Below are 223,442 nucleotides of genomic sequence, written 5' to 3'. Positions count from 1 at the left end.
CGGGCCGCCGCCTCGACCGCCCGCGCGCAGGCCGCGAAGCGCGCTCCCGCGAAGAAGGCCGCACCGTCGCGCAAGACTCCGCGCGCATGAAACTCGCGCTGGTCGCCGTCGGCCAGCGCCTGCCGGGCTGGGCCGAAACGGCCTGCGAGGAATACCTCAAGCGCTTTCCCGCCGATTGGCGCGTGGAACTGAAGGCGGTGAAGGCGGAGCCCCGCACCCAGGGTAAGACCGTGGACGCCCTGAAGGCCGCCGAGGCGCAGCGCATCGAGGCGGCCTGCGCCCGGGGCGTGCGCCGTGTCGTGCTCGACGAGCGCGGCACCCGCCTCACCACCCAGCAGCTGGCGCAGCGGCTGCAGGCCTGGCAGCTCGACGGCCGCGACGTGGCGCTGCTGATCGGCGGCCCCGATGGCCTGGCCGACACGCTCAAGGACGGCGCCGACGAGACGTTGCGCCTGTCGGACCTGACGCTGCCCCACGCCTTCGCACGGGTCTTGCTCACCGAAGCGCTGTACCGGGCGTGGTCGGTCAACGCCGGCCACCCTTACCACCGCGAGTAGCGAGCGTGCCCGAATTCCTCTACCTGGCTTCGCAGAGTCCGCGGCGCCGCCAGCTGCTGCTGCAGATCGGCGTGCGCCACGAACTGCTGCTGCCCGGCGCCGACGAGGACAGCGAGGCGCTGGAAGCCGTGCGGCCCGGCGAGGCGGCGGCCGACTATGTGCAGCGCGTGACGCTCGCCAAGCTGGCGGCGGCGCGGGCGCGCCTGCTGCAGCGGGCACTGCAGGCGGCGCCGATCCTGTGCGCCGACACCACCGTGGTGCTGGGCGACCGCATCCTCGGCAAGCCGGCCGATGACGAGGAAGCGGCGCACATGCTCGAGGCCCTGTCGGGCCAGACCCACCAGGTGCTGACGGCGGTGGCCGTGGTCGAGGGACCGCATGCGGCCTTCGAGCCCCAGCTGCGGCTACAGGTGTCGACCGTGCGACTGTGCCGGCTGAGCTCCGACGAGATCGTGCGCTACGTCGCGAGCGGCGAGTCGCACGGCAAGGCCGGGGCCTATGCGATCCAGAGCCAGGCGGCCGCATGGATCGAGCACATCGACGGCAGCTACACCGGCATCATGGGCCTGCCGCTGTTCGAGACGGCACAACTGCTGAGGCCGCTGGGCTGGCAGTTCTAGGCGGTCGCCGTCAGGGCGCTCGCCGCCCGCAATGCCCTGACTTCCCCGAGGGAAAAGCAGCCCGTTCTGCCGGGCTTTTCGGCGCTTGAGCCACCGTGCCTTCGGGGCATTCTCACGGAATCTATGCCGCCGGCTGTTACGACTGTGAACAAGTGCTGCCCTTGAGCGCGAACGTGAGTCGACGCTCACGCGGCGTGAAATGCGGGCGCTATTCTGTCGGCCGTCAGGAATTTGAAGGCTTGCGAGGGAGTCGCGGTTTTGGCGCGGCCGCGGCAGGGTGGGTGCCCTGCTCAACAACATGAAATACAACGTCAATCTTTTGCATGGAGTGGCCTGGAGTACCGTCGGAAAAGTAGCGCAGGTACTTCTCGGTTTCATCACGCTGGCGGCCTTCGCCCGGTTTCTCGGGCCGGAGGCCTTCGGCGTTGTGGCCATGGCCTGGGTGGCCGTCGGCGTCGTCGAGCTCATCACCGGCGGGATGCTGGCGGAGAGCCTGATCCAGCAGAAGGATCTGCGCCCGGCGCACACCAACACCACTTTCTGGCTGCTGCTCGGCTTCGGCTTCATCAGCTTCGTGGTGATCAGCACGTTCAGCGATGGCATCGCGGCGCTGGTGGGTGGGCCCGCAGAGGTCGCGACCGTGCTCGGCTGGCGCGCCATCAGCTTGCCGCTGGGGGCGGTGAGTGGCGTGCACCGGGCGCTGCTGCGCCGCGAAGGCCGTTTCAAGGCGGTCGCCACCGTCGAAACCTTCGGTTCGATGATCGCGAGCGTGCTTGGGATTTCGCTCGCGGTGTCGGGCGCGGGGATCTGGAGCATCATCGTCAACGAGGTTGCTCGCGTCGGCTTCACGATGCTCGGCGCGATGATCGCGACGCGCTGGCGGCCCGGGTTCGAGATCGAGCGCAAGGCGTTCATGGAGCTGCTCAATTTCAACATCGGCTCCCTGGCGGGCGTGGCCATGCTGTACATCGACCGGATGATTCCGCGCCTGGTGATCGGCAACTATCTCGGTGCATCCGCGGTGGGCATCTACACGATGGCAGAGCGGCTGCTCGAACAGATCGGCGACATCCTGATCGGTCCGGCCTGGGACGTCACGTTGGTGATGTCGGCGCGTTCGCAAGGACAGCCGGAGGCGTTGCGCAAGCTGATGCGGCAGACGATCCTGGCGACGGCCCTGGTGGTGATTCCGCTCTACCTCGCACTGGTCGTGCTGGCGCCGACCTTGATCGACCTGGTGTTTGGAGCCCGCTGGGCGGGTGCTGCGACGGTGGTCCAGTTGTTTCTGCTCGGTGGCCTGCTGCTGCCGGCCTCGGAGCTGGGGGTCGCGATGCTGCGGGGCGTCGGCCGTTCCACGCTGGCCATCATGTTGATGGTGGCTGACGTGGTCGTGCAGGCGGCGATGGTCTTTGCGGTCGTCGGTTGGGGGCTGGAGGCAGTGGCCGGCGTTCGCGTCGCGAAGGAGCTGATCCTCTGGCCGGCCGGCGCGCTCGTGTTGGCGAGCGTCGTCGGCATGAGCGTGCGGGCGCAGGCCACCGCGGCGTTCACCCCCTTGCTCGCTGGCGCGCCGATGGCGGCCGTGGTCTGGTCGGTCCACCATCTGCTCGCGCCGGTGTGGCCGCAGTACGTCGCCGTGGCCGCCGCAGCGCTGGCCGGCGCAGTGACCTATCCCTGCATGTTGCGCTGGCTCGCGCCGGCGTCGTTCGAGTCGGCCGTCTCGGCCGTCAGGTCGGCGCTGCGTACGCGTGCAAGCCATTGAGCGATCGGATGACGTCAGATATGGGTTCCATGAAAAAGCAAGCCAGCGCAGCCGATCTGAGGTATTGGGGAGGACGGCTGGCGGGGTTGGAGGAGCTGAGGCTGCCGGCGGACCGGGAGAGGTCTGGGCGAGGCGAAGGTGGCGGAGGGGTGGTGAGGTTCGAGGCCGACGCTGCGGAGGTGAGGGGGCTGAAGGAGCTGGCGAGGCGGCACGGAGCGACGCTGTTCATGGTGTTGCTGGCGGCATACAAGGTGCTGCTGATGCGCCACAGCGGGCAAGAGGACATTGCGGTGGGCACGCCCACGGGGGCGAGGCCGCACGAAGAGCTCGAGGGGCTGATCGGGTACTTCGTGAACATGGTGGTGCTGCGCACCGACCTGAGCGGACGGCCGCGGTTCTCGGAACTGCTGGAGAGGGTGAAGTCCGGAGCGCTGCAGGCCTACGAACACCAGGACCTCAGCTTCGACCGGCTGGTCACGGAGCTCAGTCCGCAGCGCCGCATCGGACACAACCCGCTGTACCAAGTGGTCTTCGACCTGCAGAACGCGCCGCAGGGGGAGCTGAACCTGCAGGGCGTGAGCGCCGAGCGCATGGCCGTGCACACGGGCAAGGCGCAGTTCGACCTGGGGCTCTCGCTCACGGAAGTGCAGGGTGAACTGAGAGGGGAATTCGAATACAGCCGAGAGCTGTTCGAAGAAGAGACGGTGCGCCGGCTGAGCGAGCACTATGGCGAACTGCTGCGCGCCATCGTGAGAGACGAAGGACAGGCCATCGACCGGCTGCCGCTGCTGGGTGAGGTGGAGAAGGCGCTGCTGCTGCAAGGCTGGGAAGGCCGCCGGCAGCCCAACGAAGTGCAGCGCCTGCACGAGTTGTTCGAACGGCAGGCCGAGCGCACGCCGCAAGCACTGGCGGTGCTGTCGACGCAGGAGGGGCAGGGAAGCTGGAGCTACGCCGAACTCAACGACAGAGCCAACGCGCTGGCCCACCACCTGATCGGTCTGGGCGTGGGCCGGGAGGCGCTGGTGGGGGTGTGCATGCAGCGCAGCATGCACACCGTGGTGGCGCTGCTGGGGATTGCCAAGGCTGGCGGGGCCTACCTGCCGCTGGACCCGAGCTACCCTGAAGAGCGACTGGCCTTCATGCTTGAAGACAGCGCGGCGCGCTGGGTACTCGTGGACTGCGAGGCGCGCGAGGCGATGCGCACGTGGGGAGCCGGCGCGACCGGGGTGGAAGTGCTGTGCCTGGAAGAAGAGCCGCTGCAGGCGCTGTGGAGCGGGCCGGCGAAAGGCAACCCCTGCGTGGGGGTCGAGCCGAAGGATCTGGCCTACGTGATCTACACCTCGGGTTCGACGGGGCGGCCCAAGGGCGTGCAAGTGCTGCACGAAGGCATCAGCAACCACGTGCAGTGGTTCGGGCGCACGGTGGGCCTGCAGGCCCGGGACCGGATGCTGTTCAAGACGAGCATCAGCTTCGATCCGGCGCTGGTGGAGATGCTGGTGCCGTTGCACGTCGGGGCGGCGGTGGTGGTGCTGCAGGCTGGGGAAGAGCGCGACAGCGCGAGCGTGATCGAGGCGATCGGCGGGCACGGCGTCACGGTGCTGCAGGTGGTGCCCTCGGCGCTCAAGGCCATGCTGGCGGAGCCGGACCTGAAGGGATGCGGGAGCCTGCGCTACATCGTGTGCGGGGGCGAAGCGCTGGAGAGGAGTCTGGCGAGCGAGGTGGTGCGCAAGCTCAAGGTGCGCATCGGCAACTTCTACGGACCGACCGAGACCAGCATCGATGCGACGTGCCTGCCTGAGGTGGACATCAGCGGCGTGGGGGCGACGGTGCCGATCGGGCGCCCGGTGGACAACATGCACTGCTACGTGCTGGATGGGCACGGGGAGCCCGTGCCGATCGGGGTGATCGGGGAGTTGTACGTGGGCGGGGTGGGGGTGGCGCGAGGCTATCTGAACCGACCGGAGCTGACGGCCGAGCGCTTCGTGGCCGACCCGTTCCGTGAGGGCGGTCGGTTGTACCGAACGGGAGACCTGGCGCGCTGGCGCGCGGAGGGGACGCTGGAGTTCATGGGGCGGGTGGATCACCAGGTCAAGCTGCGCGGCTTCCGCATCGAGCTCGACGAGATCCAGTGCGCGCTCAACGATTGCCTGGGCGTCAGGGAGTCGCTGGCGGTGCTGCAGGAACTCAGTCCGGGCCATCCCCGGCTGGTGGCTTTTCTGGTCGGCGAGGGCGTGCGCCCCGAGGCGGTCCGCGCCCAGTTGAAGCAGCGCCTGCCCGAGCACATGCTGCCGTCTGCCATCACGGTTGTGCCCGCCTTTCCCCTGACACCGAACGGCAAGATCGACCGGGCTGCCCTGCTGGCCCTGTCCGGGCGGGAGCGCTCGTCCGAACGCAGCGATGATGACCTGCCGGACGATCCGATGGAGCGTCTGCTGGCGCGCATCTGGTGTGAAGTGCTGAACCTGGATCGAATCGAATCCCAGGACCATTTCTTCGAGCTGGGTGGCGACTCACTGCTCGCATCGCAGATGATGGCGAGGGCACGCCGGCTCCTGAACGTCAAGGCATCGGTCAATGTGCTGTTCGAGGCGCCCGTCCTGGCCAAGCTGGCCAAGCGCCTGCAATCCGAGGGAGCTCGACTCGATCAGACACGCACCATGCCGTGGTGGCGCGCCGAGCGGCCGGCGCGTCTGCCCCTGTCCGGCGCGCAGAAGGGACTGTGGTTCCTCGACCGTCTGCAGGGATCGAGCGAGGCGTACCACATCTCTCATGCGCTGCGCCTTCGCGGGCGTCTGAACATCGAGGCCCTGCAGACGGCGTTGCAAGCGGTGGTCGATCGGCACGAGAGCCTGAGAACAGGCTTTGTCGAGGACGATGAGGGGCAGCCGCTCCCGCGCATCAGCCCCACCGTGGCGGTCGCCATCCGGGTGCACGCTCTGGACGACGAGGGCGAGCAGGGAGAAGCCGCGTCCCGGGAAGACCGGCTGAGCGAACACCTGCAGGAACTCGTCGCGCAGCCGATGCGGCTCGACGGCGAATCACTGTTGCGTGCACATCTTGTCCGCAACGCGCAAGACGACCATGCGTTGCTGATCGTCATGCACCACATCGTCTCGGATGGGTGGTCCGTGGCCGTGCTGATGCGCGAACTGGAACATTTCTATGCCGCCGGTCTTCGGGGCGAGAAGCCTGTCGTCGAGCGGCTGCCCGTCCAGTTCGCCGACTACGTGCTGTGGCAACAGGAGCAGGAGGCTCGTGAAGCCAGCGCAGCCGATCTGAGGTATTGGGGAGGACGGCTGGCGGGGTTGGAGGAGCTGAGGCTGCCGGCGGACCGGGAGAGGTCTGGGCGAGGCGAAGGTGGCGGAGGGGTGGTGAGGTTCGAGGCCGACGCTGCGGAGGTGAGGGGGCTGAAGGAGCTGGCGAGGCGGCACGGAGCGACGCTGTTCATGGTGTTGCTGGCGGCATACAAGGTGCTGCTGATGCGCCACAGCGGGCAAGAGGACATTGCGGTGGGCACGCCCACGGGGGCGAGGCCGCACGAAGAGCTCGAGGGGCTGATCGGGTACTTCGTGAACATGGTGGTGCTGCGCACCGACCTGAGCGGACGGCCGCGGTTCTCGGAACTGCTGGAGAGGGTGAAGTCCGGAGCGCTGCAGGCCTACGAACACCAGGACCTCAGCTTCGACCGGCTGGTCACGGAGCTCAGTCCGCAGCGCCGCATCGGACACAACCCGCTGTACCAAGTGGTCTTCGACCTGCAGAACGCGCCGCAGGGGGAGCTGAACCTGCAGGGCGTGAGCGCCGAGCGCATGGCCGTGCACACGGGCAAGGCGCAGTTCGACCTGGGGCTCTCGCTCACGGAAGTGCAGGGTGAACTGAGAGGGGAATTCGAATACAGCCGAGAGCTGTTCGAAGAAGAGACGGTGCGCCGGCTGAGCGAGCACTATGGCGAACTGCTGCGCGCCATCGTGAGAGACGAAGGACAGGCCATCGACCGGCTGCCGCTGCTGGGTGAGGTGGAGAAGGCGCTGCTGCTGCAAGGCTGGGAAGGCCGCCGGCAGCCCAACGAAGTGCAGCGCCTGCACGAGTTGTTCGAACGGCAGGCCGAGCGCACGCCGCAAGCACTGGCGGTGCTGTCGACGCAGGAGGGGCAGGGAAGCTGGAGCTACGCCGAACTCAACGACAGAGCCAACGCGCTGGCCCACCACCTGATCGGTCTGGGCGTGGGCCGGGAGGCGCTGGTGGGGGTGTGCATGCAGCGCAGCATGCACACCGTGGTGGCGCTGCTGGGGATTGCCAAGGCTGGCGGGGCCTACCTGCCGCTGGACCCGAGCTACCCTGAAGAGCGACTGGCCTTCATGCTTGAAGACAGCGCGGCGCGCTGGGTACTCGTGGACTGCGAGGCGCGCGAGGCGATGCGCACGTGGGGAGCCGGCGCGACCGGGGTGGAAGTGCTGTGCCTGGAAGAAGAGCCGCTGCAGGCGCTGTGGAGCGGGCCGGCGAAAGGCAACCCCTGCGTGGGGGTCGAGCCGAAGGATCTGGCCTACGTGATCTACACCTCGGGTTCGACGGGGCGGCCCAAGGGCGTGCAAGTGCTGCACGAAGGCATCAGCAACCACGTGCAGTGGTTCGGGCGCACGGTGGGCCTGCAGGCCCGGGACCGGATGCTGTTCAAGACGAGCATCAGCTTCGATCCGGCGCTGGTGGAGATGCTGGTGCCGTTGCACGTCGGGGCGGCGGTGGTGGTGCTGCAGGCTGGGGAAGAGCGCGACAGCGCGAGCGTGATCGAGGCGATCGGCGGGCACGGCGTCACGGTGCTGCAGGTGGTGCCCTCGGCGCTCAAGGCCATGCTGGCGGAGCCGGACCTGAAGGGATGCGGGAGCCTGCGCTACATCGTGTGCGGGGGCGAAGCGCTGGAGAGGAGTCTGGCGAGCGAGGTGGTGCGCAAGCTCAAGGTGCGCATCGGCAACTTCTACGGACCGACCGAGACCAGCATCGATGCGACGTGCCTGCCTGAGGTGGACATCAGCGGCGTGGGGGCGACGGTGCCGATCGGGCGCCCGGTGGACAACATGCACTGCTACGTGCTGGATGGGCACGGGGAGCCCGTGCCGATCGGGGTGATCGGGGAGTTGTACGTGGGCGGGGTGGGGGTGGCGCGAGGCTATCTGAACCGACCGGAGCTGACGGCCGAGCGCTTCGTGGCCGACCCGTTCCGTGAGGGCGGTCGGTTGTACCGAACGGGAGACCTGGCGCGCTGGCGCGCGGAGGGGACGCTGGAGTTCATGGGGCGGGTGGATCACCAGGTCAAGCTGCGCGGCTTCCGCATCGAGCTCGACGAGATCCAGTGCGCGCTCAACGATTGCCTGGGCGTCAGGGAAAGCCTCGTGCTGGCCCGCAGCTACGCCGCGAACGACGAACGTCTGGTGGCTTACCTGGTGACCGCCGACCCGGCCGCGCCGCCGGTGATCGCGGACCTGCGCATCCAGCTCGAGAAGAAGCTGCCGCGTTACATGATCCCGACGGCATTCGCGTTCATCGACAGTTTCCCGCTGACCGCGAACGGCAAGCTCGATCGCACGGCGCTGCCCGAACCGCAGGCCGCCGACCGCGAGGCGGCCTACGCGGCACCGCGAGATGACGCCGAGCGGCGCATGGTCGCGATCTGGGAAGAGGTGCTGAGCATCTCGCCGATCGGCATCGACGACGACTTCTTCGACCTCGGGGGCCACTCGCTGATGGCACTGAAGTTGTTGGCCAGCGTGGAGCGCCAGTTCCACCAGCCGCTGCGGTTGGCGTCGATCATCGAGGCGCCGACGGTGCGCCAGCTCACACAACTGCTGGCGCGGGCTACCAGCGCGCCTCCGGAGACCTGTGTGGTTCCGATCCAGGCCGAGGGCGACGAGCTGCCGCTGTTCTTCGTCTCGGGATACGGCAGCTCGCTGCTGGTATTCAACGCCCTGTCGAAGGCGCTGGGTGCTTCGCAGCCGCTGTTCGTGCTGGACCCGATGGCGTTCGACCCGGTGGCGCTCGAGCACTGGAGCTTCGGCGACATGGCGCAGCGCATGCTCGACGACCTGCGTCGCGTCCAGCCGGCCGGGCCTTATCGTCTGGCCGGGCACTCCATGGGCGGCGTGTTCGTCTACGAGCTGGCTCAGCGCCTGCACGCGGCCGGCGAGCGGGTCGAGCAACTCGTGCTCCTCGACACCGTCGGCCCCGGCTTTCCGGGGCGCCATCCCTGGCCGGTCCGGCTGCAGCTCTACGTGAAGCGAGCCGCGACGCTCGGCCCCTCGGGTATGGCGCGTTACGTTCGCTGGTTCTTCACCACGATCTTCAAGCGTTCGGGGCATGATCTGCTCGAGAACCTCGGTGCCCTGGCCGAGACACGCATCGGCAAGGCGCAGAAGCGAAGCGCCGCGATCGTGTACGACGCGTCGGAAGCCTACGAGCCCACCCTCTACCCCGGCTCGCTGACCCTGGTGCGCAGCACGCAGGACAAGCTGAAGATCGGTGAGATCGATGACCCCTACATGGGCTGGCGACCGCTGGTGCGCGGCGAGATCCATCGCGAATCCATGGACTGTATCCACAAGGAGATGCTGGACGCGGATCACGCCGACGTGCTGGCTGCGCTGCTGGTCAAGACGCGCTTGCAGGGGCTTTGACCGGCCCTCCCGCCGTCCGTCGAATGCCGTGATGCCGTCCCCCGCTGCCAGCCGGCTGCCGCTGCCCGGTATCGATGTGTGGCGCGTCGCCACGGCTGCGTTCTCCACAGCCGGCGAGGACTGGCACCGCGACCTGCTTGACGGCGAGGAGCGCTGGCGGTCAGCGCGCTTGCGCCGGCCGGAGGACCGCCTTCGATTCGAGGGGGGACGAGCCAGCCTGCAGATGCTGCTGGGTCACTACCTCGGCAGCGGCAACGGTCGCACGGAGATCGCTGCCGACAGCTTGGGCAAGCTCCACCTCGTGCCGGCGGGACGGATGTTGACCTTCAACAGCAGCCATTCTGGCGACTGGATACTCCACGCGTTCGCGAACGGCGTGAGCGTGGGCATCGACGTCGAGAAACTCGACTCGAGGATCGAGCGCGGTCTCGACGACTATCTTGTCGCGCTGGCACCGGAGGAACGGGTCGCCCTCGAGCAGTGCCCGCCGGCCCGCCGTTCATTCCAGTTCGTGCGGTGCTGGGTGCGCAAGGAGGCCTACCTGAAGGCGCTTGGCAACGGGCTGCAGCGCTCGCCGGAGCTCGTGAGCATCGGCGCAGCGGTCGACGGACGCGTCGGGCTGCTCTACGACCGGAATGCCCCGGAAGCGGCCGGACCGTGGAACTTCGTCGATCTGGCGATCGACGATCGGCACCTCGGCTGCCTGGCCTACCCGGGGCCGGCGCAACCCGTGCGTTTGTGCGACGAGGCGGCGTGGCACGGCGTCCGCGGAGCGTGGGCCGCCCGGTCCGGGGAGTAGCCGACAGGTCCCGCTCGACGCGCCGGCTACCATGGCTGCATGCAAGACATCCTGATCAACTGGTCTCCGCAGGAGACCCGTGTCGCCATCATCGAGAACGGTGCGGTGCAGGAGTTGCATCTCGAGCGAACGCTCGAGCGGGGGCTGGTCGGCAACATCTACGCCGGTCGCGTGGTGCGGGTGTTGCCGGGCATGCAGAGCGCGTTCATCGACATCGGACTCGAGCGGGCTGCATTCCTGCACGTGGCCGACCTGCACCGCGAGGACGCGCCCGGCCGCGACAACCCGCCGCCGGCGCCGATCGAGCGTCAGGTGTTCGAGGGCCAGGCACTGCTGGTGCAGGTGATCAAGGACTCCATCGGCACCAAGGGCGCGCGACTGTCGACGCAGATCAGCATCGCCGGCCGGTTGCTGGTGTTCCTGCCGCAGGACGACCGCATCGGCATCAGCCAGAAGATCGGATCGCACGAGCTGCGCGAGCAACTGCGCACCCGCATGCAGGCCCTGGTGGCCCCGCCGAACGGCGGCAGCAGCAGCAGCGGCGGCTTCATCCTGCGCACCAATGCCGAGGAGGCCACCGACGCCGAGCTGGCGGAAGACATCGCCTACCTGCGCAAGACCTGGACCGCGATCCGCGAGCGCGCCTTCAAGGCGCCGTCCGGCACCTTGCTGCACCTGGACCTGAACCTGATGCAGCGGGTGCTGCGCGACCTGACCCACGACCAGACCCACGCCGTGCGCATCGATTCGCGCATGCAGTACGAGGCGTTGCAGGAGTTCGGCGAACAGTACATGCCGAGCTCGGTGGCCAAGCTCGAGCACTACCACGGCGAGCGTCCGATCTTCGACCTGTTCGGCATCGACCAGGAGATCGAGCGTGCGCTGGCGAGGCGTGTCGACCTGAAGAGCGGCGGCTACCTCATCATCGACCAGACCGAGGCGCTGACGACGATCGACGTCAACACCGGGGGCTACGTCGGCGCGCGCAACTTCGACGAGACGATCTTCAAGACCAACCTCGAGGCGGCGCTCGCCATCGCCCGCCAGCTGCGGCTGCGCAATCTGGGCGGCATCATCATCATCGACTTCATCGACATGGCTCGAGAGGAGCACCAGAACGCGGTGCTCGCCGAACTGCGCAAGCAGCTCGCGCGCGACCGTACCAAGACCACGGTGAGCGGCTTCACGCAGCTCGGCCTGGTGGAGATGACGCGCAAGCGCACCCGCGAATCGCTGGCCCACCTGCTGTGCGAGCCGTGCCCCACCTGCCAGGGCAAGGGCCAGGTGAAGACGCCGCGCAGCGTCTGCTACGACATCCTGCGCGAGATCCTGCGAGAGGCGCGGCAGTTCAACCCCAAGGAGTTCCGTGTGGTCGCCAGCGCCGCGGTGGTGGAGATGCTGCTCGACGAGGAGAGCCAGCACCTCGCCGGCCTGTCCGACTTCATCGGCAAGCCGGTGTCGCTGCAGACCGAGCCCGGGCTCTCGCCCGAGGCCTACGACATCGTGCTGCTGTAGCGGATCGCGTTCCACCCGTGGGCGCAGTAGTGCAGTCGGCCCGCGGGCCTTGTGCACTCCGTTGCTTTTGTGTCCCTACAATGCCGGCCGAATCATGTCATCGTCCGTGATCGTCCTCTGCAGCAGCGAGGCGCCTTGCGTCGGCGCCCGCGGGGGGCCGACGGCGCTCTACACCGTGTCACGACTTTCCTCGGGCCCTGGGGTGCGAACGGCCGGTGCCGGCTGGTATCCTGCCCGGGTATCGAGTTTGTTGCGCTGCGGCGTGGTGCGCCGTGCCGGCGACACCGTGCACGAGCCCGCGCTTGCGGATGCCTCGGTCGCTTCTTCCGACGGACCCTTCCTCCCCGACAGCATGCCTCACATCGAGCCCCGTCTCGACACGACGATCCGCGATGCGGGCGCTCTGGCCGCTCACTCTGCCGCATGACCCACCTTCGAGCCCTGTCTTCTCCTCCCTCGATGCTGCGCCGCAGCCTGGTGGCACTGCCGCTCGCTGCGGCGCTGCCGCCCGCGTTGGCCCAGTTCCGCGTCGAGATCTCCGGCGTCGGCGCCACGCAGTTGCCGATCGCCGTCGTGAAGTTCCGCGACGAGGAGAAGGCGCCGCAGCCGGTGGGCGCCATCGTGCGGGCCGATCTCGAGCGCAGCGGGGTGTTCCGCAATCTCGACACCGCCGGCGTGGTGCTCGACGAAGGTTCCCAGCCGGCGATGAGCGACTGGCGCGGCCGCAGCGCCGACGCGCTGGTCGGCGGCTCGGTGACGCGCCTGGCCGATGGCCGTTTCGATGTGCGCTACCGTCTGTGGGACGTGGTGAAGGGCCGCGACCTCGGTGGCCAGAGCTACGCGGTCCCGGCCGCCGACCTGCGCCTCGCGGCGCACCGCATCGCCGACGCCATCTACGAGAAGCTCACCGGCGAGAAGGGCGTGTTCTCGACGCGCATCGCCTACGTCACCAAGGGGGGAGGGCGCTACACGCTGTGGGTCACCGACGCCGACGGCGAAGGCGGCCAGTCGGCGCTCGCCAGTCCCGAGCCCATCATCTCGCCGGCCTGGTCGCCCGATGGCCGTGAACTGGCCTACGTGTCCTTCGAGAGTCGCAAGGCCGTGGTCTATGTGCAGGAGGTCGCCAGCGGCAAGCGCCGCACGCTGGCGAGCTTCCGCGGCTCGAACAGCGCGCCGGCGTGGTCGCCCGACGGTCGCCAGCTTGCCTTGACGCTGAGTCGCGACGGGGGCTCGCAGCTCTTCGTGATGGGGCGCGACGGCGAGGGCGTGAAACGTCTGACCAGCAGCGGTGCGATCGACACCGAGGCCACGTGGGCGCCGGACGGCAAATCGATCTACTTCGTCAGCGACCGGGGCGGCAGCCCGCAGATCTACCGCGTGCCGGCCGGCGGCGGCAATGCCGAGCGGGTGAGCTTCGGCGGCAGCTACAACATCAGCCCGGCGATCAGCCCGGACGGGCGCACGATGGCCTATATCTCGCGCGACGGCGGCGCCTTCCGGGTGCAGGTGATGGACCTCGCCAGCGGAACCGCCCGCGCGGTGAGCGACACCAAGGACGATGAAAGCCCCAGCTTCGCACCGAACGGCCGGCTCATCATCTACGCCACCCGCGACGGCGGCCGCGATGTGCTGATGACCACCACGACCGACGGCAAGATCAAGGCCCGCCTCGTGTCGACCCAGGCCGATGTGCGCGAGCCGGTCTGGGGCCCCTACGGACGCTGAGTCCGCGGTGGCCCGCCCCCCTTTCGTCGATCGACCACCATTTACCAATGAGGAGAGAACCATGATGTCGATGATCCGCCGCTCCACCCCCGCCCTGACTCTGCTGGCCGCTCTGGCCCTGGCCGGCTGCAGTTCGCCGGTGAAGCTGGACGAGCCGCCGGTGGAGAGCCGCACGGCCGCTCCGGTCGGTGGCGCCGGCGCCGGCGGTTCGGCCAGCGGGACCAGCCAGTCGCAGGTCGCCAACGTCGACCTGTCGGCTCAGCAGGCTGGTGCGCTGGGCAAGGTGGTCTATTTCGACTTCGACAGCTTCCTGGTGAAGGACGAATACCGCCCGATCGTCGACAACTACTCCAAGGTGCTGAACAGCGACCGCAAGAAGCGCGTTGTCATCGAAGGCCACACCGACGAGCGCGGTGGCCGCGAGTACAACCTTGCGCTGGGCCAGAAGCGCGCCGAGGCGGTGGCCAAGTCGCTGACGCTGCTGGGCGTGCAGGACGGGCAGATCGAGTCGGTCAGCTATGGCAAGGAGCGTCCGGCGGTCACCGGCAGCGACGAGGCGGCGTGGGCCAAGAACCGCCGTGCCGAACTGCGCGACCGCTGAGATGACGCGCAGCACCGTCACGGTGGCCAGGATCGCCGGCTGGCGCCCGGCGATCCTGGCTGCGGCACTGCTGGGTGCCGGGGCCGCACAGGCCGGTCTGTTCGACGACGACGAGGCGCGCCGTGCGATCCTCGATGCGCGAGCGCGCATCGACCAGGTCGATCAGGCCGCCAAGGCGCGCGAAGCCGACTTGACCGAGCAGGTGAACCAGCTGCGGCGCAGCGTGCTCGACCTGAACACCACCATCGAGCAGCTGCGCGCGGACCTGGCCAAGCTGCGTGGCAGCGACGAGCAGTTGCAGCGCGATGTGGCTGAACTGCAGCGCAAACAGAAGGACGTGCAGCAGGGCATCGACGAACGCCTGCGCAAGATGGAGCCGCAGAAAGTCACGCTGGACGGCAAGGAATTCCTCGCCGAGCCGGAGGAAACGCGGCTGTACGGCGAGGCCGTCAACGTGCTCCGGCAGGGCGACTTTGCCGGCGCGGTCAACGCCTTCAGCGCCTTCCAGCGTCGCTATCCCAGCAGCGGCTACTCGACTGCGGCGCTGTACTGGCTGGCCAATGCACAGTACGGCAAGCGCGACTACAAGGACGCCATCCCGTCCTTCCGCGCGCTGGTGGCTGCGGCGCCCGACCACCCGCGTGCGCCCGAGGCCCTGCTGTCGATCGCCAACTGCCAGCTCGAGCTGAAGGACACCAAGTCCGCACGCCGCACGCTCGACGAACTGCTGAAGAACTACCCGAAGAGCGAGGCCGCGCAGGCCGGTCGTGAGCGGCTCGCCTCATTGAAGTGAGCGCGTTGCCGGAGCCGGACGAAGCCGACCTGGAGCGCCGCTTCGGCGGCCTGCGGCGGCTCTACGGAGAGGCCGGCTACCGTCGGATCAGGGCGGCCCGGATCGGCGTGGTCGGTGTCGGCGGCGTCGGTTCCTGGGTGGCCGAGGCGCTTGCGCGCAGCGGCGTGGCCGCACTCACGCTGATCGACCTCGACCACGTCAGCGAGTCCAACATCAACCGGCAGGTGCAAGCCCTCGATGCCACCCTCGGCCAGGCCAAGGTGCTGGCATTGCGGGATCGCATCGCGCAGATCCATCCGGCGTGCCGGGTGCATGCGGTCGAAGCTTTTGTCGAGGCCGACAACTGGCCGGCGCTGTTGCCGGAACGCGTCGATGCGCTGGTGGACGCCTGCGATCAGGTTCGCGCGAAGGCGCTGCTGGCGGCGTGGGCGCTCGACGCCGGCTTGCCCTATGTATCGGTGGGGGCCGCCGGCGGCAAGCGCCGCGCGCAAGCGGTCGAGGTCGAAGACCTCGCCGAGGTGACCCACGATCCCTTGCTGGCGTCCCTCCGGCAGCGCCTGCGACAGCGGCACGCGGCGGCGCGCAAGGGGGCGATCGGCGTGCGCTGCGTGTTCTCGCGCGAGGCCGTGAGCGAACCCGACGAGGCTTGTCGCGTTGACGGCAGCCTCAACTGCCATGGCTACGGATCCGCCGTCAGCGTCACGGCCACCTTCGGTTTGGTCGCCGCAGGTGAGATCATCGAGAGCCTCGTGGTCCGTGAAGCGCAGACTTGAATCCGAGAAAAAAGTCTGGCTATAATGAGCGGCTCTACGGCGGGTTGTTAGCTCAGTCGGTAGAGCAGCGGACTTTTAATCCGTTGGTCGCGTGTTCGAGTCACGCACAACCCACCAAGGCGCTCCTCACGGGGTGCACACCGTGGCCAGTTCACGGGCTCTTAGCTCAGTTGGTAGAGCAGCGGACTCTTAATCCGTAGGTCGAGTGTTCGAGTCACTCAGGGCCCACCAAGAAAGACGAGGCCTCGCACGACAGTGCGGGGCCTTTGTCATTTCTGGCTGTCGCGCGCGCGAGATCCCTCATCAGGCGATGGCCAACCGCCCAGCCTCTCGTGATGTCCGTGGCCTTGGTGGCTGAGGATCAGTGTGAATCGCGCGGCGATCCATTCGGTCTGTTCGATGAGGTGCTCTGGTACGAGTATCGGGTCATAGAGCAGCGTCATGTGGGGTGTGCGGGACGGCTTCGGCCTGAGCCCTGCGCGGCGGAGTTCGTCCCCCAGTGTGTCCCGCAGTCGGGTCACGGCGTCATCGCTTTGAGCATCGCAGCGCAGGACGAAGGGGTTGTTGCCTGCGGTGTCGAAGCTGCAGGCGCGATCGAACACGATGGACGAACCCGGCCAGGTCACTCGGGCAGCCGCGGCCCGGGCAGCGTCGATATCCGATCGAGGGATCCTGTTGGCGTAGCCCGCGACCGCATGCAGGCTGACGTGCAGGTTCTGAGGTGGCAGGCACGGACCCCGCAGCCCGTGGCGCCTGCGCAGCTCGGCGCCGACCTGTGCAAGGTGTTCTGCGTCGTCAGGCAGAGGGACGAGTGCAAAGAACAGGTTGTAGCCACGCAACTGGCCCGCGCGCCCGCGGACGACCTCAGGCTCGAACAGTGCGGGCTCGGCAGGGACTCCTGGCAGGCTCATTTGATCGGGCATGGCATCCGCTCCTCGGGTCGATGTTCCTGGTGGCAAACGGGTTTTCACGCGAGCCTCGAATGGCACCGACGACTCAGGGTCATTCGTTGTCCGACGGCGGCGGCCGGTCTAAGGGTTACATCCCATGGCCTCTGTCGCCTGCGTGACGGAAATGCTGCCTTCGCTCCTCCATCCTTGGACCGCGCTTCTCCCGTGACGCGACGCTCGGTCACGGCCGCTGAAATCACCAAGTGAAGGGGACCGTGATGAACGACAAGACCGTTGCCAAGACCACCAAGGTGGACGCCGTGGTCATCGGGGCAGGCATCGCCGGGCTGTACCAGGTCTACCGCCTTCGCGAGCAGGGGTTCGACGTCCAGGCTTTCGAGGCCGGCTCCAACGTCGGTGGCACCTGGTACTGGAATCGCTACCCGGGCGCCCGGTTCGATTCCACGGCCGAGGTCTACCAGTTCTGGTTCTCGGAAGAGCTCTACAAGGGGTGGAAGCCGAGCGAGCGCTTCCCGGCGCAACCCGAGTCCGAGCGCTGGCTGAACTACGTGGCGGACCGCTGTGACCTGCGCAAGCACTACCGGTTCAGCACGCGCGTCGAGGCGGCGCACTACGATGAAGCTGCGCAGAGCTGGTCGATCACGACCGACCAGGGCGATACCGTCCAGGCGCGCTTCCTCATCACCTGCTGCGGCATGCTGTCGGCGCCGCTGACGTCGGTGTTCCCCGGTCAGGACAGCTTCAAGGGCCAGTTGTTCCACACCGCGCGGTGGCCGAAGGAGCCGGTCGATTTCACCGGCAAGCGCGTGGGCATCGTGGGCGCCGGGGCGACGGGCATCCAGGTCATCCAGACGATCGCGAGTCAGGTCGGCCACCTGAAGGTGTTCTTGCGCACGCCGCAATACACCATCCCGATGAACAACCCGAAGTACACCGAGGCGGTCTGGGCCGGGTTCTCGAGCCGCTTCCACGAGATGAAGGAACGCGTGCAGCGCACCTTCGCCGGCCACGTCTACGACTTCGGCGGCTACGGCACTTGGGCCGAAAGGACGCCCGAGGAGCGGATCGCCGTGCTGGAGGAGCTCTGGAACGACGGCTCGCTGGCGTTGTGGCTGGCCTCGTTCTCCGAAATGTTCTTCGACGAAAAGGTCAACGCCGAGGTCTCCGAGTTCGTGCGCGGGAAGATGCGCGAGCGGCTCAAGGACCCGGTGCTGTGCGAGAAGTTGATCCCCACGAGCTACGGCTTCGGGACCAACCGCGTGCCGCTGGACACCAACTACCTGGAGGCCTACCACCGCCCGAACGTCGAGATCGTTGACGTGAAGGCGTCGCCGATCGAGTGCGTCACGCCCGAGGGTGTGCGAACCGCGGACGGCAAGCTCCACGAACTCGACATCCTGATCCTGGCGACGGGTTTCGATGCGGGAACGGGTGCACTGACGCGCATCGACATCCGCGGTCGCGGTGGGCGCTCGCTCAAGGAAGACTGGGGCCGCGAGATCCGCACGACGATGGGCCTGCAGGTGCACGGCTATCCCAACCTCTTTACGACCGGGGCGCCGCTGGCGCCGTCGGCGGCCTTCTGCAACATGACCACCTGCCTGCAGCAGCAGGTCGACTGGATCACCGAGTGCCTGGTGGCGCTTCGCCGCAAAGGTCTGACCGTCATCGAGCCCAGCCGGTCGCTGGAAGACGAATGGGTGGCTCACCACGACGAGACCTCCAACGCGACGCTGCTGGTCAAGACCGATTCCTGGTACATGGGAACCAATGTCAAGGGCAAGCAGCGCCGCATGCTGTCGTACATCGGTGGGGTCGGGAAATACCGCCAGCGCTGCGAAGAACTGGCCGCCGGTGGCTACCCGGGTTTCGAGATGCGCTGAGTCTGCTAGTCGGTCTCGGGCGTCAGCGTCAGCACGGCCGGGATCGTCTCGTCGCAGTTGTCCAGCAGCCCGGCATGCACGGCCCGCAACGTCGCGAGGCTGCCGACGTGGGGCAGGACCGTGTCTGCGCCGCAGAGCGGACACATGGCGGTGGATTCGCCGTGCGTCCAGCTCACCACGTCGGCCGGCTCGAAGATGGCCAGGCAAGAGAAGCAGCCTGCAATCCGCGCCGAAGCCAGTTCGACGCGGTTGTTGAAGGAGTCGTAGCCGGTGTCCGACATGTGCGAAGCGTCGGTTGCAGGACTCAGGACGTCACGCTGTCGCGCAGCGCCTTGATCTGGTCGTGGTTGGCCTGCACCCCAAGCAACTGCCGGCCGAGGGTCTGCTGCACGTCGATCGGCAGTGGCTGCTTCAGCGCCTTGCGATAACGGGCCAGCGCCGCGTCCTCGCCGCGTTCGCACTCCTCCAGCAAGGCGTGATCGCTGCTGCCGGTCAATGCATCCTTCACCGAAACCCATCCCCGATGAAGGGCGCCGGCGACGCTGCCATGATCCTCGGGGCTTCCCCCGTGCTGCAAGACCAGGGCCTGCAACTCCACCGCGGCGCTTTCGCATTCCGCGGCACGGGCCTGCAGCGTTTGCTTGAGGGAGACGGACTCGGCCCGCTCGGCGCATTTCGCGAATCCGTACTGGCCGTCCTTCGACGTTTCGATCAGTTCGTTCAGGATGTGGATGACTTGCTTGTCGCTCATGGGATGACTCCTCGAAGTTGGGCAAGTGGGACCACCCAGGGTGGATGGGGCCGTGGTCACTCGATGATGGGTGGCCTGCAGTCCAAAGGCAGTAGGGCGATCGCGCCGCGTGCTGTACGAACGCGCCTACACCGTGTCTCCTTCGCTGCGAATGAACGCCCCCTTGATCTGGCGCAAGGCCCTCTGAGCAGTCTGGATCGACGCTAGCGACCGACGCGCGGCGGGGGCTTCTTGCCGTGGCCGTACGCTTTCTTACACTGCATCAGTCCCCGTGCACGCCAGCTTGACCATCATTCGCCAGGAGCATCGGGCGCTGTCTGCGATGCTGCGCGCCATCCACCTGATGCTGGGCGAGCATCGCCGGCGCGGAACGCTGCCGGACTTCGGGATGCTGCGCGCCATGCTCTTCTACGTCGACGAGTTTCCCGAGCGCCTGCACCATGCCAAGGAAAGCCGGTTGCTGTTCCCGATGCTGCGGTCGCGCAGCGCAGAGCGCACCGCTGTGCTGAACCGGCTCGATCAGGACCATGCCCAGGGCGAGCAGTTCATCCGCAGGCTCGAACACGAACTGCTGGCTTTCGAGGTGATGGCCGAGACGCCCCAGGGCGAGGAGCGACGCGGGCGTTTCGAGCGGTCGATGACAGCCTACATGCACTTCTACCTGAACCACATGCGCACGGAGGAGGCGATGGTGCTGCCGATGGCCGAGCGCGTGCTCGGTGATCAGGACTGGAGCGAGCTCGACGCGGCCTTCCTGCTGAACCGCGACCCGCTCGCCGGCGGCGAGGGCGATACGGTGTATGCCGATGTCTTCAGGCGCATCACCGAAGCGCAACCGACCCTGCTGGGTCTGGGCTCCGCGCTGGAGGCATTGGCCGGCCGGGCGACGGCGAGGTCCGTCTAGAGCGCTCGAGACCGGCCCGGGCGGCCGATCGGTCTCCGGCGGACCGATACTGCGTCCATGCAGGACGAGGCCTCAGTTCCCCCAACGCCGCGCTGGATTCGCGCACTGTGGTCGCTGGCGGGGGGGCTGGCCTTGCTGACGGGCCTGGTCGGCACCGTGCTGCCCCTGTTGCCTACGACGCCCTTCGTGCTGCTGGCGGCCTTCTGCTTCGCGCGCGGGAGCGAACGCTGCGAACGTTGGCTGCTCGGGCATCGACGCTTCGGACCGATGATTCAGGCGTGGCGTTCGCATCGCGCGATCCCGCTGGCGGCGAAGCGACTGGCCACGGTGATGATGACGCTGGGCTGTGTCTGGTCGTGGTGGTGGCTGTCTTCGCCCTGGCGATGGGCGCCCGCACTGTGCTGCACCGCCGTCGCGCTGTGGATGTGGCGCCTGCCGACGGCGGGCGCGACGCAGCGGCTGCCGGGTCGCGATTGAGCGACGTCGCTCCATCGCCATCTCCGCGCGACGGGGTCGGATTTCGCTCGCGGGCAGAATTTGCGCATGAGCCCGTCGACCCTCGCTGCCGCATCGACCGCCGTGCGCCGCATGCCGCTGTGGATCGGCGTGCTCGCGCTGTCAGCCTGTGCCGGTTACAGCCCTTCGGGCCTGCCCGTCGGTACACCGCAGGCGCAAGTCATCGAGCGCATGGGGTCGCCGACCGGGCGCTATGCTCTCGCCCCGTCCGGTGAGCGGCTGGAGTTCGCCCGAGGACCGATGGGCAAGCACACTTACATGCTCGACTTCGATGCCGACCAGCGGCTGCAGCGCTGGGAGCAGGTGCTGACCGAGAAGAATTTCTATGCACTGCAGATCGGCATGAGCCGCGAGGAAGTGCTGCGGCGCATCGGCCATCCGTCGAATGTGCGCTTCCTGTCACGTCAGCAGCACCAGCTCTGGTCCTACCGCTACGACACGCCGTTCTGCGTGTGGTTCCAGGTCAGCCTCGACACCTCCGACAAGGTGGCTGAACTGGGCAACAACGTCGATCCGCAGTGCGACGATCTCTTCGACGGTCGCTGATTCCATGCCCACGATCACCCTGTACGGCATCCCGAACTGCGACACCGTGAAGCGGGCCCGCGCCTGGCTGGAGGCCCGCGACGTCGGCTACACGTTCCACGACTTCAAGAAACAGGGCGTGCCCCCCGACTCGCTCGCCGGCTGGGTGGCTGCCGTCGGCTGGGAGACGCTGGTCAACCGCAAGGGCACGACCTGGCGCCAACTCGATCCTGCGGTGCGGGAGTCCGTCGTCGACGCGGCGAGCGCCCAGCGGGCGCTGCGGGAGCATCCGTCGCTGGTGAAGCGGCCCGTGGTGGAGTGGCCGGGTGGCCTGACCGTCGGCTTCGACGAAGCGGTGTTCAGCGCACGGCTGCCCCACTGAGGACGCGACGACCGTCGTGCCGCATCCTCACAAAGCGGCGGTCACGCGGCGAGCAACTGCCTCAGCACGAAGGGCAGGATGCCGCCGTGCTTGTAGTAGTCCACCTCGATCGGCGTGTCGATGCGCAGCGTGACGATCACGGTTTTCTTCTCGCCGGTCGGCGTGGTGATGACCAGCGTGGCGTCCGATTGCGGCTTCATGTCGGCATCGACCACCACGTCCACCACCTCGTCGCCGATCAGCCCCAGCGTGCTCCATGAGTCGCTGCCCTTGAACTGCAGCGGCAGCACGCCCATGCCGACCAGGTTGCTGCGGTGGATGCGCTCGAAGCTCTTCGCCACCACGGCCTTGATGCCCAGCAGCTGCGTACCCTTGGCGGCCCAGTCGCGCGACGAGCCGGTGCCGTACTCCTCGCCGCCGAAGATCACCGTGGGGACGCCGGCGGCGATGTACTGCATGGCGGCGTCGTAGATCGCGAGCTTGCGGCCCTTGTCCGCGCCGTCGAGCTGGAAGAGGGTGTAGCCGCCTTCCTCGCGCGCGCCGTCGTCCTTGGGTGGCAGCATCAGGTTCTTGATGCGCACGTTGGCGAAGGTGCCGCGCATCATCACCTCGTGATTGCCGCGGCGCGAGCCGTAGCTGTTGAAGTCGGCCTTCAGCACGCCGCGCTCGAGCAGGTACTTGCCGGCCGGCGTGGTGTCCTTGAAGGAGCCGGCCGGCGAGATGTGGTCGGTGGTGATCGAGTCGCCGAACAGGCCCATGATGCGTGCGCCCCTCACGCCGGCGTCCGCCACGGCCGGCTCCATGGTGAAGTCCTGGAAGAACGGCGGCTCGGCGATGTAGGTGCTCTTGGGCCAGGTGTAGACGTTGCCCTTCACGCCCTTGATCTGTTCCCACAGCTTGCCGGGATCGCTCTTGACCTTGTCGTAGTTCTTCTTGAACGCCTTGCCGTCCATCGCGAACTTCATCAGCTTGTAGATCTCGTCGCTGGTGGGCCAGATGTCGCCCAGGTACACCGGCTTGCCGCCCTTGCCGGTGCCCACCGGCTCCGTCATCAGATCCCTGCTCACGGTGCCGGCGATCGCGTAGGCCACCACCAGCGGCGGACTGGCCAGGAAGTTGGCCTTCAGGTTCGGGTGGATGCGGGCCTCGAAGTTGCGGTTGCCCGACAGCACGGCAGCGCACACCAGGTCGTTCTTCGTGATCGCCTCGTTGATCTCGGGCGTCAGGTCGCCGGCATTGCCGATGCAGGTGGTGCAGCCGTAGCCGGCGACGAAGAAGCCGAGCTTCTCCAGGTAGGGCAGCAGGCCCGCCTTCTCCAGGTACTCGGTGACGATGCGCGAGCCCGGCGCGAGCGAGGTCTTCACGTGCTTCTTCACCTTCAGCCCGGCCTCCACCGCCTTCTTCGCCAGCAGCCCGGCGGCCAGTAGCACGCCTGGGTTGCTGGTGTTGGTGCAGGAGGTGATGGCGGCGATCAGCACGTCGCCGTTCCGGATTTCCAGGCCGTCGCTGGTGGTGAAGGCCTGGCCCAGCTTCTCGGCCGGCTGGTTGAAGCCGTTCTCCGCCGGCGGCTTGCTGAACAGCGCGCCGAACTGCGACTTCACGTGGCCGAGCTCGATGCGGTCCTGCGGGCGCTTCGGCCCCGACAGCGAGGGTGCCACCGTGCCCAGGTCGAGCTTCACGACCGCGCTGTAGTCGATGTCGCCGGACTTGGGCACGCCGAACAGCTTCTGCGCCTTGAAGTAGGCCTCGAAGGCCTCGATCTCGGCCTTGCTGCGGCCGGTGCCCTGGAAGTAGTCGATGGTCTTCTCGTCGACCGGGAAGAAGCCCATCGTGGCGCCGTACTCGGGCGCCATGTTGCCGATCGTGGCGCGGTCGGGCAGGGCGAGGGTGCGGGTGCCTTCGCCGAAGAACTCGACGAACTTGCCCACCACCTTGGCCTTGCGCAGGATCTCGGTGACGGTCAGCACCAGGTCGGTGGCCGTCACGCCCTCGCGCAGTTGGCCGGTGAGCTCGAAGCCCACCACGTCGGGCGTCAGGAAGTAGACCGGCTGGCCCAGCATGCCGGCCTCGGCCTCGATGCCGCCCACGCCCCAGCCGACCACGCCGATGCCGTTGATCATCGTCGTGTGGCTGTCGGTGCCGACCAGCGTGTCCGGGTAGTAGATGCCGCCCTGGGTCTTGTGCACGCCGCGCGCCAGGTACTCGAGGTTCACCTGGTGCACGATGCCGAAGCCGGGCGGCACGACGCCGAAGGTGTCGAAGGCGTCCATGCCCCACTTCATGAACTGGTAGCGCTCCTGGTTGCGGCTGAACTCCAGCTTCATGTTCAGGTCCAGCGCCTTGGCCGAGCCGAAGTGGTCGATCATCACCGAGTGGTCGACCACCAGATCCACCGGCACCAGCGGCTCGATCGCCTTGGGGTTCTTGCCCATCTTCGCCGCCACGTTGCGCATCGCGGCCAGGTCGGCCAGCAGCGGCACGCCGGTGAAGTCCTGCAGCACCACGCGGGCGACGACGAAGGGAATCTCGTCGCTGCGCTCGGCAGTCGGCTGCCAGTTCGCGAGCTGCTCCACGTGCTCCTTCGTGACCTTCTTGCCGTCGCAGTTGCGCAGCACGCTCTCCAGCACGATGCGCACCGACACTGGCAGGCGCGCCACGTTCGGGAAGGTCTTCGCCAGCTCGGGCAGCGAGTAGAACCGGCCCTCCTTGCCGGAGGCGGTCTTGAAGCTCTTCAGGGTCTTCGGGAAGGCGTGCGGGCTCGTGGCGGGCATGGTCGACCTCGTTGTGGGGTGGGGTTGAAAACGATTATGCGGTTTGCATGCCGACACCACATGACATCGCGGCACCTTGGTCGACGCACCCTTGCGAGGGCCGGTGCGCTCCCCCGTCATCCGCTCCAGTGGGGAGGAGCCCGCGGCGGCCGTGCCGCCGAACAATCGCCGCGGGCCATCGAGCGGAAGGAGCCGGCCATGCAGGGGATGTCGAGGCGTGATGTGGTGGGGCGGGCGCTGGCTCTGGCTGCGGCGCTCGGCGTCCGGGCTGCCGGCGCCGCAGCGGAGCCGCCGCCCGGCGTGGCCGCGCCGGCGATGCTGCTGGCGCGCGAGGCCGCGGCCGGCCAGTCGCCGGTCGGCTACCGGGTGAGCGAGAAGCTCGACGGCATCCGGGCGCAATGGGACGGCCGCGTGCTGCGGTTCCGCGGCGGCGGCCTGGTCCCGGCGCCGGCCTGGTTCACCGCCGGCTTGCCGCCCGTGGCGCTGGACGGTGAACTGTGGCTCGGCCGTGGCCGTTTCGAGGCGCTGACGGCGATCGTTCGGGACCGTCAGCCCGACGATGCGGGATGGCGGCAGGTACGGTACGGCGTGTTCGAGCTGCCGGGCGCCCCCGGCCCGTTCGCCGAGAGGGCGGCGCGGATCGAGCGGCTGGTCGGGCATGCAGGGCCCGGGCCGCTGATGGCAGTGGCGCAGTGGGAGCTGCCCGATCCCGCAGCCTTGCAGGCCCGGCTGGCCAGCGTGGTGGTGCAGGGCGGCGAAGGGCTGATGCTGCACCGGGCCGACGCCCCCTACGTCACCGGCCGCAGCGAGGTGCTGCTGAAGCTCAAGCCGCTGCAGGACGGCGAGGCGGTCGTCGTCGGGCACGTGGCGGGGAAGGGTCGCTTTGTCGGGCAGTTGGGCGCCTTGCGCGTGCGCACGCCGCAGGGGCGGGAGTTCGCGCTCGGCACGGGCTTCAGCGACGCACAGCGGGCTTCTCCGCCTCCGCCGGGCACGGTGGTCACCTACACCTACCGCGGCACCACGGCGCGCGGCCTGCCGCGCTTCGCCAGTTTCCTGCGGGTGGCCGGGCCTTGACGCCGGTCCCGGTCACGGCTTGAGGTATGTTGCGGGCGATGAGCGAACACAGCTTCTACTGGCACGACTACGAAACCTTCGGGCGCTGGCCGCGGCGCGACCGGCCGGCGCAGTTCGCCGGCGTGCGCACCGACGCCGAACTCAACGAGATCGGTTCGTCGCTGATGCACTACTGCCAGCCCGCGCCCGATTTCCTGCCCGATCCCGAATCCTGCCTGCTGACCGGCATCCTGCCGCAGACCTGCCTCGAGCAGGGCCTGCCGGAACATGCCTTCGCGGCCGCCATCGAGCGCGAGCTGGCGGCGCCGGGCACGGTGGGCGTGGGCTACAACACCATCCGCTTCGACGACGAGGTGACGCGCCATCTGTTCTGGCGCAACCTGATGGACCCCTATGCCCGCGAGTGGCAGAACGGCTGCGGGCGCTGGGACCTGCTCGACGTGGTGCGCTGCACCTATGCGCTGCGGCCCGAGGGCATCGAGTGGCCGCGCCACGACGACGGCCGCGCCTCGTTCAAGCTCGAGCACCTGACGGCGGCCAACGGCCTGACGCACGAGGCGGCGCACGATGCGCTGTCGGACGTGCGCGCCACCATCGGCCTGGCCCGGCTGATCCGCCGGCACCAGCCCCGCCTGTGGGACTTCTGCTTCCGGCTGCACCGCAAGGACGCGGTGATGGCGGAGATCGGTGCCGGTGCGCGGCGGCCCTTTCTGCACATCTCCGGCATGTACCCGGCCGAGCGGGGCTGCCTCGCCGCGGTGTGGCCGCTCGGCGCTCACCCGACCAACAAGAACGAACTGATCGTCTGGGATCTGGCGGCCGACCCCAGCGAACTCTACGGACTCGATGCCACCGCGATCCGCCAGCGCCTGTTCACCAAGGCCGAAGATCTGCCGGAGGGCACGACGCGCCTGCCGATCAAGAGCATCCATATCAACAAGTCGCCGATCGTCATCGGCAACCTCAAGACGCTGAGCCCGGCGATGGCCGAGCGCTGGGGCTACGACGCGGCCCGGGTGCAGCGCCACGCCGACATCGCCCTGGCGCACGACACGCTGCCGCGCGCGCTGTGGGCAGAAGTGTTCGCGCGGCCCGCGCCCGAGCAGGCACCCGACGTCGACGAAGACCTGTATGGCGGCTTCGTCTCCCATGCCGACCGGCGCACGCTCGAGCGGCTGCGTGGGCTGCCGCCGGAAGGGCTGGCGGGCCAGCGCCCGTCGTTCGAGGACGGGCGCCTGGAGGAACTGCTGTTCCGTTACCGCGCGCGCAACTTCCCGCACACGCTCAATGCCGAGGAGCGGGCCCAGTGGGAGCAGCATCGCGCCGAGCGGCTGCACCTGGGCATCGGCGGCGGCAGCAGCCTGGCGGCCTTCTTCGAACGCATCGACGCGCTCAGCGAATCGGCCGACGAGCGGGGCCAGGACATCCTGGGCGCGCTCTACGACTATGCCGAGCAGATCGCGCCGCCGGCCCCGTGAAGCCAGAGCGCGGCGGCGAACGATGAAGATCGGCGTGATGGGCGCGGGGGCCGTGGGCTGCTACTACGGCGGCATGCTGGCGCGTGCCGGCCACGAGGTGGTGCTGGTTGGCCGACCGACCCATGTCGAGGCGCTGAAGCAGCGCGGTCTGCGCTTGCAGACGGCGGCCTTCGACGTCGAACTGCCGGTGCGCGCCAGCACCGAGGCGGTGGCGCTGATCGACGCGGCGCTGGTGCTGTTCTGCGTCAAGTCGACCGACACCGAGGCGGCCGGCCTCGAACTGCGTGACCACCTGGCGCCGGATGCGCTGGTGCTGAGCCTGCAGAACGGCGTCGACAACGCCGAACGGCTGCAGGCGCTGGTCGGTGTGCCGGTGTGGCCCGCGGTGGTCTACGTCGCTGCCGAGATGGCCGGTCCCGGCCACGTGAAGCACAACGGTCGCGGCGAGCTGGTGATCGGACCGACCGCCGTGCGCGGCTCCCCGGGCACGCTGGAGGCCGCCGGCCTGCTGGCGCTGCTGGGCGATGCCGGCGTGCCGGCCGAGACCGGGGACAACGTGGCCGGCGTGTTGTGGGCCAAGCTGGTGCTCAACTGCGCCTACAACGCGCTGTCGGCGTTGACGAACCTGCCCTACGGCCCGCTGGTCGCCCGCGAAGGCATCGCGCGCGTGATGGACGACCTGATGGCCGAGTGCCTGGCCGTGGCCGCCGCCGATGGCGTGCGGATCCCGGGCGAGGTGCCGGCGTCGGTGCGCCGCATCGCGCAGACCATGCCGGCGCAGTTCTCGTCGACGGCACAGGACCTGCGCCGCGGGCGCCGCAGCGAGATCGATCACCTCAACGGCTACGTCGTGCGGCGCGGCGAGGCCACCGGCACGCCAACGCCAGTGAACCGCTGCCTGCACGCGCTGGTGAAGGCCCTGGAAGCGCCGCCCGCCTGATGCGCGTTCCCTGGCGTCCGCTGCATGCGCTGCCGCTGCATGTCGTCAACGGCATCGGCGTGGCGCTCGGCATCTGCCTGATCCAGGCGCTGGTGGCGGCGCTGGCCGGCAGCGCGCCGGCCCTGTGGGCGGTCAGCGGCGCGGTCTGCGTCAGCCTGGCCGACTTGCCGGTGGTGCCGCGGCGCAGCTGGCACAGGGTGTCGCTGGCGGCGTTCAGCACCTGCGTCGTGACGGCGTTCGTCGTCGCGCTGCGCCTGCATCCGGTGGCGCTCGGTGGCGTGGTGGTGGTGGTGGCCTTCGCCTCCGCGATGACGCTGGCCTGGGGCCTGCGCGCCGGTCCGGTGTCCTTCGTCGGCATCCTGGCGATCGTGTTCGCGATGGCGTCGCCGCCGGTGTCGGGCGCGGCTGCGGTGTTCGCGCACACCGCCTGGACGGCGCTCGGCGCGGCCTTGTACATGGCCTGGGCGATGTTCTGCTCGGTGATGCTGCAGCGCCGCTATCGAGCGCTGGCCTTGGCTGGCGTGCTGGAGGGGCTGTCCGCCTTGCTGCGGGCGCGCGCCGCATTGCTCGTGCCTTCATCGCCGCAGGTGCGCGGCAGCGACTCGGCCGCCGACCGACTGCGCACGTGGATCCACGACGAGACGGCGCTCAACGACCGGGTGCAGGCGGCGCGCGATCTGATCTTCGAGCGGCCGGACCGCGATACCGAAACGCGGACCTTCGCCGGCCTGCTGGTCACCGCCGTCGATCTGCGCGACACCCTGCTGGCCAGTGAGCTCGATCTGGGCCTGCTGGGCGACGATGCGCTGGCGGCTGCGGTGCGCCAGCGGCTCGCCGCCAATCTGGAAGCGCAGGCGGCCGCGCTCGATGCGATGCAGGGCGCGCTGCGCTACGACGACCCGGTGGAGGCTACGCACGACAGCGACGACCGCCCGCTGCACGCCTGGGTGGCCGGTGTCTCGATCCCGGCGGGCGACCAGCGCAAGCACCTGTTGCCAGCGCTGGCCGATCGCGCGCAGCACATGATCGACGACCTGCGGCAGATGCGCGCGCTGTTGCGCGGAGAGTTGTTGCCGCTGCGGTTGACGCAGGAAGAGTTGAGCCTGTTCGTGTCGGTCGAGGGCTGGCCGCTCGCCGCACTGAAACCACACACCAGCGGGAGATCGCCGGTGCTTCGGCACGCCGTGCGCTCGGCCGTCGCGCTCGGGGCGGCCTACTTCATCGGCGAGGCACTGCCCTGGGCCTCGCACCCGCACTGGCTGGTGCTGAGCGTCGCGGTCGTGCTGCGCGGCAATCTGGAGCAGACGCTCGAGCGGCGCAACGCGCGGCTCGGCGGCACGGTGCTCGGCTGTCTGCTGGTGCTCGGGCTGGCGCAACTGCACTGGAGCGGCGTGGCCTCGGTGGCCTTTCTGCTGGCGGTTGCGGCCGCGCATGCCTTCGTCAACGTGCGCTATCTGGTCACGGCGATCGCTGCCACCGTGATGGCCCTGCTGCAGGCCCACCTGGCCGATCCGGCCGCCGGCTTCGCAGTGGCCGAGCGCCTGGCCGATACCGCACTCGGCGCCGGGCTGGCCTGGGCGTTCTGCTACGTCCTGCCGTCGTGGGAGCGCAGCAGCCTCACGCGCGCGCTCGACCGGCTGCTGAACAGCCTGAACGTGCTGGCCATCGAGGTGCTGACCTGGCCCGAGCCCGGGCGCGGTCGCGCGCGGCTGGGCCTGGCGCGCCGCGAGGCCTACGAGTCGCTGGCGGGGCTGGCCGCGGTGGCCCAGCGCAGCAGTGTCGAGCCGGAACGCGTGCGGGTGCCCTTGCAGGCCATCACCGACGCACTGACCCACGGACAGGAAATGCTCGGTCACCTGGCCGCGATGCGGCAGATGCTCACCCGCCGGGTCGACGCGCTCGACCGCGAGCCGGCCGAGGCGGTGCTGCGTCGCGCCGCCGCGGCGGTGCACGCCTGCCTCGCGCCGGGTCCGACGTCGGCGGCCGCCGCGTCGGCCGAAGTCGCGCTGGCAGCGCTGCTGTCCTTCGAACTGCCGGCCCAGTCGGCAGGGACGGCGCTGTTGCCGTGGTTCGAACGCCGCTCGCAGATGGTGGTACAGGCTGCTCACGGCGTGGCCGCCGCGGTGCAACGGCTGCGCGCGCACGCGCAACGGCGGGCCTGAAAGGAAAACGGCCCGCAGGAACTGCGGGCCGTGGCCTCGAGCGGCGTCGCCGATGATCAGGCGGCGACTTCCTTCGCGACGCTCGCGTACTCGTCGATCTGGTCGAAGTTCATGTAGCGGTACACGCTGTCGGCGTCCTTGTTGATGATGCCCATCGCCTCGTGGTACTCGGCCACCGTCGGGATCTTGCCGAGCTTCGATGCGATCGCCGCCAGTTCGGCCGAGGCCAGGAACACGTTGGTGTTCTTGCCCAGGCGGTTCGGGAAGTTGCGGGTGCTGGTGGAGACCACGGTCGCGCCTTCACGCACCTGCGCCTGGTTGCCCATGCAGAGGCTGCAACCGGGCATCTCGGTGCGGGCACCGGCGGCGCCGAAGTTGGCGTAGTGGCCTTCCTTGATCAGCTCGCTCTCGTCCATCTTGGTCGGCGGGGCGACCCACAGCTTGACCGGGATGTCGCGCTGGCCGCCCAGCAGCTTGGCGGCGGCGCGGAAGTGGCCGATGTTGGTCATGCACGAGCCGATGAAGGCCTCGTCGATCTTGGTGCCGGCGACCTCGGACATGAACTTGGCGTCGTCCGGGTCGTTGGGGCAGCAGACGATCGGTTCCTTGATGTCGGCCAGATCGATCTCGATCACGGCGGCGTACTCGGCATTCTTGTCGGCCTCGAGCAGTTGCGGATTGGCCAGCCAGGCCTCGACCTTCTCGATGCGGCGCTGCAGGGTGCGGGCGTCGGCATAACCGTCGGCGATCATGTTCTTCATCAGCACCACATTGCTGGTGAGGTACTCCTTGATCGGCGCCGGGTTGAGCTTGATGGTGCAGCCGGCGGCCGAGCGCTCGGCCGAGGCGTCGCTCAGCTCGAAGGCCTGCTCCACCTTCAGGTCCGGCAGGCCTTCGATCTCCAGCACGCGGCCCGAGAACACGTTCTTCTTGCCGGCCTTGGCGACCGTCAGCAGGCCGGCCTTGATCGCGTACAGCGGGATCGCATGCACCAGGTCGCGCAGCGTCACGCCCGGCTGCATCTGGCCCTTGAAGCGCACCAGCACCGATTCGGGCATGTCCAGCGGCATCACGCCGGTGGCCGCGCCGAAGGCCACCAGGCCCGAACCCGCGGGGAAGCTGATGCCGATCGGGAAGCGCGTGTGGCTGTCGCCGCCCGTGCCCACGGTGTCGGGCAGCAGCAGGCGGTTGAGCCAGCTGTGGATCACGCCGTCGCCCGGGCGCAGCGCCACGCCGCCGCGGTTGCTGATGAAGGCGGGCAGTTCGCGGTGCGTCTTCACGTCCACGGGCTTCGGGTAGGCCGCGGTGTGGCAGAAGCTCTGCATCACCAGGTCGGCGCTGAAGCCCAGGCAGGCCAGGTCCTTCAGTTCGTCTCGCGTCATCGGGCCGGTGGTGTCCTGGCTGCCGACGGTGGTCATCTTGGGCTCGCAGTAGGTGCCCGGGCGCACGCCCTGGCCCTCGGGCAGGCCGACCGCTCGTCCGACCATCTTCTGCGCCAGCGTGAAACCGGCCTGGGTCGCGGCCGGGGCCTTGGGCAGGCGGAACAGCGTCGAGGCGGGCAGGCCGAGAAACTCGCGCGCCTTGCCGGTAAGGCTGCGGCCGATGATGAGGTTGATGCGGCCACCGGCACGCACCTCGTCGAACAGCACCTCGTTCTTCAGCTTGAACTCGACGACGGTGGTGCCGTTCTTCTGGATCTTGCCCTCGTAGGGCAGGATGTCGACCACGTCGCCCATCTCGAGCTTGGACACGTCGACCTCGATCGGCAGCGAGCCCGAGTCCTCCTGCGTGTTGAAGAAGATCGGCGCGATCTTGCCGCCCAGCGTGACGCCGCCGAAGCGCTTGTTCGGCACGTAGGGGATGTCCTGGCCGGTGGCCCAGATCACGCTGTTGGTGGCGCTCTTGCGCGACGAGCCGGTGCCCACCACGTCGCCGACGTAAGCGACCAGATGGCCCTTCTTCTTCAGGTCGTCGATGAACTGCATCGGGCCGCGCTTGCCGTCTTCCTCGGGCTTGAACGCCGCGCCTTCGCGGGTGTTCTTCAGCATGGCCAGGTAGTGCAGCGGGATGTCGGGGCGGCTCCAGGCGTCGGGGGCCGGCGACAGGTCGTCGGTGTTGGTCTCGCCCGGCACCTTGAAGACGGTGACGGTGATCTTCTTGTCGACCTCGGGGCGCGAGGTGAACCATTCGGCGTCGGCCCAGCTTTGGATCACTTCCTTGGCCTTCGCGTTGCCGGCCTTCGCTTTCTCGGCCACGTCGTGGAAGAAGTCGAACATCAGCAGCGTCTTCTTCAGGCCTTCGGCCGCGACGGCGGCCACGTCGGCGTCGTCAAGCAGGTCGATCAGGGGCTTGACGTTGTAGCCTCCCACCATCGTGCCCAGCAACTCGGTGGCCTTGGCCTTGGAGATCAGCGCGACCGCGAGATCGCCGTGCGCCACGGCGGCCAGGAACGAAGCCTTGACCTTGGCGGCGTCGTCGACGCCCGGCGGGACGCGGTGTGTCAGCAGGTCGAGCAGGAAGGACTCTTCGCCGGCCGGCGGGCTCTTGATCAGCTCGATCAGCTCGGCCACCTGCTTGGCTTCGAGCGGCAGCGGCGGGATACCGAGCGCGGCGCGTTCGGCGGCATGTTGGCGATAGGCTTGCAGCATGGTGGACTCCGGGGACGGTAGGAGGAGGGCGGGGGACGAAAGCGGAGGGGCCCGGTCAGGCGGCGCGCGGCACGATGACTTTCAGGCCCTTGAAGTAGAGGCGGAAGAATTCGGCATCTCGGGTGATCAGGCCGTTGCACTGAAGCAAGGCGTGGGCCCCGACGATGAAGTCGGGCACGTTGCGCTGGCGGGCACCGCCGCGCGAGCGGTAGCGACGTTGCATCTCGCCGGCGCGCACCGCGGATTTCTGCTCGACCGCGCTGTAGACGATGCCCATGTCCTCGAGCACCTGCACGGCGCGATCGCCTTCCTCGAGCGAGCTGCAGACCTCTGCGATGACGACATCGCAGACGGCGACCGGCCCGCGCGACAGCGCGTCGCGCAGTGCGGCCTCGGCCGTGTCGGCCTCGGGGCTCTCGCTGAGGAGTTCGATCAGGACGGAGGAATCGATCGCGATCATCGACGGCGGGGCGCTCAGCGATCGATGGGATCGCCGGGCGCCCGACCGCGCACCGCGCGCAGGGCCTCGTCGACCGAGGTGAAGCCGTCGAGCCTGAACTTGCCGCGAGCGCGAGAGATGGCGTCGTCGACGTTCTTGCGCAGGATGATGCGGCCGCCGTCGAGCTCGACCTTCAGCTGCGTGCCCTTGACCAGCCCGAGGGCGTCACGCACGGCCTTGGGCAGGGTGATCTGCCCGCGCTCGGCAACGGTGGCTTCCATGGGGGCTCCCGTGAATCTGCGTCAGTCGGTATGTATGAAGTATACATACCTGAATCCGCATATTCAACCCGGGAGCGGACGCCGGCGCCGGCCAGGGCCAGCGCGACCGGGTTCGATCGGCGTCTCAGCGCGCTGCGGCGGTCACGGCCGCAACAGCTGCGCGCTGCTCCGCGAGGGTGCAGCCATCGACCATGCGCTGGCCGATCTTCTGGTTCATCATCATCGACTTCACGGGGATCTGCAGCCACACGACGCCGCTGCGCCTGTCCTCGAGCCGGACGGCGCCGGTGGTGGTTTCCTGCGGCGTCATCACGTAGGCCGCCTTGTTGAACACGACCTCGAAGTGGCCCGGCTTGTTTTGCACCGGGGTCACGCTGACGGTCTGGTTGAACTCGCACTGCGCGGTACCGGTCAGCACGCGGTTGGAGATTGCCAGCTGGTTGTCGCTGATCGTCTCGGTCACCTCCGTGGCGAGCGCCAGGCCCTTGGCTTCGGACTTCAGTTCCTTGCGCGACTGCGACACCGGCTTCTTGGCCGGGGCCGGCTTCGCGGCGGGAGCGGTTTGCGCCTGCGCCAGGGCGGCGCCGCCGGTGGTCATCAGGCCGGCGACCAGCAGCGACAGGGCCAGGGGGGTGATGCGGCTCATCGGTTCTCCAAGCGGGTATGAAAGCCTTGATTGTCGAACCTGCGGCCGTCAGTTTCGTTGCAAGTTGCATCAGGGTGCGCCGATGGCGCCCTGCGTCGGACGGGCGGCCGAGCAGCGTGGTGGCTGACGGCACGGCAGCGCGCGAGCTTTTGGTGCGTTGTCCGGCGGCGCCGGACGTGCGCGAGATCACGACGCCGAGGGTCGGGGAGGCCGCGAGGCGCATCAGGTTGTGCTAGGGCGCATTCGTGGGTCCCACCTGCCCGGCCGGCACCTCGGCGTGACGCCGTGTTGCGGGCCGATCGGCGGTTCTTTCGACTGGTTGCAGGCTGTGGGTCGGCAGCGACAGGCGGTGCGGCGCGCACCGTGACATCGGGCCGGTTCAGCCGCCGGATTCGTCGAACGGGGGCATGCAGCGTGCCGCGGCCTGCTCGATCACGAGGTCCGAGCGGGCGTGTGCGACGCAGGGCAGGATGATGCCGGCGGCCTTCTCGTCGGCACTGAGCCCCGGCCATTCGATGCGGTACGCCACCTCGCCGTGGCGTGATTCGCACAGGCAGGCCCGGCAGGTGCCGTTGCGGCAGGAACTGGGCAGGCGGATGCCGGCACGCTGCGCGGCGACCAGCAAGGGCACCGACGCGGGTGCGGCGAACACCCAGCCCGCCGGTTGCACCGTCACCGTATGGATCGCCGTGTCGTCGCTCGTCATGCGGCCGACTCTAGCGGCATGCCGCGGGACGGTGCCAACGACGGTGCGGCCTTCATCGGACAATCGCTGCGATCGATCGTTTGAACCGCTCCGGCAACCTCAGGACTCCGAATGGCCGCTTCCAGCTTGCTTGCCCTCATCGACGACATCGCGAGCGTGCTCGACGACGTGGCTCTGCTCACCAAGGTGGCCACCAAGAAGACCGCGGGGGTGCTGGGTGACGATCTGGCGCTCAACGCGCAGCAGGTGACCGGAGTCTCGGCCGACCGTGAACTGCCGGTCGTGTGGGCCGTGGCGCAGGGCTCGTTGAAGAACAAGGCGATCCTGGTGCCTGCAGCGCTGGCGATCAGCGCCTTCGCGCCCTGGGCGGTCACGCCGCTGCTGATGGTGGGGGGCGCGTTTCTCTGCTACGAAGGCTTCGAGAAGCTGGCGCACAGGTTGCTGCACGACAAGGCGGAGGACGAGGTCCACCGCGCGGAACTGGCCCGCGCTGTGGCCGATCCGGCGCTGGATCTGGTGGCTTTCGAACAGGACAAGATCAAAGGTGCGGTGCGCACCGATTTCATCCTGTCGGCCGAGATCATCGCGATCACGCTGGGCACCGTGGCCGAGTCGCCCTTCATCACGCAGGTGTCGGTGCTGGTGGGCATCGCGCTGCTGATGACGGTCGGCGTCTACGGGCTCGTGGCGGCGATCGTGAAGCTCGACGATGGCGGCCTCTATCTGAGCCGGCAGCCGGGCGGCGGGGCCTGGGGCCGCTTTCAACGCGGTCTGGGCGCCGGCATCCTGAGAGCGGCACCGTGGCTGATGAAGGGGCTGTCGATCGCCGGCACCGCGGCGATGTTCCTGGTCGGTGGTGGCATCCTGACGCACGGCATCCCGGTGCTGCACCACGCCCTCGAGGCGATCGTGGCCCGGGTCGCGGCGCTCGCCGGTGGCGTCGGGGGGGTGTTGGAGGCGCTGCTGCCGAGTGTGCTGGACGGTGTGCTCGGCATCGTGGCAGGGGCGCTGGTGCTCGCTGGCACGAGCTTGGTGCGCCGGGTCATGGGGCGCGCCAAGGACGGTGCGACGCCGGCCTCGCGATAGGCCGTGAAGGAGTTTCCCTTGCAGCTTCTCGCCGTGCGCAGAATCTGCCAGCCGGATCGCAGCGCGGGTTTGTTTCCGAGCCCGGCACCGCGGTCCGCAAACGAAGCAGCCGCCCGTAGGCGGCTGGCTGAAAATGTTTCGACCGGCTTCGCCGGTCGAAACCGATCGCCTGTCAGACCGAGAACTCCTCGATCTTGCGACCGGAGGCCAGCGCCGCCTTCAACCAATTGGGTTGCAGCCCGCGGCCGCTCCAGGTATCGCCGGTTGCGGTATTCCGATACTTGACAGCGACCTTGCGGCCGGCGGTACCACCGGTTTTCGCAGCCTTGGCCGGTTTGACCGGGGACTTGCTGCGCCCCAGATCCGCCAGCGTGATGCCGTGTTCGTCCATCAAGGCCTTGATCTTGGCGATGACCGCGCTGTGCTCGGCACGACGTGCGGTCTCGATCTGCTCGGTCAGGGCCGCGGCCTGCCGCTCGAGCGCGGCCTTCTGGGACATCAGGTCTTGGTATGTGGCCATTTCAGCGTCCAGCTCCATCGAATTGAATTGAAGCGGGGAAATAGCGCCCGCCTGAATTCGATTCTAGGCGGTCCGGCGAAAATCGTGCAATGTGACAACTCAGAGAAAACCCGGCCGCGGCCGGGTTCCTGGTGGAATATGTCGGGAATTATTTGTAGCCGACCCGATCGAGGCTCTGCTGAACCCGGATGGAATTCAGCCCGACCACCGAAATCGGAATCAGTTCGGCCTTGAAAGCCCCCAGCGCGTCGAGTGCCGGATTGGCGACCTTCACGCCCGGCACCACCGGATATTCGTTGTTGCCGTTCGCGAAATAGGTCTGGGCCGAATTGGTGGACAGGTATTCGAGGAACTTCACGCCGGCGTCGCGGTTCTTCGCATGCTTGGCCAGCGCGCCGCCGGCGATGTTCACGTGGGTGCCCCAGGATTGCTGGTTCGGGAACACGACCTCGATCTTGTCGACCACGGCCTTGTCTTCCGGCTTCTCCGAGCGCATCAGGCGCGCCAGGTAGTAGCTGTTGGTGAGGGCGATGCCGCATTCGCCGCTCGCCACGGCCTTGATCTGGTCGGTGTCGCCGCCCTTGGGGGCACGCGCCATGTTGTCGACCACGCCCTTGAGCCAGGCCTCGGTCTTCTGGGCACCGAGGTGCTCGTACATCGAACCGAACAGCGACAGGTTGTAGGGGTGGGAGCCCGAACGGGTGCAGACCTTGCCCTTGTTCTTCGGATCGGCGAGTTCCTCGTAGGTGTCTACGTCGTCGCGCTTGACGCTGCCCTTGTTGAACACGATCACGCGTGCGCGGGTGGAGAAGCCGAACCACTGCGAGCCCTGGCCGTCGTCCTTGCCGCGCAGCTGCGCGGGAATGCGCGATGCCAGCACGCTGGACTTGACGGGCTGGAACAGGCCGTCCGCGTCGGCCAGGATGATGCGCGCGGCATCGACCAGCAGGATCACGTCGGCCGGGCTCGAGGCGCCTTCGCTGCGCAGACGCGCCAGCAGGCCGGCGTCGTCGGCGTCGACGCGGTTGATCTTGATACCGGTCGACTTGGTGAAGTCGGCGTAGAGCGCCTCGTCGGTCTGGTAGTGACGCGCCGAGTAGAGGTTCAGCACCTGGTCCTGCGCCGCAGCGGCGAACGAGGCACAAAGGGCGGCGGCGGCCAGGGCCGTGCGGGCGAGGGTAGAGCGGACCATCGTGGAGTCTCCTGTGACAACGATCTGTCAGTATAAGAGTCAACACGAATGATTCGCGTCTGCGTCACCATTCCAGGCATCCGCAACGCACTGCCCGCGCGGGGCGGGCCACACGCCTTTGCGGCCGAACTCAGGTCGGCGTCGGCGGCACGTAGCCGGCGGGCTGCTCGGCGCCGGCACCGAAGAAGTAGTTCTCCATCTGACGCGCGAGGTACTGGCGCGCACGGGCGTCTGCCAGATTCAGGCGGTTCTCGTTGACCAGCATCGTCTGGTGCTTGAGCCATTGGGCCCAGGCTTCCTTGCTGACGTTGTCGAAGATGCGCTGGCCCAGCTCGCCGGGGTAGGGCGCGAAATCCAGTCCGTCGGCGTCTTTCTTCAGCAGGGCGCAGTGCACGGTACGGGCCATGGGGAACTCCTTGTCCTTGTGATCAGGTCGACGAGGCTCGTCAGGCGAGCTTCTTCACCAGGACCAGCGAGCGCCGGTCCCAGTTGTACTTGCGTTTGCGCGCTTCGGGCAGCCAGTCGGCATCGACCTGGACGAAGCCGCGCTTGATGAACCAGTGCATCGTGCGGGTGGTGAGCACGAAGATGCTGGTGAGGCCGGCGGCACGGGCACGCTGCTCCACGCGCTTGAGGATGCGCTCGCCGTCGCCCTGGCCCTGCACGCTGTTGCTCACCGTCAGCGCGGCCATCTCGCCGGTGTGCGCCTCGGGATAGGGGTAGAGCGCCGCACAACCGAAGATCACGCCGTCGTGCTCGATCACGGTGTAGTGGTCGATGTCGCGCTCGATCTCGGTGCGGTCGCGCTTGACCAGCGTGCCGTCGCGCTCGAAGGGTTCGATGAGCTGCAGGATGCCGCCGATGTCGTCGGAGCTGGCCTCGCGCAGGCTCTCGAGCTTCTCGTCGACCACCATCGTGCCGATGCCATCGTGCGTGTAGACCTCGGTCAGCAGCGCGCCGTCGGCGTTGAAGGGCAGGATGTGCGAGCGCTCGACGCCGCCCTCGCAGGCCTTGATGCAGTGGCGCAGGTAGAAGGCGGTGTCGGTGGGCTGGGTCGGGTCGGGCAGGGCGGCCAGCAGGCGCCGGGCGTCGGCCAGCGCGAGCTCGGTGTCGATGGCGCTCTCGGCGTCCCGCGGGTCCTCGCGCACGCCCGGCACCTCGGTCAGGAACATCAGCTTGTCGGCCTGCAGCGCGATGGCGGTGCTGGTCGCCACGTCTTCCATCGTCAGGTTGAAGGCCTCGCCGGTCGGCGAGAAGCCGAACGGCGACAGCAGCACGATTGCGCCGATGTCGATGGCACGGCGGATGGCCGCGGCGTCGACGCGCCGCACGATGCCGCTGTGCAGGAAGTTCACGCCGTCGACGATGCCGACCGGCCGCGCCGTCAGGAAGTTGCCCGACACCACGCGCACCGTCGCGTTGGCCATCGGCGTGTTCGGCAGGCCCTGCGAGAACGCCGCCTCGATCTCGAAGCGCAGCTGGCCGGCGGCCTCCTGGGCGCAGTCGAGCGCCACCGCGTCGGTGATGCGCAGGCCGTGGCTGAAGTGCTCCGGATGGCCCTTGGCACGCAGTTGTTCGCTCACCTGCGGTCGGAAGCCGTGCACCAGCACCAGCTTGATGCCCATCGCGTGCAGGATCGCCACGTCCTGCACGAAGGCGTTCAGCCGGCCCGCGGCGATGCCTTCGCCGGCCATCGCGACCACGAAGGTCTTGCCGCGGTACGCGTGGATGTAGGGCGCGACCGAGCGGAACCAGGGAACGAAGGTATGCGGGAAGACGAGGTCCATGAGACGGGCGCCGGGATAATCGCGGATTCTGCCCGACACCCATGCCCGAGACCGCTCCCCGCACCGCCACCCCTGCGCCGCCGCGATCGCTGCCGCCGATCCGCTTCCCCGAGGCGCTGCCGGTCTCGGCCCGGCGCGACGAGATCGCCGAGGCGGTGCAGCGCCACCAGGTCGTCATCGTCTGCGGCGAGACCGGTTCCGGCAAGACCACGCAGTTGCCCAAGCTGATGCTGGCGCTGGGCCGCGGCAAGGCCAACGCCAGGCCCGGCGAGCGCGGGCGGCTGATCGGCCACACCCAGCCGCGGCGCATTGCCGCGAGTTCGGTCGCCAAGCGCATCGCCGAGGAACTGGACACGCCGCTCGGCGAGGTGGTGGGCTACAAGGTGCGCTTCCAGGACCGGCTGACGACGGGCGCGTCGGTCAAGCTGATGACCGACGGCATCCTGCTCGCCGAGACGCAGACCGACCCGCTGCTGCAGGCCTACGACACGCTGATCATCGACGAGGCCCACGAGCGCAGCCTCAACATCGACTTCCTGCTCGGCTACCTGCGGCAGATCCTGCCGAAGCGGCCCGACCTGAAGGTGCTCGTGACCTCGGCGACGATCGACGCCGATCGCTTTGCGCAGCATTTCGAAGGTCGGCACGGGCCGGCGCCGGTGATCCAGGTGAGCGGGCGCCTGTTCCCGGTCGAGCAGCGGTGGAGGGCCTTCGAGGAGTCGCGTGATCACGATCTGAACGACGCCATCGCCGACGCCGTCGATGAACTCTGGCGCGAGGGCCGTGGCGACGTGCTGGTGTTCCTGCCCGGCGAGCGCGAGATCCGCGAGGCCGCCGACCACCTGCGCAAGCACCTGCTGCAGCAGCACCGCGGCGGCCCGCAGCCCGAGATCCTGCCGTTGTTCGCGCGGCTGTCCCAGGCCGAGCAGGACCGCGTGTTCCAGGCCGGCAACGGGCGGCGCATCGTGCTGGCCACCAACGTGGCCGAGACCTCGCTCACGGTGCCCGGCATCCGCTACGTGGTCGACGCCGGCACCGCGCGCGTCAAGCGCTACAGCTACCGCAACAAGGTCGAGCAGCTGCAGGTGGAGCCCATCAGCCAGGCCGCGGCCAACCAGCGCGCCGGCCGTTGCGGGCGCGTGGCCGACGGCATCTGCATCCGGCTCTACGACGAGAAGGACTACACCGGCCGGCCGCGCTTCACCGACCCCGAGATCCTGCGCAGCTCGCTGGCCGGCGTGATCCTGCGCATGAAGGCGCTGGGGCTGGGCGACGTGGAGGCCTTCCCCTTCCTCGAGCCGCCGCCGAAGAAGGCGATCGCCGACGGCTACGCCCTGCTCAACGAGCTGGGTGCCACCGACGACGCCAACGAGCTCACGGCCATCGGCAAGGAGCTCGCGAAGCTGCCGCTGGACCCACGCATCGGCCGCATGATCCTCGCCGCACGCGACCGGCAGGCGCTGGCCGAGGTTCTGGTGATCGCCAGCGCGCTGTCGGTGCAGGACGTGCGCGACCGCCCGCTGGAGCAGCAGCAGGCCGCGGACCAGAAGCACAAGCTGTTCGACGACGAGCGCTCCGAGTTCGTTGGCTACCTCAAGCTGTGGCACTGGATCGAGGCCGGGCGAGGGCACGCGGGGGCCACCGGGGCCGCTCCCTCTCCCGCCCGGGCGGGAGAGGGCCGGGGTGAGGGCGCGTCCGCCCACAAACTCTCCAACCGCCAGCAGGAGCAGCGGCTGCGCGAGCACTTCATCAACCCGCGCCGCGTGCGCGAGTGGCGCGACATCCATTCGCAGCTGCACACCGTGGTGGCCGAGCACGGCTGGCGGCTCAACGGCACGCCGGCCACCTACGAGCAGCTCCACCTGGCGATGCTGGCCGGGCTGCTGGGCAACGTGGGTTGCAAGAGCGACGACGAGGACTGGTACCTCGGCGCGCGCGGCATCAAGTTCTGGCGCCACCCCGGTGCGCACCTGAGCAAGAAGCCGGGCCGCTGGCTGATCGCCGCCGAGCTGGTGGAGACCACGCGGCTGTTCGGCCGTGCGCTGGCGGCGATCGAGCCGGCGTGGATCGTGCAGGTGGCGGGCCACCTGCTGAAGAAGCAACTGCTCGAGCCGCATTGGGAGAAGAAGGCGGCCGAGGTGGTGGCGCTGGAACGCGCCACGCTGTACGGGCTGGTGGTCTACAACAACAAGCGGGTCAACTTCGGCAACGTCGACCCGGCCGCGGCGCGCGAGATCTTCATCCGCGAGGCGCTCGTGAACGGCGAGTGGGAGAGCCGCCTGCCCTTCCTCGCGCACAACCGCAAGCTGATCCGCCAGGTGGAGGAGCTGGAGCACAAGTCGCGCCGGCAGGACGTGCTGGTCGACGACGAACTCATCTTCGCCTTCTACGACCAGCAACTGCCCGAGGACGTGCACTCCGGCACGACGCTGGAGCGCTGGTACCGCGCCCAGAGCCCACAGCAGCCCAGGTTGCTGATGCTGACCAAGGACGAGCTGATGCGCCACGAGGCGGCGGGCATCACCACCGCGGCCTTTCCGAAGACGCTGAGGCTCGGCGGCATCGACTGCGAGGCCGCCTACCTGCACGAGCCCGGCGATGCGAAGGATGGGCTGACCGTCACCGTGCCGATCTATGCGCTGAACCAGGTGAACGACGAGCGCTGCGAGTGGCTGGTGCCGGGCCTGCTGAAAGACAAGGTGCTGGCGCTGATGAAGAGCCTGCACCAGCGGCCGCGCTCGCGTCTGGTGCCCCTGCCCGAGGCTGCGGCCGAGTTCTGTGAGCTCGCGCCGTTCGCGCAGGGCAGCCTGGTCGACGCGCTGCTGAAGGCGGTGCGAGAACGCACCCAGATCGCCGTGCAGCGCAACGACTTCAAGCTCGAGACGCTGCAGCCCCACCTGTTCATGAACTTCCGCGTCGTCGACGAGCACGGCCGCCAGCTCGGCATGGGCCGCCACCTGCCCACGTTGAAGGCCGAGCTCGGCGCGCAGGCGAGGACCGCGTTCCAGGCGCTGGCGGCCTTGAAGATCGGCGCAGTGGAGAAGGACGCAGGGCCTCCCTCACCCCAACCCTCTCCCGCCGGGAGAGGGGGCCGCGCAGATGCTCACCCTCTCCCGCTGGCGGGAGAGGGCCGGGGTGAGGGCACTCCGACCCCCGCCACGCCTCCCCAGCGCCACACCACCTGGTCCTTCGGCGAACTCCCCGAGCTGATGGAGATCCGCCGCGGCGCGCAGAGCCTGGTCGGTTTTCCGGCGCTGATCGACAAGGGCGCCCACGTGGAGATCGAGGTGTTCGACGAGCCGGACGTCGCGGCCACGCGCCACCGCGCCGGGCTGCGCCGCCTGGTCGCGCTGCAGATCAAGGAGCCGCTGAAGTACCTGGAGAAGAGCATCCCCGACCTGCCGCGCATGGCGGTCGCCTACATGGCGCTCGGCGGCAGCGCCGACGAACTGCGGGCGCAGATCATCGACGTGGCGCTCGACCGCGCCTTCCTCGTCGAGCCGCTCCCCACCGATGCGGCGGGCTTCGCGAAGCGCATCGACGAGGGCCGCACGCGGCTCAACCTGATCGCGCAGGAGGTGGCGCGCCTCGCGGCGACCGTGCTCGCCGAGCAGGCGACCGCCACCCGCAAGCTCAAGGACACGCGGCCGGCCAAGGAGGTGGCCGACGACGTGGCGGCGCAACTCGCGCGCCTGTGCCCCAAGCGCTTCCTGGCCGAGACCGGCTACGCGCAGTTGCACCACCTGCCGCGCTACCTGAAGGGCGTCACGCTGCGGCTCGACAAGTGGCGCGCCGACCCGGCGCGCGATGCGGCCCGCCTGGCCGAACTGCGCCCGATCGAGCAGCGCTACCTGCGCCGCGTGGCCGAACTCAAGGGCGCGGCCGACGCGCGGCTCGACGAGTTCAGATGGCTGATCGAGGAACTGCGCGTGAGCCTTTTCGCACAGGAACTCCGGACACCCCAACCCGTGAGCGCCAAGCGGCTGGAGAAGGCATGGTCCCAGCTGAGCGCGTGAACACGGGCTCGGCAAGGTGCGCTGGCTACAATCGCGGCTCAGTCGGGGCGTAGCGCAGCCTGGTAGCGCAACTGGTTTGGGACCAGTAGGTCGCGAGTTCGAATCCCGCCGCCCCGACCAATGTTCATGCGGCCTGTCAGGTTGAAGCCTCCAGGCCGCGTCTGCTTCTTGACGGACCGGCCGTCCGAGGCGAGCGCTTCTATCGACACCCCGGCATCCCGGTGCCGGCAAAAGTGCTGGGCAGTGCCGATGATCCGGGTCGAGCAACGCAGGGTCCCATTCCGGTGCCGCGGCATTCGCAGATCGGCTGCTCTGCGTGCCAGCGGTCGGACTCCACCTGCGCAACGACGCCCGGGTCCATATGGCCGTGTGTCGGAAACAGCCTCAGGCCGCGCTCGCTGAAGTCGCCCATGGATATCCCACCGCGGATCAATCGAGACAATTCGGTCGCGAAGTCCTCGGCCCAGATCACGCGCTGGAGCTTGTTCATGGCCCATTCTGGCAACAGCGGTGGGTGCTGTGAGCACCCGGACAGCACCGCCGTTGACCCACATCAAGCGCCGAGCAATCGGGGCAGAGGTCGGCGTTGACGGCTCCCTGTCGGGTTCGGATTCACGGCTTGCTGCTGTAGTTCAGCGGCACCCAGACATAGCCCTTGCCCTCGGCCCGCAGGCGGCCGATGCCCGGGAACGAGACATGCGCGAGGGCCACGTAGTAGCCCTGGCGGGCCGCGTCGGCGAAGGCCTTGCGGCGCTGCGGCATCGCCGTCTTCGAGTCGACGTCGAACTTGATGACGACCGAGGGGTCGGGAAACTGCACGGCGGCCACATGCATCATGTCGCCCCAGATCACCAGTTTCTGCCCGCGGCTCTCAACGACATAGAAGGTGTGGCCGGGCGTGTGGCCCGGCGCCGGCTCCGCGCGCACCCCGGGCACCAGGTCGGTGCTGCCCGTGAACGTCTTCAGGCGGCCGGCGTCCTGGTAGGGCTTGACGGCACCCATCGCGCCGGCGAAGAAGCCCTTGGCGTCGTCGGGCGCCTTGGTCATCTGCTCGTTGCTGAGCCAGAAGTCGGCGTCGTGCTGGTCGAAGCGCAGCGTCGCGTTCGGGAACGCCGCCTTGCCGTCGGCGAGCAGACCGCCCACGTGATCGGGGTGAAGGTGGGTGATGTAGACCTCGTCCACCTGCTCGGGCAGGTAGCCGGCGGCCTTCAGGTGGGCCGGCAGCTTGCCGAGCGTCGGGCCGAACAGGCCGGCGGCACCGGTGTCGATCAACACCAGCCGCGTCCCGGTGTTGACCAGGTAGGCGTTGACCGAGGTCTCGAGCGGCACGCCCAAGTAGGCCCGCTGCAGCGCGCGCTTCACCTGGCCGGGCCGGGCGCCGGACAGCAGCTGGTCGACCGGCAGGTCCACGGTGCCATCGGACAGCGCGGTGATCTCGAAGTCGCCCAGCATCATCCGGTGGTAGCCCGGCGCCTGGGTCTTCTGCTGCGGCGCCTCGGCGCGGCTGTCGGTGAGGGCGGGTCCGCCGGCCGACAGCGCGACGATCAGCCCGAAGGTGGCAAGAAGTTTGCGAGTCATGGGACGTTCTCGGGAGTCGCTAAGGGATAGAGCGGTAGGCAGTCTAGGCCTCATGAGATAAAACCGCTCGGGCTCGCGGCATGGCCGCCAAGGAAGGCAATTTGGGCGCTCGTCTGGTCGAATGGCGTCGTACGTTCCGGCGGCAGGCTGCCGGGTCCCTGCTGCTGTTGCTGGCCGTGGCGGTCTTCCTGGGCGTCTCGCTCGGCCAGAGCTTCGATCGCTACCAGGTCGCGGCCGACGATGACCTCGAGAACCTCACGCTCAACCTCGAGCGCTATCTCTTCACCCGCTTGCAGGCGGCCGACCTGGTGCTGCAGTCGGCGGCGCAGAGCTTCGCGCTGATGAGCGCGGCCGGTCCGGTGAGCGAGACCGAGTTCAATGCCGCACTGTTCGAGTTGCAGAAGCGGCTCCCCGATGCCCCGGCATTGCGCGCGGCCGACCACACCGGGCTGGTGCGCTATGGCGGGGGGGTCGACCCTGCGCAGCGGCTCAGCGTCGAGCGGCGCCAGTTCTTCCAGGAAGCCAAGAGCTCCTCGACGATGGTGCTGGGGCTGCCGCTCAAGTCGCGCATCACCGGCCGCTGGGTGCTGCCGCTGGCCCAGCAGCTGCGCGACCATCGCAACGCCTTCGCCGGCGTCGTCTACATCAACCTCGACCTCGAGGAACTGAACGGATTCTTCGGCTCGTTGAAGCTTGGCGCCCAAGGGGTCATCACGCTGTTCAACGCGCGCCGGGAAGTCCTGCTGCGCCTGCCGGCCGCGCCGATGGCGCAGGACGAGCAACCGGTGCGTGTGGCGGCGCCGGAAGTTCTGAACTCGCTCGCGTCAGGCAAGCCGGCGGACCGGTTCCGCACCCGAAGCTCGATCGACGGCGTGTTGCGGGCCGTGATGTACCGGCAGGTCGGCGGCTATTCGGTTTTCATCCTGGCCGGCCTGGCGGAGGCGGACTTCCGGGCGCCCTGGTACCGGGAGCTGGTGATCACGGTGGTGTTCTGGCTCGTCCTGGCGGGTGCGATCTGCCTGTTGTTGGTGCAGCAGTACCGGTCGGGGCGCGGCCAGCTGCGGGCGCTGCGGCTGCTCCAGGAGGCCAAGGAGCAGGCGGTGCGGGCCAACGAGTCGAAGTCTCTGTTCCTGGCCAACATCAGTCATGAGATCCGCACGCCCCTCAACGGCGTGCTGGGCTTCGCGCAGATCGGCTACCGCGATCCGGCGGTCGCTCCGGAGGCGCGCCAGAAGTTCGCGCGCATCCTCGAGTCCGGCAAGCTGCTGCAGGGCATTCTGAACGACGTGCTGGACATGTCCAAGATCGAGGCGGGCAAGCTCCTGCTGGACCCGACCCCCACGATGCTGCGGCCGGCCCTGGAGCGTGCGGTCGACCTGGTCCGGGGCTTCGCGCGCGACAAGGGCATCGCGCTGTGCCTCATGGTGGACCGTCGTGTGCCCGAGGTCATCGTCGTCGATCCTCTGCGGCTGGGGCAGATCCTGCTCAATCTGCTGTCGAACGCAGTCAAGTTCACCGCCTCCGGCCAGGTGGACGTGACGGTCGGCGTCTCCGGCGACAAGCTGGTCATCAACGTGCGCGACAGCGGGCTGGGCATGTCCGAAGAGCAGATCTCCCGGCTCTTCATGGCCTTCGAGCAGGCCGATCGATCGACCACGCGTCGTTATGGAGGCACCGGCCTGGGCCTGGCGATCACCAAGCGGTTGGTCGAGATGATGAACGGCTCGATCGTGGTCACGAGCCACCTGGGGGCCGGATCCACGTTTTCGATTCGCCTGCCGCTCGCCCGTTCGACCTTGACCTCGGTGGAGCCCGAAGGGCCGGTCGGCACCGACGCGGAGCCTGTCGATGTCGGCACGATGCTGCAGCCTCAACGGGGCGAACGCGAAGAGAGCGCGGGCCGTCTGCCGCATTCGAGGCTCGACGGGATGCGCGTGCTGGTGGCCGAGGACAACCCGGTCAATCAGATCGTCATCGAGAGCATGCTGTCGATGGAAGGGGCCTCCGCGGAGGTGGTGGCCGATGGCTACGAGGCGATCGACCGCGTCGCTGCGCAGCTGGACCCGAAGTACAACGCGGTGCTGCTGGACGTGATGATGCCTGGCATCGACGGCTACGAGACCGCGCGACGCATCCACTCGCTGGACGCGGAGTTGCCTATCATCGGCCAGACCGGTCACGCGCTCGCGGAGGATCGCACCCACTGCATCGAGGCGGGCATGGTCGAGCGCGTCACCAAGCCGCTCGATGCGGATGAACTCGTCAGCGTGCTGCTGAAGCATTCGCGCCAGGTCTGAGGCGCACGGCCGCAAAGTGCCGCGTACACTTCCCCGGCCCCCTCTGCCCGTAGCTCAACTGGATAGAGCACCAGCCTTCTAAGCTGGGGGTTACAGGTTCGATTCCTGTCGGGCAGGCCAGTTGGGAAACCACCGTGCCGACGATCCACGGCATGGCCTTGATGCCTGCCGACATTACCCACCGAGGAGTGAAGTCTTGAACTCCCGTGTTGCCGAGTTGTCGTCCTCCGCGCCGGCCGTCGATCGCAGCCTGCGTATCGTGTGGCGCCGCCGCCTGGAGGCGGTGCGGTCGCAGTCGCTGCAGCTCGCCGCGCCGCTGTCGGCCGAAGACCGCTGCGTGCAGTCGATGCCGGATGCCAGCCCCACCAAGTGGCACCTCGCGCACACCACCTGGTTCTTCGAAACCGTGGTGCTGCAGGCTCACCAGCCCGGCTACCGCGTGCACGACGAGCGCTACGCCTTCCTGTTCAACTCCTATTACGAGTCGCTCGGGCCGCGTCATCCACGCGCCCAGCGCGGCCTGCTGACGCGACCGTCGAACGAGGAGGTGCTGCAGTACCGGCGTCATGTCGACGAGGCGCTGCTCGCCTTCGTTCGCGAGTCGGAAGACGCCGCCTGGCTGGCCGCGCTGCCGCTGATCGCGCTGGGCCTGCAGCACGAGCAGCAGCACCAGGAGCTGATGCTGACCGACGCCAAGCACCTGCTGTCGCTGAATCCGCTGCAGCCCGGCTACCGCAGCGCGTCTCCGGACGGCGAGGGCCGGGTGTTCGCCGCGCGCGGCCTGCATCCCGCGCCGGTGTGCGGCCCGCCGTTGCGCTGGCTGGCGCGCCCCGGCGGTATCGCGGAGATCGGCGCGCCTACCGCGACGGCATTCGCCTTCGACAACGAGACACCGCGCCACCGCGTGCTGCTGCAGGCGCACGAACTGGCCAGCCGGCCGGTCGCCAACCGCGAGTTCCTCGAGTTCATGCGCGACGGCGGTTACCGTCGACCCGAGCTGTGGCTCAGCGATGGCTGGGCGGCCGTGCAGCAGCAGGGCTGGGCCGCACCTCTGTACTGGAGCGACACCGAGGCGCCGTGCCCGGGGGTCTTCACGCTGCTGGGGCCGCGGGCGCTGGACCTCGACGAGCCGGTGAGCCACCTGAGCTTTTACGAGGCGGCCGCTTACGCCACCTGGGCCGGTGCGCGCCTGCCGACCGAGTTCGAGTGGGAGGCTGCGGCGGCCGACGGCGTGCTGGAAGGGACGGGTGAGGTCTGGGAGTGGACGCGTTCGTCCTACGATCCCTACCCGGGGTTCCGGCCGCTGGCCGGGGCCGTGGCCGAATACAACGGCAAGTTCATGATCGGCCAACTGGTGCTGCGCGGCGGCAGTTGCGCCACGCCGAGCGGGCACGCGCGGCCGAGCTACCGCAACTTCTTTGCGCCGGGCGCGCGCTGGCAGTTCGCGGGCCTGCGGCTCGCGAGGGATGTCTCGTGACGACGCAGCCGTTGCGGGCCACGCCCGATGCTCGCGCCCATCTGCTGCCCGTGACCGACGCGCAGCCGCCGCACCAGGTGATCGACAGCGACTTCGCCCGTGAGCTGCTTGCGGGGCTGGCGCGCCGGCCGCGCAGCATTGCGCCCAAGTTCTTCTACGACCGCGAGGGCTCGGCGCTGTTCGACCGCATCTGCGAGCTGCCCGAGTACTACCCGACGCGCACCGAACTGGCGCTGATGAACGCGCAGGCCGGCGAGATGGCCGAGTGCATCGGCCCGGACGCCGAGATCGTGGAGTTCGGCGCCGGCTCGAGCCGCAAGATCCGCGTGCTGCTGGGTGCGCTGCAGCGACCGCGCCGCTTCGTCCCGATCGACATCTCGGCCGAGCACCTGCATGCCGCGGCCGATGCGCTGCGCGCCGATCACCCGGGCCTGGACGTGCGCCCGATCGCCGCCGATTTCACCCGGCCCTTCGACCTGCCGCCACCGCATGCCGCGAGCCGTCGCCGTGTCGGCTTCTTCCCTGGCTCGTCGATCGGCAACTTCGGCCCCGACGAGGCGCTGGGCTTTCTGCGCCGCACGGCCGTGCTGCTGCGCGGCGGCGGGTTGCTGATCGGCGTCGATCTGCTCAAGGACCCGGTGCTGCTGCACGCCGCCTACAACGACACGGCCGGCGTCACGGCCGCGTTCAACCTGAATCTGCTGGCGCGCGCGAACCGCGAACTCGGTGCGAACTTCGATCTCGCCCAGTTCGCGCACTACGCCCCGTACCGGCCGGCCGAGCAGCGCATCGAGATGCACCTGGTGAGCCGGCGCGCGCAGCAGGTGCGGCTGTGCGGCCATGTCTTCGAGTTCGCCGAAGGCGACACGCTCCACACCGAGAATTCGCACAAGTTCAGCGTCGCGGGATTCCGCGCGCTGGCCGAGCAGGCCGGCTACACGCCCAGGGCCGTGTGGGTCGACCCGCAGCGGCTGTTCAGTGTCCATTGGCTGGCCCTGCCGGCGTGAAGGGGGAGTTTTCTATGAAGGCAGAGTGGAACGGCGTGGTCATCGCCGAGAGCGACGACACCGTGGTGGTCGAGGGCAACCACTACTTTCCGGAGAGCGCGCTCCGGCGCGAGTACGTGGTCGGCAGCAACCACCACACCATGTGCTCGTGGAAGGGCGAGGCGAGCTACTACTCGCTGCTGGTCGACGGTGACCTGAATCCGGACGCCGTCTGGTACTACGCCGAACCGAAGGAAGCCGCGGCCGAGATCAAGGGCCGGGTCGCGTTCTGGAAGGGCGTCAAGGTCTCCTAGGCGCGGTGCCGGCGCAATGGCGGCACAGGCAGGCAACCCCGCGTTGCTCGGGCGACAGCCCAGCCAGGCGCTCGGGCGCGATGCGCACGGCGCTGCACCAGCACGCCACGTCGAAGCAGCCGGCCGCGGCCACGGCGCAGCCATTGGGGCCGCCGCAGGCTGGGCAGTCCGGGGCCTGCAGCGGTCCCGCGCTCAGGCGGTGGCGACCGGAATCTTGCCGATCTTCGCTTGCCATTCGGCCGGTCCTGTCTGGTGCACCGAGCTGCCGGTCGAGTCGACGGCCACCGTCACCGGCATGTCCTTGACGTCGAACTCGTAGATCGCCTCCATGCCGAGGTCGGCGAAGCCCAGCACTTTGGCCTGCTTGATCGCCTTGGCCACCAGGTAGGCGGCGCCGCCGACGGCCATCAGGTAGGCGCTCTGGTGCTTGCGGATCGCCTCGATGCCGGCCGGGCCGCGCTCGGCCTTGCCGATCATGCCGATCAGCCCGGTCTGGGCCAGCATCATCTCGGTGAACTTGTCCATGCGCGTGGCGGTGGTCGGACCGGCCGGGCCGACCACCTCGTCGCGCACCGGATCGACCGGGCCGACGTAGTAGATGACACGGTTGGTGAAGTCCACCGGCAGCTTCTCGCCCTTGGCCAGCATGTCCTGGATGCGCTTGTGTGCGGCGTCGCGGCCGGTGAGCATCTTGCCGTTGAGCAGCAGCGTGTCGCCCGGCTTCCAGCTCGCCACTTCCTCGCGCGTCAGCGTGTCGAGGTTGACCGACTTGCTCTTGTTGTAGTCGGGCGCCCATTTCACGTCGGGCCACAGGTCCAGGCTCGGCGGCTCGAGGTAGGACGGGCCGGAGCCATCGAGCACGAAGTGTGCGTGGCGCGTGGCGGCGCAGTTCGGGATCATCGCCACCGGCTTGCTGGCCGCGTGCGTTGGGTAGGTCGAGATCTTCACGTCGAGCACCGTGGTCAGGCCGCCCAGGCCCTGGGCGCCGATGCCCAGCGCGTTGATCTTGTCGCACAGCTCGATGCGCAGTTCCTCGAGCTTGTTCTGCGGGCCGCGGGCCTTCAGCTCGTACATGTCGATGTCGCCCATCAGCGACTCCTTGGCCATCAGCATGGCCTTCTCGGCAGAGCCGCCGATGCCGATGCCCAGCATGCCCGGCGGGCACCAGCCCGCGCCCATCGTCGGCACGGTCTTCAGCACCCAGTCGACCAGGCTGTCGCTGGGGTTGAGCATCACGAACTTGCTCTTGTTCTCGGAGCCGCCGCCCTTGGCGGCCACCTGCACGTCGACCGTGTTGCCCGGTACGACCGTCATGTGCACGACCGCCGGGGTGTTGTCCTTGGTGTTCTTGCGCTCGAAGTGCGGATCCGCCACGATGCTGGCGCGCAGCGTGTTCTCGGGGTTCAGGTAGCCACGGCGCACGCCCTCGTTCACGGCGTCCTCGATCGAGCCGGCGAAGCCCTCGAAGCGCACGTCCATGCCGATCTTCAGGAACACGTTGACGATGCCGGTGTCCTGGCAGATCGGCCGGCGTCCTTCGGCGCACATCTTGGAGTTGGTGAGGATCTGCGCGATCGCGTCCTTGGCGGCTGGGCTCTGCTCCTGCTCGTAGGCACGCGCCAGGTGCGTGATGTAGTCGGCCGGGTGGTAGTAGCTGATGTACTGCAGCGCGGCGGCGATGCTGTCAACGAGATCGGCGTGTCGGATCGTGGTCATGGGGCTGTCCCGTGATCGGGGAGTGGCTGCGAAACGGAGGGCCGTGGTACCCGGCCGGTCTGCCGGACAGCGGCTCCAGGGCAAGTTGACGAGTTTACTGTTCAGGGGGACGCTCGTCCTCGTCCGGCCGGTGCTCGGGCCGGGGCCGCCAGAGCAGCCAGACCAGCGTGAAACCGGTGGCTGCACCGATCACGGCAAGCGATGCCAGCCCCACGAGCAGCGGCGCACCGGCCGATTGCGCGGCCGTCCACAGCCCTTCGATGAAGCCCTGCTGCTCGAGCAGCGCCGCGGTCTCGCTTTCGACCCGCAGCGCCGCGGCTTCGTCGTCCGGTTCACCGAGCAGGAATCGGCCGATCTTGTAGGCGGCCCAGTAGATCGGCGGGAAAGTGAAGGGGTTCGTGATCAGCGTGGCCGCCGCGGCGATCGCGACATGGCCGCGCAGCGCGATCGCCACGGCGATGGCGAACAGGAACTGCGCCACAGGCAGCATGAAACCGACGAACACCCCGATGGCGACCGCCCGTGCCACGCTGCCGCGGTCGGTGCGCCACAGGCGCTCGTTGTCGAGATGGTGCGCGATCGGGCGCAGCCATTTCGAGCGGCGAAGCTGCTCGCGGGTGGGGATCCAGCGTTTCACGCGGGCTGCCGCCGGGGCCGCGGCGGGGTCAGTGCTTTTCCTGGTGAGGCGCTGCGGTCATCAGCTTGTCGGTGTAGGCGATGGCGAGCGCGGACAGCAGGAAGGTGATGTGGATCAGGGTCTGCCACAGCAGCACCTTGTCGGTGTAGTTGCCCGCGTTGATGAAGGTCTTGAGCAGGTGGATCGAGCTGATGCCGATGATGGCCGTGGCCAGCTTGACCTTCAGCACCGAAGCGTTGACGTGGCTCAGCCACTCGGGCTGGTCGGGGTGGCCCTCGAGATTCATGCGCGACACGAAGGTCTCGTAGCCGCCGACGATGACCATGATCAGCAGGTTGCTGATCATCACCACGTCGATCAGCGCCAGCACCACCAGCATGATCACCGTCTCGTTCAGGCTTGTGAGGGGTGCGTCGGTCTTGTAGCCGATGCTGGTCACCAGCTTCTGCAGTGCCTCGGTGTTGCCGAACGCCGCCTCGATCAGGTGGACCAGTTCCACCCAGAAATGGAAGACATAGACCACCTGCGCCAGGATCAGGCCCAGGTACAGCGGCAGCTGCAGCCACCGGCTGGCGAAGATCAGGTTGGGCAGGGCCGGGAGCTTGTTCTTGATCGGGTCAGGGGAGGCGGACATGGGGAGGGAACGAAGGAGGAGGCGCAGATTCTATTGAACACCGCTCCGTGGGAGCGTGCCCGCATGAAGCAATGGCTCGGGACTAGCCGCAATGGTCAGGATCTGCCGGTCCGCGCTACATTGCCAAGCTGCGAGTAAGGGCATCGTAAGAGCGTCTGCCTATGGTGCCGACCGACAACTACGCCTCGAGGAGACGAACATGAGCAGTCAGGAACCCCACATCTACCTCCCGCCGGCGGAGCTCGCCGGCGCTGCCCATGTTTCGGGCATGGCGGCCTACGACAAGCTGGTCGCCGAGGCCGCGGCCGACTACCAGGGCTACTGGGGGCGGCTGGCACGGGAACTGGTGAGCTGGAAGAAGCCTTTCACCAAGGTGCTGAACGACAGCGATGCACCGTTCTTCAAGTGGTTCGAGGACGGCACGCTGAACGTCTCCTACAACTGTCTCGACCGCAACGTCGAGCGCGGCCTGGGCGACAAGACGGCCATCATCTTCGAGGCCGATGACGGCAAGGTGACCACCGCCTCCTACCGCCAACTGCTGACCCAGACCTGCCGGCTCGCCAACGGCCTGCGCTCGCTGGGCGTGAAGAAGGGTGACCGCGTCGTCATCTACATCTCCATGTCGATCGAGGGCGTGGCGGCGATGCAGGCCTGCGCCCGCATCGGGGCAACCCATTCGGTCGTGTTCGGCGGTTTCTCGGCGCAGAGCCTGCGCGACCGCATCGCCGATACCGGCGCAGTGGCCGTGATCACCGCAGACCAGCAGGTGCGCGGCGGCAAGCAGTTGCCGCTGAAGGCGATCGTCGACGAGGCGCTGGCGCTGGGCGGCTGCGAGAGCGTCAGGCACGTGGTCGTCGCCAAGCGCACCGGCGCCGACGTCGGCTTCCAGGCCGGGCGCGACGTCTGGCTGAACGAATTGCTCGCCGGCCAAGCCGACACCTGCGAGCCGGAGTGGGTCGAGGCGGAGCATCCGCTTTTCCTGCTCTACACCTCGGGCTCGACCGGCAAGCCCAAGGGCGTCCAGCACGCCAGCGGCGGTTACCTGCTCCACGCGGCACTCACCACCAAATGGACCTTCGACCTGAAGGACGACGACATCTTCTGGTGCACTGCAGACATCGGCTGGGTCACCGGGCACAGCTACATCACCTACGGCCCGTTGGCGCTGGGCGGCACCGAGATCGTGTTCGAGGGTGTGCCGACCTATCCGGACGCTGGCCGCTTCTGGCAGATGATCCAGAAGCACAAGGTCTCCGTCTTCTACACCGCGCCGACGGCGATCCGCTCGCTGATCAAGGCCGCTGAGGGCAACGAGGCGGTGCACCCGAAGAAGTACGACCTCTCCAGCCTGCGCATCCTCGGTTCGGTGGGCGAGCCCATCAACCCGGCCGCCTGGGAGTGGTATCACCAGCACATCGGTGGCGGCCGCTGCCCGATCGTCGACACCTTCTGGCAGACCGAGACCGGCGGCCACATGATCACGCCGCTGCCGGGCGCGACGCCGCTGGTGCCGGGCTCGTGCACGCTGCCGTTCCCCGGCATCCAGGCCGCGATCGTCGATGAGACCGGCAAGGATGTGCCGAACGGGCAGGGCGGCATCCTGGTGGTGAAGCAGCCCTGGCCCAGCATGATCCGCACGATCTGGGGCGATCCGGAGCGATTCAAGAAGAGCTACTACCCGGAAGACTTCAAGGGCAAGTACTACCTGGCCGGCGACGGCGCGATCCGCGACGAGAAGACCGGCTACTTCACCATCACCGGTCGTATCGACGACGTGCTGAACGTGTCGGGCCACCGCATGGGCACGATGGAGATCGAGTCGGCGCTGGTCTCGCACACCGAACTCGTCGCGGAAGCGGCGGTGGTCGGCCGCCCGGACGACACCACCGGCGAGGCGATCTGCGCCTTCGTGGTGCTGAAGCGTCCCCGTCCGACCGGCGAGGAGGCGAAGAAGATCGCGGCCGAACTGCGCAACTGGGTCGGCAAGGAGATCGGCCCGATCGCCAAACCCAAGGACATCCGCTTCGGCGACAACCTGCCCAAGACCCGCTCCGGGAAGATCATGCGCCGCCTGCTGCGCTCGATCGCCAAGGGCGAGGCCATCACCCAGGACACTTCGACCCTGGAGAATCCGGCCATCCTCGAGCAGTTGGCGCAGACCAACTGAATCGAGGGCCCGAAGGGCGCGACGCGCCAGCGTCGGGGTCGGATCGGGGGGCACTCATGTCGCGCAGCGACGTGGCGTGCTCACCAGAATCCGGCCATCCTCGAGCAGTTGGCGCAGACCAACTGACGTGTTCTGCAAGACATGAAAAAGGGCCCCGCACGCGGGGCCCTTGCTGTTTCGGCGAGGCCGCTGACGCGGCCCGCGCAGATCACTTCAGACCGAGGATCCAGGTCACCAGCTGCTGGGCTTCGGCTTCGTTCACCTGCGGATTGGCCGGCATCGGGATCTGGCCGAAGGAACCCGAACCGCCCTTGATGACCTTGGTGGACAGTTTCGCCACGGCATCCTTGTCACCGGCGTACTTGGCAGCCACGGCCTTGAACGACGGGCCCAGGACCTTCTGGTCGACCTGGTGGCAGGCCATGCAGTTCTTCTTCTGCGCCAGATCGGCGTTGGCGAAGGCGGGTGCGGCGCTCAAGGCGCCAACGACCACACACATCATCACTTTCGGGTTCATCGAGGGTCTCCTTGCTGTGTCATGGCTGGGGTAAAGTGCCCAACGCATTGTACGTGGGCGGGGTTGACCTGCGCGCGCGGCCGGCAAGCGCCGGCAGAGGAGAAGGCGATGTGGTTCGTGGTCCTGGGCGTCGTGTTGTCCGCGTTGAAACTGCTCGACATCGGGGTGGTCGGCGTGTGGTCCTGGTGGGTCGTGCTGGCGCCGTTCGCGCTGGCCGTGGCCTGGTGGACCTGGGCTGACATGTCGGGTTACACCAAGCGCAAGGAAATGGAAAAGATGGACGAGCGCAAGGTCGCCCGTCGCAACAAGAGCATGGCCGCGCTGGGCATCGACCCGCGTGGCTTCGAGAAGAAGAAGGCGGCCGCGTTCAAGGCGTCTCAGGCGAAGCGGACCGACAAGATCGAAGGGCAGCGCGAGGCGCAGCGCCAGAAGGCCAGGGATTCCGTGCTCAACAGCCGCTTCGACAGCCAGAGCACCAGCCGCATCGACGGCGGACCGGACACCAAGCGCTGATCCCTGTTCGCGCAAGCGTCCGACCATGAACAAGGCGACCCGCGGGTCGCCTTTTCCTTTGCGGTCCGGTCCCGCCGCCTACCTACTCGAAGCGGTCCAGTACCGCGCCGCTGCTGGCGCTTGACGCGTTCTTCGCGAACTTGGCCAGCACGCCGCGTGTGTAGCGCGGCGCCGGTGCCTTCCAGGCGGCGCGGCGCTTTGCGATCTCGGCCTCGCTCACGTTGAGGTTGAGCACCAGCGTGTGCGCATCGATGGTGATCGAGTCGCCTTCCTGCACCAGCGCGATCGTGCCGCCGGCCGCGGCCTCGGGCGCCACGTGGCCAACCACCATGCCCCAGGTGCCGCCGGAGAAGCGGCCGTCGGTGATCAGACCCACCGACTCGCCCAGCCCCTGGCCGATCAGCGCACCGGTCGGCGCCAGCATCTCGGGCATGCCCGGCCCCCCCATCGGGCCCAGGTAGCGCAGCACCATCACGTCGCCGGCCCGGATCTGCTTGGCCATGATGGCGGCCAGCGCCGACTGCTCGTCGTCGAACACGCGTGCCGGGCCGGTGATGCTGGGGTTCTTCAGGCCGGTGATCTTGGCCACCGCACCTTCGGGCGACAGGTTGCCCTTCAGGATGGCCAGGTGGCCTTGCTCGTACATCGGCTTCGTGATCGGGCGGATCACGTCCTGGTCGGCGCGCGGCGCATCGGGGATATCGGCCAGGTTTTCGGCCACGGTCTTGCCGGTGATGGTGATGCAGTCGCCGTGGATCAGTCCGGCGGCGAGCAGCGTTTTCATCACCTGCGGGATGCCGCCGGCGCGATGCAGATCGATTGCCAGGTACCTGCCGCTGGGTTTGAGATCGCACAGCACCGGCACCTTGCGGCGCACGCGCTCGAAGTCGTCGATCGTCCACTCGACGCCGGCGGCGTGCGCGATGGCCAGGAAGTGCAGGACCGCATTGGTCGAGCCGCCGGTGGCCATGATCACCGCCACCGCGTTCTCGATGCTCTTGCGGGTGACGATGTCGCGCGGCTTGAGGTCGGCCTTGACCGCCTCGACCAGCACGCGCGCCGCTTCCTTGGTGTGCGCGACGATCGGGTCCTCGACGTTGGCCATCGTGGAGGCGAACGGCAGGCTCATGCCCAAGGCCTCGAAGGCCGAGCTCATGGTGTTGGCGGTGTACATGCCCCCGCAGGAGCCGCTGCCCGGGATCGCGCGGCGCTCGATCTGGCAGAAGTCTTCCTCGCTCATGTTGCCGGCGGTGAACTGGCCGACGGCCTCGAATACGCTGACGATGTTGAGGTCCTGGCCCTTGTACTTGCCCGGCAGGATGGTGCCGCCATAGACGTAGATCGCGGGCACGTTGGCGCGCAGCATGCCCATCATGCCGCCCGGCATGTTCTTGTCGCAGCCGCCGACCACCAGCACGCCGTCCATCCACTGGCCGCCGACGCAGGTTTCCACGCAGTCGGCGATGACCTCGCGCGAGACCAGCGAGTACTTCATGCCCTCGGTGCCCATCGCCATGCCGTCGCTGATGGTGGGGGTGCCGAAGATCTGTGCATTGCCGCCGGCCGCCTCGATGCCCTCGACCGCGGCGTCGGCCAGCTTCTGCAGGCCCGAGTTGCAGGGCGTGATGGTCGAGTGGCCGTTGGCCACGCCGATCATCGGCTTCTTGAAGTCGGCCTCCTGGTAGCCCATCGCGTAGTACATCGATCGGTTGGGGGCGCGGGCCACGCCTTCGGTGATGTTCTTCGAACGGCGGTTGATGCTCATGATGGCGGGCTCCTCGGGCTGGCGGATGGTGGGCGTGCGGCGCGAGTATCGATCGTGGCCTCTGCCTGCGTCCAATATATGTTGGCAGCCCGATTGATATGCTTGGCGAATGACCAACGACCTGATCGACGTGCGCGCCTGGCGGCAGTTCGTCGCCGTGGCGGAACTGCTCCACTTCGGTCGCGCGGCGCAGCGGCTGCACATGACGCAGCCGCCGCTGACGATGGCGATCCAGCAACTGGAGCGGCGCCTGGGACAGCCGCTGTTCGTGCGCAACCGCCGTGCGGTGACGCTGGCGCCCGCCGGTGCCGCGCTGCTGCAGCCGGTGCGCCAATGGCTGGCGCAGGGCGAGGCCTTGTCGGTGCTGGCGCGTGCGGTGGGCGAGGGCGATGTCGGGCGGCTGCGCCTGGGCTTCGTGTCGACGCTGGGGTTCGGCCCCTTGCCGGACTGGCTGCGTGGCTTCCGGGAGCGCCACCCGCGCATCGAGGTCGAGTTGCGTGAGGTCACGACCGACGTGCAACGCCAGGCCTTCGCGCGGTCCGAATTGGATGCCGGCTTCATGCTGCACGCCAGCGGCATGGACCCGGGGGTGGAGAACGCGGGGCTGGATGCCCTGCGCGTGCTCGAGGAACCGCTGGTGCTGGCGCTTCCCGAGGCGCATCCGCTGGCCCGGGCCGCGCGCCTCTCGCTTCCGATGCTGATGGCGCAGCCGCTGGTGATCTTTCCGCGGCCGATCGCGCCCTCGCTGTTCGATGCGGTCCTGGCTTACTACCACCGCCACGGCGCCGCGCCGACGATCGCGCAGGAGGCGATCCAGATGCAGACGATCGTCAACCTGGTGTCGGCCGGACTGGGCGTGGCCTGGGTGCCCGAGGTGGTGACCCGCATGCAGCGGCGCGGGGTGGTCTACCGCGCTCTGCCGCCTTCGCTGGCCGCTGGCGCGCCCCGCTGCGAGACGAGCCTGATGTGGCGCCGCGAGCCCCCGGCGGTGGTGGCGCGCTTCGTCGACTTCGTGCGCACCGCGCCGTCCCCGGGCGGCTGAGGTCGCGGGGCGCTGCGTTATCGTGCCGGCCTGTCCAGATGCCTGCGGCCCCGGCGGCCGCAACCGACCCGCCCATGCTGATCCATCCGCAGTTCGACCCCGTGGCCCTGGAACTCGGGCCGCTGGCGATCCACTGGTACGGCCTGACCTACCTGGTGGCCTTCGGCCTGTTCCTGTGGCTCGCGTCGCTTCGGGTGCAGCACTCGCCGTTCAGGGAGACCGGCTGGACGCGTCGCGACGTCGAGGACCTGCTGTTCTACGGCGTGCTGGGCGTGATCATCGGCGGACGACTCGGCTATGTGCTGTTCTACAAGCCGGGCCATTACGCGGCGCACCCGCTGGAGGTGTTCGAGGTCTGGAAGGGCGGCATGGCCTTCCACGGCGGCCTGCTCGGCGTGATCGCGGCGATGGCGCTGTTCGCCCGCACGCGCGGGCGACGCTGGCTCGAGGTGACCGACCTCATTGCGCCGTGCGTGCCGACCGGCCTGGCCAGCGGACGCATCGGCAACTTCATCAACGGCGAACTGTGGGGCCGGGCGGCCGATCCTTCCTTGCCGTGGGCGATGGTCTATCCGCAATCGGGCAGCGAGATCCCCCGCCATCCGTCGCCGCTGTACCAGTTCGCGCTCGAAGGGCTGCTGCTGTTCGCGCTGCTGTGGCTCTATGCGCGCAAGCCGCGTGCGACCGGGCAGGTCTCGGGGGCCTTCCTGGTGGGCTATGGCGTGCTGCGCTTCATCGCCGAGTACTTCCGCGAGCCGGACGGCTTCCTGGGCCTCCTGGCGCTGGGCATGAGCATGGGACAGTGGCTGTGCGTGCCGATGGTGGCGGCTGGCGTGGCGCTCTGGGTGTGGGCCAGCCGACGAGCCTGACCGTCGCACTTGGAGGGTGCGCACTCTTTGCGTGCGTTCCACCAAGAAAAACCGCCCGACCTCGCGGTCGGGCGGGATAAAAGGGACGAGCCCTGCTGAGGAGACAGCGACTGCGCGGCTCAGGCACCAGTCACTGCATCATCAGCAACTGGTATGCCAGGTGTGTGGCAGGGCCGCCGGACTCATGCGGCTTCCCGTTCGACGTGGCCGTGACGGGTGTACAGGAAGTCGAGCACTTCCTTGCGGTAGTGCACATAAGCGGGATCTTCGGCGAGTTCCACGCGCAGGCGCGGGCGCGCCAGGTCCACCTTCAGGATCTCGCCGATGGTGGCGGCCGGGCCGTTGGTCATCATCACCACGCGGTCGCTGAGCAGCACCGCCTCGTCGACGTCGTGGGTCACCATCACCACGGTGCTGCGGGTGCGTGCCACGATCTTCAGCAACTCGTCCTGCAGGTGGGCGCGGGTGAGGGCATCGAGCGCGCCGAAGGGTTCGTCCATCAGCAGCACCTTGGGCTCCATGGCCAGCGCGCGGGCGATGCCGACGCGCTGCTTCATGCCGCCGGAGATCTCGTGCGGGCGCTTCGCGATCGCGTGCGACATGCCCACCAGTGCAAGCGTTGCCAGCGTGCGTTCCTTGAGTTGCTCCTTCGACTCGCTCTCCCCGAACACGCGCTCGACGCCGAGGTGCACGTTCTCGTAGCAGGTCAGCCACGGCAGCAGCGAGTGGTTCTGGAACACCACCGCGCGCTCCGGACCCGGCGCCGCGATCTCGCGGTTGTCGCAAAGCAGCACGCCGCTGCTGGGCGTCAGCAGGCCGGCGATCAGGTTGAGCAGGGTCGACTTGCCGCAGCCCGAATGGCCGATCAGCGTGATGAACTCGCCGCGCTCGATCTGCAGGTTGATCTCGCGCAGCGCATGGAAGCGGCCCTTGCGCGTGGTGAACACCATCTCGGCGTTCTGCACTTCGATGAAGCTGGTCATGGGAGTCTCCTCAATCGTCGAAGCTGAAGCGGCGTGCGATCAGCATCAGCGCCTGCTCGAGCAGCAGACCGACGATGCCGATGACGAAGATCGCGATCAGGATATGGGCCACGTTCAGGTTGTTCCACTCGTCCCAGACCCAGAAGCCGATGCCGACGCCTCCAGTCAGCATCTCGGCCGCCACGATCACCAGCCAGGCCGTGCCCACCGACAGGCGCACGCCGGTCAGCATGTAGGGCAGCACCGCAGGGAACAGGATGCGCGTCATCACCTTCCACTCGCTGAGGTTCAGCACCCGTGCCACATTCAGGTAGTCCTGCGGCACGCGCTGCACGCCGACGGCGGTGTTGATGATCATCGGCCAGATCGAGCAGATGAAGATCGTCCAGATCGCCGCCGGGTTGGCGGCCTTGAACACCAGCAGCCCGATCGGCAGCCAGGCCAGCGGCGAGACCGGTCGCAGCAGGCTGATCAGCGGCGAGATCATGTGGTTGACGAAGCTGAAGCGCCCGAGCACGAAGCCGGCCGGGATGCCCACCAGCGCGGCGAGCCCGAAGCCCAGCGCGACGCGTTCGAGCGAGAACAGCACATTCCAGCCGATGCCCTGGTCGTTCGGACCGTTGTCGTAGAACGGATCGCTGAACAGCTTCGCGAACTCTGCCCAGGTGGCCGCAGGCGTCGGGAAGGCGCCGCCGTTCATCGTGAGCAACGCCCAGATGCCGATCAGCAGGCCGGCGCCGAAGATGGGCGGCAGCACGCGCAACCCGAGTCCGCGCCAGTCGAAGGGCTCGGCCGGAGGGCGGGCCGCCGGCTTGGCCGACGGCAGGCCGGCCGCAGACGCCGCCAATGCGGGCTTGCTGACACTCACCGCGGCGGGCGTACCGGCGCGGCCGGCACCCGAGGGATCGTGGAACACGGCACTGACCATGGGGTTCTCCTTGCTTTAAGCCTTGATCTTGAATCCGTCGGCATAGCCCTTCGGGTTCTTGCCATCCCAGACCACGCCATCGATCAGCTTGCTGCTGCGCATCGAATCCTTCGGCACATTGATCTTCATAGCGCTCGCCACATCCTTGTAGAGCGCGATCTGGTTGACCTGCTGCGCCACGGCCAGGTAGTCCGGGTGTTCCTTCAGCAGGCCCCAGCGCTTGTGCTGCGTGAGGAACCACATGCCGTCGCTCAGGTAGGGGAAATTGACGGCCCCGTCGTTGAAGAACTTCATGTGGTTGGGGTCGTCCCAGGTCTTGCCGAGACCGTTCTGGTAGCGCCCGAGGATGCGCTGGTTGATGGCATCCACCGACGTGTTGATGTACGCCTTCTGCGCAACCGTCTCGGCCATCTTCATCTTGTTCTGCAGGCCGGCGTCGATCCACTGGCTCGCTTCCAGCACGGCCATCATCACCGCGCGCGTGGTGTTGGGGTTCTTCTTGACGAAGTCGTTGGTCGTTCCCAGCACCTTCTCGGGATGGTCCTTCCAGATGTCCTGCGTGGTGTTGGCCGTGATGCCGATGCCGTCCATGATGGCGCGGTGGTTCCAGGGTTCGCCCACGCAGAAGCCGTCCATGTTGCCCACGCGCATGTTGGCCACCATCTGCGGTGGCGGCACCGTGATGAGCTTCGCGCCGGACAGGGGGTTGATGCCGGCGGCCGCCAGCCAGTAATGCATCCACATCGCGTGCGTACCCGTCGGGAAGGTCCCGGCGAAGGTGTACTCCCGCTTCTCCGTCGCCATCAGCTTTGACAGCGAAGGGCCGTCGACGGCGCCCTTGTCCGCAAGTGCCTTCGACAGCGTGATCGCCTGACCGTTGTTGTTGAGCGCCATCAGCACGGCCATGTCCTTCTTGGGGCCGCCGGTACCGAGATGCACGCCGTAGATCAGTCCGTAGAGCACGTGCGCCATGTCGAGCTCGCCGTTGACCAGCTTGTCGCGCACGCCGGCCCAGGAGGCTTCCTTGGTGGGCACGATCTTCACGCCGTACTTCTTGTCGAAGCCCAGCACCGAGGCCATCACCACGGAGGCGCAGTCGGTCAGAGGGATGAAGCCGATCCGCACCTCGTCCTTCTCGGGCTTGTCGGATCCGGCCGCCCAGACGGCGGATTGCAGTCCGGGCACGGCGCCGACGGCGGTGGCGGCTGCAGCGGCTTTCAGCATGGTGCGACGGCCCAGCAGGGCGCGGTTGGCGATGTCGTTCGGCATGGCATTCGGACTCCAGAAATCAGGCTCAAATGAAAAACGGCGTCGTCACGACCGCACAGCCCTGGAGCGGTGCGGGGTGAGACGCCGTCGTCTGCTGCGGTGTGGCCGAGCATGGCCGCACCGGAAAGGGGATCGCCGTTGATCCTTGGGTGCACTGCAGCAAACCTCGTGCCAGAGCGGGGAGTCGAGCGCTTCAGCCCAGCATGTCGGCCACGTCGATCAGGCGTTGCGCGACCTCCGCGACCCGCAGGCCACGGTCCATCGCCGTCTTGCGCAACCGGGCGTAGGCCTCGTCCTCGCTGAGTTGCTGGCGGCTCATCAACAGGCCCTTGGCGCGGTCGATCAGCTTGCGGTCGCTGAGCTGCGTGCGCGCGTCGGCGAGTTCGCGGCGCAAGGCTTCCTCGTGCTGAAAGCGTGCGAGCGCGACGTCAAGCACCGGTTTGATGCGCTCGGGCGCCAGACCGGCGACGACGTAGGCCGTCACGCCGGCGGCGATCGCCGCACCGACGTGGCTGGTGTCGGCGTCGTCGGTGAACAGCACGATGGGCCGGCGTTCGTCGCGGGTGGACATCACGACGTGCTCGAGCGTGTCGCGCGCCTGGCTCTGCGCGTCGACGACGATCATGTCAGGCTGGATCTGCGCGATGCGCTCGGGCAGGAAGGCATCGATCGGCAGCACCGCGACGATGTTGTAGCCGTTGGCCAGCAGGCCGATGCGCAGGCTCCGCGAACGTTCCGCCTCGACGAGCGCGTCGTCGTCGTCCGCGGCCGGGGTGAGCGATTCCGGTGCGACGATGACGATGCGCAGCGCCTGGAGAGAGGTCATGCCGGCTGCGCTGCAAGGAGCGCGCCAACGGCCGCTACGCCGACGCCGGAAACGACAAGGCCCGCGCGAGGCGGGCCTTGTCACGGAGTCGGTTTCGTGAGTTCAGATCGGGCTCTGTGCCGCGAAGGCGCGGCGCCACAGCGCCATCGGCAGCAGCTTGCCGAGTGCGGTGGGCGGTGCGGCGTGCTGGCGTTCGTCGAGCAGTTCGCGCTCCGACAGCGTGTCGAGAAACTGCATCACCGCCGAACGCGCCAGACCGCTCTCGGCCATCAGCTGGCGCACGGTCACGTGGCGGTGGGACATCTGGTGCAGCATGCGCCGGTAGGCCGTGCGATGGAATCCTGCCGGCAGGTCGGGCCAAGCGGAAAGCTTGTACTGTTTCATGGGGCGATCTACCGGGAGCGCGGCTTCACGCCGCTGTGAACGCAGGTTAACCAGCGCACCCGGACCGCGATAGGTCGACGGTCCGGAAAATCGTGTTTTCCGTCACACCCGCCATGTGACCAAAGGAAACTAGTGGCATGGTTTTGTGGCAGGGGCCGGTGAGCGTGGCCGCCGGGACCGCCTCACTACACTCCTGCGATGCTGATCCTCGGCTTCGAATCTTCCTGCGATGAAACCGGCGTGGCGCTGGTGGCAGCCGACCATGGCGAGCGGCCGCGACTGCTCGCCCACGCCTTGCACAGCCAGGTCGCCATGCACGAGGCCTACGGCGGTGTCGTGCCCGAACTCGCCTCGCGCGACCACATCCGCCGGGCCTTGCCGCTGACCCGACAGGTGCTCGCTGGAGCGGGTAGGGCATTGGCCGACGTCGACGTGGTGGCCTACACGCGCGGTCCCGGGCTGGCCGGTGCGCTGCTGGTCGGCAGCGCGGTGGCCTGCGCGCTCGCCGCGGCGCTGGACCGGCCGGTGCTGGGCATCCATCATCTGGAGGGGCACCTGCTGTCGCCCTTCCTGTCGGTCGATCCGCCGCAGTTCCCGTTCGTGGCGCTGCTGGTCTCGGGCGGGCACACGCAGCTGATGCGGGTCGACGGTGTGGGCGATTACGAGTTGCTCGGCGAAACGATCGACGACGCGGCCGGCGAGGCCTTCGACAAGTCGGCCAAGTTGCTCGGTCTGGGCTACCCCGGCGGACCGGCGCTTGCCCGCCTGGCGGAGTTCGGCGACCCGACCGCCTATGCACTGCCGCGACCCCTGCTGCACCGGGATACGCTCGATTTTTCCTTCGCCGGACTCAAGACCGCGGTACGCACCCAGATTCTGAAGCTCGGTGAGGGTGTCTGCGAGCAGCCACGTGCCGACCTCGCGGCCGCCACGCAGGCCGCGATCGTGGAGGTGCTGGTGAAGAAGTCGCTCGCCGCGCTGCGGGCCACCGGGCTGCAGCGGCTGGTGGTGGCCGGTGGTGTGGGGGCGAACCGCAGCCTTCGGTCGCAGCTCGATGCCGCTTGCGCGAAGCGCGGCGTGCGCGTGCACTATCCGGAGGTGTCGCTGTGCACCGACAACGGCGCGATGATCGCGCTGGCCGCGGCCATGCGGCTGCAGGCCGGCCGCGCGACCGCACGGCGCGACCACGCCTTCGACGTGCAGCCGCGCTGGCCGCTCGCCGCGCTGGACGTCGGGGTGCCCTGAGCGGGGCCCCGACGGTCGGCTTGCCGCCAGATCACCCGATGGCGAGCTGCGTGGCTGGCTTGAGCTTCTTGGTCAGCGTCAGGCTCAGCACGCCGTTCTCCAGGCGAGCCTGGGAAGCGGACTCGTCCACCTCGACCGGCAGCGTGAAGCTTCGGGCGTAGGCAGTGCGGCTGCGTTCGCGCACCAGCAACCGTTCGCCTTCGGCGGCCGGCGCGTCGGCGGGGGCCGACGCCTCGATGCTGACGCGCTTGCCGTCGATCGTGACCTTGACGTCTTCCTTCGCGACGCCGGGCATGTCGAGCTGCACGCTGTAGGTCTGCTCGGTCTCGCGCAGATCCAGCGCAGGCTGGCGGGTGACGTGGTCGGAAGCGGCGGCGGCGAAGACCCGCTCGACGCTGCCGTCGAACAGGCGGTCGAAGGCGCGGCTCAGGTCGCGGGCGTGGCCGTTGTAGGCGTGGCGGTGGGTGCGGGTGACGGGCATGACGAACATGGCGTTCTCCTAGAATCACGTGGAAGGCAGCGAACGGCTGCCCATGCCGCCGAATTGAGAGCGGCATTTTTGTTTTCAAGGCCGTTGTATTTCGAGGCGCCGCCCTCACGCGGAGCGGCCTTTTTCGGGGGATCCCAGCGATGCGCGAGCTCATCCGGCAGCTGCCCGGCTCCAAGATCCGCGAGGTGGCCAATGCCGGGTTGGGTCGCAGCGACGTGCTGGCGTTCTGGTTCGGCGAGGGTGACGATGTGACGCCTGGTTTCGTGCGCGACGCGGCCGTCGCGTCGCTGGAGCAGGGGGAAACCTTCTACTCGCACAACCTGGGTCTGCACGGGCTGCGCGAAGCGCTGGCGGGCTATGTCGGTGCGCTCCACCGGCCGCTCGGGCCGGAGCGGATCGCCGTCACGTCCTCGGGCGTGAACGCGCTGATGATCGCGATGCAGGCCCTGGTCGGGGCCGGCGACGAGGTCGTGGCGGTCGTGCCCGTCTGGCCCAACCTGACTGCGCAGCCGGTCATTCTGGGCGCGCAGGTGACTCGCGTGTCGCTGCGGCCGCAGGCCGGCGCCTGGCGGCTGGATCTGGACGAACTGCTGGCGGCCGTCACGCCACGCACCCGCGTGCTGCTGATCAACGCGCCGAACAATCCCACCGGCTGGACGCTGAGCCGGGACGAGCAGGCGGCGATCCTGGCGCACTGTCGCCGCACCGGCACCTGGATCGTTGCCGATGAGGTTTACGAGCGGCTCTATTTCGGCGGCGACGCGAGGGCCGGCGGGCCGCCGGCGGCGCCGTCCTTCCTCGACGTCGCCGAAGCTGATGACCGCTTGCTGGTGGCGCACAGCTTCTCCAAGAGCTTCCTGATGACCGGCTGGCGGCTCGGCTGGCTGGTGCTGCCACCGGACTTGCTGGACGCAGTGGGCAAGCTGATCGAGTTCAACACGTCGTGCGCGCCGGTCTTCGTGCAACGGGCCGGACTGGCGGCGGTGGAGGGGGCGGCGGTCACGCTGCCGAGCCTGGTCGGACATCTGCGAACCTGTCGCGACACCTTGCTGCCGGCGCTGCAGGCGCTACCCGGCTTGGAGGTGGCGGTGCCCGAGGGCGGCATGTACGCCTTCTTCCGCGTGGTGGGCGAGATGGACTCGCTGGCGTTCGCGAAGCGCCTCGTGGCCGAGGCCGGCCTGGGCCTTGCACCGGGCGCGGCCTTCGGGCCGGAGGCCGAAGGCTGGCTGCGCTGGTGCTTCGCGTCGCGCGACCCCGACCGCCTGACGCAAGGGGTCGAACGCCTGCGACAGGGACTGCGGCTATAATTTCGAGGTTTCGCGGCCTGCGGCTGCGTGACATCAGCACGGCATGGGTCGGTTTCACCCGTGACCGCAAGTGGAAACTCGAAACCGTGGCACGCCGTTCCTGCGAGCGTCAGCGGTTTCATCGCAACCAGGAAACAGACATGGCAGTCGCCGACCTCAACATCTCCGAAATCGTCAAGTCGAACGCGCGCGGTGCTTCCGACACGGGATCGCCCGAAGTGCAAGTGGCCATCCTGACCGCTCGCATCAACGACCTGACCCCCCACTTCAAGACCCACGCCAAGGACCATCATGGTCGTCGTGGCCTGCTGAAGATGGTGAGCCGCCGCCGCAAGCTGCTCGACTACCTGAAGGGCAAGGACGCCGACCGTTACACCGCGCTGATCCAGAAGCTGGGCCTGCGCAAGTAAGCCGAATCGCATGACGAAGAGCCTGTCTGGCACCCCCAGCGCAGGCTCTTCGTGTTTTGGAGCAAGCCGCAAGCGAGCGTCGATGTGTCATTCCAACGCGATTGCCGTCGCAGACGCGCTGGAATGGCATCCCGCTCGAGCGCTGGGCTCCCGGTGACAGGCGCCACCGATCGCGCCCCGAGTCGCCCCGACGTACCGCGCCGGGCATCCAACTGGAGACAAGCATGAGCCTGTTCAACAAGATCACCAAGACCTTCCAATGGGGTCAGCACACCGTTACGCTGGAAACCGGCGAGATCGCCCGCCAGTCGGGCGGCGCGGTCATCGTCGACATGGACGGCACCGTGGTGCTGGCCACGGTCGTGGCTGCCAAGAACCCGAAGCCGGGCCAGGACTTCTTTCCGCTGACCGTCGACTACATCGAGAAGACCTATGCCGCCGGCAAGATCCCCGGCAGCTTCTTCAAGCGTGAAGGCCGTCCGAGTGAGCTGGAGACGCTGACCAGCCGCCTGATCGACCGGCCGCTGCGCCCGCTGTTCCCGGAAGGCTTCTACAACGAGGTGCAGGTGGTCGTGCACGTGCTGTCGCTGAATCCTGAAGCGTCGGCCGACATCGCCGCGCTGATCGGCTCCAGCGCCGCGCTGGCGATCAGCGGCATTCCCTTCAACGGCCCGATCGGCGCCGCGCGCGTGGGCTACATCAACGGCGAGTACGTGCTCAACCCGGGCCCGACGCAACTGGCCGAGTCCAAGCTCGACCTGATCGTCGCCGGCACCGAGGCGGCCGTGCTGATGGTGGAGTCGGAGGCCGACCAGCTGCCCGAGGACATCATGCTCGGCGGCGTGGTGTTCGGCCACGAGCAGGGCAACATCGCCGTGCGCGTGATCAACGAACTGGTGCGCGATGCCGGCAAGCCCGAGTGGCAATGGACTGCACCTGCGAAGGACGAGGACTTCATTGCCAAGGTCAATGGCCTCGGCGAAGCCAAGCTGCGCGCGGCCTACCAGATCCGCTCCAAGCAGGATCGCACTCAGGCCACCCGCGCGGCCTACGCCGAGGTGCTGGCCGCGCTGGCCGCCGAAGGCGCGGTGGTCGACAAGGTCAAGGTCGAGAACCTGCTGTTCGACATCGAGGCCAAGATCGTGCGCAGCCAGATCCTGGCCGGCGAGCCGCGCATCGACGGCCGCGACACCCGCACGGTGCGCCCGATCGAGATCCGCTCCAGCGTGCTGCCGCGCACCCACGGCTCCGCGCTGTTCACGCGCGGCGAGACCCAGGCGCTGGTCATCACCACGCTGGGCACCGAACGCGACACGCAGCGCATCGACGCGCTGGCCGGCGAGTTCGAGGACCGCTTCATGTTCCACTACAACATGCCTCCCTTCGCCACCGGCGAGACGGGTCGCGTGGGCTCGCCCAAGCGCCGCGAGATCGGCCACGGCCGCCTCGCCAAGCGAGCGCTGATCCCAGTGCTGCCGAAGAAGGACGAGTTCGCGTATGCGATCCGCGTCGTCTCGGAGATCACCGAATCAAACGGTTCCTCGTCGATGGCCTCGGTCTGCGGCGGCTGTTTGTCGATGATGGACGCGGGCGTGCCGCTGAAGGCCCACGTGGCCGGCATCGCGATGGGCCTGATCAAGGACGGCAACCGCTTCGCGGTGCTGACCGACATCCTGGGCGACGAAGATCACCTCGGCGACATGGACTTCAAGGTGGCCGGCACGACCACCGGCGTGACCGCGCTGCAGATGGACATCAAGATCCAGGGCATCACCAAGGAGATCATGCAGGTGGCGCTGGCGCAGGCCAAGGAAGCGCGCCTGCACATCCTCGGCAAGATGGTCGAGGCGCTCGGCGGTGCGAAGGAAGAGCTGTCGGTGTTCGCGCCGCGCCTCTACGTGATGAAGATCAACCCCGAGAAGATCCGCGACGTGATCGGCAAGGGCGGCGCCACCATCCGTGCGCTGACCGAGGAGACCGGCACCCAGATCAACATCGAGGAAGACGGCACCATCACCATCGCCTCGACCGATGGCGACAAGGCCCAGGCGGCCATGAAGCGCATCGAGGAGATCACGGCCGAGGCCGAGATCGGCAAGGTCTACGAGGGCCCGGTCACGAAGATCCTGGACTTCGGCGCGCTGGTCAACATCCTGCCCGGCAAGGACGGGCTGCTGCACATCAGCCAGATCGCGCACCAGCGCGTGGAGAAGGTCACCGACTTCCTGACCGAAGGCCAGATCGTCAAGGTCAAGGTCCTGGAAACGGACGAGAAGGGCCGCATCAAGCTGTCGCTGAAGGCGCTGCTCGAGCGTCCCGAGGGCTATGTCGAGGAGGAACGTCCGCGCCGTGAATACGGTGACCGGGGCGACCGCGGTGACCGCGGCCGTGACCGGGGCGACCGTCCGCCGCGTCGCGAGCGTGGCGACGCGCCACAGGCGGCGCCCGAGTCCGACGTGCCGTCGCCGCAGGCGGAGTGAGGCAGAGGATGGACGCGTCGTCGCCGGCTCGCTGCCGCTGACGACGCAGACACGCACGACGCATGCAAGCGATCGAAATCTCCCTGCCCGGCGGGCCCGAGGTGCTGCGTCTCGTCGAGCGGCCCGAGCCGGAGCCGGGGCCGGGGGAACTGCTCATCGACGTTGCCGCGGCCGGAGTCAATCGGCCCGACGTGCTGCAACGCGCCGGGGCCTACCCGCCGCCGCCCGGCGCGTCCGACCTGCCGGGGCTGGAGGTGGCGGGCCGCATCGTCGGCGGTGACGCGGGTGCGCTGGCTGCGGCGGGCTTCCGGCTCGGCGACCGCGTCTGCGCGCTCACCCACGGCGGCGGCTATGCGCAGCGCTGCGTGGCGCCGGTCGGCCAGTGCCTGCCGGTGCCGGCCGGCTGGAGCGACATCGAGGCGGCCAGCCTGCCGGAGACGCTGTTCACGGTCTGGATCAACGTCTTCGAGCGGGCCCGGCTCCAGCCCGGCGAGACGCTGCTGGTGCAGGGCGGTGCCAGCGGCATCGGCGTGACGGCGATCCAACTGGCCAAGGCCTTCGGTTGCAGGGTGTTCGTGACGGTCGGCGACGACGCGCGGGCGCAGGCCTGCCGCGCCATCGGCGCCGACGAGGCGATCAACTACCGGACGCAGGATTTCGTCGCCGAGGTCAAGCGCCTGAGTGGTGGCCGCGGGGTCGATGTCATCCTCGACATGGTCGCCGGCAACTACGTGGCGCGTGAGATCCAGTGCCTGGCTGAAGACGGGCGGCTGTCCATCATCGCGGTGCAGGGCGGTACCAAGGCCGAGTTCGACGCCGGCGTGCTGCTGCGCCGGCGGCTCACCATCACCGGCTCCACGCTGCGTCCACGCACCACCGAGTACAAGGCGGCCATCGGTGCCGCGCTGCGCGCCCGGGTCTGGCCGCTGATCGAGGCCGGGCGCTTCAAGCCCATGATCCACAAGACGTTTCCCGCCGCGCAGGCCGCGCAGGCCCATGCGCTGATGGAGTCCGGTCAGCACGTGGGCAAGCTCGTCCTGACTTGGTGACAAGGAGAAGCCAATGAGTGACATCCGCCGCAAACTGGTGGTCGGCAACTGGAAGATGCACGGCACGCACGCCACGAACGAGGCCCTGCTCGAAGGGCTGAAGTCGGCCGGCCCCTTGCCCTGCGAGGCTGCGGTGTGCGCGCCGTTTCCCTATCTGGCGCAGGCGGCGGAGCGGCTGGCCCGCAGTGCGATCGCCTGGGGTGCGCAGGACTGCTCGGTGCACGAGCAGGGCGCCTACACCGGCGAAGTGTCGGTGGCGATGCTGGCCGACTTCGGCTGCCGTTACGTGATCGTGGGGCACTCGGAGCGGCGCGCGCTGCATGCCGAGAGCGACCAGCTGGTGGCCGACAAGGCGCAGGCGGCGCTGGCCAAGGGCGTCACGCCGATCGTCTGCGTCGGCGAGACACTCGCGCAGCGCGATGCAGGCGAGACGGAAGACGTTGTCAAGCGCCAGCTCTCGGCCGTGATCCATACGCTCGCGCACTGCGTCGGCGAGATGGTGGTGGCCTACGAGCCGGTGTGGGCCATCGGCACGGGCCGCACAGCCAGTCCGGAGCAGGCGCAGGCGGTTCACGCACTGCTGCGTGCGCAACTCGCCGCCGCCACGCCGCGTGCCGCGCAGATGAAGCTGCTCTACGGCGGCAGCGTCAAGCCCGACAACGCTGCGACGCTGTTCGCGCAGGCCGACATCGATGGCGGCCTGATCGGCGGCGCGTCGCTGAAAGCCGCTGATTTCATCGCGATCTGTCGTGCCGCGAGCACGCGCTGAACGCCGCTAGTTCTTGAATCCTGGAGTCGATCTATGCAGATGCTGTTGACGGTGATGGTGGTGGTGCAGATGCTTTCCGCGCTGGTGATGATCGGCCTGGTGCTGATCCAGCACGGCAAAGGCGCCGACATGGGCGCGTCGTTCGGCAGCGGCGCCTCGGGCAGTCTGTTCGGTGCCTCGGGCAGCGCGAACTTCCTGTCGCGCTCCACGGGTGTGTGTGCGGCGATCTTCTTCGCCTGCACGCTGGCGCTCGCCTATTTCGGCAACCTGCGTGCGAGCACCGGCGGTGGCGAGTCCATCCTGGAGCGTGCGGTTCCTGCGTCGTCGGCGGCGAGCGCGGCGCCAGCCTCCCAAATCCCCGGTGCGGCATCGGCTGCCGCGCCGGCCGTCGTGCCGCAAGCGCCTGCAGTCGAAGCCTCGGGGGCCGCTCAGATCCCTGCGAAGTGACAGCCAGGCGATAGCTTTCCCGACCCGCGTGGCACGGCAGCGCAAGTCGCTGTTGTCATGCTGCGAATGGCGCAAAGTCGTACCAGTTTGACGATAGAATCAGTGGCTGTCCGGTGAGCAATTCCTCATGCAATCCGGGCGGCACATTCCGCGGTGCCCGTGGCTGCGGAGCGAGTGAAGGCCGTCGTGGTGAAATTGGTAGACACGCTATCTTGAGGGGGTAGTGGCGAAAGCTGTGCGAGTTCGAGTCTCGCCGACGGCACCAAGAACAAGAAACGTTCGTTTCGGGCTGGAGCAGCATCCGGCGCAGCCCAAAGCGCCCTGACAGCAATGCGCAGGGGACCGGGCGCGCTGAGCGTGTGGAGGGGTCTGGCAACAGGCCGCGTCACTGCAGCGCGCTTTGTTTTTGCCGGATGAGCGCAGCCAATCGATCGACGTACCGAGCCACGCACCACGATGAACCTCGAGTCCTACCTGCCGGTGATCCTGTTCATCCTCGTGGGCGCTGCGGTCGGCATCGCGCCGCAGCTGATCGGCTTCATCTTCGGCCCGCACCGGCCCGACGCGGACAAGAACTCTCCCTACGAGTGCGGCTTCGAGGCCTTCGAGGACGCACGGATGAAGTTCGACGTGCGCTACTACCTCGTCGCCATCCTGTTCATCCTGTTCGACCTGGAGATCGCCTTCCTGTTCCCCTGGGCCGTTGCGCTCAAGGAGATCGGCGCGCCGGGCTTCTGGGCCATGATGGTTTTCTTGGGCATCCTGGTCGTCGGCTTTGCCTACGAATGGAAAAAAGGCGCTTTGGATTGGGAATGACCGCAATGACCAGGAGCTTCTGAGATGGGCATCGAAGGCGTTCTCAAGGAGGGGTTCATCACCACCTCCGCCGACAAGCTGATCAACTGGTCGAAGACCGGTTCGCTGTGGCCCATGACCTTCGGTCTGGCGTGCTGCGCGGTCGAGATGATGCACGCGGGCGCGGCCCGCTACGACATCGACCGCTTCGGCATGCTGTTCCGCCCCAGCCCGCGCCAGAGCGACCTGATGATCGTCGCCGGCACGCTGTGCAACAAGATGGCGCCGGCCCTGCGTAGGGTCTACGACCAGATGGCCGAGCCGCGCTGGGTGCTGAGCATGGGCTCGTGCGCGAACGGCGGCGGCTACTACCACTACAGCTATTCGGTCGTGCGCGGCTGCGACCGCATCGTGCCGGTCGATGTCTACGTGCCGGGCTGTCCGCCAACGGCCGAGGCGCTGCTCTACGGCATCCTGCAACTGCAGACCAAGATCCGGCGCGAAAACACCATCGCCCGCTGAACCGGACGCTGCTGCCCCTCCATGGACCACAAAATCGACCTCCTGCAGCCGGCCCTCGAAGCCGCGCTGGCCGGCAAGATCCAGGCGCTGGTGCGCGATCGCGGCGAACTGACGCTGACGGTGGCGGCCACCGACTACCTGGCCGTGTGCACGACGCTGCGCGATCATGCCGAGCTGAAGCTCGAGCAGCTGATCGACCTGTGCGGCCTCGACTACTCGTCCTACAAGGACGGCGCGGGCTCTCCCTACACCGAAGGCCCGCGCTACTGCGTCGTGCTGCACCTGCTGTCGGTCAGCAAGAACTGGCGCCTGCGGCTCAAGGTGTTCTGCGCCGACGACGGGTTGCCCGTCGTGCCGTCGGTCAACGAGGTCTGGGCTGCCGCAAACTGGTTCGAGCGCGAGGCCTTCGATCTCTACGGCATCGTGTTCGAGGGCCATGCCGACCTGCGCCGCATCCTCACCGACTACGGCTTCATCGGTCATCCGTTCCGCAAGGATTTCCCGACCACCGGGCACGTGGAGATGCGCTACGACGCCGAGCAGCGTCGCGTGATCTACCAGCCCGTCACGATCGAGCCGCGCGAGATCACGCCGCGCATCATCCGCGAGGACAACTACGGCGGTCTGCACTGACGCGCTGCGAGAACCCGAGTCCCCATGGCCGAGATCAAGAACTACACCCTCAATTTCGGGCCGCAGCATCCGGCGGCCCACGGCGTCCTGCGCCTGATCCTCGAGCTCGACGGCGAGGTGATCCAGCGCGCCGATCCGCACATCGGCCTGCTGCACCGTGCGACCGAGAAGCTCGCGGAGAGCAAGACCTATATCCAGTCGCTGCCCTACATGGACCGTCTCGACTACGTGTCCATGATGTGCAACGAGCACGCCTACTGTCTGGCGATCGAGAAGCTGCTCGGCGTCGACGTGCCGGTCCGTGCCCAGTACATCCGCGTGATGTTCTCCGAGATCACGCGCATCCTGAACCACCTGTTGTGGATCGGCGCGCACGGCCTCGACTGCGGTGCGATGAACATCCTCATCTACGCCTTCCGCGAGCGCGAGGACCTGTTCGACATGTACGAGGCGGTGTCAGGTGCGCGCATGCACGCGGCCTACTTCCGCCCAGGCGGCGTGTACCGCGACCTGCCGGACACCATGCCGCAATACCGGGTCTCGAAGATCCGCAACGCCAAGGCACTGGCGAAGATGAACGAGAACCGGCAGGGCTCGCTGCTGGACTTCATCGACGACTTCTGCCGTCGGTTCCCCAAGAATGTCGACGACTACGAGACGCTGCTCACCGACAACCGCATCTGGAAGCAGCGCACCGTGGGTATCGGCGTCGTGACGCCGGAGCGCGCACTGAACCTCGGCTTCACCGGTCCGATGCTGCGCGGCTCGGGCATCGCCTGGGACCTGCGCAAGACGCAGCCCTACGACGTCTACGACCGCGTCGAATTCGACATCCCGGTCGGCGCCGGCGGCGATTGCTACGACCGCTACCTGGTGCGCGTCGAGGAGCTGCGCCAGTCGAACCGCATCATCCAGCAATGCGCGGCCTGGCTGCGCGCCAACCCGGGCCCGGTGATCACCGACAACCACAAGGTCGCCGCGCCGGGGCGGGTGGACATGAAGTCCAACATGGAAGAGCTGATTCACCACTTCAAGCTCTTCACCGAGGGCTTCCACGTGCCCGAGGGCGAGGCCTACGCGGCCGTCGAGCACCCGAAGGGCGAGTTCGGCATCTACCTGGTGAGCGACGGTGCCAACAAGCCCTACCGGCTCAAGATCCGCGCGCCGGGTTTCGCCCATCTCGCGGCGATGGACGAGATGTCGCGCGGCCACATGATCGCCGACGCCGTGGCGGTGATCGGCACGATGGACATCGTTTTCGGCGAGATTGACCGATGACACTTTCCGAAGCCACCAAGGCGCGCTTCGACCGCGAGGTCGCCAAGTACCCCGCCGAACAGAAGCAGTCGGCGGTGATGGCCTGTCTGGCCATCGTCCAGCAGGAGCAGGGGCACGTGTCGGCCGATGCCGAGCGGGCCATCGCGGCCCACCTCGGCATGCCGCCGATCGCGGTGCACGAGGTGACCACCTTCTACAACATGTACAACCAGCAGCCGGTGGGGCGCTTCAAGCTCAACGTCTGCACCAACCTGCCGTGCCAGCTGCGCGACGGCGAGAGCGCGCTGCAGCACGTCTGCAAGCGGCTCGGCGTTGAACCCTACGGCAGCACGCCCGACGGCAACTTCACGGTCCAGCCGAGCGAGTGCCTCGGGGCCTGCGCCGATGCGCCAGTGATGCTGCTCAATGACCGCCAGATGCTGAGCTACATGACCGAGCAGCGGCTCGACGAACTGCTCGCGCTGCTGGCAGCGCAACCGAAGTGAGGGCGCCGACGATGCTCGACCTGTCGAAGTTCCAGGCCACCGGTCGCGAGACCTGTTTCCACGACCGTCACATCGGCGCACAAATCGTCGCCGGGCTCGACGGCCGCAACTGGCGCCTGAAGGACTACGAGGCGCGCGGCGGCTACCAGGCGCTGCGCAAGATCCTGCAGGGTGGCGAGGGCGTCGAGCCGATGACGCCGGACCAGGTGATCTCCGAGGTCAAGGCCTCCGGGCTGCGCGGGCGCGGCGGCGCAGGCTTCCCGACCGGGCTGAAGTGGAGCTTCATGCCGCGCCAGTTCCCGGGCCAGAAGTACCTGGTCTGCAACTCCGACGAAGGCGAGCCGGGTACCTGCAAGGACCGCGACATCCTTGCCTACAACCCGCACATCGTCATCGAGGGCATGATCATCGCGGCCTACGCGATGGGCATTTCGGTCGGCTACAACTACATCCACGGCGAGATCTTCGAGATCTACGAACGTTTCGAGGAAGCGCTCGAGGAGGCCCGCGCCGCCGGCTACCTGGGCAACGCCATCCTCGGCTCTGCCCACCGCTTCCAGTTGCACGCCTTCCATGGCTTCGGCGCCTACATCTGCGGCGAGGAGACGGCGCTGCTCGAATCGCTCGAGGGCAAGAAGGGCCAGCCGCGCTTCAAGCCGCCGTTCCCGGCCAGCTTCGGCCTGTACGGCAAGCCGACGACGATCAACAACACCGAGACCTTCGCCGCGGTGCCCTGGATCATCCGCAACGGAGGCCAGGCCTATCTGGAATGCGGCAAGCCGAACAACGGCGGCACCAAGATCTTCTCGATGGTCGGCGACGTCGAGCGTCCTGGCAACTACGAGATCCCGCTCGGCACGCCGTTCTCGAAACTGCTCGAGCTCGCCGGCGGCGTGAAGGGCGGCCGCGGCCTGAAGGCGGTGATCCCCGGTGGTTCGTCGGCGCCAGTGCTGCCGGCCGCGATCATGATGGACACGACGATGGACTACGACTCCATCGCGAAGGCCGGCTCGATGCTGGGCTCCGGTGCGGTGATCGTCATGGACGACACGCGCTGCATGGTCAAGAGTCTGCTGCGCCTGTCCTACTTCTACCAGCATGAGAGCTGTGGCCAGTGCACGCCGTGCCGCGAAGGCACCGGCTGGCTGTGGCGCATGGTCGATCGCATCGAGCGAGGCCATGGCCGGATGGAAGATATCGATCTGCTGAACTCCGTGGCCGACAACATCCAGGGGCGCACCATCTGCGCGCTGGGCGATGCGGCTGCCATGCCGGTGCGCGCGATGATCAAGCACTTCCGCGAGGAGTTCGTGCACCACATCGAACACAAGACCTGCACGGTCCCGGCCTACGTCTGACGGGACGCCCAAGATGGTTGAAATCGAACTCGACGGCCGCAAGGTCGAGGTGCAGGAAGGCAGCATGGTGATGCATGCCGCCGACAAGGCCGGCACCTACATCCCGCACTTCTGCTACCACAAGAAGCTCAGCATCGCGGCCAACTGCCGGATGTGCCTGGTCGACATCGAGAAGGCGCCCAAGCCGATGCCGGCCTGCGCCACGCCGGTGACGCAGGGCATGATCGTGCGCACCAAGAGCGACAAGGCGCTCAAGGCGCAGAGCTCGGTGATGGAATTCCTGCTCATCAACCACCCGCTCGACTGCCCGATCTGTGACCAGGGGGGCGAGTGCCAGCTGCAGGATCTGGCGGTGGGCTACGGCAAATCGGCCTCGCGCTACGAGGAAGAGAAGCGCGTCGTGCTGCACAAGGACGTCGGCCCGCTCATCTCCATGGAGGAGATGAGTCGCTGCATCCACTGCACCCGCTGCGTGCGCTTCGGCCAGGAAGTGGCCGGCGTGATGGAGCTGGGCATGATCCATCGCGGCGAGCACAGCGAGATCACCACGGTGGCCGGCGACACGGTCGACTCCGAGCTGTCGGGCAACATGATCGACATCTGCCCGGTCGGCGCGCTCACCAGCAAGCCCTTCCGCTACAGCGCCCGCACCTGGGAGCTGTCGCGCCGCAAGTCGGTCAGTCCGCACGATTCGACGGGCGCGAACCTGATCGTGCAGGTCAAGAACCACCAGGTGATGCGTGTCGTGCCGCTCGAGAACGAGGCGGTCAACGAATGCTGGATCGCCGACCGCGACCGCTTCTCCTACGAAGCCCTGAACACCGACGAGCGCCTCACCGCGCCGATGATCAAGCACGATGGGCAGTGGCGCACCGTCGACTGGAACACCGCGCTGGAATACGTCGCCAACGGCCTGAAGTCGATCCAGTCCGAGCACGGCGCCGCGTCCATCGGCGCGCTCGCCACCGCGCACAGCACGGTGGAAGAACTCTACCTGCTCGGGCAGCTGGTGCGTGGCCTGGGTTCGGACAACATCGACCACCGCCTGCGGCATGCCGAGTTCGACACGGTCGAGAAGGTGCGCTGGCTCGGCACGAGCATCGAGTCGCTGTCGACGCTGGACCGCGCCTTCGTGATTGGTTCGTTCCTGCGCAAGGACCATCCACTGTTCGCGCAGCGTCTGCGCCAGGCGGCCAAGCACGGTGCGCAGGTCTCCAGCCTGCACGCGCTCGCCGACGATTGGCTGATGCCGGTGTCTGCTCAGATCACCGCGGCGCCCAGCGCCTGGGTGGCCGCCCTGGCCGGCGTGGCCGCGGCAGTGGCGTCGCACACCGGCGCCGCAGCGCCGGTGGCGGCCGAGGCGAGCGAGCCGGCCAAGGTGATCGCCGCCTCGCTGCTGAGCGGGCAGCGCAAGGCGGTGCTGCTCGGCAACGCCGCGATCCAGCATCCGCAGGCTTCCCAGCTGCTCGCACTCGCCCAGTTCATCGCCGAGCAGACCGGTGCCACCTTCGGGGTGCTCGGTGAGGCGGCCAACAGCGTGGGCGCGCAACTCGTCGGGGCCCAGCCGCGCAGCGGCGGGCTGAACGCCGGTCAGATGCTGTCGCAGCCGCTGAAGGCCTACCTGCTGCTCAATGCCGAACCGGTGCTCGACGCGGCCGATGGCCGACAGGCGGCGGACACGCTGGCCCGGGCCGGCATGGTGGTGTCGCTGAGCGCCTTCAAGAGCGCCAACCTCGAGCACGCCGATGTGCTGCTGCCGATCACGCCGTTCACCGAGACCTCGGGCAGCTTCGTCAACGCGGAAGGCCGCGTGCAGGGCTTCCACGGCGTCGTCCGACCGCGTGGCGATGCCCGCCCGGCCTGGAAGGTCCTGCGCGTGCTCGGCTCGATGCTGGGCCTGCCGGGCTTCGGCTTCGAGACCTCCGAGGAAGTCAAGGCGCAGGCGCTGGGTGACGTGGCCGCGCTGGCGTCGCGGCTCGACAACGCCAGCCGTGCGAGCGTGGCGATCGCCGCAGATCGCCCCGCGCTCGAGCGCGTGGCCGACGTGCCGATCTACGCCAGCGACGCCATCGTGCGCCGCGCGCCGTCGCTGCAGGCCACCGCCGATGCAAGCGCACCGCGTGCCGGGCTGCCGACGGCGCTGTGGCAGCGCCTGGGGCTGGTTGAGGGTGGCCAGGTCCACGTGCAGCAGGGCAGTGCGTCGCTGCGGCTCGCGGCCTACCACGATGCCACGCTGGCACCGACTGCCGTGCGGGTGCCCGCCGGCCACGCCGCCACGGCGGCACTGGGCGCGATGTTCGGCGAGATCGCCGTCGAGAAGGCCTGAACATCATGATCGAGAGCTTCAACCAGTTCGGCAGCAGCCTGCTCGGCGGCTTCTGGCCCGTCGTGTGGAACCTGATCAAGATCGTGGCGCTGATCGCGCCGCTGATGGGTTGCGTCGCCTACCTCACGCTGTGGGAGCGCAAGGCCATCGGCTGGACGCAGATCCGTCCCGGCCCCAACCGCGTCGGTCCCTGGGGCCTGCTCACGCCGATCGCCGATGCGGTCAAGCTGATCTTCAAGGAAATCATCCTGCCGACGGCGGCCAACAAGGGCCTGTTCCTGCTCGGCCCCGTGATGACCATCATGCCGGCTCTCGCCGCCTGGGTGGTCGTGCCGTTCGGCCCGGAAGTGGCGCTGGCCAACATCAACGCCGGCCTGCTGTTCCTGATGGCGATCACCTCGATGGAGGTCTACGGCGTGATCATCGCCGGCTGGGCGTCGAACTCGAAGTACGCGTTCCTCGGCGCGCTGCGCGCCTCGGCGCAGATGGTCAGCTACGAGATCGCGATGGGCTTCGCGCTGGTGGTCGTGCTGATGGTGTCGGGCACGCTGAACATGACCGAGATCGTGCTCGGGCAGGACAAGGGGCGCTTCGCCGACATGGGGCTCAACTTCCTCAGCTGGAACTGGCTGCCGCTGTTCCCCATCTTCATCGTCTACTTCATCTCCGGCCTCGCCGAGACCAACCGCCACCCCTTCGACGTGGTGGAAGGCGAGTCCGAGATCGTGGCCGGCCACATGATCGAGTATTCGGGCATGGCCTTCGCCATGTTCTTCCTGGCCGAGTACGCCAACATGATCCTGATCTCGGCGCTCGCCGTGACCATGTTCCTGGGAGGCTGGCTGCCGCCGATCGACAGCGTCGTCTTCAACTGGATTCCGGGCTGGATCTGGCTGGGCCTCAAGACCTTCGTGGTCGTGACCATGTTCCTGTGGGTGCGCTCCACGTTCCCGCGCTTCCGCTACGACCAGATCATGCGGCTGGGCTGGAAGATCTTCATCCCGATCACGCTGATCTGGCTGGTCGTCGTGGGGCTGTGGATCCAGTCGCCGTGGAACATCTGGAAATAAGGAGGGCCTGACCATGTCCGCTGTGGCCTCCATCAAGGAATTCTTCAACACCTTCTTCCTTCTCGAACTGCTGAAGGGCATGAAGCTGACCGGCCGGCACTTCCTGTCGCCTGCCATCACGGTGCAGTTCCCGGAAGAGAAGACGCCGCTGTCGCCGCGTTTCCGCGGCCTGCACGCGCTGCGCCGCTACGAGAACGGCGAGGAACGCTGCATCGCCTGCAAGCTGTGCGAGGCGGTCTGTCCGGCGCTGGCGATCACCATCGAGTCCGAGGTGCGCGACGACGGCAGCCGCCGCACGACGCGCTACGACATCGATCTCACCAAGTGCATCTTCTGCGGCTTCTGCGAGGAAAGCTGCCCGGTCGACTCGATCGTCGAGACCCACATCTTCGAGTACCACGGCGAGAAGCGCGGCGACCTGTACTTCACGAAGGACATGTTGCTGGCCGTGGGCGACCGCTACGAAAACGAAATCGCCGCAAACAAGGAGGCCGACGCAGCCTACCGGTGACCCGGCCCTTGAGGGCCCGGACTTCGGTTGCGGACGACACCATGAACACAGAATCTGCGCTTTTCTACGTCTTCTCGGCGATCCTCCTGTTCGCCTCGTTCCGCGTCATCACCGCGCGCAGCGCCGTCTATGCCGCGCTCTACCTGGTGCTGGCCTTCTTCAACGCCGCCTGCGTGTGGATGCTGCTGGAGGCCGAGTTCCTGGCGATCTCGCTGGTGCTGGTCTACGTCGGGGCGGTGATGGTGCTGTTCCTGTTCGTGGTGATGATGCTCGACGCCAATGCCGACACGGTGCGCAAGGGCTTCTGGCAGCTGTTCCCGGTGGCCGGCACGATCGGTGCGGTGATCGCGGCCGAGATGATCTGGGTGCTGCGCCGGGGCTTCGACCTGCCCGAGGCGCCGCCGCTCGACGCCGCGGCCGCGCAGATGGGCAACACCAAACTGCTCGGCATCGAGATCTACACGCACTATCTGTATCCGCTGCAGATCGCCGCGGTGCTGCTGCTGGTGGCCATCATCGCGGCGATTGCCCTGACGCTGCGCAAGCGCAAGGACAGCAAGTACGTCGACCCGTCCGCCCAGGTGAAGGTGCGCAAGGCCGACCGCGTGCGCATCGTCCAGATGCAGCCCGAGCGTCCGCCGGTGCCGCCGGCACCGGCCGAACCGGCGGCCACCGGAGGGAAGTCATGAGCATCACGCTGGGCCATTACCTCTCGCTGGGCGCGATGCTGTTCGCGCTGTCGGTGATCGGCATCTTCCTGAACCGCAAGAACCTCATCGTGCTGCTGATGGCGATCGAGTTGATGCTGCTGGCCGTCAACCTGAACTTCGTGGCCTTCTCCCACTACCTGGGCGACATGGCCGGCCAGGTGTTCGTGTTCTTCATCCTGACCGTGGCCGCTGCCGAATCGGCGATCGGCCTGGCCATCCTGGTGGTGCTGTTCCGCAACCGTTCGACGATCAACGTCGACGAGCTCGACGCACTGAAGGGCTGAACCACGATCCAACGCAGGGAGGGGCCGGCGGGCCCGTCCGTTCGAAAGAGCAGAGAACAACAAGATGGCTGGACTTTCACAATCGATGCTGCTCGCCGTGCCGCTCGCGCCCCTGGTGGGCGCCGTGGTGGCCGGCCTGTTCGGCAATGCGGTCGGGCGGCGCGGCGCGCACAGCGTCACCATCCTCGGCGTGCTGATCGCCTTCGTCCTCTCGGCGATCACGCTGAAGGCCGTGGTGCTCGATGGCGCGCGCTTCAACGCCACGATCTACGAGTGGCTGGTGATCGGCGGCCTGAAGATGGAGGTCGGCTTCCTGGTCGACGGTCTTACCGCCATGATGATGTGCGTGGTGACCTTCGTCTCGCTGATGGTGCACATCTACACCATCGGCTACATGGAGGAGGACCCGGGCTACCAGCGCTTCTTCTCCTACATCTCGCTGTTCACCTTCTCGATGCTGATGCTCGTGATGAGCAACAACATGCTGCAGCTGTTCTTCGGCTGGGAAGCGGTGGGCCTGGTGAGCTACCTGCTGATCGGCTTCTGGTACACCAAGCCGACGGCGATCTTCGCCAACATGAAGGCCTTCCTGGTCAACCGGGTCGGCGACTTCGGCTTCATCCTCGGCATCGGACTGCTGCTGGCCTACGGCGGCACGCTCAACTACGGCGAGCTGTTCGCGCAGGCCCCCGAGCTCGCGAAGCTGGGCTTTCCCGGCACCGACTGGATGCTGATCACGGTGGCCTGCATCTGCCTCTTCATCGGCGCGATGGGCAAGAGCGCGCAGTTCCCGCTGCACGTCTGGCTGCCCGACTCGATGGAGGGCCCGACCCCGATCTCGGCGCTGATCCACGCGGCGACGATGGTGACCGCCGGCATCTTCATGGTCGCGCGCATGTCGCCGCTGTTCGAGCTGTCCGACACCGCGCTGTCCTTCGTGATGGTGATCGGCGCGATCACCGCGCTGTTCATGGGCTTCCTGGGCATCATCCAGAACGACATCAAGCGTGTGGTCGCGTACTCGACGCTGTCGCAGCTGGGCTACATGACGGTGGCGCTCGGGGCCTCGGCCTATTCGATCGCCGTGTTCCACCTGATGACCCACGCCTTCTTCAAGGCGCTGCTGTTCCTCGGAGCCGGCTCGGTGATCATCGGCATGCACCACGACCAGGACATCCGCAACATGGGCGGCCTGCGCAAGTACATGCCCATCACCTGGATCACCTCGCTGCTGGGCTCGCTGGCGTTGATCGGCACGCCGCTGTTCTCGGGCTTCTACAGCAAGGATTCGATCATCGAGGCCGTGCACGCCAGCCACCTCTGGGGTTCGGGCTTCGCCTACCTGGCGGTCGTCGCCGGCGTGTTCGTCACGGCCTTCTACTCGTTCCGGATGTACTTCCTGGTGTTCCACGGCAAGGAGCGCTTCCGCGACAAGCCCTTCCCGGGCGAGCACGACCACCACGACGAGCACGACGACCACGGCCATGCCGGGCACCACGATCCGCACGAGTCCCCCTGGGTCGTGACGGTGCCGCTGGTGCTGCTGGCCATCCCGTCGGTGCTGATCGGCTACCTGACGATCCAGCCGATGCTGTTCGGGGACTTCTTCAAGGACTCGATCTTCGTCAATGCCGCCGCGCATCCGGCCCTGGAAGAGCTGGCCGAGGCGTTCCACGGCGCCGCGGCGATGGCGCTGCACGGTCTGCAGACGCTGCCGTTCTGGCTGGCACTCGCCGGCGTGGTGACCGCCTATGTGTTCTACATGCTCAAGCCAGGCATCCCTGCCGCGATCGCGCGCACGCTGTCGCCGATCGTGCGTCTCCTCGAGAACAAGTACTACATGGACTGGATCAACGAGAACCTGCTGGCACCGGCCGCCCGCGGCCTGGGGCGCGGCCTGTGGAAGGGCGGCGACGTGGCCGTGATCGACGGTGCGATCAACGGCTCGGCGCGACTGGTCGGCTGGTTCGCCACGCTGACCAAGCCCTTCCAGTCCGGCTACATCTACCACTACGCACTGGTCATGATCATCGGCGTGTTCGCGCTGATGACCTGGTTCGTGTGGCTGGCCAAGTGAGCGAGGACGACTGACATGGGTCTGCTTTCGCTCGCCATCTGGATGCCGATCGTGTTCGGCGTCGTGCTGCTCGCTGCCGGGCGTGACGAGCACGCCGGCGTCGTGCGCTGGATCGCGCTGGTCGCCGCGGTGCTCAGCTTTGCCGTCACGCTGCCGCTCGTCACGGGCTTCGACACCGCGACCGCGGCTATGCAGTTCAGCGAGAACCTCGCCTGGATCGACCGCTTCAACGTGCGCTATCACCTGGGCGTCGACGGCATCTCGGTGTGGTTCGTGCTGCTCACGGCCTTCATCACGATCATCGTCGTCATCGCCGCCTGGGAGGTGGTCACGGAGCGCGTCAACCAGTACATGGGCGCCTTCCTGATCCTGTCAGGCCTGATGGTCGGTGTGTTCTCGGCGCTCGACGGGCTGCTGTTCTACGTGTTCTTCGAGGCCACGCTGATTCCGATGTACATCATCATCGGCGTGTGGGGCGGCCCGCGGCGCGTCTATGCCGCGTTCAAGTTCTTCCTCTACACGCTGCTCGGCTCGCTGCTGATGCTGATCGCGCTGATCTACCTGTACTACAAGTCGGGCGGCAGCTTCGAGATCCTCGAGTGGCACACGCTGCCGCTGCCGATGACGGCGCAGACGCTGCTGTTCTTCGCCTTCTTCGCCGCCTTCGCGGTCAAGGTGCCGATGTGGCCGGTGCACACCTGGCTGCCCGACGCCCACGTCGAGGCACCGACCGGCGGCTCGGTGGTGCTGGCGGCCATCATGCTCAAGCTCGGCGCCTACGGCTTCCTGCGCTTTTCGATGCCGATCGCCCCGGACGCCAGCCACGAATGGGCCTTCTTCGTCATAGCGCTGTCGCTGATCGCCGTGCTGTACATCGGCCTGGTGGCGCTGGTGCAGCAGGACATGAAGAAGCTGGTGGCCTACTCGTCGATCGCCCACATGGGCTTCGTGACGCTGGGCTTCTTCATCTTCAACGAACTGGGCGTGTCGGGCGGCATCGTGCAGATGATCAGCCACGGCTTCGTCTCGGGCGCCATGTTCCTGTGCATCGGCGTGCTCTACGACCGTGTCCACTCGCGCGAGATCGCGTCCTACGGCGGGGTGGTCAACACGATGCCGAAGTTCACCGCGCTGGCGGTGTTCTTCGCCATGGCCAACTGCGGCTTGCCGGGTACCGCCGGCTTCGTCGGCGAGTGGATGGTGATCCTCGGCGCCGTGAAGTTCAATTTCTGGATCGGCCTGCTGGCCGCCACGACGCTGATCTTCGGTGCCGCCTACACGCTGTGGATGGTCAAGCGCGTCTACTTCGGCGCGGTGGCGAACGACCACGTGCGCGAACTGACCGACATCAACGGCCGCGAGTTCTTCATGTTGTCGCTGCTGGCCGCCGCAGTGCTGTGGATGGGCGTCTACCCGAAGCCCTTCACCGACGTGATGCAGGTCTCTGTGACCGAGTTGCTGAAGCACGTGGCCGTCTCGAAGCTGAACTGATCGCCAGGCCACCTCTATGAACGACATGAACTGGCTCGCCATCTACCCCGAGATCGTGCTGCTCGCGATGACCTGCGTGATCGCGCTGGTCGATCTGTACTCGCGATCACCCAAGCGCACCCTGACCTATGTGTTGTCGCTGGCGACGCTGGTCGCCGTGGCGCTGATGCATCTCAGCTACTTCCGGGGCGGCTTCACGCTCTACGCGATGCAGGGCATGGTGGTGGCCGATCCGATGGGCCATCTGCTGGCCTTCTTCGCCACCGTCGCGACCTTCATCACGCTGGTCTACGCGCGCCCTTACGCCGCCGACCGCGAGCTGCTGAAGGGCGAACTGTTCACGCTGGCGCTGTTCTCGCTGCTCGGGATCTCGATCATGATCTCGGCCAACAACTTCCTGGTCATCTACCTGGGCCTGGAATTGATGTCGCTGAGCCTGTATGCGCTGGTCGCGCTGCGCCGGGATCACGCGGTGTCCACCGAAGCGGCGATGAAGTACTTCGTGCTGGGCGCGCTCGCCAGCGGCTTCCTGCTGTACGGCCTGTCGATGATGTACGGCGCGACCGGCTCGCTCGACCTGGGCGAGGTGTTCAAGGCCATCGGCACCGGGCAGATCAACAAGCAGGTGCTGGTGTTCGGCGTGGTGTTCGTGGTCGCCGGCCTGGGCTTCAAGCTCGGCGTCGTGCCCTTCCACATGTGGGTGCCCGACGTCTACCAGGGCGCACCCACGGCGGTCACGCTGATGATCGCCGGTGCGCCGAAGCTGGCCGCCTTCGCGATCACGATCCGCCTGCTGGTCGAGGGCATGATCGGCCTGGCGCTCGACTGGCAGCAGATGCTCATCGTGCTGTCGGTCGCGTCGATGGTGATCGGCAATGTCGCCGCGATCGCGCAGAGCAACCTCAAGCGCATGCTGGCCTATTCGGCGATCGCCCAGCTCGGCTTCATGCTGCTGGGTCTGACGCCGACCGTGATCTCCGGCAACACCTTCTCGGCCGCCAACGGCTACAGCTCGGCGATGTTCTACCTGGTCACCTACCTGCTGACCACGTTGTGCACCTTCGGCGTGATCATGGTGCTGGCACGGCAGGGCTTCGAGGCCGAGGAGATCGATGACCTGCGCGGGCTGAACCAGCGCAACCCGCTGCTCGCGGCCATCATGGGCGTCTGCATGTTCTCGCTGGCGGGCATCCCGCCGGCGGTGGGCTTCTACGCCAAGCTCGCGGTGCTGCAGGCGCTGGTGTCGACCAACGTCACCGGCTACATCGTGCTGGCTGTCGTGGCGGTGCTGCTGTCGCTGGTGGGCGCCTTCTATTACCTGCGCGTCGTCAAGACCATGTACTTCGACGAGCCGGCCGCTGGCCCGGCGCTCGTCGCAGCGCCGACCGAGGTGCGCGTGCTGTTGTCGCTGAATGGCGCCGCGGTGCTGGTGTTCGGCCTGCTGCCCGGTGGTCTGATGGCGCTGTGCGCCGACGCCATCCGGCTCGCGCTGGCCACCTGAGGCCGGTATGACGACTTCGCCCGCCGTCTGGCTGGTGCTCGCCCTGGCGCTGCTGGCGGCCAATCTGCCGTTCGTCAATGAACGGTTGTTTGTCGTTGGCCCGCAACGGACGCCAGCCAAGCCGCTCGGCTGGCGCCTGCTCGAACTGCTGAGCCTGGGCGCGCTCGTCGTGCTGCTCGGCATGGGGCTCGAGGCCCGCATCGGTCAGCGCCACCCGCAGGGTTGGGAGTTCTATGCGGTGATGCTGTGCCTGTTTTTCACGTTCGCGTTTCCCGGCTTTGTTTGGCGTTACCTTCGGCGCCACCCTCCTGGCTGAACCCGGATCGCGATGAGTGCCGCACCCGACGGGATGTCCCCCGCCAACGATCGCCATCTGCGTGAGGACTGCGTCACCAGCACCCAGGTCTATCGCGGCCATTTTCTCGACGTGCGCCGCGACACGGTGCGCCTGCCGGACGGTGGCGAGGCGGCCCGCGAGTACATCGTCCACCCCGGGGCCGTGATGATCGTGCCGTTGCTCGACGACGGCCGCCTGGTCGTCGAGCGGCAGTTCCGCTATCCGTTGCACCGTGCCTTCATCGAATTCCCGGCCGGCAAGCTGGACGCCGGCGAACCCGTGCTGCATTGCGCGGTGCGCGAACTGGCCGAGGAGACCGGCTACCGGGCGCGTGAATGGGCGCGGGCCGGTCTGCTGCACAACGCCATCGCCTACTCCGACGAAGGCATCGAGGTCTGGTTCGCGCGTGGTCTGGTCGCCGGCGAGCGCCATCTCGACGCCGGCGAGTTCCTGGACGTCTCCACGGTCACGCTCGAGGAACTCGAGGCGATGGCCGCGAGCGGCGAGCTGACCGACGCGAAAACGTTGATCGGCATGCTATGGCTCACGCATTGGCGCGCCGGGCGTTGGGTTTTGCAATGGCAGCCTGCACCGACGGGCCCCATTGGCGCATGATGGCGGCATGAAGGTTCTGAGTCTGCGTTGCACGCACGGTCACGGCTTCGAGGGCTGGTTCGGCTCCGAAGACGATTACCGTTCTCAGTGCGAACGCGGGCTGGTCGAATGCCCGCTGTGCGGCAGCGGCGACGTGAGCCGCCTGCCCAGCGCGCCGCGACTGAATCTCTCGCCCTCGCGTGCGGTCGAGTCGGCGGCCGCGGCGCCGACGCCCGAGCAGCAGAGCGTCGAGGCGCTGTGGCTGCGCGCGGTGCACCACGTGATGGCCCAGACCGAGGACGTCGGCGAGCGCTTCGCCGACGAGGCGCGCCGCATCCACTACGGCGAGACCGCCGAGCGCGGCATCCGCGGCCAGGCCAGCGCCGAGCAGACCCAGGCGCTGCGCGAGGAGGGCATCGAGGTGCATGCGCTGCCGGTGCCCAAGGCGCTCAAGGGCCCGTTGCAGTAGAGCCCTCGTCGCCCGCGGCGCGGCTGGCGCCGCTTCGCTCAGAGCAGGCGGCCGGGGTTCATCAGCCCCTGAGGATCGAGGGCCTGCTTGATCGAGCGCATCAGCGCCAGCGCCACCGGCGACTTGTAGTGCTGCAGTTCCTCGCGCTTGAGCGCGCCGATGCCGTGCTCGGCCGAGATCGAGCCGCCATGCGCCTGGACGGCGTCGTAGACGATCCGGTTCACGGCCCGCTCGTGCTCGCGCAGGAAGGCCGCCGCGTCGGTCCCTTCCGGCGCCTGCACGTTGTAGTGCAGGTTGCCGTCGCCGAGGTGGCCGAAGTTCACCAGCCGGACGCCCGGCACGGCGGCCTGCAGCCGGGCGTCGGTGGCGGCCACGAAATCGGGGATGCGTGACACCGGCAGCGCGATGTCGTGCTTGATGTTCAGGCCTTCCTCGGCCTGGGCCAGCGGGATGCTCTCGCGCAGGTGCCACAGCTGCCTCGATTGCTGCACGCTCTCGGCCACCGCGGCGTCGACGATCGTGCCTGCCTCGAGCGCGTGCTCGAGCAGGCCTTCGAACAGCGTGCGCGCATGCGCCTCGTCCTCGATGTCCGATTGTTCGAGCAGCACCGTCCACGGGCTGGGCGCCAGCGGGCGCGGCAGGGCAGGGAAGTGCTTCTCGACCAGCGACAGCGCGAAACGCCCCATCACCTCGAAGCCGGTGAGCCCGGCGCCGAGCCGGGCCTGGGCTCGCTGCAGCAGGGCCACGGCGTCGGCCAGCGTCGCGCACGCGGCCAGTGCGGTGCAGCGGGCCGCCGGCTGCGGGTGCAGCTTCAGCGTCGCCGCGGTGATGACGCCCAGCGTGCCTTCGCTGCCGATGTACAGGTCGCGCAGGTCGTAGCCGGTGTTGTCCTTGCGCAGGCCGCTCAGGCCGTCCCAGATCTCGCCGCTGGCGGTCACCACCTCGAGGCCCAGGCACAGTTCGCGCGCATTGCCGTAGCGCAGCACCTGGGTGCCGCCGGCATTGGTGGCCAGGTTGCCGCCGATGGTGCAGCTGCCTTCGGCCGCCAGGCTCAGCGGAAACAGCAAGCTGTGTGCGGCGGCCGCCTCCTGCACCGCCTGCAGCACGCAGCCGGCCTCGACCGTCATCGTCGAGTTGGCGGTGTCGACGGCGCGTACGCGGTTCAGGCGCGCCAGACTCAGCAGCACCTGGCGGCCGCCCGTGTCGGGCACGCCGCCGCCGACCAGGCCGGTGTTGCCGCCCTGCGGGACCAGGCTCGTGCCGTGCGCAACGCAAGCCCGCACCACCGCCGCCACTTCGCCCGTGCTGCCGGGGCGAACCACCGCCAAGGCCTTGCCGCGGTAGCGCTTGCGCCAGTCGATCTCCCAGGCCGATCGGTCGCCATCGGTCAGCACCTGCGCCGGCCCCAGCGCGGCGCGCAGCGCATCGAGCAGCGAAGCGCTCATGTCGGGGCGCCGGCAGCGGCCTGCTTGAAGCGCCAGCGCACGTGCAGCGCGCAGGCGGCGAACAACGTCAGGCACAGCACGATCTCCAGCCCCGCGAGCCACGCGCTCAGGCCACGGTCGCCGCTGGCGCGCACCACGCCCTCGATGAAGTAGAGCCATACCAGCAAGCTGACCCAGCGGTAGGTGTACATGCGCCGCTTCAGCAGGCCGGCCAGCGGCAGCGCGAGCGGCAGCACCTTGAACGCCAGCATGCCGCTGCCGGTCGGCGCCAGCCAGAGCTCCCACAACAGACCGAGCACGATCAGGCCGAGCAGGCTCCCCACCGCGACGGCTCGCGTGCCGTCCACTGCATTGCATCGAAACATGGCTGGCATCATATCGAGCATGACCGTTCCCGATCTCCTGAAGGCCGGCTGGCGCGAACGCATCGCGCTGCTGGCCGAGACGCTGCAGACCTGGCCCTGGCTCGACACACTGAAGACCCTGCGCCAGCGCTTCCGCGAAGACCGCCTCGGGCTCACCGCCAGCAGCCTGACCTTCACCACCACGATCGCACTGGTGCCACTGGCCACCGTGACGCTGGCGATCTTCAGCGCCTTCCCGATGTTCGGCCAGTTCCAGGGGGCGCTGGAAAAGTACTTCATCCAGTCGCTGGTGCCCGATGGCATCGCCAAGCCGGTGCTGGGCGCGCTGACGCAGTTCGCCGGCAAGGCGCACCGGCTGGGGACTGTCGGCCTCGTGGTCCTCGTGCTCACGGCGCTGGCGCTGATGCTCACGATCGATCGCACGCTCAACGCGATCTGGCGTGTGCGCAAGCCGCGGCCGATCGCGCAGCGCGTGCTGGTCTACTGGGCCGCCGCCACGCTCGGTCCGCTGCTGCTGGGCGTGAGCCTGACGCTCACCTCCTACGCGATCTCGGCTTCGCGCGGTGTGGTCGGCGCCATGCCGGGCAGCCTGAGCGTGTTGCTCAATGCGCTGGAGTTCGGCCTGCTGGCTGCGGCGATGGCCGGGCTGTTCCACTACGTGCCCAACACCGAGGTGCGCTGGCGCCACGCACTGGCGGGCGGGCTGTTCGTGTCGGCCGGATTCGAGCTGGCCAAGAAGGGCCTGGCCTGGTACCTGGCCCAGGTGCCGACCTACTCCACGATCTACGGGGCCTTCGCCACGGTGCCCATCTTCCTGATCTGGCTCTACCTCGGCTGGGTGATCGTGCTGCTCGGCGCTGTGATCGCCGCCTACGCACCGAGCCTGTCGATGCACATCGTGCGGCAGCCCAACACCCCGGGCTACCGCTTCCAGGCGGCCGTGCAGCTGCTGCGCGAGCTGGCCGCGGCGCGCGCGCGCGGGGAGCGCGGCCTGGGCCTCGTCGGCCTGGCGTCCACGCTGCGCACCGATCCGCTGCAGATCGAGCCCTCGCTGGAGCGGCTGGTCGAGCTCGACTGGGTCGGCCGCCTCGACGAGGCCGGCGAGAAGCGCTACGTGCTGCTCTGCGACCCGAACACGACGCCGGCGCAGCCGCTGCTCGCCGCGCTGCTGCTCGACCCCGGCCCCGGTTTGCGGGGGTTCTGGCAGCGCGCGCGCTTCGGCGAGATGACGCTGCAGGAGCTGATCTGATCCCGGGTCGGGGGGGGGGCCGCGATCCCATCAGATGGTCACGCTCCTAGTTCCTTCTGTGGCCCTCGCCGGGGATTCTGGGTATATTGAATTCAACGGCATCTCGAAGGAGCCCATCATGAAAGTCAGCGACATCCTGCGCGTCAAGGGGGGCACCCTGTTCACCGTCACGCCCGCCCAGCCCCTGGCCGAGGCGTTGCGCACCATGGCGGAGCGCGACATCGGCTCGCTGGTGGTGATGGAGCACGGCGACGTGGTGGGCCTGCTGACCTTCCGCGAGGTCATCCAGGCCATCGTCGGCAATGGTGGCAATGTGGGCGACACCATCGTGCGCACGGTCATGGAAGACCACCCGATGACCTGCACCCCCGACACCGAGATCGACGAGGTGCGCCGCATGATGCTCGGCCGCCATGCCCGTTACATGCCGGTGCTGACCCAGCGCACCCTGATGGGCGTGATCTCGTTCTACGACGTCGCCAAGGCGGTGGTCGACGGGCAGGATTTCGAGAACCGCATGCTCAAGGCCTACATCCGCGACTGGCCGGTCGAGGAAGATTCCGCCCCGGCGCCCCAGCAGTAGCGCCGCAGTCGCAACCGCGGCGTTACAGGGGCCCCACCCGGACGTGAGGCATTTGGCAGGGACCCCGCTGCAGGGGTATCGGGGTGTTACCACTTCAGCCGCGCTTCATCTGAAACGCCGATGCTCTCCGCATGGGATGCGGGAGAGCCATCATGAAGCTTCGATTTCGGCGCTTGGGTCGCGGTGTCGCGTCGCTGGGCCTGGCTGCGGTGGTGTGCAGCAGTGCGGCCGTCGAGACGGCGCCCGGCGAGGACACGGCCCCGAACGCACCGTGGGCCGTGCAGCCGGCATCACCGTCCTGGCCGTCGAGGGCGCAGTCCGAACTGCGCGACGCGACGCGTCAGGAGGCTGCCTTCAAATTCAGCATCGTCGAACTGCCGCGCTATGACGTGCCCGGTGCCGGCCGCCCGCGCCGCGCTCACCACGCACTGAGCATGAGTTCCGAAACGCCGCAGCGCATGCTGCGCTCCATCGGCGTCGAGGCCACCGACTGCGCCACACGCTTGCGGCTGCCGACCCGGCTGCGCCAGGACCGCGATGGCTCCAGCGTCGAGATGCGCGCCCACCTCGGGCTGGCCTGCCGATTCTGAGCATCTGAGCGGCGGGGCCGGGCTCGAGGTTGACGGCACGGGCCGCTGTCACAATGCGGTTTGAGTTCCGCATTTGCCCCGAATCATGTCCGGCAGCACCCTCGGCCACTTGTTTTGCGTCACCAACTTCGGTGAATCCCACGGACCGGCCATCGGTTGCGTGATCGACGGCTGCCCGCCCGGCATGAGCCTGAGCGAGGCCGACATCCAGCCCGAGCTCGACCGCCGCCGTCCCGGCACCTCGCGTCATGTGACGCAGCGCAACGAACCCGACGCGGTGGAGATCCTGTCCGGCGTCCACGAGGGCCGCACCACCGGCACGCCGATCTGCCTGCTGATCCGCAACACCGACCAGCGCAGCAAGGACTACGGCAACATCGTCCAGACCTTCCGCCCCGGCCACGCCGACTACACCTACTGGCACAAGTACGGCCTGCGCGATCCGCGCGGCGGCGGTCGCAGTTCCGCGCGCCTCACCGCACCGATGGTCGGCGCCGGCGCGGTGGCGAAGAAGTGGCTCAAGGAACACCACGGCATCGCCTTTCGCGGCGGCATGGCGGCGCTGGGCGAGATCGACATCGCCTTCGAGGGCTGGCAGCACGTGCCGGACAACCCCTTCTTCGCGCCCAACGCCAGCCAGATCGGCCAGCTCGAGGACTTCATGGACGCCTTGCGCAAGGAGGGCGATTCGGTCGGCGCGCGCATCGTCGTCGAGGCCACCGGCGTGCCGGTCGGCTGGGGCGAGCCGCTGTTCGACAAGCTCGACGCCGACATCGCCCACGTGATGATGGGGCTCAACGCCGTCAAGGGCGTCGAGATCGGCGCGGGCTTCGCGAGCGTCGCGCACCGCGGCTCGATGCACGGCGACGAACTCACGCCCCAGGGCTTTCGCTGCAACCACGCCGGCGGTGTGCTCGGCGGCATCAGCACCGGGCAGGACATCCGCGTATCGATCGCGATCAAGCCCACCAGTTCGATCCGCACGCCACGCCAGTCGATCGACCTGCAGGGCCAGCCGGCCACGGTCGAGACCTTCGGCCGCCACGACCCCTGCGTCGGCATCCGCGCCACGCCGATCGCCGAGGCGCTGCTGGCGCTGGTGCTGATGGACCATGCACTGCGCCACCGCGCGCAGTGCGGCGACGTGCGCCTGCCCGTGGCGCCGATCGCGGCGCACCTGCCGGACGCCTGACGGGGAGCCACCGATGCGCCACACCCTTCGATCGTTCGTCGCGCTGTGCGGCCTGGCCGTGGCCGCCGCGGCCTGGGGGCAGGATTCGCCACAGCGCGTCGAACTCAAGCGCAGCGACCTGAGCGGTGCGCCCGGCATGGAGGTGGTCTCCTCGATCGCCGAATACAAGCCGGGCGACACGCTGGAGGCGCATTTCCACCACGGGGTCGAGGCGGCCTACGTGGTGCAGGGAGCCACGGTCCAACTGCCCGGCAAGGAACCGATGGTGCTGCCGACGGGCATCGCGATCCACAACCTGCGCGACGTGCGGCATGGCGGCTTCAAGGTGATCGGCGACACCTCGCTGAAGGTGTTCACGGTGCACGTGGTCGACAAAGGCAAGCCGCTCTACGACCTGGCGAAATAGCCGGGCCGCCGCCGCGGCGACGCAGCGATCAGAGCGTGAGCCGCCAGCCGTCGACGAGGGCCGCCGGCGCCGTGATCGAGGCGAGTTGCCGCGACTGGTAGGTGCTGCTGTCGGGCATCCGCTCGCAACGGTCGCCCAGGCCCACCAGGCCATCGCCGAACAGGCGCAGGAAGCTGTCGTCGAAGCGCATCACCTCCAGCGGCGCGGCCAGTTCGCCGCCCTCGACCCAGAAGCAGGCGAAGCGCGTCATGCCGGTCATGCGGCAGGCCTGGCGGTCGCTGTAGTTCAGGTACCAGAGGTTGCTCACGCAGAGGCCCGAGCCCAGCGTCTCGAGCAGGCGCCCGTGCGGTAGCGCGCCGGGGGCCAGCGCCAGTGCCTCCGGCGTCTCGGCCGCGTTCGCGCCGTTGGCCGGCAGGCCGTACTCGCGCGCCGAGCGCGGCGCGTTCAGTGTGTCGACAGCCCGGCCGTCGCTGGCCAGCAGCACCTCGGCCGGGCGCACGAAGCCGTCGGCCGTGAAGGCCGGCGTGAAGCCGCGGCCCGGCGCCTCGCTCAGCCGCACCGACGGGTGCAGGCGGGCGTCGCCCCGCGCCAGCTTCACGAGCGAGGACACGCCGGTGCGCCGGGCCTTCAGGCCGAAGCCGCTCCAGCCCAGCGTCGCCAGCAGTTCGTTCATCGCCGCCGGGCTGAACAGCGCGCGGTAGGCACCGGGCGGCAGCGTGCGCGCCGGCTGGCCCAGCAGCACGAGCTGTGCTGCCGCTTCGCGAAGGCGTGTCGCGAACTCGGACAGCGACCACGCCGTGCCGCCGTACTGCGTCTTCACCGCCTTGTCGGCAGCGTGGACCAGGCACCACTCGAAGTCGAAGCTTTCCACGCGATGCCAGTGGCGCGCGCCCAGGCTGTCGGCGAAGGCGCGCACCACCGGGCCGCCGGCATAGAAGCCGACGAAGTCCAGGCCGTCGGCGTGCTCGCGCACGGCGTCGATCACGGCCGCGGGCGACGGCAGCGCACCGCGGTCGTCGCGGTGGCCGCGGTGCGCTTCCTCCGGCAGCAGCAGCCAGGGGTCGTCGGGGATCAGCGAGAGATCGTGGATCAGAAGCGTGCGCTCGGCGAGCAGGCGCTGCGTGTCGAGCGCCAAGTCGCCGGTGAGCGTGAGGCTGCTCTCGGTGCGGCGCCGGCCGCGCACCACGGCCAGCGTCGCCTGCGCCTGCAGCACATGGGTGGCCTGGCGCAGCGCCGCGCGGTTGAAGCGCAGGAAGTCGCTGGCCTCGGCGTTCAATGCCAGACTGACGCGGTCCACGCCATCGGCGCGGCACACGCTGTCGGCCAGCGCGTCGAAGTGAGGGCGCTCGGTCAGCGCGCTCATCCGTCGACCCCGCCGAACACGTCGACGCCGGTGAACAGGCAGGCCGGAGATGCATGCCCGACCCGGATCACCTGCGAGGGCTCGCCCTTGCCGCAGAACGGCGTGCCCATCACCTCGCAGGTCGACGCATCGCCCACCCCGGCCAGCGAGCGCCAGAAGGTCGCGCTGACGCCGCGGTAGTTCGGGTTGCGCACCACCTCGGCCAGCCGGCCGTGGCGGATCATGCGGCCGTACTCGCAGCCGAACTGGAACTTGTTGCGCGAGTCGTCGATGCTCCACGAGCAGTTGGTGTGCATCACCACGCCGTGGTCGACCGCGGCGATCAGTTCGTCGAGCGTGCTGCGGCCGGGTTCGACGTTGAGGTTGCTCATGCGGTCGATCGGCGCGCGGTTCCAGCTGCAGGCGCGCGTGGTGGCCACGCCGCCCACATCGTGGCCGGTGGCCCGGGCGCGCGCCTGCGACAGGCTGCCGCCCAGCGGGTGCAGCAGCACGCCGCGCTCGATCAGCATGCGGCGCTCGGCCGGCGTGCCGTCGTCGTCGAAGGCGAAGCCGGCGAATTCGTGCGCGCGGGTCGGATCGAAGCTCACGTTCAGCAGCTCGCTGCCGTAGCGGTAGTGGCCGAACAGGTCGAGCGTGACGAAGCTCGTGCCGGCGAAGTTGCGCTCGTCGCCGAGGATGCGGTCCAGCTCCAGCGGATGGCCGATGCTCTCGTGGATCTGCAGCATCATCTGGTCGGGCATCAGCAGCAGGTCCATGCGGCCGCTCGGGCAGTGCGGCGCGGCCACGAGCTCCAGCGCCTCGCGCGCGACACGCGGGCCGTCCTGCTCGAAGCGGGCGCGGTCCAGCACCTCCAGTCCGCCCTGCTGGCAATAGCCGTTGTACTGTCCGGCGCTGGACCGCACCTGCGTCACCCCGCCGTCGACCGCGGTGACCTGGAGGGCCGGCGTGAGGTAGTCGAAGCGCTGCTCGATGTGGGCGCCGTCGCTGCTCAGGAAGAGCTGGTCGGTCTCGACGCTCCACAGGCTGGTCTGCGCATCGACGATGCGCTCGTCGATCCGGCTGGCCGCGTTCACGCGCATCAGCAGCTCGAGCTTGTCGGCCAGCGTCAGCGCGTCGTGCGGGCGCTCGACGCGGCTGGCGTAGCGGCCGCTGTCGCGCGAGCGCGGCAGGTCGGCCATCGTGAACACCGTCTTGCCGGCGCCGGCCCGGGCCAGCGCATGGGCGCGCAGCAGGGCAGTGCGCAGGCCGTCTTCGGAGGTATCGGCAGTGGCCGCATGGCCCACGCCGCCATCGACGACGGTGAGCATCACGCCCTCGTCACGCACTCGCTTCGGCGTTTCGGCAACGCCCTGGCGCACGCCGAGTTGTTCGGAACGCTCGCTGACGCCGCGTGCGGTCCAGTGCGCGACTGAATCCGGCAGGGCGGCGGTGGCGCGGCGAACGGTGGCGGCGAGCGTGTCGAGCATCTGGGGCAGCTGCAAAGGGGCGCAGATCAGTCTACAAAGACCGGCGCGCCCCCAGTTCAGCACTCCACGATGTTGACTGCCAACCCGCCGCGCGCGGTTTCCTTGTACTTGGTCTGCATGTCCGCGCCGGTCTCGCGCATGGTCTTGATGACCTGGTCCAGGCTCACGTGGTGGGTGCCGTCGCCGCGCAGCGCCATGCGCGCCGCGTTGATGGCCTTCACCGAAGCGATGGCGTTGCGCTCGATGCACGGGATCTGCACCAGCCCGCCCACCGGGTCGCAGGTCAGGCCCAGGTGGTGCTCCATGCCGATCTCGGCGGCGTTCTCCACCTGCGCCGGCGTGCCGCCCAGCACCGCGCACAGTGCGCCGGCGGCCATCGAGCAGGCCACGCCCACCTCGCCCTGGCAGCCGACCTCGGCGCCGGAGATCGAGGCGTTTTCCTTGTAGAGGATGCCGATGGCGGCGGCGGTGAGCAGGAAATCGGCCACGCCCCGCTCTTGCGAGCCGGCCACGAAGCGGGTGTAGTAGTGCAGCACGGCCGGCACGATGCCGGCGGCGCCATTGGTCGGTGCGGTGACCACCCGCCCACCCGCCGCGTTCTCCTCGTTGACCGCCAGTGCATAGAGGTTGACCCAGTCCAGCACCTGCAGCGGGTCGCTGAGCGCGGCGGTCGGGTCGGCCGTCAGGTCGCGGTAGAGCCTGGCGGCGCGCCGCTTGACCTGGTAGCCGCCGGGCAGCACGCCCTCGGTGCGCAGGCCGCGCTCGACGCAGGCCTGCATCACACGCCAGAGGCGCAGCAGGCCGGCGTCGATCTCGGCGTCGCTGCGCCAGTGGCGCTCGTTGCGGCGCATCACCTCGGCGATCGAGCAGCCGAGCTCGCGCGTCAGGCGCAGCAGCTCGTCGCCGCTGCGGTAGGGGTGTGGCAGCACGGTGACGTCGGGCACGATCTTCTGCTGGCGGCTGCCGTCGGCGGCGGCCTCGTCGCCCAGCACGAAGCCACCACCAACCGAGTAGTAGCAGCGGTCCGCCAGTTCGCCGCCGTCGGCGTCGTAGGCGGTGAAGCGCAGGCCGTTCGGGTGGAAGGGGAGGCTCTGGCGGCGCCGGAACAGCAGGTCGCGGGCTTCGTCGAAGTCGATCCCGTGCCGACCCAGCAGTGCCAGGCGGCGGTGCTCGCGCAGGGCGGCCAGCCGCGCCGGGATCGCGTCGACATCGACGCTGTCGGGATCCTCGCCGATCAGTCCCAGCAGCACGGCCTTGTCGGAGCCGTGGCCCTTGCCGGTGGCGCCCAGCGAACCGTAGAGCTCGGACACCACGCGGGCCGTGCGCTCCAGCAGGCCTTCGTGGTCCAGGCGCTGGACGAACAGCTTGGCCGCGCGCATCGGTCCGACCGTGTGCGAGCTCGACGGCCCGATGCCGATCTTGAACAGGTCGAAGACGGAGACGGCCATCGCGGTGTCGTAATGAGGCTAGGGAGTCCGGCAAGCCGCGGCCAGGTCGGCCGCGAAGGCGTCGACGGTCTCGGGCCGGGTGTCCCAGGCGCACATCAACCGGCAACCGCCGTTCGGCAGCATCTCATGGAAGCGCCAGCCGTGCGCGCGCAGGGCCTCGATGGCCGGCCGCGGCAGCTCGGCGAACACGCCGTTGGCCTGCGGGGCGTGCAGCAGGCGCACGCCCGGCAGCGCCTCGATGGCCGCTGCGAGCCGCTGCGCCATCGCGTTGGCGTGGCCGGCGTGCGCGAGCCAGGCGCCGCCCTCGAGCAGCCCGACCCAGGGCGCGGTCAGCATGCGCATCTTCGACGCCAGCTGGCCGGCCTGCTTGGCGCGCCACTCGAAGCCGTCGGCCAGCGCGCGGTCGAAGAACACCACCGCCTCGCCGACCGGCGCACCGTTCTTCGTGGCGCCGAAGGACAGCACGTCGACGCCGGCACGCCAGCTCGCCTCGGCCGGCGTGCAGCCCAGCGAGGCCACGGCGTTCGCGAAGCGGGCGCCGTCCATGTGGACCTTGAGCCCGAGTTCGCGCGCGGCCAATGACAGCGCGCGCAACTCGTCCACCGTGTACACCGTGCCCAGCTCGGTGGCCTGCGTCAGGCTCACCGCGCGGGCGCGCGGCGCGTGCAGGTCGCGGCGCCGGCGGGCCGCGGTGTCCAGCGCCGCGGGCGTGAGCTTCGCGCGCCGGGCGGCGTCGGAGCCGTCGTCGCCGGTCAGCAGAGAGACACCCTGGCCCATGAAGCCCACCGCGTTGCATTCGTCCGCCGCAATGTGCGCCATGGGCGTGCACACCACCGCCTCGTAGGGCCGGCACAGCGCGGCGAGCGACAGCGCGTTGGCCGCGGTGCCGTTGAAGACGAAATACACCTCGCAGTCGGTGTCGAACACCCGGCGCACCGCGTCGCAGGCGCGCTGCGTCCAGACGTCGTCGCCGTAGGCCGGCGCATGGCTGCCGCCGTTCGCCTCCAGCAGGGCGGCCAACGCCTGCGGTGCGAGGCCGGCCCAGTTGTCACTGGCGAACTGGTCCTTCATGCCTGCTTGTCGGCTTCGGCGTAGGCGCTCAGCGGCACGCAGCTGCAGAACAGGTTGCGGTCGCCGTGCACGTTGTCGACGCGACCGACCGGCGCCCAGTACTTCTGGCGCCGCAGGCTGCCCACCGGGTAGGCGGCCTCCTCCCGCGTGTAGGGGTGCGGCCAGTCGGCCTTCAGCAGCGCCTCGGCGGTGTGCGGTGCGTGCCGGAGCGGGTTGTCGTCCTGCGGCCATTGCCCCCGCTCGACGCGGGCGATTTCCGCGCGGATCGCGATCAGCGCGTCGCAGAAGCGGTCGAGCTCGTGCAGCGACTCGCTCTCGGTCGGCTCGACCATCAGCGTGCCGGCGACCGGGAAGCTCAGCGTCGGCGCATGGAAGCCGTAGTCGATCAGGCGCTTGGCCACGTCCTCGGCGCTGACGCCGCTGCTGTCCTTCAGCGGGCGCAGGTCGAGGATGCACTCGTGGGCGACGCCGCCGCCCTTGAGACCGTCGACCTCGCCGCTGAAGTGGATGTCGTAGTGGTCGGCCAGCCGCGCGGCGATGTAGTTCGCGCTCAGGATCGCGGTCTCGGTCGCGGCGGTCAGGCCGGCTGCGCCCATCATGCGGACGTACATCCAGCTGATCGGCAGCACCGCGGCGTTGCCCAGCGGCGCCGCCGAGACCGCGCCGACCGGCGAGCCCGACGGCGCCACGCCGCCGGCCGCTGCCCCGGCGTGGTGACCGGGCAGGAAGGGCACCAGGTCCTCGACCACGCACACCGGGCCCACGCCCGGGCCGCCGCCGCCGTGCGGGATGCAGAAGGTCTTGTGCAGGTTGAGGTGGCTCACGTCGCCGCCGAACTCGCCCGGCGCGGCCACGCCGACCAGCGCGTTCATGTTCGCGCCGTCCACGTAGACCCGGCCGCCGTGCTGGTGGACCAGCGCGCACAGCGCCTTGATGTGCGGGTCGAACACGCCGTAGGTCGACGGGTAGGTGACCATCACGGCGGCCAGTTGCGCGCTGTGCTGCTCGCACTTGGCGCGCAGGTCGTCGAGGTCGACGTTGCCCTCGGCGTCGCACTTCGTCACCACCACGCGCATGCCGGCCATCTGGGCGCTCGCCGGGTTGGTGCCGTGCGCCGACTCGGGGATCAGGCAGACGTCGCGCTGCGCATCGCCGCGCGAGGCATGCCAGGCCTGGATCGCCAGCAGGCCGGCGTACTCGCCCTGCGAGCCGGCGTTGGGCTGCAGGCTGATGCCGGCGTAGCCGGTGGTCTCGCACAGCCACTGGCGCAGCTGGGCGTCGAGTTCGGCGTAGCCGGCCAGTTGCTCGGCCGGCGCGAACGGGTGGATGTGCGCGAATTCGGGCCAGGTGATCGGAATCATCTCGCTGGTCGCGTTGAGCTTCATCGTGCACGAGCCCAGCGGGATCATCGTGCGGTCGAGCGCCAGGTCCTTGTCGGCCAGGCTGCGCAGGTAGCGCAGCATCTCGGTCTCGCTGTGGTGGCTGTTGAAGACCGGGTGCGTCAGGTAGGCGCTGGTGCGGCGCAGCTCGCTGGGGATCAGCGGGTCGGCGCCGTGCGCGAAGGCATCGACCTTGGGCACCATGCCCTCTGAGCGCGCGAACCATGACCACAGCGCAGTGAGATCTTCGCGCGTCGTGGTCTCGTCCAGCGTGATGCCGAGCTGCGTGGCCGACAGGCGCCGCAGGTTGGCCCCGGCCTCGCGGGCGCGGCGGGCGATGGCCTCGGTCTCGATGCCGGTCTCGACGCACAGCGTGTCGAAGGCGCTGTCACCGGCGAGCTCGAAGCCCATCGCGCGCAGGCCGTGCGCCAGGATGGCGGTGTAGCTCGCCACACGCTGCGCAATGCGCTTGAGCCCCTGCGGTCCGTGGTAGACCGCATACATGCTCGCCACCACCGCCGGCAGCACCTGGGCGGTGCAGATGTTCGACGTGGCCTTCTCTCGGCGGATGTGCTGCTCGCGCGTCTGCAGCGCCAGCCGGTAGGCGGGCCGGCCGTGCGCGTCGACGCTCACGCCGGCCAGGCGGCCCGGCATCGAGCGCTTGAACTCGTCGCGACAAGCCAGGAAGGCCGCGTGCGGGCCGCCGGCCCCCATCGGCATGCCGAAGCGCTGGGTGCTGCCGATGGCGATGTCGGCACCCCATTCGCCCGGGGGCGACAGCAGCGTCAACGCCAGCAGGTCGGCGGCGACGACGAAGGCCGCACCGCTCGCATGCGCCGCATCCACATACGGCTTCATGTCGTGCACGATGCCGCCGGTCGCCGGGTACTGTGCGATCACCGCGAAGTACTCGTGCTGAGCCATCAGCTCCGGCACCAGGCCCACCAGCACCTCGATGCCCAGCGGCCGCGCGCGCGTGCGGATCACCTCGATGGTCTGCGGATGGCAATCCGAGGCCACGATGACCGTGGCGCTCTTGCTCTTCACGCAGCGTCGGGCCAATGTCATGGCCTCGGCGGCGGCGGTGGCCTCGTCGAGCATCGAGGCGTTGGCGATCGCCATGCCGGTCAGGTCGCACACCATGGTCTGGAAATTCACCAGCGCCTCGAGCCGGCCCTGCGAGATCTCGGCCTGGTAGGGCGTGTAGGCCGTGTACCAGGCCGGGTTCTCGAGGACGTTGCGCAGGATGACGCCCGGCGTGTGCGTTCCGTGGTAGCCCTGCCCGATGTAGCTGCGGTACACGCGGTTCTTCGCGGCGATCGCCTTCAGCTCGGCCAGCGCCTGGACCTCGCTGACGGGTTCGGGCAGCACCATCGGGCGCGCGCGGGCGATGTTGCGCGGGACGATGGCCTCGATCATGGCCTGGCGCGAAGCCGCGCCGATCACCGACAGCATGTGCTGTTCGTCGGCGGGGGCGATGCCGATGTGACGACCGGCGAAGTCGGTGGTGTGTTCGAGTGCGGCGAGGGGCAGGGCGAGGGGCCTGAGCATGGTGTGCTCCGTGAGGGAGGGAGGGGCGGTGGACCGGGCGGCGAGGAGGGCCGTGACAGCAAGACGGCAGCAGGCGGCCAGCGGGGATCGGGGACCGCGTGGTGGCTCAGAGCGTCTTGAGCAGCGCGTCGTAGCCGGGTGCGTCCATCAGCTGGTCGAACTCGGTCATGTCGGCGATCTTGACCTTGAAGAACCAGCCCTCGCCCAGCGGGTCGCTGTTGGCCAGGGCCGGGTCGTTGCGCAGCGCCTCGTTGACCTCGACCACCTCGCCGCTGACCGGCATGTAGAGGTCGGCCGCCGCCTTGACGGACTCGACGACGCCGGCGATGTCGCCCTTCTTGTAGGACGTGCCGACCGCCGGCAGGTCGACGAACACCACGTCGCCGAGCGCGTCCTGCGCATGCAGCGTGATGCCGACGACGGCGGCATCGTGGTCCTCGATGTTGATCCACTCGTGGTCGGTCGTGAACTTGGTGGTCATGGAAGCTCCTGAAGGATGGTGGGCCTGTGTCGAGCGTGGGCCGGAAGGTTGACGAAGAGGGGCGAGGCTGGAGTGTCAGGCACGCACGTAGCGGTGCGGCGTGAAGGGCAGGGCGACCACGCACATGGGCAGCTTCTTCCCGCGCACCATGGCGAACACCTCGTGCGAGACGTTGGCGTGGTTGCTGGCGATGCAGGCCATCGCGATCGGCTGGTTGACGGTCGGACCGAGGGTGCCGCTGGTCACCCGGCCGATGCGCTGGCCCTGGCCGTCGACGAGTTCGGTGCCCTCGCGCACCGGCACCCGCTCCAGGCCAAGCAGGCCGACGCGGCGCTCGCTCACGCCGCCGGCGAGCTGGGCGTCGATGACGTCCGCCCCGGGGTAGCCACCCGCCCGCGCGCCACCGGCACGCCGCACTTTCTGGATCGCCCAGGACAGGCCGGCCTCGATCGGCGTGGTGCCGGTGTGGATGTCGTGGCCGTAGAGGCACAGCCCGGCTTCTAGGCGCAGCGTATCGCGCGCGCCCAGGCCGGCCGGCGCGACCTCGGGCTGGGCGAGCAGCTCGCGCGCCAGCGCCTCGGCATGGGTGGCCGGCACCGAGATCTCGAATCCGTCCTCGCCGGTGTAGCCGGAACGGGTGAGGTAGCAGTCGGTACCGACCAGCGTGAAGGCGCCGCCAGTCATGAAGGTGAGGGCGCTCACGCCGGGGTTCAAACGCGCCAGGGCCGTGGCGGCCTTCGGCCCCTGCAGGGGCACCGAGATCTCGAATCCGTCCTCGCCGGTGTAGCCGGAACGGGTGAGGTAGCAGTCGGTACCGACCAGCGTGAAGGCGCCGCCAGTCATGAAGGTGAGGGCGCTCACGCCGGGGTTCAAACGCGCCAGGGCCGTGGCGGCCTTCGGCCCCTGCAGGGCCAGCAGTGCCCGCTCGGGCAGGGCCTGCACCGTGCAGCGGTGGCCGATGTGCATCTGCAGGTGGTGCAGGTCGGCATCCTTGCAGGCGGCGTTGACGATCAGCAGCAGGTCGTTCTCGCGCCGGGTGATCATCAGATCGTCGAGCAGGCCGCCGCCGGCATTGGTGAAGAAGGCGTAGCGCTGCTTGCCGACACCGAGGCCGAGCACATCCATCGGCACCAGGGTCTCGAGCGCGAGCGCAGCCTGCTGCGGATCGTCCGCAAGCAGCCGGATCTGGCCCATGTGCGACACATCGAACAGCGCGGCCGCATCGCGGCACTGCCGGTGCTCGGCCAGGATGCCGCTCGGGTAGTTGACCGGCATGTCGTAGCCGGCGAAGGGCACCATCCGGGCGCCGAGTTCCAGGTGAAGCGCGTGCAGCGGTGTGGTGAGCAAGGGGGCGGCAGGGCTGCCGGCAGGTGCGGACATCTCGACTCCAAGGGCATGAAGGAAACCACCGTTGCCGGTGATGCCTGCCCTCGCTGTCCGCTTTACCTGAGAGATTGGCCGGTTCCGGTGTGTCGCACCTCGACCCGCTTGCCCCTTCGGTGGGCTGCCCCGGGTGCAGCCTCTCTCCAGTGAGGACGCCTCCGCTGGGAGGCGTTTGCCAGTCCTTTTGCCTGAGCGTTCGAGGTGTGTCCTCTGCGCCTTCGGCGGCTGCCGTCGGTGTGCTGACGGCAACGCTCTCCTGACGGTCGCGATTATATGCACACGATCTCCTATTGATGCACGGCGGCACCACCGGCGTGACCTGCACACGACCCCGGCGCCCGCGCCGCTGCGGCAGAAGGCTCAAGTCCGCACCCGGCGCGCCGATACCTTTCCCGATGCACGCCCGGCGTGCTGCGCAAGGGGCCGGCGAACGGCCCGACAGGAACCTCCCGCGTGTCCTTGCTCCAGCCCCTGTACGACCCCCGTGTGGTCGTGCTGTCCATCGCCGTCGCGATCCTGGCTTCGTTCGTCACGCTCGAACTGGCCAAGCGCGTGCGCAGCGCCGACCGCGTGCTGTCGATGTGCTGGTGCATCGGCGGCGCCTTGGTCATGGGCAGCGGCATCTGGTCGATGCATTTCGTCGGCATGCATGCCTTCAGCCTGACGATCCCGCTCGGCTACCGCGTTTCGACCACGCTGCTGTCGTGGGGCGTGGCGCTGCTGGTCTCGCTGGTGGCGCTGGGGATCGCCGGGCGGGCGCAGCTGTCGCGCAGTCTGCACGTGTGCGGGGCGCTGGCGATGGGCGGCGGCATCATGGCGATGCACTACGTCGGCATGGCCGCACTGGAGATGGCGCCGGGCATCCAATGGGATGCGCGCTGGGTGGCGGTATCCGGGTTGATTGCGGTGACCGCATCCGCCGCCGCCCTGCGGATCTTCTTCTGGATGCGCCGCCATGCCGGCTGGTCAGCGCTGGCCTACCAGTGCGCTGCGGCGGTGGTCATGGGTCTCGCGATCAGCGGCGTGCACTACAGCGGCATGGCCGCTGCAGGCTTCCCCGAGGGCAGCGCCTGCCTGAGTCTGGACGGCATCAACGGCGACTCGCTGGTGCTGATCGTCAGCGTGGCCACCGTGCTGATGCTGACGATCACGCTGGTGACCTCGGTCTTCGACCGGCGCATGCAGGCCACCGCGGACGGCCTGTCCCAGTCGCTGCAGCAAGCCAACGAACGCCTCCAGTCGGCCAACGACGAACTGAGCCGCCTGGCCTACCAGGACGCATTGACGGGCTTGCCCAACCGCAGCTACTTCGAGTCGCGCCTGAGCCAGGCGGTCGCCCGTATCGAACGGCTGCGCGAGCTGCCGACGCCCTCGGCGTCGGCGGGCCTGGCGGTGCTGTTCATCGACCTCGACGGCTTCAAGCCGATCAACGATTCCTACGGGCATGCCCATGGCGACCTGGTGCTGCAGGCGGTGGCCGTGCGCCTGCGCGAGGCGGTGCGCGCGGCCGACACGCTGGCCCGCCTGGGCGGCGACGAGTTCATCGTGCTGGTCGAGGACGTGAGCTGCGCGGGTGATTGCATCCACGTCGCGAAGCGCGCCCTGGCCAGCATGGGCGAGCCGCTCTCCGTGGTCGGCCAGCCGGTCCACCTGTCGTGCTCGATCGGGGTGGCGATGTACCCCGACGCCGGCGACGCCAGGCGCCTCATCGCGCACGCCGATGCGGCGATGTACGAGGCGAAGCGGGGTGGCGGCAGCACCTATGCGGTCTACGAGTCGGCGATGAACCAGGGCGCCGACCAGCAGGTGGCGCTGTACAACGACCTCGTCACGGCGATGGAGCGTGGCGAACTGCAACTGCACTACCAACCCAAGGTCGATCTGCGGACCGACACGATCCGCGGCGTCGAGGCGTTGATGCGCTGGCGCCATCCCCAGCGGGGCATGGTGAGCCCGGTGGCCTTCATCCCGGTGGCCGAGCGCTTCGGCCTGATCAACACGCTCGGCGCCTGGGTCATCGACGAAGCCTGCCGGCAGCTGAGCGCCTGGGCCGACGAAGGCCTGCACATGCGCGTGGCGATCAACCTGTCGGCGCACCAGCTCATGCAGGCCGACCTGACGGAGCGGGTGGCCGACGCGTTGGCGCTGCACCAGGTCGAGGCTTCGCAGCTGATCTGCGAGATCACCGAGTCGGTCGCGATGGAGGACACCCGCGTCACCCAGCGCGCGATCGACGGCCTGCTGGCCATCGGCGTGCAACTGTCGATCGACGACTTCGGCACCGGCTACTCCAGCCTGAGCTACCTGCGCCAGCTGCGGGCCCGGCAGCTGAAGATCGACCGCAGCTTCATCCGCGACCTGGCCGGCAGCAGCGACGCCCGCGCGGTGGTCGATGCGGTGATCCGGCTGGCCCATGCGCTGGGCATGCAGGTGGTGGCCGAGGGCGTGGAGGAGACCGACCAGCGCGACCTGCTGGTCGAGATGGGGTGCGATCAGCTGCAGGGTTTCCTGTACGCCAAGCCGATGGCGGCCGACGACATCTCGTACTGGGCGCGCCACCGTGGCGAGCAGCATGCGGTGCCGTTCTCTGACTCGACGCTGGCCGACACGATTCCGGGTTGACCGCGCTGCCGGCCGAGCGCCGGCTGTGGGATAGTCTTTCCGACCCGCCGAACGTGCGGGCCTGTCGCCGCGGCGACGGCACGAGGAGACATCCGATGAGCAGCAACATCAGTATCTACGAGCAGGGGCTGGACCAGACCGCGGCGAACTTCGTCGCGCTCTCGCCCGTCAGTTTTGTCGAACGCAGCGCCGAGGTGTTCGGCGACCTGCCGGCCGTCGTGCACGGGGCGCGCCGACAGACCTGGGCGCAGACGCGCGAGCGTTCGGCGCGGCTCGCCGCGGCGCTGCGCGCGCTGGGCGTGGCGCGTGGCAGCACCGTCAGCGTGATGCTGCCCAACACGCCGGAGATGGTGGAGGTGCACTACGCGGTGCCGGCGCTGAACGCGGTACTGAACACGCTGAACACCCGGCTCGACGCCGCGCTCCTGGCCTGGCAGATGAACCACTGCGAGGCCCAGGTGCTCATCACAGACCGAGAGTTCTCACCGACCATCGCCGAGGCGCTGCGGCGGCTGCGCAGCGAGCACGGCCGCACACCGATCGTCATCGACGTCTGCGACAGCGAGTACCCCGGTCCGGGCGACCGGCTCGGCACGCACGAGTACGAGGCATTGTTGGCCGCCCATGCGCCGCTGGCACGGCTCGATGGCCCGGCTGACGAATGGGACGCGATCGCCGTCAGCTACACCTCGGGCACCACCGGCGACCCCAAGGGCGTGGTGACCCACCACCGCGGCGCCTACCTGAACGCGGTGAGCAACGCGGCCACCTGGACCATGCCGCACTTCCCGACCTATCTGTGGACGCTGCCCATGTTCCACTGCAACGGCTGGTGCTTCCCGTGGACGATCGCGATGCTGGGCGGCACGCACGTGTGCCTGCGCCGCGTCGATGCGCCCAGCATCCTCGGCGCGATGCGCGAGCACCGCGTCGATCACTACTGCGCCGCCCCGATCGTGCACAACCTGCTGATCGCCGCGCCGCAGGCGCTGCGCGAGGGCATCACGCAGAAGGTGCGCGGCATGGTAGCTGGCGCCGCGCCGCCGGCCGCGATGATCGAGGGCATGGCGAAAATGGGCTTCGACATTACCCATGTCTACGGCCTCACCGAGGTCTACGGCCCGGCCGCCGTGGCGGTGAAGCGTGCCAGCTGGGCCGGCGAGAGCCTGTCCGAGCAGACGCGGCTCAACGGCCGTCAGGGCGTGCGCTACGCGCTGCAGGAGGGCATGACGGTGCTGGACCCCGAGACGATGGCCGAGACGCCGGCCGACGGCCAGACGATGGGCGAGATCATGTTCCGCGGCAACATCGTGATGAAGGGCTACCTGAAGAACCCCCAGGCCAGCGCTGCGGCTTTCGCGGGCGGCTGGTTCCACACCGGCGACCTGGCGGTGATGGAACCGGACCGCTACGTCAAGATCAAGGACCGCAGCAAGGACATCATCATCTCCGGCGGCGAGAACATCAGCTCCATCGAGGTCGAGGACGCGCTCTACCGGCACCCGGCGGTGATGGCCTGTGCGGTGGTCGCGAGACCCGACCCGAAGTGGGGCGAGACGCCGGTCGCCTACGTGGAGCTCAAGCCTGGCGCCGAGGTGAGCGCGGCGGAACTGGTCACCCACTGCAAGTCGCTGCTGGCCGGCTACAAGGCGCCGAAGGAGGTGCGCTTCGAAGCCATCCCCAAGACCTCGACCGGGAAGATCCAGAAGTTCCAGTTGCGTGAGCGGGCCCGCTCGACGCAGGCGATCGAATAGCAGCGTGCAGGAGCCGAGATGTCCCTCACCGAAAGAGACGACCCGTTCGTGCTGAAGACGCAAGATGCCCGCGGCGTCATCACGCTGACACTGAACCGCCCGCAGGCCTTCAACGCGCTCTCCGAAGGCATGCTGACCGCGCTGCAGGCCGAGCTGGACGCGGTGGCGGCGGACCCCTCGTCGCGCGTGGTGGTGCTCGCCGCCAGCGGCAAGGCCTTCTGCGCCGGCCACGATCTCAAGCAGATGCGCGCCGCACCCTCGCTCGGCTACTACGAGACGCTGTTCGCACAGTGCACGCGCGTCATGCTGAGCCTCCAGCGCCTGCCGGTGCCAGTGATCGCCCGTGTGCAGGGTATCGCCACCGCGGCCGGTTGCCAGCTTGTCGCGATGTGCGACCTGGCGGTCGCGGCGCGCGAAGCGCGCTTTGCCGTGAGCGGCGTCAACCTCGGACTGTTCTGCTCGACACCCAGCGTGGCGCTGGCGCGCAACCTGCCGCGCAAGCAGGCGATGGAGATGCTGCTCACGGGCGACTTCATCAGCGCCGAGGAGGCGCGCGAGCGCGGTCTCGTCAACCGCGTGGCCGAAGCCGATCGGCTCGATGCCGAGGTGGAACGACTTGTGCAGCGCATCGTCGCCAAGCCGCGCGTCGCGATCGCGGTCGGCAAGGCCCAGTTCTACCGCCAGGTCGAGGCCGGCATCGAGTCGGCCTACGAGATCGCCGGGCAGGCCATGGCCTGCAACATGATGGACGAGGCGGCGCTGGAGGGCGTGCAGGCCTTCATCGACAAGCGCAGCCCGACATGGGCGGTCGCCGAGCCGGGCTCCTAGTGTCGGTGACCCGGCTCGTCAGCCGACGAGCCCCAGCATGCGTGCGCCCAGCGCCTCGGCCACCTCGATCCCATCCACGCCGGCCGACATGATGCCCCCCGCATAGCCGGCGCCTTCGCCGGCCGGGTAGAGCCCTGCGACGTTGAGGCTCTGGCAGTCCTTGCCGCGCGTGATGCGCAGCGGTGACGAGGTGCGCGTTTCCACACCGGTGAGCACCGCGTCGGGCAGCGAGAACCCGGCGATCTGCTTCTCGAACGCCGGCAGCGCCTCGCGGATCGCCTCGATCGCATAGTCGGGCAGGCTGGCATTGCCGGGCTGGGCCAGGTCGGTCAGGCGCACGCCCGGCTTGTAGGAGGGCAGCACGCTGCCCCAGGCGGTGCTGGGCCGGCCGACCAGGAAATCACCGAGCCGCTGGCCCGGCGCCTCGTAGTTGCTGCCGCCCAGCGCGTAGGCACGCGATTCCCAGAAGCGCTGGAAGGCGATGCCGTCCAGCGGGTTCACCGGCCCCTCGGCGAGGCCGTCCTGCCGGTAGTCCTGCGGCGTGATGCCGACCACGATGCCGGCGTTGGCGTTGCGCTCGTTGCGCGAATACTGGCTCATGCCGTTGGTGACCACGCGCCCCGGCTCGGACGTGGCGGCGACCACCGTGCCGCCCGGGCACATGCAGAAGCTGTAGACCGAGCGGCCGTTGCGCGCGTGGTGGACCAGCTTGTAGTCGGCCGCGCCGAGGAGCGGGTGGCCGGCATTCGGGCCGAAGCGCGCCTTGTCGATCAGGCCCTGCGGGTGCTCGATGCGGTAGCCGATCGAGAACGGCTTGGCTTCCAGGTAGACGCCGCGCCGCTGCAGCATCTCGAAGGTGTCGCGTGCGCTGTGGCCCAGGGCGAGCACCACATGGTCGGCGCGCAGTTGTTCTCCCGAGGCGAGCGCGACGCCGCGGAGATGGCCGTCTTCGATCAGCAGGTCGGTCACGCGCTGCTGGAAGCGGATCTCGCCGCCCAGCGCCTCGATGTCGGCGCGCATCTTCTCGACCATGCTGACCAGCCGGAAGGTGCCGATGTGCGGCTTGGCGACGTAGAGGATTTCCTCCGGCGCGCCGGCCTTCACGAACTCGGTCAGCACCTTGCGCGTCAGGTGGCGCGGGTCGCTGATCTGGCTCCACAGCTTGCCGTCGGAGAAGGTGCCCGCGCCGCCCTCGCCGAACTGCACGTTCGATTCGGGATCGAGCACCCGGCGCCGCCACAGTCCCCAGGTGTCCTGCGTGCGCTCGCGCACCGCCTTGCCGCGTTCCAGCACGATCGGGCGCAGGCCCATCTGCGCCAGGATCAGGGCCGCGAAGATGCCGCAGGGGCCGAAGCCAATGACCAGCGGGCGCAGCGGCGCCGCCGTGCCCGCGGAGGTGGCGTAGTAGCCGTCCGGCGCCTGTCCGACGAAGCGGTACCGGGTGTCCGGTGCTGGCCGCACGTGCGGGTCGCTGCCGAGCCGGGCTCGCACTGCGGCCTCGTCGGCCACTTCGCAATCGACGGTGTAGATCAGCACCACCGCCGTCTTGCGGCGCGCGTCGTAGCTGCGCTTGAAGACGGTGAAGGCCTGCAGCTGCGCGTCGGCGATGCCCAGGCGCGCCACCACCGCGGGACGCAGCGCGTCCTCGGCGTGGTTCAGCGGCAGGCGCAGTTCGGTGATTCGCAGCATCGGTGCGAGGCCCCGGCCGGTGCCGGCGCGGCCGCGCGGTGCTCCGGGATCAGCCGCCCTTCTTGGAGCGCTTGCCCGGGTTCTTCTTGCTGCGGGTGTGCGAGCCGCGCTCCAAGCTGACCTTCTGGCCGCGGCCCGGGGTGAACACCACGCCGGTCGGCGGCGTGGGGCGGGGGGTGGCACGGCGGTCGGCTTCGGTCTTGATCTGGTTGCCCATGTCGGCTCCGGTAGGAAATAGAGAAACCCGGGATTAGGCCACAGGTCGTGCCGGCGAGCCGCCATGGCGTGCGATCCCGTCGCCGCCCGTGGCCCCGATCGCGTCGCCGGCGGCGGGGTAGAGCCGCAGCAACAGCTCGCGGCTGCTGTCGCCCAGCAGCGCCTGCAACTGCGTCCGCAGGTGCTGCGCGTCCTCCGGGTCGTCGCCGCCCTCGCGGGCCGACCAGAGCGCTGCCAGCAGTTCGGCGCGCGGCTGCAGCACCTGGCTCACCGCGTCGTGCCAGAAGTCGGGCTGCTCGGCCTCGGCCCAGTCGCCGCGGCCGCGGCCGTAGTGGGCCACCGCCAGGTAGCCCAGCAGCGCCGAATGCGTGAGGCCGGTCAGCACCTCGTCGGTCCAGGCCAGCGACGGCGCTTCCACGCCGCGCACCAGGTTGTAGCCGCGCGCCAGGCCGGCGGCCCCCAGCGCGCCGAGCACGCCGCCGGCCAGCAGGCCCCCGCCGAGCGTGAGGCCGCCGGTGGCGATGTCGGCCTTCAGCCCCGCCAGCGCCCCGGTCAGCAGGCCGCCCAGCACCGCGGCCTTGCCCTCGCTGGCCGGCTGGCGCACTGCATAGTGTTCGGCCAGGCGCGTCAGCACTGCCTCGGTCGCCCGGCCGTCCAGGCCGTGCAGGTGGATCAGCCGGTCGGTCGAGGTGCGGACGTCGGCGTCGAGTCGTTCGGCCAGCGCCTGCATGGCTTGCTCGCGTGGCGTGACCGTGCCCTCGCGACGCAGGCCGAGTGCCGCTCCCACCTGGCGCAGCCGCCCGCTCCAGCCGGCCTCGGCCACCGGCTCGCGGTCGAGCGCGGCACGCGTCAGCCGCTCGGCCAGCACCGCCATGGCCGCCGACCAGGTGGTCCGTCCGCGTTCGTCCCAGGCGGTGCGCAGGCGTTCGAACGCGGCCTGCCGTGCCGCCGGCAGCGCCGCTCCCACGGCCTGCAACAGCCGGCCTTCCTGGACCCAGCAGCGCACGAAGGCGTCGAGTGCGAGCACCTCGCGCACACAGCCGAACGGTTGCACCCGCTCTCGCCAGCGCTGCAGTTCGGCGGCTTCGGCCTGCGGCGGTTGCGGCCGACCCAACTGGTTGAGCAGCACCAGCACCGGCTTGCCGATCAGCTCCAGCACCCGCAGCTCCGCGTCCAGGTAGCCGGCGTCCTGCGGCGATTCGGAGGCGTTGACGAGGTAGAGCACCGCATCGGCCTGCTCGAGCACGTTGCGCACCGCGCGCTGGCTGGACCAGAAGGCGCGGTCGCGGAAGCGGTCCCAGACCTCGCTCAGGAACCAGCCGATCGGGTTGCCGGCCTGCGCGAGCCGCTTCGCGAGCCGCGCGCTGTCGCCGAAGCCGGGCGTGTCCCACAGCAGCAGGCGGTCGCCGGCGGGCGACTCGACCAGCGTGTGCGGCTCGGCGCTCTGCGTCACGTGCGCCTCGTCCCGCACCTCGCCGATGTCGCGCCGGAGCAGGCTGCGCGCCAGCGTGGTCTTGCCCACGTTGGTGTGGGAGACGAGGCTCAGCGCCACGGTGACGGCGCTCGGGTCCGGGCTCATGCCTGCAGTCCCATTTCGGCTTCGAGCGCCTGCAGGTCCGGCGCGGACAGGTCGACGAACACCGGTGCTCGACCCGCCTCGCCCAGCATCTGCCGCCACGCCGCGCGCCGCTGCTCGCGCCGCGCCGTGCCATCGGCGCCGCCGAAGCGGGCGAGGAAGCCCGACTCGTCGATTAGCACCACCAGCCGCTGACCGGCCGGCGCCCGCGCGGCGAGCGCCTGCACGAAGGCGCCATGGGTCTCGCGCTCGGGCGTCGCGGTCAGCGCGAACAGCGCCACGACGATCGCGCCGGGCGAGGGCGGCAGCGCCGAGGTCGCGAGCTCGTCCTCACCGCCGAGCGGGAGGCTGTCGTTCACGCGCAGGGCCAGCCGCGGGCCCAGGCCGCTTTCCAGCGCGGCGAGCAGCGCGGGCTGCAGTGCCGGCGGCAGCGCATAGCTGTAGGGCAGCACCTGCACCGTGCGGCGTTCGCCGTCACGGGCCGGCAGCAGGCGCTGGTAATAGGGCTCGCCCAGCGGCAGCGGCAAGTGCCGCGTCAGCCGGCGCGCCCGCCAGGCGGACGACAGCGCGAGCGCAGCGCGCGGCAGCAGCACGGCCAGCGCGATCGTCAGCGCATGCAGGTGGATCCAGCGCGCGGCGTTCTCGCCCGGCCCCACGGAGAAGCGCAGGCTCGCGAGCTGCACCGCGTCGGGTAGCGCCAGGCCCGACAGCGCCGAGGCCGGCCCGAGCACGAGGCCCAGCCACTGCTGCACGTGCTGCGCAGTCAGGAAGGTGCTGTCCCAGCCGGCGCGGTATTCGAAGGCGATGCCGCGCAGGTAGAGCGCAGCCAGCGCACCGACCGCGAACGCGGCAGCGGCCGAGTGCAGCACCGCGGCGATGCGGGCGCCGTGCAGTGCCGCCGAGGCCTCGGCCCACGCGGACACGAAGCGCCGCAGCGCCGGCGCGGCCGCGGCGCTCTGCGTCGCGCGCGTGCCGGCGCGTTCGAGCCACCGCGTCAGTGCACGGCGGATCGGCCCGCCGGCATCGGTCCGTGTTGCCGCGGCCGGGCGCAGGCGATGCAGCGCGAGCGCTGCGTACACCGCCAGATTCCACACCAGCAGCGCGAGCAGCGGCGGCGCAAGGATGTTGATGCGCTGCGACGGCCCGATGGCGTCGCTCGCCGCACCCGCCAGCAGCGCCAGCGCCAGCAGAGCACTGCCCAGCCAGCCCGGCCAGGTCGTCGCCGCCAGCACCGCCCGCACGGCCGGCTCGCGCTCGGCCAGTCGCGCAGTGGCCAGGCCGGCCCGCTGTGCGATCAGCACGGCCGCTTCCGCGCGCTCACCGGCGGCGCGCGCAGCCTGCTCGCTGGCCCAGGCCGCATCGGCTGCGGTCCAGGGCAGGGTCATCGGGGCTTCGAAGCTGCGAACGAGCAGCACGCGGCGAGCGTCGTCGGCGTTCATGCGGTCCGGGGCGTCGGCAAGAGCGGCAAGGTGGGCCGAGGGAGGGAGAGGCGGTACGGGGAAGGCATGTCGTTGCGGATGGTTGCACAAGATTTTGCGGAACAACCCCGGCGCAGGGCCTTCTACCTCTGTCAACTCTCCCGGAAAGGACCGACCCCGATGCCCAAGACCTCCCGAACCCTCGCACTGCTGCTGGCCTGCGGCAGCGCTGCGGCCTCCGCCCAGGTCACGCTCAAGGACGATGGCGAATGGCGCGCGCTGCTCGGTGCGGGCCTGAGCGCCAGCAGCGGCAACACCCGCGCCACCAGCCTCACGGTCAAGGGAGAGGCCGTGCGCCTGACGCCCGAGGACAAGTGGGCGATCTACGGCGACGGCCTGTACGCCGAGAACGAGGGCGAGACCTCGGGCAACCAGGTCCGCCTGGGCACGCGTTACGACTTCAACCTCACGCGCGAGGTGTTCGCCTTCGGGGGCCTCGACGCCGAGCGCGACGGCATCGCCGATCTCGACCTGCGCACCGCCCTGAGCGGCGGCCTGGGCTACAAGTTCGTCAACACGCCGCAGCACACCTTCAACGTGTTCGGCGGTCTGCAGTACGCGCGCGACCGCTACAGCGAACCCCGCCCGGTGGACGGCGCCGAGCGCGTGCGCTACAGCGCGCTGAGCGCACTGCTCGGCGAGGAGTCCACCCACAAGCTCACCGACACCGTCTCGGCCAAGCAGCGCTTCGAGCTCTACCCGAGCCTGAAGAACGACGGCGAGTTCCGCGCCCGCTTCGACGCCGACCTGGCCGTGGCGATGACCAAGGCGCTGAGCCTCACGGTGGGCGTCGCGTCGCGCTACGACAGCGAGCCCGGCATCGGCCTGAAGAAGACCGACACCCTGCTCACCACGGGGATCAGCGCGCGTTTCGACTAGGACCCGCTAGCGCTTCAACGTGCGGTAGACCGCGCTCTCGAAGTCGACGAAGCCCGGATAGGACGCCACGTCCTGGAAGGGCAGGATCTGCGTACCCCAGAAGCCGCCGATGCGGTTCTTGCGGTCGATCCAGTAGTAGAGGTTGCCGAGGCCGGCCCACATCAGCGAACCAGCCGGGCGGCCGGTGGGGGCGTCCTCGTCGTTGACCATGAAGGTGTAGGCCCAGGACTTGGACAGGCCGGGGAAGAATTCGCCGGAGTTCGACAGCGCGGGGTTGGTCGTGACCCAGCCGCCGCTCTTCAGCGCGCCCAGCCCGTTCTGCGACATGCGCTGCACGGTCTCGGCGCGCAGCACGCGGCCGTTCGCGCCGTCGCCGTCGTTGAGCAGCATGCGGATGAACTTCATGTAGTCGCCGACGGTGCCGTACAGGCCGTGGCCGCCCATGTCCATTTCGGGCGGCTGCGGCAGCACCAGGTCGGGCACCGGCGTGAGCTTGCCGTCGGCGGCGCGCATGTGCAGCGAAGCGCGGCGCTGCATCATCGAGGGCGTGATGACGAACGCGGTGTCGTTCATGCCCAGCGGCGCGAACAGGCGCTCGGCCATCACCTCGCCGAGCCGCTTGCCGCGCACGGCCTCGACCACCTTGCCCAGCCAGTCGATGTTGCAGCCGTAGTTCCAGCGCTCGCCCGGATCGAACAGCAGCACCGACTGGATGGCTTCGTAGGTGTTGGCGATCAGGGTCGGGATGTTCTTCGCCTGACGGTAGGCCAGGTCCTCGGCGCTGAAGAACTCGTAGCCGAAGCCGGCGGTGTGCAGCATCAGGTCGTTCAGCGTGATGGCGCGGCGCGGCGGGCGCGTCTTCGGCAGGCCGTCGGCATCGACGCCGTCGTAGACCTGGATCGCGGCGATGTCCGGCACGTAGCGGGACGCGGCATCGTCGAGGCTGACGAGGCCTTCCTCCACCAGCTGCATCACCATCGCGCCGGTGAGCGCCTTGGTGCAGGAGAACAGGCACATCACGGTGTCCACCGTCATGGGCCGGTCGCTGCCGAGTTCGCGGCTGCCGGCGGCGCCCTCGTAGAGGTTGCCGCGCGCGTCGGTCGCCATCGCGACGACGCCGGGCGCGCCCCCGGCGCGGCCCACGGTGCTGTCGAGAACCGCGTCGGCGGCCTGCTGAAGGGTGTGCTGTGTCATGCGGGACTTCCGATCGTCGGCCTGGGATGCACGAATGTAGTCAGCGCGGCCACAGGCGGGAGCAGGGCAATCCCGCGGGCGGCACGGCCGCCCGTCGAGGGTTCAGGCGACCTTCACCACCACCTTGCCGAAGTTCCGGCCCTCGAGCAGCGAGACCAGTCCCTGCGGCGCGCCTTCCAGCGTGTCGATGACGTCCTCGCGCACCTTGATGGCGCCCTGCGCCAGCAGGCCGCTCATCTCGCGGAAGAAGGCCTCGTAGTGCTCGGCGTAGTGGTCGTAGATGATGAAGCCCTGGGTCTTCAGGCGCTTGAGCAGCGAGGTCAGCAGCAGCGGCATGCGGTCGCCCGATTCGCCGCCGCCGTTGTAGTGCGCGATGAGGCCGCAGATCGCCATGCGCGAATGCAGGTTGAACAGCGGCAGCACCGCGTCGAACACCGCGCCGCCGACGTTCTCGAAGTAGATGTCGATGCCGTCGGGGCAGGCCTTCTTCAGCTCGCCCGGCAGGTCGGCCGAGCGGTGGTCCACGCAGGCGTCGAAGCCCAGTTCCTGGACGGCGTAGCGGCACTTGTCGGCGCCGCCGGCGATGCCCACCGCGCGCAGGCCGCGCGCCTTGGCCAGCTGCCCGGCGATCTGGCCCACCGCGCCGGTGGCGGCAGCGATCACGAAGGTCTCGCCGGCCTTGGGCTCGCCGATGTTGATCAGGCCGTGCCAGGCGGTGAAGCCCGGCATGCCGAGCACGCCCAGGCCCCAGGACGGATGCGCCATCGACGGGTCGAGCTTGATGTCGATGTCCGAGCCGTCCGACAGCGCGTAGTCCTGCCAGCCGCTGGCGGCGATCACCAGGTCGCCGGCCTTGTAGCCGGGGTGGCGGCTTTCCTCCACGCGCGAGATCGTGCCGCCGACCATCGCGCCGCCGAGGTCGACGCCGGGCCGGTAGGAGTAGCCCTCGTTGAGGCGGATGCGCATGTACGGGTCGAGCGACAGCCACAGCGTGCGCAACAGCATCTGTCCCGCGGCCGGCTTGGGGATGTCGACGGTCTCCAGGCGGAAGGTGCTGGCGGTCGGCATCCCGGCGGGGCGTTCGGCCAACACGAAACGGCGGTTGGTCGATGAGGTCTGGGGCATGGCGGAGGTCCTGTCTCGGTGGGGTGCTTGTGGTTCGTCGCGATCGAGGGCCGGTGCGTGCCGTTCCACGCTCACATGCCGGCGTAGTTGGGCCCGCCGCCCCCCTCGGGGGTGACCCAGACGATGTTCTGCGTCGGGTCCTTGATATCGCAGGTCTTGCAGTGCACGCAGTTCTGCGCGTTGATCTGCAGCCGGTCGGCGCCGGCCTCGGTCTTCACGAACTCGTACACGCCGGCCGGACAGTAGCGGCTCTCCGGACCCGCGTATGTCGCCAGGTTGACAGCCACCGGCACGCCCGCGTCCTTCAGCGTCAGGTGGGCCGGCTGCTGCTCCTCGTGGTTGGTGTTGCTGATGAACACCGAGCTGAGCCGGTCGAAGGTGAGCTGGCCGTCGGGCTTGGGGTAGGCGATCGGCGCGCACTGGTCGGCCGGCCGCAGGCGCGCATGGTCGGCCTCGTTGCGGTGGATCGTCCACGGCGGGCTCTGCACGCCCAGCCGCGGCAGCAGCCACTGCTCGATGCCGGTCATCAGCGCGCCCACCGTGTTGCCCTTCTTGAACCACTGCTTGAAGTTCTTCGAGCGCTCGAGCTCGGCGTGCAGCCAGCTCGCCTCGAACGCCGCCGGGTAGGCGGCGAGTTCGTCGTGCTCGCGCCCCGCGGCCAGCGCCTCGGCCAGCGCCTCGGCCGCCAGCATGCCGGTCTTGATCGCCGCATGGCTGCCCTTGATGCGCGCGGCATTCAGCGTGCCGGCCTCGCAGCCCACCAGCGCGCCGCCCGGGAACACCAGCCTGGGCAGGCTCAGCAGGCCGCCGGCGGTGATGGCGCGCGCGCCGTAGCCCAGCCGCTTGCCGCCGGCCAGCACGGCGCGGATGGCCGGGTGGGTCTTCCAGCGCTGCATTTCCTCGAACGGGCTGAGCCAGGGGTTCTGGTAGTCCAGCCCGGTCACGAAACCGAGCGTGACCTTGCGGTCGGCCAGGTGGTAGAGGAAGCCGCCGCCGTAGGTGTGCGAGTCCATCGGCCAGCCGGCGGTGTGCACCACATGGCCGGGGCGGTGCTGCGCGGCAGGGATCTCCCACAGCTCCTTGATGCCCAGCGCATAGCTCTGCGGGTCGCGGTCCGCGTCGAGCCGGTACTTCGCGATCAGCTGGCGGCCCAGGTGGCCGCGGGCGCCTTCGGCGAACACGGTGTACTTGCCGCGCAGTTCCATGCCGAGCTGGAAGTTCTCGGTCGGCTCGCCGTCCTTGCCGACGCCGAGGTTGCCGGTCGCGACGCCGCGCACCGCGCCCTGCGCGTCGTACAGCACTTCGGCGGCCGCGAAGCCGGGGAAGATCTCCACGCCCAGCGCTTCGGCCTGCTGCGCCAGCCATTGCGTGACGGCGCCCAGGCTGATGACGTAGTTGCCCTGGTTGTGGAAGCAGTCGGGCACCAGCCAGTCGGGCGTGCGGGTGGCGCCGGTCTCGGAGAGGAAGAGCACGTCGTCGCCACTCACCGGCTGCTCGAGCGGCGCGCCGCGTTCCTTCCAGTCGGGGAACAGTTCGGTGATCGCGCGCGGGTCCATCACGGCGCCCGACAGGATGTGGGCGCCGGGCTCCGAGCCCTTCTCGAGCACCACGACCGAGACCTCCTGGCCGCGCTCGGCGGCGAGCTGCTTCAGCCGGATCGCTGTGGCCAGGCCGCCCGGGCCCGCGCCCACCACCACCACGTCGTAGTCCATGGCCTCGCGCGGGCCGTGCTGGTCGAGGAGGGCTTGCGGTGTCATGTCTCGTTCCTGTTCTTCGTTTCGGAAGGCGTCCGAAAGGCGCGCGGATTCTAAGCCGCGGCAGGGCTAAAAAGAACGATCGTTCTATTTCGTTCCACCGGGGTGTCCGGCCTGCTGCGCCACGTCATGCAGGCGACAGCGCTGTCGCGTGTGCGTGATATCTTGGCCGGCACAGAACACACGACGCAGCGACGCACGGAGACCCCATGAGCCATACCATCGATTTGTCCGGCCGCGTGGCCCTGGTGACGGGCGCCTCCAGCGGCCTGGGTGCGCAGTTCGCGCTGACGCTGGCCGCCGCCGGCGCGGCGGTGGTGCTGGGTGGCCGCCGCGTCGAGCGGCTGAAGACCCTGAGGGCCGAGATCGAGGGCCTGGGCGGCGACGCCCACGTGGTCGGCGTCGACGTGACCGACCCCGACAGCATCCGCTCCGCGGTCGCGCACGCCGAGACCGAGTGCGGCGCGATCGACATCCTGGTCAACAACTCCGGCGTCAGCACCACGCAGCGCATCATCGACGTGACGCCCGAGGACTACGACTACATGATGGACACCAACACGCGCGGGGCCTTCTTCGTCGCCCAGGAGGTCGGCAAGCGCATGATCGCGCGCGCCAAGGGCGCGGCGCCGGGCACCTACACCGGCGGGCGCATCGTCAATATCGCGTCGGTGGGTGGGCTCAAGGTGCTGGGCCAGATCGGCGTGTACTGCATGAGCAAGGCCGCGGTGGTGCACATGACGCGCGCGATGGCGCTCGAGTGGGGCCGCTACGGCATCAACGTGAACGCGCTGTGCCCCGGCTACATCGACACCGAGATCAACCACCACCACTGGGGCACCGAGCAGGGCAAGAAGCTGGTGGACATGATGCCGCGCAAGCGCGTCGGCCAGCCCAGGGACCTGGACACCGCGCTGCTGATGCTGTGCGCCAACGAGAGCCATTTCATCAACGGCGCGGTGCTGCAGGCGGACGATGGATTCGGCCTCTGACGCCGGCGAGCGCCGTGTCGCGCGAGCGGCGCTGCGCGTGCTGTCGCTGATCGAGCAGCGCGTGGTGGCGGTGCTGGTCGAGAAGCAGCACACGGTGTCCGACAGCTACCCGCTCAGCCTGAACGCGCTGCTGCTGGGCTGCAACCAGAAGACCGCGCGCGAGCCGGTGATCAGCGCCACCGAGAGCGAGGTGCTCGCGGCGGTCGACGAGCTCAAGCGCCTGAGCCTGGTGATCGAGGTCAGCGGCAGCCGCGTGGCCCGCTACGAGCACAACCTGCAGCGCGTGCTGGGCGTGCCCAGCCAGGCCGCGGCGATCCTCACGCTGCTGATGCTGCGCGGGCCGCAGACCGCGGCCGAGCTGCGGGCCAACACCGAGCGGCTGCACCGCTTCGCCGACATCTCCTCGGTCGAGGGCTTCCTTGACGAGCTGGCGCTGCGCGAGCCGCCGCTGGTGGTGAAGCTGCCGCGCGCGCCGGGCTCGCGCGAGGCGCGCTGGGCGCAACTGCTCGGCGGCCCGCCCGACGTGGCCACCGCGGCGCCGGCCGGCGGCGCCCCCGAGGACCTGGTGACGGCCGGCGAGATCCAGGCGCTGCGCGCCAACCAGCACCGCCTGCAGGCCGAGGTGGTGATGCTGCGTGCGCAACTGCACCGGCTGGCCGCCGAGCTCGGCGTCGACCTGTCCTAGGGTGGCGGCCGGGTAATTTGCCCGAGCTGCGCCGGCCGCGTGCAAACGCCCGGCCCCGGGCCCAGAATCGCCAGCGCCCGCCGTGCGGGCTGCCTGACCCACCAGCCCGGATTCCGATGATGTCCCTGTGCCGCCTCCTCAGGTCTGCCTTGTTCGGCCTCGTGCTGGCCGGCACCGCCGCGGCCGGTGTCGCCGCACCGGGTGCCGCCCCGGCCGCCTGGAGCGGCGATCTGCGACCGATCACCGCCGACCAGTGGAACGCCGAGCGCGCGGCCCATCTTCTGGAGCGGGCCGGCTTCGGTCCCACGCCCGAGGAGATCGCGCGCTTCGCCGCGATGACGCCGCAGCAGGCGGTGGCCACGCTGGTGCGGCCGCAGGGCATCGACAACAGCCACCTGCCGCCGTTCGACGCCTCCGACATCCACGAGCCCGGCCTCGAACCGTTTCCCGCCAGCCGGCCGGCCACCACCGAGGCCGCCAAGGCGCGCGGCGAGGCGCTGGGCGTGGCCGCCAAGCCCGAGGGCAACCGTCGCCTGCAGCCGGTGGTCAACAAGTTCTTCTACTGGCTGCGCGCCAGCCGCCTGGAGACGCACCGCGTCGCCTACTGGTGGGCCAACCGCATGCTGCTCACGCAGCGCCCGCTGGAGGAGAAGATGGCGCTGTTCTGGCACGGCCACTTCGCCACCCACGAGGACAAGGTGCGCGACGCGCGCAAGATGCTGCAGCAGCTGCAGCTGTTCCAGGCCAAGGGCCTGGGCAACTTCCGCGAGCTGATGATCGGCGTGGCCCAGGACCCGGCGATGCTGGCCTTCCTGGACGCCGGCGTGAACGTGAAGGGCGCGCCCAACGAGAACTTCGCGCGCGAGATCATGGAGATGTTCACCATGGGGGTGGGCAACTACAGCGAGCGCGACATCCGCGAGGCGGCGCGCGCCTTCACCGGCTGGAACTACGACGACCTGCGCTTCGTCGTCAACCGCGCCCAGCACGACGACAGCGACAAGCTCGTGTTCGGCCGCCGCGGCCCGTTCGACGGCGTGCAGGTCATCGACCTGATCCTCGAGCAGCCGGTCACGGCCGAGTACCTGGCCGGGCGCATCTACCGCTACCTGGCGCGCGACGAGATCGCGCCCGAGCTGCGCCGGCGCCTCGGCGCCGTGCTGCGCGAGCAGCGCTACGAGATCGCGCCGCTGCTCGAAGCCATCTTCCTCTCGCGCGACTTCTACAGCCCCGAGGTGGTGGGCACGCGCATCAAGAGCCCGGTGGAGCTGGTGGTCTCGACCTACCGCAAGCTCGGGCTGAAGGAAGTGCCCGGCGTGCCCGACTTCAACGACGTGACCGGCGCGCTGGGCCAGCACCTGCTGTACCCGCCCACCGTCGCCGGATGGGCCTACGGCCGCAGCTGGATCACGCCGGGCCTGCTGATGGAGCGCGGCAACTTCGCGCGCGACGTGCTGTTCCCCGACTTCACCGCGCTGCCGAACGACCGCTTCCCGAGCAACGCCACCGGCCTGGAGATCCGCGCGGTGCACGAGCGCATCTCGCGCGGGCTCGACATCACCGCCGCCACCGTGCCCGAAGGCAAGGACATGGCGGGCGGCGAGGCGATGGCCATGTCCAACCGCATGAGCGACCGCGACGAGGAGTTCAACACCCGCTACGGCAGCTACCGCGGCTGGCAGAAGGCGGTCGAGGTGGTGAAGCCCATTCCGCGCACGATGGCGCGCGTGGACCTGAGCGGCCTCGTCGTCGCCAGCGGCAGCCGCAGCACGGCCGACGCGGTCGACGCACTGGCGCGCCGCTTCCTGAGCGCACCGGTCGGCGCCGCGCAGCGCGCGGCCTGGGTCGAGTTCCTGACGCGCGAGCTGGGCACCGACCGCATCGACCGCGCATCCACCTACATGGAGGACGGCCTGCGCATGCTGCTGCACCTGATGCTGGCCAGTCCCGACTACCAGCTCGGATGAGGAAGGACCCGCGATGAGCGCTTCGTCCCACACGCCCGCACGCGGCGCCGCCCTGACGCGGCGCGCGCTGTTGCAGGCCGGCCTCGGCGGCCTGGTGCTGCCGACGCCGTTCGCCGCGATGGCGCAGCAGCCGGCCGTCGTGCCGGCGAGCGAACGGCGCCGCATCCTGGTGGTGCTGGAGATGTCGGGCGGCAACGACGGCCTGAACACCGTGGTGCCGTATGCCGACGACACCTACTACCGGCTGCGGCCCAAGCTCGGCATCCCGGCCCAGCGGCTGCGCCGCATCGACGACCACCACGGCTTCAACCCCGGCCTGGCGGGTTTCGAGCGGCTCTACAAGGACGGCCGGCTCGCCATCGTGCACGGCTGCGGCTACGACAACCCGAACTTCTCGCACTTCTCGTCGATGGCCTACTGGCACACCGCGGCGCCCAACAGCGGCGAGGAGTACGGCTGGGTCGGCCGCCTGGCCGACGCGATGCGGCCCGACGGCGCCAGCAACTTCATCGTCAACATCGACGCCACGCAATCGCTCGCGGTGCGCAGCCGGCGCCACGTGCCGGTGGTGTTCGACGACCCGGAGAAGTTCGTCCGCGAAGGCTTCTTCGAGGAGCGCGGCCTGCTCGACCGGGTCGAGCCGTCCGAGGCCTCCGACAGCGGCAACCGCCGCTACCTGCGCGACATCGCCCGCAGCGCGCGCGACGCCTCCGAGCTGGTGCGCCAGGCGTGGTCGAAGTACTCCACGCCGGTCGACTACGGCGTGCTGCCGGTCGACCTGCCCAAGGTCGCCTCGCTGATCGCCGCCGGCCTGCCGACGCAGCTCTACTACGTGGCCTACCGCAACAACGCCTTCGACACCCACGTGCACCAGGCCGATCTGCACCAGCGCCTGCTGACCTATGTGTCCGACGGCGTGCTGGCCTTCATGCGCGACATGGAGCGCATCGGCCGCGCCGACGACGTGGTGCTGATGGCCTTCTCGGAGTTCGGCCGCCGCGTGCCCGAGAACACCAGCCTCGGCACCGACCACGGCACCGCCGGCCCGATGTTCATCGTCGGCAAGCCGGTGAAGGGCGGGCAGTACGGCCGGCCGGTCAGCCTGACCGAGCGCACGCCCGACGACAACCTGCGCCACACCACCGACTTCCGCCGCACCTACGCCACCGTGATGGACGGCTGGTTCGGTCGTACCGACACGCAGGCGGTGCTGCGGGGGCGCTTCGAGAGCTTCCCGCTGTTCGCCTGAGGAGGTACGGGCACTTCCGGTGCGAGGCGCGCCGTGGGAGCTGGCGCCGCGCCGGTCCGCTGTGTTGCGTTCATGTCCCCCGAGCCCGACCTCCGGTCGGGCTCTCCTCCTTTACTTCACTCCACACAGCGGCCCGTCGCGGCGCTTCGATACACCGCGGCGTGCCGAGGTCTTAAGACCTTCGCGCCTCTCGGTGGTACGTGCGACCAGGACGTCGGGTGAATGGCGCAGCGAGGTAGAGGAGGAGGGCGGCGGCCGGGAGGCCGACGTCCGGGGGACACGAGCGGAGCCGTTCGCCCGATGGCGTGGTCAGCAGCGCTCGGTGCAGGCGAACCGCAAGCGTCGGCCACGATCACTGGCAAGGCCATCCAACTTCGGCAATGATGTGTCCATGCGCGGACGGCCGCGCCCGAGGCCCGGAGGACGGCGATGCTCGACGCGGCGCTCTTGAGCTACCTGCTGGCGGCCGCCGCGCGCCTGTCGGGCTACGACCCGGTGCCGTTCGAACAGCTGCCCTCGGTCCAGCTGCTGCCGGCCTCGGTGCTCCGCTCGCAGGTCTGTCCGGTGCAGCCGCAGACCTGTGCCGACATGGTGGCCATCTACGACCACACCCGCAGCCGCATCCTGGTCAGCGACGAGCTCGATCCGCACAGCAGCCGCGACAACTCCTTCATCGTCCACGAACTCGTGCACGTGCTCGAGTCGCGCCGCAAGGCCTCCCAGTACCAGACCGACTGCGAGGAGACGCTCGAGTCCGAGCGCACCGCCTACCGCGCCCAGAACCTCTACCTGCGCGAGCAGGGGCGCCCGGAGCGCTACGGCGGGCAGCTGCAGCAGATGGTGTGCGCGCGCGAGCAGCCGCTCGGTGCCAGCGCGATGCGGCTGGAGATGGCGCCGGTGGGTTCGCGCGACGAGATGGCGCTGGAGGCCTTCATGCAGGATCTCGGGCGCCGACGTTCGGCGAACGCTCCGCCGCGCTGAGCACCTCTTCCGACGCGCGGTGGCCGTCGATCGGCCGCAGCGCCGCCAGGAACTGCTGCGTCGCGCGCTCCCACGAGTACTGCTCGCCGTGGCGGCGCACCGCGTCGCGCGGCAGCTGCAGCGCACGCAGGCAGGCCTCGCGCAGGTCGGTGTGCAGCACGCCGCCGCCGCCGGAGCGGCCCACCACGTCGATCGGGCCCGGCACCGGGAAGGCGGCCACCGGCGTGCCGCAGGCCATGGCCTCGGCCATCACCAGCCCGAAGGTGTCGGTCACGCTGGGGAACACCATCACGTCGGCGCTGCGGTAGAGCGTGGCCAGCGCCGGGCCGTCGAGCACGCCGAACCAGCGCACGCCCGGATAGCGCGCCTCGAGCCGGGCGCGCGCCGGGCCCTCGCCGGCGATCCATTTCTCGCCGGGCAGGTCGAGCTTCAGGAAGGCATCGACCTGCTTCTCCACCGCGATGCGGCCGACGTAGAGGAACACCGGGTGCTCGGCGCGCGGCAGGCGCGGGCCGTCGGCGCTGAACAGGCTCAGGTCCACGCCGCGCGACCACCAGCGTGCGTGCCGGAAGCCGCGGGCGCGCAGGTCGTCCACGATGGCCGGCGTGGGCGTCAGCGTGCCCAGCCCGGCGTTGTGGAAGCGCCGCAGCAGCGCATAGCTCCAGGCCGTGGGCAGGCGCGTGCGCGCGTGAACGTACTCGGGAAAGCGGCTGTGGTATGCGGTGGTGAACGGCCAGCCGCGCGAGCGGGCCACCGAGCGCGCCAGCCAGCCCAGCGGCCCCTCGGTGGCGATGTGCAGGCAGTCGGGCGCGAAGGCATCGATGCGCCGCGCGACGCCGCGGCGCGTGGTCAGCGCCAGCTCGATCTCGGGGTAGCTGGGGCAGGGCATGCTGCGAAAGCCCTGCGGCGACAGCAGCTCCACCTCGTGCCCGAGCTTCTGCAGCTCGCGGCGCGTCATCTTCAGCGTGCGGACCACGCCGTTGACCTGCGGTTCCCAGGCGTCGGTGACGATCATCAGCTTCATGCGTTCTCCGGTGTGGCGTTGGGAAGCGGTGTGCGGCAGGCGCCCTGGCTCGCGTGGCGGCGGTGCAGCGCGGTGATCGCGGCCGTGGCCAGCGCCACCAGGACACCGAAGCCCCAGATCAGCAGCGCCAGCGGCAGGCCGGCCGCGGTGAGCGCGGCATAGAGCGCCAGCAGGGCCAGCACGCCCAGGTTCTCGTTGAAGTTCTGCACCGCGATCGAGCGGCCGGCGCTCAGCAGCGTGTGGCCGCGGTGCTGCAGCAGCGCGTTCATCGGCACCACGAAGAAGCCGGCGCAGGCGCCCACCGCGGCCAGCAGTGGCGCGGCCGCGAACGGCTGCTCGATGACCGTCATCCACGGCACCAGCAGGCCCATCGCGATGCCCAGCGGCAGCACCCGCGTGGCGTTCGGCAGGCTCAGCCAGCGGCCGGCCGCGATCGCGCCGAGCATCAGGCCCAGCGCGGTGACCAGTTGCAGCCCTGCGGCCTGGTGCAGGTCCAGCCGCAGCGCCTCCTCGGCCCAGCGCAGCACCACGAACTGCAGCGTCGCACCGACGCCCCAGAACAGCGTGGTCACGGCCAGCGAAACGCGGCCGGCCGGGTCGCGCCACAGCCGGCCGTTGTCGTCGGCGAACTGCCGCAGCAGCCGGCCCGGCGCCACGCGTGCGTAGCGCGCGCCGCTGTCCGGGATGCACAGGTTCAGCACGCCGGCCAGCACGTACAGCGCCAGCACCGTCAGCAGCGCCGGCAGCAGCTGCGTGCCACCGGCCGGCAGCGCCTGCGCCAGCGGCGGCAGCCAGGGCGCGGCGGTCTGGGCCGCCGGGCTGACCAGCAGGCCGCCGAGCGCGGTGCCGAGCAGGATGGCGCCGACCGTGCACACCTCGATCCAGCCATTGGCCGCCACCAGCCGCGCCGGCGGCAGCAGCTCGGTCACCAGCCCGTACTTGGCCGGCGAGTAGGCCGCAGCGCCGATGCCGGCCAGCGTGAAGGCCAGCAGCGGGTCGCCGCCGGCGACCAGCAGCGCGCAGGCGGCAGCCTTCAGCCCGTTGCTCACCAGCATCACGCGCGCCTTCGGCCAGGCGTCGGCCAGCGCGCCGACGAAGGGCGCGAGCCCCACGTAGGCCAGCGTGAAGCCGAGCTTGAGCAGCGGCGCCCACCACAGCGGTGCACCGAGCTCGTCCAGGCGGGCGATCGTGACGATCAGCAGCGCGTTGTCGGCGAGGCCCGAGACGAACTGCGCGGCGATGAGGACGTGGAAGCCGGTGGGCACGAGGCGGGGGCGGGCGCCGGCGGTGCGCCGGCCGCCCGATTGGATGACGCGCCCGTGGCGGCGGCGTGACCGTGGCGTGACCGGCGCGTGTCGGCGCCGCGCCGGCTCAGCCGCGCACCAGCTTGTTCACCAGCTCGGCGGTGCTGCCGGCACCGTACTTGCGCAGCAGGCGGGCGCGGTAGATGTCCACGGTGCGGTGGCTCACGCCCAGCACCTTGCCGATCTGCTTGCTGGTCTGGCCCTCGATCAGCAGCGCCGCCACCTCGCGCTCGCGCGCCGTGAGCCCGGCGCGGCCGGCCGGCGTGAGCGGGCGCTGCGACGACAGGTCCTCGAAGCTCCAGATGCCGGCCTCGTGCGGCGTCTCGCGGTTGATGGCGCGGCCCATCACGTGGCACCAGAACAGCTCGCCGCGCGGGTTGCCGGGCTCGCGCTTCATGATGCGGTCGTCGGCGTAGCGGCCGTGGCGGTCGAGCTTGAGCAGGATGCGCACGCCGGTGCGCTCGAACTCGTCGTGGCTGGGGTAGAGCACCTCGAAGGACTGGCCGATCAGCGCCTCGCGCGGCGCGCTGAAGATCTCGGCCACCGCCTGGTTGCAGTCGACGATCTTGCGGTGGCTGGAGATCACCAGCCCCACCGGCGCCAGCTCGAAGGCACCGCGGTGGTCGATCGAGACGGAGGCGCTAGTCATTGCTTAGGCGATTGTACGTATGCGGATACGTAGTACGCTGCGCGCTGGTGTCACCGCCCGATGGAGCGAACTGCATGAACAAGGTCTACCCGAGCGCGAAGGCCGCGCTCGACGGCATCGTCAAGGACGGCCAGCTGCTGGCCGTCGGCGGCTTCGGCCTGTGCGGCATCCCCGAGGCCCTGATCGACGCGCTGCGCGACAGCGGCGTCAAGGACCTCACGGTGATCTCCAACAACGCGGGGGTCGACGGCTTCGGCCTCGGCAAGCTGCTCGACACGCGGCAGATCAGGAAGATGATCTCCAGCTACGTGGGCGAGAACAAGGAATTCGAGCGCCAGTTCCTGGCCGGCGAGCTGGAGCTGGAGTTCACGCCCCAGGGCACGCTGGCCGAGAAGCTGCGCGCCGGCGGCGCCGGCATCCCGGCCTTCTTCACCAAGACCGGCGTCGGCACCATGGTGGCCGAGGGCAAGGAAACGCGCGAGTTCGACGGCGCCGTCTACGTGATGGAGCGTTCGCTGCTGCCCGAGGTGTCGCTGGTCAAGGCCTGGAAGGCCGACCAGAGCGGCAACCTGCTGTTCCGCCGCACCGCGCGCAACTTCAACCCGGCGGTGGCGATGGCCGGGAAGCTCACGGTGGTCGAGGTCGAGGAGATCGTCGAGACCGGCCACTTCGACCCCGACGCGGTGCACCTGCCCGGCATCTACGTGCACCGCATCGTGCTCAATGCCACGCCGGAAAAACGCATCGAGAAGCGCACCATCACCGAGAAGGCGGGAGTCTGACCATGGCCTGGACCCACGACCAGATGGCGGCGCGTGCCGCCCACGAGCTGCAGGACGGCTACTACGTCAACCTCGGCATCGGCCTGCCCACGCTGGTGGCCAACCACGTGCGCGCCGACATCGAGGTGTGGCTGCAGAGCGAGAACGGCATGCTCGGCATCGGCCCGTTCCCGACCGAGGATGAGGTGGACGCCGACCTCATCAACGCCGGCAAGCAGACCGTGACCACCATCGCCGGCAGCTCGATCTTCGGCTCGCACGACAGTTTCGCGATGATCCGCGGCGGCAAGATCAACCTCAGCATCCTGGGCGCCATGCAGGTCAGCGAGCACGGCGACCTGGCCAACTGGATGATCCCCGGCAAGATGGTCAAGGGCATGGGCGGCGCCATGGACCTGGTGGCCGGCGTGGGCCGCGTCATCGTGCTGATGGAGCACGTGGCGAAGAAGAAGGACGGCAGCATCGACCTGAAGCTGCTGCCCAAGTGCACGCTGCCGCTCACCGGCGTGGGCGTGGTGAACCGCATCATCACCGACCTGGCCGTGATGGACGTGACGCCGCAGGGCCTGAAGCTCGTGGAGCTGGCTGCCGGCGTGACGCGCGAGGAAGTGCAGGCCAAGACCGGCGTGCCGCTGCGCTGAGCCGCGCACCCGCAAACGACGCCCGCGCCGGGCCCTGAACGGGCACCGCGCGGGCGTTGCCGCATCCGGGCGGCCTTCCCGTTCGTGCCGGCCCGCACCCGGCGCCCGCGGCGCAGGGTCTTCGGCGGAACCCGGCCCCGGCAGTCCTACAATGAAAATCATTCGTATTCACAGGACTGTCGATGAAACGCCGTCTCTTCCTCGCCGTTGCCGCGATCGCTGCCGGGTCGGCCGCCGCCCAGGGGGCGCCGGCCGCTCCTGCCGCCGCGCCGACGCTGGCCGCCGTGGCCGCGCACTACGCGGTGCTGGTGCACGCGAACTACGAGGACAGCCTGCTGGGCGCCCGCGCGATGCAGCAGGCCATCACGGCCTTCGTCGCCGCGCCCTCGGCCGAGACGCTGGCCGAGGCGCGCAAGCGCTGGCTGGCCGCGCGTGAGTTCTACGGCCAGACCGAGGCCTTCCGCTTCTACGGCGGCCCGATCGACGACGACAAGGGCCCCGAGGGCCGCATCAACGCCTGGCCGATGGACGAGTCCTTCGTCGACGGCGTGCAGGGCAAGCCGGGCAGCGGCCTGATCGGCAACCGCAAGTTCGTCATCAGCAAGAAGAACCTCGCGGCGCAGAACGAGCGCGGCGGCGAGGAGAACATCGCCACCGGCTGGCATGCCATCGAGTTCCTGCTGTGGGGCCAGGACCTGTCCGAGACCGGCCCCGGCGACCGCAGCTTCGAGGACTTCGTCGACGGCAAGGCGCCCAATGCCGACCGCCGCCGCCAGTACCTCACGGTGGTGACCGAGCTGCTGGTCGATGACCTGGCGGGCCTGGTCAAGGCCTGGGCCCCGGCCACCCCGGGCAACTACCGCGCGCGCTTCGAGCAAGGTGGCAAGGAGTCGGTGCGCAAGATCCTGGTGGGCCTGGGCTCGCTGTCGCGCGGCGAACTCGCCGGCGAGCGGCTGGAGGTCGCGCTCAACAGCCAGGACCAGGAGGACGAGCATTCCTGCTTCTCCGACAACACCCACCGCGACGCGGTGAACAACGCCAAGGGCATCGAGAACGTGTGGCTCGGCCGCTATGTGCGCGCCGACGGCAGCACGCTGCAGGGCGCCTCGCTGCGCGAGCTGGTGGCGGCGAAGGATGCCGCGCTGGCCGAGCGCAGCACGCGCCAGATCGCCGCCTCGGTGGCGGCGGCCGAAGGCATCCAGGCGCCGTTCGACCGCGAGATCGTGGGCGGCAAGGACGCACCGGGCCGCCAGCGCATCCAGAAGACCATCGCCAGCCTCACGCAGCAGAGCAAGGACCTCGTGGCCGCCGCCAACGCGGTGGGCATCACCAAGCTCACGCTGGTGCAGCCGTGAGCCGGCGCGGGCGCGCGGCCGGCCGCGCCGCCGCGCTGCTGGCGGGCGTGGCCGGTGGGGTGGCCTGCGTGGTGGCGGCCACCGCGCCGCCCGACGACGACCCGCTGGGCGAGAAGACCGGCGGCGCCACCACCGTCTACGCCAGCGGTCGCCAGGCCTTCTCGTTCCCGGCCGCCAACCTGGCCGACGAGGAACACACGCGCTTCGTCATCGGCAACTCCTTCTTCAAGCGCAACTGGGTCGAGGCCCCGGCCTCCACCGGCGCGCGCGACGGGCTGGGCCCGCACTTCATCGCGCGCTCCTGCGGTGCCTGCCACGCGATGGACGGCCGCGGCGCGCCGCCCGAGCCGAAGTCCGGGGACGCCACGGTCGCGCTGCTGATGCGGCTGTCGGTGCCCGGCACCGCCGACCCGAAGCAGGGCGTGGTGCCCGAGCCGGTGTACGGAGACCAGTTCAACAACGCCGCGGTGCAGGGCGTGAAGCCCGAGGGCGAGGTGCGCATCGCGCACCGGCCGCGCCGCGGCCGCTTTGCCGACGGCACGCCCTACACGCTGCAGGCGCCGCGCTACTCGTTCGCCCGGCTGGCCTACGGGCCCATGCGGCCCGACGTGCAGGTGGGGCCGCGCATCGCGCCGCAGCTCATCGGCGTGGGGCTGCTGGAGGCCATCCCCGAGGCCGAGATCCTGCGCAACGCCGCCGACCAGGCCGCCGCCGGCGGGCCGGTGCGCGGCGTGCCCAACCGCGTGTGGGACGCCGTGGCCGGCCGCGAGATGCTGGGCCGCTTCGGCTGGAAGGCCAACGTGGCCACCATCGCGCACCAGAGCGCGGGCGCTTTCCACGGCGACATCGGCATCACCTCGCGTTGGTTCCCGCAGGAAACCTGCACGCCGGCCCAGGCCGACTGCGCCGCCGCGCCGCGCGGTGCCCAGGGCCAGGGGCCGGAGATCGACGACAAGACGCTCGACGACGTGGTGTTTTACCAGGCCGTGCTGGCGCCGCCGGCGCGCCGTGCGCCGCGCGATGCCCAGGTGCTGCGGGGCCAGGCGCTGTTCACCCAAGCGCAGTGCGCGCAATGCCACCGGCCCAGCTACGTGACCGCCGAGCCGCCGTTCCCGCGACTCAGCAGCCCGGCACTGGCGGGCCAGCGCATCTGGCCCTACACCGACCTGCTGCTGCACGACATGGGCGAGGCGCTGGCCGACGGCCGCCCCGATTTCGCCGCCAGCGGCCGGCAGTGGAAGACGCCGCCGCTGTGGGGCATCGGCCTGTTCAAGGACGTCAACGGCCACACCCGGCTGCTGCACGACGGCCGCGCGCGCGGCGTGCTGGAGGCCGTGCTGTGGCACGGCGGCGAGGCCGAGGCCAGCCGCCAGCAGGTGCTGAAGATGAGCCGCGCCGAGCGCGAGGCGCTGGTGAAGTTCGTGGAGTCGCTGTGATGAAGACGATGCACCTCGCCCGCCGTTCCGCGGCCCGCACCCTGCTGCCTTCGCTGGCCGCGCTGGCCTTGGCCGGGGCCGCGGTGCCCGCCGCGGCGCAGAGCGACTGGGCCCGCGTGGCGGTGCCGGTCTACGCGCCGACCGCGGTGCTGCAGGGCCTGAACGCCGCCTGGACCGCGCCGCGCGCCGAGGCCTTTGCGCGCGAGGCGCAGGCCCTGCCCGACGCGGTGGACGCGCTGTGCCGCAGCGGCCGCGCGCTGAACGCCGCGCGCGAGCAATGGCGCCGCAGCGTGCAGGCCTGGGAGCTGCTGTCCACGGTGGCCGTGGGGCCGCTGGTGGAGCGGCGCTCGCTGCGGCAGATCGATTTCGCGCCCACGCGGCCGGCGCTGATCGAGAAGGCGGTGCGCGCCGCGCCGACGGATGCCGCCGCGATGGAGCGCGTGGGCACCCCGGCCAAGGGCCTGCCGGCGCTGGAGTGGCTGCTGTGGACCCGGCCGGTGGCGCCCGGCACGCCCGCCTGCCGCTATGCGGTGGAGGTGGCGCGCGACATCCGGCGCGAGGCCCAGGCGCTGCAGCAGGCCTTCGGCGAGCCGGTGGCCGCCAAGGCCGCCGCGGCCGATGGCGATGCCGAGGGCGAAGCGGTGGACGAAGCCAGCGTGGTGGCCGCCAGCGCCGAGTTCGTGAACCAGTGGGTGGGCGGCGTGGAACGCCTGCGCTGGGCGCAGATGGAGAAGCCGCTGCGCGCCGCCGCGGGCCGCGCGCCCGACTGGCCTCGCGCCGCCAGCGGCGGCAGCGTGGCGAGCTGGAAGGCGCAGTGGGAGGCGCTGCGCGGCCTGGGCGTGTTCGCCGGCGGCGAGGCGCCGCTCGCGGGGCAGGGCCTGGTGCCGCTGGAGACCTGGCTGCGCAGCAAGGGCCGCAACCCCGAGGCCGACCGCCTGGTGGCCGCGGCGCGCCAGGTGGACGCCCGCATGCAGCGCCTGGACGTGCGCCGCCCGGCCACGGTGCTGGACGCCGCCAAGGCCCTGGCCGCGCTGAAGCGCGTGGCCGAGGCCGACGTGGCGCCGGCGCTCGAGGTCAGCCTCGGCTTCTCGGACGCCGACGGCGACTGAACGGGGCAGGCCGTGGACCGCTCAGCACGCTCTGTCGATGCGCCGCCGCCGGACCGCCGCCGCGTGCTGCAGCTCGCCGCCGCAACTGCGCTGGCCGGGCTGGGCGCGCGCGGCCCGGCATTCGCCGCCACGGCCCCGCGCCTCGGGTGGGCCGCGGCCTGGGACGGCGAGGCCGGCGCCGAGATCGGCGTGGTGGCGGCACAGGGCGCTTCGGCGCTGCGCGTGCAGGCCCGGCTGGCGGTGCCCACACGCGCCCACGGCCTGTGGGCCGAGGCCGGTGGCCGCAGCGTGCTCGCGGTGGCCCGCCGCCCCGGCGACTGGCTCGTGCGCTGGCACCCCGACGGCCGGCGACCGCCGCAGTGGCAGTGGATCGAGCCCGGCCGCGCCTTCAACGGCCACGTGATCGCCGATCCCGGCGGCACGCGGCTCTACACCACCGAGACCGACCTCGATACCGGCGCCGCGTGGATCGGCGTGCGCGACGCCCGTTCGCTGGAGAAGCTGGACGAGTGGCCCACGCACGGCATCGACGCGCACGAGCTGCTGTGGAGCGACGGCGACGGCGATGACGGCGCCGGGCCCTCGCTGTGGGTCGCCAACGGCGGCGTGCCCACGCGCCCCGAGACCGGCCGCCAGAAGCTGGACCTCGACCGCATGGATTCCTCGCTGGTGCGGCTGGACGCGCGCAGCGGTGAACTGCGCGGCCAGTGGCGCGTGGACGACCGCCGCCTCAGCCTGCGCCACATGGCCTGGCGCGACGCGCCGGCAGGTGGCCGGCGCGTGCTCGGCATCGCCATGCAGGCCGAGCACGACGACCCGGCCGCGAAGCAGGCCGCGCCGGTGCTGGCGCTGTTCGACGGCGAGCGGCTGCGCACCTTCCAGGGCGCCCCGGCGGGCACGTCGGATGCGGCGGGCCTGGCCGGCTACGGCGGCGACATCGCCGCCACCGCCGACGGCTGGGCCGTGAGCTGCCCGCGCGTGAACGGCGTGGCGCTCTACGCGCCCGACGGCCGCTCGCGCGGCGTGGCGCCGCTGCCCAACGCCTGCGCGCTGGCCGTCGTGGACGGCGTGTGCTGGGCCGCCGGGCAGACCGAGGCGATGGCGCTCCACAGCGCAGCGGGCCGCGACCGTCGCCGGCTGCAGCACACCGCGCCACTGCGCCTCGACAACCACTGGGTCGCCGTCAACCCACCCGTCTGACCCCCTCTCCCCGTCCACGGGGAGAGGGCAGGGGTGAGGGGCGGCTTGCCCCGCGCTCGATCGATCGACCTACCGCTCAGCCCCGCCGCGCCGCCTCGATCGCCGCGATGTCGATCTTGCGCATCGTCATCATCGCCGCGAAGGCGCGCGCGGCGGCCTGCGGGTCGGGATCGGCGATCGCCTCGCTGAGCGCGCGCGGCGTGATCTGCCACGACAGGCCCCACTTGTCCTTGCACCAGCCGCACTCGCTCTCCTGGCCGCCGTGGCCGACGATGGCGTTCCACAGCCGGTCGGTCTCGGCCTGGTCGTCGGTGGCCACCTGGAACGAGAAGGCCTCGCTGTGCTTGAACACCGGCCCGCCGTTGAGACCCAGGCAGGGGATGCCCAGCACGGTGAACTGGACCGTCAGCACGTCGCCCGCCTTGCCCGACGGGTTGTCGGCCGGCGCGCGCATCACGCGGCCGACCGCGCTGTCGGGGAAGGTGGCGGCATAGAAGCGCGCGGCTTCTTCGGCGGTGCCGTCGTACCAGAGGCAGATGGTGTTCTTGCTGAGCATGGCGGTCTCCTGTTCGTAACGACGTAACGCCGTTGTCTGCATCAAGGCTGTGCGATGGCTTCGACCTGGATGCGCAGGTCGACGTTCATGCTGAAGCCATAGTCCTTGCCGGCGCTCAGGCCGAAGTCTTCGCGGTTGAAGCTGCCGCTGGCGTCGGCGCCGCAGTAGTCGCGCTTGAGCATCGGATGCTGGATGCACTTCAGCGAGTGGACCGCCAGCGTCAGCGGGCGCGTCACGCCGTGCAGCGTCAGCTCTCCCGCGAGCTGCGTCGGCACGCCGTCGACCGGCGACTGAAGAGTGCCCTTGAAGACGGCGCGAGGGTGCTTCTTCACGTCGAAGAAGTCCTTGCCGCGCGCCCAGGTGGCCAGCGCGTCCATGCCGAAGTCGATGCTGGCCAGCTCCGTCACGATCTCGACCGTGCCGGTGCCCGCGGCCTTGTCGTACAGCACCTTGCCGCTGCTCTTGTTGAGCTTGCCACGCCACACCGAGATGCCCATGTGGTCTGCCTCGAAGCTCGGGAAGGTGTGTGTCGGGTCGATCGCGTAGGCAGTGGGTGCAGCACTGGCGGCCACGCCCACCAGCAGCAGTGCCGTTGCGGTCAGACAGGTTTTCATGCGGCTCTCCGAGTTGTTGTCGTTGATGACAGTACGACGGCGGAGGCTACTCAAATTCGACAAGCGCTCGGGTGCGGCGCTGTAACAACGCGTGCAATGGTTCGGGGCCCGACAGTGCTGCACCTGCAGGCTATCGCAGCCATGAAGAAACTGCCGCTGCATCCGCTTGCGCAGCCTTCGCGCCGCTTGGGACAATGCGTGCCATGAAGATTGCGTCCCGCACGACCCAGGCGAGTTTCGCCACCTGACCACGCCTTTCGACGCGATCGGAAGGCTTGCGCCTCCCGGACACCAACCCCGGCTAGCGCGAGCTTCCCGGGGTTTCTTGTTCTTGTTCCGGATCTTTGCCATGCGCACCTACGACAAGCTGATCGCCACGATTCCCGCTCGCCGGAGCGGGAACTGCGTGCGCCCGCGCTTCGGCTGCGCCTTGCACCTTCGACGCTAGTCGCCAGGCGGATCGAGCCTGGCGGCCAGCCATCGCCGACCAGGCCATCGACGAAGCCCCCGAGCCGGGGCTTCACGAAGAAGAAAGATCCGCCATGAACTCGAACCCCAGAAACCTCCGCAACATCGGCGTCATTGCGCACGTCGACGCGGGCAAGACCACGGTCACCGAACGCATCCTGTTCTACACGGGAGAGAGCCATCGCATCGGCGAAGTGCACGAAGGCACGGCGCGGATGGACTTCGACCCCCAGGAGCAGAAGCGCGGCATCACGATCAACAGCGCCGCCGTCACCGTGCACTGGAAGGGCACGCAGGTCAACGTCATCGACACGCCCGGCCACATCGACTTCAACATCGAGGTGCGCCGCTCGCTGCGCGTGCTGGACGGCGCCGTCGTGGTGTTCGACGGCGTGGCCGGCGTGGAGCCGCAGACCGAGACCAACTGGCGCCTGGCCGACGGCTACGGCGTGTCGCGCATCGCCTTCGTCAACAAGCTGGACCGCGTGGGGGCGGACTTCCGGCGCGTGGTGTCGATGATCGAGGAACGCCTGGGCGTGAAGGCCCTGCTGCTCCAGTTGCCCATCGGCGCCGAGGGCGAGTTCCGCGGCGTGGTCGATCTGCTGACCATGCGAAGCCTGGTCTGGCAACGCGACGACGCCAGCGAAGCGCCGCACGTCGGCGAGGTGCCGGCCGAGCTGCTGGACCTGGCCCGGCGAGAGCGGGCCCGCTTGGTCGAGGCCGTGGTCGAGCAGGACGACGAACTGCTGGGCGCCTACCTGAACGGGGAGGAGCTGTCGGTCGAGGCCCTGCGCAGCGGCATCCGCAAGGGCGTGCTGGCGCGTGCCTTCGTCCCGGTGTTGGGGGGCTCGGCGTATCGCAACCGTGGCGTGGAGCCCCTGCTCGACGCCGTGGTCGACTTCCTGCCGAGCCCGGGCGACCTGGCGGCGACCGAGAGCCGGCCGGCGGCCGATGCGCAGGCACCGCTGGCGGCGCTGGCGTTCAAGGTCGTGAGCGACGGGCATGCGGGCATGGTGTTCGTGCGGGTCTATCGCGGGCGCCTGCGGCGTGGCGACACGGTGCTCAACGCCGTGACGGGCCGCGTCGAGCGGGTGTCGCGCCTGTACGAGGTGCACGCCGACGACCGCATCGACATCGAGGAGGCGAGGGCGGGCGACATCGTCGCCATCGTCGGGCTGAAGGACACGTTGACCGGTCACACCTTGAGCGACCGGGCCCATCCGGTGCATCTGGAGGAGATCAGCGTGCCCGAACCGGTGATCGACGTGGCGATCGAGCCCAGGGCCCAGGCCGACCAGCAAGGGCTGGCGGCGGCCCTGGCGCAGCTGCAGCGCGAGGACCCCAGCCTGCGGGTGAGGCAGGACGCCGAGTCCGGGCAGGTCCTCCTGTCCGGCATGGGCGAGCTGCAGTTGGAAGTGGCCGTCGAGAGGCTGCGTTCACGCCACGGCATCGAGGTGGTGGTGGGGCGGCCGCAGGTGGCGTACCGAGAGACGATCTCGAGAGAAACGGAGGTGCATCATGTCCACAAGAAGCAGAGCGGCGGGCCGGGCCAGTTCGCGGAGCTGAGGCTGCGCCTGGCGCCGCTGGCGCGCGGCGCGGGCCTGCGCTTCGAGAGCCGGATCAACGGCGGCGCGATCCCGAAGGAGTTCATCCCTTCGGTGGAGGCCGGCGTGCGCCGGGCCGCGCAGGCGGGCGTGCTGGCGGGGTACCCGACCGTGGACTTCCTGGCCACGCTGGTGGACGGCAGCTTCCACGAGCGCGACTCGTCGACGCTGGCGTTCGAGCTGGCGGCAGCGGCGGCGTTTCGCGACGCTGCCGCCCAGGCCGGCCCGACGCTGCTGGAGCCGGTGATGGCCGTCGAGGTGATCACGCCCGTGGACTACCTGGGCGACGCCATCGGCGACCTGCACCGGCGCCGCGGCATCGTGCGCAACAACACCGCGCGCGGCAACGCGGCGGTGATCGACGCGCAGGTGCCGCTGAAGGAGATGTTCGGCTACATCGGCGGGCTACGCGCCTTGTCGCAAGGGCGGGCGCAGTATTCGATGCAGTTCGATCATTACCGTGAGGCGGCGGCTTCCGAACGGGCGGCGTTGACGCTGGCTTGATCGGCGTGTGGGGGGGCGCGGGCGGAGACGCTCGCGCCCCTTTCTTTTCTGGCGAACGTATCGCGCTGTGTGCGGATCGGTGGGCGGACCGGCGTGCGACCATTCCTGCGTGAACGGTCGACCCACTCTCCGCCGCGCGGCTTGCTCGCGCTGCCTGCGCCCCCAGGCGACCTGCCTGTGCGCGCTGGCGCGGCCGACCGCCCATCACACCGAAGTGCTGGTGTTGCAGCACCCGCAGGAACAGCGCCAGGCGAAAAACAGCGTGGCGATGCTGCGCCTGTCTCTGGCGCACTGCGAGGTGGTGGTCGGCGAGCGCTTCGCGCCCGCGGCGCTGGAGGCCCTGCTGCACCGCCCCGGACGGGAGACGCGGCTGCTCTACCCGGACGTGCCTGCCGCGCCCGCGCCGTCGGCCCCGGGATCGACGGTGGGCGCGCCGTTGCGGCTGGTGGTCATCGACGCGACGTGGCGCAAGAGCCTGCGGATGCTTCTAGAGCATCCGGCCCTGGCTGCGCTGCCGCGGCTGTCGCTGGATGCACCGGCGCCGACGCGGTACCGCGCGATCCGCGCGGCGCGGCGAGCCGACCAGGTCTCGACGCTGGAAGCCACCGTGCAGGCGCTGGAGACGCTGGAGGGTCCGTCCTTCGACGCCGCGCCGCTGCTCGATGCCTTTGGCCACTTCGTCGCTGGCGTGGCGGCCCGGCAGCGGCCTCTGGTTTCCGCGGGCTAAGCGGAACGAATGGCAGCTTCAGACTGGTCGCGGTCGTTCGCCGCTGGGGGCTCGAGCGACTGCGCTCCTCGGCACTGGTCGTTGGACTCTCGCTAGAACTTGGTGATCCAGCGAACGCCGGTGCTGACGGGCGCGCAGGACTTCAGATGTCGAGTTCCACCTCATACCGCCAGAGACGCTTGAAGCCTGTGCTGGTCTCCCGTGAATAGGTTCTACACTCGGGAAGCAGCAAGGAGCATCGGCCTCTGCTTTTGCCTTCAAAGTGCCAGTAGAGACTCATGCCGAGCGCCTGCGCCTTGGTCGACAAGGGGGCGAGAAAGACGTTCTGATTCGGGCCCCGCTTATCGATTGCGCGCACTCGCTCACCAATCACAGCAGCGGTGCTGAATGGGTCATTCGCCGGTGCAAAGAAGCGATTGCTCACCCAATCGCCACGGAGCGCCACTTCGCCGCTTCTTTCCGTGCGGAGCGCGCTCTGCTGATACATGTCCGCTCTGAGAGACGGAAAGGCAAAGAGCGGATGGACAACCCCCTCCTTGTACCCAGCAACCTCACTGATCAGCTTGTGGTCGTAACCGACTGCTATCAACAGATGATCTTTCCCGCCGCCGGGAGTCCCGTACAAGCCTCGAACTGTCCGAACCACGCCCGAGGTAGTAGTACTAAATGTGGTCGCCTCTTGCTTTGCGTAGCTGTCGGGCTCGGAGTACAACGCTGTGAAGCGACTAACGCCTAAGTAAGCAAGCTTCGGCAGCAAGAGTACCAGTGCATGACGCATGAACCCAGTGATATCCACGCAAAGCGAGATGCCTGATGGTTGTCCGATCGCTCCAAGAACTGCGTCGACCTGCGACACTTCATCGAGGTCATTAGGCTCAACCAAATGTAAACCTGTCGGCAAGTCTATCCGAGCATACTGATATTCAGGATGTATCAGCCACAGCTTCTTGCGCGCCTTTACCTCGTCGAATACCTTCTGAACTCGATCGCTCGAGTTGTACGCCGACACAAATACGTCGAACCGACCAAGCTCTTTCGCGAGCCGATCGACCGCGATAGGGCGACGAGAGAACAATGCGTAGTCCATGCGTTAGAACAACTTGTTCTGTCGAAAGTCCCGTGGCGGAGGAGAGAAAGGAAAGTTCCACTTCGTGCTTTGCTGGCGAAGGAGAACGCCGAAGTCGTCCCGAGCTGTGGGATCGAAGATCGCGTTCAGGAGAGGACCACTCACGCTGATGTCTCCTCTCCGGCCCGTCGGTAAGCCCCACCGCGGAGAAAGCATCGGACTGAGTTGAACCTTTCGCAAGATTCGCTGAGTGTTTCTGTCTGGACGGCCATCACCAATCTCGAACAGTAGGGAGTAGTTGACCGCACTCTCTAGCGTCCTTCTCGCGATCGGAGTCAACTCGTCGTTGTCGAAACTGATGGCAAGCGGTGAGACTTCGGGGACGTTAAGTGCATACCTGGCCGTTCTAAGAAGTTCTGCGAGGCGAGTCGCTGCCTCTCGCGCTTGATCAGACTGGAGCCCGTAGTTCGAGTCGCCCTCGAAACAGAATCGAGCGGCATCCATTGCGGCGCTCGTCTGAATCTCTACCGAGATTTTGCCTCCCCGTCCGAAGTCCACTTCCTTAAAGGCGGCAATCTCGTAGACCTTGCCGAGGAGTACGAGCAGGTTCCGAGGATTGTGCGCTGACATAGCGACAAAGGTGGCGAAGCCAGCATATGGCAACACTGCGTCCTTTCTCTTTGACTCGCGACACAGTTGCGCGAAAAGATCCCACTTCCAGTGGCCAACCGCCGTCGCGTAAGAGTTCGACGTCAAGGAAGTCGATTGCAGGTATGCCTCGCAGTCCCTTCTAATCTTCTCCGCCAACGACACCGCACTCTGCTTCAGCCCCAACTTCTTGCAGAACAGCAACACGTTGAGGCGCTGCAGCAGCGGGGGAAAGCTGCCGACGAGAACTGGCAGGACGTCAACAACGCCGCCTTCCGCTTGGCGGCGCTTCGAAAACGCCTCCCGAAAGAAACGAGTAAACCGTGACTCGTCCGCGTGAATCGCGTATCGCTGAACGAGTTCATCGACCGAGGGTTCCTCGAATGCATTGCGAGGATCGAACCCTAGGAAGGGACCACGACTGGCACCCCTCCCAACGAGGACTCCGAGGCGTTTCGCGATGAACTTCGTCGCGAATTCGCCATACGCCTTTGTCCCTCGCAGTATGTCGTCGACGCGAGTCACAGAGAATTCGGAGCCCTCACGATTTTCTTCTCCGCCCGCGATTGTCGCGAGTGTCTTGCGGGCATAGAGGCGCCCTGTCATTCGGAAGGCTACACGTCCTTCGGCGTAGCGGACAAGGGTATTCAGAACCTCCTGTTGCTTCACGGAGAGGTTCTCAATCTCGTCTAGGACGTAGATGAGGTTTGTCGCCTCGAAAGCGGGATGCCACTTTCGCAGCGCAGCGCCCATTGGCAGGGCCAGATCACCCGTTGAAAACGGCAGTCTTAGATTGAGCGCCCCTGTGAATGCCGCGGCGTTGGTCGCGTCGTCAATAGTGCGTAGCCAGTAAGAGACCCATACTCGCAGTGACTGCAGATCGTGAATTCCCGAGAAGGAGGGATCTGCGACTCTCTTGGCCAAATGTTGAAGTAGATCTCGATCGTTGAACGTGGTGTCAGGTGTCGTCGAGCGAACATCCTGAAGCGCTTCACCGACGAGATCAAGTAGCTTTAGTTCGAGGTGCACCGAGAATAACTGCTTCAAGGCTGCCTCGGGCTCCTTACTAAGTTCGAACCGCCCCGCGTCCATGTTCGTGGTTCGAAGAAAGATTGCAAGGCAGCCCGTATCCTGGACTAGGGCCAGGCCTGGCTTGTCAGGGGCGCGAAGGCGCGCCACAGAGTAGGACTGATAGCGCAGCAGGTGCGTTTTTCCGGAGCCTTTGCTGCCCAGAATGTACTTGGACACCGTCGATCGAGGCTCGAGAACTTTGGACATCCAGCCGGCGCCCAGCTCTACCCACAGGCCATTGATCTGTTCATCGGTGTAGTCAGCCGCCCGAATTGGCGCAAACGGATTGGAGTCGTCAGAGAAGTACAACTAGTACTCCTTGTCGTAGCGTACGAAGACGGGCGCCCATGGAACAGTTCTTCCTTCGTTCCAGAACACAGGGAGCGTGTTGTCAGGAGTGTTATGAGTGAACCCAAGAAGCAGCTGGCCGTCGCGGTAGCCGAGGGCATGCCCTGGCTGGAGCGGCTCACCATAGTGCATCGCCATCGCCTTGAAGACGGATAAGTCGAACTCCGGGGCTAAGGTCGCTGGAAAGTAGCGTTGCTGAGCGTCGAAGGCCTTAAACGAGTCATCAAGCTCAAAGAGACAGGTGGCCTTCCCATCAAAGAGGTCCGGCTGGTTCAGCACCGCCAGCCCCTTCGTCGTCGCGAACAGACTCATGAACCTAAGATCCAAGCTGGGGTATCGCTTCCGAATCCGAGCCAGATTTCGTTGAAGGTAATCACCAACCTGCTGAGCAGAGCCAACCAAGTCATCGAAAAAGACGTATCGCGACACACGCGAGTCCGCACGGCGGAACCTGCCAAGTCGATGCCATGGGTCATCGAGGGAAAACGCACTTCCTAGGTCGACAAAGAGACTCTTCGAAAGATGATTGATCTGTCTAAAGTAGTAGAGAAGGTGAGCGCCGCTCTCGGATGGATTGCCGACGCCCACGAAGCGTGTGGCGAGCAATTCCTCCTCATACATTGCTCTGACCAGCGTGTGGTTGCGCGTGTGGCGCGTTCGTTTCCGTATCCGTTGAATCAACAGGGCTTCAAACTGATCTCGGTAAAGAGATCGGAGCATTTCGCGGACCAATCGCTTGCCAAAGTACACGAAGCGAGTGAGAGACGTGAGAGCGTGAGAGTGCTCGATGTCTGGATTCGCGACAGCGCCAGTGAAGTTCTTGGCCCATGCATCGATTTGTCCCCAAGTCACTTCGTGGTCCCACGCGTGAGTGACTAGCGTTCGCAACATCTTGTCCGTGTCAGCTGAGTTCACCGCTACGGCTTTCGGAACAGCATTACGGTTTCACCGGCGATCAACCCGGCCGTTGGATTCCTTGTCGTTAGGAGGCCGCGGGAGTGAATGCGGTCTCTGAGACAGAGTTCAAGGTCTAGGCCAAGGTCCTTCAACGTGGCGGCGATGAACTCATCATTACGAAGAGGGAGGCCCGCGACCGTGTTGTTGCCAACAACGATCACCGCATGGCCGTTGGCGGCAGTCACTCGGACCAGTTCCTTCATAGCTTGTTGAAGCTCGTAGAGGTACGTCTCCGTGATGGCGGCGCGATGCGGGTTGCGGGCGAGAACTTGTGACAGGGTTCGCCGAAGTGACACTGGAAGGCGGAGGTCGTTCATCTCGGGCGCCCCTTGTTTGGCCGGCAGGTGCTCTCTGCCGATGGACTTGCCTTCGAGGGCGGAAAGGCCGCTGGGAGAGCAAAGCGAAAGCCAGTTCAGCGCCAGTGCGCACGATCGCACATACTTCTGCGCGCTTCCATATGGGGGTGAGGTAATGGTCAGATGCACCGTCTCCGAACGCATGGGTAGACCGTCAAGAGTGAGTGATCGAGCATCGTTGCCAGCGGTGACAGACTGCCGCCTCTGAGGAAACACGCGGTTTGCTGCCGCTACGCGGCCGATGTTTGCCTGCACGACCCTCCCGAACTCCTCTAGGACTGACGCTCGCCGTATCCATTGCAGGTGAGCCTTGACCGCCTTGTTAGTTGTGGCGCTGAGTCGTTCCTTCGTACCAAGGCGAACCGGGACGCTGATAGACGGGTCCGCCAGGCTCAGGCGACGCGCCGTAACTGAGAAGCAAACTCGAAAGAAGTCGCGCTCTTGATCGTCATCCAGTTCATGTATCCCTCGGAGGAGGCGCTCAAGGTCTTGCTTCGTGTGCTGGAAGTACCAGAGGTGCTCATTAACCACCGGTACTGTCGGCGCGATGCGAAATCGCGCTACACGCCGACTGAGGCGCTGCGCAGATTCGACCAGCGCTGTCGAGTCATACGGAGTGGTCTTGACCTTCGTGATCAGGGCAGCTAGCGGATTGGCGTCCGCAACCAGCGCCGTTGCGTCTGCAAGCGACGCTTCCAGAGCAACAGTGCCTGATCCAGCGAAGGGATCGAGTACGGCGCTTCCGCGTCTGAGGATGCTGGCGTTGACGAAGAAGTGCGCTATGTGCGGCAGGAGCTTAGCCGGGTAGGGATGGATTTGATGCGTTAGTTGGTCGCCCTGACGAACCCAGCTAACCAGCTCTCGGAAGCTGACGTCGAGAGCCCTGTTGCCCCGCTTATAGCGTCGCTTGAGATCCTCCAACAGAAGGGTCGTATCGGCAGCACCGTCACATCCAACAGCCTCTCGGCGCGTCAGGTTGGGGTGAGCTTGGGAAGATTGCGTCATGCCTTCTTTCGGGCTGCATCAACGTCCTCGAACTGTGACGACTCCCTCGGTCGCCTTTGCTGTGAATCGTCCGGTACGCCGAAAATTTTAACGGAGTCGGACCGGTGGCTGGGGGCATCGGCGCAGCAGGTGAGCTAGCGAAGGCAGGTGCTGTTTGCGATCAAGTCGTCATCGACCGCAACCGCTGCGACCCGGAAGTACGTCCGTCGATCTAGGTCGAACGACCGCGAAGCGCGACTTAGCGGTCGTTTAACGGCTGCAATGCAAGGACCGCAACCGCTGCGACGCCGACGATCAAGCCACCGTCTCAATCGCCCTCCCCAACAACCCCACCCCCAGATCGATCTCCTCATCACTCACCGTCAACGGCGGCGCGATGCGGAACACGCCGCCCATGCCGGGCAGCTGCACGATGTTCATGCTCAGCCCGAGCTTCATGCACTCGCGGGTGATGGCGGCGCCCAGGTCGGGCGCGGCGCGGCGGCTGGCGCGGCTTTCCACGATCTCCAGGCCCAGCAGCAGGCCGCGGCCGCGCACGTCGCCGATGCAGTCCACGCGCTCCTGCAGCGCGCGCAGGCCGGCCTCCAGGCGCTGGCCGGCCACGCGGGCGCGCTCGACCAGGCCCTCGCGCTGCACCACGTCCAGCACCTTCAGGCCCACCGCGGCGGGCAGCGGGTCGGACACGTGGGTCGTGTAGAACAAGTAGCCGCGCGCGTGGCATTCGTCCTCGATGGCGGCGGTGGTCAGCACCGCGGCCAGCGGCAGGCCGGCGCCCAGGGTCTTCGACAGCGTCAGGATGTCGGGCACCACGCCGTCGCGCTCGCAGGCGAACATCAGGCCGGTGCGGCCCACGCCGGTCTGCGCCTCGTCCAAGATCAACAGCATGCCGCGCTCGCTGCACTTGGCCTTCAGCGCGGCCAGGTAGCCCAGCGGCAGGTCGATCAGCCCGCCCGAGCTGAGGATGGGCTCGGCGATGAAGGCCGCGAGGTTGCCGCTCGACTGGCGGTCGATCAGGTCGAAGGCGTAGTCGAGCTCGGCCTGCCAGTCGAAGCGGCCGTCGCGCTCGAAGCGCGGCCGGTAGGGGTAGGGCGCGGGGATCGCGAACGAGCCCACCGCGGCCGGCCCGTAGCCCTTGCGGCCGGCGCTGTAGGTGGCCGACGCCGCGCCGCCGGTCATGCCGTGCCACGACTGCGCGAAGCTCACCACCTCGTACTTGCCGGTGTAGAGCTTGGCCATCTTGATCGCGGCCTCGTTGGCCTCGGCGCCGGTGCTCAGCAGCATCGCGCGCTCCAGACCGGCCGGCGCCACGCCGGCCAGGCGCGTGGCCAGGTCCACCACCGGGCGGCTCAGCATGCCGCTGAACAAATGGTCCAGCGAGCGGGCGTGCTCGGCCACCACCGCGGCGATCTCGGGGTGGCCGTGGCCCAGCAGCGCGCTCATCTGGCCCGAGGTGAAGTCGAGGATCGCCCGGCCGTCGGCGTCGTAGACAAAGCTGCCCTGGGCGCGCTCGATGATCATCGGCTCGAAGCTGCCGCCGTAGCGGATCAGGTGCCGGCGGGCGCGCTGCCAGAAGTCGGGGTCGGCGTTGCGGGAGGAGGCGGTCGTGGTCATCGCGGGCTCCAGGGCAAGAGGGGGCGGGGAAGAGCAGGGGGCGGGGGATCGAAGCCCGCAGGCTAGGGGCCGCGCACGCGCAAGAAAAGCTAATATTTCTGATCGCAGCTATCAGGCACGCTGACGCCGTGAGCCGCCCCCTCGACATCGACCTACTGCGCACCTTCGTGGCCATCGCCGAGACCCGCACGCTGGGCCGCGCGGCCGGCCGCATCGGCCGCACGCAGGCGGCGGTGAGCATGCAGGTGCAGAAGCTCGAGGCCATGCTGAGCCAGCCGCTGCTCAACCGCACCGGCCGTGGCGTGACGCTCACGCTGCACGGCGAGCGCCTGCTGGGCCACGCGCGCACCATCCTGCGCCACCACGACGCGGCGGTGGCCGACATCACCGGCGCCGGCCTCACCGGCACGCTGCGCTTCGGCTGCCCCGACGACTACGCGGCGGCCTTCCTGCCGCACATCCTGCGCAGCTTCGCGGGCCGGCATCCGCAGGTGTTCGTGGAAGTGGTGTGCGCCCCCACGCCGCGGCTGCTGGCGCAGCTGGGCCAGCACGCGCTCGACCTCGCGCTGATCTCCACCACCGAGGGCGACCGCTCGGCCGCGGTGCTGCGGCGCGAGCCGCTGGTGTGGGTCGGCAACCGGCACGACCACGCGGCCACGCAGGAGCCGCTGCAGCTCGCGCTCTCGGACCCCGACACGCTGGACCACCGCGCCGCCCGCGAGCGGCTCGACGCCGCGCGGCGGCCCTACCGCGTGGCCTATGCCAGCGGCAGCATCTCGGGGCTGCTCGCGGTGGTGCGCTCGGGCCAGGCCATCGCGGTGCTCACGCAGGCCGCGGTGCCGGCCGACCTGCAGGTCCTGCCCACCGGCGAGCAGCTGCCGCCGCTGCCCACCGTGGGCCTGACGGTGAAGTTCGGCCTGCCGCGGCCGCCGGAACTGGTGGCCGAGTTCGCCGAGCACCTGGAGCGGATCGTGCCGGCGCTATAGCGTGATGTGGCCTTCACCCCGACCCTCTCCCGCAAGCGGGAGAGGGGGCCCGACCTAGCACTTTCACTCCCTCTCCCGCTTGCGGGGAGAGGGCAGGGGTGAGGGGCGTCGTGCCGCCCGCTCGATCGATCGATCAGCCGCGCCGCGCGGCCTCGGTCGCGGCGATGTCGATCTTGCGCATGGTCATCATCGCCGCGAAGGCGCGCGCGCGGCTTCCTCGGCGGGTGTTCAGGAACGCACTCCGAGCCAACCCCTTCACCTTCGACGGAGTACCCGGCGGACGCTCTCATCGCGGCTGTGTTCTTGCGTCTGTAACGCATACGCAATACAATGCAGTCATGAAGACGGCCGTCATTCCTCAGATCCGCGTCGAACCGGAGCTTCGTGCCGAGCTCGAGTCGGTGCTCAATCAAGGCGAGACATTGACCGAGTTCGTCGAAGCGACGGTGCGCAACGCGATTGCCTTCCGGCGCGTGCAAACCGACTTTCATGCCCGAGCGCAGGCTGCGTCGGCCGAGTATCACCGCACTGGCGTCTCGGTGCCCGTCGATGCCGTTCTCGACAGGCTGCAGTCCAAGCTCGATGCGAAGCGCAAGAAGCTCGCTCGATGAGCTTCGCCGTCGAGCTGTCGCCGACGGCCGAAGAGGACTTGGAGCGACTGTTCGAGTTCTTGCTTGACCGGGCACTGACGACCGAAGACCTCGACCGCGCTCAGGCCGCGATCGACGCTGTCAGAGCGATCACTCGACAGCAGCTTGCAACGACGCCCTTCAGCTTCCGCAAGGCGGCCCAAAGCCCGGTGCAGCGTGAACTCATCATTCCGTTCGGCAACAGCGGCTATGTGGTGCTGTATGAGATCGTCTCGGCCTCAAAAGTCGTGGTGCTGGCGGTTCGGCATCAGCGCGAAGAGGACTATCACTGATTTGGATCATTGAGCGATCCCAGGACACGCCGATTCGCCGTTCAGCTAGCGCGGGGAGACCGCCGCCTCGTCCTGCGGCCCCGGCTGCCACACGCCGTCGACCAGCCGCTCGTTCGGCCTGAACTGCGCCTTGTACGACATCTTCGGGCTCTCGCCGATCCAGTAGCCCAGGTACACGTGCGGCAGCTTGAGCTGGCGCGTCTGCTCGATCTGCCACAGCACGTTGTAGGTGCCGTAGCTGGCGTCGGGATCGGGCTCGTAGAAGGTGTACACGGCGCTCAGGCCGTCGTTCAGGATGTCGAGGATGGACACCATCTTCAGCGTGCCCAGCTGCCCCTCGGGCGCCGGCTCGCGGAACTCCACCAGGCGCGAGTTCACGCGGCTCTGCAGCAGGAACTGGGTGTACTGGTCGATGGAGTCGTGGTCCATGCCGCCGCCGGCGTGGCGGCCGGCCTGGTAGCGCAGGTAGAGCTGGTAGTGCTCGGGCACGAAGCACAGCCGCAGCACGCGCGACTGCAGGCCCTGGTGGGCCTTCCACGCGCGGCGCTGGCTGCGCGAGGGCTGGAAGCCGGCCACCGGCACGCGCAGCGGCACGCAGGCGCGGCAGCCGTCGCAATACGGCCGGTAGGTGAACATGCCGCTGCGCCGGAAGCCGTTGGCCACCAGGCCCGAGTAGGTGTCGGCGTGGATCAGGTGGCTGGGCGTGGCGACCTGTGAGCGCGCCTGCCGGCCCGCGAGGTAGCTGCAGGGGTAGGGCGCCGTCGCATAGAACTGCAGCGACGCGAGCGGAAGTTCTTTCGGATGGGTCACGGGGCGGCCGGGCGGTGCGAGGTCTCGGTCACGCTGGACGATGCAGGATCCGGGCCGGTGTCGAGCCGGAGCTGCGTCCAGTGCGATCGATGATAGGTCCAATCCTCCGGCGGGCGCTGCGCGACGGTGCGCGCCAGGTGCCCCTCGAACGCGGGACGGTCGATCTCGCGCGCGCCCAGCGAGCCGAGGTGCGCGGTGCGCTGCTGGCAATCGATCAGCGCGATGCCGTTCGCGCGGCAGAACGCCACCAGCGCGGCCAGCGCGATCTTGGAGGCGTCGGTGGCATGCGAGAACATCGACTCGCCGAAGAACATGCGCCCCAGGTTCACGCCGTACAGGCCGCCGAGCAGCCGGCCGTCGACCCAGGTCTCGAACGAATGCACCGCGCCGAGGCGGTGCCATTCGGTGTAGGCCGCCTGCAGCTCGGGCTGGATCCAGGTGCCGTCCTGGCCCTCGCGCGGGGTGCTGGCGCAGGCGCGGATCACGGCGGGGAAATCGTGGTCGATGCGCACTTCGCAGTGCGGCGCGGCGCTGAAGCGGCGCAGCGTCTTGCGCAGCGAATGCGACAGCTTGAACTCCGCCACCGGCAGCACCATGCGTGGGTCGGGGCTCCACCACAGCACCGGCTGGCCCTCGCTGTACCAGGGGAAGATGCCGCGCGCATAGGCCTCGGCCAGGCGCCGCGGCGACAGGTCGGTGCCGGCCGCCACGAGGCCGGGCGCTTCGCTGCCGGCCGGCAGCGCATGGCGCGTGTCCGGCAGGGGGTCGTCGGGGCTGGCGAGCCAGGTGGGCATGCGCGCATTGTCCGCATCCGCCCCGCGGTCCCGACGTCGCGCCGGCATGGCCCCGCATGGCTGGTTTGTAAGATGCGATCAATTATCATTTGCAAGTCGCCTGAACCTGGAGCCTGCCCTGATCCTCGACGAACTCGAACCCGGCCAGCACGCCACGGTGGCGGCGCTGCGCCTCGCCGGAGCGGCGGTGGACGCCGCGGTGCTGCAGCGGCTGGGCGAACTGGGCTTCCTGCCGGGCGAGCCGGTGCGCCTGCTGCGGCGCGGGCCGGGCGGCCGCGAGCCGCTGGCGGTGCAGGTGGGCGACACGATGTTCGCGCTGCGCCGCGTCGAGGCCGCCTGCATCGAGGTCACGCCGATCGCCGGGGTGGGCCCGTGAGCGCGGCGGCCTCGGCCGACGCCCGGCTGCTGCAGGTGGCGCTGGTCGGCAACCCGAACTGCGGCAAGACGGCGCTGTTCAACCTGCTGACCGGCGCGCGCCAGAAGGTCGCCAACTACGCCGGCGTGACGGTGGAGCGCAAGGTCGGCGTGCTGCCGCTGACCGACGGCCGCAGCGTGGCGGTGTTCGACCTGCCGGGCACCTACAGCCTCACGCCGCTGACGCCCGACGAGGAGGTGACGCGCGACGTGGTGTTCGGCCGCCGCGCCGGCGAGTCGGCGCCGGACGCCATCGTGGCGGTGGTGGACGCCACCAACCTGCGCATGAACCTGCGGCTGGTGCTGGAGCTGCGGGCGCTGGGCCGGCCGATGATCGTGTCGCTGAACATGGCCGACGTGGCGCGTTCGCGCGGCCTGCAGATCGACGTGGCGCGGCTGTCGGCCGAACTGGGCCTGCCGGTGGTGGAGACGGTGGCGGTGCGGCACAACGGGCATGCGGCGCTGCGGGCCGAGATCGAACGCCAGGCGCTGCGGTTCGGTGCGACCGCAGACGCCCCGGCCTTGCCGACCGCGGCCACGCCGGCCCCGACCACCGCCGAACTGCAGCGCGAGGTGCGCCGCATCCTCGCGGTGGCGGCACCCGGGGCGCTGCAGTTCGAGCGCTTCGACCACCGCATCGACGCCGTGGTGATGCACCCGGTCTGGGGCCTGGTGCTGCTGGCTACGCTGCTGTTCCTGATCTTCCAGGCGGTGTTCTCATGGGCCAACCTGCCCATGGACGCCATCAAGGACGGCATGGCCTGGCTCGCCGAGCAGACCACCGCGCACATGGCCGAGGGCCCGCTGCGCAGCCTGCTGGTCGACGGCGTGATCGCCGGCGTGGGCGGCGTGCTGGTGTTCCTGCCGCAGATCCTGATCCTGTTCTTCTTCATCCTGCTGCTCGAGGATTCGGGCTACCTGCCGCGCGCCGCCTTCCTGCTGGACACGGTGATGGGCAAGGTGGGGCTGTCGGGGCGCGCCTTCATTCCGCTGCTGTCGAGCTTTGCCTGCGCCATCCCCGGCATCATGGCCACGCGCACCATCGCGAACTGGCGCGACCGGCTCGCGACCATCATGGTCGCGCCGCTGATGACGTGTTCGGCGCGGCTGCCGGTCTATGCGCTGCTGATCGGCGCCTTCATCCCGGCGCGCGAGATCGGGCCGTTCAACGGGCAGGGGCTCACGCTGTTCGCGCTCTATGCCGCGGGGGTGCTGTCGTCGATGGCCGTGGCCTGGCTGCTCAAGCGCTTCTGGATGAAGAGCAGCTACCAGCCGCTGATGCTGGAGCTGCCGCCCTACCGCCTGCCCGGCCTGCGCAACCTGGGCTACGGCCTGTGGGAGCGGGCGCGCATCTTCGTGCGGCGGGTCGGCGGCATCATCTTCGCGCTGACGGTGCTGCTGTGGTTCCTGTCGAGCTACCCGGCGCCGCCCGACGGCGCCACCGGGCCGGCCATCCAGTACAGCGCGGCCGGCCGGCTGGGGCAGGCGCTGGAGACGGTGTTCGCGCCGATCGGCTTCAACTGGCAGATCTCGATCGCGCTGGTGCCGGGCCTGGCCGCACGCGAGGTGGTGGTGGGCGCGCTGGGCACCGTCTATGCGCTGTCGGGCAGCGAAGATGCCGTGGCCGACACGCTGATGCCGGTGATCGCGAGCCAGTGGTCGGTGGCGACGGCGTATGCGCTGCTGGCGTGGTTCGTGTTCGCGCCGCAGTGCCTGTCGACGCTGGCCGTGGTGCGGCGTGAGACCAACTCCTGGCGCTACCCCGTGCTGATGGCCAGCTACCTGTTCGCACTGGCGTACGTGGCGGCCTTCATCACCTACCGCGTGGCGCTCGCGCTGGCGGGCTGAAGGAGAGCGAACGATGCAGCACCTTGTGGTCGGCCTGCTGGTGGTGCTGTGTTCGGTCTATGCGTTGTGGTCGCTGATGCCCGCGGCGCTGCGCCGCCCGCTGGCCGGGTGGCTGCTGCGCGCGCCGGGGGTCGGGCAGGGCGGCCGGCTGGCGAGCGTGCTGCGTCGTGCGGCGGCCGGGCCCAACGCCTGCGGCTGCGATGGCTGCGATGCCAGGCCCGCGGCTCGGCCGGGCGCTGACGCGGCGGTGCCGATCCGCATCCTCAGGAAATCCGGCAAGCGCTGAGAGGCGCACCGGCCTCCGGCGCGGGCTTCAGCCCTCGATGCGCCGCCGCAGCCGGCGCATGCCCAGCCAGGCGGTGAGCGCGATCACCGGCACGGCCAGTGCAATGACCAACTCCACCGGCACCGGCAGGTGGACCGCGTGCGCACCCTTCGCCAGGTAGCCGACCAGCCCCACGCCGTAGTAGGTGATGGCCGCCACCGACAGCCCTTCGACCGCTGCCTGGAGGCGCAACTGCAGGTGCTGGCGTGCGTTCATCGTCGACAGCAGTTCGCGGGCGTGCTCCTGCTGCAGCGTCTCGACGCGCGTGCGCAGCAGTTCGCTGGCGCGCGACACGCGCTCCGACAGCGCGCCCAGCCGCCGCGAGGCCCAGGCCGTGGTGGTGACCGCGGGCTTCAAGCGGCGGTCGACGAACTCGCGCACCGTCTGCAGCCCTTCGAGGCGGGTCTCGCGCAGCTCGTCGATGCGCTGCTCGACCAGGTCGAAGTAGGCCGACGACGCCGAGAAGCGGCTGTGGTGCCGCGCATAGGTGGATTCGACCTCGCGCGCGAGCCGCGTGAGCGAATCCAGCAGCCGCGCCTCGTCGGTCGTCTCGCTGCCGGCGCGGGTGTCGGCCAGGCCGGCGAGCTGGCGTTCGAGCTCGTCGAGACGGCGCGTGGTGTCGCGTGCCACCGGCAGGCCGAGCAGCGCCATCATGCGGTAGGTGTCGATCTCGAGCAGGCGCTGCACGTTGCGCCCCAGCCGGCGCGGCGTGATCGCCGGGTTGCTCACGCCGACCAGCCAGCGGCCATAGCCGTCGGGGTGCAGCCGGAAATCGCTGTAGATCTGCAGGTCGCCGTCGGCGACGTCGGCCCCGACCAGCGAGTCGGCGTCGAGCCAGCTGTCGACCAGGCTGCGCAGGTTCTGCTCGGGGGAATTGAGCACCAGCAGGTTGGTGGCGACCAGCAGCTCGCCGGGCACCGTGGACAGCCAGCCGTCCGGCAGGGCGCGGTAGGCCGGCGCGGCGTCGAGCGCCTCGTCGGCGCGCAGCGGGCGCCAGACCGTGTAGCTGACGAACTCGGTGTGGCGCTCCCAGCGCAGGCGGCAGCCCGGCAGGTCGATGCTCAGGTGGTTGGCCTCGGGCGCCGGCAACGGCAGGTGCAGGTCGCGCAGGAGCGTCTCGAGATGGGTGCGGTCGGCCACCTGCACCTCGGGGCTGGAGACGAAGGCGAGGTGCGATACCGCCAGTGGCGGCTGCATTCGTTCATACGGCCGCGCGTGGACTTCGTTGTGGAGCGCGGTGCGCAGCGGGTGAGGGTGACGGGTCGGCATGGGACGAGAGTATCCCGCGACTGCCCCTAGCCCCGCCGTGGCGTACCGTGTCCCGTAGCATGGCGGATCGACCCTGACGAATCTCGACCACCCGACATGCTGCGTCGCCGCGAGTTGCTCCTCTCTGCCCTGGCGGCTGCCGTGCCGTCGGTGCGCGCCGCCGATCTGCCGTCGTTCCCGCGGGCTGCGTTCGACGCGAAGACCATGCCGCAGTTGCTGAAGGCGCTCGGCCTGCCGGCGCCGGTGGCCAGCAAGGACGTGCTGTTGCAGGCACCCGATCTTTTCGAGGACGGCACCGTCGTGCCGGTGACGCTGGGCTGCAGCCTGCCGGGCGTGCAGCGCCTGCTGCTCGGCGTGGAGCGCAATCCGACGCTGCTCGCGGCCCTGTTCGAGCCCGGCGAGCCGCTGGAGCCGAACATCGCCCTCCGCGTGAAGATGCAGGAGACCTCGAACGTGATCGCGCTCGCCGTCATGAAGGACGGCCGCGTGCTGATGGCGAACAAGGAGGTCAAGATCACCCTCGGTGGCTGCGGCGGGGCGGCCGAGCCGCAGCCGGAACAGTCGGCGCAGCCGACGCTGATCCGCGTGCAGGCCGCGGGGGCCGGCGCCACCGTGCGCTCGCTGATGAAGCACGAGATGGAGAGCGGCCAGCGCAAGGACGGCAGTGGCCGCACGATCCCGGCCTGGCACATCCAGGAGGTGGTGGCGCGCGTCAACGGCCAGCCGGTGCTGACCGCGCAGTGGGGCACGGCGGTGTCGAAGAACCCCTTCCTGCAGTTCGGCGTGCGCGGCGTGAAGCCGGGCGACAAGGTCGCGCTGGCCTGGGCCGACAACCACGGCGTCAGGCGCAGCGACGAGGTCGCCGTCGCCTGACGGTCACCCCCGGCCGGCGGGGCTCAGCCGAGCGCGTCGGCCCAGATGTTCTTCGCCCAGCCGAGCGCGTACCGCGCCTCGAGCGCATTGCGCTCGCTCGACAGGCCGCCGGAGCCGGCCACCGTCTTGAAGGTCTTCTCGGCCTCGACGTACTCGTGCACGCTGGCCACGTGCACCACCAGGTCCGGCGCGACGAAGCTGTAGCAGGTGTTGGTCAGCAGCGGCTTCGGGTTCGGCGCCAGGCCGGAGAGTTCGGACACGATGGCCGCAGCGGCCACCTTGGCATGCGAGTTGGCCATGTGGCCGGACTTGGGCATGCCGGCGGCGAGCTGGATGGCATCGCCGATCACGTGGATGTCCTTCGCGGCGGTCGACTGGAAGGTGAGGTAGTCGACGCCGACCCAGCGCTTGTTGGAGTTGGCCAGGCCGGTCTGCACCGCGATCTGGCCGGCGCGCTGCTGCGGCAGCACGTTCAGCACGTCGGCCTTGAAGTTCTCCTGCACCTCGAACTTGAGCGTGTTGCCCTCGATGCCCACCACCTTGTGCTGCGGGCGGTATTCGATCAGGCCGGGATAGAGCTCGCTCCAGGCCTTCTTGAACAGCGCGCCCTTCGAGGTCACGTCGGGGTTGGCGTCGAACAGCACGACCTTGGACTTCGGCTTGGCCTTCTTGAAGTAGGACGCCACCAGCGCCACGCGCTCGTAGGGCCCGGGCGGGCAGCGGTACGGCGCCTCGGGCACCGTCAGCGCATAGACGCCACCGTCGGGCAGGGCCTCGAGCTGTTTGCGCAGCGCCACCGTCTCGGGCCCGGCCTTCCAGGCCTGCAGCACGCGGCCCTCGGCGTGAGCCTCGCTCAGGCCGGGAACGGTGTCGAGCTGCAGCTCGACGCCCGGCGACAGCACCAGCTTGTCGTAGCGGATGCTGCCGCCGCGCGCCAGCGTCACGGTCTTCCTGGCCGGGTCGACCGCCGAGACATAGTCCTTCACGACGGTGATGCCGTGCTGCCTGCGCAGCCCGTCATAGGAGGTGGCGAGCGACGACAGGTCGCGCGCGCCTTCGAGCACCAGGTTGCTGAGCGGGCAGGAGATGAAGCTGTCGTTCGGCTCGATCAGCACCACGTCGATCTTGTGGTCCGACAGCAGCCGCACGTACTTGGCCGCGGTGGCGCCGCCGTAGCCGCCGCCCACCACCACCACCTTGGCCGACTCCGGCACGCGCGATGTCGCGCAACCGCCCAACAGCGCCAGCAGGCCGGTCGCGCCGGCACCCTGGATCAATGCACGTCTTTGCATGGCGGTCTCCTCGTCACTTCTGCGCTGCGAAATAACCGGCGATCGCGTCGAGCTGCGCCGGCGTGTAGCCCTTGGTGAGCTGGTGCATGATCGTCGCGGGGCGCTTGCCTTCGCGGAAGGCGGTGAGCTGTTCGACGAGGTAGGCCTTGTCGAGCCCGGCCAGCCTGGCGAGCCCGGCGTCGGTGGACGACGAGCGGCCTTCGGTGCCGTGGCAGTTGGCGCAGGTGGCGGCCCAGCTGCGCACCTGCAGGGCGGCGGCGTCCTGGGCCAGCGCGCCGCCGGCGGCCAGGCTGGCGGCCAGCGCGGCGGCGGCCAGCGTCGATCTCGCAAGCAGTGTCTTCATGTCGTTCTCCTGGTTCCCCGGTCTCGGGCCGGAGCGCATGGTGCCAGCATGCCGGCCCTTTGCATATTTGCGGTGCAACTATCGATCCGCGCCCGCCGACAACAAGGGGGTGTCATGCGCCACCAGGTAGGCCTCGGCCTCCTCGAGGATGAAGTAGCGGAAGGCCTCGGCCGACGGCGACAGCAGCTTGGACAGCAGGTGCACCACGTTCCAGCTGCGCATCACCGGCGCGCCCTCGACGTCGACCAGGTGCAGCAGGCCCGACCGCAGTTCGAGCCCCACCGTGTGCAGCGACAGGAAGGACAGGCCCATGCCGGCCATCACCGCCTGCTTGATGGTCTCGTTGCTCGACATCTCCATGCTGATGCGCGGCGCGAAGCGGTGCTCCTTGAAGAAGCGCTCCATCGCGTTGCGCGTGCCGGAGCCGGGCTCGCGCACGATGAAGGGGTAGGGCGCCAGCGCCTCCAGCGGCGGGTGGCCGAAACGCAGCAGCGGATGGTCGGGCGGCGCGATGAACACCAGCGGGTGCGCCGCGAACGGCTCGGCGCGCGTGGCCAGCTCCTTCGGCGGCCGGCCCATCACGGCCAGGTCGCACTCGTTGGCGTGCAGCAGGTCGAGCAGCTGCTCGCGGTTCTGCGAGACCTGCAGGCGCACGTCGATGCCGGGGTGCTCCTCCCGGAAGCGCGCCAGCAGCCGCGGCACGAAGTACTTGGCGGTGCTCACCATGCCGATCGTCAGCAGCCCGGTTTCCAGGCGCTGGAAGCGCGCCATCGCGTCGTCGGCATCCTTCAGCGTGGCCAGCAGACGCTTGGCGTAGACCAGGTAGTACTCGCCCGCGGTGCTCAGCGACACGCCGCGCCCGCTGCGCTCGAACAAGGGCAGGCCGACCTGCGATTCGAGCTCCTTGACCTGCATCGTCACGGCCGGTGGCGTGAGGTGCAGCGCCTCCGCCGCGCGCGCGAAGCTGAGGTGGCGTGCCACCTCGGTGAAAACCCGAAGCTGGCGGAAGGTGACGTTCTTCATTAAGGCAAATGTGAAGCCGAAGCCAAGAAGATATGAATTCCTCTTAGTCCAATACGAACCTATCTTGTGCCCCAGGCCGTGTCAATCGAACCGGACCAGCAAGGAGGCCGTCTTGAACAAGCCGATGGAAGACGCAGCGATCACCGACGTCAAGAAGCGCTACAGCGCGGGCGTCCTGAAGTACCGGCAGATGGGCTACTGGATGCCCGACTACGTGCCGAAGGACACCGACACGATCTGCCTCTTCCGCATCACGCCGCAGGACGGCGTGGACCCGGTGGAGGCCGCGGCTGCGGTGGCCGGCGAGTCCAGCACCGCGACCTGGACCGTGGTGTGGACCGATCGCCTGACGGCTTGCGACAGCTACCGCGCCAAGGCCTACAAGGTGGAGCCGGTGCCGGGCATTCCGGGGCAGTTCTTCGCCTGGGTGGCCTACGACATCATCCTGTTCGAGGAAGGCTCGATCGCCAACATGACGGCGAGCCTGATCGGCAATGTGTTCTCGTTCAAGCCGCTGAAGGCGGCGCGGCTCGAGGACATCCGCATCCCGGTCGCCTACGTGAAGACCTTCAAGGGCCCGCCGACCGGCCTGGTGGTGGAGCGTGAGCGCCTGGACAAGTTCGGCCGCCCGCTGCTGGGCGCCACCACCAAGCCCAAGCTGGGCCTGTCGGGCCGCAACTACGGCCGCGTGGTCTACGAGGGCCTGAAGGGTGGCCTCGACTTCATGAAGGACGACGAGAACATCAACTCGCAGCCCTTCATGCACTGGCGTGACCGCTACCTCTACGTGATGGACGCGGTGAACAAGGCCAGCGCGGCCACCGGCGAGATCAAGGGCAGCTACCTGAACGTGACGGCCGCGACCATGGAGGACATGTACGAGCGCGCCGAGTTCGCCAAGGAACTGGGCAGCGTGATCGTGATGATCGACCTGGTGATCGGCTACACGGCGATCCAGAGCATGAGCAACTGGGCGCGCCGGAACGACGTGATCCTGCACCTGCACCGCGCCGGCCACGGCACCTACACGCGCCAGAAGAACCACGGCGTGAGCTTCCGCGTGATCGCCAAGTGGATGCGGCTGGCCGGCGTGGACCACATCCACACCGGCACCGCGGTCGGCAAGCTCGAGGGCGACCCGATGACGGTGCAGGGCTACTACAACGTGTGCCGCGACAGCTACACCCGGCAGGATCTGCCGCGCGGCCTGTTCTTCGACCAGGACTGGGCCGACCTGAAGAAGGTGATGCCGGTGGCGAGCGGCGGCATCCACGCCGGCCAGATGCACCAGCTGATCGACCTGTTCGGCGACGATGTGGTGCTGCAGTTCGGCGGCGGCACGATCGGCCACCCGCAAGGCATCCAGGCCGGGGCGGTGGCCAACCGCGTGGCGCTGGAATGCATGGTGAAGGCCCGCAACGAAGGCCGCGACATCAGGAACGAGGGCCCGGAGATCCTGCGCAAGGCCGCGCAGTTCTGTGCGCCGCTGAAGCAGGCGCTCGACACCTGGGGCGAGATCAGCTTCAACTACACCCCGACCGACACCAGCGACTACGCCGTCACGCCGGGCGTGGCCTGACAGGGAGCACCCGACCATGATGACCAACCCCACCGGCCGCCTGACCCAGGGCCAGTTCAGCTTCCTGCCCGACCTGAGCGACGCCGAGATCACGCTGCAGATCGAGTACGGCCTCGGCAAGGGCTATGCGTGGAGCGTGGAGTACACCGACGACCCGCACCCGCGCAACACCTACTGGGAGATGTACGGCAACCCGATGTTCGACCTGCATGACGCCGCCGGCGTGCTGATGGAACTCGACCACTGCCGCAAGACCTTCCCGAACCACTACATCCGCCTGATGGCCTTCGATTCGACGCGCGGCATCGAGTCGATCGCGATGAGCTTCATCGTCAACCGTCCTTCGAAGGAGCCAGGCTTCATGCTCGATCGCCAGGAGGCCAACGGCCGCACGATGCGCTACCAGGTGCGGGGCTACGCCGCCGAGCAGCCCGAAGGCGAACGCTACGGCGGGCGCTGAAGCACGCCGACGAGTCCGCCATGAACCAGCCGCTGTACGCCATTCCCGGAGCCTCCGAGGCCGTGCCGCCGGCCTCGGTCGCCGCCGCGCCGGCGTCCGGCGCGACGACGGTGGCCGAGGTGCTGGCCGACAGCCAGGTGGAGGCGGTGCTCGACGAGCTGGACCGCGACCTCATCGGCCTGGCGCCGGTGAAGCAGCGCATCCGCGACATCGCCGCGCTGCTGGTGATCGACAAGCTCCGGCTCAACCTGGGCCTGGCGGCGCAGTCGCCGTCGCTGCACATGAGCTTCACCGGCAACCCCGGCACCGGCAAGACCACGGTGGCGATGCGCATGGCCGAGATCCTGCACCGCCTGGGCTACGTGCGCAAAGGCCATCTGGTGGCGGTGACGCGCGACGACCTGGTGGGGCAGTACATCGGCCACACCGCGCCCAAGACCAAGGAAGTGCTGAAGAAGGCGATGGGCGGCGTGCTGTTCATCGACGAGGCCTACTACCTCTACCGCCCCGAGAACGAGCGCGACTATGGCCAGGAGGCGATCGAGATCCTGCTGCAGGTGATGGAGAACCAGCGCGACGACCTGGTGGTGATCCTCGCCGGCTACAAGGACCGGATGGACACCTTCTTCAAGTCCAACCCCGGCATGAGTTCGCGCGTCGCGCACCACCTCGACTTCCCGGACTACAACCAGGCGGAGCTGCTGAGCATCGCCGACCTGATGCTGCAGCAGCAGAACTACCGCTTCGACACGGCTCCCGGCGCCGACGCCCGCGCGGCCTTCGGCGACTACCTGAACCTGCGCATCGCGCAGCCGCACTTCGCCAACGCGCGCAGCGTGCGCAACGCGCTGGACCGCGCGCGCCTGCGCCAGGCCAGCCGGCTGTTCGCGGACCGCCACCGGGCGCTGAGCCGCGACGACCTCACGACGCTCAGCGCCGACGACATCCACGGCAGCCGGCTGTTCCAGCGCGGCTGACCGACAAGAACACGACACTGCACAGGAGCCCCCCATGGACCCCATCGAGCTTGAGCAATGGCTCTCGGCGCACCCTCCGGCGCTGGCCGACGTGATCCGGCATGTGGCGGCGGCCTGCGCACGCATCAGCCGGGCGGCCGCGCGCGCGCCGCTGGCGGGGCAGCTCGGCGGCGCCGGCTCGCTCAACTCGCAGGGCGAGCCGCAGCAGCGGCTCGACGTGCTGGCCGATGCCTGCGTGTCGCAGGCGCTGTCGGCCTGTACCCATGTGGCCGGCTGGGTCAGCGAGGAGCACGCCGATGTGACGGTGTCGCCCGAGCACGGCAGCGGCGGCGCCTACCTGGTGGTGTTCGATCCGCTCGACGGCTCATCGAACGTCGAGACCAACGTGGCGATCGGCAGCATCTTCTCGGTGCTGCCCCACCTGTTCCGCGGCACGCCGGCCAGCGCGGCCGCCTTCATGCAGCCGGGCCGGCGCCAGGTGGCGGCCGGCTACGCGATCTACGGCCCCTCGACGGTGCTGGTGCTGAGCCTGGGCCAGGGCGTGCACATGTTCACCCTCGACCCGGACGCGCCCGGCGACGCCGCTCGCTGGGTGCTGACGCGGGCCGACGTGGAGGTGCCGGTGTCGACCACCGAGTTCGCGATCAACGCCTCGAACCAGCGCTTCTGGGAGAAGCCGGTGCAGCGTTACGTGGCCGAGTGCCTGGCGGGCCAGAGCGGGCCACGCGGCCGCGACTTCAACATGCGCTGGGTGGCCAGCCTGGTGGCCGAGGTGCACCGCATCCTCACGCGCGGCGGCGTCTTCCTGTACCCGCGCGACAGCAGGGAGCCCTTCAGGCCCGGGCGCCTGCGGCTGCTGTACGAGGCCGCGCCGATGGCCTGGCTGATGGAGCAGGCCGGCGCGGCGGCGACCACCGGCACCGGCCCGCTGCTGGAGCTGGTGCCCGACGCGCTGCACCACAAGGTGCCGGTGATCCTGGGTTCGCGCGACGAGGTCGAGCGCATCGTGACCTACCATGAGGACCCGAGCGCCAATGTGTCCTGGCAGCTGTTCAAGACGCGCTCGCTGTTCATCCAGCCGCAAGCCTAGGCCGACGCATGAGCCGCAAGCATCCCGTCATCGCGGTGACCGGTTCCAGTGGGGCCGGGACGACCACCGTCAAGCGCGTGTTCGAGAACATCTTCCGGCGCGAGGGCATCCGTCCGGCGGTCATCGAGGGCGATGCCTTCCACCGCTTCTCGCGGCAGGAGATGAAGGAGCGCATCGCCCAGGGCGATCTGGAGGGCCGTGCCGTCAGCCACTTCGGGCCCGACACCAACGAGTGGGCGCTGCTGGAGCAGCAGTTCCGCGCCTACGGGCAGGGCGGGCGCTGCCGTTCGCGCTACTACCTGCACAGCCCCGAGGAAGCCGAGCCCTACCAGCAGGAGCCCGGGACCTTCACGCCCTGGGTGGAGACGCCGGCCGATACCGACCTGCTGTTCTACGAGGGCCTGCACGGCTGCGTGAAGACCGAGACGATCGACATGGTGCGGCACGCCGACCTGAAGATCGGCGTCGTGCCGATCATCAACCTCGAGTGGATCCAGAAGATCCACCGCGACACCAGGGACCGCGGCTATTCCAAGGAGGCGGTGTCCGACGTGATCCTGCGCCGCATGCACGACTACGTGCACTACATCGTGCCGCAGTTCGGCGAGACCGACATCAACTTCCAGCGCGTGCCGGTGGTCGACACCTCCAACCCCTTCATCGCCCGCGACATCCCGACGGCCGGCGAGAGCCTCACGGTGATCCGCTTCAAGAACCCGCGCGGCATCGACTTTCCCTACCTGCTGTCGATGATCGACAACTCGTTCATGAGCCGTGCGAACACCATCGTCGTGCCGGGCGGCAAGATGGACCTGGCGATGCAGCTGATCCTGACGCCGATGATCCTGCGGCTGATGGAGATCCGCCGTGCCCAGTTGCAGTGAGCCCGCTGCGTCGAACCCTGAACCAAGGAACAACATGACGATCCGTCTCGTGAGCTTCGACCTCGACGGCACCCTGGTGGACACCGCCGCCGAGATCGCCGAGGCCGTGCACCGCGCCTTCGACGACGTCGGCATCGAGCGCCGGCCGCAGGCCGAGATCACCAACCTGATCGGCCGCGGCACGCGCGAGCTGATGCTCAAGCTGCTGGCGCGCGTGATGCTGGAGCAGCCGGCGCTGTCGGAGCGGGTGCAGCCCGAGGCGGTGCTGGAGCGCTTCGAGCACCACTACGCCGAGACGGCGGGCTGCTTCGGCAAACCGTACCCGGGCTGTGTCGCGACGCTCGAACGCCTGCGCGACCAGGGCGTGAGGCTGGTGTGCGTGACCAACAAGGAGCAGCGTCATGCCGAGCGCGTGCTGGCGGTGACGCGGCTCGACGGCTACTTCAGCATGCTGATCGGCGGCGACACGCTGCCGGTCAAGAAGCCGCACAACGGCGTCCTGGCCCATGTGCTGCGCCACCACGGCGTCAGCGCCGACGAGGCGGCCCATGTGGGCGACTCGTCGATCGACGTGGAGAGCGCACGCAACGCCGGCGTGCGGGCCTGGGCGGTGCCGCACGGCTACAACGCGGGGGTGCCGATCGAGGATTCCAACCCGGACCGGCTGTTTCCCAACCTGTCGGCGATCGCCGACGAGGTGGACGCCGTGCTGGGGCCGCTGCCGGCATGATGTGAAGCAACGATTCACGAACGGGAGACGCCGATGCTGGCCGCCTTGCTGTGGGATGTGGATGGCACCATGGCCGAGACCGAACGCGACGGTCATCTCGTCGCGTTCAACGAAGCCTTCGAGGCGCTCGGCCTGCCGTGGCGATGGAGCGTCGAGCGCTACACCGAGCTGCTGCGCGTGACCGGGGGACGCGAGCGCCTGCTGCACGACATGACCACGCAGGCCGACGCCCCGGCCGGCGCGGCCGAGCGCGACCGTCTGGCCGCGGCGCTGCATGCCGAGAAGAACCGGCGTTACGGCCAGCTCGTGGAGCGCGGCGCGATCGCGCTGCGCCCCGGCGTGCTGCGGCTGATGAACGAGGCCACGGCGAGCGGGGTGCAGCTGGCCATTGCCACCACCACGTCGCGCGTGAACCTGGAGGCCTTGCTGGGCGCGCAGCTCGGCACGAACTGGCCCACACGCTTCGCGGCCATCGTCTGCGGCGAGGACGCGCCGGTGAAGAAGCCCGACCCGCAGGTCTACCTGCGCTGCCTGGATGCGCTGCAGCTCGACGCCGACGAGACGCTCGCGATCGAGGATTCGCCGAACGGATTGGCCGCGGCCCGCGCCGCCGGCATCGCGACGCTGGTGACACGCAGCCTGAATTTCGCGAGCCACGCCTTCGAGGGCGCGCTCGCGGTCTGCGACGATCTCGATCACCCGGCCGCGCCGTCTGCCCATCTTCACGGTGCGCGTGCTGCGCGCATCGATCTGGCGCTGCTGCGGCACTGGCATGCCGCGTGGTGGCAGGAGCCGCTGCGGGCCTAGGACCCGCGGCGGGCCTGGTGAATGCGCTGCCTCAGCCTTCGCGGTCGATCACCCAGGCCTGGTAGCGCAGCGCCGCCACGGCACCGGCCACGATGCCGGCCACCGCGATGAACGATCCGGCCGACAGCAGCGACAGGCCGCTGAGTCCCTGGCCGATCGAGCAACCCAGCGCCGTGACGCCGCCCACGCCCATCAGCACCGCACCGACCAGATGCTGGGCGGTGTCGCGCACGTCGCGAAAGCCCTCCCAGCGGAACTCCCGCCGCAGCAGGGCGGTGGCGGCGGCGCCGAGCAGGGTGCCCAGCACGGTCGTGATGCCGAAGCTCAGCACCGTGCCGCGGTCGGACCACAGCGTCAGCAAATCCAGCGTGTAGGCCGTGGGCGCGACGAAGCTCAGCGCTTCCGGGCGGCGCGAGTGGGTGGCGAGCCAGGCCGGCTCCAGGGTTTCGGGGTGCTCGCTCAGGTGACCGAGCGAGCCCGTGACGAACCATGCCGCGACGATCAGCGCGCCGATGGCCAGACCGCCGAGCAGCGGCCCCGGTCGCAGGAAGTCGCGGCCCCGTCGCAGCCAGAGCAGCAGCGGCACCGCCAGCAGCACGCACAGCGCGGCGCGCAGCCACGGCAGCGGCAGGTCGACAACGCGAGACAGCCACGAGGGCATATCCTGCGGGCCGGCCAGCAGCGGCCCGACCGGGTCCAGCCATTCGACGCGCGGCAGCGCGAACGCGCCGCGCAGCGTCATCTGCGCCGCGAAGCCGACGACCAGTAGAACCACCAGGGCCTTCAGGCTGCCGCCACCGGCGCGCACCAGGGCCCGCGAGGCGCAGCCCGACGCCAGCACCATGCCGAAACCGAAGGCCAGCCCGCCCAGGCCCTGCGCCAGCCAGCTCAGGCGCCGACCGGTGTAGATGGACTGGCTCAGGTCCACGCCGCCCAGCCCGATCAGAGCCTGCGTGCCGACCAGCGCCACCAGCGCGGCCCAGACCCAGGTGCGCAGCCGGGTCGCGTCACCGAAGTTCACCACGTCGGCGATCGCACCCATGGTGCAGAAGCGCGTGGCCTGGGCGAGGGCGCCGAAGGCGATGCCGAGGGCCAGTCCGCACAGCAGCACGGTCTGGATCAATTGACTGGAGTTCGTGTCCACGGGGGGCGGCAAGGCAAGTCGGTTCCCCGGGATTCTGACGCGCCGCCGTCAAGCTAGGTGTGCTGCCGAGACACCTCACTGCCTACGATGCGGTCCTTCCTGTCGGAGCAAGGGGGCGTTCATGGCCACGAAGACGATCAAGCGCAAGGGACTGTCGCTGCACGCCGGTCTCAATCTGGTCAGCGGCACGCACTACGGTGGCTGGACCGGCGAGCTCAGCGCCTGCGAGTTCGACGCCGAGGACATGGCGGCGCTGGCACGCGCTCAGGGTCTGAAGCCGACGGTGCTGCTGACGAGGAAGGCCACCCGCGCGGCGTTGCTTGCCCGCATCCGAGCCGCGGCGAAGGCGCTGAAGAGCGGCGACCTGTTTTTCCTGACCTACTCCGGTCATGGCGGCCAGGTGGACGATGTGACCGGTGAGGAAGGCGACAAGCTCGACGAGACCTGGTGCCTGTACGACGGACAGCTGATCGACGACGAGCTCTATGCCGAGCTGGGCCGCTTCGCGAAGGGCGTGCGCGTGCTGGTGCTTTCCGACAGTTGCCACAGCGGCACCGTGACCCGTGCCGCGCCGCCCGCGCCCGGCGGCGTGCCGATGCCGCGCTCGCGCATGATGCCGCCGGCGATCGCGCGGCGGACCTACCGCGACCACCAGGCGTTCTACGACAAGCTGCAACGCGACGTGGCTCGCGCCGGTGGCGGTCGGCCGGTGGAGCCCGATGCCGCGCTGGCGCAGTTGGCGGTCAGTCCCCGCCTCACGGCACTGGCGGCTCGGCTGAAGGCCGCGGTCATCCTGGTGTCGGGTTGCCAGGACAACCAGAGCTCGCTCGACGGCGAGCACAACGGTGCGTTCACCGAGCAGCTGCTGCGCGTCTGGAACCAGGGCAGGTTCGAGGGCCATTACGCCGGCTTCCACGCGAGGATCAAGGCCGGCATGCCGGCAAGCCAGACACCCAACCTGTTCGTACTGGGGCCGGCCGCGGCCTTCCTGCGGCAACGGCCCTTCACGCTGTGAGGCGTGCGGCGCGGTTCATGACCGCGTCATATCCGGCCCATCAGCAGCAGCACGATGACGATCAACAGCACCAACCCGACGCCGCCGCTGGGGCCATAACCCCAGTTCCGGCTGTGGGGCCAGTTCGGGATCGCGCCGATCAGGATGAGGATCAGGACGATCAGCAGGAGGGTACCGAGGGTCATGGGCGCTCCGGGAGTGTCGAATGACCTCACGGTAGACGGCCCGCGGCGCCGGCGATGTCGGAGCGAGGCTCGTCGCGAAGTCGGTCGGTGCCCCGCCTGTGCGGCGGCGGCAGGGAGCGACCGCGCCATGCAGACGCGGCGTGCGATCAGCTGGCGTACTTGACGCTGCAGCCGTAGGGCGTCGCGGTGCCGGTGCTCACCGCCTTGCCGGCCAGCGACTCGGTCAGGGCGGCCTTGACGAAGTTCCGTGCGCCCTTCACGTCGGCCGGGTCGGCCGACCGCTTGTCGTCGATGCCGCCGGCAAAGATCAGCTTGCCGCCCGGGTCGATGACGTACATGTGCGGCGTGGTCTTGGCACCGTAGGCCTTGCCGACGCGGCCCGCATCGTCCATCAGCAGCGCCGTGGGCGCCGCGCCCCAGCTCTGGTACTTGGCCTGCAGCGCCGCGGGCTCGAGGTAGTCGGTGGCGCCCCGGGCGGTGGAACTGATGCTCAGCCACGCCACGTTCCGACCGACGAACTCCTTCTGGAGGCCCTGCATGTTCTGCGAGCTGTAGTGCTTCTGCACGAAGGGACAGCCCGGATTGGTCCACTCGAGCACCACGTGTCGGCCCTTGAAGTCGGCGAGCTTCACGGTCTTGCCATGGGTGTCCTTCAGCTCGAAGTCCGGGGCCGCCTCGCCGATGCTCACGGCCCGCGCGGCACCGGGCAGCGCCATCAGGGCGGTCGGCAGTGCGATGACTGCCGCGGCCGAGAGCGTGAAACGTCGGCGGTTGTTCGACAAGGCTCGCATCGTCATCTCCTTCGGAACTACAGGGTCGACAAGGCCTCGCGCACGAGACCTCCGGTGAGGATTTCCGGCAGCAGCAGCGGCTCGCGGCCGGGGCGCATCAGCACATACACGGGCACGCCGTTGCGACCGAGCCGGCCGAGCGCGGCGGTGATGCGCTCGTCGCGGTGGGTCCAGTCGGCGCGCATCAGTGCCACGTTGGAGCGGTTGAAGGCCTGCAGGGTTTCTTCGGTGTGCAGCACGAGCCGCTTGTTGACCTGGCAGCTCACGCACCAGGCGGCGGTGAAGTCGACGAAGACGGCCCGACCCTGCCCCAGATGCGCGTCGATGGCGGCCTCGTCATAGGCCTGCCAGGCCGTGTGGGGCGAGCCGGCGGTCGACGCTGTGCCGCGATCGGCCTGCGGCGACGCCGCCTGCTCGGATACCGGCCAGCCCCAGGCCAGCACGGCGACCAGCAGCACGGTCACTCCCGCGCGCGCCGCCACGCCGCGCCACACGCTCGCCAGCCACAGCCCGAACGCCAGGCCGACCAGCGCCACCAGCGCGCGCGTGCTGCCGTCGATGCCGGCTTGCTGGCCCAGCACCCACAGCAGCCACACGACGGTGGCGAACATCGGGAACGCCAGGCCTTGCTTGAGCCTCAGCATCCAGGGCCCGGGCCGCGGCAGCCGCGCGCGCCAGCCCGGCCGCAGCACCAGCAGCACATAGGGCCATGCCATGCCGAATCCGAGCGCCGCGAACACGCCCAATGCCTCGGCCGGCGGTTGCGCGATCGCGTAGCCGAGGGCCGCGCCCATGAACGGTGCCGTGCACGGGCTGGCCGCGACGACCGCGAGCACGCCGGATCCGAAGGCGTCCACCGCCGGTCGCTGTGCGCGCCATTGCGCCAGCCCTTGCGGCATCAGAAGGCTGAACTCGAACTGGCCTGCCAGGTTGAGCCCGAGGACGAAGAACAGCAGCGCCAGCGCGAACACCACGCCGGGCTCCTGCAGCTGGAAGCCCCAGCCCACGGCGCTGCCGGCCGCACGCAGCGCGAGCAGCGCTGCAGCGAGCGCGACGAAGCTGCACACCACGCCCACGCCGTACGCCAGCGCGTGCATTCGCAGGCGGCGGACGTCGCCCTCCTGCCGCGCGAGGCCGAGCAGCTTGATCGACAGCACCGGGAATACGCAGGGCATCAGGTTCAGCAACATGCCGCCCAGGAAGGCCAGGCCCAATGCCGCCAGCAGGCCCACGGGGGCGCTGCCGCGCAGCGAGGCGGGGACCCGATCCTCGGCCGCGGCGCGCGCGCCGGCGGGGACGGTGATCGTCGTGACGGGACGCAGCGGTGCGCTGAACTCGACCGAGCGTTGCGGGCCACCCCAGACGGCGGTTCCCGAGCCGCCGGGGTCGGCCTGCGCCACGGCGATGCCGTCGAGTCGGGCCGGCACCGTTGCGCCATCCAGCAGCTTCAGCTTCAGCGCATAGCCGCGCGGGCCGCGATAGAGCGCATGGCTCGCGGGTTCCAGCAACTGTTCCGCATACGGGAAGACATGCACCTCCGGTGCGTCGGCGGGCAGGTCGCCGGCTGCCGGTTCGAGCGTCAGCAGCAGGTCTCGTCCGACCTGCTGGACCTCCGCGGTCCACGCGGAGAGTGGCCCCGCCTGCGCCGCCGCTGCCTGCGCGAACAGTGCAGCGTGCATGCCTGGCGCGGCGCTGTCGGCGGTTGCCGCCTCGGCCACCGGCAACTGCAGTTCGAGCGCCGCCTGTTCGGGGATGCAGACGTCGTTGCACACCAGCCAGCGGGCCTGGGCCTGCAGCCTCAACGTGTCGCCCGGCCTCGCGTCGGCCGGCGCCGTGTACTGCAGCGGGAGCAAGACGTCGCCCTCGTAGCCGTAGTTGACCAGCGGGCCGATCGGCAGTCGTTCGGGCGCTGGCCATTCGATCTCGCCCATCCGGCTGCCGGGCGGCAGCGTCCAGCTCAGCGTCGTGGGCAGGCCCGAATCGCCCGGGTTGCGCCAGTAGGTGTGCCAGTGCGGGATGTGCTGGAGCTTCAGTCCGATCCTGAGCGTCTGACCCGCTGCCACCGCGCCGCGCTCGGCCACCAGTTCGGCCGTGACGTGGTCGGTGCGCACCGCAGCCGCCTGCGCCGCGCCGCCGAGGAGGAGGGCGGCCGAGGTGAGTGCCGCGATGAACAGGGGACCGAACGGTTGGGGCACGTTGCCGAGACTCCGGGCTGTATCGGGAAGCGGTGCGATTCTGAGGGCAGCGCGGAGTTCCGCCCTGCGGCAGGGTTGATGCGCCTCGGCGTGTGGGGATGCAAGCCGCGTGAGCGCTTGGCGCCCGTCGAAGTACAGCGGGCTTGTAGGGCGATGCACTGAGTCGCCGGCGGTGGCACCTGTGGCCCGGACCCGTAAGCCCTTGATTCCATTGCCTACGGATCGGGAGGCGTGCGCTCCGCTGCACCGGCGGTCTCTGGCACGCCTCGTGCGCCTGACGGGGTCGTGCCATGGGAGATCCACCGATCCGTGGCCTCTGCAACGGTGGATAACAAGGAGACCAAGACCGTGAAGACGATCCAGAAGATGGGGCGCATCGCCCTGGCTGCAACCTGCCTGCTCTCGGGCGCCGCGCTGCACGCCGAAGAAGGCCCTTGGATGATCCGCGCTCGCGCGCTGCTCATCGATCCGGACAACAAGTCCGACGCGATTCCGTCGCTGGCGGTCCCTTCCAACGCGGTCGAGGTCGACAGCCGCTGGGTGCCCGAACTCGACATCAGCTACTTCTTCAACAAGAACATGGCAGCCGAACTGGTGCTGGCCTACACCAAGCTGGACGTGAAGGTGAACGACAGCGCCATCGGCGCCTTCAATGCCGGCTCGTTCTACGCGCTGCCGCCGTCGCTGCTGCTGCAATGGCACTTCCTGCCGGACGGGGGCATCCGTCCCTACGTCGGCGCGGGGATCAACTACACGCACATCTCTCGCGTGAAGCTCTCGGTGCCGGGCGTGTTGCCGCTCTACCTCGACAGCAGCAGCGTCGGTCCTGCGTTGCAGGCCGGCATCGACTTCAAGCTCGACGGTCCGTGGTCGCTGAACTTCGACATCAAGAAGGCCTGGATCGAATCGGACGTCCGCACGGGCGCTGGTGTGCGCGTGAGCAAGGTCAAGCTCGATCCCATGCTGATCGGCATCGGCGTCGGCTACCGCTTCTGAACGCCGGGGGGCCGCGGCGCCCCGGCGCCATCCCCCTGAACCAGGGCCGTCCCCGCGGTGACGTCATCCTTCACCTGCGGGGGCGCGCGGCGTTCTCGCCGACGGCCGGGCCGACAGAATCGGAGCGTGAAGACGTCGCAATCCGAGTTGGACTTTGCCGATACGGTCCCCGCTGCACTGGCAGAGGCGGAGGCAGGAACCTGGTTCACCGGGGCGCGGGTCGGTGGCGCCTCGTCCGTCGACACCACGGCCTTGATCCACGAACTCGACACCAGCGTCAGCCTGCCGACTCGGGCGCGAGCAAGTCAAGGTTTCCGTGATGCGCCCGACCCCTACGGCCGGCGCGGCTATGACCGGCGCTACCCGGTGGTCACGGTCGTGAGCGCGATACGCCGTCGCCGCGTCGTTTGCACCATGGCGACGGCCGCCGTGCTGTTCGGGCTCGTCTCGCTCCTCGTCGGTTGACTGAGCGGTCGCCCGGCGCTGGGCCTGGACGGGCCGCCTGGAGGTCAGTGCTGAACGCCACCGACCCCGAGCTTCAGCAATAGCCGCAGGTACTCGAGTCGCGCGTGAAGTTCCGTCAGGTCCTGCACCAGGTCAGCCCAGAGCGCCTCGCGTGCATCGAGTGTCCGGTGAGCGGGCAGCGACGAAGGCTTGAGAGGGTCAGGTGTGTCCATGTCGGGCACTGGGGAGGTTGCAGAGCCCTCATGGTCTCGCTCGCTCCTCCCGTCGACAACCCCGTGTTCGGGGTGACGCGGCGGCATCGGCGCCGGTCGGTCAGAAGCGTCGGGTCTCGGCCGCCTCGCGGAGCTGCCGGCACTCCAGGCGGTTCGTGAAGCGAGGCTCCTCGCACCGTCGGTGAACGCAGAAGGGCCTCACGAAGAAATTGCGGTCGGCACAGAGTTCGGTCGGGCCGGCCGCGACAACACGCGACCGGCTGCTGCGCTTGGCACTCTGCGGTGGTTTCGCGGCTGTCTCGGTGCGCTTCGTGTCGGCGTTCTTCGGCGGTGAGACGGCGGGCCGGGCGTCCTCGGCCGCGGGCCCTGTCGATGCGGTGGTGGGGGTGTCAACCGCCGCCGGCGGCGGCTCGGCGCGCAGCGTGGTCGGCGCTGCCGCGGCCACGACCGGTGACCCGGCGGCAGCGCTCGCTCGCTCGCTGTTCTCGTTCGAACTCAAGGGCCACAGCATCGCGAGCGGAAGCAGCACGCTCAGGCTGGCCAGCGAGGGCCTGAACCAGGGGCGAGAGTGCTGCAGCGTGTTTCGGGGCGCCACGGGCGGCAGCCCGGCCACCGCCGCCGGTGGGGCTCGCAGAGGCCGAGGGGGCTCTGCCGCGACCACCAGCTCCTGTGCGCCGTGCGGGGCACGCGGCGCTGCCGCGCCCTCCAGTGCGCGGCGGAACGTCGCCACGTCCTGCGGGCGGTCTTCGGGCCGGACGGCGAGCCCCCAGTCGATGGCCGCCAGGAAGCCGTGCGAGAGGCCGGGAAACGGGCGCTCGGCGAGCCGGTGCATGTCGTCGTGGATCGAGCGCGCTGTCGACGCGGGCGGCGGCTTGCCCTCCAGCAGGAAGGCGACCAGGGCCGAGAGGGCGTAGAGATCGGTCCAGGGGCCTTGGCGAAGCCGCGTCGCTTCGGCGTACTGCTCGATCGGCGCGTAGTGCGGCTTGACCACGGCGGTGAGGAGCTGCGTTCGATCGCCGATCAGTCGGCGCGCGGCGCCGAAGTCGAGCAAGACCGGGAGGCCGGCGCCCGTCAGGATCACGTTGTCGGGCGCCACGTCGCGGTGGTAGATGCGCTCGGCATGCAGCAGCTGCAAGGCCTCGAGCAGCGGGTCGACGATCGAGCGCAGCCAGATCTCGGTGGGCGCTTGCGTCATCGAGCGCCGCAGCTCCCACAGCGTGGGTCCGCGAAGATAGGGCATGGCCATGTAGGCCGTGCCGTTGGCCTTCCAGCTGCTGTGGACCTTGACCATCGCGGGATGCGAGAACCTGGCGAGCAGCTTGGCCTCGTCGACGAAGGACTCCAGCGCGAGCGCGAACGTGGTGGCGTGGGTGAGGGAGCGCACCGTGACCTCGCAACCCTCGCCACGGCAGACCAGGTGAGAGGGCAGGAATTCCTTGATCGCTACATCGCGATCCAGCGCGTGGTCGCGGGCGAGGTAGACGATGCCGAAGCCACCGACCGCCAAGACACGGACGATTTCCATCTCGCCGAAGCGGGTGCCCAAGGGAAGAGCCAGTCGGTCCATCAGGGGATCTCGGTGTCGGCTGCCGTGGAGGATCGAGCGATGCGGAACGCGGCGCCGCATGCCGGACGCCGCTGCAGAGTCTTGCCCCTGGTGCCGGCCTCGTCTGTCGGACAGGACGGCGCCATGCCGTAGGACCGGGATCACAGCGCGGCGCAGCTTCGGGGACTAGGGGGCAAGCTTAGTCGCAGTGCGGGGAAGCCCGCTCCCCGATGTGCGGGGCGGCTGCGCGCCCGGTCTCGGGCCGCTCCTATGATGGAGCGGGACGGTGCGAATAGAGGGGAGACCCCATGACGATAAGAACCTGGACACTGACCCTCGAGTCAGGCCGACAGGGCGGCTTCACGCTGCGCGACGAACGCGGATTCGAGATCGAGAACGTGCGCGCGATCGAACCCAAGGGGCGCGATCCGGACGGCAACCCGATCCACGTCTTCGAGATTGCCGTGAACCTCAGGGAAGTGGCGGCGCAGCCGCAGCGGCGCTGACCGGCCCCGCAAAGCAAAAAGCCCCGCACTTGCGTGCGAGGCCTTGCTTTTCTTGGCTCCCCGACCTGGGCTCGAACCAGGGACCTACGGATTAACAGTCCGGCGCTCTACCGACTGAGCTATCGAGGAATTGAGCCGCAGATTATAGCGGCTTCGCTGTCGTGCTCACAAGTCCGCGCTGAGCGAGACGCGCCAGGTGCGCGGTGCCATGGGGTAGAGGTAGGCGTGCTCGAACTGGTAGGGCGATTCCTGCCAGGCGCGCCGATCGAGAACGTTGTCGACGCCGATGCGCCACACCAGCGTGCGCGTGTCGATCTTCTGGGCATAGCGTGCACCGAGGTCGACGCGTGCCCAGCCGGGAATGCGCGTTGCGCCGTCGTTCGGCAGCAGCGTGCGGTCGCTCTCGGCGACGATGCCGCCCTGCAGGCTCAGGCCGGCCAGGCCGGCCAGGCCGGCCACCGCGTAGTCGGTCTGCAGCTTGAAGACGCGCTCGGGCACGTTGGGCGGGCGCTGGCCGTCGACCGCGGGGTCGGCGCTGTCGGTGCGCTCGGCGTGCAGCAGCATCGCGCTGGCCGCCCAGGTCCAGGCGCCCGTGCGGGCCTCGACGCCGGCTTCGAGGCCGCGGTGCCGGGCGCTGCCGTCGCGCTGCAGCGGGCTGGGCACCACGGCGCCGATGCGCGCGTAGACGGGCCGGTCGATGTCGAAGGCCGTCAGGTTCCAGTTCAGCTGCTCCGTGCGGCCCTTGAGGCCGACCTCGAGCTGCCGGCTCTTCAGCGCGGGGAGCGCTTGCCCAGGGTTGCTGTAGCTGAGCGGCCGGTTCGGCACGACCTGCGATTCGATGCCCTGGCCCCAGCTCACGTAGCTCATCAGTCCGGGCTGCCACTCATAGTTGAGCGCGATCCACGGCGTGGTGACGTTCTGGCCGTAGCCGGTGGCCTCGGTGCCCGAGGTGGTGAGCGTGTCGCGGTGCAGGCGCGTGTGGCGCAGGCCGAGCCAGGTGCTGAGCGCGGGGGTGAGCTGGATCACGTCGCGCAGGTAGAGCTCGGTGTTGCGCTCCGTGCGATCCGTGTTGTCGCTCAGGTCCGCCGGGCCCGGTGGCGTGACGGCGCTGCCGTCGATGCTGCCCACCCCGGCGTAGGTGTAGATCTGCTGTTCGAGGCGTGCCTTGAAGCGTGTGAACAAGACGCCGGTCGTCAGTTGGTGTTCGAAGCCGGCAGTGGCGAAGCGGCCCTGCAGCGACAGATCGAGCGCGTTGGTGACGCGGCGCTCGTTCTCGCTGCGGAAGTCGTAGAGGTCGAAGCTGCCGTCGCTGCAGTAGCGGTCGTAGTTGCCCTCGGCGTCGCAGCCGTAGGGAAAGGCCAGGCGGTCGTCGGTGTGGAGCCGCTGCGTGCCGTAGTGCGCCTGGGCGCTCCAGTCGGCGTTCAATCGCTGCGTCAGGCGCAGGCTGGCGGTCTGTCCTTCCAGCACCACCGGCTGAGACCACGGCTGGTTGTTCAGGTTGATGCGCGGATCGATGCGGTTCGCGCTGGGCACGCGGTCACCGAGCAGGCTGAACGCCGGCTGGCTGGGCTGCGAGCGGCGGCTGGTCTCGACTTCGGCCTCGATCAGGGTGCCGGGCATGGGGCGCCAGTCGCCCGCCAGTGCGAACAGGTGGCGCTTGCCCTTCGCGGCGCGCAGTTCGGGGTCGAGGTGCTCGACCGCGGCGTTGACGCGCACACCGAAGGCCCGGTTGTCGCCGAAGCGGGTGCCCAGATCCACCGCGCCGAGCACGCTGTTCGCGCCGCGCCAGGCCAGCGTGGCGCTGCGCACCTCGACATCGGGGCGCTTGACGACGAGGTTCGCCAGGCCGCCCGGCGCGCTGGTGCCGGCCTGGATGCCGCTGGTGCCCTTCAGCAGTTCGATGCGCGACTTGTTGTCGAGCGCGATGGCCGTCTCGGCGTTGATCGGCAGCCCGTCGCGCCGGTAGTTGTAGCGCTGGTCGAGCACATAGCCGCGCACCGTGAGCGAGTCCCAGTAGCCCACGCTGTTGTACGCGTCGCTGACGCTGGCGTCGAGGCGGGTCAGCGCGCGCAGGTTCTGCGCCCCCGCATCCTGAAGTTGCACCTCGCCGATCACGCGCGCCTGCAGCGGGCTGCGCGTCAGCGGGATGTCGCCGAAGCCGGTGAGTTCGGCGCGGTTGCCTTCGCGGGGCGCCGAGATGCTGACCGTGGGCAGCGGAGTCGCTGCATCGTCAGCCGCCTGGGCGGTCGCGGTGCTGGCCAGCGTGGCGAGTGCCACGTGGGTGAGTGTGAACGGTCGAGACGTTGCCATCGTGCTTCCAATGCGACGGCAGGGCGGCGGTTCCGCAAGGTGGACGCGCCCCACAGGGCGGGGCGCGGCACACCGAAGATCGCTTCCCTGCGCGAGGATTACCTCAATCAGGTTCGAAGGGACTTTCTCAGTCGAGCCCGGCCTCTTGCGAGAGCGGGTCAACACCCCTAGCTGGCGTCGCGCGGTGCTGCGCGATGCAGTACGGATTATGACGCGCCGATCGGCAGCCGCCGAAAAAGAAAGAGCCCGCACGCGGCGGGCTCCTGATGCGGCGCGATGGAAGTGCTCAGTCGAACACCGGCGTTTCCACGCCCAGCACCTTGTGGAGCTTCGGGCTGGTGGTGGTGTACTGCAGGTGGATGCGCTTCTCGGGAAAGATGTAGGGCGCGGCGCCGAAAGCGGCCAGCGCGGCCTCGTGGAAGCCCGAGAGGATGAGCTTCTTCTTGCCCGGGTAGACATTGATGTCGCCGACCGCGAAGATGCCCGGGACATTGGTCTCGAACTTCTCGGTGTCGACCACGACCTGCTTGCGCTCGATGTTCAGGCCCCACTCGGCGATCGGGCCCAGCTTGGGGCTCAGGCCGAAGAACACCAGCAGCATGTCGAGCGGCACCACGCGGGTCACGCCGTCGCCGCCGGTCACCTTCACGCTGCGGAGCTGGCCTTCGGCCGCCTCGAAGCCGGTGACCTGGCCAACGATGAACTGCATCTCGTAGGCGTCGCACAGTTCCTTCATCTTCGCGACCGAGGCCGGTGCGGCCTTGAAGCCGTCGCGGCGGTGCACGAGGATCACGCTCTCGGCCTTGTTCGGGCCGTCCTGGACGAAGTTCAGCGTCCAGTCGAGCGCCGAATCACCGCCGCCCACGATCACCAGGTTCTTGCCGGCGAAGGCGCTCGGGTTGCGCACGCGATAGTGCAGCTGGCTGCCGTCGAACTGGTCGAGCCCGTCGACCTTCAGCAGCCGCGGCTGGAACGAACCCACGCCGCCGGCGATGAAGATGGTCTTGGTGATGAAGCGCGTGCCCTTGCTGGTCTCGAGGTCGAAGCGACCGTCATCGCGCTTGTTCACCAGCGTGACTTCCTGGCCCAGGTGGAAGGTGGCGCCGAAGGGCTCGATCTGCTTGAGCAGGTTGTCGGTGAGTTCCTTGCCGGTGCACACCGGCACGGCGGGGATGTCGTAGATCGGCTTGTCCGGATAGAGCTCGATGCACTGGCCGCCCGGGTAGGCGAGCGAATCGATGATGTGGGCCTTGATCTCGAGCAGGCCGAGTTCGAACACCTGGAACAGGCCGACCGGGCCGGCGCCGACGATGACCGCGTCGGTCTCGATCGGGCCGTCGTGGCTGTTCGCGGTGGCGGTGATGGCGGGGTTGATTTGCGGGTCCATGAGGAAAGGCAAGGTGGATTCGGTCAGCGGATCAGTTCGCCGAGCTTGTCGGTGCGGTCTTTCCAGTCGTCGGCATCGGGCAGGGCGGTCTTGCGCTTCGTGATGCTCGGCCACTTCTTCGACAGCTCGACGTTGATCGCGATGAACTGCTGCTGGTCGCCGGGCACGTCTTCCTCGGGCAGGATCGCATTGACCGGGCACTCGGGGATGCAGACGGCGCAGTCGATGCACTCGTCGGGGTCGATCACCAGGAAATTCGGGCCTTCGCGGAAGCAATCCACCGGGCAGACGTCGACGCAGTCGGTGTATTTGCAGCGGATGCAGGCTTCGGTGACGACGTGGGTCATGGCGGTTCGGGGTGGGTGAGGGACGGCGTCGAACGACGCAAAGCACACGATTTTAAGGGTTCGGGGTTTTCACGGAACGGGTCGCCGGGACGCAGGCGGGGTCTCGCGTCCGCAGGGCCTGCCGCGCGGCGACGTGCGGCAGGGCCGCGGCCCCGACACCGACCGTCACCACGGCGGGTCGGCCGCTGTGCAGTACGCTGGCTTCCGCCAGGGTGGCGACCCGATGATCGCTGCTCAACTGGTCGGTACAGCCGGCGCGCGAGACCACGCAGACCGGCGTCTCGGCCGGCCAGCCGGCGTCGCGCAGGCGACGGGCCAGCGCGGCGAGCTGGCGTCCTGCCATGTAGAACACCTCGGTGTCCGCGCTGCGGGTGGCCTGCAGTTCGCCGGCACGCGTCATGGCCGTGCTGAGGCTGACACTGCGGCCGCTGCCGCGGCGCGTCAAGGGGCGTTGCGTTGCCGCTGCAGCGGCAATGGCGGCGGTGACGCCGGGCACCACTTCAGCGGTCAGCCCCTCGGCCGCCAGTGCCAGCAGTTCTTCTTCCAGGCGGCCGAACACGCTGGGGTCGCCGCCCTTGAGACGCACGACGCGCAGGCCCTGGCCGGCGAACTTGACCAGCAGGGCATTGATGCGTGTCTGGCCGGTCGCATGGCAGAAGCCGCGCTTGCCGACGTCGATCCAACGTGCCTGCGGCGCCAGTTCGCGCAAGGCCGGATCGGTGAGCGCGTCGAACAGCACCACCTCGGCCTCGGCCAGGCGGCGCGCACCGCGCACGGTGATCAGGTCGGCCGCGCCCGGGCCGGCACCGATGAAGACGACGGGCGGGAGACCGCTGTCCATCACGCCGGCCACGTCAGGCCGCCGCGGCGACCAGCAGCGCGCCGCTGGTGCGGTTGCTGGCCGGGTCGACGATGATCAGCGCACCGCCGATGCGGTTGGCCGCATAGGCCTCCACCGGCAGTGGCGCCTGCGCCTCGATCTGCACCTGGCCGATCTCGTTGACGGCGAGTTCGTGCGCGTCGGTGTCTTCCAGCGTGTGGATGTCGCGCCGGCTGTCGATGGCCGTGATGCGCGCCTGCACCCAGCGATGACCGTGGCGCAGCCAGTACTTGCGGCCGACCTGCGCCGGCTCGGTGTCGAGCCAGGCCAGCGTGGCGGCGAATTGCCGCGTCGTCTGCAGCGGCGCGGCACTGGCGATCCAGTCGCCGCGCGAGATGTCGAGCTGGCGGTCGAGCACCAGGCCCGCCGACTGGCCGGCCTCGCAGGCCTCGACCACCGCGCCGGCGTGGCGCACCTCGGCCACGACGGCGGTCTGGCCGCTCGGGAACACCTGCACCGTGTCGCCGGCGCGCACGCTGCCGTGGGCGATGCGGCCCCACGCCGTGCGCGGCTGGTGGCCGGTGCCCTGTTCGCCCTGCTTGGCGACGTATTGCACCGGGATCAGCAGGGCGCCGTCATGGCGCTCGTCGGTGGCGGGCAGCGTGTGCAGCAGCTCCAGCAGCGTGGGGCCGCTGTACCAGTGCCAGACGGCCGAGCGCACCGTGGCGTTGTCGCCGCGCAGCGCCGAGACCGGCACGATGCCCGCCGTCACGATGCCGGCCTGGGTCGCGAAATGGTTCAACGCCTCGCTCACTGCGGCGAAGGCCTCCTCGGCGTCGGCGTCGATCGCGTCGAGCTTGTTGATCGCGAACACGATGCTCGGCACGCGCAGCAGCTGCGCGAGCAGCGAGTGGCGGCGCGTCTGCGGCAGCAGCTGCACGGGCTTCGAACGCCAGTCGAGCTTGGTGATGTCGACCAGCACCACCGCGGCGTCGCTGCCGGCGGCAGCGGTGACCATGTTGCGCGTGTACTGCTCGTGGCCCGGCGCGTCGGCGATGATGAACTTGCGCTGGCGCGTGGCGAAGTAGCGGTAGGCCACGTCGATCGTGATGCCCTGTTCGCGCTCGGCCTCGAGCCCGTCGGTCAGCAGCGACAGGTCGATCGCGCTGCCGGCGGCGCGCTTCTCGAGCGCGTCGAGCTGGTCGGCCAGGATGGCGCGGCTGTCGTAGAGCAGGCGGCCGATCAGCGTGCTCTTGCCGTCGTCGACGGAGCCGGCGGTCAGGAAGCGCAGCGCGCGGTGTTGGAGTTCGTCGTTCATGGTGTTCAGAAGTAGCCTTCCTTCTTGCGCCGTTCCATCGAGGCGTCGGAAGTGCGGTCGTCCATGCGCGTCGCGCCGCGCTCGCTGACCGTGACGGTGAGCGTCTCGGCCACGATCTCGGCCGCGCTGGCGGCCGGGCTCTCGACCGGGCAGGTGCAGGTCATGTCACCCACGGTGCGGAAGCGCACCAGCGCTTCCTCCACCGTCTCGCCGGCCTCGGGCGGCGTCACGTCGGTCAGCGGCACCAGCAGTCCCTTGCGGCGGATCACCTGACGCTGGTGTGCGAAGTACAGGTTCGGCAGCGGGATGTTCTCGCGGGCGATGTAGAGCCACACATCGAGTTCGGTCCAGTTGCTGATCGGGAACGCGCGGAAGTGTTCGCCCGGCTTGATGCGCGTGTTGAACAGGCTCCAGAGCTCCGGGCGCTGCTCCTTCGGCTGCCATTGGCCGAAGCTGTCGCGGTGGCTGAAGATGCGTTCCTTGGCGCGCGCCTTCTCCTCGTCGCGGCGGGCGCCGCCGATCAGGCAGTCGAAGCGGTGCTCCTCGATCGCCTCGAGCAGCGTCACGGTCTGGTGGCCGTTGCGCGACTCCAGCGGGTGCGACAGGCGGATCGTGCCGCGCTGGATGGAGTCCTCGAGGTGGCCCACGACCAGGCGCTCGCCCATCTCGGCGATGCGGCGGTCGCGGAACTCGATGACCTCGGGGAAGTTGTGGCCGGTATCGACGTGCAGCAGCGGGAAGGGCAGGCGGCCCTCGAACTCGTTGCCCTGCCTGCGCATCTTGAAGGCCTTCTCGGCCAGGCGCAGCACGACGCAGGAGTCCTTGCCGCTCGAGAACAGCAGGGCCGGGCGCTCGAAGGCGCCGGCGACCTCGCGCAGGATGAAGATGGCCTCTTCCTCGAGCGCATCGAGATGTCGGTGATCGATTTCGGGCAGCAGTTGGTTCATGTCGAAGGGCGCATTCATTGGGGAGCTCCGATCGCGGAGACCGCGGCCGCTTCCTGATGGACGTGCAGGCCGCATTCCTTGGCGGTCTCGTCCTCCCACCACCAGCGGCCGGCGCGGAAGGGTTCGCCCACGGCGATCGCACGGGTGCAGGGTGCGCAGCCGATGCTGGGCATGAACTGGTCGTGCAGCGGGTTGTAGGGCACCTGGTGGCGCTCGATGTAGTGCCACACGTCGGCCCAACTCCAGTCGGCCAGTGCGTTGAGCTTCAGGCGGCCGGCGTCGTCGTGGTCGCGGAACGGCACCTCGCCGCGCGCGTCGGACTGCTCTCGGCGCAGGCCGGTGATCCAGGCACCGCGCTCGGCCAGCATGCGCGACAGCGGCTCGAGCTTGCGGATGCCGCAGCAGCCCTTGCGCAATGCGAGGCTCCGATACATGGCCTCCTCGCCGTTGGCGCGCACGAATTCGATCACCGCCTCGTTCTTCGGGCGGTAGACCTCGACCGCCAGGCCGTAGTGCTGCTCGATGCGGTCGATCAGCGCGCTGGTCTCGGCGTGCAGCTTGCCGGTCTCGAGCGTGCCGATCGCGATCGGCAGCGCGTGGCGGGCGATCAGGTCGGTGATCACCATGTCTTCCGCGCCGAGGCTGGTGGCCTGCACGATGCGCCCGGCGTGCTCGGCCGCCGCGTCGCGCAGCCGCTCCACGGCTTGCGCCACGCGCGCCTCGAAGCCTTCGGTGGCCCGCGCATACAGCGCGATCGCGCTCATATCGCCGCTCCCTGGCCGACGAACTCCTGCGCCGGTTCGGCGACGAGGGCCTCGACGGCCGCCGCCGGCAGCGCGAACAGCGGGTGGTTGTCGCGCGCGTCGCCCTGGTAATGGCCGCGGAAGAATCCGAGCGCACGCTCGGCCACCTCGACGGACTGGTCGCCGCGCAGCGCCACGGCGTCGAAGCCGGTGCGGGCCAGCAGCGGCATCATGTCCACCAGCACGTCGCCGGTGGCGCGCACCTCGCCCGTGAAGCGATAGCGCGAACGCAGCAGCCGGGCCTGCGTGTAGGCGCGGCCGTCCACCCACTTCGGGAACTGCAGCGCCACCAGCGCCAGCCGCGGCAGGTCGCCCTCCAGTTCCTCGATGTCGGTGTCGTTCGGCACGATCACGCCGACCGGCAGGTCCGCCGGCCACACGCTGCGCACGCCGTGCCATTGGGTCAGCGTCAGCAGGCGCTGCGGAGCCGGCGTGATGGTGACCATCGGGCCGTCCTCGCCGCCGACGGTGCGCCAGGCATCGCGATGGATGTCGATGAACTTCATGCGGCCACCTTCGCCGTGCTGCGGCGCACCGCGTTGGCGGCGGTCTTGAAGGGCTCGAGACCGACGCGCCGCACGGTGTCGATGAAGCGCTCGTTCGCGGCGCGCTGGCCCCGGTAGGTCTCGATCACCGCCTCGACGGCGTCGGCCACCTCGTCGGCCGCGAACGACGGGCCGATCACCTTGCCCGGCACCGCCGAGGCCAAGCCGCCACTCAAGGCCGAGCCGTCGGAGCCGCCCAGCGTGACCTGGTACCACTCGGCGCCGTCCTTGTCGACGCCGAGGATGCCGATGTGGCCGCTGTGGTGGTGACCGCAGGAGTTGATGCAGCCGCTGATGTGCAGGTCGATGTCGCCGATGTCGTAGAGCTCATCGATGTCGGCAAAGCGCTCGGTGATCTGCTCGGCCACCGGGATCGAGCGCGCGTTGGCCAGGCCGCAGAAGTCGCCGCCGGGGCAGGCGATCATGTCGCTCAGCAGGCCGATGTTGGGCGTGGCGTAGGCAGCGTCGCGTGCGGCCTGCCACAGTGCGTACAGGTCTTCCTCGCGCACCCAGGGCAGCAGCAGGTTCTGGTCGTGCGTGACTCGCGTCTCGCCATGCGAGTAGCGGTCGGCCAGGTCGGCGGCCAGGTCGAGCTGCTTGTCGGTGGCATCGCCCGGCGCCTGACCGGCGCGCTTGACGGACAGCGTGACCGCGCGATAGCCGGCGAGCCGGTGGCCGTGCACGTTGCGCTCCAGCCACTTGCGGTAGGCCACGGGGGCGTCGGCCGGGGCACCGTCCCCGGCGCTCGCGTGGGCGACAACGCCGTCGGGCAGCACGAAGCAGGCCGACACGCGGTCCAGCTCGGACTGCGGGATCAATTGCGCATCGCCGTCGACGTCGCGGCTCAGGATGGCCTCGAACTCCTTGCCCACCTGTTCGATGAAGCGCTCGCCCTCGGCCTTGACCAGGATCTTGATGCGCGCCTTGTACATGTTGTCGCGCCGGCCGTAGCGGTTGTAGACGCGCACGATCGCCTCGATGAAGACGAGGATCTGGTGCCAGGGCAGGAACTCGCGGATCACCACGCCGGGGATCGGGGTGCGCCCCATGCCGCCGCCGACCAGCACGCGGAAGCCCACCTCGCCGGCGTCGTTCTTGTGCAGGTGCAGGCCGATGTCGTGCCAGGCGGTCGCGGCGCGGTCCTCGATGGCACCGGTGACGGCGATCTTGAACTTGCGCGGCAGGAAGGCGAACTCCGGATGCAGCGTGGTCCACTGCCGCAGGATCTCGCAATAGGGCCGCGGGTCGACGATCTCGTCCGGCGCCACGCCGGCCAGCGCGTCGCTGGTGGTGTTGCGGATGCAGTTGCCGCTGGTCTGGATGCCGTGCATGTCGACGTCGGCCAGCAGGTCCATCACGTCGGCGCTCCGCTCGAGCGGGATCCAGTTGTACTGGACGTTCTGGCGCGTGGTGAAGTGCGCATAGCCGCGGTCGAACTCGCGGGCAATCCGCGCCAGCTGGCGCAGCTGGCGGCTGCTCAGCTCGCCGTAGGGAACCGCCACGCGCAGCATCGGCGCATGGCGCTGGATGTACCAGCCGTTTTGCAGCCGCAGCGGACGGAACTCGTCGTCACCCAGCGTGCCGGCGCGGTTGCGCTCGAGCTGGTCCCGGAATTGCGCGGCGCGCTGGTGCACGAAGGCGCGGTCGAAGGGGGTGTATTGGTACATCGTTCGTCTGTCAAACCATCGAGGTTCAGTAAATGACCTTCACACCGGCGGTGACCAGCGCGGTGCAGAGAAATCCGCGGACCAGCCGGTCGGGCAACTTGCGGGTGAGCTGGGCGCCGACCCAGATGCCGGGGATCGAGCCGACCAGCAGCGTGACCAGCAGGAGCCAGTCCACATGGCCCAGCGTGGCGTGTCCGATGCCCGCGACCAGCGTCAGCGGCACGGCGTGCGCGATGTCGGTGCCGACCAGCCGGCGGGTCTCGATGCGCGGGTGAAGCAACAGGATCAGGGTGGCGCCGATCGCGCCCGCACCGATCGAGCTCAGCGAGACCAGCACACCCAGCACGACGCCCGAGGCCACCGTCCAGGCCGCCTTGCGCTCCTGCGGCAGCCAGCGCTCCAGCTTCAGGCCGACCGCATGCCAGGCCTGCCGGTAGGCCACCGTGACCGCGGTGATGAGCAGGGCGATGCCGAGCGCCAGAGTCAGGGCGCTGGCCCAGGCCTTGGTGACGCCGGTCGCGTGCATCAGGGCGATCGTCGCCAGCGCCGCCGGGATGCTGCCCATCAGCAACTGCTTCAGGATGTCGTTGTCGATGTGCTGCTGCCGCCAATGGGCGATGGAACCCGAGATCTTCGTCAGCCCGGCGAACCAGAGATCGGTCCCGATGGCCACCGCCGGCGGCAGCCCGAACACGCCCAGCATCAGCGGCGTCATCAGCGAACCGCCGCCGACGCCGGTCATGCCGACAATGGCGCCTACGCCGAAACCGATCAACACCGCGATGAAGTCCATGAATGCCTGTTGCACTGCCGCAAAAATGCGGCAGTGTCGAACTGTAGGGACCGCATGAGCAAATGCGAACAACAGATAAATGAGTTGCTTATCCGTCAGAGGAATAAGGAATCTTGGATCGAGCCGGTTTGATGTCTGACAACCTGCCCGTCTCGCACCGGCGGCGGCGCCTGCTCGCCGGCGCGGGGGGGCTGCTGGCGCTGGCCGGCTGCTCGACGACAGCGCCACCCGCCACGGCTCCCGTGCCGCCCACCGTGGCTGCCCCGTTGCCACCGCCCCGCCCGCCACGCATCGGCCTCGCGCTCGGTGGCGGCGCGGCCCGCGGCTTCGCCCACATCGGCGTGATCCAGGTGCTGGAGGAGCAGGGGATCCGGCCCGACCTCGTGGTCGGCACTTCGGCCGGCAGCCTGGTGGCGGCCCTGTGGGCGGCCGGCCACAGTGGCGCCGAACTCGGCGCGCTGGCCGAGAGCATGGATGAATCGGCCCTGACCGACTGGATGTATCCCGGGCGCGGCCTGCTGCGTGGCGAGGGCCTGGCGCGCTACGTGCGTGAGCACACCGACGGCCGGCAGATCGAGACCATGAAGCTGCCGCTCGGCATCGTCGCCACCGATCTGGCAAGCGGCGAAGCCATCCTGTTCCAGCGCGGCGACCCGGGCGTCGCGGTGCGGGCGTCGAGCGCGGTGCCGGCGGTGTTCCAGCCGGTCCGCATCGGTGCCCGCGAATACGTCGACGGCGGTCTGGTCGCGCCGGTGCCGGTCCAGTTCGCCCGGCAGATGGGGGCCGAATTGGTCATCGCGGTGGACATCTCCGCAGCCACCGAGGGCCAGCCGACCGGCGACGCTCTCAAGATGTTGCTGCAGACCTTCGCGATCATGGGCCGCAACCTTGGCCAGTACCAGTTGCGCGAGGCCGACGTGGTGATGCGTCCCAAGCTGCAGGGCGTGTCAGGCGCCGATTTCGGCGCCCGCCGACTGTCGGTGCTGGCCGGGCGCGAGGCCGCGCTGACAGCGCTGGCCGATCTGCGTACCCGCATCGCAGCCAAGACGCATCGCTGACGCGACGAAGGAAAGTCGCCGCACCAATAAAAACGGCCCGGAGCAAGTCCGGGCCGAAAGGTACCTGGAACCGATGTTCGCGAGGGTACCGAGGAGACAACCTAACGGTCAGACGCCACGGGCAGCGCGGCGTCTCACACCCATCAGATGGAGGGCAGTCTCACAAGTTCAACACGCCACGTAAAGAAAAGTGGCGTCCGCCGGGCGGACAGGCTGCCCGGCCTGGGCAGATCAGCGGCGCGCCTTGGTGGCGGCAGCGGTGGCCTTGACGGCGTTGGTGTTCAGCGCCTGGAAGTTGGCTTCGGCCACGTCCTGGGCTTGCTTGGCGGCCTTGGTCACGCTCTCGAGCGCGTTGTTGGCAGCGGCGACGGCCGACTTCACCAGCGCGGCGGCGTTCTCGGTGCCCGCCGGGGCGTTCTTGATCGCGGTGTCGACGACGGCCAGGAAGCTCTTCTGCGCTTCGCTGATCTTGCCTTCGGCGATCTTGCTCACTTCGGCATTGGTGCCCGAGGCGATGTCGTACAGGTGACGGCTGTAGGCGGCGGCCTTCTCGGCGGCGGGTTGCAGCAGGTTGGCTTGCAGCGCCAGCAGTTCTTGCGCGTCCTTGGCCGACAGGGTGGCCTTGGCATGCTCGGCGACTTCGCCGAGGCCGGACTTCGCGACTTGCAGGTTCAGCTCGACGAGCTTCTCGACGCCTTCGAAGGCCTTGTTGGTGAGACCGAACAGGGTCTCGAGGTTGGCCTTGTGCGCAGCGATGATTTGTTCGGCGGTCAGCATGTGGAGGTCTCCAAAGGTTGCGGGTCGGTGGGGCTGCAACGTTTGGTGCACTGCAGCATGGAAAGAAGTATACGGGTACAGCGGCCGCTTTCAAGGCTTTTTTGTTGCGTTGCAGCAATCTAGTTGCCGGCCTCTAGAAGGGCCTGGAAACGGGCTGCCGGACGACCCTGTCGAACGCGCGACACAATCCGCCCTCCCATGCACGCCTACTACAGCGACCACTACGTCCTGCCGCTGCCGGCGGGCCATCGCTTCCCGATGGCGAAGTACCGGATGCTGCGGGACCGGCTGGCCGCCGAGCTGCCGGCGTTGCAACTGGTCGAGGCGCCGGCCGCCAGTGACGGCGAGCTGGCGCTGGCGCACGAGCCGGCTTGGGTGAACGCGGTGCTGGAGGGCACGCTGAGCGCCGCGCAGCAGCGCGAGATCGGTTTCCCCTGGTCGGAGGCGATGGTCGAGCGCTCGCGCCGCTCGGTGGGCGCGACGATCGCCGCCGCGCGCCGTGCTCTGGAGGAAGGCGTGGCGGCCAACCTGGCGGGGGGCACCCACCATGCGTCGGCCGACAAGGGCTCGGGCTACTGCGTCTTCAACGACATCGCGGTCGCCGCGCGGCTGATGCAGGCCGAATGGCACCGGGCGCGGCGCATGCTGCTGCGTGTCGCGGTGATCGACCTCGATGTGCACCAGGGCAACGGCACCGCAGCGATCTTCCGCGACGACCCGACCGTCTTCACGCTCTCGCTGCACGGCGAGAAGAACTTCCCGTTCCGCAAGGAGGCGAGCGACCTCGACGTCGAACTGCCCGACGGCTGCCGCGATGCGGCCTACCTGGCGGCGCTGGACGGGGCGCTCGCCACCTTGTGGGCGCGGCACCGCGACGCGCCACCCGGCCTGGTGTTCTACCTGGCCGGCGCCGATCCGCACGAAGGCGACCGGCTCGGCCGCCTGCGGCTCAGCGCGGCGGGGCTGGCCGAGCGGGACCGGCGCGTGTTCGCCGCCTGCGCCGAGCGCGGGATCCCGGTGGTCATGACGATGGGGGGCGGCTACGGCGTGAACATCGACGACACCGTGGCGGTCCAGCTGGCGAGCTACCGAGAGGCGCTCGCCGGCTGGTCGGCCTGGCGGGCGCGGGCGACGGTCACCGCCGGTGGGGCGGCCGCCACCGGCCTCCGATAATGGGCCGCATGTCCGAGAGCCCGCCGCCTCCCGACCGACCTGCGCCGCGACCGCGCGGTGACTTCCGCTGCTTCCGCGCCATCGCCACGCGCTGGATGGACAACGACGTCTACGGGCACGTCAACAACGTCGTCTATTACAGCTACTTCGATACGGCGGTGAACGGCTACTTGATCGACGCCGGCGTGCTGGATATCCACGCCGGGCCGGTGATCGGCCTGGTGGTCGAGACGCAATGCCGCTATTTCGCGCCGCTGGCCTTCCCGCAGGCGATCGAGGCCGGCCTGCGCGTCGCGAGCCTGGGCCGCTCCAGCGTGCGCTACGAGGTCGGGCTGTTCGCCCATGGCGACGTGACGAGCGCTGCGCACGGCCACTTCGTGCATGTCTACGTGGACCGCGCGACACGCCGCCCGGTCGAGTTGCCGGCGGCGCTGCGACAGGCGCTGGAAGCGCTGCAGTGACGGGGGCACCGCGGCGGAGGGGGGTGGCATGACCGGGCGGCCGACGGCGGCGCTGCCGGTGTTCGACGCCGAGGCCACCGCGGCGCTGCTGCCGGCGGCCGCGCTGGTCGATGCCGTCGCCGATGCCATGCGCGCCCGGCGGGCAGGGCGGCTGACGGCACCCGCGCGCGGCGTCCTGCCGCTGCCGGAGGGCGGCCGCTACCTGGTCATGCCCGCCGCCGACGAGCACCTGGCCCTCACGAAGTCGCTCACCGTCCATCCGGGCCGGTCCGCACACGGCCTGCCGACGATCCAGGGGCAGGTGCTGGTGGCCGACGCGCGCGACGGCCGGCCACTGATGCTGCTGGACGGCCCGACGCTCACCGCGCGCCGCACCGCCGCCGTCACGGCGCTCGGCCTGCGCGGACTCTCGACCACGCCGGTCCGGTCGGTGGCCTTGCTGGGCACCGGTGCGCAGGCGCTGGCGCACGCGCGCGTGCTGGCTGCACTGGGCGAAGTGAGGGCGCTGCATGTCGTGGGCCGGACGACGGCGCAGGCCGAAGCGTTCGCCGATCGGCTGGCGGCCGAGTTGAGCGGTGTCGAGCTCACGGCACACGCCCATCTTGCCGACGCCCTCCGGACAGCGCAGGCAGTCGTGACCCTGACCACGAGCCTGCGGCCGGTCTTGCCGGACGAACTGCCCGCCGGCCTGCTGGTGGTCGGCGTCGGGGCTTTCACGCCGCAGATGGCCGAACTGCCGCCGGCGCTGCTGCTCGCGCGCCGTGTCGTCGTCGACGCGCTCGACGGCGCACGCCACGAGGCCGGCGACCTGATCCAGGCGGCAGTGGTCTGGTCCGGCGTCACCGAACTCGTCGACCATCTCGATGCCCGGCCGGAAGGCGGCGCCGCACCGGTGTTCAAGACCGTCGGCCATGCCGCCTGGGATCTGGCGGCGGCCCACGTCGCGCAGCGTATGCTCACGGCTTCCTGACAACTGATATATCAATGCTGACCGTCTCACTCCACCCCCGCAGCGCCGTGCGATGGCGTTGCATCCTGCTGGCGCTGGTCGGTTGCCTGCCCGCCGTCGCGGGGGCGGCCGAGATCGACGGCAGTGCCCTCGGCGCGGTTTGGGCGGTCCCGTTCGCAGGCATCCTGCTGTCGATCGCCCTGATGCCGCTGGTGGTGCCCGCCTTCTGGCACCACCACTACGGCAAGGTCGCGCTCGGCTGGGCGGCGGCCTTCATGCTGCCGTTCGGCGCGCTGTTCGGCGCCGGCGCCGCCGCCGCGGCATTGGTTCACGCCGCGCTGGCGGAGTACATCCCGTTCATCATCCTGCTGACCGCGCTGTTCACGGTGGCCGGCGGCATCCACATCCGCGGCAACTTCCACGGCAGCCCGGGCTTCAACGCGGTGCTGATGGCGATCGGCGCGGTGCTGGCGAGCTTCATGGGCACCACCGGGGCGTCGATGCTGCTGATCCGGCCGCTGATCCGCGCCAACGACAACCGCCGGCACGCGGCGCATGTGGTCATCTTCTTCATCTTCATCGTCTCGAACGCCGGTGGTTCGCTGACGCCGCTGGGCGACCCGCCGCTGTTCCTCGGCTTCCTGAAGGGGGTGGACTTCTTCTGGACGGTGCAGCACATCTTTCCCGAGACGCTGTTCCTGGTCAGTGCACTGCTGGCCATCTTCTACGTGATCGACCGCCACTACTACGTGAAGGAAGGTGTGTGCCCGGTCGACCCGACGCCCGACACGCCGAGCTTCGCGATCGAGGGCAAGGTCAACCTGCTGCTGCTGGGCGTGGTGGTCGCACTGGTGCTGATGAGCGGCACCTGGCAGCCGGGCGTCGAGTTCGGGGTCTTCGGCACCCCGGTCGGCCTGCCGCAGCTGGTGCGCGACGTGGCGCTGGTCGGCGTGACCCTGCTGTCGCTGAAGCTCACGCCGCGCGGCGTGCACGACAGCAACCAGTTCAACTGGGCGCCGATGCTCGAGGTGGGCAAGCTGTTCGCCGGCATCTTCCTCACCATCGCGCCGGTGCTGGCGATGCTGAAGGCCGGCCCGGCGGGCGTGTTCGGTCCGATCGTCGGGCTCGTCACCGCGCCCGACGGACAACCGATCCCGGCCATGTACTTCTGGGCTTCGGGGCTGCTGTCGAGCTTTCTCGACAACGCGCCGACCTACCTGGTGTTCTTCAACCTGGCCGGCGGCGACCCGCAGGTGCTGATGACGACGCTGGCACCGGTGCTGGCGGCCATCTCGGCCGGCTCGGTCTTCATGGGCGCGAACAGCTACATCGGCAACGCGCCCAACCTCATGGTCAAGGCGATCGCCGAGGACCGCGGGCTCCGGATGCCCAGCTTCTTCGGCTACATGGTCTGGAGCTGCGGCATCCTGCTGCCGCTGTTCGCGGTGATGACCTTCATCTGGTTTCTCTAGGAGCAAGAACGCATGGACAAGGTCCTGGTGGCGCGTGCCGCCTTCCCCGACATCATCGATCGACTGCGCGCGCACTTCGACGTCGAGGACAACCCGAGCGACACGGTGCTCGACAAGGCGCAGCTGATCGCGCGCCTGCAGGGCAAGGTCGGTGCCTTCACCACCGGCAGCGAACGCATCGATGCCGAGGTGCTGGCGGCCTGCCCGCAGCTGCGCGCGGTCTGCAACATGGCGGTCGGTTACAACAACATCGACGTGGCCGCCTGCACGGCGCGCGGCGTGATCGTCACCAACACGCCCGACGTGCTGACCGAGACCACCGCCGACTTCGGCTTCGCGCTGATGATGGCCGCCGCACGCCGCATCGCCGAGTCGGAACACTACCTGCGGCGCGGCGAATGGACGAAGTGGCACTACGACCAGCTCGTCGGCTCCGACGTGCACGGCGCCACGCTAGGCATCCTCGGCATGGGTCGCATCGGCCAGGCGATCGCACGGCGCGGCGCGCTCGGTTTCGGCATGCCGGTGATCTATCACAACCGTTCGCGGCTGGCGCCGGAGATCGAGGCCACCCTGAACGCACGCTACGTCGACAAGGCCACGCTGCTGCGCGAGTCCGATCACCTGGTGCTGGTGCTGCCGTACTCGGCGGCTTCGCACCATGCGATCGGCGCGGCCGAGCTGACGCAGATGAAGCCGACCGCCACGCTCACCAACATCGCGCGTGGCGGCGTGGTGGACGACGCGGCGCTGGCCGAGGCGCTGAAGGCGCGCCGCATCGCCGCGGCCGGGCTCGACGTGTTCGAGGGCGAACCGAAGCTGAACCCGGCATTGCTGGAATTGCCCAACGTCGTGCTCACGCCGCACATCGCCAGCGCCTCCGTCGCCACGCGCCGCGCGATGGCGAGCCTGGCGGTCGACAACCTGATCGCGTCGCTGGGCTGCGGGCCGCAGGCCGGTCGTCCGCCGACGCCGGTGAACCCGGAGGTGTTGGCGCCGCGCTGATCGGAGAGCCTCACGCGAGGCCGTCTCGGCGTTTTCCCGCAAGTAGAGCGGGAGCTTTTCCCGGTCGTTGACAGCTTGTTGTCAGTTTGAATGGCGGTTGTGCTTTCGAGCACGCCTCTCTTCATTCTGAAAACCATGGATACGACGATGACCTCCTCCAAGAAGACCTCGCGCCGGCTCTCGTCCGGCCTTGCGCTCGCCTGTCTGTCCTCGTTCGGTGCGGCGCAGGAGACGGCGTCCGGCCGGGGGGCGATCTCGGCCCTGCCGGCCGTGACCGTGACGGGCACGCTGCCGGACCGGCTGGAGGCCGTGCCGGGATCGAGCGCCGTGGTCGGCGCCCGGCAGCTCGAGGCCGAGCGGCCGTACTCTGTCCGCGAGGCGCTGCAGGCCGTTCCGGGCCTGCACGTGGTCGGCGAGGACGCCTTCGGGCTCAACCTGAACATCGGCATCCGCGGGCTGGACCCGCGCCGCACCAGCCGCACGCTGCTGCTGGAAGACGGCATGCCCATCCACCTGGCGCCCTACAGCGACCCGACGGCCCACTACCACACGCCCCTGGAACGCATCGAGCGGGTCGAGGTGATCAAGGGTTCGGGCCAGATCGTCCACGGCCCGCAGACGGTCGGCGGCGTGATCAACTTCGTGACGCGGCCGGTGCGGCGCAGCTTCGGCGGCGAGGTCGACCTGTCGGTCGGCGACCGCAACTTCAGCCGGGCCGCCGGCGCGGTCGGCAGTGGCGGCGACTGGGGCGGCTGGCTCGCCGAGGCGGCGCTGCGCCGCGGCAACGGCAGCCGCGACGGCAGCTTCCACCGCATCCGCGACGCGTCGCTGAAGACCGAGTTCGACCTCGGCGACAAACAGTCGCTGCGCCTGAAGTTCGGCTACTACGAGGAGGATTCGAAGTTCGGCGAAGCCGGCCTCGACCAGGCCCGCTACGACGCCGACCCCTATCAGAACGCCTTCCGCAACGACGTCTTCGAGCTCGAGCGCACCGCCTTCCAGGCCGTGCACAGTTTCGACTTCTCCGACACCACGCGGCTCGCGACCCAGGTCTACTACCAGAAGACCGACCGCGCCTCGTACCGCCAGCTCGACGCGATCGTCGAGGCCGACGCCGACGGCGTGGAAGCCGAGAAGGAGCGCGAGGGTCTGCGCTTCGACGAGGTCGGGACCGATGGCGCGGGCCTCGTGGCCGGTTGTCCGGAGGACATCGACTACACGGTGCCGAACGGCTTCGAGCAGTTCGCGAGCCTGTGCGGCAACCAGATGCGTCCCCGCAGCTACGAGTTCTACGGCATCGAACCGCGCCTCGAGATGCAGCATGGCGCCTTCGGCCTGCGCAGCGAGCTGGTCGCCGGGGTGCGGCTGCACCACGAGAAGGTGAACCGCAAGCGCTACAACGGCGCGACACCCACCGCGCGCGAACATTCGCCCGGCACCGGACTGCGCGACGAATTCGACATCGAGACCGACGCTGTCGCCGCCTACGTGCAGAACACCTTCTACGCCGGCAACTGGTCGTTCACGCCCGGCGTGCGCTACGAGAGCTACCGCCAGAAGAACCGCATCACCCAGGACGAGTTCGCGCCGGTCACGCCCGGCATCGAGACCTCGCAACGCAACAACGAGCTGCTGCCCGGTTTCGGGCTGACCTACTTCGGCCTCGCCGACACCACGCTGTTCGCAGGCATCCACCGCGGCATCGCGCCGCCGCGTCCCGATGCCAACCTGCCGCCCGGCGACGCCGACCTGCAGAAGGTCGACCCGGAGCTCAGCACCAACATCGAGCTCGGAATGCGCCACCGTCCGCGGCAGGGCGTGCAGCTGGAGGCCACGCTGTTCCAGATCGACTTCAAGAACCAGATCCTGCCGGGCTACGCGGTCGGCCTGGGGCAGACCTTCGCGAATGCCGGCCGCACCCTCAACCGCGGCGTCGAGTTCGGGTCACGCATTGACTTCGGCCGCCTTCAGGGCCGGCCCCACAACCCCTACCTGACACTGAGCTACACGAGCCTGTTCACCGCCCGGTTCGACAGCGACCTGCTGACGCCCGACTTCGCGCCCGGCGAGGATGAGACCACGGTGTTCGCCAATGCCCGCGGCAAGCGCCTGCCCTACGCGCCGCGGCACCTGCTGTCGGCCGGGCTCGGCTACGAGCACGGCTCCACCTGGGATGCGCGTATCGGTCTCACGCACGTGAGCGAGCAGTACACCGATGCGCTCAACACCCAGGCGCCGGCGGCGGATGGACAGTCGGGCGTGATCCCGAGCTACACGACGCTCAATGCCTCGTTCAACTACCGCCTGAAGCCGCAGGGCGTGACGCTGTACCTGAGCGCCACCAACCTGACCGACAAGCGCTATCTCGTCAGCCGGGTCAACGGGGCCTTCGCCGGCGTGCCGCGCCAGCTCTACGCCGGCGCGCGTTTCAGCTTCTGAGTCGCGGCCCATGCGTCCTGCCGCGGCGCCGGCTGCCTATGGGCAGCTGTCCGTCACGATGCACTGGCTGATGCTGGCACTGATCGCGCTGGCCTACCTGTGCATCGAGCTGCGGGTGCTGTTCGAGCGTGGTACGCCGCTGCGCGAATTCCTGCGCCATGCGCATTTCTCGATCGGCCTGACGGTGATGGGCCTGGTGCTGGTGCGCCTGTGGGGGCGATGGCGCGGCGGCACGCCGCCCATCGTGCCGGCGCCGCCGCGCGCGCAGCGGCTGGCCGCGCACGCGGTGCACCTGCTGCTGTACGCCTTCATGGTCGGCATGCCGCTGGTGGGCTGGGTGATGCTGAGCCTGCGCGGCGACCCGGTGCCGTTCTTCGGCATCGAGTTGCCGCCGCTCGCGGCCGAGAACAAGGACCTGGGCAAGTGGCTGCGTGGCTGGCACGGCGACGTGGGGCGCATCGCCTACGGCGTGATCGCGCTGCACGCGGGCGCCGCGCTGTTCCATCACTACCGGCTGCGCGACAACACGCTGCGCCGCATGCTGCCGGTGCGCTGAGTTCATGACCGGTCGCGAGGCCGGGGCGGGCTGACACAATCGCGGCACGATGCAACTGCCCGACTGGTCGCCCCTCCTGGTCCTCGCGCTGCTGGCGCTCAATCTCGTGTTGCTGCTGTGGCTGGCGCTCCGCCGGCCCGACGATGCGCCGTTGCGCGAACTCGGCGATCGCTTGCAGCAGACCGCGCGCGGCGACGCCGAGCGCCTGGAGCGCGAGCTGCGCGGCGAGGTGCAGGACAGCGCGCGTGGCACGCGCCAGGAGCTGACCGCCTCGCTGGGCCTGTTCCAGCAGACGCTGCTGAACCAGAGCAGCGACGTGGCGCGCACGCAGAACGAGCAGATCGACTCCTTCCGCACCCAGCTCGCGGCCACGCAGCAGGCGCTGTCGGACACGCTGCGCGGCAGCACCGGTGCGCTCACCCAGTCGGCGCTGTCGGCGCGCGAGGCACAGGACGGCGCGCTCAAGCGCTTCGGCGACAGCCAGGCCGAGCAGCTGCGCGCGCTGTCCGAGGCCAACGAGCGGCGGCTGCTCGAGGTCCGCCAGGCGGTCGAGGCGCGGTTGACGGCGCTGCAGGCCGACAACGAGAAGAAGCTCGAGCAGATGCGCCAGACGGTCGACGAGAAGCTGCACGCGACGCTGGAGCAGCGCCTCGGAGAGAGCTTCAAGCAGGTGGCCGACCGGCTGGAGCAGGTGCACCGCGGCCTGGGTGAGATGCAGGGGCTGGCGCGTGACGTGGGCTCGCTCAACCGCGTGCTGACCAACGTGAAGACGCGCGGCGTGTTCGGCGAGGTGCAGCTCGCCGGCCTGCTGGAGCAGGTGTTCACGCCCGAGCAGTACGGCGTCAACGTCGAGACGGTGCCCGGAAGCGGCGCGCGCGTCGAGTTCGCGGTCAAGTTCCCGGGGCGGCGCGACGATGGCCTGCCGACCTGGCTGCCGGTCGACGCCAAGTTCCCGCGTGAGGACTACGAGCGCCTGCTCGATGCGCAGGAGCGCGCCGACGCACCGGCGGCCGAGGCGGCGGCGCGGGCGATCGAGCAGCGCCTGCGGTTGGAGGCGCGCACCATCCGCGAGAAGTACGTCGCCGCGCCGCACACCACCGAGTTCGCGATCCTGTTCGTCCCGACCGAGGGCCTGTATGCCGAGGCGCTGCGCCGGCCCGGGCTGGTGGAGGCGCTGCAGCGCGAGCACCGCGTGACGCTGGCCGGCCCCACCACGCTGCTGGCCACGCTGACCAGCCTGCAGATGGGCTTTCGAACGCTGGCGCTCGAGAAGCGATCGGCCGAGGTCTGGGAAGTGCTGGGCGCGGTGAAGCAGGAGTTCGCGAAGTTCGGCGAGGTGCTGGCCAAGACGAAGAAGAAACTCGAGGAAGCCAGCAACACCATCGATGCGGCCCAGACCCGCACGAACGTGATGCAGCGCAAGCTGAAGACGGTCGAGGCCCTGGACGAGACGCGGGCCCAGGCGCTTCTGCCGGGGGGCCTCGAGACCGTGGAAGACGAGGAGCGAGAACCCGTCCCGCGCGACCACCGTGGCTGAGGACGCGTCGGCGGCTCAGGGCGCGAAGGCGCTGGCGCTGCGGTTGCTGCCGCTGATCGGCGGCCAGCTCTGCCTGCACGCCGCGATGACCGGCCTGCGCATGGCCGCGCCACTGCTCGCGCTGCACGAAGGCCACAGCGCGGCAGCGGTCGGCGGGCTGCTTGCCTTGTTCGCGGTCGCACCGATCGTGCTCGCGCTGCCCGCGGGCCGCATGGCCGACCGTCACGGCTACCACCGTCCGCTGCGCTGGGCCGTGGCGCTCGCCTTCGGCGGCGCCTTGTTGGCCGTGCTGGCGACCCTGCTGCCCGTCGGCTGGCACTACGGGGTGCTGTGTGCTGCCGCGATGCTGTGCGGGGGTGGCGCGAACTTCGGCCTGATCGCGATCCAGCGCACGGCCGGCCGGCTGGTGAACGACCCGACCGGACTGAAGCGCGTGTTCAGCTGGCTCGGCCTGGCGCCGGCGTTGAGCAACGTGGTCGGCCCGGTGATCGCCGGTGTGGTGATCGACGCGGCCGGCTTCGGTGCCGCCTTCGCGGTGCTGGCCTTGCTGCCGCTCGCGAGCCTGGTGTGGTCGCGCCGGGTGCCGCGCGAGGTGCCCGCAGCGGCCCCCGCTGGTGCGCCGCGCAGCCACCGTGCTTCCTGGGAGTTGCTGACGGCACCCCCGATGCGCCGGCTGCTGCTGGTGAACTGGCTGCTGTCGAGCAGCTGGGACGTGCACAGCTTCGTGGTACCGGTGCTGGGCCACGAGCGCGGGCTCAGCGCGTCGGCGATCGGGCTGATCCTCGGCGCCTTCGCGCTCGCGGTGGCCGGCGTGCGGTTGGTGATTCCGCTGCTCGCGCACCGGCTGCGCGAAGGCGCGGTGCTGGCGGGCGCGATGCTGCTGACGGCTGCCGTGTTCGCCGTCTATCCGCTGGCGCACGCGGCACTGGCGATGGGTGCATGCGCGGTGGTGCTGGGCCTGGCGCTCGGCACGGTGCAGCCGATGATCATGTCCACGCTGCACCAGATCACGCCGCAGGCCCGCCACGGCGAGGCGATCGCGCTGCGCTCGATGACCATCAACCTGTCCAGCGCGCTGATGCCGCTCGGTTTCGGCATGGCCGGCGCGGCGTTCGGTGCGGCCGGCGTGTTCTGGCTGATGGGCGCGATGGTCGGCGCGGGCGCGTGGCCGGCCCGCCGGCTGGCCACGATCGGCTGATCCGCGGTCTTTTCAGCGCGGCACCGCGAAGACCGTGTCGTCGGTGGCGACGAACAGGCGGTCGTCATCGGCCGGCGTCACCGGGTGGCCGCCGGTGAAGGCGCCGAACGCCGGCAGCACAGTGCGCTGCGGGCCGACCAGGAAGCAGGGCAGCCGCAGGCGCTCGCCACCCCAGGCCAGGTGATGCACCGGGTGCAGGTGACCGCAGAGCAGATGCGGCCCGGCCGACTTGCGCGGGTGATGGCCGAATGCGAAGGGGTCGAGCTGCCAGGGCTCGTCCACGACCGCGAGGTCCAGGTCGGCCGGCGGGTCGCCGGCGTGGGCGTCGTGGTTGCCGCGCACCAGTGTCAGCGCGAGGTCCGCATGGCGCAGGCGCCAGGCCCGCAGTGCCGCCAGCGTGGCGCCAGCCTGCGAGGCACGCGCATGCAGGAAGTCGCCGAGGAAGACGATGCCGCGCGCTAGCCGCGATGCCAGCAGCGCGTCCAGCGCCGCCAGGTTCTGCGACGTCGTGCCATGCGGCACCGGCAGGCCGCCGGCGCGGAAGGCGGCGGCCTTGCCGAAGTGCATGTCGGCCACCACCAGCAGCCGCTGTCGCGGCCACCATGCGGCCCGGGCGGGCAGCAGTTCGAGGGCTTCGCCGGCGATGTCGATCTGCATGGTCATCGCGGAGCGGCGGCTCGCTCGAGCTCGCGCAGCAGCCGCGCGACGCGGTCCGTCAGCGCCTCGGTGCTGAGCGCCTCGCGCAGCCGCTCGACCATCAGCGGGAAGCCGAATGGCGTTGCGCGGCGCAGTTCGACGAAGGCGAGGCGTCGCTGGGTCAGCTCGGTGAGCGTCTCACGCAGCCGGCCGAGCTCCAGCTCCTGTTCCAGCACTTCGCGCTCGGCCTGGCCCAGCAGCAGGTTGCCGGCGTCATGGCGCTGGAACACGTCGAAGAACAGGCTCGACGAAGCCTGCAGCTGCCGTGCGCTGCGCGCCTGGCCCGGGTAGCCCTGGAACACCAGCCCTGCAACGCGGGCGATCTCTCGGAAGCGCCGGCGCGACAGCTCGGTGGCGTTCAGGCCGGCCAGCACGTCCTCCAGCAATGCGTCGGTCGTCAGCAGGCGCTGCGCGGCCGCTGGCGTCGCGAGCAGCGCGGACCAGTCCACGGGCGTGGCGCACAGCAGTTCGAAACCGTAATCGTTGACGGCGATCGAGAAGCTCGCCGGTTGCCGTGCGCCGACACGATAGGCCAGCAGCGCGGCGAGGCCGACGTGCACGAGGCGCCCGGCGAACGGATAGAGGAACAGGTGCTGGCCCTCGCGGCTGCGCATCGACTCGGCCACCAGCACGTCGGCCGCCGGAAGCGCCGACCAGCGTGCCTGCAGTTCGAGCAGCGGGCGCAGCGCCCGCATCTCGGGACCGGGGAAACGGCCCCGCGCAGCCCGCTGCAGCCGCTCCAGTGCTGCGTGCGCCAGCTCGGATGACAGGGGCATCTGCCCGCCTTGCCAGCGCGGCACCGCGCCGCGCCGGCCGGTCGCGGGCCGCACGAAGGCGGTCATCTCATGGCTGCGCACGAACTCCAGCCGGCGGCCCCCGAACAGGAAGCGGTCACCGCGACGCAACCGCGCGATGAACGACTCCTCGATGCTGCCGAGCCGCGTGCCGTTCAGGAAGCGCACCTGCATCGCGGCGTCGGAGACGATGGTGCCGATGCCCATGCGGTGGCGGCGACCGATCGCCGCGTCGGGCACGCGGTACACGCCGTCGTCGTCGGGCAGCACGCGGCGGTACTCGGGGTAGACGACCAAGCTCTGTCCGCCGCGCGCGACGAAGTCGAGCGCCCACTGCCACTCGGCATCGCTCAGCGTGCGGTAGGCGTCGGTGCGGCGCACTTCCGCCAGCAGGTCGGCCGACCGGAAACCGCCGCCGAGCGCAACGGTGACGAGATGCTGCACCAGCACGTCGAGCGGCTTGTCCGGCGCGCGCCGCGACTCGATGCGGCGCGCGGCGACCGCGCGGATTGCCGCGGCGGCCTCCAGCAGCTCGAGGCTGTGCGTCGGCACCAGCGTGACGCGCGAGACCCGGCCGGGCGCATGGCCGCTGCGGCCGGCGCGCTGCAGCAGCCGCGCGACGCCCTTCGGGCTGCCGACCTGCAGCACGCGTTCGACCGGCAGGAAGTCGACGCCCAGGTCCAGGCTGGAGGTGCTGACCACCGCCTTCAGCCGGCCCGACTTCAGACCCTCTTCGACCCAGCCGCGCAGCGCGGGATCGAGCGAGCCGTGGTGCAGCGCGAGCACGCCGGCCCAGTCGGGGCGCGCATCGAGCAGCTTCTGGTACCAGATCTCGGCCTGCGAGCGGGTGTTGGTGAAGACCAGCGTGGTCGCGTGCCGGTCAATCTCGTCGATCACCGGCTGCAGCATCTCGATGCCGAGGTGGCCGCCCCAGGGGAAGCGCGACGGGTTCGGCGGTACCAGGGTGTCGACCACCACGCGCTTGGGCAGGCGGCCCTGCACCAGCACGCCCTGCGCGTCGGCGTCGCCGAGCAGCACCTGCCGCGCACGCGGCAGGTTGCCCAGCGTGGCGGACAGGCCCCACACCACCAGCCCCGGCTGCCAGTGCCGCAGCCGTGCCAGCGCGAGCTGGGTCTGCACGCCGCGCTTGTTGCCCATCAGCTCGTGCCATTCGTCGACGATCACCATGTCGACGTGCTGCAGGCGCCGCGCCGCGTCGGCCTGGCTCAGCATCAGCGACAGGCTCTCGGGCGTCGTGACCAGAGCGGCGGGTGGTGCCTCGGCCTGCCGTGCGCGCTCGGCGTTCGGCGTGTCGCCGGTGCGCAGGCCCACGCGCCAGCCCGGCAGCAGCTCGGCGAGCGGCGCCTCCAGCGCGCGCTGGGTGTCGGCGGCCAGCGCGCGCATCGGCGTGAGCCACAGCACCCGCAGGCCGCGGCCGTGGCCGTCGTCGTCGCCCGCGGCGCGCTGGCGCAGCGCGCGGCCCAGGGCGGCGAACCAGACCGCGTAGGTCTTGCCGGCGCCGGTGGTGGCGTGCAGCAGCCCGCTTTGGCCGCGCGCGGCCGCCGCCCAGACCTTGCGCTGGAAGGCGAACGGCTCCCAGCCGCGCGCGGTGAACCAGGCGCCCAGCGCGGCCGGGGGCAACGCGCGCCGGTTCATGCGAGCAGGCCCTTCAGCGTGGCGAGCGTGTCGGCCTCCTCGACCGGCTTGTCGGGGCGTGGCCGCAGGATGCGCGGGAAGCGCACCGCCACGCCGGCCTTGTGGCGCGAGGAGCGTGCAATGCCCTCGAAGCCGATCTCGAACACCAGCGTCGGCCGCACGCTGCGCACCGGCCCGAACTTCTCGATCGTCGTCTTGCGGATCACCGCGTCGACGCGGGCGATCTCGGCGTCGCTCAGGCCGGAGTAGGCCTTGGCGAACGGCACCAGTCGGCGCTCGCCGGGCACACCGTCCGGCGCGTCGTCCCACACCGCGAAGGTGTAGTCGGTGTAGAGCGAGGCGCGCCGCCCGTGGCCGGCCTGGGCGTAGACGAGCACCGCGTCGACGGCATAGGGGTCGACCTTCCACTTCCACCACACGCCGACGTCCTTGGTGCGGCCGACGCCATAGCGCGACTCGCGCGCCTTCAGCATCAGGCCTTCGACGCCTCGCTCGCGGGCGGTGTCGCGCAGCACGGCCAGCGCCGTCCAGTCGGGGGCCTGCACCTGGGGCGCGATCTGCAACGCGGGGTCGGCAGTCGCGGCGATCAGTTGCTCCAGACGCGGGCGCCGCAGGTGCTGCGGCTCGCCGCGCCGGTCGGCAGCCTCGTGCTCCAGCAGGTCGTAGGCGATCAGCACCGCCGGCAACTCCTGCAGCAGGCGGGCTCCGAGGGTCTTGCGGCCGATGCGCCGCTGCAGGGCCGCGAACGGGGAGGGGCGGCCGTCCTGCCAGACGACGATCTCGCCGTCGAGCACCGTGCCGTCGGGCAGGGGCAGCTTCGCCAGCTCGGGGAAGCGGTCGGTGATCAGCTCCTCGCCGCGCGACCAGAGCCAGGATTGCCCGTCGCGCCGCACGAGCTGGGCGCGGATGCCGTCGTACTTCCACTCGGCCTGCCAATCGTCGAGCGCGCCGAGCGTGCGCGGCTCGGCCTGCAGGGTATGCGCGAGGAAGAACGGGTAGGGCTGGCCGCCGGGCGAGGCGCCGCCGGTTGCGGCCTCCGGCGCCAGCAGCGCGGCGTAGGCGTCGGCCGTCGGCTGGGCGCCCTTGTCGGTCCAGCCCATCAGCCGTTGGGCGATGAGCTTGGCGTCGAGCCCGGCCACCGCGGCCAGCGCGCGCGTGAGCAGCAGCCGCGAGACGCCGACGCGAAAGCCGCCGCCGATCAGCTTGCCGAGCAGGAAGCGGCCGGGGGTGTCGAGTTCGTCCCACGCATCGAACAGCGCCGTGCGCACCTGCTCGGGCGGCGCGCCGCGCAAGGGGCCGATGCGCTCGCGCATCCAGTCGTCGAGGCCGAGCGCGCTGTCGCGCACCGGCGGCGGCAGCACGAGCGCGATCGTCTCGGCCAGGTCGCCGACCGCCTCATAGCAGGCGTCGAACAGCCAGGCCGGCAGGCCGGCGCGCTCGGCGGCCAGTTGACGCAGCAGCGCCGTCGGCACGGCCTGGCGCGGCTTGCCGCCGGCCAGGAAGTAGGCCGCCCAGGCGGCATGGCGGGCGGGTGCGGCACGGAAGTAGGCCGTCAGCGCTTCAAGCTTCCCGTGCGTCGAGGTGGTCGCATCCAGCGCGGCGTAGAGCCGGGCGAAGTCACGCACCGCCGGTCTCCGCGGGCGGCGGTGCCGGCGGGGCGGTCTCGTCCTCGTCGCCGTATTCGGTCTGGAAGGCGGCGGCGTCGAGGCCCTGCTCGCGCAGCCAGCGGATCAGCGGGCCGGTCTCGCCGTGCGTCACGACGATGCGCCCGGCGCCGGTCGCCCCGATCGCCTCCAGCAACGCCGGCCAATCGGCGTGGTCGGACAGCACGAAGCCGCGGTCGACGCCACGCCGCCGCCGCGTGCCGCGCAGGCGCATCCAGCCGCTCGCGAAGGCGTCGCGGACTTCGCCGAAGCGCTTCAGCCACGGGGAGCCGGCCGCCGACGGTGGAGCCAGCACGAGCGCGCGCCGCAGATCGGCGGGATCGCCGACCTGGTCGACCGTGATCGTGGGCGGCAGTGCCACGCCGGCGGCGCGGTAGGCGTCGTTGAGCGTCTGCACCGCGCCATGGCAGACGATGGGGCCGATCGAGGCATCGACGCCGAGCAGCACGCGTTGCGCCTTGCCGAGCGCATAGCAATACAGCACGCTGGCCTGGCCCGCGTCGGCGTTGTCGCGCCACCAGTGCTCGACGCCGGCAAACACCTGCGCGGGCGGGTCCCAGCGGTAGATCGGCAGTCCGAAGGTCGACTCGGTGACGAAGGTGTCGCAGCGCAGCGGTTCGAACGGTGCGCAGCTCGCGTCCGGTGCGAGCTTGTAGTCGCCCGAGACCACCCACACCTCGCCGCGGTGTTCGAGGCGCACCTGCGCCGAGCCGAGCACGTGGCCTGCGGGGTGCAGCGACAGCGTCACGCCGTGGTGCGTGATGCGTTCGCCGTACTCGAGCGTGTCGAGGCCCACATCGCCCAGCCGCGTGCGCACCAGCGTCGCGCCCGCGCGCGCCGCGAGGTAGCGGCCGTGTCCCGGGCGGGCGTGGTCGGCGTGCGCGTGGGTCAGCACAGCGCGGGCCACCGGCCGCCACGGGTCGATGTAGAAATCGCCGGCGGCGCAGTACAGCCCCTCCTTGCGCACGACGACCAGATCGCTCATGGCACCCCGAGGCCAGCCATGGCGGCGCGGCTCAGTAGATCAGCCGGTCCGGCCGGATATCGCGCAGGATGGTGGTGGCGATTTCCTCGATCGACTTGTGCGTCGAGCTGAGCCAGGCGATGCCCTCGCGGCCCATCATCGACTCGGCCGCCGACACCTCCAGGCGGCAGTTCTCGAGCGAGGCGTACTTGCTGTTGGGTCGTCGCTCGTGGCGGATCTCGCGCAGGCGCTCCGGCGCGATCGTCAGGCCGAAGCACTTCTTCTTGTGCGGCACCAGCGCGGAGGGCAGGGCGCCGCGGTCGAAGTCCTCGGGGATCAGCGGGTAATTGGCCGCCTTGATGCCGTGCTGCATCGCCAGGTAGAGCGAGGTCGGCGTCTTGCCGGAGCGGCTGACGCCGACCAGGATCACGTCGGCGATGTCGAGGTTCTTCGACGACTGGCCGTCGTCATGGGCGAGCGAGAAGTTGATCGCCTCGATGCGATCGGTGTACTCCTGGCTCTTGGAGATGTCGTCGAAGCGGCCGACGCGGTGGTTGGACTTGATGCCGAACTCGGCCTCCAGCGGCTCGACGAAGGTGCCCAGCATGTCCAGCACCAGGCAGTGGGCGCTGCGGATGATGCTGCGCACCTCGGTGTCGATCAGCGTGATGAAGACGATCGGGCGCTTGCCCTCGCGCCCGGCGGTGTCGTTGATCTCGCGCACCACCTGGTAGGCCTTGTCGGGCGTGTCGATGAAGGGCCGGCGCACGTGGCGGGGCTTGGCCGAGAACTGCGCCAGGATGGAGTTGCCGAAGGTCTCGGCGGTGATGCCGGTGCCGTCCGAAACGAAGAACACTGTGCGATTTGGCATGGGGAAGAAGGAGCGCGGCGCGCTTTTAGGGGGTGGCCGTCAGGGCAAACGATTGCAACGGGGACCGTACAATCTAAACCAGTTTGCACCTGGCCCTTCCGCATCCGACTCCAGCCATGAGCCCCGCGCCGAGAACAAGACGAACAGGCGTGAGCGCGGCCGACTGGAAGCCTCGGTGGCCGCAACGGTGCGCCCCGGTTTCATCACATCACGGAGTTTTCCCATGTCCAGCTTTGATGCGACCGCCCTGGTCGTCCCGTTCGAACGACTGAGAATGACCGACGTCGACGCGGTTGGCGGCAAGAACGCCAGCCTCGGCGAGATGATCAGCCAGCTCGCGGCCTCCGGCGTGCGGGTGCCCGGGGGCTTCGCGACCACCGCCCACGCCTTCCGGCAGTTCCTCAAGCACGGCGGCCTGGTCGACAGGATCAATGCGCGCCTGTCGGCGCTGGACACCGACGACGTGCGGGCACTGGCCGAGGCCGGGGCCGAGATCCGCGGTTGGGTCGAGGCCCAGCCGTTCCCGGCTGACCTGCAGGACGCGATCGCGACCGAGTTTTCGCAGCTCACTGCCGGCAACCCCGGCGCCTCGTTCGCGGTGCGCTCTTCGGCCACCGCCGAGGACCTGCCCGACGCCAGCTTCGCGGGCCAGCAGGAGACCTTCCTGAACGTCGTCGGCATCGACGACGTGCTGCACAAGATGAAGGAGGTGTTCGCCAGCCTCTACAACGACCGCGCCATCAGCTACCGAGTGCACAAGGGCTTTGCGCACGCCGACGTGGCGCTGTCGGCCGGCGTGCAGCGCATGGTGCGCTCCGACCTCGGCGCGGCCGGCGTGATGTTCACGATCGACACCGAGTCCGGCTTCAAGGACGTGGTCTTCATCACCTCGAGCTACGGCCTGGGCGAGACGGTGGTGCAGGGTGCCGTGAACCCGGATGAGTTCTACGTGCACAAGCCGGCGCTGAAGGCCGGCAAGCTGGCGGTGATCCGCCGCAACCTCGGCTCCAAGCTGATCAAGATGGAGTTCGCCACGCCGCAGGAAAAGGCAGCCAGCGGCAAGCTCGTCAAGACCGTGGACACGGCGACCGAGCAGCGCAACCGCTACTCGCTGTCCGACGCCGACGTGACCGAACTCGCCCGTTACGCGCTGATCATCGAGGAGCACTACGGCCGCCCGATGGACATCGAGTGGGGCAAGGACGGCGGCGATGGGCAGCTCTACATCCTGCAGGCGCGGCCGGAAACGGTGAAGAGCCAGGCCGAGGGCAAGGTCGAGCAGCGCTACAAGCTCAAGGGCTCGGGCACCGTGCTGGCCGAGGGCCGCGCGATCGGCCAGAAGATCGGCACCGGCCCGGTGCGCATCGTGCACAGCCTGGCCGAGATGGACCAGGTGCAGGCCGGTGACGTGCTGGTCACCGACATGACCGACCCGAACTGGGAGCCGGTGATGAAGCGCGCCAGCGCCATCGTCACCAACCGCGGCGGCCGCACCTGCCACGCGGCGATCATCGCGCGCGAGCTCGGCATCCCGGCGGTCGTGGGCTGCGGCGACGCGACCGAGACGCTGAAGGACGGTGCGCTGGTCACCGTGGCTTGCTCCGAGGGCGACACCGGCTACATCTACGACGGGCTGCTCGAGACCGAGATCAGCGACGTGCAGCGCGGCGAGCTGCCGTACTGCCCGGTCAAGATCATGATGAACGTGGGCAACCCGCAGCTCGCGTTCGACTTCGCGCAGATGCCGAACTCCGGCGTCGGCCTGGCGCGGCTCGAATTCATCATCAACAACAACATCGGCGTACACCCGAAGGCGATCCTCGACTACCCGAATGTCGACGCCGACCTGAAGAAGGCCGTCGAGAGCGTGGCCCGCGGCCATGCCTCGCCGCGCGCCTTCTACGTCGACAAGCTGGCCGAGGGCATCGCGACGATCGCTGCCGCGTTCTGGCCGAAGCCGGTCATCGTGCGCCTGAGCGACTTCAAGTCGAACGAGTACAAGAAGCTGATCGGTGGCTCGCGCTACGAGCCCGAGGAAGAGAACCCGATGCTGGGCTTCCGTGGCGCATCGCGCTACATCAGCAGCGACTTCGGCGAGGCCTTCGCGATGGAGTGCGAGGCGCTCAAGCGTGTGCGCCAGGACATGGGCCTGACCAACGTCGAGATCATGGTGCCCTTCGTGCGCACGGTGAAGCAGGCAGAGCGCGTGGTGGGCATGCTGGCCGAGCACGGGCTCAAGCGCGCGGCGGCCGGCGGCAGCGACGACCTCAAGGTCATCATGATGTGCGAGGTGCCGAGCAACGCCATCCTGGCCGACCAGTTCCTCGCGCACTTCGACGGCATGTCGATCGGCTCGAACGATCTGACCCAGCTCACGCTGGGACTGGACCGCGACTCCGGGCTCGAACTGCTGGCGGCCGACTTCGACGAGCGCGATCCGGCCGTCAAGGCCATGATCTCGCGGGCCATCACCGCCTGCCGCGCCACCGGCAAGTACATCGGCATCTGCGGCCAGGGGCCCAGCGACCACCCCGACTTCGCCGACTGGCTGGCGGCCGAGGGCATCGTGTCGATCTCGCTGAACCCCGACACGGTGGTCGACACCTGGCAGCGTCTCGCCAAGCGCTGAGTTCTGCACGCTGCAAGTCCGCGGGCTGAGCCCCGGACCTCGGAACGGCCCCGATCGGGGCCGTTTGCCGTTTTGCGTGCGCCAAGCTTCGGGTAAGTCCTGACAGGGCATATCAGAGCATCGTCAGGTTTCGTCAGCATCGCGTAAGGCGCCATTTCACAATGAAAGGAACCGTTACGAGGCCCCATGCTGCTGTTCATCGCATCGATCAAGCTCATCGCCGAGATCGCCCTGTGCGCACTGGCCGGACGCTGGCTGCTCGGCATCCTGGCGGGCGCCAAGCGCGAACAGAATTTCTTCTATCAGTTGCTGAACGGCCTGACCCGCCCCTTCACCACTGCGTTCCGCGCCATCACGCCGAAGCTGGTGATCGACCGCCACATCCCGCTGCTGACCTTCATCGCGCTCGCGTGGATCTGGGTGTTCATGGTGATCGAGAAGGTCAGCCTCTGCCGGGCGGCGCCAGGTCAGGGGCTGTGCCAATGAACTCGACGAGCCTGCCGCGCCAGGGTGGGTGGTGGCGCCATCTGCTGCTCAAGTGGCGCGCGCAGATGCTGCTCGTCATCAATCGGCGCGACGGGGCGCTCGAGGTCTTCGACGAGATGCTGGGGCTGTGGCCTGACGACGCATACGCGCTCGCCAGCCGAGCCCACGTGCTGGCGCAGGCCGGACGGGCCGATGCGGCGATGGCCGATTTCCGCCGCTTGCTCGATGCGCAGCCCGAGCATGCCCATGCCTGGTTCAACCTCGGTTTCCTGCTGGAGCAGCAGGGCCGGCTCGACGAGGCCGAACAGGCATTCCGCCGCGCGCTCGAACTCGAGTCCAAGCTCGACCGGGCCTGGTACGGCCTGGGTCTGGTGCTGATCCGTCAGCACCGCTACGACGAGGCCGTCGCCGCGTTGAAGCGCAACACCGAACTGCAGCCCATGAGCCCGCACGGCTGGTACCAGCTGGCGCGGGTGCATGTCGATCGTCAGCAACCCGAGGAGGCGGCGAAGATCATCCGCCATCTCCAGGGGTTCGAGCCCAAGGTGGCCGCTCAGCTCGAGCGGGAAACCGGACTGCTCGGCTCGCCGGCCGGCGGGCACTGAAACGCGCCCGTCCACGGGCGGCAGGCATCGCGTCGAAGAACGCGAGGGACGGTGGCATCCGCAAGACCGGTGACCCCCCGACGGGGTTGGAGACAACAAGGACTGGAGCACAGCGATGCAGGTGACTGAACAGCAGCGGCTCTACTGGCAGAAGAACCTCAGGATCACCTCGGTCCTGCTGGCGATCTGGTTTGTAGTGACCTACGTAATGGCGTATTTCGCGCGAGACCTCAGCTTCTCGTTCTTCGGCTGGCCTTTCAGCTTCTACATGGCGGCGCAGGGCTCGCTGATCATCTATGTGGTCATCATCTGGTATTACGCCAGGACGATGAACCGCCTCGATCAAGAACACGGCGTTGCCGAGGAGGACTGACATGGCTGGAATCACACCGACTGCCGCCGCTGCGGGCAGCAGTCGCGCCGCCAACGCGGCCTTCAAGTCGCAACTGAACAAGGTCTACAGCTGGTACACCGGCGGCTTCATCGCCTTCGTGATCGTGCTGGCGGTGCTGGAGCAGATGGGGCTGCCGCGCAGCTACATCGGCTTCATCTTCCTGCTGGCCACCGTGGCCCTGTATGCCGGCATCGGCATCATGAGCCGCACCACCGATGCGGCCGAGTACTACGTCGCAGGTCGCCGCGTGCCGGCGGTCTACAACGGCATGGCCACCGGTGCCGACTGGATGTCGGCCGCCTCGTTCATCGGCATGGCCGGCACGCTGTACCTCACCGGCTACGGCGGCCTGGCCTTCATCATGGGCTGGACCGGCGGCTACTGCCTGGTGGCGCTGTTCCTGGCACCTTACCTGCGCAAGTTCGGGCAGTTCACGATTCCCGACTTCCTCGGCGAGCGCTATGGCGGCAATCTGGCGCGGTTCATCGGCATCTTCGCGGCGATCCTGTGCTCGTTCACCTACGTGGTGGCGCAGATCTACGGCGTAGGGTTGATCACGGCCCGCCTGAGCGGTCTGGCGTTCGAGATCGGCGTGTTCGTCGGCCTCGGCGGTATCCTGGTGTGCTCCTTCCTCGGCGGCATGCGCGCGGTCACCTGGACGCAGGTGGCGCAGTACATCATCCTGATCATTGCGTACATGATCCCTGTGGTCTGGCTTTCGGTGAAGCAGACCAGTGTGCCGGTGCCGCAGGCCATCTACGGCGCCCAACTGCAGAAGATCACCGCCAAGGAGGCCCAGCTCAAGGCCGACCCGAAGGAGCTGGAGGTCATCGCGGCCTTCAAGCAGCGTGCCGAGGGCGCCGATACCAAGTTGAAGGACGTGCCGGCCGCGATGGCAGCTGACAAGGCAGCGGCCGAGCAGAAGCTCGCCGACCTGAAGGGCGCGAACGCTCCGCTGGCCGACGTGCAGGCGGCCGAGAAAGCGCTGGCTGCCTTGCCGGCAACGGAAGCCGATGCCAAGAAGGCCTACACGGCGGCAAAGACTGCGAACGAGGCGCGCGCCAAGCCGCTGGCCGGCATGCCGCCCCACGCACAGCAGTACGCCGGCGACCCGAACGGCGACGAGAAGGCGCAGAAGACCTTCGACGATTCGCGTCGCAACTTCCTGGCGCTGGTGTTCTGCCTGATGGTCGGCACGGCCGCGCTGCCGCACATCCTGATGCGCTACTACACGACGCCCTCGGTCAAGGAGGCGCGCGAGTCGGTGACCTGGTCGCTGTTCTTCATCTTCCTGCTGTATTTCACCGCGCCGGCGCTGGCCGTCCTGGTGAAGTTCGAGGTGTTCAACAACGTCGTCGGCACGCCGTTCGACCAGTTGCCCGCCTGGATCGCCAACTGGGCGCGGGTCGATCCGACGCTGATGTCGGTCACCGACATCAACAAGGACGGCATCCTGCAGCTCGGCGAGATGAAGATCGGCGGCGACATCATCGTGCTGGCCACGCCGGAGATCGGTGGCCTGCCGTACGTGGTGTCAGGCATGGTCGCCGCGGGCGGTCTGGCGGCGGCGCTGTCCACCGCGGACGGCCTGCTGCTGACGATCGCCAACGCGCTGTCGCACGACCTGTACTACAAGATGATCGATCCGAATGCGTCGACCTCCCGCCGCGTGACGATCTCCAAGATCCTCTTGCTGGTCGTGGCCCTGGCAGCGGCCTACGTGGCGTCGCAGAAGCCGGCGGACATCCTGTTCCTGGTGTCGGCGGCGTTCTCGTTCGCGGCGGCGGGCTTCTTCCCGGCCCTGGTGCTCGGCATCTTCTGGAAGCGGGCTTCCAGCGCCGGGGCCGTGCTGGGCATGATCGCCGGCCTGGGGACGACCATGTACTACATGATCCACAACCAGCCCTGGCTGCGTGGCGTGTTCGGCATCACCGATCCCGTCAACCTGTGGTTCGGCATCCAGCCGATCTCGGCGGCGACCTTCGGCGTGCCGATCGGCTTTGCGGTGATCATCATCGTGAGCCTGTTCACGCCGGCACCGAACAAGAAGGTGCAGGAGCTGATCGAGCACGTTCGCTATCCGAACCTGCGCGGCGACACGGTGAAGAGCCTGGGTACCTGAGGCCCCGTGGGGCCGGCCTCCGGGCCGGCCCGCCACGGCTGACTGGCGGCCCCCGGCAACGGGGGCCGTTTCCATTGATGCGGCTATAATCTTGGGCTCACCTTGCCACACCCCTTGTTGACGCTAGGGGGTGGCTTCCCCGCCGACCGCCGTGCCCGCACGGCCGCGAGGCGGACATCCACAAGGAGTACCGATGCGTCATTACGAAATCGTCCTGCTGATCCACCCGGATCAAAGCGAGCAGGTTCCGGCCATGCTGGAACGCTACAAGGGCCTGGTCACCGCCGCCGGTGGCAAGGTGCACCGCGTCGAGGATTGGGGTCGCCGCCAACTGGCGTACCTGATCAACAAGCTCGCGAAGGCGCACTACCTGTGCCTCAACATCGAGTGCAGCAAGGAAACGCTGCTCGAGCTCGAGACCGGCTTCAAGTTCAACGACGCCGTGCTGCGCCACCTCACGGTGGTCAAGAGCAAGGCCGAGACCGCGCCCTCGATCATGATGAAGGCCGTCGAGCGCGAGGAATCGCGCAAGGCACCGCAGCCGCAGGAAGCCGCCGCCTGATTCCGGTGAAGCCCTGCCTGCCGCAGGCGCCTGCATGAACCGCGTGGCTCTTCAGGCGCAGTTGGTGGAGCGGGGCGTGATGCGCTACACGCCCGCCGGTTTGCCGGCACTCGACTTGAGCCTGAGGCACGAGTCGCAAGTGACGGAAGCCGGGCACCCGCGCCGGGTCTCCCTGGAGATCCGGGCCGTGGGCATCGGGGCGGTGGCCGAGCAGCTCGGCAAGCTGGCGGTGGGAGACACCGCCGGGTTCGCCGGATTCCTCGGATCCCACCGCAACGGCAAGGGCGTGCTGCTGCACATCACCGAATTCGACGCCCAGCCCGCTTCGCTTTGAGCAACCCGTTTCAGATTTCAGGAGTTCACTATGCCCCCGCCCCGTGGTAAAGGCCGTTTCGGCAAGGACAAGCGCCCGAAGCGCAACACCCAATCGCTGCTGTTCCGTCGCAAGCGCTTCTGCCGCTTCACGGTCACCGGCGTCACCGAGATCGACTACAAGGATGTCGACACGCTGCGCGACTTCATCGCCGAGAACGGCAAGATCACGCCCGCCCGCCTGACCGGCACGCGTGCCTTCTTCCAGCGTCAGCTGTCGACCTGCATCAAGCGCGCCCGCTTCCTGGCCCTGCTGCCGTACAGCGACCAGCACAAGTCCTGAGGAGCCCGCCATGCAAATCATCCTGCTCGAGAAGGTGGCCAACCTCGGCAACCTCGGTGAGGTCGTCAAGGTCAAGGACGGCTACGCACGCAATTTCCTGATCCCCAGTGGTGCCGCACGTCGTGCCACCGAAACGGCGGTCAAGGAATTCGAAGCCAAGCGCATCGAACTGGAAAAGGCTGCGGCTGCGAAGCTGGCCGCCTCCCAGGCCGAGGGCGAGAAGCTCAACGGCAAGGTCCTCAGCATCACGCAGAAGGCCGGCGTCGATGGCCGCCTGTTCGGCTCGGTCACCAACCACGATATCGCCGAAGCGCTGGGCAAGGCCGGCTTCAAGGTCGTGAAGTCGCAGGTGCGCCTGCCCAACGGTCCGCTGAAGACCGTGGGTGAGCACCCGGTGACGGTGGCGCTGCACACCGACGTGGTGGTCGACGTGAACGTGACGGTGGTCGGCGAGACCGACTGAGTCTTCTGTCCGCTCGCGACGAAGGCCGGCATTCGCCGGCCTTTGTTTTTGCGGCGGTGCCTGTACAGCGCCGCCCCCAGGCCACCCACCGGATTTCCACAGACTTGCCCACAACGGCGGGTCGGCGACCGGCATAAGATCGAACGATGTCAGCCATTTTCTCCGGGGGCGGCGCGCGCCCTGACGCCCGCGGCGACGACGAGGTCGCCCGCCTGCGCATCCCGCCGCAATCCATCGAGGCCGAGCAGAGCGTGCTGGGGGGGCTGCTGATCGACAACGGCGCCTGGGACCGGGCCGGCGACCTGCTGAACGACGGCGATTTCTACCGCCACGAGCACCAGTTGATCTACGGGGCCATCGGCAAGCTGATCAACGCCAGCAAGCCGGCCGACGTGATCACCGTCTACGAGCAACTGCAGTCGCTCGGCAAGGCCGAGGAGGTGGGCGGGCTGGCCTACCTGAACCAGCTCGCGCAGAGCGTGCCGAGCGCGGCCAACCTGCGCCGCTATGCCGAGATCGTGCGCGAGCGCAAGATCCTGCGCGACCTGGTCGCCACCAGTGACGAGATCGCCACCAATGCCTTCAACCCTCGCGGCCGCGCGGTCTCCGAGATCCTCGACGAGGCCGAGGGCAAGATCTTCAAGATCGGCGAAGCGGGTTCGCGCACCAAGCAGGGCTTCCAGGGCATGGATACGCTGGTGGTGCAGCTGATCGACCGCGTGACCGAACTGGCCGAGAACGGCGCCGAGGAAGTGACCGGCGTGCGCACCGGCTTCTACGACCTTGACCGCATGACCGCCGGTCTGCAGCCGGGCGATCTGATCGTGCTGGCGGCGCGCCCGTCGATGGGCAAGACCGCGTTCGCGCTCAACATCGGCGAGCACGTCGCGGTGCAGGAAGGCCTGCCGGTGGTGGTGTTCTCGATGGAAATGGGCGCCTCGCAGCTGGCGCTGCGGATGGTCGGCTCGCTCGGCCGCATCGACCAGTCGGGGCTGCGCACCGGCCGGCTGCGCGACGACGAATGGGGCCGCCTGACCGAGGCGGTCGACAAGCTCGGCAAGGCCAGCGTCTTCATCGACGAGAGCGCGGCGCTGACGCCGAGCGAGCTGCGCGCCCGCGCCCGGCGCCAGGCACGCCAGTGCGGCCAGCTCGGCCTGATCGTGGTCGACTACCTGCAGCTGATGAGCGGCTCCAGCTCGAACGAGGAGAACCGTGCCACCGTGATCGGCGAGATCTCGCGCGGCCTGAAGTCGCTGGCCAAGGAACTGAAGTGCCCGGTGATCGCGCTGTCGCAGCTCAATCGCAGCGTCGAGACGCGCACCGACAAGCGGCCGATGATGAGCGACCTGCGCGAGTCGGGCGCGATCGAGCAGGATGCCGACGTCATCATGTTCATCTACCGCGACGAGTACTACAACAAGGACACCAAGGAGCCGGGCGTTGCCGAGATCATCATCGGCAAGCAGCGTAACGGCCCGGTCGGCACGGTGAAGCTCACCTTCCTGAAGCCGCTGACCAAGTTCGACAACCTGGCGCCGGGCAGCAGCGGCAGCGACTACTGACGCCCGGGCGGGTTTTCCGGGTGGGCGGCTTGACAGTCGACCCCATGTACATACACTGTCCATGGACAGGGGCAGGGGGTCCCCGATCGGGAGTGACGACATGGCCGCAGCCGTCGAACGCATCGTGGTGCAGGCAACCTTGCAGGACAAGAAGGCGATCGCCGCCAAGGCGAAGCGCCTGGACCTGCCCGTGTCGGAACTGATGCGCCGCGGCGCCTTCGCCTACGAGGCCAAGGAAGCGGACCAGGAACTGGGCGTACTGGCCGATGCCGCGCGCGATGCCGCCGATCGTGCCGGCGCCGCCATCGACGATGCGCTGAATTTCATCGAGGCGAGCAACAAGCGCATCGCTGCGATGGAGGCGAAGGCCTCTCGCCCGCCGAAGCCAGCCGCCGGCCGGGCGGCGGTGCGCAAGGCCGCCTGATGGGCGTCACCGACCGCGTCTGGGGAGCGCTCACCTCGATGATCAAGCTCGAGGACAAGGTCAACCGGCAGTCCGACGCGATGAAGCTGCAGCAGCAGAAGATCGAGGACCTGACCGGCCGCGTGATCCGGCTCGAGGCCCAGCTCGAACTGCTGACCACGGCTGCGGTTGTGAAGCGGTTGAAGAACGACTGAGTCTCGGCCGCGCGACCGGCGCGACCGTCAGTGGAAATCGCGCGAACTCGTCGCCAGCCGGCCCAGCCAGGGCGTCACGTCGACCAGCCGCCGTGCCAGCAGGTGCGTCACGCCTTCCGGCGAGCACTGCCATTCCCCGGCCACCGCCAGCAGGCGTGAGGCGAGCAGCGCCTGGCGGAAACGCTCGCGCACCCCTTTCCAGACGATCACGTTGACCGAGCCGGTCTCGTCCTCCAGCGTGACGAAGATCGTGCCCTTGGCGGTCTCGGGCTGCTGGCGACCGACGACGATGCCGCAGGCCCAGACGCGGCTGCCATCCTTCAGGGTACCGAGCTCCCGCGCATTGCGCCAGCCACGCTGTACGAGCCGCGGACGCAGCAGCGCCAGCGGATGGCGGCGCAGCGTGAGCTGGGTGCTGGCGTAGTCGAGCGTGATCTCCTCGGCCTCGGGCGGCGCGGGCAGGACGAGCGGGTCTTCGCGATGCGGCGCGCCGGCGAGCAGGGCGGTGCGGCGGGGCTGGCCGCTCGCCTGCCACGCCTGTTGCCGGCGGTGGCCGGCCAGGCCCTGCAGTGCATCGGCACGGGCCAGCACCTGCAGGGCCTGGGGATCGAGCCCGGCGCGCCGGGCCAGGTCGTCAAGGCTGGCGAAGGCCGCCGCGTGGCGGGCGGCCAGGATGCGGCCGGCGGCCGCCTCGTTGAAGCCGGAGACGAGGCGCAGCCCCAGGCGCACGGCGGGTTGCGGCGAGCGTGCCGCGCAGGGCAGGCCGTCGGGTGACGCCGGTTCGAGCGTGCAGTCCCAGCTGCTGTGGCCCACGTCGACCGGGCGCACTTCGACCGCGTGGCGCCGTGCATCCTGCACCAGCTGCGACGGTGCGTAGAAGCCCATCGGCTGCGAGTTCAGCAGCGCGGCCAGGAAGATCGCCGGCTCGTGGCACTTGAGCCAGGCGCTCAGGTAGGCCAGCAGCGCGAAGCTGTAGGCGTGGCTCTCCGGGAAGCCGTACTCGCCGAAGCCCTTGATCTGCTCGAAGATGCGCTCGGCAAACTCGCGGTCGTATTTCTTTTCCACCATGCAATCGACGATGCGATCGTGGAAGTGCTGCAAGCCGCCCTTGCGTTTCCAGGCCGCCATCGCACGGCGCAGCTCGTCGGCATCGCCACCGCTGAAATCGGCCGCGATCATGCAGATCTGCATCACCTGCTCCTGGAAGATCGGGATGCCCAGCGTGCGTTCGAGCGCCTCGGCGAGCGCCGGGTAGGCCGGCGGCGGGCGCAGGCCCTGGCGCTGCAGCTCGCGTTGCTTCAGGTAGGGATGCACCATGCCGCCGCTGATCGGGCCCGGCCGCACGATCGCGACCTGGACCACCAGGTCGTAGAACTCGCGAGGCTTCAGCCGGGGCAGCATGCTCTGCTGGGCCCGGCTCTCGATCTGGAACACACCCACGGTGTCGGCTTCCTGGATCATTTCGTAGGTGGCGATGTCCTCGCGCGGAATGTCCTGCATCCGCCATGACGGGGACGCGGGCGCGCCGCCGTTGGCGCCGGGCGGCGGGCCGCGCCAGTCGGTGAGCAGCGCGAGCGCACGCTTGAGCGCGCTCAGCATGCCCAGCGCCAGCACGTCGACCTTCAGCAGCCCCAGCGACTCGAGATCGTCCTTGTCCCACTGGATCACGCGGCGCTTCTCCATGGCGGCGTTCTCGATCGGCACCAGGCGCGACAGCGCGTCGCGCGCGATGACGAAGCCACCGACGTGCTGCGACAGGTGTCGCGGGAAGCCGATCAGCGCGGTGCTCAGCGCCAGCCACTGCCGGGTGACCAGGGCCTCCGGGTCGAAGCCGGCCTCGACCAGCCGGGCGGGCAGGGCCTCGTGCCCGTCGAACCACTGGTGGCTCTTCGCGAGGCGGTCGATGCGCTGCCCATCCAGCCCCAACGCCTTGCCAACCTCGCGCACCGCGCCGCGCACGCGGTAGGTCGAGAGCGCCGCGGCCAGCGCGGTGCGGTGCATGCCGTACTTGCCGTAGATGTACTGGATGACCTCCTCGCGCCGCTCGTGCTCGAAGTCGACGTCGATGTCGGGGGCTTCGTTGCGCTCCTCGCTGATGAAGCGCTCGAACAGCAGCGTGGTCTGCGTCGGGTCGACCTCGGTGATGCCCAGGCAGTAGCAGACCGCCGAGTTGGCGGCCGAGCCGCGGCCCTGGCACAGGATGCCCTCGGAGCGGGCGAAGCGCACCACGTCGTGCACGGTGAGGAAGAAGGCCTCGTAGCGCTTGCGGAAGATCAGCGCGAACTCGCGTTCGATCTGCTCCTTCACCGAGCCGGGCACGCCGCCGGGATAGCGCACGCAGGCCCCTTCCTCGGTCAGGCGCCGCAGGTGGCTGCTGGCCGTCTCGCCGGCCGGCACGATCTCGTCCGGGTACTCGTACTTCAGCTGCTCCAGCGAGAAGTCGCAGGCCCGCGCGAGGTCCACGCTGCGCTGCAGCCACTCGGGACGGCAGAGCTGCGCCAGCGCCAGCCGTGAGCGCAGGTGCTGCTCGGCGTTGCGCATCAGTGCGTAGCCGCAGTCGGCGACGCGGCGCTTCAGGCGGATCGCGGTCAGCGTGTCCTGCAGCGGCTTGCGCGAGCGCACGTGCATCAGCACGTCGCCCGCCGCCGCCAGTGGCAGGCCGGTGGCGGCCGACACCTCGAGCAGGCGTTCGACGAAGGACTCGTCGTCGGCCCAGCGCAGCAGCTCGACCGCGATCGAGGCGCGCTCGCCGCAGCGGGTGGCCAGCCAGTGGGTCTGCTCGAGCAGGGTGGCGTGAGGCTCGTCGTGGCGCGGGATCAGCAGCGCCAGGCAGTCGGGCACGCCGGCGGCATGGCCCTGGCCGGCCAGTGGCGCGTCGAGGTCGTCGACGCTCAACCGGTAGTGGCCCTTGGCGCTGCGGCCGCGGCCGAGCGTGATGAGACCGCAAAGCTGGGCATAGCCCTCACGGTTCTTCGCCAGCAGCACCAGGCGGCAGCCCGGCGCGGTGGGCGAGGCGGCGAGCGTGAACTCGCTGCCGATGATCAGGGCCGGCAACGGGGGGCCGTCGCCGCCGCTCTGCTCGCGCAGCCGCTTCAGCGCCGCATGCGCCCGCACCACGCCGGCCACCGAGCACTCGTCGGTGATCGCGATCGCCGCATAGCCGAGCTGGGCCGCGCGCTCCACCAGTTCCTGCGGGTGCGAGGCGCCGGTCAGGAAGCTGAAGTTCGAGCGGCAGTGCAGCTCCGCGTAGGCCGGCAGCCCCGGCTGTGTCCAGTGCGGCGGCGGGGCCGGGGGCGACGCCGGCTGCGGCGTCTTGGGATGGGCCGGCTGCGGCATCGTCTCACCCGAACCAGCCGTGCAGGAACCAGCCCCCCGACGAGGCGTCGCCGGGGTGCTCGCGGTAGATCCAGCGCAGCCGGTGGTCTGCGCCCTCGGCCACGTGGTAATCGCGCCGCACCAGCGCGCCGTCGAACCAGCCGGCCTCGATGCGCTCGGCTCGCGAGCACACCCGCAGGGGGCTGCCATGCCGCGGCCGGCCCAGCGCATCGCTGGCCAGCGGCAGCGGCAACGGCAGTAACCAGAGTGGTCGGGGGGCGGCGGGAGCGGGCGTCGTGGTCGCAAAGGGTGCTGGGGGCGGTTCGCCGGCCGACCGGACACGCTGCGCGTGCTCGGGCCGGTGATCGGCCTGCGGCACCCAGCGCTGCACGTGATCACTCCCCAGCCGCGCGGTCAGTCGGTCAAGCAGCGCGGCGTGTTCGCCGTCCTGTCGGCCCGGTGCGGGCAGCAACTCGCCGGGCGTGCCGCCGTGCGGCACGGCGGCTTCCAGTTCGAGTGCGAGCTCGTAGACCGGCGCGGCGAGCGCATGGCGCTGCAGGCGCTCGCGCCACAGCAGCGCGAGCTGGGCAATGTCGCGGCTCGGGGCCGACAGCTGCAGCCGCAGCCGAGTGTCGGGGCAGGGCGCGCGGCCGTGCTCGTGGCGCAGTCTCAGTGCCAGCACCGTGACGGCCTGCCAGCGCAGCTGCAGCCAACCGCGCAGTGCCGGCAGCAGAGCCTCGACGGCGGCCATCAGCACCGCAGCCTCTTCGGCACGCTGCAGCAGCTCGCGCCGGGCCAGGAAGCGCTCGGGCGGCACGAACCACGGCCTCGGGTCGGGGGCGTCGCCATAGCAGCGGTCGAGCGCCCGGCCCAGGTCCACGCCGAGCCGGCGCTGCAGACCGGCACGTGGCAGAGCGCGCAGCGCCCCGAAGGTCCGGATCCCCAGCGCCTGCAGCAACTCGCTCTGGTGGGGGCTGGGCGGCAGCAGACGCGCCAGGCTCGCCACCGGCAGCCGGTCCAGCTGCTGCGCGCTGCTCCGGGCCTGCAGCGCATGTCGCCGGGCCAGGCCGCTGGTGGCGAACAGCCAGGCCGCGCCGGGGGTGGGCGCACAGCCCGTCCGTACCTGCATCCCGCTCGTGCGCGCCAGGGCTTGCGCCCGGTGCAGCAGCGCATGGATGCCACCGAACAGCCGCAGCGTGCTCTGCACTTCGAGCAGCACCCCGTCCGGAGTGAGGCTCAGGTGGGGCGTGAGCGCAGCGAGCGCCAGGGCCAGTCGCTCGACCAGCGCGGCTTCGCGCGGCCGGTCACGCGGGAACACGACGAGCTGCGGCAGCAGAGACAAGGCCGTGGCCACGCTCTGCCCGGCCCGCACCCCGAGGGCGTGCGCCGCGCGGTTGGCGCTGAGCAGCATGTGCTGCTCGGTCACCGCCACCGGCAGCGCGGCCTCAAACCCGGTGTGCGAACCGGGCAAAGCTTGCAGCGGCAGCTGGGGCAGGTAGAGGGCGATCCACAGCATCGTGAGGACGTCCGGTGAGCGGCGACGCAGGGCGCACCGATGCTGGCCAGGGCAGGGACAGCTGCAGGGGCCGGGCCATCGGCGGGCCGCGACGCTTGAACACGTCGACGGCCAGGGCATGGCCCGGTAGCGGCTGGCAGGCCAGGCGCAGCGGCGCCGGGCTACTCAGCGAGCGGGCCGCGGGCGCCTGCAGGCTCAGCAAGGGCGTGAGCCCCGCCTGCGCGGCCAGGTGCAGGCGGCGCAGCGTGGGGCGGGTCACCGGTTGTTCGCTCCACCACAGCACGGCGGCGCAGCTGCCGGCTCGCACCGCCTGCTCGGCGGCCCAGGCGGCATCGGTCGGTGTCTGCGGCGCCAGGCACAGCAGCCGTGAGCTGTCCAGGCCGAGGGCCTGCAGCGCGCTCAGGCAAGGCCGGCCCGGCGGGGAGATCCAGACCGTTTCGCGTGTGCCCTCCTGGCGCTGCCCCAGGCTGCGCAGCCACGGCGCCAGCAGCGCCAGTTCGCCGCTGGCCGGCGTGGCCAGCAGTTCGGTGAGGCCGCTCGCGGGCCAGCCTCCGCCGGGCAACTGCTCGTCGAGCGCCGGCCATCCGGTGGGAAGGGTCGGCAGCGACGGCCTGGCCAGCACGCCGGCCCGCCACAGCGGAGCCCCGGGGCGGTCCATGAAGGAGGCCAGCCCGCGCGGTGACGGCGAAGGTGCGGCGGCGAGGTCGAGAGGCATGACGGAGAAGAGAGCGCGAGTGAATACTGTACATAAATACAGTATCAATGGGCGTGCTCTCTGCTCTCTCCTAGATGCCGGTCTTCCGCCAGCGGACGGGCCCCTGGGGATTCGCTTAGGGGTTCATCCGGTGTGCGCCGAAGGGGAAGGTCGGCACGCTCGCGCTTGCATTTCGCACCACCACCCCCGTTCCAGGAGACATTGATGAGCACCCCCGACACCTGCTGCAGCCTCGTTCCTTATTTCAAGGTGGCTCCCGGCAAGCTCGACGAGTTCAAGGCCCTGACCGCACGCTTTGTCGAGAAGACGCGCAGCGAGCCCAAGTGCGTGTTCTACGCTTTCAGCTTCGATGGGGATGCGGCGCACTGCCGCGAGGGCTATGACGGTGCCGCGGGTGTGCTGGCCCACCTGGAGAACGTCGGCGCCCTGCTGGGCGAGGCGTTGAAGATCGCCGAGGTGACGCGGCTCGAGGTGCACGGGACGGCGGCCGACATCGAGCAACTGCGCGAGCCCTTGAAGGGCCTGAATCCGCAGTTCTTCCTGCTGCAGAGCGGCGGTTTCCGCCGCTGAGGCAGAGTCCGGCCGGATGAAACCCGTTCGCCGGGTTTCATCCTCCACCGAGCGCGGGGATCAGACGCGCTCGAAGATCGCGGCGATGCCCTGGCCGCCGCCGATGCACATGGTCACCAGCGCGTAGCGGCCGCCGGTGCGCTGCAGTTCGTACAGGGCCTTGGTGGTGATGATGACGCCGGTCGCGCCGACCGGGTGGCCGAGCGAGATGCCCGAGCCGTTGGGGTTGACCTTGGCAGGATCGAGGTCGAGCTCGCGCACCACAGCACAGGCCTGCGCGGCGAAGGCTTCGTTGGACTCGATCACATCGAGGTCCTGCACCTTGAGGCCGGCCTTCTTCAGTGCGAGTTGGGTCGCCGGCACCGGGCCGATGCCCATGATCTTCGGCTCCACGCCAGCATGGGCGTAGGCCACCAGGCGCGCCAGCGGCTTCAGGCCACCGGCCTTGACCGCCTCGGCACTGGCCAGTACCACGGCCGCCGCGCCGTCGTTGATGCCCGAGGCATTGCCGGCCGTGACCAGGCCGCCGTCCTTCTTGAAGGCGGGCTTCATCTTGGCCAGCGTCTCGACCGTGGTGTCGGCCTTCACGTGCTCGTCGGTGTCGAAGCTCACGGTTCCCTTGCGGGTGACGATCTCGACCGGCACGATCTGGCTCTTGAAGCGGCCCTCGGCGATCGCCTTGGCGGCGCGGTGGTGACTCTCGGCGGCCAGCTCGTCCATCATGCTGCGGGTGATGCCGAACTGCTCGGCCACGTTCTCCGCGGTGATGCCCATGTGGATCTTGTGGAAGGGGTCGTGCAGGATGCCGACGGTGTAGTCGACCATCGCCGTGTCGCCCATGCGCGCGCCCCAGCGGGCCGTGTTCACGTGGTAGGGGCCGCGCGACATCGACTCGGCGCCGGCGCCGACGGCCAGCTCGCAGTCGCCCAGCAGCACCGACTGCGCCGCCGAGACGATGGCCTGCAGGCCCGAACCGCACAGGCGGTTCACGTTGAAGGCCGGCGTTTCCTTCGACAGCCCGGCGTTGATCGCGGCGACGCGGCTCAGGTAGGCGTCGCGCGGCTCGGTCGGGATCACGTTGCCCATGGCCAGGTGGCCAATGCTCCCAGCCTTGGCGCCGCTGCGCTCGATCGCCGTCCTGACCGCCAGCGTGGCCAGGTCGGCCAGGGGCGTGTCCTTCAGCGTGCCGCCGTAGGTGCCGATGGCGGTGCGCGCGGCACCGACGACGAAGACGTCTCGGGAAGTGGTCATCGCAGGTCTCCTTTTGTGCAGAGCATCAATTGTGCGCCTGCCGCCCGCTGGCACCCCTACCCGTGCAGGTGGGCCTACAACACGTCGGACGCGTAATCGGCCAAGCGCGAGCGCTCGCCGCGCGCCAGCATCACATGGCCGCTGTGCGGCCAGCCCTTGAAGCGGTCGACCGCGAAGGTGAGGCCCGAGCTGCCCTCGGTGAGGTAGGGCGTGTCGATCTGCGCCAGATTGCCCAGGCAGACGATCTTGGTGCCCGGGCCGGCCCGCGTGATCAGCGTCTTCATCTGCTTGGGCGTGAGGTTCTGCGCCTCGTCGATCAGAACGAACTTGTTCAGGAAGGTGCGCCCGCGCATGAAGTTCAGGCTCTTGATCTTGATCTTGCTGCGCACCAGGTCGTTGGTGGCGGCGCGCCCCCATTCACCGGCCCCGGAGTCGTTCTTGGACAGCACTTCGAGGTTGTCGTCGAGCGCGCCCATCCACGGGCCCATCTTCTCCTCCTCGGTGCCCGGCAGGAAGCCGATGTCCTCGCCGACCGGCACGGTGACGCGGGTCACGATGATCTCGCTGTAGCGGCGGTCGTCCATCACCTGCGACAGGCCGGCGGCCAGGGTCATCAGCGTCTTGCCGGTGCCGGCGGTGCCGGTCAGGGTGATGAAGTCGCAGTCCGGGTCCATCAGCAGGTTCAGCGCGAAGTTCTGCTCGCGGTTGCGCGCGGTCACGCCCCAGATCGCGTTCTTGGCGTGGGAGTAGTCCTTCAGCGTCTTCAGCACCGCGGTCTTGCCGGTGATCTCGGTGACCTTCGCGTAGAGCGGTGCGGCGCCCGGGGTCTCGAGGTAGACGAACTGGTTGACCATCAGCACCGGCACCAGCGGGCCGGCGATGCGGTAGAACGTGGAGCCGCCCTGCTGCCAGCTCTCCATGGTCTTGCCGTGGCGCTCCCAGAAGTCGGCCGGCAGCGGCAGCACGCCGGTGTAGAGCAGGTCGCCGTCTTCGAGCGTCTTGTCGTTGAAGTAGTCCTCTGCCGGCAGGCCCAGCGCGCGGGCCTTGATGCGCATGTTGATGTCCTTCGACACCAGCACCACGTCGCGCGTCGGGTGCTGCTCGCGCAGGCCCTGCACCACGCCCAGGATCTGGTTGTCGGCCTTGCCCTGCGGCAGCCCGGCCGGCAGCTTGGCGTCGAGGAAGGTGGTCTGGAAGAACAGGGTGCCGCCGGCCTCCTTGTGGCCGGTCTTCGCGAGCGCCACGCCGGCCGCCGGATCGAACTTCGCGCTGTCGGCGCCGCCAGCCAGGGCGTCGAGCTCACGGCTGACCTGGCGCACGTTGCGCGAGACCTCGCTCATGCCCTTCTTGTGCCCGTCGAGCTCCTCGAGCGTGATCATCGGCAGGTAGACGTCGTGCTCGTCGAAACGGAACAGCGACATCGGGTCGTGCATCAGCACGTTGGTGTCGAGCACGAACAGCTTGGGCGGGCCGCTGGCGCGCGGCTTGCGCGGGCGCGGTTCCGTGGCGGTGCCGCGGCTGATGGCCTTGACCGGCAGGTAGCCTGCCGCCGGGGCCTGCGCTGCTCGCGGCGTGGCAGTGGGTGCCGGGGCGGGCGCCTTGGCGGCCGGCGCCTTGGGATGGGGATCGAACAGGTCGAGCAGGGCAGGACCGGGGTGGTCCTGCTTGGTGGCGCGGGTGCCCGGTTTGGGTGCGGCCTGGGATTCGAAGTCGCTGGCGCTGAGGAGGGAGGCTTTCTTGGCGGGCGGTTTGGGCAGGGGCATGGACTTCGAGGGCCTTAAGAAGTGAAAAAGCCGCACAGTCGCCTGTGCGGCTTGCTCGGATGCGGTGAATGACTCACAGGCATGAACCCATTATGCACACCGCATGCCTGACTTCAATCTCCGCTGTGTGACGCCTTGGTAACGGTAACGTCAGGTTCTCAGGCGGCCTTCTTCAGCGCCTTGACCGACTTCAGCACCTCGTCGACATGGCCGGCCACCTTGATGCCGCGCCACTCCTCGACCAGCACGCCGGCGGGATCGATCAGGAAGGTGCTGCGCTCGATGCCCTTGACCTTCTTGCCGTACATGATCTTGTTCTTGACCACGCCGAACATGTGGCAGAGCTTTTCCTCGGTGTCGGCGATCAGCTCGAACGGCAGCTCGAGGTTCTGCTTGAACTTGTCGTGCGAGGCCATGTTGTCGCGCGACACACCGAACACCACCGCGCCGGCCTTCACGAAGTCCTTGTGGCGGTCGCGGAACTGCATCGCTTCGGTGGTGCATCCGGGGGTGTTGTCCTTCGGGTAGAAGTACAGGATGACCGTCTGACCCAGATAGGCCTGG

The 223,442-nt window shown here is 69.1% G+C and carries 204 protein-coding genes, 6 tRNA genes, 1 pseudogene and 3 riboswitches (2 of these 214 only partly in view); of the genes and pseudogenes, 123 read left to right on the top strand and 88 right to left on the bottom strand.

Annotated elements, in window-relative coordinates:
• From rsfS to C1M51_RS01495, 13 genes are all read left to right on the top strand, one after another.
• Positions 1 to 90: the end of a ribosome silencing factor gene (rsfS, locus tag C1M51_RS01555; RefSeq protein WP_129447925.1), read on the top strand. 561 nt of this gene lie to the left of the window's left edge; 90 of the gene's 651 nt are visible here — the last part of the coding sequence; its start codon lies beyond the left edge, outside the window; the stop codon is at positions 88 to 90.
• Positions 87 to 557, top strand: coding sequence for a 23S rRNA (pseudouridine(1915)-N(3))-methyltransferase RlmH (gene rlmH, locus C1M51_RS01550; protein WP_129447924.1), 471 nt, complete (start codon positions 87 to 89; stop codon positions 555 to 557). The genes rsfS and rlmH overlap by 4 nt, the downstream gene beginning before the upstream one ends.
• Before the next feature lie 5 nt (positions 558 to 562).
• Positions 563 to 1,177: a nucleoside triphosphate pyrophosphatase gene (locus C1M51_RS01545; protein ID WP_129447923.1), complete on the top strand. Its 615-nt coding sequence runs from the start codon at positions 563 to 565 to the stop codon at positions 1,175 to 1,177.
• A 298-nt stretch (positions 1,178 to 1,475) separates the two neighbouring features.
• The gene (locus C1M51_RS01540) at positions 1,476 to 2,936 is read left to right on the top strand and encodes an oligosaccharide flippase family protein (RefSeq protein ID WP_129447922.1); all 1,461 of its coding nucleotides are present in this window, start codon (positions 1,476 to 1,478) and stop codon (positions 2,934 to 2,936) included.
• Positions 2,933 to 9,601, top strand: a complete 6,669-nt coding sequence (locus tag C1M51_RS01535) for a non-ribosomal peptide synthetase (RefSeq protein ID WP_165349625.1) — start codon at positions 2,933 to 2,935, stop codon at positions 9,599 to 9,601. The genes C1M51_RS01540 and C1M51_RS01535 overlap by 4 nt, the downstream gene beginning before the upstream one ends.
• Positions 9,602 to 9,632: 31 nt before the next feature.
• Positions 9,633 to 10,400 (top strand): 4'-phosphopantetheinyl transferase superfamily protein, encoded by a 768-nt coding sequence (locus C1M51_RS01530; RefSeq protein ID WP_165349624.1) that lies wholly within the window; start codon positions 9,633 to 9,635, stop codon positions 10,398 to 10,400.
• A gap of 39 nt (positions 10,401 to 10,439) precedes the next feature.
• Entirely contained in the window at positions 10,440 to 11,915 is a 1,476-nt protein-coding gene (gene rng, locus C1M51_RS01525; RefSeq protein ID WP_129447919.1) for a ribonuclease G, read from the top strand.
• A 459-nt stretch (positions 11,916 to 12,374) separates the two neighbouring features.
• Complete coding sequence (gene tolB / locus C1M51_RS01520; RefSeq protein WP_207207786.1) at positions 12,375 to 13,640, top strand: Tol-Pal system beta propeller repeat protein TolB; 1,266 nt, start codon at positions 12,375 to 12,377, stop codon at positions 13,638 to 13,640.
• 61 nt (positions 13,641 to 13,701) lie between these two features.
• The gene (gene pal, locus C1M51_RS01515) at positions 13,702 to 14,241 is read left to right on the top strand and encodes a peptidoglycan-associated lipoprotein Pal (RefSeq protein ID WP_129447918.1); all 540 of its coding nucleotides are present in this window, start codon (positions 13,702 to 13,704) and stop codon (positions 14,239 to 14,241) included.
• Between the two features lies 1 nt (position 14,242).
• Positions 14,243 to 15,034, top strand: coding sequence for a tol-pal system protein YbgF (ybgF, locus tag C1M51_RS01510; protein ID WP_129447917.1), 792 nt, complete (start codon positions 14,243 to 14,245; stop codon positions 15,032 to 15,034).
• Positions 15,031 to 15,807: a ThiF family adenylyltransferase gene (locus C1M51_RS01505; RefSeq protein ID WP_207207785.1), complete on the top strand. Its 777-nt coding sequence runs from the start codon at positions 15,031 to 15,033 to the stop codon at positions 15,805 to 15,807. Before ybgF ends, C1M51_RS01505 begins: the two co-directional genes overlap by 4 nt.
• A 41-nt stretch (positions 15,808 to 15,848) precedes the next feature.
• Positions 15,849 to 15,924: transfer RNA gene (locus C1M51_RS01500), tRNA-Lys, on the top strand.
• A gap of 38 nt (positions 15,925 to 15,962) precedes the next feature.
• Positions 15,963 to 16,038, top strand: a tRNA-Lys gene (locus C1M51_RS01495).
• 38 nt (positions 16,039 to 16,076) lie between these two features.
• Here the strand turns inward: C1M51_RS01495 and C1M51_RS01490 are convergent.
• On the bottom strand, positions 16,077 to 16,730 hold the full coding sequence (locus C1M51_RS01490) for a 2'-5' RNA ligase family protein (protein ID WP_129447915.1): 654 nt from the start codon (positions 16,728 to 16,730) through the stop codon (positions 16,077 to 16,079).
• A gap of 245 nt (positions 16,731 to 16,975) precedes the next feature.
• Here C1M51_RS01490 and C1M51_RS01485 point away from each other — a divergent pair, with 245 nt between their 5' ends.
• Complete coding sequence (locus tag C1M51_RS01485; RefSeq protein ID WP_129447914.1) at positions 16,976 to 18,601, top strand: NAD(P)/FAD-dependent oxidoreductase; 1,626 nt, start codon at positions 16,976 to 16,978, stop codon at positions 18,599 to 18,601.
• Between the two features lie 5 nt (positions 18,602 to 18,606).
• Here the strand turns inward: C1M51_RS01485 and C1M51_RS01480 are convergent, their stop codons facing one another.
• Together C1M51_RS01480 and C1M51_RS01475 are read right to left on the bottom strand one after the other, a co-directional pair.
• A complete protein-coding gene (locus tag C1M51_RS01480) occupies positions 18,607 to 18,882 on the bottom strand; it encodes a hypothetical protein (RefSeq protein ID WP_129447913.1) in 276 nt (91 codons plus the stop codon).
• A gap of 23 nt (positions 18,883 to 18,905) precedes the next feature.
• Complete coding sequence (locus C1M51_RS01475; RefSeq protein ID WP_129447912.1) at positions 18,906 to 19,352, bottom strand: PA2169 family four-helix-bundle protein; 447 nt, start codon at positions 19,350 to 19,352, stop codon at positions 18,906 to 18,908.
• 283 nt (positions 19,353 to 19,635) lie between these two features.
• On the opposite strand from C1M51_RS01475, the gene C1M51_RS01470 reads away from it, so the two are divergent.
• The 4 genes from C1M51_RS01470 (at position 19,636) to C1M51_RS01455 (ending at position 21,679) form a co-directional block, all read left to right on the top strand.
• On the top strand, positions 19,636 to 20,256 hold the full coding sequence (locus C1M51_RS01470) for a hemerythrin domain-containing protein (RefSeq protein ID WP_242499904.1): 621 nt from the start codon (positions 19,636 to 19,638) through the stop codon (positions 20,254 to 20,256).
• A gap of 57 nt (positions 20,257 to 20,313) precedes the next feature.
• Positions 20,314 to 20,733 carry a YbaN family protein gene (locus C1M51_RS01465; RefSeq protein ID WP_129447911.1) on the top strand — a complete coding sequence of 140 codons (420 nt, stop codon included), beginning with the start codon at positions 20,314 to 20,316 and terminating at the stop codon, positions 20,731 to 20,733.
• 66 nt (positions 20,734 to 20,799) lie between these two features.
• Positions 20,800 to 21,318, top strand: a complete 519-nt coding sequence (locus tag C1M51_RS01460; protein ID WP_129447910.1) for a hypothetical protein — start codon at positions 20,800 to 20,802, stop codon at positions 21,316 to 21,318.
• Between the two features lie 4 nt (positions 21,319 to 21,322).
• Positions 21,323 to 21,679 (top strand): arsenate reductase, encoded by a 357-nt coding sequence (locus C1M51_RS01455; protein ID WP_129447909.1) that lies wholly within the window; start codon positions 21,323 to 21,325, stop codon positions 21,677 to 21,679.
• A 41-nt stretch (positions 21,680 to 21,720) separates the two neighbouring features.
• Here the strand turns inward: C1M51_RS01455 and acnA are convergent, their stop codons facing one another.
• Positions 21,721 to 24,450 (bottom strand): aconitate hydratase AcnA, encoded by a 2,730-nt coding sequence (gene acnA / locus C1M51_RS01450; RefSeq protein ID WP_129447908.1) that lies wholly within the window; start codon positions 24,448 to 24,450, stop codon positions 21,721 to 21,723.
• Positions 24,451 to 24,648: 198 nt separating this feature from the next.
• Here acnA and C1M51_RS01445 point away from each other — a divergent pair, with 198 nt between their 5' ends.
• The 4 genes from C1M51_RS01445 to C1M51_RS01430 are packed head-to-tail and all read left to right on the top strand — an operon-like array spanning position 24,649 to position 30,104.
• Complete coding sequence (locus tag C1M51_RS01445) at positions 24,649 to 25,524, top strand: DNA ligase (protein WP_310733943.1); 876 nt, start codon at positions 24,649 to 24,651, stop codon at positions 25,522 to 25,524.
• Between the two features lie 38 nt (positions 25,525 to 25,562).
• Positions 25,563 to 27,002, top strand: a complete 1,440-nt coding sequence (gene sbcB, locus C1M51_RS01440; RefSeq protein WP_129447907.1) for an exodeoxyribonuclease I — start codon at positions 25,563 to 25,565, stop codon at positions 27,000 to 27,002.
• Positions 27,003 to 27,024: 22 nt separating this feature from the next.
• A complete protein-coding gene (locus tag C1M51_RS01435; protein WP_129447906.1) occupies positions 27,025 to 27,942 on the top strand; it encodes a ketopantoate reductase family protein in 918 nt (305 codons plus the stop codon).
• Positions 27,942 to 30,104: an FUSC family membrane protein gene (locus tag C1M51_RS01430; RefSeq protein ID WP_129447905.1), complete on the top strand. Its 2,163-nt coding sequence runs from the start codon at positions 27,942 to 27,944 to the stop codon at positions 30,102 to 30,104. The genes C1M51_RS01435 and C1M51_RS01430 overlap by 1 nt, the downstream gene beginning before the upstream one ends.
• 56 nt (positions 30,105 to 30,160) lie before the next feature.
• Here C1M51_RS01430 and acnB read toward each other — a convergent pair whose 3' ends face one another.
• From acnB to C1M51_RS01405, 5 genes are all read right to left on the bottom strand, one after another.
• Complete coding sequence (gene acnB / locus C1M51_RS01425) at positions 30,161 to 32,752, bottom strand: bifunctional aconitate hydratase 2/2-methylisocitrate dehydratase (protein WP_129447904.1); 2,592 nt, start codon at positions 32,750 to 32,752, stop codon at positions 30,161 to 30,163.
• A 55-nt stretch (positions 32,753 to 32,807) separates the two neighbouring features.
• On the bottom strand, positions 32,808 to 33,212 hold the full coding sequence (locus C1M51_RS01420; protein ID WP_011828963.1) for a type II toxin-antitoxin system VapC family toxin: 405 nt from the start codon (positions 33,210 to 33,212) through the stop codon (positions 32,808 to 32,810).
• 14 nt (positions 33,213 to 33,226) lie between these two features.
• Positions 33,227 to 33,472, bottom strand: a complete 246-nt coding sequence (locus tag C1M51_RS01415; RefSeq protein WP_129447903.1) for an AbrB/MazE/SpoVT family DNA-binding domain-containing protein — start codon at positions 33,470 to 33,472, stop codon at positions 33,227 to 33,229.
• A gap of 124 nt (positions 33,473 to 33,596) precedes the next feature.
• Entirely contained in the window at positions 33,597 to 34,118 is a 522-nt protein-coding gene (locus C1M51_RS01410; protein ID WP_011828965.1) for a hypothetical protein, read from the bottom strand.
• Between the two features lie 379 nt (positions 34,119 to 34,497).
• Positions 34,498 to 34,824, bottom strand: a complete 327-nt coding sequence (locus tag C1M51_RS01405) for a 2Fe-2S iron-sulfur cluster-binding protein (RefSeq protein WP_129447902.1) — start codon at positions 34,822 to 34,824, stop codon at positions 34,498 to 34,500.
• 111 nt (positions 34,825 to 34,935) lie between these two features.
• On the opposite strand from C1M51_RS01405, the gene C1M51_RS01400 reads away from it, so the two are divergent.
• Positions 34,936 to 35,910, top strand: a complete 975-nt coding sequence (locus C1M51_RS01400) for a DUF808 domain-containing protein (protein ID WP_129447901.1) — start codon at positions 34,936 to 34,938, stop codon at positions 35,908 to 35,910.
• Between the two features lie 172 nt (positions 35,911 to 36,082).
• On the opposite strand, the gene C1M51_RS01395 is transcribed toward C1M51_RS01400, so the two are convergent.
• The 4 genes from C1M51_RS01395 to argA all read right to left on the bottom strand — a co-directional run bounded on the left by C1M51_RS01395 (position 36,083) and on the right by argA (position 39,409).
• Positions 36,083 to 36,409, bottom strand: a complete 327-nt coding sequence (locus C1M51_RS01395) for an H-NS histone family protein (protein WP_310733942.1) — start codon at positions 36,407 to 36,409, stop codon at positions 36,083 to 36,085.
• A gap of 169 nt (positions 36,410 to 36,578) precedes the next feature.
• Positions 36,579 to 37,622: an extracellular solute-binding protein gene (locus tag C1M51_RS01390; RefSeq protein ID WP_129447900.1), complete on the bottom strand. Its 1,044-nt coding sequence runs from the start codon at positions 37,620 to 37,622 to the stop codon at positions 36,579 to 36,581.
• Between the two features lie 130 nt (positions 37,623 to 37,752).
• Positions 37,753 to 38,028 carry an oxidative damage protection protein gene (locus C1M51_RS01385; protein ID WP_011828971.1) on the bottom strand — a complete coding sequence of 92 codons (276 nt, stop codon included), beginning with the start codon at positions 38,026 to 38,028 and terminating at the stop codon, positions 37,753 to 37,755.
• Between the two features lie 40 nt (positions 38,029 to 38,068).
• A complete protein-coding gene (gene argA / locus C1M51_RS01380) occupies positions 38,069 to 39,409 on the bottom strand; it encodes an amino-acid N-acetyltransferase (protein ID WP_011828972.1) in 1,341 nt (446 codons plus the stop codon).
• Positions 39,410 to 39,450: 41 nt separating this feature from the next.
• On the opposite strand from argA, the gene hrpA reads away from it, so the two are divergent.
• Positions 39,451 to 43,425 (top strand): ATP-dependent RNA helicase HrpA, encoded by a 3,975-nt coding sequence (gene hrpA, locus C1M51_RS01375; protein ID WP_129447899.1) that lies wholly within the window; start codon positions 39,451 to 39,453, stop codon positions 43,423 to 43,425.
• Positions 43,426 to 43,468: 43 nt separating this feature from the next.
• Positions 43,469 to 43,545 (top strand) — tRNA-Pro (locus C1M51_RS01370).
• 79 nt (positions 43,546 to 43,624) lie between these two features.
• Here C1M51_RS01370 and C1M51_RS01365 read toward each other — a convergent pair.
• A complete protein-coding gene (locus C1M51_RS01365) occupies positions 43,625 to 43,915 on the bottom strand; it encodes a hypothetical protein (RefSeq protein WP_129447898.1) in 291 nt (96 codons plus the stop codon).
• A gap of 122 nt (positions 43,916 to 44,037) precedes the next feature.
• Positions 44,038 to 45,003 (bottom strand): MBL fold metallo-hydrolase, encoded by a 966-nt coding sequence (locus C1M51_RS01360; protein ID WP_242499895.1) that lies wholly within the window; start codon positions 45,001 to 45,003, stop codon positions 44,038 to 44,040.
• 80 nt (positions 45,004 to 45,083) lie between these two features.
• Here C1M51_RS01360 and C1M51_RS01355 point away from each other — a divergent pair, with 80 nt between their 5' ends.
• From C1M51_RS01355 to C1M51_RS01335, 5 genes are all read left to right on the top strand, one after another.
• The gene (locus tag C1M51_RS01355; RefSeq protein ID WP_129447896.1) at positions 45,084 to 47,300 is read left to right on the top strand and encodes a hybrid sensor histidine kinase/response regulator; all 2,217 of its coding nucleotides are present in this window, start codon (positions 45,084 to 45,086) and stop codon (positions 47,298 to 47,300) included.
• Positions 47,301 to 47,343: 43 nt separating this feature from the next.
• Positions 47,344 to 47,420, top strand: a tRNA-Arg gene (locus tag C1M51_RS01350).
• Positions 47,421 to 47,496: 76 nt separating this feature from the next.
• Complete coding sequence (gene egtB, locus C1M51_RS01345) at positions 47,497 to 48,777, top strand: ergothioneine biosynthesis protein EgtB (protein WP_409072617.1); 1,281 nt, start codon at positions 47,497 to 47,499, stop codon at positions 48,775 to 48,777.
• Between the two features lie 11 nt (positions 48,778 to 48,788).
• Complete coding sequence (gene egtD, locus C1M51_RS01340) at positions 48,789 to 49,784, top strand: L-histidine N(alpha)-methyltransferase (protein WP_409072625.1); 996 nt, start codon at positions 48,789 to 48,791, stop codon at positions 49,782 to 49,784.
• Positions 49,785 to 49,798: 14 nt separating this feature from the next.
• Positions 49,799 to 50,077 carry a DUF427 domain-containing protein gene (locus C1M51_RS01335; RefSeq protein ID WP_011828980.1) on the top strand — a complete coding sequence of 93 codons (279 nt, stop codon included), beginning with the start codon at positions 49,799 to 49,801 and terminating at the stop codon, positions 50,075 to 50,077.
• Here C1M51_RS01335 and C1M51_RS01330 read toward each other — a convergent pair.
• The 4 genes from C1M51_RS01330 to C1M51_RS01315 all read right to left on the bottom strand — a co-directional run bounded on the left by C1M51_RS01330 (position 50,064) and on the right by C1M51_RS01315 (position 53,064).
• A complete protein-coding gene (locus C1M51_RS01330) occupies positions 50,064 to 50,312 on the bottom strand; it encodes a cysteine-rich CWC family protein (RefSeq protein ID WP_129447895.1) in 249 nt (82 codons plus the stop codon). The genes C1M51_RS01335 and C1M51_RS01330 overlap by 14 nt on opposite strands.
• A complete protein-coding gene (locus C1M51_RS01325; RefSeq protein WP_129447894.1) occupies positions 50,270 to 51,793 on the bottom strand; it encodes a fumarate hydratase in 1,524 nt (507 codons plus the stop codon). The genes C1M51_RS01330 and C1M51_RS01325 overlap by 43 nt, the downstream gene beginning before the upstream one ends.
• A gap of 94 nt (positions 51,794 to 51,887) precedes the next feature.
• Positions 51,888 to 52,430, bottom strand: a complete 543-nt coding sequence (locus tag C1M51_RS01320) for a DUF2062 domain-containing protein (protein ID WP_129447893.1) — start codon at positions 52,428 to 52,430, stop codon at positions 51,888 to 51,890.
• A gap of 28 nt (positions 52,431 to 52,458) precedes the next feature.
• Entirely contained in the window at positions 52,459 to 53,064 is a 606-nt protein-coding gene (locus C1M51_RS01315; RefSeq protein WP_129447892.1) for a TIGR00645 family protein, read from the bottom strand.
• A gap of 199 nt (positions 53,065 to 53,263) precedes the next feature.
• On the opposite strand from C1M51_RS01315, the gene acs reads away from it, so the two are divergent.
• Complete coding sequence (gene acs, locus C1M51_RS01310) at positions 53,264 to 55,234, top strand: acetate--CoA ligase (RefSeq protein ID WP_129447891.1); 1,971 nt, start codon at positions 53,264 to 53,266, stop codon at positions 55,232 to 55,234.
• Between the two features lie 208 nt (positions 55,235 to 55,442).
• On the opposite strand, the gene C1M51_RS01305 is transcribed toward acs, so the two are convergent.
• Positions 55,443 to 55,751, bottom strand: coding sequence for a c-type cytochrome (locus C1M51_RS01305; protein WP_036228610.1), 309 nt, complete (start codon positions 55,749 to 55,751; stop codon positions 55,443 to 55,445).
• A gap of 108 nt (positions 55,752 to 55,859) precedes the next feature.
• Here C1M51_RS01305 and C1M51_RS19375 point away from each other — a divergent pair, with 108 nt between their 5' ends.
• Positions 55,860 to 56,264 (top strand): TIGR04438 family Trp-rich protein, encoded by a 405-nt coding sequence (locus tag C1M51_RS19375; protein WP_129447890.1) that lies wholly within the window; start codon positions 55,860 to 55,862, stop codon positions 56,262 to 56,264.
• An 82-nt stretch (positions 56,265 to 56,346) separates the two neighbouring features.
• On the opposite strand, the gene ilvD is transcribed toward C1M51_RS19375, so the two are convergent.
• On the bottom strand, positions 56,347 to 58,029 hold the full coding sequence (gene ilvD / locus C1M51_RS01295) for a dihydroxy-acid dehydratase (RefSeq protein ID WP_129447889.1): 1,683 nt from the start codon (positions 58,027 to 58,029) through the stop codon (positions 56,347 to 56,349).
• Positions 58,030 to 58,138: 109 nt separating this feature from the next.
• Between ilvD and C1M51_RS01290 the strand changes: the two genes are divergently transcribed.
• Together C1M51_RS01290 and lgt are read left to right on the top strand one after the other, a co-directional pair.
• Positions 58,139 to 59,071, top strand: coding sequence for a LysR family transcriptional regulator (locus C1M51_RS01290; protein WP_129447888.1), 933 nt, complete (start codon positions 58,139 to 58,141; stop codon positions 59,069 to 59,071).
• A 74-nt stretch (positions 59,072 to 59,145) separates the two neighbouring features.
• On the top strand, positions 59,146 to 59,940 hold the full coding sequence (gene lgt / locus C1M51_RS01285; protein WP_129447887.1) for a prolipoprotein diacylglyceryl transferase: 795 nt from the start codon (positions 59,146 to 59,148) through the stop codon (positions 59,938 to 59,940).
• 182 nt (positions 59,941 to 60,122) lie between these two features.
• On the opposite strand, the gene C1M51_RS01280 is transcribed toward lgt, so the two are convergent.
• The 5 genes from C1M51_RS01280 to C1M51_RS01260 form a co-directional block, all read right to left on the bottom strand.
• Positions 60,123 to 60,923 carry an ABC transporter ATP-binding protein gene (locus C1M51_RS01280; RefSeq protein WP_129447886.1) on the bottom strand — a complete coding sequence of 267 codons (801 nt, stop codon included), beginning with the start codon at positions 60,921 to 60,923 and terminating at the stop codon, positions 60,123 to 60,125.
• A gap of 10 nt (positions 60,924 to 60,933) precedes the next feature.
• Positions 60,934 to 61,851: a nitrate ABC transporter permease gene (gene ntrB, locus C1M51_RS01275; RefSeq protein ID WP_129447885.1), complete on the bottom strand. Its 918-nt coding sequence runs from the start codon at positions 61,849 to 61,851 to the stop codon at positions 60,934 to 60,936.
• Between the two features lie 15 nt (positions 61,852 to 61,866).
• Complete coding sequence (locus tag C1M51_RS01270; RefSeq protein ID WP_129447884.1) at positions 61,867 to 63,120, bottom strand: CmpA/NrtA family ABC transporter substrate-binding protein; 1,254 nt, start codon at positions 63,118 to 63,120, stop codon at positions 61,867 to 61,869.
• Positions 63,121 to 63,313: 193 nt separating this feature from the next.
• On the bottom strand, positions 63,314 to 63,946 hold the full coding sequence (locus tag C1M51_RS01265) for an ANTAR domain-containing response regulator (protein ID WP_011828992.1): 633 nt from the start codon (positions 63,944 to 63,946) through the stop codon (positions 63,314 to 63,316).
• Between the two features lie 102 nt (positions 63,947 to 64,048).
• Positions 64,049 to 64,330 (bottom strand): hypothetical protein, encoded by a 282-nt coding sequence (locus C1M51_RS01260; RefSeq protein WP_129447883.1) that lies wholly within the window; start codon positions 64,328 to 64,330, stop codon positions 64,049 to 64,051.
• A gap of 198 nt (positions 64,331 to 64,528) precedes the next feature.
• Between C1M51_RS01260 and tsaD the strand changes: the two genes are divergently transcribed.
• On the top strand, positions 64,529 to 65,575 hold the full coding sequence (gene tsaD / locus C1M51_RS01255; protein WP_129447882.1) for a tRNA (adenosine(37)-N6)-threonylcarbamoyltransferase complex transferase subunit TsaD: 1,047 nt from the start codon (positions 64,529 to 64,531) through the stop codon (positions 65,573 to 65,575).
• Between the two features lie 31 nt (positions 65,576 to 65,606).
• Here tsaD and C1M51_RS01250 read toward each other — a convergent pair whose 3' ends face one another.
• Positions 65,607 to 66,065, bottom strand: a complete 459-nt coding sequence (locus C1M51_RS01250) for an Hsp20/alpha crystallin family protein (protein WP_129447881.1) — start codon at positions 66,063 to 66,065, stop codon at positions 65,607 to 65,609.
• Positions 66,066 to 66,205: 140 nt separating this feature from the next.
• On the opposite strand from C1M51_RS01250, the gene C1M51_RS01245 reads away from it, so the two are divergent.
• The 24 genes from C1M51_RS01245 (at position 66,206) to C1M51_RS01130 (ending at position 88,968) form a co-directional block, all read left to right on the top strand.
• Positions 66,206 to 67,372 (top strand): pyridoxal phosphate-dependent aminotransferase, encoded by a 1,167-nt coding sequence (locus C1M51_RS01245; protein ID WP_129447880.1) that lies wholly within the window; start codon positions 66,206 to 66,208, stop codon positions 67,370 to 67,372.
• Positions 67,373 to 67,512: 140 nt separating this feature from the next.
• Positions 67,513 to 67,782, top strand: coding sequence for a 30S ribosomal protein S15 (gene rpsO / locus C1M51_RS01240; RefSeq protein ID WP_011828997.1), 270 nt, complete (start codon positions 67,513 to 67,515; stop codon positions 67,780 to 67,782).
• A 224-nt stretch (positions 67,783 to 68,006) separates the two neighbouring features.
• On the top strand, positions 68,007 to 70,262 hold the full coding sequence (gene pnp / locus C1M51_RS01235; protein WP_129447879.1) for a polyribonucleotide nucleotidyltransferase: 2,256 nt from the start codon (positions 68,007 to 68,009) through the stop codon (positions 70,260 to 70,262).
• A 62-nt stretch (positions 70,263 to 70,324) separates the two neighbouring features.
• Positions 70,325 to 71,311, top strand: a complete 987-nt coding sequence (locus tag C1M51_RS01230) for an NAD(P)H-quinone oxidoreductase (protein WP_129447878.1) — start codon at positions 70,325 to 70,327, stop codon at positions 71,309 to 71,311.
• Positions 71,312 to 71,324: 13 nt separating this feature from the next.
• A complete protein-coding gene (gene tpiA / locus C1M51_RS01225) occupies positions 71,325 to 72,080 on the top strand; it encodes a triose-phosphate isomerase (protein ID WP_207207784.1) in 756 nt (251 codons plus the stop codon).
• 33 nt (positions 72,081 to 72,113) lie between these two features.
• Positions 72,114 to 72,527: a preprotein translocase subunit SecG gene (secG, locus tag C1M51_RS01220; RefSeq protein ID WP_129447877.1), complete on the top strand. Its 414-nt coding sequence runs from the start codon at positions 72,114 to 72,116 to the stop codon at positions 72,525 to 72,527.
• Positions 72,528 to 72,707: 180 nt separating this feature from the next.
• Positions 72,708 to 72,792: transfer RNA gene (locus tag C1M51_RS01215), tRNA-Leu, on the top strand.
• A gap of 191 nt (positions 72,793 to 72,983) precedes the next feature.
• The gene (locus C1M51_RS01210) at positions 72,984 to 73,343 is read left to right on the top strand and encodes an NADH-quinone oxidoreductase subunit A (RefSeq protein WP_011829002.1); all 360 of its coding nucleotides are present in this window, start codon (positions 72,984 to 72,986) and stop codon (positions 73,341 to 73,343) included.
• A gap of 24 nt (positions 73,344 to 73,367) precedes the next feature.
• On the top strand, positions 73,368 to 73,844 hold the full coding sequence (locus C1M51_RS01205) for an NADH-quinone oxidoreductase subunit B family protein (protein WP_129447876.1): 477 nt from the start codon (positions 73,368 to 73,370) through the stop codon (positions 73,842 to 73,844).
• Between the two features lie 21 nt (positions 73,845 to 73,865).
• On the top strand, positions 73,866 to 74,477 hold the full coding sequence (locus tag C1M51_RS01200; RefSeq protein WP_129447875.1) for an NADH-quinone oxidoreductase subunit C: 612 nt from the start codon (positions 73,866 to 73,868) through the stop codon (positions 74,475 to 74,477).
• A 24-nt stretch (positions 74,478 to 74,501) separates the two neighbouring features.
• Positions 74,502 to 75,755: an NADH-quinone oxidoreductase subunit D gene (locus C1M51_RS01195; protein WP_129447874.1), complete on the top strand. Its 1,254-nt coding sequence runs from the start codon at positions 74,502 to 74,504 to the stop codon at positions 75,753 to 75,755.
• Positions 75,752 to 76,240 (top strand): NADH-quinone oxidoreductase subunit NuoE, encoded by a 489-nt coding sequence (gene nuoE, locus C1M51_RS01190; RefSeq protein WP_129447873.1) that lies wholly within the window; start codon positions 75,752 to 75,754, stop codon positions 76,238 to 76,240. The genes C1M51_RS01195 and nuoE overlap by 4 nt, the downstream gene beginning before the upstream one ends.
• Before the next feature lie 11 nt (positions 76,241 to 76,251).
• The gene (gene nuoF / locus C1M51_RS01185) at positions 76,252 to 77,598 is read left to right on the top strand and encodes an NADH-quinone oxidoreductase subunit NuoF (RefSeq protein ID WP_129447872.1); all 1,347 of its coding nucleotides are present in this window, start codon (positions 76,252 to 76,254) and stop codon (positions 77,596 to 77,598) included.
• Positions 77,599 to 77,611: 13 nt separating this feature from the next.
• A complete protein-coding gene (gene nuoG / locus C1M51_RS01180; RefSeq protein WP_129447871.1) occupies positions 77,612 to 79,924 on the top strand; it encodes an NADH-quinone oxidoreductase subunit NuoG in 2,313 nt (770 codons plus the stop codon).
• A 5-nt stretch (positions 79,925 to 79,929) separates the two neighbouring features.
• Positions 79,930 to 80,994, top strand: a complete 1,065-nt coding sequence (gene nuoH / locus C1M51_RS01175) for an NADH-quinone oxidoreductase subunit NuoH (RefSeq protein WP_129447870.1) — start codon at positions 79,930 to 79,932, stop codon at positions 80,992 to 80,994.
• A gap of 13 nt (positions 80,995 to 81,007) precedes the next feature.
• Positions 81,008 to 81,505, top strand: a complete 498-nt coding sequence (gene nuoI, locus C1M51_RS01170; protein WP_011829010.1) for an NADH-quinone oxidoreductase subunit NuoI — start codon at positions 81,008 to 81,010, stop codon at positions 81,503 to 81,505.
• A 41-nt stretch (positions 81,506 to 81,546) separates the two neighbouring features.
• Complete coding sequence (locus tag C1M51_RS01165) at positions 81,547 to 82,194, top strand: NADH-quinone oxidoreductase subunit J (RefSeq protein WP_129447869.1); 648 nt, start codon at positions 81,547 to 81,549, stop codon at positions 82,192 to 82,194.
• Positions 82,191 to 82,499, top strand: a complete 309-nt coding sequence (nuoK, locus tag C1M51_RS01160) for an NADH-quinone oxidoreductase subunit NuoK (protein WP_011829012.1) — start codon at positions 82,191 to 82,193, stop codon at positions 82,497 to 82,499. The genes C1M51_RS01165 and nuoK overlap by 4 nt, the downstream gene beginning before the upstream one ends.
• A gap of 64 nt (positions 82,500 to 82,563) precedes the next feature.
• On the top strand, positions 82,564 to 84,576 hold the full coding sequence (nuoL, locus tag C1M51_RS01155) for an NADH-quinone oxidoreductase subunit L (protein WP_129447868.1): 2,013 nt from the start codon (positions 82,564 to 82,566) through the stop codon (positions 84,574 to 84,576).
• A gap of 15 nt (positions 84,577 to 84,591) precedes the next feature.
• Positions 84,592 to 86,067, top strand: a complete 1,476-nt coding sequence (locus C1M51_RS01150) for an NADH-quinone oxidoreductase subunit M (RefSeq protein WP_129447867.1) — start codon at positions 84,592 to 84,594, stop codon at positions 86,065 to 86,067.
• 16 nt (positions 86,068 to 86,083) lie between these two features.
• Complete coding sequence (gene nuoN / locus C1M51_RS01145; RefSeq protein ID WP_129447866.1) at positions 86,084 to 87,568, top strand: NADH-quinone oxidoreductase subunit NuoN; 1,485 nt, start codon at positions 86,084 to 86,086, stop codon at positions 87,566 to 87,568.
• 7 nt (positions 87,569 to 87,575) lie between these two features.
• A complete protein-coding gene (locus C1M51_RS01140; RefSeq protein WP_129447865.1) occupies positions 87,576 to 87,884 on the top strand; it encodes a DUF2818 family protein in 309 nt (102 codons plus the stop codon).
• 12 nt (positions 87,885 to 87,896) lie between these two features.
• Positions 87,897 to 88,520, top strand: a complete 624-nt coding sequence (locus C1M51_RS01135; protein WP_129447864.1) for an NUDIX domain-containing protein — start codon at positions 87,897 to 87,899, stop codon at positions 88,518 to 88,520.
• 7 nt (positions 88,521 to 88,527) lie between these two features.
• Positions 88,528 to 88,968, top strand: a complete 441-nt coding sequence (locus C1M51_RS01130; RefSeq protein ID WP_129447863.1) for a DUF1178 family protein — start codon at positions 88,528 to 88,530, stop codon at positions 88,966 to 88,968.
• A 38-nt stretch (positions 88,969 to 89,006) separates the two neighbouring features.
• Here C1M51_RS01130 and C1M51_RS01125 read toward each other — a convergent pair whose 3' ends face one another.
• Both C1M51_RS01125 and C1M51_RS01120 read right to left on the bottom strand, forming a co-directional pair.
• Entirely contained in the window at positions 89,007 to 90,413 is a 1,407-nt protein-coding gene (locus C1M51_RS01125) for an FAD-binding oxidoreductase (protein ID WP_129447862.1), read from the bottom strand.
• A complete protein-coding gene (locus C1M51_RS01120; RefSeq protein WP_129447861.1) occupies positions 90,410 to 90,799 on the bottom strand; it encodes a DUF2069 domain-containing protein in 390 nt (129 codons plus the stop codon). Before C1M51_RS01120 ends, C1M51_RS01125 begins: the two co-directional genes overlap by 4 nt.
• Here C1M51_RS01120 and C1M51_RS01115 point away from each other — a divergent pair.
• From C1M51_RS01115 to C1M51_RS01095, 5 genes are all read left to right on the top strand, one after another.
• The gene (locus C1M51_RS01115) at positions 90,798 to 92,027 is read left to right on the top strand and encodes a YihY family inner membrane protein (protein ID WP_409072616.1); all 1,230 of its coding nucleotides are present in this window, start codon (positions 90,798 to 90,800) and stop codon (positions 92,025 to 92,027) included. The two genes, C1M51_RS01120 and C1M51_RS01115, sit on opposite strands and share 2 nt — an antisense overlap.
• Positions 92,028 to 92,145: 118 nt before the next feature.
• A complete protein-coding gene (locus tag C1M51_RS01110) occupies positions 92,146 to 92,610 on the top strand; it encodes a CBS domain-containing protein (RefSeq protein ID WP_129447859.1) in 465 nt (154 codons plus the stop codon).
• Positions 92,611 to 92,762: 152 nt separating this feature from the next.
• Positions 92,763 to 93,200, top strand: coding sequence for a hypothetical protein (locus C1M51_RS01105; RefSeq protein WP_129447858.1), 438 nt, complete (start codon positions 92,763 to 92,765; stop codon positions 93,198 to 93,200).
• Between the two features lie 85 nt (positions 93,201 to 93,285).
• On the top strand, positions 93,286 to 94,392 hold the full coding sequence (gene aroC, locus C1M51_RS01100; RefSeq protein ID WP_129447857.1) for a chorismate synthase: 1,107 nt from the start codon (positions 93,286 to 93,288) through the stop codon (positions 94,390 to 94,392).
• Between the two features lie 13 nt (positions 94,393 to 94,405).
• On the top strand, positions 94,406 to 94,798 hold the full coding sequence (locus C1M51_RS01095) for a cupin domain-containing protein (RefSeq protein ID WP_129447856.1): 393 nt from the start codon (positions 94,406 to 94,408) through the stop codon (positions 94,796 to 94,798).
• Between the two features lie 28 nt (positions 94,799 to 94,826).
• Here C1M51_RS01095 and C1M51_RS01090 read toward each other — a convergent pair whose 3' ends face one another.
• From C1M51_RS01090 to C1M51_RS19190, 7 genes are all read right to left on the bottom strand, one after another.
• On the bottom strand, positions 94,827 to 96,161 hold the full coding sequence (locus C1M51_RS01090) for a metallopeptidase TldD-related protein (RefSeq protein WP_129447855.1): 1,335 nt from the start codon (positions 96,159 to 96,161) through the stop codon (positions 94,827 to 94,829).
• Positions 96,158 to 97,627: a TldD/PmbA family protein gene (locus C1M51_RS01085; RefSeq protein WP_242499885.1), complete on the bottom strand. Its 1,470-nt coding sequence runs from the start codon at positions 97,625 to 97,627 to the stop codon at positions 96,158 to 96,160. The genes C1M51_RS01090 and C1M51_RS01085 overlap by 4 nt, the downstream gene beginning before the upstream one ends.
• A gap of 56 nt (positions 97,628 to 97,683) precedes the next feature.
• Positions 97,684 to 99,075 (bottom strand): L-serine ammonia-lyase, encoded by a 1,392-nt coding sequence (locus C1M51_RS01080; protein WP_129447854.1) that lies wholly within the window; start codon positions 99,073 to 99,075, stop codon positions 97,684 to 97,686.
• 18 nt (positions 99,076 to 99,093) lie between these two features.
• Positions 99,094 to 100,146, bottom strand: coding sequence for a low specificity L-threonine aldolase (locus tag C1M51_RS01075; RefSeq protein ID WP_129447853.1), 1,053 nt, complete (start codon positions 100,144 to 100,146; stop codon positions 99,094 to 99,096).
• Complete coding sequence (gcvP, locus tag C1M51_RS01070) at positions 100,143 to 103,076, bottom strand: aminomethyl-transferring glycine dehydrogenase (protein WP_129447852.1); 2,934 nt, start codon at positions 103,074 to 103,076, stop codon at positions 100,143 to 100,145. The genes C1M51_RS01075 and gcvP overlap by 4 nt, the downstream gene beginning before the upstream one ends.
• Positions 103,077 to 103,182: 106 nt before the next feature.
• Complete coding sequence (gene gcvH / locus C1M51_RS01065) at positions 103,183 to 103,557, bottom strand: glycine cleavage system protein GcvH (RefSeq protein WP_011829031.1); 375 nt, start codon at positions 103,555 to 103,557, stop codon at positions 103,183 to 103,185.
• Positions 103,558 to 103,632: 75 nt separating this feature from the next.
• Complete coding sequence (locus tag C1M51_RS19190) at positions 103,633 to 104,937, bottom strand: glycine cleavage T C-terminal barrel domain-containing protein (protein WP_129447851.1); 1,305 nt, start codon at positions 104,935 to 104,937, stop codon at positions 103,633 to 103,635.
• A gap of 43 nt (positions 104,938 to 104,980) precedes the next feature.
• Positions 104,981 to 105,097: riboswitch (glycine riboswitch) on the bottom strand.
• 9 nt (positions 105,098 to 105,106) lie between these two features.
• Positions 105,107 to 105,209: riboswitch (glycine riboswitch) on the bottom strand.
• Positions 105,210 to 105,393: 184 nt separating this feature from the next.
• Between C1M51_RS19190 and C1M51_RS01055 the strand changes: the two genes are divergently transcribed.
• The 3 genes from C1M51_RS01055 to C1M51_RS01045 all read left to right on the top strand — a co-directional run bounded on the left by C1M51_RS01055 (position 105,394) and on the right by C1M51_RS01045 (position 110,144).
• Positions 105,394 to 107,562 carry a bifunctional diguanylate cyclase/phosphodiesterase gene (locus C1M51_RS01055; protein ID WP_242499876.1) on the top strand — a complete coding sequence of 723 codons (2,169 nt, stop codon included), beginning with the start codon at positions 105,394 to 105,396 and terminating at the stop codon, positions 107,560 to 107,562.
• 95 nt (positions 107,563 to 107,657) lie between these two features.
• The gene (locus tag C1M51_RS01050; RefSeq protein ID WP_129447850.1) at positions 107,658 to 109,316 is read left to right on the top strand and encodes an acyl-CoA synthetase; all 1,659 of its coding nucleotides are present in this window, start codon (positions 107,658 to 107,660) and stop codon (positions 109,314 to 109,316) included.
• A gap of 18 nt (positions 109,317 to 109,334) precedes the next feature.
• Positions 109,335 to 110,144: an enoyl-CoA hydratase gene (locus tag C1M51_RS01045; RefSeq protein WP_129447849.1), complete on the top strand. Its 810-nt coding sequence runs from the start codon at positions 109,335 to 109,337 to the stop codon at positions 110,142 to 110,144.
• An 18-nt stretch (positions 110,145 to 110,162) separates the two neighbouring features.
• Here C1M51_RS01045 and C1M51_RS01040 read toward each other — a convergent pair whose 3' ends face one another.
• The 4 genes from C1M51_RS01040 to C1M51_RS01030 are packed head-to-tail and all read right to left on the bottom strand — an operon-like array spanning position 110,163 to position 115,064.
• A complete protein-coding gene (locus C1M51_RS01040) occupies positions 110,163 to 111,833 on the bottom strand; it encodes an NAD(P)/FAD-dependent oxidoreductase (RefSeq protein ID WP_129447848.1) in 1,671 nt (556 codons plus the stop codon).
• A 49-nt stretch (positions 111,834 to 111,882) separates the two neighbouring features.
• Positions 111,883 to 112,050 (bottom strand): hypothetical protein, encoded by a 168-nt coding sequence (locus C1M51_RS18950; protein ID WP_011829037.1) that lies wholly within the window; start codon positions 112,048 to 112,050, stop codon positions 111,883 to 111,885.
• A gap of 33 nt (positions 112,051 to 112,083) precedes the next feature.
• Positions 112,084 to 113,628, bottom strand: a complete 1,545-nt coding sequence (locus C1M51_RS01035) for a GTPase domain-containing protein (RefSeq protein ID WP_129447847.1) — start codon at positions 113,626 to 113,628, stop codon at positions 112,084 to 112,086.
• Positions 113,625 to 115,064: a DUF2868 domain-containing protein gene (locus tag C1M51_RS01030; protein ID WP_129447846.1), complete on the bottom strand. Its 1,440-nt coding sequence runs from the start codon at positions 115,062 to 115,064 to the stop codon at positions 113,625 to 113,627. The genes C1M51_RS01035 and C1M51_RS01030 overlap by 4 nt, the downstream gene beginning before the upstream one ends.
• Before the next feature lie 159 nt (positions 115,065 to 115,223).
• On the opposite strand from C1M51_RS01030, the gene C1M51_RS18945 reads away from it, so the two are divergent.
• A complete protein-coding gene (locus C1M51_RS18945; protein ID WP_165349623.1) occupies positions 115,224 to 115,982 on the top strand; it encodes a YdiY family protein in 759 nt (252 codons plus the stop codon).
• Positions 115,983 to 115,988: 6 nt separating this feature from the next.
• On the opposite strand, the gene C1M51_RS01020 is transcribed toward C1M51_RS18945, so the two are convergent.
• The 3 genes from C1M51_RS01020 to C1M51_RS01010 form a co-directional block, all read right to left on the bottom strand.
• The gene (locus tag C1M51_RS01020; RefSeq protein WP_129447844.1) at positions 115,989 to 117,176 is read right to left on the bottom strand and encodes a serine hydrolase; all 1,188 of its coding nucleotides are present in this window, start codon (positions 117,174 to 117,176) and stop codon (positions 115,989 to 115,991) included.
• 102 nt (positions 117,177 to 117,278) lie between these two features.
• Positions 117,279 to 118,301, bottom strand: a complete 1,023-nt coding sequence (locus tag C1M51_RS01015) for an NADP-dependent oxidoreductase (RefSeq protein WP_129447843.1) — start codon at positions 118,299 to 118,301, stop codon at positions 117,279 to 117,281.
• A 71-nt stretch (positions 118,302 to 118,372) separates the two neighbouring features.
• A complete protein-coding gene (locus C1M51_RS01010) occupies positions 118,373 to 120,058 on the bottom strand; it encodes an electron transfer flavoprotein-ubiquinone oxidoreductase (RefSeq protein WP_129447842.1) in 1,686 nt (561 codons plus the stop codon).
• Positions 120,059 to 120,264: 206 nt separating this feature from the next.
• On the opposite strand from C1M51_RS01010, the gene C1M51_RS01005 reads away from it, so the two are divergent.
• The 5 genes from C1M51_RS01005 to C1M51_RS00985 all read left to right on the top strand — a co-directional run bounded on the left by C1M51_RS01005 (position 120,265) and on the right by C1M51_RS00985 (position 125,929).
• On the top strand, positions 120,265 to 121,047 hold the full coding sequence (locus tag C1M51_RS01005; RefSeq protein ID WP_129447841.1) for an SDR family oxidoreductase: 783 nt from the start codon (positions 120,265 to 120,267) through the stop codon (positions 121,045 to 121,047).
• Positions 121,031 to 121,732, top strand: a complete 702-nt coding sequence (locus tag C1M51_RS01000) for a YceH family protein (RefSeq protein ID WP_129447840.1) — start codon at positions 121,031 to 121,033, stop codon at positions 121,730 to 121,732. Before C1M51_RS01005 ends, C1M51_RS01000 begins: the two co-directional genes overlap by 17 nt.
• Positions 121,733 to 121,881: 149 nt before the next feature.
• Complete coding sequence (locus tag C1M51_RS00995; protein WP_129447839.1) at positions 121,882 to 123,699, top strand: DUF1800 family protein; 1,818 nt, start codon at positions 121,882 to 121,884, stop codon at positions 123,697 to 123,699.
• Positions 123,700 to 123,712: 13 nt separating this feature from the next.
• Positions 123,713 to 124,948, top strand: coding sequence for a DUF1501 domain-containing protein (locus C1M51_RS00990; protein WP_129447838.1), 1,236 nt, complete (start codon positions 123,713 to 123,715; stop codon positions 124,946 to 124,948).
• 429 nt (positions 124,949 to 125,377) lie between these two features.
• Positions 125,378 to 125,929 (top strand): hypothetical protein, encoded by a 552-nt coding sequence (locus C1M51_RS00985; protein ID WP_036234805.1) that lies wholly within the window; start codon positions 125,378 to 125,380, stop codon positions 125,927 to 125,929.
• Here C1M51_RS00985 and C1M51_RS00980 read toward each other — a convergent pair.
• From C1M51_RS00980 to C1M51_RS00970, 3 genes are all read right to left on the bottom strand, one after another.
• A complete protein-coding gene (locus C1M51_RS00980) occupies positions 125,880 to 126,953 on the bottom strand; it encodes a glycosyltransferase family 1 protein (protein ID WP_129447837.1) in 1,074 nt (357 codons plus the stop codon). The two genes, C1M51_RS00985 and C1M51_RS00980, sit on opposite strands and share 50 nt — an antisense overlap.
• Entirely contained in the window at positions 126,950 to 128,218 is a 1,269-nt protein-coding gene (gene lplT, locus C1M51_RS00975; RefSeq protein WP_129447836.1) for a lysophospholipid transporter LplT, read from the bottom strand. The genes C1M51_RS00980 and lplT overlap by 4 nt, the downstream gene beginning before the upstream one ends.
• 106 nt (positions 128,219 to 128,324) lie before the next feature.
• On the bottom strand, positions 128,325 to 128,906 hold the full coding sequence (locus C1M51_RS00970) for a PAS and helix-turn-helix domain-containing protein (RefSeq protein ID WP_129447835.1): 582 nt from the start codon (positions 128,904 to 128,906) through the stop codon (positions 128,325 to 128,327).
• Positions 128,907 to 128,980: 74 nt separating this feature from the next.
• On the opposite strand from C1M51_RS00970, the gene C1M51_RS00965 reads away from it, so the two are divergent.
• The 6 genes from C1M51_RS00965 to C1M51_RS00940 all read left to right on the top strand — a co-directional run bounded on the left by C1M51_RS00965 (position 128,981) and on the right by C1M51_RS00940 (position 135,429).
• Positions 128,981 to 129,688: a CoA transferase subunit A gene (locus C1M51_RS00965; protein ID WP_129447834.1), complete on the top strand. Its 708-nt coding sequence runs from the start codon at positions 128,981 to 128,983 to the stop codon at positions 129,686 to 129,688.
• A gap of 2 nt (positions 129,689 to 129,690) precedes the next feature.
• Entirely contained in the window at positions 129,691 to 130,329 is a 639-nt protein-coding gene (locus tag C1M51_RS00960) for a CoA transferase subunit B (RefSeq protein WP_129447833.1), read from the top strand.
• A gap of 182 nt (positions 130,330 to 130,511) precedes the next feature.
• Positions 130,512 to 131,684, top strand: coding sequence for an imelysin family protein (locus tag C1M51_RS00955; protein ID WP_129447832.1), 1,173 nt, complete (start codon positions 130,512 to 130,514; stop codon positions 131,682 to 131,684).
• Positions 131,681 to 133,120, top strand: a complete 1,440-nt coding sequence (locus tag C1M51_RS00950; protein ID WP_129447831.1) for a di-heme oxidoredictase family protein — start codon at positions 131,681 to 131,683, stop codon at positions 133,118 to 133,120. Before C1M51_RS00955 ends, C1M51_RS00950 begins: the two co-directional genes overlap by 4 nt.
• Complete coding sequence (locus C1M51_RS00945) at positions 133,120 to 134,229, top strand: imelysin family protein (protein WP_129447830.1); 1,110 nt, start codon at positions 133,120 to 133,122, stop codon at positions 134,227 to 134,229. Before C1M51_RS00950 ends, C1M51_RS00945 begins: the two co-directional genes overlap by 1 nt.
• 12 nt (positions 134,230 to 134,241) lie before the next feature.
• Complete coding sequence (locus tag C1M51_RS00940) at positions 134,242 to 135,429, top strand: DUF1513 domain-containing protein (RefSeq protein WP_129447829.1); 1,188 nt, start codon at positions 134,242 to 134,244, stop codon at positions 135,427 to 135,429.
• A 76-nt stretch (positions 135,430 to 135,505) separates the two neighbouring features.
• Here the strand turns inward: C1M51_RS00940 and C1M51_RS00935 are convergent, their stop codons facing one another.
• The gene (locus tag C1M51_RS00935) at positions 135,506 to 135,985 is read right to left on the bottom strand and encodes a VOC family protein (protein WP_129447828.1); all 480 of its coding nucleotides are present in this window, start codon (positions 135,983 to 135,985) and stop codon (positions 135,506 to 135,508) included.
• A gap of 41 nt (positions 135,986 to 136,026) precedes the next feature.
• Positions 136,027 to 136,599 carry a YceI family protein gene (locus C1M51_RS00930; protein ID WP_129447827.1) on the bottom strand — a complete coding sequence of 191 codons (573 nt, stop codon included), beginning with the start codon at positions 136,597 to 136,599 and terminating at the stop codon, positions 136,027 to 136,029.
• 542 nt (positions 136,600 to 137,141) lie between these two features.
• On the opposite strand from C1M51_RS00930, the gene fusA reads away from it, so the two are divergent.
• Together fusA and C1M51_RS00920 are read left to right on the top strand one after the other, a co-directional pair.
• Positions 137,142 to 139,175 carry an elongation factor G gene (fusA, locus tag C1M51_RS00925; protein ID WP_129447826.1) on the top strand — a complete coding sequence of 678 codons (2,034 nt, stop codon included), beginning with the start codon at positions 137,142 to 137,144 and terminating at the stop codon, positions 139,173 to 139,175.
• A gap of 109 nt (positions 139,176 to 139,284) precedes the next feature.
• Complete coding sequence (locus C1M51_RS00920) at positions 139,285 to 139,902, top strand: tRNA-uridine aminocarboxypropyltransferase (protein WP_129447825.1); 618 nt, start codon at positions 139,285 to 139,287, stop codon at positions 139,900 to 139,902.
• Between the two features lie 142 nt (positions 139,903 to 140,044).
• Here C1M51_RS00920 and C1M51_RS00915 read toward each other — a convergent pair whose 3' ends face one another.
• From C1M51_RS00915 to C1M51_RS00895, 5 genes are all read right to left on the bottom strand, one after another.
• Positions 140,045 to 140,989, bottom strand: a complete 945-nt coding sequence (locus C1M51_RS00915) for a hypothetical protein (protein ID WP_129447824.1) — start codon at positions 140,987 to 140,989, stop codon at positions 140,045 to 140,047.
• A 3-nt stretch (positions 140,990 to 140,992) separates the two neighbouring features.
• A complete protein-coding gene (locus C1M51_RS00910) occupies positions 140,993 to 142,996 on the bottom strand; it encodes a hypothetical protein (RefSeq protein WP_129447823.1) in 2,004 nt (667 codons plus the stop codon).
• Positions 142,997 to 143,347 (bottom strand): hypothetical protein, encoded by a 351-nt coding sequence (locus C1M51_RS19185; protein WP_242499868.1) that lies wholly within the window; start codon positions 143,345 to 143,347, stop codon positions 142,997 to 142,999.
• 605 nt (positions 143,348 to 143,952) lie between these two features.
• A complete protein-coding gene (locus C1M51_RS00900; RefSeq protein WP_129447822.1) occupies positions 143,953 to 145,353 on the bottom strand; it encodes a hypothetical protein in 1,401 nt (466 codons plus the stop codon).
• 294 nt (positions 145,354 to 145,647) lie between these two features.
• Entirely contained in the window at positions 145,648 to 146,964 is a 1,317-nt protein-coding gene (locus C1M51_RS00895) for an aspartate aminotransferase family protein (RefSeq protein ID WP_129447821.1), read from the bottom strand.
• Positions 146,965 to 147,092: 128 nt separating this feature from the next.
• On the opposite strand from C1M51_RS00895, the gene C1M51_RS00890 reads away from it, so the two are divergent.
• The 3 genes from C1M51_RS00890 (at position 147,093) to C1M51_RS00875 (ending at position 148,872) form a co-directional block, all read left to right on the top strand.
• Positions 147,093 to 147,950 (top strand): LysR family transcriptional regulator, encoded by an 858-nt coding sequence (locus tag C1M51_RS00890; RefSeq protein WP_129447820.1) that lies wholly within the window; start codon positions 147,093 to 147,095, stop codon positions 147,948 to 147,950.
• Between the two features lie 179 nt (positions 147,951 to 148,129).
• Entirely contained in the window at positions 148,130 to 148,561 is a 432-nt protein-coding gene (locus C1M51_RS19345; protein ID WP_310733941.1) for a YlcI/YnfO family protein, read from the top strand.
• Complete coding sequence (locus C1M51_RS00875) at positions 148,558 to 148,872, top strand: type II toxin-antitoxin system RelE/ParE family toxin (protein WP_129447818.1); 315 nt, start codon at positions 148,558 to 148,560, stop codon at positions 148,870 to 148,872. Before C1M51_RS19345 ends, C1M51_RS00875 begins: the two co-directional genes overlap by 4 nt.
• 45 nt (positions 148,873 to 148,917) lie before the next feature.
• Here C1M51_RS00875 and C1M51_RS00870 read toward each other — a convergent pair whose 3' ends face one another.
• Together C1M51_RS00870 and aat are read right to left on the bottom strand one after the other, a co-directional pair.
• On the bottom strand, positions 148,918 to 149,682 hold the full coding sequence (locus C1M51_RS00870) for an arginyltransferase (RefSeq protein WP_129447817.1): 765 nt from the start codon (positions 149,680 to 149,682) through the stop codon (positions 148,918 to 148,920).
• A complete protein-coding gene (aat, locus tag C1M51_RS00865; protein WP_129447816.1) occupies positions 149,679 to 150,476 on the bottom strand; it encodes a leucyl/phenylalanyl-tRNA--protein transferase in 798 nt (265 codons plus the stop codon). Before aat ends, C1M51_RS00870 begins: the two co-directional genes overlap by 4 nt.
• Before the next feature lie 46 nt (positions 150,477 to 150,522).
• Between aat and C1M51_RS00860 the strand changes: the two genes are divergently transcribed.
• Genes C1M51_RS00860 through C1M51_RS00850 form a run of 3 tightly spaced genes read left to right on the top strand, consistent with a single transcriptional unit; the run spans position 150,523 to position 153,024 of the window.
• The gene (locus tag C1M51_RS00860; RefSeq protein ID WP_242499867.1) at positions 150,523 to 150,852 is read left to right on the top strand and encodes a FeoA family protein; all 330 of its coding nucleotides are present in this window, start codon (positions 150,523 to 150,525) and stop codon (positions 150,850 to 150,852) included.
• On the top strand, positions 150,849 to 152,738 hold the full coding sequence (feoB, locus tag C1M51_RS00855) for a ferrous iron transport protein B (RefSeq protein WP_129447815.1): 1,890 nt from the start codon (positions 150,849 to 150,851) through the stop codon (positions 152,736 to 152,738). Before C1M51_RS00860 ends, feoB begins: the two co-directional genes overlap by 4 nt.
• A 13-nt stretch (positions 152,739 to 152,751) precedes the next feature.
• A complete protein-coding gene (locus C1M51_RS00850; protein ID WP_129447814.1) occupies positions 152,752 to 153,024 on the top strand; it encodes a DUF6587 family protein in 273 nt (90 codons plus the stop codon).
• A gap of 27 nt (positions 153,025 to 153,051) precedes the next feature.
• On the opposite strand, the gene C1M51_RS00845 is transcribed toward C1M51_RS00850, so the two are convergent.
• Positions 153,052 to 154,332, bottom strand: coding sequence for a DUF3422 family protein (locus tag C1M51_RS00845; protein ID WP_129447813.1), 1,281 nt, complete (start codon positions 154,330 to 154,332; stop codon positions 153,052 to 153,054).
• 96 nt (positions 154,333 to 154,428) lie between these two features.
• Here C1M51_RS00845 and C1M51_RS19175 point away from each other — a divergent pair.
• A pseudogene (locus tag C1M51_RS19175) lies at positions 154,429 to 154,803 on the top strand (thiosulfate oxidation carrier protein SoxY); the annotation flags it as partial.
• A 153-nt stretch (positions 154,804 to 154,956) separates the two neighbouring features.
• A complete protein-coding gene (gene soxZ, locus C1M51_RS19170) occupies positions 154,957 to 155,205 on the top strand; it encodes a thiosulfate oxidation carrier complex protein SoxZ (RefSeq protein WP_231497709.1) in 249 nt (82 codons plus the stop codon).
• A gap of 23 nt (positions 155,206 to 155,228) precedes the next feature.
• On the opposite strand, the gene C1M51_RS00835 is transcribed toward soxZ, so the two are convergent.
• From C1M51_RS00835 to C1M51_RS00825, 3 genes are all read right to left on the bottom strand, one after another.
• Positions 155,229 to 156,497, bottom strand: coding sequence for an FAD/NAD(P)-binding oxidoreductase (locus C1M51_RS00835; protein WP_129447812.1), 1,269 nt, complete (start codon positions 156,495 to 156,497; stop codon positions 155,229 to 155,231).
• Between the two features lie 13 nt (positions 156,498 to 156,510).
• On the bottom strand, positions 156,511 to 156,840 hold the full coding sequence (locus tag C1M51_RS00830) for a c-type cytochrome (protein WP_129447811.1): 330 nt from the start codon (positions 156,838 to 156,840) through the stop codon (positions 156,511 to 156,513).
• 78 nt (positions 156,841 to 156,918) lie between these two features.
• Entirely contained in the window at positions 156,919 to 157,863 is a 945-nt protein-coding gene (locus C1M51_RS00825) for a LysR family transcriptional regulator (protein ID WP_011829076.1), read from the bottom strand.
• 124 nt (positions 157,864 to 157,987) lie between these two features.
• Here C1M51_RS00825 and C1M51_RS00820 point away from each other — a divergent pair, with 124 nt between their 5' ends.
• Genes C1M51_RS00820 through C1M51_RS00790 form a run of 7 tightly spaced genes read left to right on the top strand, consistent with a single transcriptional unit; the run spans position 157,988 to position 164,390 of the window.
• Complete coding sequence (locus tag C1M51_RS00820; protein ID WP_129452047.1) at positions 157,988 to 159,442, top strand: form I ribulose bisphosphate carboxylase large subunit; 1,455 nt, start codon at positions 157,988 to 157,990, stop codon at positions 159,440 to 159,442.
• A 16-nt stretch (positions 159,443 to 159,458) separates the two neighbouring features.
• On the top strand, positions 159,459 to 159,902 hold the full coding sequence (locus C1M51_RS00815) for a ribulose bisphosphate carboxylase small subunit (protein ID WP_129447810.1): 444 nt from the start codon (positions 159,459 to 159,461) through the stop codon (positions 159,900 to 159,902).
• Positions 159,903 to 159,922: 20 nt separating this feature from the next.
• Positions 159,923 to 160,879, top strand: coding sequence for a CbbX protein (cbbX, locus tag C1M51_RS00810; RefSeq protein WP_129447809.1), 957 nt, complete (start codon positions 159,923 to 159,925; stop codon positions 160,877 to 160,879).
• Between the two features lie 34 nt (positions 160,880 to 160,913).
• Positions 160,914 to 161,969 carry a class 1 fructose-bisphosphatase gene (locus C1M51_RS00805; RefSeq protein ID WP_011829080.1) on the top strand — a complete coding sequence of 352 codons (1,056 nt, stop codon included), beginning with the start codon at positions 160,914 to 160,916 and terminating at the stop codon, positions 161,967 to 161,969.
• Positions 161,970 to 161,977: 8 nt separating this feature from the next.
• On the top strand, positions 161,978 to 162,853 hold the full coding sequence (locus tag C1M51_RS00800; protein ID WP_129447808.1) for a phosphoribulokinase: 876 nt from the start codon (positions 161,978 to 161,980) through the stop codon (positions 162,851 to 162,853).
• 34 nt (positions 162,854 to 162,887) lie between these two features.
• Complete coding sequence (locus C1M51_RS00795; protein WP_129447807.1) at positions 162,888 to 163,583, top strand: HAD-IA family hydrolase; 696 nt, start codon at positions 162,888 to 162,890, stop codon at positions 163,581 to 163,583.
• Between the two features lie 33 nt (positions 163,584 to 163,616).
• Positions 163,617 to 164,390, top strand: coding sequence for an HAD-IA family hydrolase (locus tag C1M51_RS00790; protein WP_129447806.1), 774 nt, complete (start codon positions 163,617 to 163,619; stop codon positions 164,388 to 164,390).
• 31 nt (positions 164,391 to 164,421) lie between these two features.
• Here the strand turns inward: C1M51_RS00790 and C1M51_RS00785 are convergent, their stop codons facing one another.
• Positions 164,422 to 165,534 (bottom strand): YeeE/YedE family protein, encoded by a 1,113-nt coding sequence (locus C1M51_RS00785; RefSeq protein ID WP_242499847.1) that lies wholly within the window; start codon positions 165,532 to 165,534, stop codon positions 164,422 to 164,424.
• A 121-nt stretch (positions 165,535 to 165,655) separates the two neighbouring features.
• On the opposite strand from C1M51_RS00785, the gene C1M51_RS00780 reads away from it, so the two are divergent.
• Positions 165,656 to 166,549, top strand: coding sequence for a caspase family protein (locus tag C1M51_RS00780; protein WP_129447804.1), 894 nt, complete (start codon positions 165,656 to 165,658; stop codon positions 166,547 to 166,549).
• A gap of 26 nt (positions 166,550 to 166,575) precedes the next feature.
• Here the strand turns inward: C1M51_RS00780 and C1M51_RS00775 are convergent, their stop codons facing one another.
• From C1M51_RS00775 to C1M51_RS00765, 3 genes are all read right to left on the bottom strand, one after another.
• Positions 166,576 to 166,734, bottom strand: a complete 159-nt coding sequence (locus C1M51_RS00775; protein ID WP_011829086.1) for a DUF3309 family protein — start codon at positions 166,732 to 166,734, stop codon at positions 166,576 to 166,578.
• 146 nt (positions 166,735 to 166,880) lie between these two features.
• Positions 166,881 to 167,525: a thioredoxin family protein gene (locus C1M51_RS00770; protein WP_129447803.1), complete on the bottom strand. Its 645-nt coding sequence runs from the start codon at positions 167,523 to 167,525 to the stop codon at positions 166,881 to 166,883.
• A 17-nt stretch (positions 167,526 to 167,542) separates the two neighbouring features.
• Complete coding sequence (locus tag C1M51_RS00765; RefSeq protein ID WP_242499844.1) at positions 167,543 to 169,720, bottom strand: protein-disulfide reductase DsbD; 2,178 nt, start codon at positions 169,718 to 169,720, stop codon at positions 167,543 to 167,545.
• 366 nt (positions 169,721 to 170,086) lie between these two features.
• Between C1M51_RS00765 and C1M51_RS00760 the strand changes: the two genes are divergently transcribed.
• Both C1M51_RS00760 and C1M51_RS00755 read left to right on the top strand, forming a co-directional pair.
• Positions 170,087 to 170,716, top strand: a complete 630-nt coding sequence (locus C1M51_RS00760; protein WP_165349725.1) for an OmpW family outer membrane protein — start codon at positions 170,087 to 170,089, stop codon at positions 170,714 to 170,716.
• A 126-nt stretch (positions 170,717 to 170,842) separates the two neighbouring features.
• On the top strand, positions 170,843 to 171,181 hold the full coding sequence (locus C1M51_RS00755; protein WP_129447801.1) for a hypothetical protein: 339 nt from the start codon (positions 170,843 to 170,845) through the stop codon (positions 171,179 to 171,181).
• 44 nt (positions 171,182 to 171,225) lie between these two features.
• Here the strand turns inward: C1M51_RS00755 and C1M51_RS18940 are convergent, their stop codons facing one another.
• A complete protein-coding gene (locus C1M51_RS18940) occupies positions 171,226 to 171,393 on the bottom strand; it encodes a hypothetical protein (RefSeq protein WP_162833819.1) in 168 nt (55 codons plus the stop codon).
• Between the two features lie 100 nt (positions 171,394 to 171,493).
• Positions 171,494 to 172,960 (bottom strand): serine/threonine-protein kinase, encoded by a 1,467-nt coding sequence (locus C1M51_RS00750; RefSeq protein ID WP_165349622.1) that lies wholly within the window; start codon positions 172,958 to 172,960, stop codon positions 171,494 to 171,496.
• Between the two features lie 287 nt (positions 172,961 to 173,247).
• Between C1M51_RS00750 and C1M51_RS00745 the strand changes: the two genes are divergently transcribed.
• Entirely contained in the window at positions 173,248 to 173,445 is a 198-nt protein-coding gene (locus C1M51_RS00745; RefSeq protein ID WP_129447799.1) for a hypothetical protein, read from the top strand.
• A 53-nt stretch (positions 173,446 to 173,498) separates the two neighbouring features.
• On the opposite strand, the gene C1M51_RS00740 is transcribed toward C1M51_RS00745, so the two are convergent.
• The 11 genes from C1M51_RS00740 to C1M51_RS00690 all read right to left on the bottom strand — a co-directional run bounded on the left by C1M51_RS00740 (position 173,499) and on the right by C1M51_RS00690 (position 184,382).
• Positions 173,499 to 173,574, bottom strand: a tRNA-Asn gene (locus tag C1M51_RS00740).
• Between the two features lie 36 nt (positions 173,575 to 173,610).
• Positions 173,611 to 175,755 carry a TonB-dependent siderophore receptor gene (locus C1M51_RS00735; RefSeq protein ID WP_129447798.1) on the bottom strand — a complete coding sequence of 715 codons (2,145 nt, stop codon included), beginning with the start codon at positions 175,753 to 175,755 and terminating at the stop codon, positions 173,611 to 173,613.
• Positions 175,756 to 175,822: 67 nt separating this feature from the next.
• Positions 175,823 to 175,934: riboswitch (TPP riboswitch) on the bottom strand.
• Positions 175,935 to 176,041: 107 nt separating this feature from the next.
• Entirely contained in the window at positions 176,042 to 177,142 is a 1,101-nt protein-coding gene (locus C1M51_RS00730; RefSeq protein WP_129447797.1) for an NAD(P)/FAD-dependent oxidoreductase, read from the bottom strand.
• Positions 177,143 to 177,165: 23 nt separating this feature from the next.
• Complete coding sequence (gene fdxA / locus C1M51_RS00725) at positions 177,166 to 177,489, bottom strand: ferredoxin FdxA (protein ID WP_011829096.1); 324 nt, start codon at positions 177,487 to 177,489, stop codon at positions 177,166 to 177,168.
• Between the two features lie 52 nt (positions 177,490 to 177,541).
• Positions 177,542 to 178,330, bottom strand: coding sequence for a uroporphyrinogen-III C-methyltransferase (cobA, locus tag C1M51_RS00720; protein WP_129447796.1), 789 nt, complete (start codon positions 178,328 to 178,330; stop codon positions 177,542 to 177,544).
• Between the two features lie 13 nt (positions 178,331 to 178,343).
• Positions 178,344 to 179,627, bottom strand: coding sequence for a sulfate adenylyltransferase subunit 1 (locus C1M51_RS00715; protein WP_129447795.1), 1,284 nt, complete (start codon positions 179,625 to 179,627; stop codon positions 178,344 to 178,346).
• 5 nt (positions 179,628 to 179,632) lie between these two features.
• Positions 179,633 to 180,592 carry a sulfate adenylyltransferase subunit CysD gene (cysD, locus tag C1M51_RS00710; protein ID WP_129447794.1) on the bottom strand — a complete coding sequence of 320 codons (960 nt, stop codon included), beginning with the start codon at positions 180,590 to 180,592 and terminating at the stop codon, positions 179,633 to 179,635.
• Positions 180,589 to 181,338 (bottom strand): phosphoadenylyl-sulfate reductase, encoded by a 750-nt coding sequence (locus tag C1M51_RS00705; protein ID WP_129447793.1) that lies wholly within the window; start codon positions 181,336 to 181,338, stop codon positions 180,589 to 180,591. Before C1M51_RS00705 ends, cysD begins: the two co-directional genes overlap by 4 nt.
• Positions 181,335 to 181,883 carry a DUF934 domain-containing protein gene (locus tag C1M51_RS00700; protein ID WP_129447792.1) on the bottom strand — a complete coding sequence of 183 codons (549 nt, stop codon included), beginning with the start codon at positions 181,881 to 181,883 and terminating at the stop codon, positions 181,335 to 181,337. The genes C1M51_RS00705 and C1M51_RS00700 overlap by 4 nt, the downstream gene beginning before the upstream one ends.
• Entirely contained in the window at positions 181,880 to 183,589 is a 1,710-nt protein-coding gene (locus tag C1M51_RS00695; RefSeq protein ID WP_129447791.1) for a nitrite/sulfite reductase, read from the bottom strand. The genes C1M51_RS00700 and C1M51_RS00695 overlap by 4 nt, the downstream gene beginning before the upstream one ends.
• 25 nt (positions 183,590 to 183,614) lie before the next feature.
• Positions 183,615 to 184,382 carry a sulfite exporter TauE/SafE family protein gene (locus C1M51_RS00690; protein ID WP_129447790.1) on the bottom strand — a complete coding sequence of 256 codons (768 nt, stop codon included), beginning with the start codon at positions 184,380 to 184,382 and terminating at the stop codon, positions 183,615 to 183,617.
• A 131-nt stretch (positions 184,383 to 184,513) separates the two neighbouring features.
• Between C1M51_RS00690 and C1M51_RS00685 the strand changes: the two genes are divergently transcribed.
• Entirely contained in the window at positions 184,514 to 185,440 is a 927-nt protein-coding gene (locus C1M51_RS00685; protein ID WP_129447789.1) for a patatin-like phospholipase family protein, read from the top strand.
• Between the two features lie 231 nt (positions 185,441 to 185,671).
• Here the strand turns inward: C1M51_RS00685 and phaP are convergent, their stop codons facing one another.
• Complete coding sequence (phaP, locus tag C1M51_RS00680; RefSeq protein WP_011829105.1) at positions 185,672 to 186,217, bottom strand: TIGR01841 family phasin; 546 nt, start codon at positions 186,215 to 186,217, stop codon at positions 185,672 to 185,674.
• Between the two features lie 198 nt (positions 186,218 to 186,415).
• On the opposite strand from phaP, the gene C1M51_RS00675 reads away from it, so the two are divergent.
• From C1M51_RS00675 to C1M51_RS00635, 9 genes are all read left to right on the top strand, one after another.
• Positions 186,416 to 187,390: a histone deacetylase gene (locus C1M51_RS00675; RefSeq protein ID WP_129447788.1), complete on the top strand. Its 975-nt coding sequence runs from the start codon at positions 186,416 to 186,418 to the stop codon at positions 187,388 to 187,390.
• Positions 187,390 to 187,851 (top strand): thioesterase family protein, encoded by a 462-nt coding sequence (locus C1M51_RS00670; RefSeq protein ID WP_129447787.1) that lies wholly within the window; start codon positions 187,390 to 187,392, stop codon positions 187,849 to 187,851. The genes C1M51_RS00675 and C1M51_RS00670 overlap by 1 nt, the downstream gene beginning before the upstream one ends.
• 28 nt (positions 187,852 to 187,879) lie before the next feature.
• Positions 187,880 to 188,821 carry a delta(1)-pyrroline-2-carboxylate reductase family protein gene (locus tag C1M51_RS00665; RefSeq protein ID WP_129447786.1) on the top strand — a complete coding sequence of 314 codons (942 nt, stop codon included), beginning with the start codon at positions 187,880 to 187,882 and terminating at the stop codon, positions 188,819 to 188,821.
• A 14-nt stretch (positions 188,822 to 188,835) separates the two neighbouring features.
• Positions 188,836 to 190,272 carry a sodium:proton antiporter gene (locus tag C1M51_RS00660; protein WP_129447785.1) on the top strand — a complete coding sequence of 479 codons (1,437 nt, stop codon included), beginning with the start codon at positions 188,836 to 188,838 and terminating at the stop codon, positions 190,270 to 190,272.
• Between the two features lie 12 nt (positions 190,273 to 190,284).
• Positions 190,285 to 191,277, top strand: coding sequence for a D-glycerate dehydrogenase (locus C1M51_RS00655; RefSeq protein ID WP_129447784.1), 993 nt, complete (start codon positions 190,285 to 190,287; stop codon positions 191,275 to 191,277).
• Positions 191,278 to 191,424: 147 nt separating this feature from the next.
• Positions 191,425 to 193,716 (top strand): TonB-dependent receptor domain-containing protein, encoded by a 2,292-nt coding sequence (locus C1M51_RS00650; protein ID WP_242499833.1) that lies wholly within the window; start codon positions 191,425 to 191,427, stop codon positions 193,714 to 193,716.
• 10 nt (positions 193,717 to 193,726) lie between these two features.
• Complete coding sequence (locus C1M51_RS00645; protein ID WP_129447782.1) at positions 193,727 to 194,272, top strand: cytochrome b; 546 nt, start codon at positions 193,727 to 193,729, stop codon at positions 194,270 to 194,272.
• A 49-nt stretch (positions 194,273 to 194,321) separates the two neighbouring features.
• Positions 194,322 to 195,809, top strand: coding sequence for a DNA recombination protein RmuC (locus C1M51_RS00640; protein WP_129447781.1), 1,488 nt, complete (start codon positions 194,322 to 194,324; stop codon positions 195,807 to 195,809).
• Entirely contained in the window at positions 195,802 to 197,007 is a 1,206-nt protein-coding gene (locus C1M51_RS00635) for an MFS transporter (RefSeq protein ID WP_129447780.1), read from the top strand. Before C1M51_RS00640 ends, C1M51_RS00635 begins: the two co-directional genes overlap by 8 nt.
• Positions 197,008 to 197,019: 12 nt before the next feature.
• On the opposite strand, the gene pdeM is transcribed toward C1M51_RS00635, so the two are convergent.
• The 5 genes from pdeM to C1M51_RS00610 are packed head-to-tail and all read right to left on the bottom strand — an operon-like array spanning position 197,020 to position 203,652.
• Positions 197,020 to 197,664, bottom strand: a complete 645-nt coding sequence (gene pdeM / locus C1M51_RS00630; protein WP_129452045.1) for a ligase-associated DNA damage response endonuclease PdeM — start codon at positions 197,662 to 197,664, stop codon at positions 197,020 to 197,022.
• Positions 197,665 to 197,666: 2 nt separating this feature from the next.
• Positions 197,667 to 200,153, bottom strand: coding sequence for a ligase-associated DNA damage response DEXH box helicase (locus C1M51_RS00625; protein ID WP_129447779.1), 2,487 nt, complete (start codon positions 200,151 to 200,153; stop codon positions 197,667 to 197,669).
• On the bottom strand, positions 200,150 to 201,778 hold the full coding sequence (locus C1M51_RS00620; RefSeq protein WP_129447778.1) for an ATP-dependent DNA ligase: 1,629 nt from the start codon (positions 201,776 to 201,778) through the stop codon (positions 200,150 to 200,152). Before C1M51_RS00620 ends, C1M51_RS00625 begins: the two co-directional genes overlap by 4 nt.
• A complete protein-coding gene (locus C1M51_RS00615; RefSeq protein WP_129447777.1) occupies positions 201,771 to 202,802 on the bottom strand; it encodes a ligase-associated DNA damage response exonuclease in 1,032 nt (343 codons plus the stop codon). The genes C1M51_RS00620 and C1M51_RS00615 overlap by 8 nt, the downstream gene beginning before the upstream one ends.
• A gap of 31 nt (positions 202,803 to 202,833) precedes the next feature.
• Complete coding sequence (locus C1M51_RS00610; RefSeq protein WP_129447776.1) at positions 202,834 to 203,652, bottom strand: pyruvate, water dikinase regulatory protein; 819 nt, start codon at positions 203,650 to 203,652, stop codon at positions 202,834 to 202,836.
• Between the two features lie 223 nt (positions 203,653 to 203,875).
• On the opposite strand from C1M51_RS00610, the gene ppsA reads away from it, so the two are divergent.
• From ppsA to C1M51_RS00550, 12 genes are all read left to right on the top strand, one after another.
• On the top strand, positions 203,876 to 206,281 hold the full coding sequence (gene ppsA / locus C1M51_RS00605; RefSeq protein WP_129447775.1) for a phosphoenolpyruvate synthase: 2,406 nt from the start codon (positions 203,876 to 203,878) through the stop codon (positions 206,279 to 206,281).
• Positions 206,282 to 206,467: 186 nt separating this feature from the next.
• Complete coding sequence (locus tag C1M51_RS00600; RefSeq protein WP_129447774.1) at positions 206,468 to 206,767, top strand: hypothetical protein; 300 nt, start codon at positions 206,468 to 206,470, stop codon at positions 206,765 to 206,767.
• Positions 206,764 to 207,372, top strand: a complete 609-nt coding sequence (locus C1M51_RS00595) for a tetratricopeptide repeat protein (protein ID WP_129447773.1) — start codon at positions 206,764 to 206,766, stop codon at positions 207,370 to 207,372. The genes C1M51_RS00600 and C1M51_RS00595 overlap by 4 nt, the downstream gene beginning before the upstream one ends.
• Positions 207,373 to 207,487: 115 nt before the next feature.
• A complete protein-coding gene (locus C1M51_RS00590; protein WP_011829123.1) occupies positions 207,488 to 207,745 on the top strand; it encodes a DUF4212 domain-containing protein in 258 nt (85 codons plus the stop codon).
• A 1-nt stretch (position 207,746) separates the two neighbouring features.
• A complete protein-coding gene (locus C1M51_RS00585; protein WP_129447772.1) occupies positions 207,747 to 209,888 on the top strand; it encodes a VC_2705 family sodium/solute symporter in 2,142 nt (713 codons plus the stop codon).
• A 193-nt stretch (positions 209,889 to 210,081) separates the two neighbouring features.
• Positions 210,082 to 210,450 (top strand): 30S ribosomal protein S6, encoded by a 369-nt coding sequence (gene rpsF, locus C1M51_RS00580; protein WP_011829125.1) that lies wholly within the window; start codon positions 210,082 to 210,084, stop codon positions 210,448 to 210,450.
• A 34-nt stretch (positions 210,451 to 210,484) separates the two neighbouring features.
• A complete protein-coding gene (priB, locus tag C1M51_RS00575) occupies positions 210,485 to 210,784 on the top strand; it encodes a primosomal replication protein N (protein WP_129447771.1) in 300 nt (99 codons plus the stop codon).
• Between the two features lie 30 nt (positions 210,785 to 210,814).
• Positions 210,815 to 211,105, top strand: coding sequence for a 30S ribosomal protein S18 (gene rpsR / locus C1M51_RS00570; protein WP_011829127.1), 291 nt, complete (start codon positions 210,815 to 210,817; stop codon positions 211,103 to 211,105).
• A gap of 10 nt (positions 211,106 to 211,115) precedes the next feature.
• Positions 211,116 to 211,568, top strand: coding sequence for a 50S ribosomal protein L9 (gene rplI / locus C1M51_RS00565; protein ID WP_129447770.1), 453 nt, complete (start codon positions 211,116 to 211,118; stop codon positions 211,566 to 211,568).
• 146 nt (positions 211,569 to 211,714) lie between these two features.
• On the top strand, positions 211,715 to 213,130 hold the full coding sequence (dnaB, locus tag C1M51_RS00560; protein WP_036231693.1) for a replicative DNA helicase: 1,416 nt from the start codon (positions 211,715 to 211,717) through the stop codon (positions 213,128 to 213,130).
• A gap of 100 nt (positions 213,131 to 213,230) precedes the next feature.
• Positions 213,231 to 213,554: a hypothetical protein gene (locus tag C1M51_RS00555; RefSeq protein ID WP_129447769.1), complete on the top strand. Its 324-nt coding sequence runs from the start codon at positions 213,231 to 213,233 to the stop codon at positions 213,552 to 213,554.
• A complete protein-coding gene (locus tag C1M51_RS00550) occupies positions 213,554 to 213,748 on the top strand; it encodes a hypothetical protein (RefSeq protein WP_036231697.1) in 195 nt (64 codons plus the stop codon). Before C1M51_RS00555 ends, C1M51_RS00550 begins: the two co-directional genes overlap by 1 nt.
• A 27-nt stretch (positions 213,749 to 213,775) precedes the next feature.
• Here C1M51_RS00550 and C1M51_RS00545 read toward each other — a convergent pair whose 3' ends face one another.
• Genes C1M51_RS00545 through imuA form a run of 3 tightly spaced genes read right to left on the bottom strand, consistent with a single transcriptional unit; the run spans position 213,776 to position 219,294 of the window.
• The gene (locus C1M51_RS00545) at positions 213,776 to 217,084 is read right to left on the bottom strand and encodes an error-prone DNA polymerase (protein WP_129447768.1); all 3,309 of its coding nucleotides are present in this window, start codon (positions 217,082 to 217,084) and stop codon (positions 213,776 to 213,778) included.
• A 4-nt stretch (positions 217,085 to 217,088) separates the two neighbouring features.
• A complete protein-coding gene (locus C1M51_RS00540) occupies positions 217,089 to 218,579 on the bottom strand; it encodes a DNA polymerase Y family protein (RefSeq protein ID WP_165349621.1) in 1,491 nt (496 codons plus the stop codon).
• Positions 218,509 to 219,294, bottom strand: a complete 786-nt coding sequence (gene imuA / locus C1M51_RS00535; RefSeq protein WP_129447766.1) for a translesion DNA synthesis-associated protein ImuA — start codon at positions 219,292 to 219,294, stop codon at positions 218,509 to 218,511. Before imuA ends, C1M51_RS00540 begins: the two co-directional genes overlap by 71 nt.
• Before the next feature lie 204 nt (positions 219,295 to 219,498).
• Between imuA and C1M51_RS00530 the strand changes: the two genes are divergently transcribed.
• Positions 219,499 to 219,864: a putative quinol monooxygenase gene (locus C1M51_RS00530; RefSeq protein WP_129447765.1), complete on the top strand. Its 366-nt coding sequence runs from the start codon at positions 219,499 to 219,501 to the stop codon at positions 219,862 to 219,864.
• 60 nt (positions 219,865 to 219,924) lie between these two features.
• Here C1M51_RS00530 and C1M51_RS00525 read toward each other — a convergent pair whose 3' ends face one another.
• The 3 genes from C1M51_RS00525 to C1M51_RS00515 all read right to left on the bottom strand — a co-directional run.
• A complete protein-coding gene (locus C1M51_RS00525) occupies positions 219,925 to 221,115 on the bottom strand; it encodes an acetyl-CoA C-acyltransferase family protein (protein WP_129447764.1) in 1,191 nt (396 codons plus the stop codon).
• A 74-nt stretch (positions 221,116 to 221,189) separates the two neighbouring features.
• Positions 221,190 to 222,878: a PhoH family protein gene (locus C1M51_RS00520; RefSeq protein ID WP_129447763.1), complete on the bottom strand. Its 1,689-nt coding sequence runs from the start codon at positions 222,876 to 222,878 to the stop codon at positions 221,190 to 221,192.
• 158 nt (positions 222,879 to 223,036) lie between these two features.
• Positions 223,037 to 223,442: the 3' portion of a peroxiredoxin gene (locus tag C1M51_RS00515; protein ID WP_011829137.1), read on the bottom strand. The gene runs 71 nt beyond the window's last position; 406 of the gene's 477 nt are visible here — the last part of the coding sequence; the start codon falls outside the window, past its right edge — the gene reads right to left on this strand; it ends in the stop codon at positions 223,037 to 223,039.

Source organism: Methylibium sp. Pch-M (assembly GCF_004136295.1).
GTDB classification, from domain to species: domain Bacteria; phylum Pseudomonadota; class Gammaproteobacteria; order Burkholderiales; family Burkholderiaceae_C; genus Methylibium; species Methylibium petroleiphilum.
This window is presented reverse-complemented; position numbering and strand designations above follow the sequence as displayed.

What these genes read in the sequence shown, in the direction of transcription:
- C1M51_RS01105 (WP_129447858.1), top strand. Translation starts at nt 92,763, where the DNA reads ATGAAGCTTCGATTTCGGCGCTTGGGTCGCGGTGTCGCGTCGCTGGGC.
- C1M51_RS00820 (WP_129452047.1), top strand. Translation starts at nt 157,988, where the DNA reads ATGGAAGACGCAGCGATCACCGACGTCAAGAAGCGCTACAGCGCGGGC.
- C1M51_RS01280 (WP_129447886.1), bottom strand. Translation starts at nt 60,923, where the DNA reads ATGACCAGCTTCATCGAAGTGCAGAACGCCGAGATGGTGTTCACCACG.
- nuoI (WP_011829010.1), top strand. Translation starts at nt 81,008, where the DNA reads ATGTCCGCTGTGGCCTCCATCAAGGAATTCTTCAACACCTTCTTCCTT.
- aat (WP_129447816.1), bottom strand. Translation starts at nt 150,476, where the DNA reads ATGCCCACCTGGCTCGCCAGCCCCGACGACCCCCTGCCGGACACGCGC.
- rng (WP_129447919.1), top strand. Translation starts at nt 10,440, where the DNA reads ATGCAAGACATCCTGATCAACTGGTCTCCGCAGGAGACCCGTGTCGCC.
- C1M51_RS01355 (WP_129447896.1), top strand. Translation starts at nt 45,084, where the DNA reads ATGGCCGCCAAGGAAGGCAATTTGGGCGCTCGTCTGGTCGAATGGCGT.
- C1M51_RS00815 (WP_129447810.1), top strand. Translation starts at nt 159,459, where the DNA reads ATGATGACCAACCCCACCGGCCGCCTGACCCAGGGCCAGTTCAGCTTC.
- C1M51_RS01245 (WP_129447880.1), top strand. Translation starts at nt 66,206, where the DNA reads ATGCGCGAGCTCATCCGGCAGCTGCCCGGCTCCAAGATCCGCGAGGTG.
- C1M51_RS01110 (WP_129447859.1), top strand. Translation starts at nt 92,146, where the DNA reads ATGAAAGTCAGCGACATCCTGCGCGTCAAGGGGGGCACCCTGTTCACC.
- C1M51_RS00780 (WP_129447804.1), top strand. Translation starts at nt 165,656, where the DNA reads ATGGCCACGAAGACGATCAAGCGCAAGGGACTGTCGCTGCACGCCGGT.
- C1M51_RS01050 (WP_129447850.1), top strand. Translation starts at nt 107,658, where the DNA reads ATGAGCAGCAACATCAGTATCTACGAGCAGGGGCTGGACCAGACCGCG.
- C1M51_RS01480 (WP_129447913.1), bottom strand. Translation starts at nt 18,882, where the DNA reads ATGTCGGACACCGGCTACGACTCCTTCAACAACCGCGTCGAACTGGCT.
- C1M51_RS01000 (WP_129447840.1), top strand. Translation starts at nt 121,031, where the DNA reads ATGGATTCGGCCTCTGACGCCGGCGAGCGCCGTGTCGCGCGAGCGGCG.
- pal (WP_129447918.1), top strand. Translation starts at nt 13,702, where the DNA reads ATGATGTCGATGATCCGCCGCTCCACCCCCGCCCTGACTCTGCTGGCC.
- rpsR (WP_011829127.1), top strand. Translation starts at nt 210,815, where the DNA reads ATGCCCCCGCCCCGTGGTAAAGGCCGTTTCGGCAAGGACAAGCGCCCG.
- C1M51_RS01270 (WP_129447884.1), bottom strand. Translation starts at nt 63,120, where the DNA reads ATGCCGAACGACATCGCCAACCGCGCCCTGCTGGGCCGTCGCACCATG.
- C1M51_RS01260 (WP_129447883.1), bottom strand. Translation starts at nt 64,330, where the DNA reads ATGAAACAGTACAAGCTTTCCGCTTGGCCCGACCTGCCGGCAGGATTC.
- C1M51_RS00860 (WP_242499867.1), top strand. Translation starts at nt 150,523, where the DNA reads ATGGCCCCGCATGGCTGGTTTGTAAGATGCGATCAATTATCATTTGCA.
- C1M51_RS00685 (WP_129447789.1), top strand. Translation starts at nt 184,514, where the DNA reads ATGTCTGACAACCTGCCCGTCTCGCACCGGCGGCGGCGCCTGCTCGCC.
- C1M51_RS01445 (WP_310733943.1), top strand. Translation starts at nt 24,649, where the DNA reads ATGCAGGGGATGTCGAGGCGTGATGTGGTGGGGCGGGCGCTGGCTCTG.
- C1M51_RS00800 (WP_129447808.1), top strand. Translation starts at nt 161,978, where the DNA reads ATGAGCCGCAAGCATCCCGTCATCGCGGTGACCGGTTCCAGTGGGGCC.
- pnp (WP_129447879.1), top strand. Translation starts at nt 68,007, where the DNA reads ATGAGCCTGTTCAACAAGATCACCAAGACCTTCCAATGGGGTCAGCAC.
- fusA (WP_129447826.1), top strand. Translation starts at nt 137,142, where the DNA reads ATGAACTCGAACCCCAGAAACCTCCGCAACATCGGCGTCATTGCGCAC.
- phaP (WP_011829105.1), bottom strand. Translation starts at nt 186,217, where the DNA reads ATGCTGACCGCCGAACAAATCATCGCTGCGCACAAGGCCAACCTCGAG.
- C1M51_RS00545 (WP_129447768.1), bottom strand. Translation starts at nt 217,084, where the DNA reads ATGCCGCAGCCGGCCCATCCCAAGACGCCGCAGCCGGCGTCGCCCCCG.
- fdxA (WP_011829096.1), bottom strand. Translation starts at nt 177,489, where the DNA reads ATGACCCACGTCGTCACCGAAGCCTGCATCCGCTGCAAATACACCGAC.
- C1M51_RS00945 (WP_129447830.1), top strand. Translation starts at nt 133,120, where the DNA reads ATGAAGACGATGCACCTCGCCCGCCGTTCCGCGGCCCGCACCCTGCTG.
- C1M51_RS01075 (WP_129447853.1), bottom strand. Translation starts at nt 100,146, where the DNA reads ATGAAGGACCAGTTCGCCAGTGACAACTGGGCCGGCCTCGCACCGCAG.
- rpsO (WP_011828997.1), top strand. Translation starts at nt 67,513, where the DNA reads ATGGCAGTCGCCGACCTCAACATCTCCGAAATCGTCAAGTCGAACGCG.
- C1M51_RS00530 (WP_129447765.1), top strand. Translation starts at nt 219,499, where the DNA reads ATGAGCACCCCCGACACCTGCTGCAGCCTCGTTCCTTATTTCAAGGTG.
- C1M51_RS00645 (WP_129447782.1), top strand. Translation starts at nt 193,727, where the DNA reads ATGCGTCCTGCCGCGGCGCCGGCTGCCTATGGGCAGCTGTCCGTCACG.
- C1M51_RS01125 (WP_129447862.1), bottom strand. Translation starts at nt 90,413, where the DNA reads ATGAGCGCTTCGCTGCTCGATGCGCTGCGCGCCGCGCTGGGGCCGGCG.
- cobA (WP_129447796.1), bottom strand. Translation starts at nt 178,330, where the DNA reads ATGGACAGCGGTCTCCCGCCCGTCGTCTTCATCGGTGCCGGCCCGGGC.
- C1M51_RS01540 (WP_129447922.1), top strand. Translation starts at nt 1,476, where the DNA reads ATGAAATACAACGTCAATCTTTTGCATGGAGTGGCCTGGAGTACCGTC.
- C1M51_RS00695 (WP_129447791.1), bottom strand. Translation starts at nt 183,589, where the DNA reads ATGTACCAATACACCCCCTTCGACCGCGCCTTCGTGCACCAGCGCGCC.
- cbbX (WP_129447809.1), top strand. Translation starts at nt 159,923, where the DNA reads ATGAACCAGCCGCTGTACGCCATTCCCGGAGCCTCCGAGGCCGTGCCG.
- rpsF (WP_011829125.1), top strand. Translation starts at nt 210,082, where the DNA reads ATGCGTCATTACGAAATCGTCCTGCTGATCCACCCGGATCAAAGCGAG.
- C1M51_RS00805 (WP_011829080.1), top strand. Translation starts at nt 160,914, where the DNA reads ATGGACCCCATCGAGCTTGAGCAATGGCTCTCGGCGCACCCTCCGGCG.
- C1M51_RS00735 (WP_129447798.1), bottom strand. Translation starts at nt 175,755, where the DNA reads ATGGCAACGTCTCGACCGTTCACACTCACCCACGTGGCACTCGCCACG.
- C1M51_RS00625 (WP_129447779.1), bottom strand. Translation starts at nt 200,153, where the DNA reads ATGAACCGGCGCGCGTTGCCCCCGGCCGCGCTGGGCGCCTGGTTCACC.
- C1M51_RS01330 (WP_129447895.1), bottom strand. Translation starts at nt 50,312, where the DNA reads ATGGCAAGCGAAGATCGGCAAGATTCCGGTCGCCACCGCCTGAGCGCG.
- C1M51_RS00750 (WP_165349622.1), bottom strand. Translation starts at nt 172,960, where the DNA reads ATGGACCGACTGGCTCTTCCCTTGGGCACCCGCTTCGGCGAGATGGAA.
- C1M51_RS00825 (WP_011829076.1), bottom strand. Translation starts at nt 157,863, where the DNA reads ATGAAGAACGTCACCTTCCGCCAGCTTCGGGTTTTCACCGAGGTGGCA.
- C1M51_RS01090 (WP_129447855.1), bottom strand. Translation starts at nt 96,161, where the DNA reads ATGAGCGCGCTGACCGAGCGCCCTCACTTCGACGCGCTGGCCGACAGC.
- C1M51_RS00610 (WP_129447776.1), bottom strand. Translation starts at nt 203,652, where the DNA reads ATGCCAAATCGCACAGTGTTCTTCGTTTCGGACGGCACCGGCATCACC.
- C1M51_RS00670 (WP_129447787.1), top strand. Translation starts at nt 187,390, where the DNA reads ATGGGCCGCATGTCCGAGAGCCCGCCGCCTCCCGACCGACCTGCGCCG.
- C1M51_RS01385 (WP_011828971.1), bottom strand. Translation starts at nt 38,028, where the DNA reads ATGGCCCGTACCGTGCACTGCGCCCTGCTGAAGAAAGACGCCGACGGA.
- C1M51_RS00650 (WP_242499833.1), top strand. Translation starts at nt 191,425, where the DNA reads ATGACCTCCTCCAAGAAGACCTCGCGCCGGCTCTCGTCCGGCCTTGCG.
- C1M51_RS00960 (WP_129447833.1), top strand. Translation starts at nt 129,691, where the DNA reads ATGGCCTGGACCCACGACCAGATGGCGGCGCGTGCCGCCCACGAGCTG.
- C1M51_RS00775 (WP_011829086.1), bottom strand. Translation starts at nt 166,734, where the DNA reads ATGACCCTCGGTACCCTCCTGCTGATCGTCCTGATCCTCATCCTGATC.
- C1M51_RS00835 (WP_129447812.1), bottom strand. Translation starts at nt 156,497, where the DNA reads ATGCAAAGACGTGCATTGATCCAGGGTGCCGGCGCGACCGGCCTGCTG.
- C1M51_RS00705 (WP_129447793.1), bottom strand. Translation starts at nt 181,338, where the DNA reads ATGAGCGCGATCGCGCTGTATGCGCGGGCCACCGAAGGCTTCGAGGCG.
- C1M51_RS01165 (WP_129447869.1), top strand. Translation starts at nt 81,547, where the DNA reads ATGAACACAGAATCTGCGCTTTTCTACGTCTTCTCGGCGATCCTCCTG.
- aroC (WP_129447857.1), top strand. Translation starts at nt 93,286, where the DNA reads ATGTCCGGCAGCACCCTCGGCCACTTGTTTTGCGTCACCAACTTCGGT.
- nuoE (WP_129447873.1), top strand. Translation starts at nt 75,752, where the DNA reads ATGACACTTTCCGAAGCCACCAAGGCGCGCTTCGACCGCGAGGTCGCC.
- C1M51_RS01335 (WP_011828980.1), top strand. Translation starts at nt 49,799, where the DNA reads ATGAAGGCAGAGTGGAACGGCGTGGTCATCGCCGAGAGCGACGACACC.
- C1M51_RS00965 (WP_129447834.1), top strand. Translation starts at nt 128,981, where the DNA reads ATGAACAAGGTCTACCCGAGCGCGAAGGCCGCGCTCGACGGCATCGTC.
- C1M51_RS00640 (WP_129447781.1), top strand. Translation starts at nt 194,322, where the DNA reads ATGCAACTGCCCGACTGGTCGCCCCTCCTGGTCCTCGCGCTGCTGGCG.
- C1M51_RS00550 (WP_036231697.1), top strand. Translation starts at nt 213,554, where the DNA reads ATGGGCGTCACCGACCGCGTCTGGGGAGCGCTCACCTCGATGATCAAG.
- rplI (WP_129447770.1), top strand. Translation starts at nt 211,116, where the DNA reads ATGCAAATCATCCTGCTCGAGAAGGTGGCCAACCTCGGCAACCTCGGT.
- C1M51_RS00935 (WP_129447828.1), bottom strand. Translation starts at nt 135,985, where the DNA reads ATGCTCAGCAAGAACACCATCTGCCTCTGGTACGACGGCACCGCCGAA.
- nuoH (WP_129447870.1), top strand. Translation starts at nt 79,930, where the DNA reads ATGATCGAGAGCTTCAACCAGTTCGGCAGCAGCCTGCTCGGCGGCTTC.
- C1M51_RS00715 (WP_129447795.1), bottom strand. Translation starts at nt 179,627, where the DNA reads ATGAACGACGAACTCCAACACCGCGCGCTGCGCTTCCTGACCGCCGGC.
- C1M51_RS01080 (WP_129447854.1), bottom strand. Translation starts at nt 99,075, where the DNA reads ATGGCCGTCTCCGTCTTCGACCTGTTCAAGATCGGCATCGGGCCGTCG.
- C1M51_RS01250 (WP_129447881.1), bottom strand. Translation starts at nt 66,065, where the DNA reads ATGTTCGTCATGCCCGTCACCCGCACCCACCGCCACGCCTACAACGGC.
- C1M51_RS00985 (WP_036234805.1), top strand. Translation starts at nt 125,378, where the DNA reads ATGCTCGACGCGGCGCTCTTGAGCTACCTGCTGGCGGCCGCCGCGCGC.
- C1M51_RS00655 (WP_129447784.1), top strand. Translation starts at nt 190,285, where the DNA reads ATGGACAAGGTCCTGGTGGCGCGTGCCGCCTTCCCCGACATCATCGAT.
- gcvH (WP_011829031.1), bottom strand. Translation starts at nt 103,557, where the DNA reads ATGACCACCAAGTTCACGACCGACCACGAGTGGATCAACATCGAGGAC.
- C1M51_RS01200 (WP_129447875.1), top strand. Translation starts at nt 73,866, where the DNA reads ATGGACCACAAAATCGACCTCCTGCAGCCGGCCCTCGAAGCCGCGCTG.
- C1M51_RS01130 (WP_129447863.1), top strand. Translation starts at nt 88,528, where the DNA reads ATGAAGGTTCTGAGTCTGCGTTGCACGCACGGTCACGGCTTCGAGGGC.
- C1M51_RS01465 (WP_129447911.1), top strand. Translation starts at nt 20,314, where the DNA reads ATGCAGGACGAGGCCTCAGTTCCCCCAACGCCGCGCTGGATTCGCGCA.
- C1M51_RS00760 (WP_165349725.1), top strand. Translation starts at nt 170,087, where the DNA reads ATGGGGCGCATCGCCCTGGCTGCAACCTGCCTGCTCTCGGGCGCCGCG.
- tpiA (WP_207207784.1), top strand. Translation starts at nt 71,325, where the DNA reads ATGAGTGACATCCGCCGCAAACTGGTGGTCGGCAACTGGAAGATGCAC.
- C1M51_RS01400 (WP_129447901.1), top strand. Translation starts at nt 34,936, where the DNA reads ATGGCCGCTTCCAGCTTGCTTGCCCTCATCGACGACATCGCGAGCGTG.
- imuA (WP_129447766.1), bottom strand. Translation starts at nt 219,294, where the DNA reads ATGCCTCTCGACCTCGCCGCCGCACCTTCGCCGTCACCGCGCGGGCTG.
- cysD (WP_129447794.1), bottom strand. Translation starts at nt 180,592, where the DNA reads ATGAATGCGCCCTTCGACATGAACCAACTGCTGCCCGAAATCGATCAC.
- C1M51_RS01205 (WP_129447876.1), top strand. Translation starts at nt 73,368, where the DNA reads ATGGGCATCGAAGGCGTTCTCAAGGAGGGGTTCATCACCACCTCCGCC.
- C1M51_RS01085 (WP_242499885.1), bottom strand. Translation starts at nt 97,627, where the DNA reads ATGCTCGACACGCTCGCCGCCACCGTTCGCCGCGCCACCGCCGCCCTG.
- C1M51_RS00895 (WP_129447821.1), bottom strand. Translation starts at nt 146,964, where the DNA reads ATGACCACGACCGCCTCCTCCCGCAACGCCGACCCCGACTTCTGGCAG.
- tsaD (WP_129447882.1), top strand. Translation starts at nt 64,529, where the DNA reads ATGCTGATCCTCGGCTTCGAATCTTCCTGCGATGAAACCGGCGTGGCG.
- C1M51_RS00980 (WP_129447837.1), bottom strand. Translation starts at nt 126,953, where the DNA reads ATGAAGCTGATGATCGTCACCGACGCCTGGGAACCGCAGGTCAACGGC.
- C1M51_RS01435 (WP_129447906.1), top strand. Translation starts at nt 27,025, where the DNA reads ATGAAGATCGGCGTGATGGGCGCGGGGGCCGTGGGCTGCTACTACGGC.
- C1M51_RS01115 (WP_409072616.1), top strand. Translation starts at nt 90,798, where the DNA reads ATGACCGTTCCCGATCTCCTGAAGGCCGGCTGGCGCGAACGCATCGCG.
- C1M51_RS00850 (WP_129447814.1), top strand. Translation starts at nt 152,752, where the DNA reads ATGCAGCACCTTGTGGTCGGCCTGCTGGTGGTGCTGTGTTCGGTCTAT.
- C1M51_RS01135 (WP_129447864.1), top strand. Translation starts at nt 87,897, where the DNA reads ATGAGTGCCGCACCCGACGGGATGTCCCCCGCCAACGATCGCCATCTG.
- C1M51_RS18940 (WP_162833819.1), bottom strand. Translation starts at nt 171,393, where the DNA reads ATGGACACACCTGACCCTCTCAAGCCTTCGTCGCTGCCCGCTCACCGG.
- C1M51_RS00875 (WP_129447818.1), top strand. Translation starts at nt 148,558, where the DNA reads ATGAGCTTCGCCGTCGAGCTGTCGCCGACGGCCGAAGAGGACTTGGAG.
- C1M51_RS00700 (WP_129447792.1), bottom strand. Translation starts at nt 181,883, where the DNA reads ATGAAGTTCATCGACATCCATCGCGATGCCTGGCGCACCGTCGGCGGC.
- C1M51_RS00970 (WP_129447835.1), bottom strand. Translation starts at nt 128,906, where the DNA reads ATGACTAGCGCCTCCGTCTCGATCGACCACCGCGGTGCCTTCGAGCTG.
- acnA (WP_129447908.1), bottom strand. Translation starts at nt 24,450, where the DNA reads ATGCCCGCCACGAGCCCGCACGCCTTCCCGAAGACCCTGAAGAGCTTC.
- C1M51_RS01120 (WP_129447861.1), bottom strand. Translation starts at nt 90,799, where the DNA reads ATGCTCGATATGATGCCAGCCATGTTTCGATGCAATGCAGTGGACGGC.
- C1M51_RS00770 (WP_129447803.1), bottom strand. Translation starts at nt 167,525, where the DNA reads ATGCGAGCCTTGTCGAACAACCGCCGACGTTTCACGCTCTCGGCCGCG.
- C1M51_RS01290 (WP_129447888.1), top strand. Translation starts at nt 58,139, where the DNA reads ATGACCAACGACCTGATCGACGTGCGCGCCTGGCGGCAGTTCGTCGCC.
- C1M51_RS00660 (WP_129447785.1), top strand. Translation starts at nt 188,836, where the DNA reads ATGCTGACCGTCTCACTCCACCCCCGCAGCGCCGTGCGATGGCGTTGC.
- rlmH (WP_129447924.1), top strand. Translation starts at nt 87, where the DNA reads ATGAAACTCGCGCTGGTCGCCGTCGGCCAGCGCCTGCCGGGCTGGGCC.
- ilvD (WP_129447889.1), bottom strand. Translation starts at nt 58,029, where the DNA reads ATGAGCATCAACCGCCGTTCGAAGAACATCACCGAAGGCGTGGCCCGC.
- C1M51_RS00745 (WP_129447799.1), top strand. Translation starts at nt 173,248, where the DNA reads ATGACGATAAGAACCTGGACACTGACCCTCGAGTCAGGCCGACAGGGC.
- C1M51_RS01265 (WP_011828992.1), bottom strand. Translation starts at nt 63,946, where the DNA reads ATGACCTCTCTCCAGGCGCTGCGCATCGTCATCGTCGCACCGGAATCG.
- C1M51_RS00525 (WP_129447764.1), bottom strand. Translation starts at nt 221,115, where the DNA reads ATGACCACTTCCCGAGACGTCTTCGTCGTCGGTGCCGCGCGCACCGCC.
- C1M51_RS00615 (WP_129447777.1), bottom strand. Translation starts at nt 202,802, where the DNA reads ATGAGCGATCTGGTCGTCGTGCGCAAGGAGGGGCTGTACTGCGCCGCC.
- C1M51_RS00900 (WP_129447822.1), bottom strand. Translation starts at nt 145,353, where the DNA reads ATGACGCAATCTTCCCAAGCTCACCCCAACCTGACGCGCCGAGAGGCT.
- ybgF (WP_129447917.1), top strand. Translation starts at nt 14,243, where the DNA reads ATGACGCGCAGCACCGTCACGGTGGCCAGGATCGCCGGCTGGCGCCCG.
- C1M51_RS01490 (WP_129447915.1), bottom strand. Translation starts at nt 16,730, where the DNA reads ATGCCCGATCAAATGAGCCTGCCAGGAGTCCCTGCCGAGCCCGCACTG.
- C1M51_RS00790 (WP_129447806.1), top strand. Translation starts at nt 163,617, where the DNA reads ATGCTGGCCGCCTTGCTGTGGGATGTGGATGGCACCATGGCCGAGACC.
- C1M51_RS00830 (WP_129447811.1), bottom strand. Translation starts at nt 156,840, where the DNA reads ATGAAGACACTGCTTGCGAGATCGACGCTGGCCGCCGCCGCGCTGGCC.
- C1M51_RS01195 (WP_129447874.1), top strand. Translation starts at nt 74,502, where the DNA reads ATGGCCGAGATCAAGAACTACACCCTCAATTTCGGGCCGCAGCATCCG.
- C1M51_RS01150 (WP_129447867.1), top strand. Translation starts at nt 84,592, where the DNA reads ATGGGTCTGCTTTCGCTCGCCATCTGGATGCCGATCGTGTTCGGCGTC.
- C1M51_RS00845 (WP_129447813.1), bottom strand. Translation starts at nt 154,332, where the DNA reads ATGCCGACCCGTCACCCTCACCCGCTGCGCACCGCGCTCCACAACGAA.
- C1M51_RS01035 (WP_129447847.1), bottom strand. Translation starts at nt 113,628, where the DNA reads ATGAGCCCGGACCCGAGCGCCGTCACCGTGGCGCTGAGCCTCGTCTCC.
- acnB (WP_129447904.1), bottom strand. Translation starts at nt 32,752, where the DNA reads ATGCTGCAAGCCTATCGCCAACATGCCGCCGAACGCGCCGCGCTCGGT.
- C1M51_RS01030 (WP_129447846.1), bottom strand. Translation starts at nt 115,064, where the DNA reads ATGAACGCCGACGACGCTCGCCGCGTGCTGCTCGTTCGCAGCTTCGAA.
- C1M51_RS01095 (WP_129447856.1), top strand. Translation starts at nt 94,406, where the DNA reads ATGCGCCACACCCTTCGATCGTTCGTCGCGCTGTGCGGCCTGGCCGTG.
- C1M51_RS01420 (WP_011828963.1), bottom strand. Translation starts at nt 33,212, where the DNA reads ATGATCGCGATCGATTCCTCCGTCCTGATCGAACTCCTCAGCGAGAGC.
- pdeM (WP_129452045.1), bottom strand. Translation starts at nt 197,664, where the DNA reads ATGCAGATCGACATCGCCGGCGAAGCCCTCGAACTGCTGCCCGCCCGG.
- C1M51_RS01415 (WP_129447903.1), bottom strand. Translation starts at nt 33,472, where the DNA reads ATGGAAGCCACCGTTGCCGAGCGCGGGCAGATCACCCTGCCCAAGGCC.
- C1M51_RS01360 (WP_242499895.1), bottom strand. Translation starts at nt 45,003, where the DNA reads ATGACTCGCAAACTTCTTGCCACCTTCGGGCTGATCGTCGCGCTGTCG.
- C1M51_RS00555 (WP_129447769.1), top strand. Translation starts at nt 213,231, where the DNA reads ATGGCCGCAGCCGTCGAACGCATCGTGGTGCAGGCAACCTTGCAGGAC.
- C1M51_RS19190 (WP_129447851.1), bottom strand. Translation starts at nt 104,937, where the DNA reads ATGTCCGCACCTGCCGGCAGCCCTGCCGCCCCCTTGCTCACCACACCG.
- C1M51_RS00520 (WP_129447763.1), bottom strand. Translation starts at nt 222,878, where the DNA reads ATGCCCCTGCCCAAACCGCCCGCCAAGAAAGCCTCCCTCCTCAGCGCC.
- priB (WP_129447771.1), top strand. Translation starts at nt 210,485, where the DNA reads ATGAACCGCGTGGCTCTTCAGGCGCAGTTGGTGGAGCGGGGCGTGATG.
- C1M51_RS00990 (WP_129447838.1), top strand. Translation starts at nt 123,713, where the DNA reads ATGAGCGCTTCGTCCCACACGCCCGCACGCGGCGCCGCCCTGACGCGG.
- C1M51_RS19185 (WP_242499868.1), bottom strand. Translation starts at nt 143,347, where the DNA reads ATGAGTCTGTTCGCGACGACGAAGGGGCTGGCGGTGCTGAACCAGCCG.
- C1M51_RS00955 (WP_129447832.1), top strand. Translation starts at nt 130,512, where the DNA reads ATGAAACGCCGTCTCTTCCTCGCCGTTGCCGCGATCGCTGCCGGGTCG.
- C1M51_RS00795 (WP_129447807.1), top strand. Translation starts at nt 162,888, where the DNA reads ATGACGATCCGTCTCGTGAGCTTCGACCTCGACGGCACCCTGGTGGAC.
- C1M51_RS18950 (WP_011829037.1), bottom strand. Translation starts at nt 112,050, where the DNA reads ATGGGCAACCAGATCAAGACCGAAGCCGACCGCCGTGCCACCCCCCGC.
- C1M51_RS01040 (WP_129447848.1), bottom strand. Translation starts at nt 111,833, where the DNA reads ATGCTGCGAATCACCGAACTGCGCCTGCCGCTGAACCACGCCGAGGAC.
- C1M51_RS01485 (WP_129447914.1), top strand. Translation starts at nt 16,976, where the DNA reads ATGAACGACAAGACCGTTGCCAAGACCACCAAGGTGGACGCCGTGGTC.
- C1M51_RS01020 (WP_129447844.1), bottom strand. Translation starts at nt 117,176, where the DNA reads ATGACACAGCACACCCTTCAGCAGGCCGCCGACGCGGTTCTCGACAGC.
- nuoK (WP_011829012.1), top strand. Translation starts at nt 82,191, where the DNA reads ATGAGCATCACGCTGGGCCATTACCTCTCGCTGGGCGCGATGCTGTTC.
- soxZ (WP_231497709.1), top strand. Translation starts at nt 154,957, where the DNA reads ATGAAGCACGAGATGGAGAGCGGCCAGCGCAAGGACGGCAGTGGCCGC.
- sbcB (WP_129447907.1), top strand. Translation starts at nt 25,563, where the DNA reads ATGAGCGAACACAGCTTCTACTGGCACGACTACGAAACCTTCGGGCGC.
- C1M51_RS01390 (WP_129447900.1), bottom strand. Translation starts at nt 37,622, where the DNA reads ATGGTCCGCTCTACCCTCGCCCGCACGGCCCTGGCCGCCGCCGCCCTT.
- dnaB (WP_036231693.1), top strand. Translation starts at nt 211,715, where the DNA reads ATGTCAGCCATTTTCTCCGGGGGCGGCGCGCGCCCTGACGCCCGCGGC.
- C1M51_RS01410 (WP_011828965.1), bottom strand. Translation starts at nt 34,118, where the DNA reads ATGAGCCGCATCACCCCCCTGGCCCTGTCGCTGCTGGTCGCCGGCCTG.
- acs (WP_129447891.1), top strand. Translation starts at nt 53,264, where the DNA reads ATGAGCAGTCAGGAACCCCACATCTACCTCCCGCCGGCGGAGCTCGCC.
- C1M51_RS00675 (WP_129447788.1), top strand. Translation starts at nt 186,416, where the DNA reads ATGCACGCCTACTACAGCGACCACTACGTCCTGCCGCTGCCGGCGGGC.
- C1M51_RS01140 (WP_129447865.1), top strand. Translation starts at nt 87,576, where the DNA reads ATGACGACTTCGCCCGCCGTCTGGCTGGTGCTCGCCCTGGCGCTGCTG.
- C1M51_RS01475 (WP_129447912.1), bottom strand. Translation starts at nt 19,352, where the DNA reads ATGAGCGACAAGCAAGTCATCCACATCCTGAACGAACTGATCGAAACG.
- C1M51_RS01455 (WP_129447909.1), top strand. Translation starts at nt 21,323, where the DNA reads ATGCCCACGATCACCCTGTACGGCATCCCGAACTGCGACACCGTGAAG.
- C1M51_RS01395 (WP_310733942.1), bottom strand. Translation starts at nt 36,409, where the DNA reads ATGTCCCAGAAGGCCGCGCTCGAGCGGCAGGCCGCGGCCCTGACCGAG.
- C1M51_RS01015 (WP_129447843.1), bottom strand. Translation starts at nt 118,301, where the DNA reads ATGCCCCAGACCTCATCGACCAACCGCCGTTTCGTGTTGGCCGAACGC.
- secG (WP_129447877.1), top strand. Translation starts at nt 72,114, where the DNA reads ATGCAGATGCTGTTGACGGTGATGGTGGTGGTGCAGATGCTTTCCGCG.
- C1M51_RS01315 (WP_129447892.1), bottom strand. Translation starts at nt 53,064, where the DNA reads ATGTCCGCCTCCCCTGACCCGATCAAGAACAAGCTCCCGGCCCTGCCC.
- ppsA (WP_129447775.1), top strand. Translation starts at nt 203,876, where the DNA reads ATGTCCAGCTTTGATGCGACCGCCCTGGTCGTCCCGTTCGAACGACTG.
- C1M51_RS01230 (WP_129447878.1), top strand. Translation starts at nt 70,325, where the DNA reads ATGCAAGCGATCGAAATCTCCCTGCCCGGCGGGCCCGAGGTGCTGCGT.
- C1M51_RS01405 (WP_129447902.1), bottom strand. Translation starts at nt 34,824, where the DNA reads ATGACGAGCGACGACACGGCGATCCATACGGTGACGGTGCAACCGGCG.
- C1M51_RS01460 (WP_129447910.1), top strand. Translation starts at nt 20,800, where the DNA reads ATGAGCCCGTCGACCCTCGCTGCCGCATCGACCGCCGTGCGCCGCATG.
- C1M51_RS00690 (WP_129447790.1), bottom strand. Translation starts at nt 184,382, where the DNA reads ATGGACTTCATCGCGGTGTTGATCGGTTTCGGCGTAGGCGCCATTGTC.
- C1M51_RS00600 (WP_129447774.1), top strand. Translation starts at nt 206,468, where the DNA reads ATGCTGCTGTTCATCGCATCGATCAAGCTCATCGCCGAGATCGCCCTG.
- nuoG (WP_129447871.1), top strand. Translation starts at nt 77,612, where the DNA reads ATGGTTGAAATCGAACTCGACGGCCGCAAGGTCGAGGTGCAGGAAGGC.
- C1M51_RS18945 (WP_165349623.1), top strand. Translation starts at nt 115,224, where the DNA reads ATGCCCAAGACCTCCCGAACCCTCGCACTGCTGCTGGCCTGCGGCAGC.
- C1M51_RS00540 (WP_165349621.1), bottom strand. Translation starts at nt 218,579, where the DNA reads ATGCTGTGGATCGCCCTCTACCTGCCCCAGCTGCCGCTGCAAGCTTTG.
- C1M51_RS01530 (WP_165349624.1), top strand. Translation starts at nt 9,633, where the DNA reads ATGCCGTCCCCCGCTGCCAGCCGGCTGCCGCTGCCCGGTATCGATGTG.
- C1M51_RS01305 (WP_036228610.1), bottom strand. Translation starts at nt 55,751, where the DNA reads ATGAACCCGAAAGTGATGATGTGTGTGGTCGTTGGCGCCTTGAGCGCC.
- C1M51_RS00590 (WP_011829123.1), top strand. Translation starts at nt 207,488, where the DNA reads ATGCAGGTGACTGAACAGCAGCGGCTCTACTGGCAGAAGAACCTCAGG.
- C1M51_RS00915 (WP_129447824.1), bottom strand. Translation starts at nt 140,989, where the DNA reads ATGGACTACGCATTGTTCTCTCGTCGCCCTATCGCGGTCGATCGGCTC.
- nuoF (WP_129447872.1), top strand. Translation starts at nt 76,252, where the DNA reads ATGCTCGACCTGTCGAAGTTCCAGGCCACCGGTCGCGAGACCTGTTTC.
- C1M51_RS00730 (WP_129447797.1), bottom strand. Translation starts at nt 177,142, where the DNA reads ATGGACCCGCAAATCAACCCCGCCATCACCGCCACCGCGAACAGCCAC.
- C1M51_RS01010 (WP_129447842.1), bottom strand. Translation starts at nt 120,058, where the DNA reads ATGACACCGCAAGCCCTCCTCGACCAGCACGGCCCGCGCGAGGCCATG.
- C1M51_RS01365 (WP_129447898.1), bottom strand. Translation starts at nt 43,915, where the DNA reads ATGAACAAGCTCCAGCGCGTGATCTGGGCCGAGGACTTCGCGACCGAA.
- C1M51_RS00930 (WP_129447827.1), bottom strand. Translation starts at nt 136,599, where the DNA reads ATGAAAACCTGTCTGACCGCAACGGCACTGCTGCTGGTGGGCGTGGCC.
- C1M51_RS01325 (WP_129447894.1), bottom strand. Translation starts at nt 51,793, where the DNA reads ATGACCACGATCCGACACGCCGATCTCGTTGACAGCATCGCCGCCGCG.
- C1M51_RS00585 (WP_129447772.1), top strand. Translation starts at nt 207,747, where the DNA reads ATGGCTGGAATCACACCGACTGCCGCCGCTGCGGGCAGCAGTCGCGCC.
- C1M51_RS19345 (WP_310733941.1), top strand. Translation starts at nt 148,130, where the DNA reads ATGGTCATCATCGCCGCGAAGGCGCGCGCGCGGCTTCCTCGGCGGGTG.
- tolB (WP_207207786.1), top strand. Translation starts at nt 12,375, where the DNA reads ATGCTGCGCCGCAGCCTGGTGGCACTGCCGCTCGCTGCGGCGCTGCCG.
- nuoL (WP_129447868.1), top strand. Translation starts at nt 82,564, where the DNA reads ATGGCTGGACTTTCACAATCGATGCTGCTCGCCGTGCCGCTCGCGCCC.
- C1M51_RS01005 (WP_129447841.1), top strand. Translation starts at nt 120,265, where the DNA reads ATGAGCCATACCATCGATTTGTCCGGCCGCGTGGCCCTGGTGACGGGC.
- gcvP (WP_129447852.1), bottom strand. Translation starts at nt 103,076, where the DNA reads ATGCTCAGGCCCCTCGCCCTGCCCCTCGCCGCACTCGAACACACCACC.
- ntrB (WP_129447885.1), bottom strand. Translation starts at nt 61,851, where the DNA reads ATGGTCAGTGCCGTGTTCCACGATCCCTCGGGTGCCGGCCGCGCCGGT.
- C1M51_RS00595 (WP_129447773.1), top strand. Translation starts at nt 206,764, where the DNA reads ATGAACTCGACGAGCCTGCCGCGCCAGGGTGGGTGGTGGCGCCATCTG.
- C1M51_RS01045 (WP_129447849.1), top strand. Translation starts at nt 109,335, where the DNA reads ATGTCCCTCACCGAAAGAGACGACCCGTTCGTGCTGAAGACGCAAGAT.
- nuoN (WP_129447866.1), top strand. Translation starts at nt 86,084, where the DNA reads ATGAACGACATGAACTGGCTCGCCATCTACCCCGAGATCGTGCTGCTC.
- C1M51_RS01210 (WP_011829002.1), top strand. Translation starts at nt 72,984, where the DNA reads ATGAACCTCGAGTCCTACCTGCCGGTGATCCTGTTCATCCTCGTGGGC.
- C1M51_RS19375 (WP_129447890.1), top strand. Translation starts at nt 55,860, where the DNA reads ATGTGGTTCGTGGTCCTGGGCGTCGTGTTGTCCGCGTTGAAACTGCTC.
- lgt (WP_129447887.1), top strand. Translation starts at nt 59,146, where the DNA reads ATGCTGATCCATCCGCAGTTCGACCCCGTGGCCCTGGAACTCGGGCCG.
- C1M51_RS00665 (WP_129447786.1), top strand. Translation starts at nt 187,880, where the DNA reads ATGACCGGGCGGCCGACGGCGGCGCTGCCGGTGTTCGACGCCGAGGCC.
- hrpA (WP_129447899.1), top strand. Translation starts at nt 39,451, where the DNA reads ATGCCCGAGACCGCTCCCCGCACCGCCACCCCTGCGCCGCCGCGATCG.
- C1M51_RS01430 (WP_129447905.1), top strand. Translation starts at nt 27,942, where the DNA reads ATGCGCGTTCCCTGGCGTCCGCTGCATGCGCTGCCGCTGCATGTCGTC.
- argA (WP_011828972.1), bottom strand. Translation starts at nt 39,409, where the DNA reads ATGGACCTCGTCTTCCCGCATACCTTCGTTCCCTGGTTCCGCTCGGTC.